The following is a 230,686-nucleotide window of genomic DNA, read 5'->3' as shown; positions in this document are numbered from 1 at the left end:
TTAGGCTAATAGAACGTGGAAGCAACGTACTTTTAGCAGATGGTAAGCTATGGCTCGTTCCTAGCGGCAACGAAACATGGGGCTTAGATGCATTCCTTGCAGCATTAGAAGTTGAACTGCAAAACCCAGAATCAGACATAGAGGACAAAATCAAAGGCTACGGCATGTTAGCTTTTGTCAACGACTGTATCGTGAATTTCCCTTGTCCTTATTTTGAGTCCTACATTCCCGGTGAAAATGCTGGACCGAATTCAGAATATTTAGGAAGTAACGGTCAAGTGACAATTCATACAGACTCGGCAAACACTTTTCTGTCTGTTTTTGGAGAATCAGCTTGGGACAGTATTCGTACTGTAGTAGCCAAGCAAAACGCTGACAAAACATCAGGAGTACTATTAACAGAAGAAGAAGGACTGGTTTTAGGTGAATACGTAACGATCAATGGTGTCAACGTTTTCTGGGGTCATTGGCTCGGAGGCTCTTACCAAATTTATGACACCCCTGAAAATGAAGTGCCAACTTGGCTCGATAACAATACCAATTACCACTACATTTGGGTTTCTGAGAGTATAAACACCTCGCCCTCTGCCACTGGAGAGATGCAGTTTGAAATGGTTGGTGGCTCAGGACTAGTATCTGATAGCAGCGATCGTGTTTTTGACTTCCAACAGGGTGACATAACCGTAAACTTTGACGAAAACTCCATGGGTGTGGTGCTCATTTTTGAGGAAGGGGAAGGCGAAAACAAAATTGAAGCTATTTTGGAAGGTACTAACCTAGATTTACTTGCTTTCCTCAACAATGAGCAAGGCATCACATTGGTAACTGAGGATGGGCCGTTTGATTCGGCCAGTATGTTTGGTGGCTTTGCAGGCGAAGGGTTAGATGCGCTAATAGCTATGCTTGAAGCATCTCTAGGCGATGAAACCTTCCGCGGAACAGGTGTATTTGAATCGTATGAAGTAGCAGAAGATCTGCCGGAATGGGGGACGAACTTTTCTCCGTACGGTATTTTTGCAGAGCTTGCAGAAGGAACAACGTTCCCAAGCCAAAGCAATATCCTCGACTTTTACAGTACATCTAGTCTCACCTTCGAGGGGTTAATTGCATTAAGCCCGGACAACTTTAGCCAAGGTGGTTTCAGTCCGACAGGCGCTTATTACAACGCAAATTCAAATATTCAATGGGCTCGTTGGGCGAATGGTTATTACACTTTATATGACTCGCTCGGTGAAACCGTTGAAACGCCATTCGACTTTATGTATTTGGTTACTGACAGCTTAATCGCTAGCGATGACTTTACAGATATAGTTTCGCAGTGGCACACCGGTCAAAACCTTACTTTCAGCCTATTTGACAGCCCTGGCGTGACCCTGAGCAACGGCAATAGCTTTTCCATTGGCTCTACCTCGCATATTTCTTTAGATACCGAATCTCAAGAGATTAAAGTGGTCATAGACTTTAGCTACGACATCGAAGAGTTTGACGGCAGCCTTGAAGGGCAAGCCAGTTTTGCAGACTTATTTAATACCTTTATCGCGCTAACTTTAGCCGGAGAAAATTCCAGATTTAATTTCGACGGCACTCGTCTTGTGACAGCATTCAGCGGTTCCGACGAATGGGGGGTAGACTCTATTCTTACCTCTTTGTTTATCCTTTTTGAAGACGAAGAAACCCAAGAGCAAGTTGAAGGTTATGGCATGCTGGCTTTTGTGTATGACTGTGTAGTGAACTTCCCTTGCCCTGCCGTTGGCTCTTCCGAGAGCTTAGCGAATAATGATATGGAGTCCGCTGCGACGTTAGGCGGTAACCTCGGCACAACCGTAAGGTCTAACGCACAGAACAGCTACATGGATGAGGGGCTAAGGTTACTCGCTCAGTTAAATCAGTCACAAGAACTTAGTTTCTTAGCACTGGATTCAGACGGATTCGGCCTGTTCGAACAACGAGGTACATCACTTAACGTAGGTGATTCAGAACTGTTTTTCGTGTGGGGGTACTGGGAAGCAGACAGTTACGATTTATACGAAAATGGAGCAACCTTTAACGATATCAATCCGCTCAGCACGTCTTCAAATTATCACTACATTTTAGTCACTGAGTCTTACACCGACGAGTTACCTTCAATCGGCGTCAGAAATTACGAGTTTGTAGCAGGCTCAGGGTTAGTTTCAGAGTCTGATGGTAGCGTGATGGAAATGACAGAGGGTCAGATAAGTGTTGACTTTGAAGACGAATCACTCGGCCTACTGTTTATATTCGATAATGACAATAACGAGGTCACTCTTAGAGGGAGCGTTGATGATCTTTGGGCATTCCTAAACAACGGAGCCTCAATCACCCTAGAGGGACAAGACTTCGATTCTGGCTCGATAGCAGGTAGCTTTGCCGGGGCCAATATGGAAGCCTTAATGGCGCTTATTCAAGCTACCTTCAATGATAATCAATATGCAGGAACGGGAGTGTTCGCATACACACCACCTATTGACGTTGATGAATATGGTACCGGATTAACCTTATCAGGGTTTCTTGGTAATGGGGCAACACACTTAACTTACACTGGCGAAGGTAACAATTTCTATTTTACTGGCTTTGAATCCGAAGACTTAATCTTCGTTGGTGAAGATTTCAACATCAATGATCAGGATATCCCATTATCATTTGTAGATTTCAGCATGAGTGACTGGAACCTAAACAGCAGCAATCGTATATTGTGGGGTGTGTGGGATGCTGGCAGTTATTCGCTCGTGGACAGCGCAGGATATGAACGAACCACGACTCAACCATTTGTTTACCTTTATGCTAGCGAACAGCTAGGTACCGTTGATTCCGTTGAGACGGCTATCGCGAATAACCACAGTACAGAAACGACCATGAAGTTTCGTTTTGGAGGTGGTGAAAGCGTATTCTTAAGTAATGGAGAATTCTTTAACGTTGGCCCTGAGTCGTCGCTTACCCTAGACCTCAGCGACAACTCAATGGATGCTTTTTTCTCGTTTGGTTACACCGCTGAAGGCGGCTCTGTTGCTCGGTTCCTTGAAGGTAGCGGCTCTATTGAAGACTTCTTCAACAGTTATATTCGATTAGATGAAGAAATCATCGTAACGAGCAGTGAAGCAGAAGAAGTCAGCGCAATAGTCGATTTTGCAAGACTATACGGTATCTTCGGCGGTAGTGAGAGCTCAGGCATAGACTCAATTCTCGCAGGTCTCTATGTCTCGCTAATCGGCAACGAGCCAGTAGACGGCTTTGGCATGTTCTACTTCCTCTACTGCTGGATGGGGAATTCGTGCGATATACCGAATTCAGACCCAAGCAACAACGTAGGCACAGGGCTTTCTATTGCTGGCTATTTGGAGCGAGAAAGAGACCTGAGTAACTCCAATTTTGCCGCGCTTGGTTCAGGTGGCACCTATCCGACGTACCTTCAGAACAGTGAGCTAACATTTAACGCAAGCGGCGACCCCGATGTTATAGAAACAGTTCAGGTCAGTGAATGGAACGAAGACAGCAGCACAGAAATTAGTTGGGGGTTATTCTCTCCGGAGCAATATACACTTACTAATAGTAACGGTAACGGTGTAACTAACGACCATTACTTCCCTTATCTGTTCTCTGATCAAACCTTATCCTCTCCTGGCGAAGTCGAAACTGCCGTTTTGGCGAACCATTCTGCTGAAGGCACCATGACCTTTAAACTCGGTGGTGGAACTGGCGTTAATTTGAGTAATGGCGAAGTAATAGCGCTCGATGAAAGCAGCCGTGTATACATTGATGTAAACGCTGAGTCGGTAACCTTCGAGCTCGACTTTACTTACAGTGCAGAAGAGCTCGAAATTATTCGCACACTCTTCGGCAATGGTTCAGTCGAAGAATTTTACAATAGTTACATTGAGCTCGAAGAAACGAGCTCTGCCAACAAAATCGTAGAGCTAGCCAGAATGTATGGTGCATTAACTGGAAATGAAGAGACCGGGATAGATGCGCTTTTAACGGGCCTTTTCTTAGCTATAAAAGACGCTTCAGGTAACAATGCCCACGGTTTTGGCCTCCATTACTTCCTGTATTGTTGGATGGGCAATACCTGCGAAGAAGAGGTAGTGGAGTTAGCATACGGCGGGCTCATGGATTATGGCTACTTCCCAAGTGCAACTATTGGAAGTCAGTTTTACAGCACAGAAGACGCGCTTGGCTCGAGTGTTTGGCATCCAGAACAGCTTGCCGATGAAAATCGCGTATTTAGGCTAGAGGATACCCCCACAAACACCAATATGTTCCTCAGCAGTGCTTACCATGCAAACTCAGGACCTGGTCAGGCGAGTTATTGGGGCTTTTACGATACGGGTACTTGGAACTTCTATGACCTAGGTGATAGCGATTACCTCGAGCCTCTCAACGGTTCTGGTAGCCGGCCATTCCATTACGCGTTTACTTTTGACCCTTTCAACCTTAATACTTTTGCAGATGCGGATGTTGTATTAGACGGTTACACGGGGCCAATGAGCTTTAGACTTCTCGGAGCAACCCCCGTTCACTTTGCTTCAGGTGAATACTTGGCGACACAGTCTTCCAGTTCAGTAACAGTCGATCCGATCAACAACACTGTCTCGTTCCAAATAGACGTCGCGTACTCAGGAGAGGGTTTCGACTTTATCCACAAGCTGGCAGGAACTGGTGATATCGAAGCGCTTTATAATCACTTTATTGAGCTTACGGATCAAAGCTCCAATCCTATTGTGGATACCGCTAGAATATTTGGTCAACTTACCGGGACAAACATCGGAGCCGGCACCATTGGCAACATGAACAACTATCAGAACGTCGGTGGTTTACTTGCGGCATTGTTAGTTTCCTTGATTGGTGAGGAAACCGACTTTGGTATGGGTACGATTGCATTCGCACATTGTTATTTGAACAACGACTGTTCGTTTACCAACTTACCCACTATTCCAGGTATGAATTTAACCAATGCGGGTATTCTCGACAGATCGCTTGCCCAAATGGCATCGGAAGGAACAACAGTCGTCGAAGAAGTGAGTGCTGGTTTCTCTGCTCCGACCCACGTAGAAACCCAAGCGTACACCTTTACGGTTGATGAATTTGCAATTCCTCTGTACTACGACACATATGACCTAAGCTTCATGGATTCAAATATTCAAAACAGAATTCATTTAGGTATCTGGGAAGGTGGCTCTTATACATTGCTCAATCAATGGGGCGATGAAATGGACAACAGTGCCGATATGCCGTATCTGTTCTCCGACAATACACTTGGCAGTTCTTACATGGTTGAGACGATTGCCGGCGCAAACCACTCTGGCGTTTTGCAGTTTGATTTATTCCAAGGAACAGGAATGCAGCTTTCAAACAATGCCACGTTCGCACTTCTTGCCGGTAGTCACCTACAGCTCGATCTAGATGCTGAATCTATTTCAGAGCAAATCTCGGTCAGCTTAGAGTATTTCTACGACACGGCAATGACACCTTCATACCTAACAGGCAGTGGTTCTGTGGCGCAATTATATGAAGGCTTCATAGCCCTGAACGATCTGGGTTCAGACATAGATTACAACGACGCACGTTTTTATGGCTCGTTCGCAGGTGATATGAGTTGGGGCTTAGACTCCTTCCTTGCAGGACTTTATGTCGACTTCTTGGATGGTTCTGAACATGTAACAGGTTATGGTCAGTTCGCATTCCTTAGCTGCTTACTATCTATGCCTGGATATACTGAAACTAATATAGCCTCTGGCTGCGGTGGCGGTGGAGGCTTCGATCCTTCGTACACATTAGTTTCAGACTACTACGTGGGTAAAAGCCCTGCGGTATTCGCGGTTAATAACTCCATGGGCTATCGCGCACTAGACACCGGTGAAAATAGTGCCTTCTTCGATATTTTCCAGAACGGTAATCCGGTTTTAGTATCTTCCGGAGAGGCATTCTATGGAGGTACCGGATATCTATTTAATATCATTTCAGAAAATCCAACCGCCGACTGGGACGGTGGAACTGAATACGTAGACACCCTTGGCGGGGTTGAACAGGAAGAGGTGCAATGGGGTTATTGGGCGCCAAACTCTTATGAGCTAGAGGAGTCTTATGACGAATATACTCAGTACCCTCTGGATACTAATGACCGCTTCTTCTATATGGTGGTGAGTGACACGACCGACGTAACCATGCTGCCAATTTTGCAGTCTGAAATTGGCTCTGCAACATTTGCGCTTAGTGGTGGTTCTGGCGGGCTAATTAATACGCAAAATGGCAACTTCAGTGCGTTAACGGGCGGCTCTTTATATGTAGACTTCACGGGCGAAACCTTTGATGTTGATTTACAATTCGGTGCCGGTAATTCGCTTTCTGCATTAGAGGCGGATATTTTCGCTCTATTTAACTACACACCAATTACTCTAGACGGAACTGGAGTATTCGGCGGAGGCAGCTTGCAAGGCACCTTTGTTGGCCCTGAAGCTGAAGGGGTAGCTGCAATGATTAGCGCATGGCTAACCGCGAACGAAGAAACCTTGCGAGGCATTACGGTATTTGAGCGTATTCCGTAAACGCTCTAACTCATACCGAAATCTAATAAAAACCAGTGCAGCCCGCACTGGTTTTTTTATGAGATTTACTGCCATACTGGGTCATACACTATTACTCGGGAGTTTTAACCGTGCAAAGCCAATCATTTAAAAAGTTATCCCTAGCTGCCGCCATTACATTGACCTCCGCTTGCTCTGCCATAAGTGCCCCAAGCGTTGCTAATGAAACAATAAGAATAGACTCACAACTCGAACAGCAAGTCATTACTTGGCGTCGAGATCTTCATCAAAACCCAGAGCTCAGTAACCGTGAATTTAGAACCTCTCGCGTGGTTGCGGAGCACTTGGAAAGCCTGGGTATTGAAGTTCAAACCGGTATTGCTCATACCGGTGTAGTCGGCATTCTAGAAGGTGGAAAGCCAGGACCGTTGGTTGCACTGCGAGCTGACATGGATGCCCTTCCTGTCACTGAACAAACCGACGTTCCTTTCCGCTCAACAGCAGTTGGCGAGTATCGTGGCGAAGAAGTTGGCGTAATGCACGCGTGCGGACACGATTTGCACGTAGCTATGCTTATGGGAGCTGCTGAATATCTAGCTGAGCACAAAGAAGAGATTGCCGGCACAGTCATGTTTATTTTCCAGCCAGCAGAAGAAGGCGCACCTCGAGGTGAAGAAGGTGGTGCAGAACTGATGCTAGAGGAAGGCCTGTTTGCCGAACAGATGCCAGATGCAGTGTTTGGTATCCATGTTTGGAGCGCTGGAAACACAGGAACTATAGGTTATCGCTCAGGTCCGCTTATGGCGTCTTCAGACCGGTTCGAGATCAATGTTAAAGGTGTACAAACTCATGGTTCACGCCCATGGGGTGGTGTAGACCCTATCGTTGCTGCGGGACAAATTATTACCAATGTTCAAAGCATCGTAAGCCGCCAAGTAGACATCACTAAAGCGCCAGCCGTAGTGAGTTTTGGTATCGTAGAAGGCGGCGTTCGCAACAACATAATTCCCGACGAAGTGTATTTAGAAGGTACCATTCGTAACTTCGACATGGACATTCGCCAATCTATCTTTGAGCGCCTAACCACGACCGCCGAGCACACAGCCGCAGCTAGTGGCGCTGAAGCACATGTGCATATTGATGAGGGCTACCCAGTCACCATTAATAACCCTGAGCTCACCGCACAAATGCTTCCGACAATGCGAGCAGTGGCTGGTGAAGATAACGTGAAAGAAAATGCGCTGGTGACAGGTGCGGAAGACTTCTCGTTCTACGCACTAGAAACTCCGGGTCTATTCGTATTTCTGGGTATTACTCCGCCAGACCAAGACCCAGCAACTGCACCGAGTAATCACTCACCATTCTTTTATGCCGACGAAGATGCATTAAAAATCGGTACGGAAATGTATATTAACTGGGTGTTTGACTACGCCGCGCTTTAATTAACGCTCATACAAAAAGAGCCGCTTCAAAGCGGCTCTTTTTATTCATCACATTGTCGAACCATTACTGATTCGGTCAATTCAGGATGAGCAGGACCTGCAACAAATCCGCATTCATTACTTCCACACATGAATCCATATACGCTTTTAACTTCTCCGAACTCACGTACTTCAGCAACCGCTTTCCCACTCTTTATATAGAATCGACGCTCTTGACGACTCGTTGGCGCTACAAGTGGAACAGGAACCACCGCCACAAATGCCCCAATTCCTTGCCAGTTATACCCTTCAAAATAAGAGAGCACTTCACATTCGCCCTGACGTTTAATTCGGTCAGGTTCGCCGTGGCGTGCGATAATCTCTGCACGTACTAATTGAGCATGCTGTTGCGCATGCTCGTATGTTCCGTAAGTTCCAACGGCTAAACCCACACAGCCCTGAAGTAACAGTAATGGCGCGAGTAGCGCTAACTTTCTCACTCGGCAGAACTTTTTGCAGTGATAGTATCTAAACCATGACCGTGAGGGCCCTTTTCCGTTACCCAAAGCTTAAAGGCGAAGAACAAGCCAAATAGCGCGAGGAACGTATAGAACCACATTCCAGGCGTGTAACCTGCAATATTGTCTGGGCTAGCACCATAATGGGTATTAAGCTTACCTATCACTAGCGGTACGACCGCCCACCCCACTTGCTGACAGAATGTCATCAGTGCATAAGCAGAGCCTATTCTGCGCTCATCCACAATGTAGGCCACTGAAGGCCACATCGCAGCTGGAATCAGTGAAAACACAACCCCGAACAATAGCATCACAATAATCAACGTTAGCGGAATCATAATTTCCGTTTCACCAAAGCCTAAATCGATAGCGGGACCTGGTGGTAAATAGGTGGCAAGCATAAAGAGTGGTGCCATCACTACAACACCGACCATCATAAATACGGCTCGTTTACCGACACGGTCGATGAGCAGCCCGAACAATGGTGTCGCAATTATCGCAGCCATTGGTAGTACGCTATTTAGTGTACCCGCAGCCTGGCGAGAAAGACCGTGTGCTTGTTGGAAGTAGTCGATAGCAAAACTACGGAACGGGAAAATAGTAGCGTAAAACACCACGCATAACGCCACCACGTACCAGTACGAGCGTCCGAAATTATAAATGTCTGACCATTTTAGCTTTTCAGTTTCTTCAGCTTCACCAAGCTCATATTGACTCTCAGCTCGCTTCTCAGACATCCAATAAAGCATGGCAGCGGTTACCGAAACTGCGGCAACACCTGTAGCTAACCAAAGTGGGTCTTGCCAATTTGAGTACAAGCCGCTAGCGAAATTGGTCGATTGGTCTGCAGAAAAAGAACCTAAACGCGAAATAGAAAGGTTTAAACCAAACGCTAAACTAAGTTCACGGCCTTTAAACCATTTCGCTAGCGTTGCCGTTGCCGCCACAATCAATGGCTCGGAGCCCATACCCAACAAGAATTGTCCGGCTAGCATGGTTTCAAAATGCGGAAACGCGGTTCTCAGTACCGAAGCGAGTAAACACACCACCGCAAAGAAGAAAATAGCTTTCTTTGTACCGAAACGGTCGATGATATAACCGCCAAGCAGTAGCACTAGCAAAGCTGCAATATTATATGCCGAGGTAATTTGACCAATTTGGTCGTAGCTAAACCCTAGGTCTTGTTGCAATAAGTCGTAAACAGGACCAAGTGCGTCATAAATATAATAGTTGCCAAACATTGCCATGCTAACAAACAGCAACACGAGCCAACGCATCACCGGCGACGGTTGGCCCGCCGAGGTTTGAGCTTGTTGAGTCATAAGAATTCTCTTTTATTTATTGTTCTAAACGTTCGAGTGTAACGACTGGATAAGGAATCTCCAACACGTGGTGGCGTTCTTCTTGGAAAAAGTTGATCACCGAAAGCGCGTCTAAACCACATTCTACACCTTCAGCATCGCAATCTGGCGCTTGGCCTTCGTAGATGGTGAGTAAACTTCCTTGCGCATTTCGCTCTACTCTCTCCACGAGATATGCATGAAATGTTTCGTCTTGAATCACCACGTCTATACGATCAGAACTTTCCTTTTGCGCTTCATAAATACCATTCCAACCATCATTGCCTGCTGCGCTGTAGCCGCTCATAACCACTTGGTAAACCTGCTCGTCTTGCAAGGCTTCCCAAACCGGCTGCTCTAATGTTCCACGGTTAACTTCTATGTGAGTAATTTCTCCAGCAACACCAACCTCAGTCTCTTCAAAGGTATACCGAAGATTACCACCATAAGGATATTTACCCGCGTGAGCACCAGGTGCCAGCGTGCTCTCTATCACGTTATCCAGCAGCGCGCGTACTTGCTCCCCAGTTAACCCTAAAACTGAAAGGAAAGAACCAAACGGCAAAACTTCTAGCGATATATTACCTTCACGAATTTCACCTTGGCTTAAAGGCTTGCGAATACCGCCCGCGCCAATTAAAGCGAAGTCCGGTGTAACGCCCGTTAATTCAATAATCTCGGGTTTTAAGAAATAGCGGTATTGAGCATACGCTATAAGCGGCGCTAAATCCGACCCATGCTTGTCACTTCCGTAACTACCAGGCAAACGAACATGGTTTATATTTTCGGGAACAAAACCAATAATATCGCCGTAAGCTTCACGCATTTCACCTTGGTAACGGTTCACAATGTGTTGTTGTAACTCTGCTTCCGGAGCTTGTACACGAATGCCTTCAAGCTGTTGCACTTGCCCTAGAATTTCTTCGTGGTTAGGGTAACGCTGCGCTTCGTCTCTGGAGTCAGCCTGGAACAAACGGTTCCCTACCAGAACTGTATTTCTTCCTTCGCAGTTACTTATCGCGCCACTTTCATCAAAAGTAACCGCTAACTGACCTATGGCTTGGGCGTAATACCCGGCCTGAACCACGCAGGTCTCTGAAGTGCCATTTGGGTTTTGTACACGAGACGCGTAAACGGGGCTTTGTTCCCAACCTATATGCGAGAAGTCACCCAATAATGTATGCGAGTGGCCACCCACAATCACATCGATACCGTTCACCTGAGCCGCAACCTCTCGGTCAATTTGGTGACCGATATGTGTGACCGCAACGACTTTATTCACGCCAATAGCATGCAGTTGGTTTATCTGTTGTTGCACGCTTTCCACCATCGGCAAAAAAGCTACGTTACCCGTATCTGGAGAGATGTTCGGCATGTCTTCTAATACCAAACCAACAATGGCGACAACTTTCCCTCTCTGCTGTTCGGTAAAACCGTCTAGCTCATCTAAAGTAACACGGTGCTTCTGCCCCTGCTCGAAATGGTACAAAACATAGGGTAGTAAGTTATTCTGATCCGCTAAGCTTTGGTCTTCAGAAGCGTCGATATTGGTCGCAACCAGTGGAAAGTTAACGGCATCTATAAATGCGTCGAGCTTTTCGTTATCTAAATCAAACTCATGATTTCCTAATGCCATGGCGTCTAAGCCAAAACGAGAGAGTACGTCGGCATTCATTCTACCTTCATTTAACAGAAAGTATGCGCTGCCCTGCCATGCATCCCCTCCGTGTAAAAACAAAAACGGCGTATTACTTGCCTGCGCTTCTGCTCGGGCGCTATTGGCAGCAGAAAGCAAACGTGGGTGACCACCTATATCAAGGAAAACCGAATGGGATTGGTCGTTGTGAGGAACAACCATATTTCCCTCAACCGGCTCGAAGGCAGAATGGGTATCATTAATATGCGCAATAGTGAGCTCAAACTCTTCCGGCTTATGTGTTTGGCATGCCAACAAAACCGTTGAAAGAACAGTAACCGCCGTTAACTTCAAAATATGCTTCATTAGGGCTTAAACCTTATTTTTACTTGCACGCACACCACCGTATGTAAGCGTTCGCCAAATCCATTCCATCGGCCCATATTGGTGAGTAGACATCCACCAACGACTAACAAACAACTGTAGTATATAAACCGCGATGGCAATTAACGTTGCTTCCGCACGGCCCAACTGACCGTAAAGTCCGAAGCCGTAACCATAAAACAAAAACGTGAAAATAACCGACTGCGCAAGGTAGTTAGACAGCGCCATGCGACCAGCAGGCGCAAACAAGCCCACCCATTTCTTGCCGCTATGCCATAACCAACCCAGTGTGCCTACATAGGCGAGGCATAACGCTATGTTTGATCCAGCTTGTACGAAAAAGATAAGTGATGACTTAAAGTTCGGCATCACAAGGTCCATCTCTAAGCCACCTATTGCTAAAAATGTGGCCAATGGAATCCCGATGACATAGCCCCGAATCATCATTTTCTTAAATGAACGAAATGATTTTTCGGGCGCACCCGTAAATAAACCACTTTTGAACAAGTACGAGCCAAGCAAGAACATGCCCAAAATAGGCGGAACCATGAAAATAAGCCCTGCACCAAGATATAAAGTCGACATCTCAACCATTCGATACTGCACGGCTTCAACCCATCTTCCCGAGCTGTAAACCTCACTCCCCTGTGCAGCAATTGCAGTGATATGCGCTAAAAACTCCGCATTCCCTTCCATCATCTTGGCTCCGTCTGACGTCGCCATTGCCAGTGACGCAATCGCGCCAAACGCAAGCATAAGTGCAGGAGCAAATGAAAGAAGTCCTATCGCCCAACTGCGAAGCTGCTCAGGCTCTTTCTTCGTAAAGAGCAACAAAAATAGCCCCACAAAAGCGTAGATCAGTAGAATATCTCCTGACCAAATCAAAAACGCATGGATAGCACCGAAAATACCCAAGAAGAATATCCGTCTGAAGAAGAGTCTTTTCGGATGCTCGGTCTTAGCAGCAGCCCGATCAAGAAAGATAACAAAACCGATACCAAACAACAGCGAGAACATGGTGTAAAACTTACCCTGAATAAAGCCATACACCCATCGCGCCACTTCGAAATCCGCACCTACTTGGCTCATATCGAAGCCTAGAGGCATACTCACTGGAGGCCGCTGAAAGAACTCAATATTCATCATTAGAATGCCAAACAAAGCAAAACCACGAATTACGTCTAAAAGCTGAATCCGCTCCTGCGCAGAAGTAGGTACTGGCTGACCAAGTGCTGTCATGAGTAATCGCCTTATAAAGTGATGATTTGAATTTAGATCTTTCTGGCATAGACTTAAGTACAAATATAAACCGGATTTAATTTAGGCGCTATGGAACCTCAACAAAGCAACGTTCGTTTACCTATTCTTATTGCCGATGACGACGCCGACTTAAGAGATATTTTAAGTGCGTTATTTGCGCGGCAAGGGTTCCCCGTAATCCTATGCGACGACGCCGAGGGCGTGTTGAAGCATATCGAAGCCAACACGGAACTGAGCGCGATTATTATGGATTTACTCTTACCTTTTGCAGACGGCTTTGACCTGGTTAAGCAAGTCCGCCGTAATCCTCATTATCAAAATACGCCGATGGTTATTCTAAGCGACCTCACCTCTGAAGAGGACGTTATAGAGGCATTCACTCTGCGGGTTAATGACGTTATCAGTAAGCCTTTTCAACCTCGAGAGCTAAAAGCTAGAGTACTACGCTGGCTCGAACACGAACCGTTACCAAGTTTTAATTGGAAGGTTTAATATGCTACGAATTTCTTTGCTACTCACACTGTTGTGCGCTCCATTAGCACATGCCGAAACGCAACCAAGTTTTGTCGCTGCAGGAATCGGCTTTGACACCCTTTCCAACAACTATGATGGTTGGCAGCACCAATATGCTCGTGGCCAGTATGGTTACTCATCACAGCTAGCACTGAGAGCTGAAGCACGAAACTATCAACGATTTAATCTCACAAACACCGAATTCTCTCTTGGCGCGTCTTATCAGTGGCAGCCTAAAACTTCTTTCGACATGGAAATTGGCACAACGCCAAATGCAGACTTTCGTCCCGAGCAAAGAGCGAGGTTTCAGGTCTACCAGAGCATCGGACGCTCTTGGGGCAGCGCTGTTGGCATTGATTGGCAGGCTTGGCCAACCCGTAATATAACGACCCTGTTCATAGAGCCCGACTGGTACATCGGAAATTACAGACTGGCGTTTAAACTGAGTCAAATTAATCCACAGGGGTTAGATAGTGAGCTAGGACAACAAGTCTCTATTGCTCGTTATTATCGCAATATTTCATTTATCACATTGGCTCTCGCGACCGGAAGAGAAGTGGAAGCCATAGGCAGCCAAGTGATCGTAGCTGAAGTAAAGTCCTTGGCGCTTTACGGTCGTCATGAATGGAGAGGAAACTGGAGCTGGGAATACGCACTTAGCTGGAGTGAACAAGGTGACTTTTATGACCGACAAGGAGTAGAGATTGGTCTCCACTATCGATTCTGATCCCTTGCTTCACGTTGTTCTTGTTGTAACAACGGGCTTTGGCGTTTTATGTCTCTTGCTGCTTATCACCGCAGCAGGTTTTCGCTTGCGCTCGGAACGAGAGCTGAAAGAACAAAGCGCTACTCGCGCATACTGGAAGGACGCTATTGCCTCTGCAATTGCCGAAGGACCGCAAGAAGCTTATGGGCTACCCAAGTTGACCAAAAAGGACCGTGCTCGCTTTCTAGAGTACTGGTGCTTAATGCATAGTTATGTGCGTGGCTCTGGCGACGACGCAATGAATCAAATTGCAGCTCAACTCAAACTTTCCGAATGGGTAACCTCTCTATTAAAAAGTAGAGTTTTGCGGGTGCGCATTACCGCCGTTACTGCTCTAGGCTATTACGGAAAAGCCAATAGTAAACAGTTAAAGTTGATTGAGAAAATGCTCAATCATCCAAACAGCCTTATCGCAGTTGCTGCGTTACGAAGCTTGCTCAGCCTAGACGAACAAAGAGGAGCAAAAGCCTTAGAAGCTATTTTCAAAGAGAAAACCTGGTCTGAAAGCCGAGTACTGAGCGCTTTGCGTGAAGCTCCTCTTGAAAGAGTTTTACCCAGCCTAAAGTTGGGTATGAAAGAAATGCCACGAAGAACCGCATTGAAATGTTTTCGTCTGGCAGAACAATTACGTGGCTATACCGATCGCGAAGAGGCCTTAAACTTGCTCGAGCGCTTTTTAGATGACACGGCTGTAGTCGCTCAGTTTCTTAAACTCGCAAGCGTTCCGAGTCTATTGGTTCACGCAACGCGTTTTCTAAGTCATCGTGATCCTGAAATAAGAGGGCTCGTTATTCGCTGTATCGGTCGACTCGGTGACGCCAGTTACACGCCTAGGTTGTTTGACCGCTTAGAAGACGAAGACCCTTGGGTGCGTTTCGACGCAGCAGCAACACTCATAATGCTACCCGACTTAACCCCAGACGCTATTAAGGCAGAGTTACAGAAGCGTCCAGCTTCTGCTGGGAGTGAAACCCTGACAATGCTGATAGACAATCAAATCAACTTGCAAGGGTTGGCCTCATGAATTGGATTGATATTGCATACACAATTCTTGTGGCTTATTTCGTTATTTTGTTTGGCATGTACACGCTACTCAATGTCATTAGCCTCTTTGCCGTAGACAAGCATATGCAAGAGTCGGGTAACCGCGTGTTGCCGCAGAACCACCTAACAATGCTTCCGCCTGTATCAGTGATTGTTCCAGCCTACAATGAAGAGTCCACTATTGTTGATGCGCTGCACTCGCTTTTACAGCTCGACTACAACGAGTTCGAAATTATCGTGGTCAACGACGGCTCAAAAGACGGAACCGCGAACAAAATCATGCAAGCCTTTCAAATGCAGCCGTGGCCAGAAGCCTACAAAGAAAAAGTCCCCACTAAAGCTGTTAAAGGCATTTACCGCTCACAACGCTACCCACAGCTTTGGTTCGTAGACAAAGAGAACGGCGGCAAAGCCGACGCACTAAATGTGGGTGTTAATGTTAGTCGTTACGCTCTCTTTTGTGGAATCGACGCAGACTCGGTGCTACAACGAGACAGCTTACAGCGCGTCATGATTCCGTTTCTGGAGAGTCGCGACACAGTTGCAGCTGGAGGTACAGTACGCATTCTCAACGGGTGTGAGATCCGCGGTGGCTTTCTAAGGAAAATAGCGTTACCTAAAGGCTGGTTACCCCGACTACAAATTGTTGAATACCTGCGTGCGTTCTTGTTTGGACGCATGGGCTGGTCGCCTATGAATGCCTTGCTTATTGTGTCCGGGGCATTTGGTGTATTTCGTAAAAAAACGGTGATTGAGGCAGGAGGCTACCGACCCAGTACCATCGGCGAAGACATGGAGCTGATTACTCGTATGCACCTGATGCTTCGTAGGAACAAGCAACGTTACCACATTCGATTTGTGCCCGACCCTGTATGTTGGACAGAAGCGCCGGAAGACTTTAAAACGTTGAAAAACCAACGCGTAAGATGGCAGCAAGGTTTATTAGAGAGCTTGTGGTACAACAAAAAACTATGTTTTCACCCTCGAGGCGGTGCGGCAGGGTGGCTAGCTTATCCGTTTATGCTATTTTTCGAAGCCTTTGGTCCAATTCTCGAGTTATTCGGTTATGGGTTAACCCTATTCCTACTCATTAGCGGGCAATTGAATGAACCCGCACTTATAGCTTTTTTAATCGCTGCATTTGTGTTGGGAATACTGGTTTCGGTAATGGCGTTATTGCTCGAAGAAATGACATTTCGAGTTTATAAAAAGCGGTCGAGCATTCTTACGCTATTTATTGCCGCTTTCATAGAAAACCTTGGTTATCGCCAGCTCAATAGTTGGTGGCGTTTAATAGGTATTTTCCGGTGGGCGCGAGGCAAAAAAGGGCACTGGGGCGATATGCAAAGAAGAGCTTCCGAAGATAAAAATGAATCATAAAGGAAATCCATGAAGTACATCCGGTTAGTCATCATTCTTCTACTTTCTATTTCGGCTACAAGTACTGTACACGCTAGCTCGCCAGAGCAAGTAAGCTTCACCAGTGTAACTGAGCTTGAATATGCTCCTGCTGATGAAGTGTTGTTTTATGGCAATGCGGAACAACAATTCGTTGAATACTGGGCAGGTACTTCGAATAGAAACGTTGTTCTGGTGCATGGAGGCTGTTGGCTAAATGCGTATGGAGTCGATCACATTCGTCCTACCGCCTCAGAACTTGCTGAACAAGGCTTTCATGTATGGGCTGTAGAGTACCGCCGACTTGGAGACGAAAACGGCGGCTGGCCGACCAGTAAACATGACGTGGCAGCGGCAATTGACTTAGTAGCGTCTCGTGCTGGTGATAGCCCAATAGTGGTCGCCGGACACTCAGCAGGCGGACATCTTGCGTTACTAGCCGCGGAAAATACTCAAACACAGGTAAGCCAAGTGATGGGGTTAGCCGCAATTACCAATCTTGAACATTACGCCCAGCAAGAAGGCAGCTGCCAAGGTGCGGGAGCACAGTTTTTGGCTACAGCTTCGGCTAGCGAGCGCGACGAATTGAATGTTAAGCAAAGCTCGACTCTATCTCGAATATTATTTGCTGGCGATAGCGACCCTATCGTCCCTGCACGACAAGCAGAACTAGGGAACACCTCTAATGTTGTTATTCACGGTGCAGGGCATTTCGATTTCGTACACCCGGAAACAAGTGCTTGGCAAACTTGGGTAGGTCATTTGCACACTACATTTAATGCATTAGAAGCAGAGTAATCATCATGTTAAGTCGTCTTGAAATTGCACAACAGCTAGACCGTGAAGATCCGTTATTCGAATTGCGCCATTTGTTTCATATCCCCGCGCAAACGGTATATTTAGACGGTAATTCGCTCGGACCTTTAAGTTATTCAGCGCAAGAACGAATTGCTCAAACCACTCAGCAGGAATGGGGCAACGACCTCATTGCGAGTTGGAATAAACATAGTTGGATCTCCAAACCACAACAGGTCGGAGACCGTATCGGGAAACTTGTGGGCGCCAGCGAAGGACAAACCCTATGCTGCGACTCGATTTCTATTAACCTGTTTAAAGTGCTTGTAGCGGCGTTAGAAGTTTTCCCTGGCGATACTATTGTGAGTACGGAGGACAATTTCCCTACCGACTTGTATATGATTCAGGGTCTGCAAAAACTACTCGAAGAACGCAATATAAAACTCGAATTAGTAGCCGAAAATGAGCTTGAAAATGCATTAAGCAGAGACGTTGCAGCGCTACTTGTAACGCACGTTAATTTTCGTACCGGAGCAATGCTCAACATTGAGAGACTTGCTCAACTCGCGCATAAAAATAACGCTGCAATCATCGTAGACCTTGCCCATAGCGCTGGCGCAGTGCCTGTTTATCTTGATGACTGGCAAGTCGATTTCGCTGTGGGCTGTACCTATAAATATTTAAACGCAGGACCCGGCGCCCCGGCATTTGTTTACGTAGCAGAACGTCATTTAGGGAAAGCATACCAACCTTTATTTGGCTGGATGGGTCATGCTGCACCTTTTGAATTCTCGCCAGAGTATGTACCAGCGCAAGACATCAGCCAATTTCTAGTGGGTACACCTCCCATAGTATCTATGTCGGCCGTAGAAGGGGCTTTGGATGTATTTGAACAAACAAGTATTCCAGCGCTTCGCGAAAAGTCTGTGAAATTAAGCGAGGCGTTTGAGCAAGCATTGGCGGAAAAAGGATTGAACCAAGAGCTGCAATCGATTTCTCCAACCGACTCTAACGTTAGAGGTAGTCAGTTAAGTTTTCATCACGAAGACGCGTATGCGATATGCCAAGCATGGATACACTCGGGAGTTATTGCAGATTATCGAGCGCCGAGTTATTTGCGGGTAGGTTTTGCGCCACTGTACGTGGGCTTTGAAGACTTATTCGTTGCTATCGAAAAGCTTGAACACATTATGCGTAATAAAACCTATAAAGAAGCTCAGTTTCAGGTCAAACAGAAAGTGACGTGATTGCGAAAAACGCAAAAAAAAACGGGACTACATAAAGCCCCGTTTTTCATGTCTTTATCTTTATTAGTTTTGGCTAAAAAAGATTTTTTGTACTTTTTCTAGGTACGCGCGCCCCTGCTCTGAAACTATTTCTCCTTGCATAGTTTCAGAAGCTAGATGCACTTCTTCTAAGCTTGCTGCCGTCGCTTCAAGCTCTTCATCTAAACGTTTTAACGCATTTTCTAGCGTGTAAGTCATTTGATGAATGTCAGCCATTTCTTGTGGAGTTAATCCACCTTCCATCGCTTCTTGAAGCTTCTGATTGTATTCAACTAGATTTGCCAACGCCGCTTCAATGGTAGGTGATTCACTACCTTCAAAGTGATCATAACGTTCGTCTTCGCTTGCATGGACGACACCAGCCACACCTGAAGCTACTACACTAGCAAGCGCTAATGAGCCAATTGCTTTTAAAAAATTCATACTGCATCCCACATTAGTCTATTTCGAAAGTACCTGCTGGTCCTGGGAATACCACTGGACTTTCGATACCTTCGTTGTTGATGCTTGCCACACCAAAGAAATAGTTATCGATCACTACGTTTTCAAGGGTTGCCTCAGTAACTTTTCCAAATTCTTTGCTGAATTGCCACTGAGGTTGGTCGGTATAACGCCAATACACCTTATAGCCGCGAATATTATCGTCCTCTTCGGTTCTCGGAGCATCCCAAGTTAATGTTGTGTCTGGACTAACAGCACCCGAAATTTCCACGCCTGTTGGTGGTGCCGGCGCCCAAGCCATGCTCGCTAATGACACTGCGTTCAAGGCAGTAAGTTTTGCCGCATAGTCGAAGTCAACATAGTCGATAGTGTCACCATAATGTCTACCGTCTTCGTTGCGCAGGTCTTGGTGTTGGCGGTCATAGTGCTCATTCGTTTCCATAATACGAACACCTGGGTAACCTAAGTCGTTAAAAGGTCTGTGGTGTCCGCCACGGCGAAAGCGGTCTAAACGGTAAATCACCATGGTGTCTAAGTTGGTAATGTAACGGTCTGCTATCCAGTCAATGTAGCGCGCTAAGTTCCTGCTTGGAGAATCTACCTCACCTCCGGTAAATCTTCTTAACGTGGCTTCATCGGCAGTTTCATTCATACGGGTGCCTTCGGCAAAAATACGCGCTGTAGTGTTATTCACCACTCCGTTAATGCCTGCAATATTACCGATCATGTCGTTATTGAGCACCGCGTGAAGTCGCCAGCCTTCTTCTTGCGCTTGGGCCGCTAGAATACGACCACCAAATAATCCTTGTTCTTCGCCAGCTAGCGCCGCATAAACAATAGAGCCATTGAATTCGTATTGGGTAAGCACACGAGCCGCCTCTAGCGTACCCGCTAAGCCCGAAGCATTATCGTTCGCGCCTGGAGCGTCTGAAGTAGCGTCCATTACGTCGGACACTCGCGAGTCAATATCACCAGACATCATGACATAGCGATTTGGATCGGTTTTCCCACGCTGAATGGCTACAACACTTACGACTTCAGTTGGGTCGGGTATTCGAGTAGTGCCCGAAATCACGTCACTACTGTAATACACTTCTAAACACCCACCACACGCTTGTGAAATACGTTCAAACTCCTCGAAAATCCAACGGCGCGCCGCACCAATTCCACGGGAGTCCGACTTTGTTTCTGAAAGTGTATGGCGCGTTCCAAAGTTCACTAAGGTTTGAATATCTCGTTCAATTCGATCAGCTGAAGGTGCTGCTGCTATGTCATGCAGTTTTTGCTGCTCCACGTAAGGCACATCTGCTTGAGCAAGCATACTTAATGAAGCCCCAACGCCTGCTATAGCAACTATAAACTTGTTCATGTCTGCTCCTTATATTCGGTAGCTAAGGGTGTTGCACTGATACGGTGCAAACTCGCAAATGGTTGCACAAAAATCAACCGCGAATTATTTTGCCATTCCCAAGCAGAGAAAAAAGACCAATATTTTCAATGCATTAAAGAGTGGCATTAGAATTGCTCTAGTCCTCTTAAAAAGAGAAAACAATCTCATAACAGAGGAATGTAACATGCAACTCATCATTGCCATTATTAAACCCGCCAGACTCCCCGAAGTTCGCGACGCGCTACATGAAGTTGGCTGCAACGGACTTACGGTGACAGAAGTAAAAGGTTTCGGTCAACAAAAAGGATTAGACGAGCTCTACCGCGGCGCCACCTACCGCGCAGAGTTTCTACCCAAGCTAAGACTCGATATCGCCATTCACCAAGAGCAGTCTGAACGTGTGGTAGAAGCCATTCAAAAGTCTGCCCAAACAGGGAAAACAGGCGACGGGAAGATTTTTGTTATTGATTTAGCACACGCGGTACGTATTCGTACTGGCGAAGTTGATGAGCAAGCAATTTAAGGAACGATTATGACTATTACAGAACTCGCATTTTCACTCGACACATTTTATTTGCTCATGAGCGCAGCGCTTGTGATGTGGATGGCCGCAGGCTTCTCAATGTTAGAAGCAGGTCTCGTTCGCTCTAAGAACACCACCGAAATTTTGGTTAAAAACGTCATGCTTTACGCTATCGCGTGTACGCTTTATTTACTCTTTGGATACCACCTTATGTATGGTACCCCAGACATCACAACACACGCTAAGCCAGCAGATATATTCTTTCAAATGGTCTTCGTTGCTACCGCAATGTCTATTGTTTCAGGTGCCGTTGCTGAGCGCATGAAACTCTCTAGCTTCCTCATCTTCTGTGTTTTGCTTACTGGTGTTCTGTACCCCATTCAAGGCAGCTGGAGTTGGGGCGGAGGCTTCTTAAATGAGTTCGGCTTCTCTGATTTTGCAGGCTCAGGTATTGTGCATATGGCTGGTGCAGCAGCGGCGTTAGCAGCGGTTATCGTACTTGGCCCCCGCAAAGGGAAGTACCGCTCAGACGGAAGTGTCCAGGCTATCCCTGGCGCAAATATGCCCCTTGCCACACTAGGTACATTCATTTTATGGATGGGCTGGTTTGGTTTTAACGGTGGTTCACAGCTTCAACTCAGCGGTGCTGGAAATGCCGAAGCTATCGCGAATGTCTTTATTAACACCAATGCAGCAGCAGCGACCGGAGCCATTGGCGCATTTCTTATTGTTCGCTTTGTCTGGAAAAAGGCAGACTTAACCATGATCCTAAATGGTGCATTGGCAGGTTTAGTCGCGATTACAGCGGCTCCAGACGCACCCACACCAGCTTTAGCCTGCCTCATAGGGTTAGTTGCAGGTGCCATTGTTGTGTTGTCTATTGTTGGATTAGACCGCGCTAAAATAGACGACCCGGTAGGCGCTATTTCAGTTCATGGTGTTGTTGGTTTATTCGGACTCTTAGTTGTTCCATTAAGCAATAGCGACGCAACTTTGGTTAAACAGTTAGCTGGAGCCGGAACGATTTTCGGGTGGATGTTCGTAACCAGCTTTGTGGCTTGGTGGATACTGAAAGTCGTTACAGGAATTCGCGTATCGGAAGAAGACGAGTATCGCGGTGGCGACATCAGCGACTGCGGTGTAGAAGCTTACCCGGAATTTATTACCCACAAACAAGACTAATATTTAGCTCTAAAACAAAAAGCAGGTTCTTTAAAGGAACCTGCTTTTTTATTTTTAGCCCGCTTTATTCTTGATTACTCAGGTTCTGGAACGCGAACCCAACCTTCCATCAGCGTTCTCGCACTTCGGCTCATTTTCGCTTTAGTGACAACCCACTCACCGTTGTGTTGTTCTGCTTCTGCACCGACACGCAACGTTCCAGACGGATGCCCAAAGGTCACTGCGTCACGTTCACCGCCACCGGCAGCCAAATTTACCAAGGTCCCAGGAACTGCAGCTGCAGCTCCTATAGCTACTGCCGCTGTGCCCATCATGGCATGGTGAAGCTTGCCCATCGATAGGGCTCGAACAACCAAATCAATGTCTTGCTCAGCAACAGTTTTGCCACTCGAAGAAACATAGGTTTGCGCCGGTCCAACAAAGGCAATTTTCGGTGTGTGTTGGCGACTTTGCGCTTCGTCTAGGTTATTGATTAAACCCATTTTCAGCGCACCATGAGCACGCAAAGTTTCAAAGCGTTCTAGCGCTTCTACGCTTTCATTAATCGCACCTTGTAACTCAGTACCGGTGTAACCAATAGCTTCTGCATTAACGAAAATAGTCGGAATTCCCGCGTTGATAAAAGTAGCTTCAAGCTCACCAAAACCTGGCACTTCAAATGTATCTACTACATTACCCGTTGGGAACATCGAGCCTTCACCGTCTGCCGGGTCAAGAAACTCAATAGGAACTTCCGCCGCAGGAAAAGTTACGCCGTCTAGCTCAAAGTCGCCCGTTTCTTGCACCTGACCATTGGTAATGGGCACATGAGCAATAATCGTTTTTTGAATATTGACCTGCCAAATACGCACTGTTGCGTAACCATTTTCAGGCACCAATTCTTTGTCGACCAAACCTAGAGTTACCGCACAAGAGCCCACTGCAGAGGTGAGGTTGCCACAGTTACCACTCCAGTCGATGAATGGTTTGTCGATAGACACCTGGCCAAATAAATAGTCTACGTCGTGGTCTGGCTTATCACTTTTCGACAAAATCACCGTTTTACTGGTGCTCGACGTCGCGCCACCCATACCGTCAGTATGTTTGGCGTATGGATCAGGACTACCCACTACACGTAATAACAAACTGTCGCGATATTCACCCGGCTGCTGCGCTTTCTCAGGTAATTCGTCAAGGCGAAAAAACACCCCTTTACTCGTACCACCACGCATATAAATCGCTGGAATTTTTAACTGTGGACTAAAACTCATACATCCCCTCAAAGTGGGGTCAGAGCACTTTGTGCTCTGACCCCAGTCTTTTAGACCCTCAATCGTTCTAACTTCCTGATATAAAGTTATTAATCAGAGAGTCAACGTATTTCCTCAAATAGAGCAGAACTCAAGATTTCGAAGAGAAAACTTTAATTAAGATCTTTTAAATCAAAATATTACAAGAGAAACTCAGACATCAACCTATGGGGTCAGAGCACTTTGTGCTCTGACCCCATTTTGGGTTTAGGTGTTACCTTCTAAGAAGTCTTGAGCAAAGCGTTGTAACACGCCGCCAGCATTGTAAATACTTACTTCTTCCTGCGTGTCTATGCGACACTTCACAGGCACGTCTACGCTTTCACCATTTTCACGGTTAATCACCAGCGTAAGTTTCGCACCAGGTGCAGGTTCACCTTTAACGTCGTAGCTTTCAGTGCCATCGATGTTTAAAGTTTTGCGTGTTGTACCCGCTTCAAACTCTAGCGGAAGTACACCCATACCGATTAGGTTCGTACGGTGTATACGCTCAAAGCCTTCAGCAACAATAACCTCAACACCAGCCAAACGTACGCCTTTCGCCGCCCAGTCACGTGACGACCCCTGACCATAGTCAGCGCCGGCAACAATAATCAACGGCTGTTTGCGTTCCATGTAAGCTTCAATAGCTTCCCACATACGGACAACTTTGCCTTCCGGCTCAATGCGAGCAAGAGAGCCTTGAATAACATCGCCATTGTCGTCACGAACCATTTCGTTAAACAATTTCGGGTTGGCGAAAGTTGCACGTTGTGCCGTAAGGTGGTCACCACGGTGCGTTGCATAAGAGTTAAAGTCTTCCTCAGGAACCCCCATAGAAGCCAAGTACTCACCTGCTGCACTGTCGGCCATAATCGCGTTAGAAGGCGACAAATGGTCGGTTGTAATGTTGTCGCCAAGCACCGCTAATGGACGCATACCCGTTAGAGTTGGCGCATTAGCTAACGCACCTTCCCAATAAGGAGGGCGACGAATATAAGTACTTTGCGGACGCCACTGATACAACGGGTCGATTTTCTCACCGTAGTCCACACTCAAGTTGAACATCGGGTCGTAAACCGTGCGGAACTGCTCCGGCTTAACGCTCGACTTCACAATCTCGTCGATCTCTTCGTCTGAAGGCCAAATATCTTTCAACGTCAGAGGGTTACCATCGTGATCATGGCCCAGCACATCTTTCTCGATATCGAAGCGAATGGTACCCGCAATCGCGTACGCCACAACCAGTGGTGGTGACGCCAAGAATGCATTTTTCGCATAAGGGTGAATACGCCCGTCGAAATTACGGTTACCCGAAAGTACCGCTACCGAATACAGATCTCGGTCGATAATTTCTTGCTGAATTTTCGGGTCAAGTGCACCACTCATACCGTTACAAGTTGTACACGCATAAGCCACTAGACCAAAACCAAGCTGTTCTAGCTCAGGCATTAAGCCCGCTTCTTTCAAGTACATGGTTACCGTTTTAGAGCCCGGGGCCAAAGAAGACTTCACCCAAGGTTTACGCGTTAAACCAAGCTTGTTTGCGTTACGAGCAATTAGACCTGCCGCCACCATGTTGCGAGGGTTACTCGTATTAGTACAGCTCGTGATAGCCGCGATAATACAAGCGCCATCAGGCATTTTGCCATCTTCAAGCTCGTACTCACCAGAAATACCGCGTTCTGCTAAGTCAGCGGTTGAAAGTAGCGCATGAGGATTCGAAGGACCAGCAAGGTTGCGACCTACAGAAGACAAGTCGAACTTCAATACACGCTCATACTTCGCTTCGGTCATGTCTGCTGCCCAAAGACCTGTATGCTTCGCAAACTTCTCAACCAACTCAACTTGCTCGTCGTCACGACCTGTAAGTTTCAAGTAGTCGATGGTTTGGTCGTCGATGTAGAACATCGCCGCGGTCGCACCATACTCTGGAGTCATATTCGAGATAGTAGCTCGGTCACCCACGGTTAGGCGGTCGGCACCTTCACCGAAGAACTCTAGGTATGCTCCAACTACACGTTCTTTACGCAAGAACTCAGTAATCGCGAGTACCATGTCAGTTCCGGTAATACCCGATTGAAGCTTACCTGTAAGCTCAACACCTACGATATCTGGCAAGCGCATATAAGAAGCACGACCTAGCATTACGCTCTCAGCTTCTAAACCACCTACACCTACTGAAATTACGCCTAGGGCGTCAACCATAGGTGTGTGCGAGTCAGTACCCACACAAGTATCAGGAAACGCTACATTGTCACGAACCTGCACCACTGGAGACATTTTCTCCAAGTTAATTTGGTGCATAATTCCATTTCCTGGAGGAATAACATCTACGTTTTTAAACGCTGTCTTCGTCCAGTTAATAAAATGGAAGCGATCGTCGTTACGGCGATCTTCAATAGCACGGTTTTTCTCGAACGCGTCTTGCTCGAAACCTGCGTGCTCAACTGCCAAAGAGTGGTCAACAATCAATTGGGTTGGCACAACCGGGTTCACCTTGGCAGGATCGCCACCTTTCGCCGAAATAGCGTCACGAAGGCCAGCCAAGTCAACCAAGGCAGTTTGCCCCAAAATATCGTGGCAAACTACACGAGCTGGATACCAAGGAAAGTCTAAGTCACGCTTTCTCTTTACGATTTGAGTAAGCGCGTCGGTAAGCATGTCTGGCTCACAACGACGCACCAACTGCTCTGCCAACACCTTAGAGGTGTATGGCAGTTTGCTGTATGCACCAGGCTCGATACTTTCAACCGCCTCGCGGGTGTCGAAGTATTCTAAATTCGTGCCTGGCAAATTTTTGCGATATTGAGAGTTCATATTAACGCTCGTCGATTGCAGGAACTTTACGAGGTGCTGGACCAGTGTAGTCCGCACTCGGACGAATAATACGGTTGTTCGCACGCTGTTCTTTTACGTGAGCAGTCCAACCTGTTACACGCGACATTACGAAAATTGGCGTAAACAATTTAGTAGGAATACCCATGTAGTGGTATGCAGAAGCGTGGAAGAAATCCGCATTTGGGAATAACTTCTTCTCGCGCCACATTACTTCTTCACAACGCACAGAAACGTCGTACAAACGGCTGTCACCAAACTCTTCAGAAAGCTTCTTCGACCAAGCTTTAATTACATCGTTACGCGGGTCAAACTCACGGTAAACGGCATGACCGAAGCCCATGATTTTTTCTTTACGCTCTAGCATACCCATTAGCGTTTGTTCTGCGTCGTCTGCCGACTTCATATCTTCGATTAAGTCCATCGCAGCTTCGTTTGCTCCACCGTGAAGTGGTCCACGAAGTGAGCCAATTGCAGCAGTTACACAAGAGAAAATGTCTGACAAAGTTGATGCACATACGCGAGCAGTAAACGTAGAAGCGTTAAACTCGTGCTCTGCATATAAAATTAAAGACGTGTTCATTACGTCGATATGCAATTGCGAAGGCTTTTTGTCGTGCAACAAGTGCAAGAAGTGCGCGCCAATTGAATCGTCGTCTGTTTCTGTTTCAATGCGTTTGCCGTCGTGGCTAAAGCGATACCAGTACAGAAGAATGCTAGGGAACGCAGCAAGCATACGCTCAATTTTCGCGTCTGCTTCACTGAAGTCTTCTTCCCCTTCAATGTTACCCAGGAAAGAAATACCTGTACGCATTACGTCCATTGGGTGCGCGTCTGCAGGAATGCGCTCAAGAACGTCTTTCAAGCTTTGTGGTAAGCCGCGCAATGTTTTCAAACGCGCTTTGTAGTCTGCTAATTGTGAAGTATTCGGTAGCTCGCCATGCGCAAGCAAATACGCAACTTCTTCAAAGCCCACTTTTTCAGCTAATTCTGAAATGTCATAACCATAGTAAGTTAAGCCAGAACCTGATTTACCTACAGTACAAAGGGCAGTTTCACCAGCTACTTGTCCGCGCAATCCCGCGCCACCTAATTTCTTATCAACCATTTCTATACTCCTAAATTTGTTGTGAATTCTTTTTCTTTACTACGACTTATTTCTTTGAAAAAAGCGCGTCTAATTTTTCTTCAAACGCGTGATAATTTAAGAAATCATATAACTCCATGCGTGTTTGCATGTTGTCGATTGAGTCTTTCTGATCGCCTTTCTCTAGAATATTTTCATAAACATTTAACGCAGCTTTGTTCATGGCACGGAACGCGCTTAACGGATACAGCACCATTTCTACACCAACGTCAGCCAACTCTTGCTTATTGAATAGTGGAGTTGCGCCAAATTCAGTAATGTTCGCTAGCACAGGTACGTTCAATGCTTTTGTAAACGCATCATATTGTTCTAGTGTATGAACTGCTTCAGCAAAAATGGCGTCGGCGCCAGCGTCAACGCATGCTTGTGCGCGCTCAATTGCAGCTTCTAAGCCTTCTTGTTGCAAAGCGTCGGTACGCGCCATGATCAGGAACTGATCGTCAATACGAGCATCAACAGCCGCTTTTACACGGTCTACCATTTCTTCTTGAGTCACAATTTCCTTGTTAGGACGGTGACCACAGCGTTTCTGCGCAACCTGGTCTTCAATGTGGAAGCCAGCAGCACCCGCACGAGTCATTTCCTTCACCGTACGAGAGATATTAAATGCACCACCCCAACCTGTGTCGGCGTCAACTAATAAAGGCAAGTCTGAAGCACCCGTGATTCGGCGAATGTCTTCACAAACATCATTTAACGAAGTCATACCTAAGTCAGGCAAACCAAATGATGCGTTCGCTACACCTGCACCCGATAAGTATAGTGCTTTATGGCCTACACGCTCAGCCATCATAGCTGTGTAAGCATTAATTGTACCTACGATTTGTAATGGATTTTCTGCGGCAATTGCCTCACGCAATTTTGCGCCCGCACTCGCTAACTGGCTCATGTTTGCTCCTCAATTTCTCTTAACTGAATTTCGATGTTGTCTCTAGATGCGCGAATGTGCCTGCGCATCAATAAATCTGCTAGTTCACCGTCACGATTAGCAATCGCTTGCAATATTGCCCTATGTTCATCGAACGCTCGCGAAACACGAGGGCCATTCATGCCTAATTGGACGCGGTACATTCTTGCAAGGTAATAAAGCTCGTCACACAGAATATTAATTAGATATGAATTGTCGCTGCCTAAAATGACGCGATAATGAAAGTCTAAATCACCCTCTTCTTGGTAATAACTTTCACCTTCGCTCACACGCTGTGTGGCTAAATGCTTGTCTAACAAAGCTTTCAAAGACTGAACTTCGCTTTCTGGCATTTTCTCTGCCGCCAGGCGGCAAGCTAAACCCTCTAGCTCTTCGCGCAGCTCATACAAAGCCCGTAAACTTTCGACTGACAGCCTTACAACGCGAGCGCCTACATTGGGTAAACGTTCTACTAAATGGCAACGCTCTAATCGCGCCAAAGCCTCGCGTAAAGGTGCTCTGCTTACTTGAAAACGCTTCGCTAACTCGGGCTCACTCATTTTACTGCCCGCAGGAATATCACCCTCCACAATAGCGTGTTGGATTTCCTGTAGAACTCGATCTGCGGTTGTAACTGGTGCCTTGAGAAGCGGAGAATGCAAAGCCATAATTGTCGACAAGTTTGAAACGGATGGCAATTTTAGGCTTAATTATTAGGTTTTTCAAGGTGAGGCAAACCATAATTGTCGACAAAGTGGTTATATTTACCGCAAAATAGATATTTAAATGTCGAGTAAAAGCAATAAGATATAAAGCAAAATAAATGCACTCGTGAAACCTATCAGATAAGGTAAATAAAAATGGAGGGAACAACATGAAAGCATTACTAGTTAGCTTAGCTGTATTTTTAAGTTTAACGATACCCCAAGCACAAGCCACGGAAGACCCAGTTGTTGGCACATTAAAATGGTTTTTAAACGGTGCAAGCTATAACGACCCAGACGTGCATCGGCATTTTTGGGCAGAAGATCTTACCTACACAAGTGGAAGGGGGCTACGCTTTGGTCGTGAGCAAATTTGGGCAGACATTGAGGGAGACACCCGCCTTACCGCTGAGGAAGTTGAGGTTTGGTACAGTGCTGAAGACATTTCTGTTTATCACGTAGACGGTGCTGCTATCGTGAATTTCACGCTTGTTGCGAAAAACGAAGCTACGCAAAAAGAAACACGATTCTATAATACAGCAGTAATGATTCAAGAAGACGACCTGTGGAAAGCCGTCAACTGGAATGTCACCGTTACCGCAGATTCAAGAGAATAAAAAGAGGCTACGATGAGAATAGGATTTGCAGTGGGCGCACTTTTAGCCGCCATAGGAATATTTGTTTTCTGGCCTTCTGTGGCCAATGAGCCGTCTCAAGGACGCGTGCTTAAGTCGGCAGAGCATTACCAAGTTCTTCCTCAACAGGCACGTATTGAACCGGTGAATGCGATGCTCACCGACAGGCTAGAGAATTTGCTGCCTGCACTTATGGAAGAGCAAAACATTGATATGTGGTTGGTACTCAATCGAGAGTATGCAGAGGACCCTGTGTATTTTACGCTGGTTCCACAACCCACTTTTGCCGCCAGACGCACCACTATGCTGGTGTTTAACAGATTAGAAGACGGCACAGTTGAACGCCTTACAGTGAATACCTATCCATTTGGAGCGCCTTATGAAGCGGCCTGGAGTGGTGGCAATCTAGACGAGCAATGGCAAGCATTAGGCGACCTCATCGTTGAAAAAGACCCTAGCTCGATTGGCATTAATGTATCTCGCGACTGGCCTGTAGCAGACGGGCTTTCTAGCGCGTTACACCAACGACTTACCGAAGTTCTACCAGACACTTTTCAAGACAGACTGGTTTCTGCGGAAAAGCTTGTCGTGCGCTGGGTTGAAACTCGCACCGAACAAGAATTAGAAATTTACCCACATGTACTTAGTCTGGCTCGGGCAGTTATTGGTGAAGCTTTTAGCTCACAAGTGATTACACCAGGTGTAACCCACACCGACGACGTAGCATGGTACATCCGCAATCGTTTTGAGGAACTTCAATTACCTATTTGGTTTATGCCTTACGTGAGCTATCAACGCGTCGGCACCGAGTGTGAAGAAGACACCTTCTTTTGTGGTAGTGAAGGGGTTATTCAGCGCGGTGACGTTCTACACACCGACGTAGGTATATGCTACCTAACGCTTTGTACCGATACGCAGGAAATGGCCTATGTATTAGAAGTTGGTGAACGAGATATTCCACAAGGGTTTAAAGACGCTCTACTTACCGGTAATCGCTGGCAAGACATTCTTACAGACAATTTCGTCACGGGAAGAACGGGTAACGAAATTCTTGCCGCAACCATCGCTCAAAATGAGAGTGAAGGAATTATTAGCAGCACTTATACGCATCCGCTAGGTTTTTATGGACACGCTCCGGGACCAACCATTGGCATGTGGGACAACCAAGGCCCAACACCGATACGTGGTGACTATCCACTTTATCCGAATACCGCTTATGCTATTGAAGGCAACGTGAAACAGGCCGTGCCTGAATGGAATGGGCAGTTTGTGCATATTCGTTTAGAGCAAAGCGCATACTTCAACGGAGAGAACGTTATCTACTTCGCCGGCCGCCAAACACAGTGGCACCTTATCGAATAAAAATGGGGTCAGAGCACTTTGGGGTCAGAGCACTAAGTGCTCTGACCCCAATTTTTTATGCCCAAGCTTCTGCGACGTCTGGGTGAGAACGCATTCGCCCTTTCAACACATTCTCACCGACTTGGTAAAACATTGGGTTATTCGGGTCACTTTCAGGGCCCAATGCCAGTTTCTTTTGCTCATCACTTAGCTCGAATAGTGGCACTGTACTGTCTAGCTGAGACGCTAAAAAGAACGCCACCGAATACCGTTCCGAACCCGCCGGAGGTGTTTGCACACGGTGTAATGTCGCGCGCAAATATCCGTCTGAAGCCATCTCCAACAATTCGCCAATATTAACCACTACGGCACCGTCTAACGGCGGAACGTCTACCCATCCCTCGTCGTCTTTCAGAACCTGTAATCCTGACTGCTGATCTTGAGTCACAATGGTCAAATAACCAGGGTCTTTATGGGCACCTACCCCCTGGCCACCGGCCTTATCGTCTCCTTCTTCTCCCGGATAACGAATGAGCTTCATGTGGGTATAAGGCTTGTCTATTGAAGTTCCAAAAGCGTCTTCGGGTTGACCTAATGCCTCTGCAAAGGCCATTAAAAGCTCTTTTGAAACATCGGTTTGTTCATTCTGGTAATTCAAAACCGCGTGGCGTAACTCTGGTAATGCCGTCGGCCATTGATTGGGTCCAATTAAGCGAGCCCACGAAGGATTACTGGCACTGAGTTCCACAGGCTGCTCTTCACGCATCACGTCAAACTGTTCACGAAAGTCGACGTTACCAGCGGTTATTTCTCCCTTGATTCGCGTGTAGCCACGAAAATGAGGAGAGTTCACCATTTGGGTTTCAAGTTTGCTCTCGAGCGGAAGTGAGAAAAATTGCTTCGAAAGCTCAAACACTTGCTGCTGCAAGCATTCTAATTGATGTCCTTTTACGTAGAAGAAGCCCACTGTACGCGCAGTCTCTGCCAGCGTGCGTAGAAAGTCCGCCTTGGATTTCCCTCCAGCGCGGAGTTCTTGCAAATCTAGAACGGGTAGTACGGTCTTACTCATTACACTCACCTACGAAAAGTTGAGTGCAGAGTATAAAAGCGAGGAAAGTGCGGGCGAACGAACGAATTCTTATTTTATAGAACTGAAAGAACTAAAAGCGCCCGCATTTATGTCATATATCTGACTTTGCTAGATTATTCGCGAAGCTCAATCCAGCCTGCAGTGAAGAAACCTTCGCAGTCAGTAGCGTCTTTCTTAATGTTGCTAGCGTCTAGAGAGCCAGCCATGCCGCCTGGCGTGCTAGGTACGTCGCTGAAACGCGGGTCATCACACTCACGGTCCATAGTGTAAGGGCCAGTGTCGTCACCAAAATCAACTCCACCACAACCTGTTAAACCCATCGCTAGAACAACTGCGCTTCCGAATAGAACTGTTTTTTTCATAATTACATCCATTTGTTTTTTATCAGTTTCAGGTCGATAATATTAATCAAATACATTGCAGGTCAAGTGAAAAAATGGTGACAGAAGCCCACGAGGTCCTCGATTTCTGGTTCCAAGAACTAAAACCATCTCAATGGTTTATGAAAGACGACAGCCTCGACACTCATATCACGGAAAGATTCAACGCAACCCACGAAGCCGGCTCAAAGTGCGAACTTTGGCATTGGCGAGGTAGCGCTAGAGGTAGGCTTGCTGAAGTTATCGTACTCGACCAATTCTCGCGGAACATTCACCGCAATAGTCCACTTGCTTTTGCCACCGATGCATTGGCTTTAGCATTAGCACAAGAAGCAATAGAGCGCGGTCATGACCAGTCACTTACTCCTGAAGAGCAAGCCTTTCTGTATATGCCTTATATGCACAGCGAGTCGAAGCACATACATGAACTTGCACTCGATTTATTCAATCAACCAGGATTAGAAACCAACTACGAATTTGAAGTGCAGCACAAAGCTATAATCGACAGGTTTGGTCGCTACCCACACCGCAATAGCATTTTGGGCAGAACATCTAGCCAAGAAGAAATTGAGTTTTTGCAGCATCCGGGGTCTAGTTTTTAAACTACAGTGGCGTTTGGAACTTCATAACGCCTGAAACTGGCACTATGTATCACAAACAACATGCTTCATATTTGAAACAATAAAATGGAGCGTGTTATGAAATTTCTCTTTGCTTCTGTTGCGGCAATTTTAGTAACGGCGTGCGCGGCTGATTCAAATTCTACTAATCAAGCCCCACCTGTCTCCCCCCCACCTCAAAGCTTTGAGGGCACTATTGAGTTTAATTTTTCAACGGAGTCATACAGAACCGTAAATGGTACAGACGATTCAGACTATAAATCTCCGCATACCATTCCCAACTTCAGTATCCAAGTAATACAGGAAAGCCATAGACTCATTGTCGCTCAACCTCAGTACATACACACCGACCATGGCGACTGGGACGTTGTTGTAAATCATGGTTACGCGGAAAACGACGTTTTCGAATTTCCATTCGCATTGGTTGAACGTAACCAAAATTGCACCCACCATGGGTTGATTCAAATAGATAATGCCGCCGCCAATGCTGAAATAGCTCAAGAAACGTGTGGATATTTACAATTCAATTTACAGGCTTCAGGAACAGCTAACCTAGTCAACCAAGCAATCCCCGAACGCAGCGAATATTTGCAGTCATTTGCAGCTCAAAACAAAGCTAACTTGCCAACAGCTTCTATTTCAGAACTGCCAACGACAATACAAAATGCCCTTAGTCGCCTTGATGACAAAACTGTTTACGGATTACTTTACGATGGCATCCATTTCCGTAGCGAATGCTCAACAAGACAAGGCAACGCGAAATATTGTGAGGATACGATTTTGCCTTCTTACTCTCTTGCAAAAGGGCTCGTAGCAGGGTTGTCGACATTACGTTTTCAAGCTTTGTATGGAGAGAGCTTTGCTAACACTAATGTTTCCGAACTTATTTCATACTGCACACCTGAAAAATGGCAAGATGTCTCTGTTTCACATTTAGCAAGCATGACTACAGGGCGTTATTTTAGTAGCGAATACATGAGTGACGAAGAAGGCATGAATACGATTGAAGATTTTTTCTTGCCAGCATCTCATGCCGACAAAGCGGCATTCTCATGTGGCTACCCGATTCAAGAAAGTCCGGGACTAACATTTGTCTACCACACTTCAGACACTTACTTATTAAGCTCTGCGCTGCAGCAGTACTATCACAACCAAACAGGTAACCCAGAATCCTACTATTCCGAAGTATTACTCGAAGATATTTATCGCCCACTTGGCTTGAGCTCTTTGACAGAGCTGTTTGTGAGTAGCCTAGATGAACCGCATATCCCTTACGCAGGATTCGGCCACTTCTACAATACAAACGACTTAGTGAAACTCGCCCAGTTTATCTGGTTAGATCAGGGGGAGATTAACGGTCAACAAGTCATCGATGCAACCACCGCACAAGCGCCAGCAGGCTCAAAAGTTTTTGAGAATGGCTTTTGGTTTTACACAGACGAAACCTATGAGTATTGTGACAAAGAACTGACGATTCCCTACCTTTCTGGCTATGGCGGAAATATTATCGCAGCCCTCCCCAACGGCATGATTCTCTATTTCATTGGGGACGACTTCGAATTTACCTTTGCGGATATAGCGCGGCGCCTACTCGGCGAGACGCCTTGTAATTCATGACATGCAGTGCTCAAATAATGCTTCGAACTTGCGCAGACCATCAGCAAGTACATTTTCCTCGATGGTCAGCGCGGGTAAAAACCGGATAACATTCCCGTAATATCCGCAAGCCAAGAGAATTAAACCATGCTGGCTTGCTTCCGCGACTAACTGTTTCGTGAGCTCAGGGTTAGGTTTGTCTGCATCTTCCTCGTAAACCAGCTCCATAGCTATCATCGCACCAACTTGTCGAATATCACCGATAACGTGCGAGTATTTGTTCTGTAGTTTCGTTAAACACGACTTAAACGTCTCTCCAACTTCATTCGCACGCTGCACGAGTTGTTCTTCTTCAATGACATCTAACACCGCGAGCGCTGCTGCACAGCCGACAGGTGAACCTCCATAGGTGCCTCCCAGGCCACCAGGTAGTGGCGCGTCCATAATTTCTGCTTTCCCTACAACAGCGGCAATGGGGAAACCGCCAGCAATTCCCTTCGCCATTGTGATTAAGTCGGGTTCAATATCAGCATATTCGGTGCAAAACATTTTACCCGTGCGACCAAATCCCGTTTGAATTTCATCTGCAATTAATACAATTCCATGTTCATCACATATTTGACGGAGAGCCTGTAGAAACTCTTTTGGGGCTTGGTAAAAACCACCTTCACCTTGAATAGGCTCAATGATGATTGCTGCAACATCCTCTGGGCCAATGTCCGCCTTAAACACATGCTCTAGCCCCTTCAGCGCTTGCGCTATCGAAACTCCATGGTATTCGTTAGGAAAAGGTGCGTGAAAGATATCAGCGGGAAAGGGGCCAAACAAAGATTTGTACGGAGCTACTTTACCTGTTAACCCCATGGTTAGGTTCGTTCGTCCATGAAAGCCTGCAGTAAAAGCTATCACGCCTCTTCTTCGTGTATGAGCACGCGCTATCTTCACGCAGTTTTCAACAGCTTCAGCACCTGTGGTTACAAACATTGCTTTTTTAACCGAATTCCCTGGTGCAGCACGGGTCAGTTTTTCCGCCAGTTCAACAGCTCCTTTGTAAGGCGAGATCATTAAGCAAGAATGACTAAAGTCTTCGACTTGACGTTTAACAGCTTCGACGACTTTAGGGTGACTGTGACCCGTATTGCAAACAGCGATTCCAGTACCAAAATCAATGAACCGATTACCGTCTTCGTCCCAAACTTCTGCATTATGAGCTCTCACCACATAGTGCGGGTATAGATTTCCTTGCCCCCGAGCAATAGCAGCGGTTTTACGTTGTTGTAGTTGAGCATTACTCATGATGTTCTCCTAGGGCAGATAAACCGCCTAAACTTAAATATTTGATATGAAGGTAATCTTCTAGCCCGTGTTTCGAGCCTTCGCGGCCGTAACCAGACTGTTTAATACCGCCAAATGGTGCGGCGGGGTTAGATATCGCGGCATCGTTAATACCTACCATGCCGAATTCAAGCGCCTTCGCGACTCTCCAAACACGGGCATAGTTTTGGCTATAGAAGTATGAAGCGAGTCCGTACTCGGTATTGTTTGCAATCTTTATCGCTTCTCTTTCAGAACCGAAGGTTTGCAGCACTACGACTGGGCCAAATAACTCATGGTCATGAATCGCCATATCTGCGGTTACTTGCGTCACCAGAGTAGGCGGCAACCAATTTTCAGAGCCCTGGTCACTGAGGTATTCTATTTTTGCTCCGTTCGACTCGGCCTCTGTTATCACATCCACAAGTCCCTGCTTGGCATTAGCTGTGATCATGGGACCAATGTCAGTGCCAGTGTCCATACCATCACCAACTTTCAATGTTTGCATTTGACGTTTGAGTTCTGCTAAAAACTGATCATGAATTTTCTCAGCAACCAATACCCTGTTAACCGCAACACAGGTTTGACCGGCATTTCTAAATTTAGCAAGCATCAATCCTGCAACTGCTGATTTAATATCTGCATCCTCAAAAACCATGAAAGGAGCGTTACCACCCAGCTCCATAGATACCCGTTTAACTGAACTTGCACATTGCGCTGTTAGAATTCGACCTACACGAGACGACCCCGTAAAGGAGAACTTGGCGACAAGAGGGTGCTTAGTCAGCACCTCACCGATTTCAGCAGATTGGTCTGAAACCACCACGTTAATTACACCATTCGGGATACCTGCTTTCTTAGCCAGTGCTGCCATCGCGAGCGCAGACAATGGCGTTTCATGCGCAGGCTTAACGACAAAAGTACAACCCGCAGCCAATGCAGCGGCAGCCTTTCGCGCAATCATGGCATTCGGGAAATTCCACGGTGTAATTGCAGCAACCACACCCACCGGCTCTTTTAATACAATGATTTGTTTGTCTTCACTGGGAGCAGGAATGACTTCGCCATAAACTCTACGAGCTTCCTCCGCGAACCACTTGAGGTAACCCGCGCCATAAGCAATTTCGCCTTTCGCTTCTTGCAACGGTTTGCCTTGCTCTAATGTCAGCAACGCAGCAAGTTCGTCCTGATACTGCATCATCAAGTCATGCCATTTCTCAATATACTCAGCGCGCTGTTGCGCAGAAGTGTTTTTCCAACTTTGAAAGGCATTGTGAGCCGCTTGAACTGCCCGCTCCGCATCTTTCGCTCTGCCATTCGAAATACTTGTTAAATGGGAATTATCCGCTGGGTTAGATACCGCAAACGTTTGCTTGGAACTCACCCAACTTCCATCAATAAATGAACACTCGGGTTTCAGTTGTGCAGGGATGTCTTGAAAATTCACAGTCGCCTCCTTTGGTTTCTGGGAATTTGAACACGCAAATAAAGGTTGATAAATAACAATGTTTAAACGTATTGTTTGATTAACATCAAACTAAAGCATCAGATATGAAACAATTAACTGACTTTGATATTCGGCTGATCCACGTTTTTAAGACCGTTGTAGAGTGCGGCGGAATAACTCCTGCGGAAACCGAACTCAACATTTCCCGCTCCACCATTAGTATTCATTTGAGTAATCTTGAAGCACGTCTCAACTTAAAACTCGCGCAGCGCGGTCGAGCCGGATTTTCGCTTACAACAGAAGGACAAGCTGTATATAGCGCGTCGCTCGAACTTAATCATGCGCTTGGCGACTTTTCCCGACTCGTGAGCGGTCTTAAAACAGAGTTGAAAGGTGAGCTAAAGTTTCTCTTTGCCGATCAGCTTGATATTGAGCGTCAGCATTTTCTCGCTGCTTTAATCGCTCAACTCAAACTCGAAGCCCCTCAGGTAACACCAGCAACAGATGTCATGCCACTACAACAAATTGAATTAGCCTTGTTGAAAGACCAAGCTCATATTGCTCTTATGCCGGGGTACCGACGTATTGATGGCTTGGAGTATCACACCGCATTTTCTACGCCGGTTTATCTTTGCTGCTGTCAAAACCATCCCTTGTTTGAAGAGGCGCTTACGGAAGTTGCACTTGAAAAATTACAAAAATATGAAGTGATTCATCCTGGTGTTGATATCAACCCAGAAGGAAGAAAACATTTAGCTCAGCTCAATACCGCGGGGAAAGCCTACCAATTCGACATTCGACTGGCGATGATACTTTCAGGCGCATGGATGGGCTTTTTACCGGAGCCTATGGCTAAGCCGCTAATCAATAAAAGCGAACTTCGATACATCAATCCAAGCACAATTAACTACGCTTTCGAGCAGTTTTTCGTGAGCAAGAAAAGCCCACGAGACGAGCGTCTCGTTCGACTTGTTGTGGAAACCATTCAACGCCAATTGGAAACTGGCTCTCCCCTTCCATCCTAACTGGCTCTTTCTCGACAGACTCACTGGTTTATGCTCTGGATAAATAATTATTAAAAGGTTCTCTCATGGAAGTAGCAATAAAGAACAGAACTTGGTTTAAATCACTGCCGGCTGCAAATGAACACGGCATCACCGCAAGAGTTTTATTGGCATTTTTAGCAACAGCGGGATTGTTTTACGTCAACATTATGCCCGCTATTGTTTCTGGCTTAATCGATGGTTTGGCTTTCACCCGCAGAGATGCCGGGCTTGTCGGCTCACTCAATATCTATGGCGCTGCAGTAGGTGCATTTCTGGCAATTTTCTTAGTGAAACGGGTTCCTTGGAAGCCGGTCAGTGCCGGTTTACTCATAAGCCTCATAACCATCGATTTCCTTAGTATGTTAGTTGAGCTTCCGCTGATTATGATGGCGTTACGTGCGCTTCATGGATTTGTCGGCGGTTTGCTTGTAGGCGTCGCTTTCGCAGTTATTGCGAGAACTCAGTACGTCCACAAAACCTTTGGCATGCTACTTTTAGTGCAATTCGGGTTAGGAGGATTAGGTGTTATGTTCCTACCTCCGCTTGTTCCAGTTTTCGGCGCATGGATTCTATTTTTATCACTTATCGCTTTTAGTACCGCAGCTCTTATCATGCTTCCTTTCCTAAGTGATTACCCCGTCGCTATCGTCGATAAAACCAAACCCGTTGCGCCTATTTTGTGGAAACCTTTGTCCTATTCGATTTTCGCCGTATTCCTCTTTCAAGCCGCAAATATGGCACTATACGCCTATATCATCGACCTCGGCGAACAAGCCGGTTTAACCAAAACCGCAATGTCTCCGGCTTTAGGCGTTAGTGCTTGGCTAGGTATTCTAGGCTCTGTCATGGTGATGTGGCTTTCCACTCGCGTCGGGAGATCGCTGCCGATTTTGATCGGTGTGTTAGTGACTGCAGGCGCAACTTTTGCGCTGCATTTTTCATTCTCACTCACCGTGTATTGGATAGCGAATATTCTGGTCGGTATTACTTGGGCCTTTAGTATTGCCTATTTACTTGGTGTTTGTTCTGAATTTGATAAGGCAGGACAAACCGCTGCGCTAGCTGGCTTTGCTTCGAAAATGGGGTTAGCGTCAGGGCCACTATTTGCGGCTCTCATTGTTACCGAGGGCTCGTATACAATGCTTATTAATATTGCCACCGCTATGCTTATCGCGGCAGCTTTCATTACACTTTATCCATCTAAATTGCTCGACAATAGCCCGGCTACTTGAGTCTGGCGTCAAGCTTGCAGCAGATTAGTAGCCTCTATATACTCATTTTGAAAAGCCAAAAATAAAAATGATTAGAGGCTATGCAGCACTTATTTGTGCTCGATTCGTCGGGTAGTACCAACCTTCAACAACAGCTTGTCCAAAAACTCATCCAAAGTATTTTGAATGGGCACTTTGCTTGTGGCAGTCGTATGCCCTCCTCTCGCAAACTTGCAGAGCAGCTGGGCGTCGCCAGAAACACTGTTGTTCATGCGTACCAAACCCTTATCGATGAAGGTTATTTAAATAGTCGCGAACGAAGTGGTATTTATGTCGCAGAAGACATTTTCAATACGCACCCCACTTTTGATGCATCACCTAATGAAGTGCTACCGGATGAAAACTGCAAACGATATGACTGGGATCAGGTTTTGTCCAAGGTCGGTGTGACGACATCTCCCCCCTCCTATCCGCAGAATTGGCAAAAATACCCATATCCTTTTATCGATGGTCAATTCGACCCTTCGTTATTTCCAGTTGCGCAATGGCGCGAGTGCTCGAAACTCAGTTTGAATGTAGACGAAATAAAAAACTGGGCATCGGATAGTGGCCAGCAAGACGATTATTTACTGACTGAGGAAATCAGGACAAAAGTTTTACCTCGACGGGGGATATTCGCAGAGCCTGAAGAAATAATGGTGACAATTGGGTCTCAGCAATCGCTTTATATTGTTAGCCGTTTACTCATGCACAGCCAAACCTTGCTTGCTATGGAGGAGCCCGGCTATGAGGGCATGCGCCAGCTTGCAAACCATGCGTTTTCACCTATTCATTACGTGGATGTTGAGGAAGACGGTTTAGATGTAGAAGCTATTCCTGAACATACAGGTTTTGTGTATACGACACCCAGTCATCAAATGCCTACAGCAGTTACAATGTCGATGGAAAAGCGAAAGGCTCTATATAAAAAAGCTCAAGACAACGACTTTGTTGTTATTGAAGACGATTATGAGTGTGAGAGTAATTTCATTCACCAACCTCATCCTGCAGTCAAAAGCTTAGACACTGAAGGTCGGGTTATCTATGTATCTAGCTTCTCTAAAGTACTAGCACCTGGCTTGCGCCTAGGCTTTATGGTTGCTTCTAAAGAGCTTATTTACAAAGCTCGCCAACTCAGAGCTCTCATTTCAAGACATCCTCCGGCAAACAACCAACGCGTCATGGGTCTTTTCTTGAGTCTTGGTTATTACGATTTAACCATGAAAAAGCTAAACGAAGAATTAGCCGAGCGCTGGCATGAACTTCGAGAAGCTTTAAACCATTACTTAGCCACCAGCGTGGTAACCACACGAACTGTGGGCGGAAGTACATGTTGGATTAAAGGACCCGACCAACTTAACAGTCAACGATTTGCCGCCGAAGCTGCAAAGCACGGTATTTTGATAGAGCCAGTAAACCGTTTTTACGGCGGAAAGAATAAACCTTTACAGTATTTCAGACTTGGTGTTACGAGTATTCCTACACCCAAGATTCGAGAAGGCGTGGAGTTACTCTCGAAAGTTATTAAAGAGTGGCAACAAGAAGAAGATGCACTCTTTGCAAAGCCTCCGGGAAGACAGTTAAAAGGTGACAAACTTAGAGAGTTTGCCAGTCATTGCGAATATATTGGCAGGACTGTTTTCGGCGATCCCTACCGTATTAGATTATGCGACGATGGTTCTATGGAGGGCTTTGAAGGTTACCATGACGAGAAACATGACCATGGTAAATGGTGGCTAGAAGGTGATATTTGGTACCGCCAATGGAATCAATGGTCTTATGGCGAAACCTTAGGCTTTAACATTTATATTCAAAAGAACCAAATCTTCTGGGCTAGAGATGGACGAGTGGTTGATTCCGCATTCTTCGTTTTACATGAAGAATAGGTATTGGCTCTGTCGAAGACCTCTGACTGGCTCTACTCACTTTTTTACTTAGTCCCTACTCTGTAGCCATGGAAAGCTATTGGAGTATTAGCTAATGTCAATTTTCTCAATTGCAGGATTGCAACTTGATTTGTCCGCGGTGAAAGACTCGGGCAGCAGCAATTTCGGGTTCATTCGAGAGCAAGTGGTCAGCACGGTGCGTCGTTTTCCTCACGTAAACATGGTCGTGTTACCTGAGCTTTGTACCTACGGACCTGCGCCTAAGTTTGCAGAGCAACTACCTGGAAATACAGAGAAGCAATATCAAGACCTTGCGCGAGAATGCAACGTTTGGATTTGTAATGGTTCACTATTCGAGCGCGAAGGTGATCAAATATACAACACCATGTCGCTTATAGATCCTGCAGGTAAGATAGTTTCTCGGTATCGTAAAATTTATCCCTTTTTACCTCATGAAATTGGAATATCTTGCGGCAACAAACCGACAGTTGTTGAGATACCAAATGTAGGTCGCTTCGGTTTATCGATTTGCTATGACATGTGGTATCCAGAAACCATTCGCAGTTTAGTTTGGGACGGCGCTGAAGTAATCATTCATCCCACCCTTACCAATACCATTGACCGCGATGCAGAAGTTTCCATCGCTCGCGCCAACGCCACTATGAACCAATGCTACTTAGTTGATATCAACGCCACTGGCTCCATGGGTGTCGGCAAATCAATTGTCGCTGGCCCAGGTGGCGAAGTCATTCACCAATCGGGAGAGCAGCATGACGTTATCGTGGTCGACATCGACCTGGACTACTTGCGACGAGTGAGACAGGAAGGCTGGAATGGTCTAGGACAGCCTCTGAAAAGCTTTAGAGACAATTTCAAAGCCTATCCACCGTATCAACCTAACGCCGAATCCACCTATTTGAACGCTTTGGGGCCTCTAGAAAAGCCCAAACAAAGAGACTGGACCAACAAAACATAAATAACTGGCTCTTACCGAAAAAACGTCGATTTTCTATCTTGCTTAAGTGCCCAATATTATAAAAACGGGGAAAACAGAAATGAAAGCAACAACATTCCGAAAGAATCAAATCGCGATAGCGATCAGCTCAGCACTAATATTCAGCGCACAAACTGCAATAGCGCAGAGTGATGAAGCAGAAGAGGCTAGCGAAGCTGAAAAATATGAGCGAATCACGGTCACTGCTACAAGACGTCCTCAAACCGTAGAGGAAATTCCATATAACATCTCAGTAATTAGCGGCGATCTCTTAGAAGAACGTCAAATTATTGATTCTGTTGATATGATGCGCGAGCTTCCAGGTATTACCGTAGTCGACCGCGGTTACCGTAATTCTGGGGTTATCAACAATATTGTTATTCGCGGCATGAATGTCGATTCAGCAGGTAATGGTGATTTTGCCGTGAACGCGACACCTACCGTGTCTACGTACGTTAATGACACACCAATTTTTGCGAATTTTATCTTAAAAGATATCGAAGCCGTTGAGGTTCTTCGCGGGCCGCAAGGCACGCTATATGGTTCAGGCGCATTAGCAGGTACTGTGCGCTATAAGATGAATAAGCCTCGCCTATTTGAAAATTCAGCAACTGTAAGTGCGCGCTTAAGCCAAACAGAGGGTTCTGAAGGCTTCAACCAAAACTATGATGTTATTGCCAACCTAGCAATAGGTGATGCAATGGCATTTCGTGCAGCCATCGGTCGCATTGATAACGACGGGATCGTGGACTACACAACACTTTATGAGCGGAATGCAGCTGGTGCGCCGGTAGCGGCGGGAGGTGACATTGCGAATGGCGGCCCGGTATTCACAAACCGCGAAGACGCAGACACGGTAGCTATAGATTACGGACGTCTATCTCTTTATTGGGAAGGCTCTAGTAATTGGAATGCTTTGCTTTCTTATCAATATCAAACAGATGACATAGGTGCGCGTCGGCAAGTTACAACAGGAACAAATTGGGTTGGTGGAACCGAGCAAGCTTATGGAGAATATGAAAACGGTGCTGTTCAATTAGAGCCAAGCGAGAGAGACGTTGATCTCATGTCACTGGAAATCGAGGGTGACTTAGGCTTCGCGACTTTGACTTCTAGTACCTCCAACTACGACCATAGCGGAAGCTCAATTTCAGACAATACCGGCTTTTATGCGCAAAACAATTGGTTCGCATGGTTTTATGGTGGCTCACCTCGTCCTCTAGCTACTGCCTCTCGTTTTTATGAAGACAGTGCTTTCACGCAAGAGTTTAGATTAGTATCAAACACAGACGGTCCATTAGATTGGGTGGTTGGTGCATTCTACATGGACCAAGATACAGCTTCAGGACAAGACAGCTTTATGCCTGGATTTAGCGAGTGGGCTGAAGCTAGCGGATTTGATGCCACACTGGCTTCATGGGGCGGAGTGCTCGGAGATCAGGACTTTCTCTATAGAGACAGTCGAACCGTTGAGGAAACATCGGTATATGGCGAGCTAACTTATCATGTTAGCGAGCGACTGCGTGTTTCAGTTGGAGCTCGTTACTTCAACAACGACATTTCCAACAACACAACAATAGACCTTCCTATTTACCCAGGTCCATCAGAGGTGGACTCGGACTTCACAGACGACGGAACTCTGTTCAAAGGTAATTTCTCGTTCGATGTTTCGGAAACTATGGTTTGGTACGGAACGATATCAGAAGGTTATCGTCGCGGAGGTACCAGCGCTGTACCCATTACTGGCGGATTCGCTGAAAACCCAGAATATTTAAATTACGATGCTGACAGCGTTCTTAACATAGAAACGGGTATTAAAGGCAATATAGGTCGCCACTTCTATGGTGTATCGGTATTCCGCATGGACTGGGACGATCCTCAGTTGAATATCTCCACTCCAAACTGGGGCTTTTATGCAGCAGTTAATGGAGAATCAGCGGTTTCTCAAGGTCTTGAGCTCGAGTTTCGTGGTTACTTAAATGAAAGCGTGCGCTACAACTTAGGTTATGCCTATGTAGACGCCACTTTAACTTCTGACTTAGTGGTTCCATCTGGTACGCAAGCGGCTCCTAGTTCTTACGTTTATGCAGAAGACGGAGAACGTTTGCCGAGCATGTCGGAACATACCCTGTCTGGTGGCTTAACCCACAACATGGTATTGAACAATGGCATGTACTTGGTGACCAGCGTGAGTGCTTACTATCAGTCTGATAGCAGGAATTCGTTAGGAAGTAATCCTAACTTCGACATTGACTTGGATGGCTTCTGGTTAGCCAATTTCAGCACGTCTTTGCAAGCTGAAAACTGGGAAGTCGCGCTATACGCCAGAAACATTTTCAATGAAGAAGGTGTAACAGGTGTATTGTCAGAAGGGTACATGGGCACCGATCCAGGCGAAAACTTCTACGGTAATAGCTCTAAACAATACATTACTCAACCAAGAACTATTGGTATGGCCTTTACCTATCGTTTCTAAAAGGTCAGTATTTGGCTGTGGGGAGTGTGTGCCTCACAGCCATTTCTTTTCTAAACGTAGGGTTTTTTCGTGGGACACAGTCCAATAGACGTAAATAACTTAAGCCAAAAAGCTTTAACTGCTTCGCAAAACGAAGACTACGCTCTGGCGGTTCGCCTATACGAGCAATGTGTTTCTCTCTCTCCCAACGATGCGACTCTTCACTTCAACTTAGCCAGTACTTACCGCATTCTAGGTAATCTAGAGCAAGCTCGAATACACTATTCTAGATCAATAGCGCTCAACGAAAATGACGCAGAAGCTTGGTATTTCCGCTCATTAACTACTAAAGCAACATCAGAGCAGAACCATATCGCTCAACTTCAAACCATGCTCAACCAAAAAATTGAAAGTCCAAAGTTGGAAGTTCATCTATGGTTCGCTCTAGGTAAAGAGTTCGACGATCTTAAAGAATGGGAACAAGCTAAGCAGGCGATTCAACGGGGAGCCTTTCTTCGGCGAAAACATATTCATTATGATGTTAGAGAAGACCTAAACATCATGAATAGCATTAAAAATACTTTTCATAAAAGCATGTTCAAAAAGGTAGCTTCAGAAGACCAAGAGCAACCCATTTTTATTGTTGGACTTCCTAGAGCGGGTAGCACGCTGGTAGAGCGAATTCTTAGTATGCACGAAGACATAACAGTTGCAGGTGAATTATTAGACTTCCCACAAGCTGTAAATAAAGCGGTCGCCCAAGCAGCAAAATCAGGAGCTTTTTTAGGGAAAATAGACTCGCCCAAAGTTTCAAAAACGAAACTGGTCGAGCTGACCTCTTTAGTCGATTTAGAAGCTATTCGTACAAACTATTTAGACAGTACCAAGAAGTACCAAACACATACGCATTTTATTGACAAAAACCCGTTAAACTTTCTGCAACTTGGACTCATACATCAAGCCTTTCCAAATGCAAAAATCATTCATGTTACGCGCTCAAAGAAAGCCCACATGTGGTCTATATTTCGCCATTTGTTCAGTCACGCCTACCCATTTTCTTACAATCTAGATGAAATCGAGCATTACTATGAGGGTTATAGACAGGTCATGTCTCACTGGCACCAATCTTTTGGCGAACAAATTTTCGAGTTGGAGTACGAATCTTTAGTTGATGCACCTCAAGCCGAAGCAAAAGCATTATTCAGCTTTTTAGGCAAAGCATGGGATGAGCGTTTTCTAGAATTTCATAACGAAAATAATGCACCTAGCGCTACAGGCAGCGCATCGCAAATTAGAGAACCATTAAACACTCACGCTTTAAACCGACCTCCTTTGATTTAACACTAGGCTAGCTAAGTTTGAAGCGTAACCACCAACCGCCGAGAACCGCCGCTATTACGATGCTCCCCTAAATAAATACCTTGCCAAGTACCCAGTGCTAAACGCCCGTTAGTTACTGGAATGCTCACACTAGACCCCAACAAGCTGGCTTTTAAATGTGCAGGCATGTCGTCTGGCCCTTCATAATCATGCAAATAATACGGCTCGTTTTCTTTAACTGTGCGGTTTATAAAGCTCTCAAAATCTTGGCGCACGGTAGGGTCGGCATTTTCATTAATCGTTAATGAAGCCGATGTATGTTGAATAAACACATGCAGTAAACCCACTTCGGCATCTTTTAGCTCTGGAACTGCTTGGGTAACAAGGTCAGTAATAATATGAAAGCCGCGAGCAAAAGCCGGAAGTTGAATGTGTTTTTGAACCAAAGCCATGAATTAAACCCTTCTGCGTAGATATGCGACTAATATAACAAAGCACGTTGGTTGTTTTGACCTACAACCATTGTGAAGAATGCTAAATTTTAGCAGAACAATTCATTTTGTTTACTGTTATATTTTGATTTATTCATAAAAAACAATAATTTAAATAAATGGCATAAGGTTTGCTGTGGTACTTACATAACCAAAGTATTTACATAACCAAAACGAATACGAACATCAAAAAGGAAAAGTCATGAAAAAAGTAATTCTAACCTCTGTTGCTGCAGCCGCTCTATTAAGTACTTCTGCATTCGCAGACACTATTAAAGTGACCGAACAAGAAATTTCTTTAGACGGTATTGAACATGTAGAAATTAAAAACGGCGTTGGAGAAATTAATATCCGTCGCACTAGCGGTAGCATTGAAAGCGGATCAGTTATGCTGCTTGAAGTGGAGTTTGATGGTGAAAACGGTGGCTTTTTCGGTCGTGACAAAGACGTAAGCGACATGGAAGTTGAGGTTGAGCGCAATGGTTCAACACTGACAATTCGTTTCGAAGAAGACGACATTGAAGCCGACTTCGACATTGAGCTACCTGATCCAGAACGTCTTTCTATCGACCTAGGTGTAGGCGCAATTGACGCCGATACAGGTTATTCACACGTAGACGTAAACTTAGGTGTGGGCGACATCCTCATCAACTCTATGCTTGAAGCTGTAAGCACCGTAGCCATCGATGTAGGCGTTGGTGAAGCTGATGTTTCAGGCGGTACAAACACCTCTAGCACTCGCGCTATGGTTTCAGAAGAAGTGACTTCTGAAGGCAATGGCCAGTATCGCATTCGCATCGACGTAGGTGTGGGCGACGCTAAAGTTCGTTTGTAATTCTTGTATTCCCAACCGGAGGTTGCTCTTTAATATTAGGGCAACCTCCACTTAGGTACTTATACTCAATAATCCCTTCTCTCTTCATTACAGACTCTGCTAAAATCAAACACCTGTTTTATTTTTAACTAGGCGTTACCATGCACTTTTCTGAGATTTTGGCGCAAATAGGCGCAGATGAGCACCAAACTATTCATATTCCCGAAGGATGGGGGCAAGGTCGAGCATTATTCGGCGGTTTAGTTGCAGGTATCGCTTATCATCATGGCGCTCACGGTGTGCAATCAGGGCAATTATTGCGCGCTATGACGGTGTCGTTTGTTGCGCCTGTCGCAGCTGGAGACGTGGAACTGAGTCGAGTTGTGCTTCGCCAAGGTAAAAATGTCACCCAAACTCGTGTAGACATGATTCAAAGCGAGCAAGTTGTGCTTAGTGCTTTGTTAACCTTTGGCGCTGGTCGAGAGTCGATTGTGAATGTAAACGACCTGCCGAAGCCGAACATTCCAAGTTATGACGGTGTTCCAGACTTCCCGAAAACACCTTTCACACCTGAATTTACCCAGCACTATAACTATGCGGTAACTGTTGGTGGCATGCCTTTTAGCGGCAATACCTCGCACGAATTTGGTGGTTGGGTGCGTTACTCTCAAGAGCAAAGCCCAATCAATATCGCTTTATTCCTAGGCCTTGTTGACGCATGGCCACCAGCGGTAATTACTCATCTAACACAACCTGCACCAGCGAGCTCGCTAACTTGGACCATTGAGTTTCCAGAACCGTTAGACCCGGCACTAAAAACAAGTGACTGGTGGCAGTACCTCGCAACCATCGATTATGCAGCAGACGGTTACGGTCACACGCACGCCCATATTTGGGACCATCAAGGCAATTTGGTCGCGATTAGCCGCCAAACAGTCACTGTTTTTGGCTAAGCAATCCCTAAAGTATCTACAAAGTAGCGGTGTTTAACTGCCAAATAGCAAAGTTAAGCACTGCTGCAAAGCTAATCCATGCTAAATAGGGAACCAAAAGCAGCGCGGCGGGCTTAGATACTTTCCAGTAATCCACAATGAGCTTTACCACCATGGCGATAAGTAGCAATATCCATAGGAAGGAAACTAAGCCCATTTGCCATGCAAAGAAGAACCAACTCCACAGTGCATTTACAACCAAGTGTGCGGCAAAAAAGAGCAACAAGCGTTTGCTATTTTCTGGGTTTAACCGCCAAATAAGCCAAACGCTAACGCCCATGAACGTATATAGGGTTGTCCATACAGGCCCGAATAGCCAAGCGGGTGGAGCCCAACTCGGTTGGTTTAAGTCAACGTAAAAACTACTTGCTTGAATAGAACCTGCGGCGCCAATCGTTGCTGTTAAGTAAACAGCCATCAAGCAAACCAACAATCCTAAAAACTGTTTCATCACAAACCTCAAACTTATGTAATCCGTTTTGCATTACGCAAGTATGAAGCATTTAGCTCTCACGCCAATAAAACATCCCTGCTTTTTTACCCAAAATCGTCGCACTAAAGTACGCGTCTGCAGATCTGAGGGCTGCTCCGTAACACACATGCAACGGAATTAAGTGTTCCTCCCGCGGGTGACAAAACCGTGCAGACGGAGCCTGCTCCCACGCCACCAACTTTTGTTCTCTTTCCTGTTCAGACAGCTCTCCGCAATAACAAGTGTCGACTAGCCAATCTTCAAAAGCCTGGTTTTTAAGATTCGCTTCTTTTGAATCCTGCATGCGGAACGCCTGCATATTATGAAAAGAAAATCCTGAACCTAGTACCAATACATCTTCATTCAAGGCTTCTTTTAAAACGCGACCAATAGTGATGTGTTCTTCTGGGTCAAGGTTAGCCTTCAGTGACACTTGCACCACAGGAATGTCTGCCTCTGGGTACATGATTTTCAGCGGAACAAAAACACCATGATCAAACCCACGTTGCTGCTCGTGCTGAACCGCTATGTTATGCGCTTTAAACGCCTTCTCGATTCTTTGCCCTAGCTCTAAGTTGCTGGTAGCAGGGTATTGAATTTCATACGATTCTTCAGGAAAGCCGTAATAGTCGTAAAGTAACTCTTGGTTACTTTGAGTGTTGATGGTAACCGTTTCAGTTTCCCAATGAGCGCTAATCACTACAATCGCTTTGGGTCGAGTTATCGACGAAGCAATATGATTAAGCGTTGAGACCATCTCTTTATGGCCTGCATCTCCTAGCAGGGGCAAAGGGCCCCCGCCATGAGAAACAAACATTACACTTGGAGACGACATAACAACCCCCAAATAAAGATTAGCTTGCTAGTTTCTGGTCAACTGAAAGTTTACCTGCACCAGAGAGAGCTAAAGATACGGTAGCTGCCAACAACGCTAGCGCATACTCATAACCACCGTTCGACATGAAAAATCCATTTTGGAAATGCACTGCAAAAATAGCGACTACCATAGTAATTGCATTTAACACTGCCGCCGGACGAGTTAACACACCTAGTACTAGCGCTAAACCTCCAAAGAACTCAGCGCCACCTGCCAAAAATGCCATAAGTACACCAGGTGCTAGGCCAATACTCGCCATCCATTGACCTGTACCTTCTAAGCCATAACCGCCAAACCAACCAAATAGTTTTTGCGCACCGTGAGCTGCCAAAATAATACCTACAGGTACACGTAATGCTAGAGCACCCCAACCTGCGTCTGTAGAAAGTAATTTTTTAATAAATGATGAGTTCATAATTTGTTCCTCAATTAAAATTTAGTGACCTGAATGTTTAGTACACAAACATCATATTAGACAATATAAACTTGATTAAGAGGTTAATTATTGTTTAATTATCAACAAATCGTTGTTAATGGTGGTTTGAGTGGACAGAATTAAATCGATGCAGGCGTTCAGTGCTGTAGTTTCGGAAGGTAGCTTTGCTGCAGCCGCTGAAAAACTTAATACGTCTTCACAGTTAGTGAGTAAATACGTTGCTCAACTCGAGGACTACCTAGGCGTACGCTTACTCAATCGCACTACCCGCAAAATTAATCTTACTGAAGTAGGCCAACAATATGCCGCTAATGTAAAACAGCTGCTCGAGCAAATTGCGGAAATTGAACACCGCGTGGGTGCCATGCATACCGAAACCAGTGGTCAGCTTCGTATAAGCGCGCCCGTGTCATTTGCTATTTCTCACTTAAGTGGAATGATCAGCGACTTTCAGACCGACTACCCGCAAGTTACCGTAGACCTTCAATTGAACGACAGAAAGGTAGATATTTTACATGAAGGATTCGACATCGCCCTTCGAATAGGCCACCTGAAGAACTCGTCACTGATAGGTAAGTTTATTGCTCCGGTGCACTTAAAGTTTTACGCAGCACCGAGCTATTTGAAAGAATTTGGCACCCCCCAACACCCAAAGGAACTCGCAGAACACAGGCGGCTGATCTACAGCTATTCTGAAAATGACGGTAGCGAAATCATGGGATATTGGTTTAAGAACCTCGACACGCAGAGCAAGCTTCCGATGGTCAGCAATAACGGTGACGTGCTTGTACAAGCTGCAGTTGCGGGTCATGGTATCGCGTTACAACCTACATTTATCGCCCAGCAAGCATGCAATGAAGGAAAACTCGTTTCCATTCTAAACGAGCATGCACCACCTAGCATGGGGCTTTACGCAGTGTACGCACACCGCAAGCTACTACCTCGTAAAATTCGGGCATTCTTAGATTTCAGTGAAGGATATTTTGGCAATCCGCCGGTTTGGGATAGTTAAAAAACTTATCTCCAAGTTGAGGAACGGCGCCATTGTGATAACTTAAAGTTCATCACACAATTCAAAACCGCAGGCATGGAAGCAATGAACAAAATACGGTTCGCATATTTTTTCCTAAGTTTAACATTCATTGTCGGCTGCAATTCTGCAGTAGCGCCCCCGACCTTTTCTACAAACAGCTTAGAGAATCGCGACATTTCCCAGTTTGTATGGACTTTCGAAGAAGATCTAGGACTTATAGGTGGGCATCCAACCTCAGACCAGATAAACCATTTAAATATTAGGGGTGAAAATTTTCCTGGGTGTAATTGGAGATATATTGGTACTAAAAGTATTGCCTGTGAATTACAAGATCACCTCCCTTTAAATTCAGAATTCACAGTTACCGTTCAGGCCGGCTTTCCGACTCTAAACTCTACTTTGGGCTCATCGGTTAGCAATAACATTCGGACAAGTTCTGATATTACTGCAGAGGATCTACAACTATATCTGTCAGGTGAGAGTGATGATGTTTTAAACCTGACGCTATTCCATGAAGTTTTATCGATTAATTATTTTGAAGCGGAAATCTTAGCGCATCTAAAGTTTAGAGATGCGAACGGTGTATTGCATGACTTTGACCCTTCTCTAACATCCTCTGATGAAATTCCTGGGTTCAACCAAGCTCGCTTTGATGTGCCTTTTCCAAAAAATCTAGAAGGTTTAATAGAGGTTATTATTCCGCAGGGAACAAAGCTCTCTCATTTTAATCTTCCAACAAATCAAGACATAATTTTATTCAGTAAGTATTTTGGCGGTAGCTTTGCCTATATAGGGTATTCATGTGAGTTCGCTTGGATAGAAACAGCAACAGATATACAAGATTCAACGGATATTGAATGTCCAAGTGACCATGCGACTTTATGGTTTACTCACTCTTTATCGAATCACCCTTTTTCTTCAACTCATGGAACAAATTTCCTTGAAGCTGTTGTTCCTGAAGCTTCTTGGATTACTGGAGGAGCTTTCACAAGAGCAAGTATAGGTTCTACAACAGGTGGAATGGGATACATCAATATGCTGCTTGAGGACAACGAAACGTTTAATATCGACCTTGAGCAGCTTTATGAAAGGTCCAACCTAGAACAGTTAAATGTAAATCCACCAAAGAATCAGACGTTAACCATCAACAAACTTAGCATAGAGCCACATTGGTTGATTTCGCATCATGGAAGCCGGTCATACAGTCCTGAAAATATCTATGTTATCGACACGCTCGAACATTTGACGAACCCGAATATTATTTCTAGGAATCAAGAGATAGCTGAATTCGAAATATATCCAGTTAACAGTGCTTCCGATTTAGTAATGTTTCAACAAGGCCTTTGGCGTGAAGCTCTTGAGGGAGACAAAGAATTATTTAGACTTGAGTTTAACGATGCGCAGCGTTCTGGAGAACCCGTTCCTTTGGATGTCGCATCATTTATATCTCCAAACAGTTCAGCCGTGATAATTTCACCTAGTGAAGGACAATTCACGCATATGAAGCCTTCACTCTATATTCAGCAAGAGTTTGCTATTGTGACTGGCTTTATCAGGCAAGACTTGGTTTACGTTACCGACTGGGCAAATAATCCACTCGAAGACATAACTGTTGAACTCAATTGCGGCACAATCGACAACTCATTTATTTTAGGAGTTTCCGATGAGCATGGCCGAGTTGCAAACTTTAAAGACGCGCTTCTTGATACAAACTCAACATTTGAACAATGTTTTATAGTCGCATCCAATCAAGAGCTAACCTCCACACAATTTTTACCGCATATCGACTTTAGAGGCGCAGATGACATAGAAGCAGAGATACAATTCAGTCAGGAACTATTCCGTCCGGGTGATACCATTTCTGCGAATATCATAATTAAGCATCGTAATTCACGTTCATTAGATGAGAATCTGACGGCCCGACTAATTGACCAAAATGGAAATACCGTAGACGTTTTCGAGAGTTCGATTAGTCAATTCGGTATGGCTGATGCAACTTTCGACCCTAATCCGACATTTCCCGCTGGCCGTTATCGAGTAGAAGTGTCCTACGGCGGCTCAGTAATTTCTCGCGACTCCACATATATATCTGACTTCAAACTAACGGAATCTGATTTAAGCATTGTTGCCACCCATGTAACCGAAAACAACCAACACTTTATTGATATTCAGGCCACTGCTACAAGTCTAACTGGATTCCCACTATCAGACACATCTGTGGAACTAGAAATCAATTTCAGAAAAGCAAACCTGTTTCCAACTCGAACCGCCGAGGGCCACAATGTTACCGCGCTAACCCCAGTTGAGACTGATAAAGAGGAAACGTCAGAAACAATACAAACAACGATGCTGACTAACTCAGCGGGTAGAGCTCAGACCCGATTAAGCATTCCTTTTGATCAAACCCGTGTCACTATCAGAGCAATGGCACAGCCAGCGACAGGAGATGTACTGACTTCGCGCGATTCTTTAACAATAAACCTCAGAGAATCCATTCCTGTTTACCAATACATTGGGAACAACGTCTTTGATTTCTTTTATATCAATCAACAGGGAGAAAATATAACTCAGACACCACCGAATGTGACGAGTAACACCGCATCATGCGCACCTCAAGCAGAACACACAGAATGTATTGTAGCTAATGACGTCCAGTCTACTCTTACTTTTGAGCTTCGCGATGACACCCATGAATTATGGGGAAGTTCAATATCTCTCGAATTCGTACAAGCGAACCTAGAATCGCAAAAAGCCCGAAACGTGCTTCAGCTAGAAACGACCAACGTTTGGTACCTAACAGAAGAAAACTCTATTTCTGTTTACAGTGAAGTTGACACAACCGCAAACATAACTGTGAGTACAGACAAAGTTCACTACTTTGAACGTGTAAACCTTCAAGCTGGCTATAATATGTTTTCACTTCCTGTTGAGGAGGAATGGGGACCAATTTTTCACCTAAGTGTTTTTTACGTTAACAAGAATGAAGTTGAAGTTTTGACGACTCCCGAGCACATGGTGTCAGCTACGGCCAGTAGAACTTACCAAGAAGAATCCCAATATATTAGCCTTCGTCAGGAAAGAGAAAATCAATTCACCATAAAAGCAGAGCTCTCAAACTCAGAGGTTCAAAGTGTCGGTTCACCGTCAAGCCTAACATTAACGAGTTCATTAGACAGTGACGTTAGAGTACTTGTAATCGATGAAGCGGCGGTTCTCAACGCGAGAATGTTTGAAAGGTTAGCCGACCATGAATTTGTCAATGATGAAGTGTGGCGTATTTATCGTCCCCGCATTTTTTCAGACAGCCGAGAATTACTGCCTACACGCTTCCAAAGTCGCATACTCTCAGGGCTAACCCCGCAGGTGGCCTTTTCACTAGATAGCCCACAGGAGCCTGCGTATAGACAGCGTACTCCTTCACCCTATGAGTGGGCGAGTATTGAAGAAAAACTAAGTTACTATTCTGACGTTATTCCTCTCAAAGCAAATCAACCTTTTGAATTGGACTTAAAACTACCCGAAAGGGCTACTCGATGGTACATTTTCACACTAGCCATAACCGAGCGTGAATCTACTCATAATCTTCAACAAGTTACTACTGTAGCAGAGTTGGAGCATAGCATTTCAGCGCCTTTATACACCTACAAAACTGACACACCATCCATAGAGATTATCTCTCATAATCGTTCAGAATCTAACGTTACGGAAACTTTTGATGTCCTGTTAAACGGTTCTATTTTGCGCTCAGTTCAATCTCAGTTAATCGCAAACAGTACTACGATAACCAATTCAATCCTCCAAGGTTTACAAGAAGGGACTAACAATATTGAAGTGATTGGACGATCTAGCGGATTAAGCCGAAGTCATCGCATTGAGGTATTAAGCGATACAAGGCAATTTAATGAATCATATCTTTATACAGATTCAGATAATCCAATAAATTGGGAGATCCCGACGGAAGCAAGTGGTATCCAATTTAATACAACTGACTTTCATACAGCCCCAAACTGGCTAACTCTCAAAGACAACGTTCACCAATATCCCTTTCAATGCTGGGAACAAAATATTTCGAGAGTTGCAGCTCTTTTTTCTCTACCAGAAGAAAACCGTGGAATCGAGGAAACCCTACTTATTCAAGATTTGCTAGCCAGTTCATCAGCATATTCGTTTGCCGGAAAATACTCATATTACAAAAACGCTCAACCTGATTTCTTTCTTACCGCCCTTTCATGGTGGTATGCGACTTGGTTGAATGAAAATGAACAAACTCAATCATGGGCTGAGAACGAAATTTCAAATATCACTCACCCGATATATCAAAGCAATCACAGGAATATTCAAATTAGCGAATCTGCTCAAGCATTGGCTTTATGGGCTGAAGTAAGAGCGGATAAAATAGAATTGGAAGGAACATTAGAACGCGCTATGGAAATCGGGAGAGGCACCTTAAAAAGTAGAATATTTCTAGTTGGTGCGCTTCGTGAAGCTGGCGCAGATTCTCTTTTAATCAACAGACATATTTCAGAAATTGAGTCTGAAATTTATATAGATGAAGAACTAACGGTGCTATCTAATCCAGAAGTCGGTTGTTTTGCTAGCTTGGCATTCGGTGCTACACATCCGCTATCTATCCAGATAAACCAGCAAATCTTAGAAATCCAAAACACATCCGGAGAATTCGGCACCACATTAGCGAATGGTGTGTGCAGTCTTCTTTTCCAAGGACAAGCGACCGAACCAGCTAACACTAACTCGGTAGACTTCACTCAGGATGGCAGTATATTCACGTTACAATTACAAGAGCCCTCTCCGCAGTCTGTAGTTGCAAACTACGAGCTTCCTATTTCTACCTTACAACCCGTATCAAATGGAATGAGTCTCTCCCGGGAAAGGTACGTATTGCGAGGTACCGACTGGCTTCTCGTTAATAACAGCACACAACTTTACACTGGAGATCTCGTCAAAACTCGAATAACACTATTTTTGAATAATGATCTTGAGCACGTAGCGATAAAAGACTTCTTACCTGGGTCTTTCTTAAACATTAATAACCATTTAGAACAATTATTAGGGTTCTATGACCAATTCGGTGACACCAATAAAAATGAACTCCATTTTTATTTCTACAAACTGTCACAGGGAGAGCATGTGGTTACCCATCACTCGCAAGTTTTGTCAGCTGGTAGGTACTTCGCTCCTGCACCTATATCAGAAGCTATGTACCATACATCTAATAATGCGCGAGGAGATTCTGAGTGGGTAACCGTGCTCTCAAGAAGCCTTCACTAAGCCCGTTGCAAAACTCTATCAAGTGAAGCGGCAAAAGCGTGGCGGTCTTTTTGGCTAAGTGGTGGCGGGCCACCGGTTTGTTCGCCACTTGCACGCATGGTGTCCATAAAGTCACGCATATTTAGTCGCTCACGAATATTGTCTTTACTGTAAAGCTCGCCTCTTGGGTTAATCGCACTTGCACCCTTGTCTATGACTTCTGCTGCAAGAGGAATATCGGCAGTAACCACGACATCACCTGGCTCTGCTAGCCGCACAATTTCATTGTCCGCCACGTCGAACCCAGCAGAAACCTGTAAACGATGCAGGAATTTAGACGGAGGAAGTTTTAGGAACTGGTTGGCGACAAAGTATGTGTCGATGCTTTTTCTCTGGGCAGCACGGTAAATAATTTCCTTTATTACAACGGGGCATGCGTCTGCGTCGACATAGATTTTCATCTTCTTCCTCAAGGGGTTAAGTTATTCGGTCATGAAAATTTCAGCGTGCATTCATTAAACTGTCACTAAAATCTCCGAAAATGGCAATAAAGCCCAAATAACAAACTTTTATGCCACTTAAAAAGCTACTCTCATCGCAAGAACTCCATAGTGTATATCAACCCATCGTTGATACATATCGTTCGTCTATTATCGGTTACGAAAGCCTGATTAGAGGGCCAGTTAACCATGCCCTTGCCTCTCCTTTGGCATTATTTAGGGCTGCAGAACAAGAGAACATAAAGCCACAACTTGAAAATTATTGCATTGGCTCGGCGATTGAAAACTATAATTCAGACTCTTTTAATGGCTTTCTATTTATTAATATCGATCCCAATTTTCTTACCGAGAGAGAAACTGTTCACTTCCTGCTAGAACAGCAAGCACTCATTTCTTCCAACATCGTTCTAGAACTTTCAGAGCAGTATCCTATTGAAGACATAGCGGCGCTCAAGCGGCATGTTCATGCCCTTCGAACCGAGGGCTTCAGGTTTGCTATCGACGACTTAGGCGCTGGTCATTCAAGTATGAAATTGTGGGCGGAAATACGCCCAGAATACGTAAAAATAGACCGCTATTTTATTAGTGACATTCATAACAACCCTTACAAAAAGGAGTTTGTTCAGCACATTGTCACGTTAGCAAAGAACTTACATGCAACAGTGATTGCTGAGGGCATCGAGTGCATGGAAGAGCTTCGCCAACTTCAACGGTTGGGCATATTTGCTATGCAAGGCTACTTCATAGGCATGCCGTCGCCATTGCACTTACCTGAAGGGCAAATTAAACATTTGCTGAGTAACGAAGACAACATTCTACGCGACGACTCACTAGAGCCTTTAGTTGAAGACACCACCGTTGTCGACTCGGAACGGAAGGTAGCAGACTTACTCGACTATTTTCGGCAAAACAAACGGTTAGTGGCTATTCCTGTGGTCGATCACGGCGTCATCAAAGGCATTGTACGTCGCGGACAATTCATGGAATTGATGTCTACGCCCTATGGTAGAGCTTTATATGCCGGCAAGCCGATAGCTTCAGTCATACAGACTAACTTCCTGGTCATCGACGTACACTCGCCTATCGAACAAGCCAGTGCTCTGCTTACCGAGCACGAAGACACGCTGGAACAAATGGTGTTATTGATCGTTAGGCAAGACGAATACGCAGGTATTATTCCGGTTCCCAGTTTGTTGCGCAGAATTACCGAACTTCGTATTCAAAATGCTCGTTATGCCAACCCATTGACACTTTTGCCGGGTAACGTTCCTATTAACCAACATATAGACCAATGTAGCGCTGCAAATTGTGAGTTTAGCGTGCTTTATTTTGATCTGAATAATTTCAAACCCTACAACGACGTATATGGTTATCATCAAGGAGACCAGATTATTCAATGGTTTGCACAGTTGCTGTATGAAACCTTCACACCGAAAGGTCATTTTGTAGGGCATGTTGGTGGAGACGACTTCATCGTTGTGGTTGATGAGCATGAGTTTGAAGAATCTCTGCTGACCAAATTGAAAACCCAATTCACACAACAAATTAAAGACTTTTACCGGCCACAACACTTAGAGGAAAGCTCGCTATTCGCGCGCTCCCGTGACGGACAGTTTAAGCGTTTTCCATTACTCGACTACAGCTTAGCTATCGTACAGTTAGCAAAAAACTCGGAGTTGTCACATCAAGAAGTTGCAGCTCTGGCGGCACAACTTAAAAGTGACGCAAAGCGCGCTTCTAACGGCATAGCCATATACACGCATTCGCCGTCTCCGTCACAACAACCGCAAACGTCGTTAGCGAACCATTAGGTTAAGCCACCTAACCGCTCTATTCGGGTTTGGATAGCTTCCTGCCACACATTCATATTCGGAATAACCACGGTTAGCTTGGGCTTTGCCCGAGTGATACCCGTGTAAAGTAGCTCTTTGGTTAGTACCGGCGAACTTCGGTCAGGCACCACAAGAACGGCATGAGTAAACTCGGACCCTTGCGACTTATGCACGGTCATAGCGTACACAGTCTCTACTTCGGTGAGGCGGCTTGGAATAACCCATCTTACCGTGCCCTTTTCTTTGCCCGGGAAGGCTACTTTCAGGCGACCTTCTTCAGGGTGCTGAAGTGCCACGCCTATGTCACCATTATTTAAGTTCAAGCTGTAGTCGTTACTTTTCACCATCACTGGCCGGCCGTGGTACCACTTATCCGGCTTTCCACCTAACTTCTGGGTTATCAGCGTGTTCAACGAACGTTGACCCCAAGGCCCATTACGCAGGCCAGTAAGTAACAAATACTGAGTATGAGCTGCCAAAACACTGTGCGCCCACTGGTCGCAACTCTCAAAGCTTTGCATAGCGCTTTGGGAATAGCTTTGTACAAACGGCTTAAAATTTTGAATAACCTGCGGTACTAACAGCTCCACAGAAGCTATGTTGTCCGACAACAGCTGTAGGTTTTCGTCGGCATGTTCAAAAGCATGCTTTGCGCGCTCAAAACTCTGTTCGTTTACTGCGTTAGCGAGTTCAGCAACCGCCCCAGTAAAGCGCTGAGAGCCGTCTAACATAACCACATGGTCTAACCGAGAAGCATCATTTTTGCCGGTGCTATGGCTCTCGCCTAAAACTTCTGCACTAGCCTGCTGTAACCATGCTCTATGACTTTCAGAAAAAGCACGTTTCTCAGCACCACGACATATCGACGCTAATACAGAACCGGCCTCAACCGGCGCTAACTGGTCTTTGTCGCCCAGCAAAATGAGCTTGGTGTGTTTGCCTATAGCTTGCAGTAAAGCGTCAAACATTTCAGTGTCGATCATTGAGGCTTCGTCGACTACCACAACATCAAAAGGCAACGGGTTATCTCTACCATGCCGGAAGTAGCGGCTATTTCGCTGTGCGCCCAACAAACGATGTAACGTAGAAGCCTTGCGGGTAAGCATATTCTTCACACCAGCAAATAGCCCGCTGTCGCCAGCTTCATGTAAAGCTTGGTCAATAGACTCTTGCATACGTGCCGCAGCTTTTCCGGTGGGCGCGGCTAATGCAACGCGCAAGTCGGGTTGCGGCTCTTGCGCTTGCTTCAACGCATGAAGTGCTTCCAGAGTGGCGAGTACGCGCACTACCGTGTAAGTTTTGCCAGTACCAGGACCACCCGTAATCACGCTAAACCCTTGTTTAGCAGCATTTGCACATGCAATTCTTTGCCAGTTCGGCGAGTCACCACCCGGCATATAACGAGTTAGAATAGTTTGCAGTGACTCAGCCTCCAACGGGCTTTGCGCATTCATTCGTTCACGTAGCCAGTGATCTATACGGTTTTCATATTGCCAATAGCGGCGCAAATAAAGAATCTGTTTGCTTGCGTCCCAAACTAGCGGTTGGAGTTTGTCAGCCGAGTCAGAAACCTCACGCACAGCATGACTCGTTGGCGCTTCTTGTCTCCATTGCTGCAATAAATCCACGAAAGCTTCCATGCCTTTTGGTGTTTCTTCTCCTAGTTTCGGCTGCCAAGAGCTAGGCGGTATATCCACCGTTCGAGTTGGGTTTTCAAGCAGTTGTTTCACAGACAAACACGTATGCCCACGCCCTATTTGGTGAGACACTAGCGCTGCCATCAACGCCACGGGAATCGAAACATTTTCTCTCAATAACAGCAAAGCAAGTTGACGGTCGAGGGCGCGTATCCACCCAGCTTCCTGCCACTGATGTAAAATATCGAGTAACTCTTCCTTAAGCATAAGCACCTCCATTCGCGTTCACTGCTTCGCCGTCGAATAATGCTTCCAAAGCTTCGATGAGAGCCTTAGGTGGACGATCGTAAAACGCACCCGCAGTTTTGGACTTGTGACCACGAAGGAATAAATAAACCGCACCGCCTATATGCTCATCATAATCGTAGGCTTCGCCTAAGCGTGCTTTCAGTAACTTGTGTAGCGCCAAGGTGTAAATGACATACTGCAAGTCGTAGCGGCTCGATAGAATTTTCTTGCGCATATTTTCAAAGCTGTAGTCTTCGTCAGTTTCACCCAACCAGTTCGACTTATAGTCTGCTACAAAATACTTGCCGTTATGCTCAAACACTAAATCGATGAAGCCTTTTAACATGCCGTTCAATTCTTTTGGGTCTAACTTTGGCCGTTCTTGGTCGGGCATTATGTGCTGAGCCACAAGCGCGTCTATATACTCAGTCGACACATTCCTTGCCGCAAACCAAAACTCTGGTTCAGCCTTATACGTGGGTAACTTCTCCATGACGAAATGCGCACTAACCGCATTTGCTGTACCGTCTGTGCTTCCGTACGGGAAGGGTTGCTGCAAATAGCTCACCAGCCATGCTGCTAAGTCTTCTTTATAGGCTTGCCAAAACTTACTGCGGCAACGTTTGTTCAGTAACTCGTCGCGAGCCTCTTGGCTTTCAACTATCTCAGCGAAACCGACTTCTGCGGCATCTTCCAATAAGTTATGCAAAAACGTTCCCGGCCCCGCACCTTTCGGTAAGTGATGAATGCGACTCGCGGAGACTTCTGCATCAAGGTCTGTACTCGCTCCGACGAGAGCATCGTCGTCGTCCTCACGCTCGTCTAGCGTATTCATTTCGGGTGGAGTTTGTGGTGCCAGTAACTCACTGCCATATTTTAAAGCGCTGTAACTTGCTACCCACCACCTTTCGAACTGGTGATCTTCAGGCATTGTCCAAGCGCTAAGGTTTTTATGGTTAGCCCGCGCCAGCGAAACACTTACTCGCTCTTCACTTGGCAGTTGCATAACTGATGAATTGGGCACCTCTCCAGTCGACTGCCAGCGCTCTTGGGCAATGGTCATTAAGTCGCATTTTTCCGCGGTATGCACATCATCGCCCAACAGCAAGTAAAACAATGGGTTCGATCTTGCTTCTCCCACCACCTGCAAAGTCACAAAGGTTGCGAACTCCGCACGGGTCAGTGCCACATACATTTTCCGAAGGTTTTCAGCCAATTGCTCTTGCTCAATGAGCTCAATGGCATGGGCGTCAGAATTGTCCCAAGCGACCTTTCTCACGCGCTCGCCGTTTTCGTCGATATCGTGATAAGACATAGGCAGTTTCGTATCAATTCTAAACCGACGCTCTGCGGTATAAGCAGCAAAAGGCATAAACACGAGCGGATACTGCAAACCTTTCGACTTGTGGTAGGTGATCACTTTCACCAATTCTTGATCGCTTTCTAAGCGTAGCTTCAAGGCGTCGTTCTGAGTACTTTTGGTGCTTGCTCCCGCAAAGTCAGAAGTGCTTTTGTATTCACTCACTTGCAGAGTGAAATACTCCTCCAAACCTGCCATGCCTTCGTGCAATAAGCTTTCTTTTTGGAGTAACTCGCAAATATGAAGGGCGTCGGAAAGTATCCGCTCACCTTCTTGCGGCTCAGCCAACAGGCACTTAGGTACTTCAAAGTCGTGTAGCAATTTATGTAATGCGGCAAGCACACCTTGGTGCTCCCAAATGTCGTGGTAACCAATAAACCGGTCTACAGCTTCTTCCCACCGACTCTCATTTTCTTGGTACATCACTAGGTCAGCTAAGGGTAAGTCGAGTAGTGCTGTCGACAATGCAGTGCGAATACGGCTGGGATCTCTGGGTTGAGCGCAGGCTTTCACAATACTAAGTAGGTCTTGCGCCACCGGTTGAGAATAAACCGCGTCGCGTTCCGACAAATACACGCTGCGAACACCGCGTTTAGCCAACTGTTTGCGAATTAAATTGGCTTCCTTAGCATTGGCTACAAGTACGGCAATGTCTTTACTGGTTACTGGGGTTCGCTCACTTCCTACGTAAAAGCCAGCGGTGTCACTTTCTAATAGCTTGGCAATTAAGTTTGCATGATATTCACTAGCGGGTCCTTGGAAGTCGCTCTTATTTGCTGCCCTTTCAGGTTCCACTGTCCACTGAAGCGCCGCGCTTTCCTTTCCATCTAAACCTTTAAATACAGCTTTCTGTCCATTCGCTTTCACGGATTGAAAAGGAATTTCAGATTTATATAAAAATGCTCCCCTCGCACTTTCTTCCGCGCGTTGAAACAACTCGTTAATTGCGTTAACCATACTTTCGCTAGAGCGAAAGTTAGTGCCCAACGTGTAATGTCTTCCCGAGGTAGCTTTTCTGGCTTTTAGATAAGTGAATATATCGGCGTCACGGAAGCTGTATATCGCTTGTTTCGGGTCGCCAATGAGAAAAATACCGTTACTAGTTGGCGTATTTTCAATGTTATAAACGCGGTCGAAAATTTCATACTGCACGGGGTCTGTATCTTGAAACTCATCTACCAAGGCAATCGGGAATTGGCTGCGAATGGTTTTTGCTAAGGCATCTCCGTTAGGTCCTCGCAAAGCGTCACGAAGCCCAGTCAGCATATCGTCAAATCCCATGATCGCTTGTTGCTGTTTTAGAGCTTTGAAACGCTTAGCAATAAAGTGGCGAGCATGCCCCTCAATAATTTTCTTGTACGCATTTTTAGTTTCCTGAATATCATGAACATCGTCGGGTAAAGACGTTAAGTCGTTTACATGTTCAGGAACCTTGTTTTCATCAAAGCCCTTTTTAAATTTCTTCCGAATTCCCTCTGGATCAAGCAGCTTGATATTGGCACCCATTTCATCTTTCTTCAGCGTACCTTCAACAAACTGCCTTAATTTTTGAATGATTCCGACATAGTTAGAAAAGCCCTTTGCAGGAAAGTCATGCACTAGCGGAAGCAACTCGCTCAATACTCTGCGGTAACGCTGACGCCGGTCGGGAATCTGCTTTATTTTATTCAGCAGCGTTTCAAATTTAAGCTGAACACTCGCGTCTTCCTCGTTAGACGCTTGAAGTTTACCAAACCGAACAAACTCCGCAGGCGACCCCAAGTATTTCGACACTTCTTGCGCGGCATAAAGGTCATCGATTCTATACACATGACTGCGAAAATAATCCTCTGCAGCAGCTACTCTCAGTTCGTCTTCTTCAGTTTGCACGGTTTGTTGAAACAAACTGCCACTGGCAAAAGCATGCTCTGTCAGCATCTTCTGCGACCAACCGTTAATCGTGTGTACAGCCGACTCGTCCATCGACTGCGCGGCTAATTCAAGCTTCCGAGCAAGTGCGACTAAATTCAAACCTTGTTGCAAGCAGTCTGCCTTCAAGTCTTGCAAAAACTTATCATTGTGAGCGCTTTCGCTATCTCGGAAAAACTCAGCTGTTTCCGTTAAGCGCGCGCGAATACGATCAGAAAGCTCTGCTGTCGCCGCATTGGTAAAGGTCATTACCAAGATATCTTTTGGTACTAGCTCACGTTCAAATTGAGTTTGTTCAGTACCATGCTGAATAATCAAACGCACGTAAAGCGCAGCAATAGTATAGGTTTTCCCTGTACCAGCACTTGCCTCAATAAGCCGACTACCATGAAGTGGGAAATTGAGAGGATTATGTAATGTATGGCTCATGAATCCTCTCCTTTGGCTTCTGGCAGTTCGCATATAGGCAGTTGTTCTTTCATAGAACGAACCATGGGGGCATATATGTGCTGTTTCAGGCGCTCAAATTCCGGCTCTTCTGCCATGTCTTCGAAGTTTGTATTCACCCTGTATGTATAAGGAAACTCTTGAATGAACGAGTCTGAATTCTCTACATCTTGTAGTGTTTTTTGTAATCTCAACCATGCTTCTTCTTGCGCATCTTGAGGTTCGAACACAGGTAGCTTTTTACGTCCCTCACTAAGTTCACCCGAAATAGCCTGGTAATAGTCATCCAGCCATTGCACAGCGTATTCCCCAACTACTGCAACCGGATGTGAAAGCGACGCTTGGTACTCCCTTAGCAACTCTCTCAGTCTAGTCTGAGCAAGGTCAGCAGATATAGGATCGAATTCCTTACGAGTAACCTCTCCACCGCTTTCTTCTTGGAATAACGCAACTGTAGCCACGCCGCCCGTTTTTTTCTGCATCGCTGCGTTCGCCATCAAATGGCGAATATAGGGTTCAAATTGGTGCTTAATTTTGCCTTTACTTGCACTTACACAGAGTTGTGCGACGCGGTCGTGATGCGTAAGAAAGAGGTTGGAAACCTTCGCTTCGAGCACAACGTCCCCTTCGGCAATTCTATAATCAATATCGGGCAAAACTTCTTTAAGCATGGAAACGCATAAAGACATTTCTTTCACTGTTTTTTCAACACCAGCAACAATGGCTTCTTCTAGCGTGCTTGAAAAAGGTTTTACACCCAGCTTTCCCTCTCTTTGAAATACACCGAGTTGCCGGCTAAAAACGTCTTGTAGGCTCGACAAGTCGCTGTATTCAGCACATATGCTCGTAGTTAACTTATTTTTCAGCTCATCAAAGGCAATATTCAAAAGGGCGGTGCGATACTGCCAGCTTTCCAAACCATCCAAGCTGAAATTCTCGCTATCATGCGTTTCATAGTCTTCAGTTCTAAAGTATGTTCGCAGCCGCTTGGTGAAAAACGGTTCTGCTGGCTCGCGCATAAACCTCACTAAGTCTTGCATACTTAGCGCTAGCTTTTGGTTATCTTCTGGCTGCCAAGGGGTAGGAGCTTCAGCGTTTTTCTGAGTTGTGCTTTGTTCGTCTTTTTCATACCACTCTCGGGCATAACTGAAAAACCCTGAATCCTTTGAGAAGTATTCAGGATTAAAAGGCTGCAATTTGTGCTCTGTGGTAAGGCTCGCCAAGAAAGCGTTTTTGTCTTTCGAGTCAACACACCAACCCTGCGCTAAATGATCACGAAGCTGTGAAACCAAAACCGAAGGTGGCCATTCGCTGTTGTCTTGTGCGCTTCTCCCCACCCAGCTAATAGAAAGCTTCTCGCGAGCAGACAGCAAAGCCTCTAAAAACAAATAGCGATCGTCTTCTCTACGCGAACGGTCTCCCGGGCGGTAACGATTCTGCATCAAGTCGAAGTCCATATTCGCTTGTCGGCGCGGGTAGGCTAAGTCATCCATACCTAAGATATATATATGCTTGAACGGAATCGCACGCATGGGCATCAACGTTGCGAAATTCACCGAGCCCATTAAAAAGCGTTGGTTTAAGTTCGGTTGATCGACCCGAGAAAGCCAGCTTTCTTTGAAAATATTCAACTGAACTTCACTATTAAAGCCCGACTCTGCCGCAACCTCTAATAAATGAGTAAGCTCGCCCTGAACTTTGCTGAGGAGTAACAAGTCTTCGTCGTCAGCAGGCGCAAAGAAGGCTTCAAGTAGACTTTCAGCATGTAACGCCCAGTCAGTTAGTGAGTAATGACTTACCGCGGTGAACCACCATTGGTTCAAGGCCTCAATAAGCGCGCCTAACTTGCCCGCCGCACCTGCGGAAAGTCCTGCGACTTCATGGTAGGGCTCCACGCTCAACCAGCGCTCCTGCTCCGCAGTTTCCGGCTCGCCCGACGCATAACCCAACAACATACGCTCCAGGGCAAACCACCAGCTATTGGTCTTTTCTTCACTGGGCATACCAAACTGCTCACGGTGCTCGCTAGCTAATCCCCAGCGCGCACCAGCTTCATTAATCCAGTGATTTAGCTCTACCAGTTCATTTTGGTTTAAACCAAATCGCTTCTGAATCGCGGGCACACCCAATAAACCTAAAACATCGGCTTGCGTTACTCGCGACTCCTCAATCGTCAGAAGCATCTCCAATGCCATTAGCAAAGGCTGCTGATGGCGTTGGCCTAAATCTGCAAGGGTGTAGGGTATGCGCCTTTTATCACCATAATGAAAACGACCGAATACCGCGCCTACATGAGGGGCATAGGCGTCTACGTCAGGGACCATCACCATAATGTCGCGAGGGCGCAAGGTGTCGTCTTTGGCAAATGCAGCAAGTAACTGATCATGCAAAACTTCCACTTCCCGCTGAATGCTATGGCAAATATGAAAACTCACCGAATTGTCGTCTCGGCTCGGCGTTTGCCATAATTCACGAGTTTCCGCCACAGGTCGCAAGTGAAGAATGTCGTTTTGCACCTGCTGCAACATATTTTGAGGCTCTATCTCGTCGAACAACTCAAACTTTAAGTTCTCAAAGCTTTCTTGTTTCGCAGCCGTTTCGTCGTAAAGGTCGAGTAAGTGAATATAGTCGCGCCCTTGTTTACCCCAAGAGGCTAATAACGGGTGGGCATGCAAGTGAAGCTCGTCGTCGTGAACATCTTCCGCTTCACCCTCTTTAAGCTGGTGTCTGCGGTTGGCGTCTTTCAATGCAGCTTTTAAGGCTTCCTTTCCGTCTACAATATTTGCCCAATAATGCTTACACGGATTGTTCACGCATAGCACTATTTGCGTGAAACCTTTTAAGGCGTCTAATACTTCTAAGGTTTGCTGAGGAATAGATGAGATACCAAACACAACCACGCGGGCAGGAAGCCCCTCCGGTCGAGTTGTTAAGCTGCGGCACTTTTCCACAAAGTTACGGTGCAGCTTCGCTCTGTTGGTCCAGTAATGCTGTATACCTATATCTTCGACCAATGCTTTCCATAAAACAGGCTGCCAGACATTTTTCTGATCTACTTCTACTTGATCATCACCCAAGCTACTTCGACCGTTAGTCCACGCGTCTAACCAATCTGCGCGATAATTTTGGTATTGGTCGAATAAGTCAGCAATGCGTTCAGATAGCTGAAACAGCTTACGCTGATCAATCGTTTCACCCAGGTAATGGCTTAATGTTTTAAAGGTTTCCTCATCGCTTTGAATAAGTTCTGGAAGCTTATTCATAATGCGCCAGCTCAAGCGGTCTTTGTCGAATGGCGATGTCTTCGGAATGTCGCTACCCAACACTGTTCGGTAGGCCTTCCAAACAAACCGAGCTGGCAGGGTTACGTTCAGCATAGAAGCAATGCCAGTCGCCTTCGCTAACTCAATTTTCAGCCACTGCGCAATACCGTTGCTTTGCACCAACAACGTTTCTTCTTCCAATGGCGAGAGCGGATGGTTCTTCATTAAAGACACAGCCACTTCGGTTAAATCTTCTAACCGATGGCTGTGGGCTGCAACTAAACCGGGGGTTAGCGCTTGCGACATATAATATCCTTTTAATAGAAGCCAGGTACCTTTGCACCCACTCTCATTCTATTTAACAATGACTGTAGAGTTTATTTGTTACTAACGACAAAACTTGTCGCTGTATTTTTAAGTAGCAAAACAGCTTACGTTATTTAATCATAAACAACATCTTCGTTGAGCGGCATCAAGTATGAAACAACTAATTTTATGTCTACCTGTTATTCTTTTGAGTGCATGCTCGCAAACGTTGCTCGAGCCCAAACATCAGTACTGCAGTATCGCTGACATAGAAGAACCGCGTTGGGTGCAAAATGATAGAAGCAAAGGGTATTTGGTCACCAAGTTTGGTATTGAGTACTCCCGAGAAGCCGAACGAGACGTTCATGGTTTATTGGCTCGCACTATGGCTAGAAGCATCTACACAGAAATATATGCAAATACTCAGTCAACTTTTGACAGTAACAATCGAGTAACCGAATATCATTTTAGTGCGGCTAGCAACCTAGAATTGACATTAATGAAGACAGACTTCGCCAGACATGGTCAGTGTTTAGCCGCGTGGGCAACAATAAAACCAGAAGACGCTCGACTCGCTCTAGAGAACTCTCACCCAATCAACATGGCCGAGCATCGCGCTTGGCAAAGTATAAAAGACTCTCGGAATTGGAGAGACTACGCAGAGCACTTGGAAAAGTTTCCACAGGGGTTATACGCAGACACATGCAGAGCTCGAATCGATGTATTGAGATAGTTCGAACAATACAACACAAGGTTAACGATTTATCCAAGATAAAGAAATGTTTTATGGAAATTACAAAGTTTTTAAAGTTACCTAGCATTCTTATATTGTGCGCGGCTTTGAATGCTTGCGCCATATTAAGCAGTACACCTGACTTTTCACATCAAAGCTCTGCAATATGCACCTTTCAAGACGGCCACACGCCTGCACCGAGTTGGGTTTGTGGTTTCCCTGTAGCATCCTACCCATATTCAGCTACCGGATACTCTGAGTTAGGTATCGAGGAAGAGGCAAAACTAAATGCAATGGAGCAATTGGCGTCACGCATCAATGCACAAGTAACGTCCACCAGCCGCTTAGAAGCTTCTTCGGACGATTCCACCTTCACTTCTGTAACAGAGGTAGAAGTACAAGAAACATTGCAGGGTACTCGTGTGGTCATGCGAATAGTCGACCCATCAACTCAAGGTTTGTATGTTTTAGTGACAGCTGACGAACAAGCATACGAAGCAGCATTGCAGCGCGCTAGAAAGGAAGTTAGATCGAAATAGCGCTCGTACTATACAGTCACTCGGTCGCGACCTTCACGTTTAGACTCATATAGCTTCTGGTCGGCAAGGTCGATTAAGTCGTCATAGTGCAAAGCATTTTCATGGGAGTATTCTGCAATACCTGCACTGAGCGTAAGGTTTATGAGCTCATCTCCGGCATTAAAACTATGGTCGCGCACCTTAGTTACAATGCGCTCAACCACATGCTTAGAAGCTTTAATATCTGTCGCGGGTAAGAACATTAAAAACTCTTCACCACCATGGCGGCTTAACATGTCCGACGCCCGAAGCTCGTCAATCATCACCTTTGTCACTTCTTTGAGTATCTGATCACCAACATTATGCCCGTAGCTGTCGTTCACTTCTTTGAAGTGGTCAATATCGAACATCGCCACACAGAATTCGCCTTTGCCACGTCGTTGAATACGTTCAATTTCCATTTTTACAACGGGTTCTGTAGCTGTTCGGTTAGCAAGTCCCGTTAAAGCATCCGTTCCTGCTCGAGCCTGCCAGGTAAGACGCTCTTTAGCTTCTCGATTTAAATTACGCTGCTGAATGGTCATCACCTGAAGCGCCAGCATTAACGAAATAGATAGCACTAATACTTCAATGCGTTCCACGCTAGCAGCGGAGAATTCATAGGCATGTGCATAGAGTGCGTTATATAAAAGCACCGCAAGTGTTAGAGATGCATAGGAATAAAAGGATTTAGACGTAGTCACTAAAAATAGTAATGTCGGAATCGACAGATATATCCAAAGTCGGCCAAACCAGAAAGACAGAACGAAAATAGCAATTGCTACTAAACTGGTGGCGATACCCACTTTACTGTAACCACTTTGCTCTTCACTGCGTCTGTCCCACGCCCTTAACAGCTGTGCAATCATTAGCGCACCCAATGTGTCCGCCATGAAAATAGCTAACCCAACATTAATTGCGGCGTCGGCGTCTAAATAACCTCCCCAGTAGAGGTTGGTTGCCAAAATAATCGCAATTATTGCGCATGGAACTGCACAGCAAAGGAGCAAAAAGACAAAGAGCCCCCCAAAACCCTCTGAGCGTTCAGGAAGTATATTTCTGGCGGCATAACCGGCTAAAAAAGCAAACAAGGTGTCTGCTGCCGCGCTAATCGTGGTGTGCAACATCCAATCAAATAGGCTTGGAACATGAAGTCCTGAGATATTTGCTGCAAAACTCGCCACAAATATCCAGGGCAAAACCTGCCAACCCCAACGGAATGTGTAGTAAAGAGCGACACCAGCGGGTAACCAAACGAGAGAAATATTGGAAGGCTCAACAGAAAAGAAAAGCATGCTAATTCTTGCAAGTAAGAAGTAGACAATGCCAAAAGTGGCTAACTTAAAGATGCTTTTCTCTTCGGCTTTCATAAATAAAAATAAAGTTTTTCTTTACCCTAGCGAATCTTCTATGATTTGAGAATACTAATTTATGTCATAAATAAAGTGAGTTAGATAGGTTTTTTATGGGACAAGAAAGCGAAAATAAAGATAGTCCACAAAACTCGAAATTGGCACTAGGAATCTCTCTTGGGATGTCTTTTGGAGCATCGCTTGGCACCATCATTGGTATTTTCACGAGTAATATTGGTTTTTGGATTGCCTTGGGTGCAGGCTTTGGCATGTCTATGGGAATTGCTATCGCTTCTGGATGGAACAACGCCCAGTCAAAGAAAGACTAAAAAAATGGGGTCAGAGCACTTTGGGGTCAGAGCACCAAGTGCTCTGACCCCATTGTAAGAAATGGATTAAACCATAGTGGCGATGTCGATAACGAAGCGGTACTTCACGTCGCCTTTCAGCATACGTTCATAAGCTGCTTCAATGTCATCGGCTTTAATCATTTCGATATCTGAAACAATGTTGTGCTTCGCGCAGAAGTCCAACATTTCCTGTGTTTCAGGAATCCCACCAATTAATGAGCCCGCTAAGCTTCGGCGTTTAAAAATCATATTACCGATGTTTGGCGAAGGGTGCGGTTCTGCAGGCACACCTACTAGCGTCATGGTTCCGTCACGCTTCAACAAAGCCATGTAATCATCTAGGTTATGCGGCGCTGCAACGGTGTTCAAAATAAAATCAAGCTGCATGGTTTGCGCTTTCATTTCATCTCTGTCTTTAGACAACACTACCTCGTGAGCACCTAAGTTTTTGGCTTCTTTGCGCTTACTTTCTGAAGTCGTAAACGCCACTACATGCGCACCCATAGCTACAGCCAGTTTAATTGCCATGTGGCCTAAACCGCCAATACCTACAACACCCACTTTTTTGCCAGGGCCAACATTCCAGTGGCGAAGTGGAGAGTAAGTTGTAATACCTGCACATAGAAGTGGTGCAACTGCAGCAAGTTGATCTTCATCATGGCTAATTTTTAGAACGAAGTTCTCTTTCACCACAATTTTCTGAGAATAACCACCAAGTGTATGTCCTGGTTCGTCATCTGTTGGTGAGTTGTAAGTTGCCACGAAGCTATTACAGTAGTTCTCGAAACCATCGTCGCACTCTGAACAGCTCTGACAGCTGTCCACCATACAACCCACTCCTACTAAGTCACCTACTTTGTGCGACTTCACATGATCGCCAACTGCCGTGACTTTACCTACAATTTCGTGCCCTGGAACACAAGGAAACTGCGTACCTTGCCACTCACCACGAACGGTATGTAAATCTGAATGGCAAACACCGCAATATACGATGTCGATAGCGACGTCATGCGCACCAACGTCACGACGTGTAATTTCCATTTTCTTGACTGGCTTGTCCGCGGCTTCGGCACCATACGCGATTGTCGTCATACGTTTCACTCCTTTCCATTATAAGTCTGTGCTTTTGAATCTTTAGTATAGGTTGTATCTACGCAAAAACATTCCAAGGGGATCCACGTTCAGTGCAAGACTATGTGCGACGAAATCTATTCAAGGCTCGTACACCAGAATATCGCCTGGCTGACATTGCAGCGTTCTACAAATAGCTTCAAGTGTACTGAAGCGAATTGCTTTTACCTTGCCATTTTTGAGTAACGATAGGTTGGTCATAGACACTCCAACTCGCTCCGACAGCTCGGTTAAAGGCATTTTATTTTTCGCCAATTCCACGTCGAGGTTGATTCGAATACCCATCACACAACCTCTACAACTTGCTCACCGCGTAGGAACTCAATCGCTAGAATAATGAGAAGTGCCGGGAATATAACGACATTCACCGGGGCCAATACTACCGTTAACTGAAACACTGCAGAAACTAATAACCCAACCGCAAATAATTTCATCAAAACAGGTAACATTGTGAACCTAGCCAACAAAGCAATCGCTAAGAACAAAGCCACAATGGCATAGAGGTAAAGCACAACCAATCCTAAGGTTATTGCCGTTCCCATCATCTCGTCTTGAATACTTTCAAACGGTCCTAAAGCTAATAGCACATCGACCACAACCGTCAAATGAAAGAGCCCCACAAGCACACTCATAATGATAAGAAGAATGGAATAAATAGCCGAATCGAATTGGTTACTCAAAAACTTCCGTAGCGCCAAATAAACGCCAATTTCTAACGCTCCTATGACTACAAATAGAAAATCCCAGCCGTCTAGCGTTAAAAAGTCATCGATAATAGCCGCCTCATCAAACGACCAGCTGGCCAAACCTAAAATCCAATACACCGGAAACAACACAGCAAGAACCAATGCTGCAACACCCGAAAGCTTTATAAATTGATTGTCCATAATTCACCCTGTTGATTAACTTTCCAACATAGTAGCGATCAAAATATCATTAATCAATAATTATTTTATGATAAACATAAATTAAATATCGTTTTATATGAAGTCGGTAGCATCCCCTAGTTTCAATAAAAGAAAAATATTTGTAATCCATTTAGCAATTTAAGGGTTAATTACTAATATTGAATTAATCTTTTTAAATAGGTGCTCTTAGTGGCCGATCCGAACTTACAACTGACCTCTCAGGCGGTTTTACACGCAGTCATGGACAATGTTGGCGCCTTCATTTATATCAAAGACTTAGAAGGCCGATACCTTTATGCCAACAAAAAAGTACAAGAACTTTTCTGCGCACCTCTCATCGAGATTCAAGGAAAAACCGACGAGGCCTTTTTTGATCTCGAGATTTCAAATGAACTTCGCGAAGTCGACCGCAAAGTTATGGAAAGTGGCCAAGTTCAGGAATGCGAAGAACGAAATTATGTGAAAGAAAGTGACGAAATTCGAACCTATTGGTCGGTTAAAAAGCCGCTTTTCGACGATTCTGGTGAGATTATTGGCATGTTCGGTATATCTACAGACATCACCGATCGTAAAAGAATAGAACGCGAGCTACACGAGCAGAATGAGTTCTTAAACATAGTCATGAATAACGTCGAGTCGTCTATTTATATGATCGACCAAGACAATAAACTCAGGTACGCCAATCAGCGCTTAGCAGAACGGTTTGAGATCGCAGAAGGAAGACACCATGGAACGTCCATTAAGAAACTACTCGACGATGAGGCATACCAGTTAATTACCGACAACAACCAACGCGTATTCGAGAGCCGCAAAGCTGCACGTTTTAAAGAAAAAGTGAAAAACGCTGATGGCGAAGACACCATTTTCTGGTCGGTAAAAGTGCCGCACACACTCGCAACCGGCGAAGAGGTCATTATTGGCCTTTCTACCGACATGACCGAAACCTTTGCATTACAGGAAAAGCTTAAGCGCCAATCGTCTGAAGATGACTTAACCGGACTCTATAACCGTCGTTACTTCTTTGAAGAGGGCGAAAAGCAGCTTGTGGAAGCCAAACACCAACAAGAACCGAGCTGCATGCTCGTTCTAGATTTGGATAGATTCAAAGAGATTAACGACGAGCACGGACACCCGGCAGGAGACGAAGCTTTAACGCAAGTTGCACGTTTATTGTCTGAAGAAGTGAGAAAAACCGACTTACTCGCCCGAGTTGGTGGCGAAGAGTTTGCGCTATTTCTACCGAATACCGAGGCGAATGTCGCAACTGAATTAGCAGAAAAACTGCGTCAATGTATTCAAGAAAACCCAGTCCAAATTAAACCAGGAACCCACACTCAACTTACAATCAGTGTGGGCGTATATACAGATCCTGTATCCCAAACACCCTTCAGCGACATATACCATGAAGCAGACAGCCAGCTTTATGAAGCCAAGAAGCAAGGGCGTAATAGAGTCGCTTCCCGCTCAGCTTAAACCTTAAAGCGACCAACAAGATTACGCAGCGTGCTTGCCGTCTCGGCCAGTTGATTGCTCGCAACTACAGTTTGCTGCACCGAGTTGTCACTGCGCTCAGCAATATCATTAATGCGCGTCACACTAGAATTGATATCTTCGGCTACCGAAGACTGCTCTTCTACGGCTGTCGCCACCTGCGTATTCATGTCTCGAATTGAAGCAACCGATGCCATAATTTGCTCGAGCGCAACGATAGTATTATCTCCCTCATCAACAGCCTCTTTAGACTTTTCTTGATTACGGCGCATTACATCGCTCACCCCCTTCGTACCACTTAAAATACTTTCTACAATTTGCTCTATTTCAACGGTGGAAGACTGGGTTCTTTGTGCAAGGGTTCTAACTTCATCCGCAACCACAGCGAACCCGCGTCCAGCCTCTCCCGCTCTTGCAGATTCGATAGCAGCGTTGAGTGCAAGTAGGTTGGTTTGATCGGCAATATTTCGAATAACCTCTAGCACGCTAGCAATTTCTTCTGAGCTCTTTTCAAGCGTTGTCATACCTTGCGCAGCTTGCTCTACTTCACTGGCTAGTTGGTTAATTTTATCCACACACGAAGCAACAGTGTCTTTCCCCATGGTCGCGGCTTCTTGAGTTTGCTCTGCGTTGTTCGCTGCACTTGTCGTATTTCTTGCAATCTCCTGAATTGAAGCTGCCATTTCGTTCACCGCAGTGGCGGTCTGATTCAATTCATCGCGCTGCTCGCGCACACCATTCTTCGTTTCACCTGCAATATGGTTAAGCTGGTCTGTGGCGGAAGCCATCTGAAGCGTTGCGTCGGTTACTTCTTTAACCAATTCCTGAATTTTAGAAACGAAACGGTTATAACTCTCCGCCAAATCGCTTAACTCGTCTGCACCATCCGTGTTCAAACGCTGAGTCAGGTCACCCTCGCCTTCAGCGATATCATTAAGGTTTTGTACCGTCATGCGAAGCGGTGCCACAATACTCTTGGCTAACACAGAAGCTACAAACAGCGCGATTGCGATACCAATAATAGCGAGCACAATCACAAAATTACGAGTAGACGCTGCACTAGCGGCGTAATACTCACGGCTCATTGCAATCTCTACAACGGCAATGGGGCTGCCACTAAAGTCCTCAATAACTCGGCTATATGTCGCATACGGCGTTCCATTGAGTTCGTTCCTGCCGAGTTGACGCTCTCCTCGCCACGCTTGAAGAATGTTTTCGTCTGCAACTAATGAATCACTGCCGATGGAGGTAGCCAGCACGTTCGTCCGGTTACCCTGCACACTGTGAATCGCCATTTTTGCGCCATAGTCTTCAGTAAACGAGTCCACAAAAGCCTGTCCAAGATTGAGTCCGAATTCAACGGAACCTCGATGTTGGCCACGATGAAAAATAGGCGTTAAGCCTCGAATACCAATACCAGCGACACCACCATCTAAGCCTCGTACAGGTTCCCTAGTGCGATTTACAGCCACAATCGTAGGTCTTAGATTCGTTAAATCATCGTCATATTTCTCTAAATTATGAACACGTAAGAAAGAGGTAGCAGGTGGAGTATGAAATTGGAATTGCGCCACACCATAGTTTTGCTTCAACACATCAAACATTGGCGCATAAACTGAAATGAGTTCTGAACGATCTCGGTTGGCGAAAGTTTCCGCTGTGTCGGGGTGCAGCGCGACTATGGCACTCATGCCCTCGGCAAATTGAGCTCGCGTTTCTATTTGCGAGCGGGCGGCATTAAATAGGTTTTCCAATTCCCGTTGCTCGGCTTGGCGAATAAGGGCATTCGAGTTCATGATGTAAAAAAGTGCCATCACCACAATAATGACGGTAACGACTGCACCAAACCCAACAGCTATCCGCAACCCAATATTAAAATTCCTAAACATACGCCACCTGTAATTTATTGTTCTCTATCAGTTATCGAACATACTCATAAAAAATATAGTTAAAAGATCCCTTACCCACAAAAAAGTAGACAACCTGTAAAAGTCTGGGCGAACATAGTGAACAGATAGCGAGATGAGTTCGACACCAAAAGACGACAAGAGGCTTCAGTGTACGACGTACTAATTATAGGTTCAGGATTCGGCGGAATAGGCATGGGGATTCAGCTCAAGGAAGCTGGTCGCCATAATTTTTTAATTCTTGAAAAGGCCGACAAAGTAGGCGGTACATGGCGCGACAATACATACCCTGGAGCCGCGTGTGACGTTCAATCGCACCTCTATTCTTTCTCGTTCGCGCCTAAGCATGACTGGTCACGGAGTTACGCTCCGCAACAAGAAATCTTCGAGTACATCGAAAACTGCGTAAACCGATTTGAGTTAGATCCACACATTCAATTCAACGCAGAAGTTGCAAAACTAGAGTACCAAGAACAACAATGCTGCTGGCATGTAGAGTTAACGAACGGAACTGTGCTTGAGTCGCGCTGTGTTGTGACGGCTACGGGACAGCTCAACCAACCTTCTTATCCCAACATTGAAGGCTTAAATGAATTCCAAGGCGAATGCTTTCACTCTGCGCGCTGGAACCACAATGTCGACTTAACAGGCAAGCGCGTTGGAGTAATTGGCACTGGGGCTTCTGCAATTCAGTTTGTGCCAGAAATCGCTAAACAAGCAGAATCAGTTACTGTTTTTCAGCGCTCTGCTGCTTGGGTTATTCCGAAATCTGACAAACCTTTTACTAAGTGGCAAAAATGGTGCTTCAAGTACATTCCTGGCGTAGACAAACTCTACAGAACCATTATCTATTGGAAGAACGAAGCTCGCGCACTCGCTTTTACTAGCTTCAGCGGAATTCTGAAATTCGGTGAACAACGCGCGAGAAAAATGGTGAGTCGAGACGTAACGAACCCAGAGCTGCAAAAGGCACTTATTCCCGACTATCAAATTGGCTGCAATCGCATACTACTTGCCAACAATTGGTATAGCACCTTTGAGCTACCGCACGTAAACCTAACCACTGCACCAATACAACGCATTACACAAACAGGCATCGAAACCACCGAAAGCGAACCTCACAACCTTGATGTATTGATACTAGGCACAGGCTTTAAAGCGACAGAGCTTCTTTCTCCCATGCATATTGTGGGTTTAAATGGCCAAACGTTAAACGAGGCGTGGCAAGATGGCGCGGAAGCTTTCAAAGGTATTTCAGTGTCGGGTTTTCCCAACTTGTTTATGCTTTACGGCCCGAACACCAACCTTTCTCATAGTTCTATTATTTTTATGCTCGAGTCCCAAATGCACTATGTATTGCATTGTTTAAACAAGCTCGATAAACACAATGCACTAGCCATGGATGTGAAAGCAGAAACACAGCGCAGATATAACGAAGAGCTACAAGGCGTGCTCAAGAAAACGGTCTGGGCTTCGGGGTGTAACTCTTGGTATCTGAACGAGAAAGGAAAAAATGTCGTCAATTGGTACGGTTTCACCTTTTACTATCGGCTTGTAACCAAGCGCGTTAGAACGCAAGACTACATCTTCACTAAAGAATCATAAGTGAACCTATGACAGAGAGAAAAAGCATATTTATTAGCGGAGCTGCTGCCGGTATTGGGCGTGCTACAGCGTTAAAGTTTCTACAGAACGGTTGGCTAGTCGGTGCTTATGATTTAGACGAGGAAGGCCTCGACAAACTCTTAGTAGACACCAACCGCCCAGACAACTTAATTACCGGTAAACTCGATGTCACCCAAAACTCGTCGTGGCAACAGGCGCTGGAACACTTCACAAAGTATACTGGCGGCGCGCTTAATATACTTTTCAATAACGCAGGTATTCTGCTTTCCGGCCCCTTTGAATCAAACAGCTTAGAGGCACAACAAAAGGTTATTCAAGTGAACGTACAAGGCGTTCTTGCAGGCTGTTATTTAGCACTGCCTTACCTAGCGCAAGCGGCACAACTAGGCCAAGCAAGAGTGATTAATATGAGTTCTGCCAGTGCTATTTATGGCCAGCCTTCGTTGGCTACTTACTCCACCAGTAAATTCGCCGTGCGCGGCATTACCGAAGCTTTAAATATCGAATGGGAAGGTAAGAACATTCAAGTTATGGACCTTATGCCGCTTTTCGTTCAAACAGCCATGGTCGATGGCATGAACGCAAACAGTATTGGTCGTTTAGGTGTTCGCATAACCCCTGAAACTATCGCAACAAAGGTTTTCCAACTGTCTAAGTACCAAGGCACGAAAGTACACTGGGTAATTGGATTTCAAACCAAAGTGGCGGTGTTTCTGAGCAAGATCTCACCAAACTGGCTTGCGCGTTTTAGCAACAAGTGGCTTGCACGATGAACCGCACACTGATTAAAACCCTAATCAAACCTCTTTTTTACCCGTGGGTACCCTTTAAGTTGCGCAGAATTTTAATGAACAGCGCAAAGTTCATTACGAAAAAGCAGCCAGGTGTTTCGCGCCAGCGGCTTTCTATACAAGGCATTCCGGCTTATCAAGCCATGCCTGCCGAGAAAACAAGCGACAAAACCATTCTTTATTTGCATGGCGGTGGTTATGTTTTTGGCAATGAAAATACGCACAGGCAAGTGGTCGACGGCCTAGCACTCATATGCAACGCAACCGTTTTAATGCCATTTTATCGGCTCGCACCAGAGCACCCATTTCCCGCGGCACTAAACGATGCGCTTACGGCATACAACGATCTACTTTCGCTGGGCGTGAAACCCGAAAATATTATGATTGCTGGTGATTCAGCCGGTGGTGGGTTAGCCGTTGCCCTAGCGTTAGAGCTGCGAAACCAGAGCTTACCTATGCCTGCTCTATTAACGCTATTTTCACCCTGGGCAGATTTAACCGTAAACTTAGAAAGTCATCGCAGCAATGCGAAAATTGACCCGATGCTAGTTCCAAAAGGATTGCACTCTTGTGCGCGTGCATACTGCCAAAACACGCCAAGAAATCATCCACAATGTTCACCTCTTTTTGCCGACCTAACGGGGCTACCGCCTATTCACATTCAAGTAGGCAGCGACGAAATACTGATCGACGACGCCAGGAAGCTCCATGAAAATGCCAAAAAAGCAGGGGTAGAAACCACCCTAGAGGTGTTTGAAGGTATGTGGCACGTATTTCAGCTACATAGCCACCAGTTACCCGAGGCTACTGAGGCTTTAGAGAAAGTAAGTGCTCATTGGTGTGCAAATAAAAATTAAGCCATGCGCTCTATCGCAGAAGCAAACGTTTCTACTTGCTGCAACTGCAGCTCTGCAACAACTTTAAAATGGGTACTGATCTCATCGCAAGCCAGTACACGCTGCCAATAGGATACGGCCAACTCAAACGCCACCTGCCAACTCTCTTTACTCACAACCGAGTTTATCTGAGTAACTCTTGGCTCACTTGGCAAGTCGCCATTCGCCTTGGGCGCAAAATACATCGGCAACATATCGTATATCGGGGCTAATTGATAAGGTCTTCCTTCGTCAACAAGGACAGATAAGTTACCTAAGTGCATGTCAGAATTTGATATCAGCTGCCCAAAAGCCCATACCCATTGAGTATCCAATTCTGCTTGTCTTGTAACGACTTTCTGATTTGCTAATTCATGCACTATCTCGGGCCATGAGGACGAACCTTTACCGACAAATTCAGCATCTAAACTAGAGAGAGAAATGACTCCCTTTCTTCCGAGTTCTCCAATACGATCGAATCGCTTAACCGCTAAGAATGTTCTTTTCTCGACATGAAAAACACGAGATTCACAAGCGATACCCTGACTATGTTCATTGAGTATTTCACTCGCTAAAGCCTCTGCTTTCAGTAAATCAGACCACCTGTTGGCACTACTCTCTACTTGAGTCTGGCTCACTTCTCCTGAGAACTTTATGATGTATTTATCTTGCTCCATTTTAGCAAGCAACTTGGGCTGCTCACCTTGAGCTGAAGACCCAAAATAATCATCACTGTTAGCTCGTCGATATACCTCTAACTCACTTAGCGAAGGTTCTTCTTGCAAGCTAAACCAAGCTTGGTAAGCTTCTTCCCCAATCAACAGGTTACCGATGGTCTCCTTCGGATAACGAGCGAGAACAAAGAGTACTGTATCGTCATCCCAGTTTCTCGGATCAACATCTACAAGCTCCTGCTGCTCGTCACATAAATATCTTGCGAAAGCGCGTCCTAAGTAACCTTGAGGCCGCATGTCGGCAAGCCACCATGGTAATGATTCATAGAAAGTCCAGTTCTGGTTCGTCTTTTTATATTCCCGTAAATCTTGAACGAGAAAGCAGCCTTGAGGAAAAACCGGAAAAAGTTCTGCAATTTTCTCTACCTGCCCCTCCTGTTTAACCCTAAAAATCGGAAGACACTCTTCGTTTTCCAACTGCCTTAATTCGCGCTTTCGGTAATATCTCCGCGCCCGCCCTTTTCCAGCAGCTACCACATAACCGTTAATAACTTTCAACTCTCTACTGAAAGTCGGTTGACTTATTCCCAAGCGCGAACAGATTTCAGGAGCAGTTAATGGTTCTGCTCTCAATATGTTCAGAATTTTGCTAGCACGCTCAGACATAATGGTATCCCGCAGGCAATTGTGAATAGACTTTCAAAATAACCAAACACCCTATTTAAAAGGCTTATAGATAAAAAATAGCACATTATGAATAGATTTGTGAATAGATTAATGAATAGAATAAAGGCGGGTGGCTACTCATCATCGGTGCGAGCAATAATCTCGAAATCCCCGTCCATGTTTTCATGAACGGTAATCTCGATAGGTTGGCAACAGACCTGGCAGTCGACAATTTGCGACTGTTCAATGTCATTTAATGCGTCAATTTCGAGCATATTGGGCGCCATACAATAGGGGCAAGAGAATTCTGACTCATAACTAAGAGGCATCCTTTTTCTCCCGTACCTCCGAGAAATATTCCATTAAGCCTTTCTCAAAAGTCGTAGCTTCAAACTTGGGGAAACGGTTCTTGAACTTCTCGGACATAAATACATTGTCGGTTTCATATCTAGGCAAAAGCTCACCCGCGTCTCGAATGACCGAATTAAACAAGCCCGCTAATTTTAACTGCCACTTCTTAATCACTTTAAAGCTCGCAGATTGCCCTGAAGCTTTTCCGGCTAGCTCAATAAACTCGCGGTAAGTTAACCGGTTGTCGTCACACGGCAAGTGCCATGTTTCACCAAAAGCATCGGCGGTGTTGCCCAGTAAGGCCATTGCTCTGCTGGCGTCTGGCGTGTAAATCAGTGACCGTTTGGTGTCTGCACTAACGAAAACCTTAGCAGGCTTTCCTGCGGCAATATTCTCTAGAATAGTGGCATTGGTAATACTTTGTGTTTTACCCGGACCATAAAACTCCGGCGCTCTGCATATCATGCCCTCAATGCGGCTCTGCGACATTGCCTCAAGCATTTGGTTGGTAATTTGCGCGCGCACTTCACCCTTTTTGCCGTAAGGCTGAAACTTAGTTTCCTCAGTTTGTGGGAGTGAGGTTTGCGGGTACATGTAGGTGTTGTCGAAAAACACCAGCTTTGCGCTTTCTTGCTCACAAGCACGCAACACATTGGTCATTATTACCGGCCATTCCCGCACCCAACGCGCAGTGTCCATGGGCAAGCCTGCAGTAAGATATACGACCTTTGATCCTTTCACCGCGTTCAACGTGGATTCGGCGTCTAATAGGTCAGCAGGGATCAACTCATCGGTTTCATGTAGTGGTTTAGGGTTGCGGCTTACCAAGCGAATAAGGTCGGTATGGTCTCGATGCAACGATCGAGCTAATTCAGTGCCAATTTGTCCGGTAGCGCCCAGAATGGTTTGCATAAATTACTCATCACTTTTGAATGTTCACGAAATTACTTGTTGAACACTGTAGTGCGATTTCTACCTTCTTCTTTACTCGTGTACAACGCCTCGTCGGCAAGTCTCATTGCAGTATCTAAGTCGAGTGCAAAATCGTCTTGCAACGAAACCATGCCTATACTCACCGTCATATTCAAGCTTCCAGCTTCAATAGGGATGTCTTTTTCTTCTAGCGCCTTGCGGAAACTCTCGATTTGCGCGAAATGCTCTTCACATGAGCCTCCTGTAAGAATCATTACGAATTCCTCGCCACCATAGCGGGCGACAAGGTCTGACTCCCTGTGAAAAAACGACTTCAGCATTTCAGCAATAACTTTCAAGCAGTCGTCACCCTTGGAATGTCCGTAGGTGTCGTTAATTTTTTTAAAGAAGTCGATGTCTAAGCCCACCACCGAAAGGGGTTGCTCGTTACGTGTGTTCGACTTGTATATCACCTGAGCTGTTTCGTCGAAGTAACGGCGGTTAAATAAGCCTGTTAGTGCATCTCTTTTTACCGTCTCTGCCAAACGCGCATTTAGCTCTGAGAGTTCCTTGGTTTTTTGTTCCACCTCTTCTTCCAGCTTACGGTTAAAATCCATCATGACCCGTTTACTTTCTTGCAGCTGCTGGCCTACTTCTTCTACCTCGGTAGTAAGGAACAAAGAATCTGCTGGCACCAAATAGTCTTTCTTATTAGTGAACTGCTCAATTAAGCTTTTTAACGGCAAGGTAAATTGCATTGCGAAGCGCCGTACCGTAACCAAGAAGAATGTGGAAATCAGAAACAGTGAGATCAGCAATATAATCATGTTTCTAATAAAAACTTGGGTAATCACATCGGGGTCTGAAAATACATAAGCTTTCCAACCAAAAGAGCTCTCTACCATCTCGTAGAAAAATTCGTCTCCCTGAATCGAAGTTAATTTAATGCTGTCCGTGTAACGGTTCTCTTGCTCGGTAACATTAAAATTATCTTCAGCCGTAAACGGTAAGTTGCTAGAGGTGTGAATAACCTGACCCGAGGCGTCTGCTAACACAATGTATTGCTCGCTAACGCTTTCGTTTAGGCTTTCTTGCAGTACTTCCAGCCTAGGCAGGTTCAAAGAACCTTCAACCACCCCAACCGTTTCTCCGTCCACAATAATTGGGCTACTCACCGCAATAATCATGTCGTTGCCAAAACCGCGCCCCTGAAACACATTAGAAACGAAGCTTTCTTGCCACTGAAAAGGCACACGAAAATAGTCTCTGTCTGCTACATTCCGGTTTACCGGGTCTGGTGAATCGAGCAACCGCTGAAAAGTTTCCTTCGGTGTACCATGGGTAATATTTCCGCTTGCGTCTGCAATTAACATGGTAATAAAGCCAGGGAAATTATTCTGCGTGGCCTCTAAAAGTAACTGTGGGTTGTCCGAGAAAGAGAGCAATTCGGCCAACTGTTTAATTACGTTCTGGTGGTTACGCAAATACCTTTCACTCAGATTGTTCAATTGCGCAGCTGTGCTTTCAAGGTTAGAAGCAAACTCGCGCTCGTAAGTTTCTACGGTTTTTGAAGTTAACACCAACGCAACGAGCAATGCTGGTAGAAAAGTGGTGTTCATTGCGAGGTAAAAAATTCGAGCACTCAGTTTAATAGGCTTATTTCGAGCGCTTAAGTCGCACCATTTCAGCGGAATAAAAACCATCAAAAGACTGGCTGCAATAGTGTAAATCAGGCCATTTAAAAGCTGCTTCAGAAGCACTAGGAACATGTAGTCTTGGGGGTAGTAATTGTATTGGCTATTCATAATGCCATACGAAACAGGTATACCAACTATTAGCCAATAAATTACGTCGGCTATAACCAGAGACATACCTCGCTTATAAAACCAATAAACAACGATAAGCTCCGCAAACATTAAGAAAATGAAATAAGGGTTATCAGTTTTTAACCAAAGGCTTACCGAAGAGAACAAACAAGCAATTAGAGCAGGTTTAAAGCCTCGGCTCATCAGGCATAGAAGAACGAACAGTTGACCGAAGTGAAACCAGAGTTCGCCATAGGAATTAACTAGAAAGAAAGCATTAAAAAACGCCGCTATCGAACCGTAGATTACAGCAAAGAAAAGATTAGAAGGGGCGGCGCTACTCGTGTTCAATTTCACTACTCTTCATAATCGGTTTCGCACTGTTCCAGAGCAAAGCCTTTGATAGATATCCTATTTGTAATGAAAAGCTTTCTTAAAAGCAACTACTGCACCATCTTGTCATATTACTGTCGCATTCGTTTCATACTCATTTCCTATGCCTTTCCTATAAGTGTCGTCACGCGGTTCTGCGCCTAGCGCTATTGTGAAGCCAGCTCATGTGAATGAGTAAAAACATCACTTACTTGAATACGAAAAGGGAAATTACAATGAAAAACTTAGACATAAAATGGCTAACCATTGGAGTACTTACTTATATAGCAGGCGGGGTGCTGCTGAGTTCTATTTTAATTATGGTACTTATGCAGCTGTTTAATACTATTCCACCTGCGCAGCTGCCGGCAGTAGAGCCGACTGCTTCAATTATTGCCATTGCCCAGCCCCTGATTGGCTTTGCTCTCGCGCTTTTGGTGAGCAGTTGGGTATATAAGCAAACAAAATCAAATGCACCAAAAACCGTTTGGTATTTTGCAGGTGCATTAACACTCTATGGTGTACTCAGTATTTTTATGCACCCTGAAGCTGCTCTGCTGCATTCTATTTTAAAGTTAGCAGCACCATGGGTTATTGCACTACTCGCCGTCAAACTTAGCCTTTATAAACAACGCTTAGCTTTGGAAAACTAACCACAGCAACTCGAAATATCCGTTTTAGCGCCCGACTTTACAGCTCGGGCGTCGCTTATTACCGTCAGTGCAGACTTTAGAACAAATAATGCGATAACACTGGCGATAAGTAAGTCAGGCCACGCTGTACTCAGCTCTGCCACCATCAGGGCAGAAACAATTACACCAATATTCATAATCATGTCATTACGAGAGCAGATCCAGCTTGCGCGAATATTGATGTCACCATTACGGTGACTGTACAACAACAAAAAACATGCAATGTTCACAATTAGCGCTAAACCCGCTATCCACAACATAGTTGAAGCATTTGGGTCACTCCCCCAAATCAAACGCTGCAGCACATTACCTAGCACAAGAATTGCTAACGCCAGTTGCAACGAGCCATTGAAAATCGCTGCATTTGCTTTGTATTTAATAGCTTTCCCCACCGCATACAAACTTACTGCATACACAAGTGTGTCCGCTAGCATATCTAAAGAGTCGGCAATTAACCCGCTAGACTCAGCCAACCAGCCAGCAATAAACTCAACGAAAAACATCACACCATTCAAAACCAAAACAGTCCATAGCAACCGCTTTTGTGCGTTGTCCATTTGAACTTGCTCTGATTTTAATGATTCGCTGCCGCAGCACTCTGACATATTAATACCTTGCTTAAACCTTATGATTCCTATTGTATCAAACCGTCGCACTCTGCGACGAACGTATGAGGTAGTTCCAGAAAAAATAAGTTGCTATGATTTCCAAACTAAGCGGCTTAAAAAAGAAAACAGATGGAAATTAACGCCAAGCTAATAAAAGAATATCGCAACCAAAAATGTTGGTCTCAACTTCAGCTTGCCGAAATGGCAGGTATTAGCATGAGAACCTTGCAGCGCTTAGAAAAAACCTCCACCGCTTCATTAGAAACCATCAAAAGCATTGCTGCAGTGCTAGAGGTAGAAGCTTCAGAACTTACCGTTTCCACCACGGAACAAGAAAAGCCTGCCATCGCAGCATATAAAGACAAGAAAAGGCAACGCCGAAACCTTTTCGTGGGTCTTGTCCTCGTTTGCGTGATTAACATTATGACCTTCGCGCTTCTTTTTTATCGCCACATGCAAGGTGACATCAGCGATACTACTTTTATTATCCTAAAGAATTTAATTTCCATCAGCGTCATTGTTGTAGTTTTGGTGGCGGGTATTCAGGGCTGGCGGAAAGGCTTAATTTCTAAAAAAGACTTCTATTAAAGTTTTTTCAAAAAAGTTTGTCACACTTTTTCGCTTCAACCTGACCTTAGTGTTAACACCACAACACATTAAGGACAGGTTATGAAATTCAAACTTAAAACTATTGCTGGCTCATTGTTACTTACTTGCGCTGCTAGCGCGCATGCGAGCTCGATCTCCACACCGATTATTGAAACCCAAGTAACTGGAAATGGGCCCGACGTGATTCTTATTCCTGGTCTAATGAGCGACGCTCGTGTTTGGCAGGAAACAGCAGCGCAGCTCGAGTCTCGTTACACCGTGCACCGCATTTCCATAGCAGGGTTTGGGCAAACACCTTTGAATACCGAACTGCGCGACTCATTCTCAGAGCCGGTTTTAAATGCTCTACACCAATACATCGAACAAAACACAGGTTCGAACACTGCGGTTGTCGGCCATAGCCTAGGTGCGTTTTTAGGGTATCAGTTGGCACTTCAAGGTAACGAGCAAGTAAGCTGTGCAGTAGCGGTAGACGGTGTACCGTTCTTCTCCGCGCTAGTCACCATGACGCCGGGCATGACTGCTGAGCAAGCACAACCCCATGCCGAACAAATGCTACAGGGATATCAACAGCTCTCAGTTGAAATGATGGTGCAACAAACCCAAATGGGTCTCGACCGACAAACTCAATCTAACGAAGGCCAAGACCTTATTATGAGCATGGCAGAAGGCTCCGATCCGCAAACAGTAGGCCGAGCCATGTATGAACTTATGATTACCGATTTACGGCCAGAACTCCCGCACCTGCAAACACCCGTACTGCAAATGGCTGCCATTGGTGCGTTGCCCGAATCACAGCACGACATGGCTTTAAACCAGTACCAACAACAAGTAAGTGGTAGTGACCACGTGAGCTTGCTAGAGTTTAACCAAGCGCATCATTTTATTATGTGGGACCAGCCCGAGGCATTTATGCAAGCAACGCAGAACTTCATGGAAGAACAATGTTTTGGGGGTAACACCCATGGCTAATTTCGCAGCATTAAACAGCAACGTAGAGCTTGCCCGCAAAGGCGACCAAACCGCTTTCAGCGCCATTGTTGCAAGTACCCAGAACCTAGTCAGTAGTGTTGCGCTAGCTATTGTGCACGACGTTCGCGCCAGCGAAGACATCGCCCAAGAAGCTTATGTACAAACCTGGCAAAAGCTCGACCAACTGAAGCGCAACCAAAGCTTCTTACCGTGGCTTCGCCAAATTACGCGCCATTGTGCTTATCAATGGTTAGAGCGGGAAAAACATAACCATCAGAGTCGCCAAGAGTCACTCGAGCCTGAATTCGAAAGTTTGGTCGACGACTCTCTTCCAGACGAACAGCTCAACCAAGCACAGCGCGAGAAGATACTCGCAGCAGCCATGGCAAAGCTACCCGATGAGAGCCGAGATATTGTGGTGCTGTATTATCGCGAACAACAGTCTGCCGAGCACGTCGCCAAGCTGCTCGGCTTGGAGCCAGCAACCGTGCGACAGCGCCTTTCGAGGGCACGTAAAACGCTCGCCGAAGACTTACTCAAACGCGTAGGCAAAGCAGCACTACTTACCGCACCTTCGCTAAGCGCTACCGCAATACTCAGCAGCGTTGCCATGTTCACGGCTCCACCGGCAGCTGCCGCAACGGGAACAGCGGTAACCACAAGCCTTACCGGTTTCGGGAAGTGGTTCATGTTACTCGGCACCGCAGCCGTGGGATTGGTAGGCGGACTTGCCGGAATTTTCATCGGCGCAAAACAAGCAGAAAAGTACGCCAACAACCAAGAAGCGAAAGGGATACTCAAGAAGCTTCGTAACCAAACCGCATGGTTCTTCGTTGTGATTGGAGGGCTATTCTTCGCAAGCTACGCACTCGACGACAGCTGGGTTATGCCCACCATTACCTACTGCATTCTTGTCGCCGGAGTCATGTTCAATCAAAGCCGAGTGCACCAACACATACACATGCCCAAAAATAAGAAGTGGCAGTGCTACGTAGGTGCCATCGGTGGACTCGGCGGCGGATTCAGCGGGCTTATTGGTGGTTTTTTGTTGAGTGGGCGGTTGTAGTTAAAAAACGAGAACAGCTCGTAAACCATTAGTGAACCGAGTGTTCGCGGCGCGCCTCGATTTGTTTGGGCGAAATCACAGCTCCGACAACGGGCTCCAGCGCCGCCTGCACCTCGGGAGTTAACGCTTTAAACTCACTTAAAAGTAAGTCTTCACTCACCGAGTCATTAAATACCAGCGTAACTTTCAAACTTTGCGGAAAGCGGTTGTAGTCAACCGCGTGGGTAAGCCAAACAAAGCCCGAGGTTTCGAACTTCGCACGCTCGCAAACCTCCGTAAGCGCTTTAATGATTTGGTTGTCTGTTTTCTTGTCGGTCTTTTTCATAAGGACAACTTATTCAGGCCGCAAATCGCCCGGTAAGAACTTCACCACAAACACCACCTTGCCATAAGTTTCAAACGACCACTTCATGCAGTCATTCAACGCAGTCATCACCAAGTCATAGTCACCAAACACCTGCGTGCTCAACGTGTTAGTAAGTACTTTCACGCCCTCATGCGCTTTAAGCTTGTTGTTCAGCTCGTCGATGAAGCCTGAGATCGGCTTAATGTATTCGTCTGCTAGCGGGTATTTGCTTATTTCTATGCTTAGTTTCACTTTGGGGCCTTTTATGAATTCTGGTTGTTTTAATAAAAGCAAAGGGTAACTGATAACGGCTACAACGATAAAGCTCCTTTAAACAACGCAGTTTAGTGTTTATAGTGAAATCCAACTTCTTACAGCAGATTGCTTTAATGTCTAAAACCATCAACTACTACACTAAAAACGCTGAACAGTTGTCTGAACAATACGACAGCTTAGCGTTTGAAGACGTGCACAAGGATTGGATGGAAGAAATTCCAAAGTCTGGCTTTGTGCTTGATGTAGGAGCTGGTTCTGGAAGAGATGCTCGATACCTCGCGAGTAAAGGGCTTACCGTATATGCAGTAGAGCCGGCTGACGGCATTCGCGAGCGCGCTCAAAGTTACGAGGCAAATTCTAATATCCAATGGCTGGACGACAGCCTTCCAGCACTTGAGCAAGTTCATCAAATCAACGCTAAATTTGACCTCATCTTACTCAGCGCTATTTGGATGCATATTCCACCCTCATCACGAGAACGAAGCTTTAGAAAGCTGAGTAGTTTGCTCAACCCAAACGGTAAATTAGTTATTTCTCTTCGCCATGGAAGTAGCCCAGATGAGAGAAAAATGTATCCTGTTTCCAAAGATGAACTTGCTAATTTAGCTCAACAATTTGGACTTTCTTTATCATGCAAGGGTGTTTCCCAAGATAAGAGTGGTAGACATGATGTTTATTGGGAAACAGTGGTTCTGACTCTCCCTGATGATGGAACCGGAGCATTCCCACTTATTCGAAACATTGTTATCAACGACCACAAGTCATCCACCTACAAAGTTGCGTTATTGCGCACTTTGCTGAGGATTGCAGAGGGTCATCCGGGTGCCGTTCTAGAACGGACGCCTTCAACTGTAAAGCTTCCACTTGGACTTATCGCACTATATTGGCTGAAACTCTACAAACCCCTTGTAGACACTTTGAATCTCAAACAAGGTTCGGGTTCTAGATTGGGCTTCGTAAAAGCAAACGGCTGGAAAAAATTAACACACTTCCATGAGAGCGACTTCTATATTGGACGATGCGTGTTCGACCAAGAAGAAGCAGAAAGTTTGCATCAAACCCTTAAAGATATTTCAACGACCATCAAGAATATGCCCGTAAAATACATCACCTTACCGGGCACAGAACAAGCCATTTTCAATGTTGAAACCAGTAGAACAACCAAACCTAAATCCTCGCTACTTTTAGATTTTAACTACCTGAAGTCACTTGGTCAGTTCGAAGTGCCCGCCGATTTTTGGGAGGTTCTGTCTCGGTTTAGTGTTTGGATAGAACCGGCTCTCGTCAATGAATGGGCTCGTTTAATGGAGAGCTACCCCCGAAACAAAGAGCGGGGTCTACATAAAACCGATTATTTAAACGCGCTAAATTGGGAGAATCCAGAGAGGAACACCGGTCGAATTCGACAAAGAGTCGCGCAGCTTCTTTCTGATACTAGCGTCCAGTGTTGTTGGTCCGGCAAAGACTTAGCTAGAGTTCAATACGCTATCGACCACGCCTTCCCATTTGCACGATGGCCCAACAACGATTTGTGGAACCTATTACCCGCACAAGCAAAGTTAAACAATGAAAAGTCCGATAAATTACCCACCAGACAACGCATGAAAGAATCTCAGAAGTACATCGTTTCGTGGTGGGATTCAGCGTGGAAAGACAACAAAGAAGAGTTTTTCACACAAGCCAACTTCGCTTTACCGAACTTGCAGCCAAATAACCGAAATACTGGTGATATATTTGAAGCCATGCTCATGCAACGGGATAGAATCAAGCAGACACAGCAACTTGCTGATTGGTGAGTCCTGATTTATTGACGCTTCTTTACCTCACAACTGAATATTCTTGAAATAATTTCGCAGACAAAGGATGTGTTAATTTCCAAGTGATGTTCATCGGTCGAGAACCTTCACTTTTGACAAGCTCTACAGGCCCACAGGCTCTGTAAGGTGAATTTTTGTTCACACGAACAAAGAGCTGAAACTTCCAACCATTACTATCGCTTTGAAGGTAACGCTTGCCTGCCGTAGTGTGAGGAGCAGCTGCATTTTGAGTTTGCCAGTGAAACAACTCTCGACTAATTGCGTAGTCGTCGTACGCAACTCCTTCATGTAGAGCATTTTGCTTATCAAGGGTTACGAAAAGAAGCTCTAATTTTTTGTTCTGATCACGCCAAACACCTTCTCTTACTGCTGCAAATTTCGTTTCGGTATGATGTCCAACGGCTGTCATGATTTCACGTATTTTATATGCACTATGTAGCTTTAAGCCGGAAGACTCTATAGCTGGCAAAGGCTGGAAGTATTCGTTAGTCGCGGAGTCCAATGCGTCAGATAACTCAATCAATTCGTCCAAAAGTTCCGGAGTGTTGACTAAGTCATTCAATAAATTTGATACGGTTTGCACACTGGAGCCGCCACAAACCTGGTATGCCACCATAAGGGCTCTTCTTTGTGACATCTCGTCGTTTTTTAAGGCTCTATTACCTATCGAACGGATCACATCAATGTAATCCGGGTCATCAATATGGCAAAGATCCTTAAAGCGTCTGTTTAATTTTGTCTCTAATTCTGCAGGTTCTCCCTCCAGAAGCTGTGCGTCGCGTTTTAATCTAGTCCAGCCAGAGGCACCATTTTCGCGATATATTTCAGGTAAACTTAACGCCTGCTCTTGAACAAATTTTGTTAAGCTCAGCGAATCATCTGAATGTCTTACTTGATAGCTTACAAGCTCAGTTTTAAGCCTTTGCCAGTTGAGGTTCACCGCCTCCCTTAAATTTGTAAGGATTTGCTCCCGGGCTTGTTTTTGCATCTGTAAATAGCATCCAGGAGGGAGGTTTCCAAATCCATTTTCTACACCTTTTAGAATTTCTCGCTTAGATAAACCGGTTATAGAGCTGTAAAGCACATCAAACCTAAAATCATTTGAATATTGACCCACGAAGTCCAAAACTAAACAGCTTTCTTTCCCATCGTAGAGTCTTAGCCCACGACCTAACTGCTGTTGAAAAAGCGTGGCGCTCTGTGTCGGTCTTAAAAGTAACAGAGTATCTACAAAGGGTAGATCAACCCCTTCGTTGTATAAGTCGACCGTTACAACAATATTTATTTCCTTGGCTTCTAAAAGCTTAGGAATTGCAGCACGGTCTTTAGCGGAAGTTTGGCCCGTAACTAATAACGCTTTTATTCCATTCTCATTGAAAAAATTAGTCATAAACTCCGCATGGGCGATCGAAACACAGAATGCCAATGCCCTACATAACTTTATGTCGTTCACGTATTCCTGCCATGCTCTTACGACCGCTTTGGCGCGACTCATTTCTCCAGTTAGCAGTTTTTCAAGCTGAGCAGCCTCATTGGCTGATCTCCAATTCACACCAGAATAATCTACACCGTCAGCACAAGCATAATATTCAAAAGGTGCTAACAATTGCTGTTCTAAAGCATGCCATAATCGAAGTTGCGCCGATGGGGTTCCATCCGGTCTAGAATCAAAGTGTTGCAGAATGTTTTGCCCATCAGCTCTTTCAGGAGTTGCCGTAAGACCCAATAGAATATGGGGATTCAAAACATCTAAAAGCCTTTTAAATGATTTTGCTTCAATATGATGACACTCATCAATAACCACGATATTCCAGTAATCTCCGCCAAAGCGGTCAATCAAGCCTTGACTATTTATACTCTGAACAGTCGCAAACAAGTGATGGAAAGAGGCTGGTTGATGGCCACCAACAAGGTAGTCACCAAAATTTTGATCACGGAGAACGTGGCGAAAAGTTTGGAGTGACTGAGTCAGGATCTCTTTCCGGTGAGCGACAAATAACAACCTAGGCTTCCCACCCAGCTGCTTGGCTATTCTTTTGTAATCGAGAGCCGCCATAACCGTTTTACCCGTTCCGGTGGCAGCTACTAATAAATTCCTATTTCGTCCATGTGATCGCTCATTCGAGAGCTGGTCTAAAATTACTTGTTGAAAAGGTTTTGGTTCTATCTCAAAGAATGTTGTGATGACATTATCACCGTAATCTTTTGCGCCTCGTTCGCGAGCTAATGCCTGATGTAACTCATTTTTATGGACTTCGTTGTTCGGGTCGTAAGCTTGAAACTCTTCGTCTTGCCAAAGTGTCTCAAAATGGGCCTTTGCCCTTTTGAAAAGGTGGTTTTGTCCCTTTTCAGTGAACTTTACAGTCCACTCTAATCCGCCCATTAATGCAGCACCGGATAGATTCGCACTACCCACATAGGCTGAACCAAAACCGGTATCTCTTTCAAAGATCCACGCCTTCGCATGCAAGCGATTACGTCGCCCATCTAATGATACTCTCACTTGTGTGTTCGGTAGATTAGCCAACATATCAACCGCTTTTAAGTCGGTGGCTCCGATATACGTAGTCGTGATTATTCTTAAACTCGTTCTCGAGGATTGTTGTGCATCCGTTGCAGTTATCTCGCGCAGAAGATCGATAATTTTTCTAACACCAGAAACAGTTATGAAACTCATCAAAATATCAACGTGTTTACAGTTAGAGAGTTCAGCTTGAAGCTCATGAAATAGAGCAGGAGAATCCTTCCCTGAAGTAAATAGCCACGGCTGCGCCAATCCTACTTGGGGTAACTTAACGTCTTCGAGAGGATGATGTAGGGCTCTCAAGACTTTAGGTGGATTTTGATAAACTACTGATTTTTCCAGATTAGAAAGCTTTCTGGCATGAACAATTACGTCATTCAAAACTTCAATTTGACGTCGCAGTCGCTCATCAGTATTCCCGCGTTCTTCTCCAATACTGGCAAGCACAATCGACAACTCTTCAGTCGCGACCTCCGCAAGATGGCGCGCACTCTGCGCAAGCTCTAGCGCTTCACTGATCTCTTCCAACCCAGACTCTTCAACAAGTCGTTGCGTATCCTCTGAATGAAGTAACTCGTAAAAGCCTTCCTTCATATTGTGTCATCCTTTGCTTAACATAGAGTCAAAGTTGCCAGGATTGAGCCAAAACAACAAGTCGTTGAATATTTGGTAAGTACTGATACTTCTGATTTTTTAGATTCCGACGTCTAGAAACAACAAAGGCTCCACTTGGAGCCTTTACAAATGCATTTTTTATTTCAATTAACAGTATTCATTGAAAAATTAATCTCTTTAAAATCACTCAATATTCTGAATCTGCTCCCGCATCTGCTCAATCAGCACCTTCATCTCCACAGCGGCGGCGGTAATGTCGGTGTGAATGCTTTTCGAACCAAGCGTATTGGCTTCGCGGTTGAACTCTTGCATCATGAAGTCGAGGCGTCGGCCGCAGGCGCCGCCTTTTTCAAGGGTGTTGAGGGTTTCTTTAATGTGGCTGTCGAGGCGGTCGAGTTCTTCGGCTACGTCGACTTTTTGTGCGAGTAGTACCATTTCTTGTTCCACGCGTTCGGCGTCGAGGTCTATTTTTGCTTCTTCAAATTTGGTGGCTATGCGTTCGCGCTGCCATTTGATGATTTCTGGCATGTGTTCGCGCACTTTGGTGACGTTGCTGCGAATGTCGCGTAGGCGTTCTTCAATAAGGCTGCGCATGTTGCTGCCTTCGCGGGCGCGGTGGTCGATAAAGCTGCTGAGTGCCTTTTCAAAGCCTTGTAGTAATTCGGCTTGTAGGCTGTCCATGTCGGCTTCTTCGCTGCTGAGTACGCCTGGCCATCTGAGTACGTCGAGTGGGTCGATGGAGGCGGTTGCGCCTTTTTCTTGTATCCATTCTGCGCTGCGAAGTACGGCTATTGCCATGTCTTCGTTCACGTTAAGCGAGGTGTCTTTGCCTGCGCCTGGGGTAAAGCGTAAGTTACATTCTACTTTGCCGCGTTGCAGTTTCTTTCTTAAACGGTCGCGAAGTGGAATTTCTAAGGCGCGGAATTGTTCTGGAAGTCGGAAGTAAGTTTCTAGAAACCTTTGGTTTACTGAACGTAGTTCCCAAACTGCTGTGCCCCAATCGCCTTTAATTTCTTCGCGCGCATACGCGGTCATGCTGTAGATCATGCGTTTTACCCTATTCATTCGCATTCAATTTCCGCGCAGTATATCACTTTTCTTGGTATTGGGTTTCTCGTCGAAATAAGCCTTGAGTCCGTGCTATAATTCGCAACCACAATATTCCTTTTGCCTGCTTGCTTGCGCGTTATACACCGCATGCCAGCCCACTTTTAACGAGGAGTTCTTCTATGCGTCCAAGCGGCCGTACCAGCAATCAAATTCGCCCTGTAACGATCACCCGCAACTACACGCGCCATGCCGAAGGTAGTGTGCTTATTGAGTTTGGCGACACCAAGGTTTTATGTAACGCCAGCGTACAGGAAAGTGTTCCTCGTTTTTTGAAAGGTAAAGGCCAAGGTTGGGTTACTGCGGAATACGGCATGTTGCCGCGTGCTACGCACACCCGTTCAGACCGCGAAGCTGCGCGTGGCAAGCAAGGTGGTCGTACTATGGAAATTCAGCGCCTTATCGCACGTTCATTACGTGCGGCGGTAGACCTTAGCGCGCTGGGCGAGAACTCGATTACGGTAGACTGCGACGTGATTCAAGCCGACGGTGGTACGCGCACGGCGTCTATTACGGGTGCTTGTGTGGCTATGGTCGACGCCATTAACCATATGCGCAAGAAAGGCTTAATTAAAACCAACCCGTTGAAGTCTATGGTTGCGGCTATTTCTGTGGGTATTTACAACGGTGAACCGGTTGCCGATTTAGACTACCCAGAAGACTCTGCTGCCGAAACCGACATGAATGTAGTGATGACCGACACGGGTAAAGTGATTGAAATTCAGGGTACGGCTGAAGGCGAACCGTTTAGCTTCGACGAAATGAACGCCATGGTAGAGCTTGCTAAGCACGCCATTCGTGAATTAAACGATATTCAGAAAGAGGCGCTAAACGGATGAAGGCATACCAACGCGAATTTATCGAATTTGCTTTAGGCAAAGGTGTACTGAAGTTTGGCGAATTCACCTTAAAAAGTGGTCGTAAAAGCCCTTACTTTTTTAATGCCGGTTTGTTTAACACGGGTGCCGACTTAGCCAAACTAGGTCGTTACTACGCCGCTGCGCTGCAAGATTCAGGTATTGAGTTCGACGTGCTATTTGGCCCGGCGTACAAAGGTATTCCAATTGCTACAACCACAGCCGTTAGCTTGTTTGAGCACCACAACCGCGACGTGCCTTATTGCTTCAACCGTAAAGAGAAGAAAGACCACGGTGAAGGCGGTAACTTGGTTGGCGCAGCTCTTGAAGGCCGCATTATGTTGGTCGACGACGTCATTACCGCAGGTACAGCCATTCGCGAGTCGATGGACATCGTTCAGGCGGCAGGCGCAAGCTTGGGTGGCGTGCTTATTGCCCTTGATCGCCAAGAAAAAGGCAAAGGCGAGCTCAGCGCTATTCAAGAAGTAGAGCGCGACTATGACGCCAAAGTAATCGCCATAGTTACGCTTAACGATTTGGTTGAATACTTGTCGGAACAACCTGGTCAAGAAGAAATGCTTGAGAAGGTTCGTGCATACCGTGCCCAGTACGGTATTGAGTAAATTTTTTCGAAACGATTTACAGCCGACCCAACATTCCATAATATGAAATTTGGACGTTTCGGGCTCGGTTGTATTTCTAACAGCTCAAGCACTTAAAAACCGAAACTGTTTCATGGAAAGCAATAACAACAAATATGTATGAAGAAGGATTTGTGATGAAAAAATTATCTCTACTCGTAGCTGCTGGCGTAATGTCTGCGGGCCTAATGGCAACTCCTCAAACAGCTGAAGCGCAAGGCCTGGAAGTGAACCCATGGCAACATTGCGGTATTGGCGCAATGATTTTCCCTGAGAACGGCGTTGCTGCTGCAATCTCGAACATTATTTGGGATTTAGGTACAACAGCTGTAACTTCTGCAACTGTAACTCCAGAGCAGTGCGGAACTTCAATTGTAGACGTAGCACTTCTTATCGACAGCTCTTATGACCAGCTAGCGATGGAAACTGCTCAAGGTTCTGGCGAGCACTTAACAGCTGCGCTTAACCTTGTAGGTTGTAATGCAACTGAAGAAACTGTTGGCGCACTTCGCGCAGACCTTGCTGAAGTAGCTAGCTCTAGCAACTACACTGAAATGTCTCACGAAGAGAAAGCGTACAGCTACTACAGCAGCTTACAAACAGTAGCAGCAGGCTGCGCATAATTTCTTCTTTGAACAAAATGAAGAACTAAGAAACAACGGCGAAGTTTTCTTCGCCGTTTTTGATCAACCTAACTCTATTCGGAAGTACTGTGCGCAGGCTTGTTCTCTCTTTAATATTATTCCCCATACTTGTGTCTGTTCCTGCCTATGCTAGCGACGACCCTTACGCAGTGATTGCGCAGTCGCGTACCTGGCTGAAACTGCTGCACGTAGACGAACCCGGAGCTTTAAGCGCTGTAAACGACCAGCGCTTTTTCTTAAGCGAGCAAGGTAGGCAGAACCCTTATGCAGAACTAAGAGCTACGCTAGCAGCGCTTGAAGCACCACAAATTGCAGGCGAAGGCCATGCGGTATGTAAATTCCCTGCGCGCGCCCAGTTTTTAGCGCAGCAAAACCTAGTGCAGCCTACCGACGCTAATTGCCCAGAACGCGACGAGTGGTTAGGCAAACACCAAGACCAATCCGTAGGAGTAATGTTTGCGTCAGGTTATTTAGGAAACCCGGCTTCGTTTTTTGGCCACATGCTTATTCACCTTGGCGAACCTAGTTCAAACGACACCCCGGTAACGCTACTCGACACCAGCATGAACTTTGGCGCAGACACTGGCGACGACGGAATCGTTCCTTATATTCTGAAAGGCTTATTTGGCGGCTATCAGGCTCGTTATTCACAAGCACTGTTCTTCCATAACTCAGCCATTTATTCCGAATCGGAAATGCGCGATTTATGGCAATACAAACTGAACCTGAACGATGAAGACCGCGAGTTTTTAATTCTTCACATGTGGGAAGTCCTGGGGCAAAACTTTGATTACTTATTTTTGTCTGAAAACTGCGCTTCGCGCATAGCAAGAACCCTTGAGTTGGTGATCAACGACGACCTTGCTCAGTCAAACATGCCTTGGGTTGCCCCTGAAACCGTAATGCGTAACTTAAGCCAAGCGGAGTACGAGGGCGAGCCGTTAATTGCAGAGCGTGAGCACAAACCTTCTCGAAGACTCATTACCGAACACCTTTTTCATCAACTGACCAGTGATCAGCAATTTGCACTTGAAAGCACATGGCAAAACCCAAACTTGTTAAACTTCCAAAACACGGCGTTTGCGGAGCTTAATACAAATGAACAAGGGGCAGTTATTGATGTAATACTCAGCCACTTGCTCACGCTAGAAGAAACAGACACGGAATTGCCGATACCCCAATTGCGCCAGCAAGCGCTAGTCAAACGGCTACAACTTCCTGCAAATTCGCAAGTTTCTCGTCCTTTGCCGCCACCACCGATTGAAACGGCAGTACCTTCGAGCATGTGGCGCATGGCATTCTTGGATAATAGCGAAATAGGTACAGTCGGCAGGCTAAGTTTCAGGCCGCTACACTACGACTTACTGCAAAGTTCTGCTGCGCGTATGCCTTACGCCAGCTTGGAAGTATTGCGCACAGACATCGACATTACCGACAACAACATATCGTTGAATCGCCTACAGTTGTTCGACGTTACGAACCTTTACGTGCAGCGTACCCCGTTACCTGAAATGCGATCGCGTGCCTGGCAAGTTGCGGCAAACATCAGCAACACGCATTTAAGTTGTACCGACTGTTTAAACTTCAATCTCGACTTGAAAACAGGTTGGTCGGATAGGTTCGGACACGCAGTACCTTACGCCATGGCAGGTGTGCAGCTAAGTACTACCGGCTTTCAAAAAGGTCCGGTAGCCGTAACCGCCACATTAGGCATGCTGTTAGACCATTCCAATATTCAGCGTACGCATATTGAACTCACCGCGCGCGAAGGATTTGCTGGGGAAGCGGGCAGAATAAGCCAACTTAACGTAGAGCATTTATTGCAAATAGACAGTGCGTTTGACGCACGCTTCTATGTTCGTGCCGACCGCTACCGCTTAAGTAACGGCGAGCAACAAAAAGGCCAGGAACTGGGCCTGGCCTTTAGCTATTACTTTTAAGCGTGGCTATTCTAAACGAACCTAGTCGTCGTTAAGCGCCACACCCATAGTACCGTTTACCACTTGGCAGCGGCCTCGGCTAGACTGTGTTTGGCTGTCGTCGCTCACTTGCATAATCAACTGGCCAATGTCTTCCACCAACTGCGCTACTCCGTTTTGGCATAGCGTAGTCATAGACGCATAAACACCAGTGTTGTCTAAAAAACGGTTGGTGACATTGCGTGGTGCTGTTGTTGGCTGCTCTAGCATAACAATATCGTTCACGCTGGTACTGGTAAGTCGACCCGTTGCACCGTTTTGTAAGTAATGGAATGTGGCTGCAGTGAATTGCCTATTTCCTTGTACGCCCTCGAAAATAGTTACACCCTCATTGCCTTGCACACGAAAGTAACTTTGCGCGGTATTTACCTGCAAACCTGTGTTGCGGTCGATACCGAAGCTCAGTGGAATAGCAGCCTGCTGTGCTAGCTTCATTAACCGAACTTGACGACCTCGCTGGGCAAACTCACTGTCTACGGTTCCAAACGGGAAGATACCTAAGCCACCTAGTGGATCATAAGTTACGGTGTTCGTACCTAAGTTGCGTGGGCAGCTATTGTCTAGGTCGCAATTTAAAGGTGGTGCTGCACGCGACTGCGCTCTGCGGCGCATGGCTTCTCGGCTTGTGCCGTTAGAAAGCATGTTACTTTGCACCATAGCGTTAGACGCTTCACCTTCCGAGAACACAATGAGGCTGCCTTCACGGAAACGTTCAAGCACGCCACCTAAAAAACCAACTGGGTCATTATTTTGCACCATGGCGTCGCGTAAACGCTGTGCTCGACCGTCTAGGAAAAACACGCCATGGGTTGTTGCTAATACGTCTCGCCATGCATTATCTGCTTCGCAATAGGCCACTTGTTGGGCATGAAATTGCGGGCTCACTCTGTCACGGTCGTAGGTATCTAGGTCTGTTCTGCGGAAATCTTCTAATTCGTCACAGGCATTCATCATTTGTGCTTTGGTGACTACCGAGTCTAACGGTAGCCATTGCACAATTGCTCCTGCTTGCTCAAACGCACTGGTATAGCGTTGAACTTGTGCAAAGCTATTTCGAGCCGCTGCAGTGACCAAGGTTAATCTTGGTTGGCTGCCGCCGCTAATCGGACGCATCATGTTTACGATGTCGGTAATAAACTCTTGGGTAACTGGCGAAGACTGTTCAATATTCGCAACTTCGTTCAAACCTTCTAACCGGCGTAACTCGAGCGTGTCTAGAATGCGGTTATATTCGGCGTCGGTAAGTTGCATTAATAAGTCTAAGTGCGCGCGCGAGCGAAAGCGCTCTACAAAACGAGGTTCGGGCACAATGCCACGGCCAAAGTGCTCAGACATTTGTGCCAGGGCTTCACTTACCGCGTTACGTATGTCTTCTCTGTTATCTGGCCAAATGGCTTGGTTGGTTGCTGACCGGCGGCGAACGTCACTCAGGTCAAACAAACGAGCGGTGCGCATTTCATTGGCTTGAATCCAACTTGTGTTTTCGCACCACTCTTGTTTCATGCTCGAGCAAATTTCTAATTCGCTACCTAGCATATACAAATTATAAAGCCGCGGAGTGTCTTGCGCCTGCGCACTAGCACTTACCACAACAGCAAGCATTGCGCCTATCCAGCTCAATAAGGAGTACTTCATTTTATTTCTCCGGGTTTTAAAGTTAAGTTCTGACATTAGCTTCCAATATAGTCGAGTTGTCGCCACGCTTCATAAGTTATGACCGCAACCGCATTAGAAAGGTTCAGGCTGCGGCTATGTGGCAGCATGGGAATACGGATACGAAAACCGTCTTTTGCTTGGTTCAATACGCTGTCGGGTAAGCCTCGACTTTCAGGTCCAAATACTAACGCATCACCCTCTTCATATTGAACCTTAGAATGAGCCACCGAGCCCTTGGTAGTGCATGCAAACCAGCGCTTGGGTTGAACACTTTCTAAAAAGGCGTCGAAGTTCTTATGAAACTTCACTTGCGCCAGCTCTTTGTAGTCCATGCCTGCTCGACGTACTTTCTTTTCGTCGATATCAAAGCCCAAGGGTTCAATTAAGTGTAGTTGCATGCCGGAATTGGCACATAAACGAATAATATTCCCTGTGTTTGGCGGAATTTCCGGTTCAAACAACACAATATGTAGGGGAGACTGGGCTTGCGACACTAACTTATTCCTCTGCCAAAGCCGTAGGTAACGACTCTAAAAATGCGGTAACTTCTGACATTGCACGATTACGAACGTCGTCGGTTTCCATCAGAATTTCATGACGGGCACCGTCTATTTTCACCAAGCGTGTGTGTTCATTATCGCAGTTTGCAATGAATCTGTCCTGTGCTTCAGGCATCACCACTACATCGTCGCTACCTTGCATCAATAAAATGGGCGTAGATATTTTGCGTGCCATGCGGGGCAAAATGTCCATGGCATTTAATGACTCGGTTAACCATTGCCACGTAGGGCCGCCTAAGCGAATGCGCGGATGCTCTTTGTACATACCCGTAAGCCAGCTATACCTATTCGCACTGTGAGTTAAGTCGTTCTTGGCAAAAGGTAATGGGTCGTAGTCTTTCATGCCTATGAAGTAGTGCGCCGAATTAGGTGCAACCGAGCGTTTCACTTTCGCCCCAAACCGCACTATTGCCTTGCCTAAGCTTTCAGGCCATGGCTTGGTGTTAATACCCATCATGGGTGCACTTAATATTGCAGCTTTGAACTGAAACGGGACTTTTGCGCGACCATATTGCGCCATATATAAACTAGCAATGGCACCGCCCATGGAATGCGCGACTAAATAGCAAGGCTGTCCTTGAATACGCGGCTCTAGCTCGCTCATCCAGGTTGTGAAGTCGTCTACATAATCAATAAAGTGGTCAACGTGCCCATGTTCATGGTGGTCGGTTAAGCGTTCGCTAAATCCTTGGCCTCTGTGGTCGATAAGCGCCACAGAATAACCCGTTGCGGCCCACTCTAAAGCCACTTCTTGGTATTTAATGTAAGACTCGATACGACCGGGCGAAATAACTACCCAAGGAGAAGGTTCTAACTGCGGCCAAACACCGTACGCAATGCGTTTGTCGTGCTTGCCGTTAAATTCTAAATGTTCGGTGCGCTGCCAAAACGCAGCTAAATCTGTTTTTGCCCAGTCTAGCCACGCTGAATCTGTGTCTGCGGGGCGAGCCTCTAACCATGCATTCAGTTGTTGTTGAAGAGCTGCCTTGTCCATGCTGTGTCTCTATTCTTGTGAGTCGGTGTGCGCACTGTTTCTTATTTTTCTTTCTTACATTAATCTGCTAAACACTACATGGTATCGAAAGTGTCACCGCAAACCCACCCTCGGGATGATTTTCTGCATGTAATTCACCCTGCAACACACGGCTAGCACGCTGGCAAAGTGCCAAACCTAACCCCACACCGGCACCATGATGCCGCGACGGGTCGGCCCGAAAGAACGGCTGAAACAACTCTTCTAATTTTTCCTCTGCAACACCTGCTCCATGGTCACGCACAGTAATTGCGCATTCAGAACCTATGAGCTGTACATAAACCTCTACTGGGCTTTGTTCACCACCATACTGAAATGCATTGCGAATTAAGTTCTCCACCACCAAGCGCACCAATAGGGCGTCTGTTTCTAGGGTGATTTCCTCTTGCGCCATCTTAACGTGCAGTCTTTCACGCCAGTCGTCTTTGCCGTAGCTTAAGTCGGCTTGAATGTCGCCTAGCAAAGTATTCAGCGAGAACGGCTCGGTGATAGGCTCGTCTAACCCATTTTCTAGGCGCGACAGCCATAAAATACTCTCGATAATATGTCCTAAACGCTGTACGTCTTTGTTCAACTGGTTTACATGAACATTGTCACCCGTTAATTCTTCTTGCAGTAAGTCGAGGGCGATTTGAGAGCGAGTTAAAGGAGAGCGTAGCTCGTGAGAAACGTCACTTAATAAGCGTCTTTGGGCGTCACGAGAAACAGCAAGCTCCTCTGCCGTGCGTTTCATCGCTCGCGCCAGCTCGCCTAGTTCGTCTCTTCGCTTCGGCAATTTGCGTAAATTTGGGTAGGCTTGCCCTGCTGCAATTTCGCGCGTGGCGTTTCTTAGAATAATCAATGGGCGCACAAACCAAATACCCAACACCAGTGCGCCTATTCCAGTAATCACCGACGCGAGTACTAGTAGTCGTGGAAGCCAATCTTGCTGCTCTTGCGAGTCTAACGCTAAGCTTTCTTCTTGGGTGAGCGGCCTGCTGATCACTAAATTCACCGGCCCTAGTGTAAAAGGCCCAGCGAGTAACCTGTTTCCCACCGCTATTTGCTGCGCTTCATTCAATTGCAGTAAGCGTTCGGCTTGCATAATCACGGTTTGATGCAGACCCGGAGCATATTCAGCACGACTTGGTACACCGTTTTCGTCCAATTCCTGACGCGCCACAATTCGGTATTCGCCCACCAGCAACCTGCCCGACTGAAATGCTGGGTCGGCAGGTGCGGCGGTATTAAATATGGGTGTTAAGCTGCGCTCGAAGTCTTCCGACACCTGCGCTAACGAAGGGGGGCGTGTAACGCTAAACGCTGCATACAAGGAAATACTGGCAGCAGCTAACAGAAGAAACCAGAACAAGCCGAGCAAACGAAGGGTAAGCGACTGATACCATCGAGTTCTTAAAGCCTTCATTTACTCGCCCTATTCAATGTAGAACTAGCACTCTACCATACGATAACCGCGGCCTCGAACAGTCTCTATGCGCTCTGGAGCCTGCGGTAGTTTTTTACGAATATTGCTCACATGCACGTCGAGCGATCTGTCGTAAGGGCCTAGCTGACGGCCTAGCACATGCATCGACAAGCTCTCTTTCGTGACCAACTGACCATGGTGCGTCATAAGCTGTCGCAACACTTCAAACTCTGTTGGTGTTAACACAAGATCATGATTGTCGCAGGAAGCGGTGCATTCCTTGGTATCAATTTTAAAGCCTGCAAAGCGTAATGACTGAACTTCAGTATCGTCACTCTTGCTGTTGTTTCGTTGCTGGCGGCGCAATAAAGCGCGAATACGGGCGACTAGCTCTCGCGGGTAAAAAGGTTTGGGTAGGTAGTCGTCGGCGCCGAGCTCTAAGCCGACTACACGGTCTACGTCGTCGCCACGCGCAGTAAGCATGAGTACAGGGTAATCCACGTCACTTTGGCGTAGCTGCTTCAACACTTGTAAGCCGTCGATATGAGGTAACATGATGTCGAGTAGAACGATGTCCCACGGCTGGCTTGTTGCTCTCTCTAACCCCGCTCTGCCGTCGTTGGCGGTGGTAATCTTCCAACCCTCACGCGTTAGCACTTGCGTAAGCATTTCACACAATTCAATGTCGTCGTCGATCAGTAAAATAGAAGTCATACTCTGTTACCTCTTTACACTGTGCTAAGCCCTTTAAAAACGGCACTAGATTTAGCAAAAGCCCGTTTTTATTGAGTTTAGCCTGCCTTTTGTAAAGATAACATTGTAAAGATAAAGAGGGGAATTAAGAGTCTTTACAGACATATTTACGTTTTCTTTAACTTTCGCGCTTAAGTTTCCGCGTCAGTGTATTTCTACCCCAGCCTAAGCGCTCTGCGGCTTTTTGCTTATGACCACCGGTAGAATGAAGCGCTTCCTCAATGGCAATTTGTTCAATATTGCCCATCAATTGCGTAAAGCCTTCGGTGTCGTCAGCTTGGAAGGTCTTTTTAAGGGCATTGCGAAAACCCAACCACCAATCTTGATGCAATTCAGACGCAGACTGGAAGCCCTCACCATTACCATTAATTTCTGGTGGTAGTTCGTCTACGTCCACTCTGTCGCCACTCGCCATAACCGTAATCCAACGACAGGTATTTTCGAGTTGCCGCACGTTCCCCGGCCAAGGCGCAGCTTGTAGCTTTTTCATAGCTTCCGCAGAAACCGACTTCACACCGGTTTGTAATTCTTGTGCTGCCAAACCTAGAAAGTGCTCTACCAATAAAGGAATGTCTTCTCGGCGCTCTGCCAAAGTAGGCAAGCGAACATGAATTACGTTTAGGCGATGATACAAGTCTTCGCGGAACTTACCTTCTTCTACCGCTTTCGCTAAATCGATGTGTGTAGCGGCAATAACGCGCACATTTACCCGAGTAAGCTCATGGCTACCTACGGGGTAAAATTGACCTTCTGCCAATACCCGTAGCAATCGAGTTTGCACGCCAAGTGGCATGTCGCCGATTTCGTCTAGAAATAATGTGCCACCGTCGGCCTGCTTAAAGCGACCATCACGTTTTTGCACTGCGCCCGTAAACGCGCCTTTTTCATGGCCAAACAATTCCGACTCAATTAAGTCTTCTGGAATGGCCGCCATATTCAATGCCACAAAATTACGCTCGGCGCGGTCACTATGCTCGTGCAACGCTTTTGCCACCAACTCCTTACCCGTTCCCGAAGGGCCGGTAAGTAAAACACTGACATGTGAACGTGAAAGCCTGCCGATAGCGCGGAAGACTTCCTGCATTGCCGGCGCTTCACCAATAATCAGACTTTCATTGTCTACCTTCGGTGCTTTCTTTTTATTTTGCTTTGCGTTGCGGCTCACTGCGCGTTCCGCCACCGCTATAACATCGTCTAAATCAAATGGCTTCGGCAAATACTCGAATGCACCGCCTTTAAAGGCATTTACAGCACTATCTAGGTCAGAGTGAGCTGTCATCACTACCACGGGAACCTGTGGCCATTGCGCTTGCACATGGGCGAGAACGTCCATGCCATTCATACCGGGCATGCGTACGTCGGTAATTAATACCGACGGAGGTTCTTCAACTTCCATAGCTTTGAGCAACTCTTCGGGTAAACCAAACAACCGAACATTCCAACCTGCGTTCTTAAATGTTCTTTCCATTACCCAACGAATAGAGTCGTCGTCGTCGAGCACCCACGCTAATGTACTTGTACTCATGCAGACACTCCTTGTTCAGCAGCTTCTTGGGCAGCGCGCATGGCGTCGGTGTAGGGTAGGAATATAGTGAATTGTGTTTCACCGGGTTGGCTAGTGAGTTCTATTTTTCCTTCGTGCTGGTGCACTAAGGTTTGCGCGATAGAAAGACCCAAGCCTGTGCCACCCTCTCTACCGGTCACCAGTGGGTAAAACAAGGTGTCTTTTAGTTCTTCAGAAACCCCTTTGCCGTTATCGATAACAGAAATAAGTGCAACTTGGCGGTACTGCTTACCGTAAATGGTTTCTTTATGGCTAACGCGTGTTTTCACCGTTAAACGACCACTTTCACCTAAAGCCTCAACCGCGTTATTGAGTAAGTTTAATAACACCTGCTCCATTTGGTCGGCACATAAAATAAGTTCTGGTAGGCTCGGGTCGTAGTCTTCGTAAAGCTCAATGCCGGAAGGTAAATTCACTTTTAAGACATTAAGCGCACTACCAATGACAGCATGGGCATTCACTGACTCTCGCTTACCGAGCTGATTTGGCCCCAATAAACGGTCGACTAAGTTTCGCAAACGATCCGACTGGCTCATAATCATTTGCGTGTATTCTTCTAACTCCGCATTTTGCAATTCAGCATTGAGCAACTGAGCCGCACCGCGAATACCCCCCAAAGGATTCTTAATTTCATGTGCTAAACCGCGCACCAACTGTTGCGCTGCGGCTTGCTGGTGGCGTTGTAACTCTTCTTGGTTCAACCGACGAATAAGATCGACCTGGCGCATTTCTAAAACCAAGCCTTCCACACCCTCGAACGAAACAGGGCTGGCACTCAGTTCTATGGTCATTTTCTTGCCGTCGTGCAGCACAATGGCTACGTCGCTGTCGGTAAGGCTTTGCTGCTCGCTTAATACCTGTTGCAATAAACCGGGGCTTAAACTAGTGAAGCGAAAAACACTTTCAAACGGTGCGCCAAGCAAACGCCTGCCACTACCGGCAAATATAGATTCTGCACGACCATTGGCGTAGGTAATGTGTAAGCGTTGATCAAGCACCACAACAGCTGTGGTCAGCTGTTCGAATAATTCGGCAAAATCAGATTGCGTGGCCATGCTTACACTCCGAGGTTCTTCGAAAAGGTTCGGCTGAGAAAAAGAATGCACCATTTTGGTGCATTTCTTAGAAAAGTGCAAGATGAGCGCGCCTTGTTCAGCGACAAGGCCGCGCTCCAGTAAAACAACTTAGCAGCTGTAATACATGTCGAACTCAACTGGGTGAGTAGTCTTGTTCAACGTTTCAACTTCTTGACGTTTAAGGTCGATGTAAGCGTCGATCATGTCGTCGGTCATTACGCCGCCTTTAGTCAAGAACTCGCGTCCTTTGTCTAGGCTGTCTAGCGCCATTTCCAATGAAGACGCAACTGTTGGAATATCTTTAGCTTCTTCTGGTGGAAGGTCGTAAAGGTCTTTATCCATTGCATCACCAGGGTGAATTTTATTCTGGATACCGTCTAGACCCGCCATCATTAACGCAGTGAACGCTAAGTAAGGGTTCGCTACTGGATCAGGGAAGCGAGCTTCAATACGACGACCTTTCGGGTTACCTACTAAAGGAATACGAATAGACGCTGAACGGTTACGCGCTGAGTACGCAAGCATTACTGGTGCTTCGAAGCCAGGAACCAAACGCTTGTATGAGTTGGTTGCTGGGTTAGTGAATGCGTTCAATGCACGCGCGTGCTTAATAATACCGCCGATGTAATAAAGTGCAGTTTCAGACAACCCGCCGTACTTGTCGCCAGCAAATAGGTTTTTACCGTCTTTCGCTAGAGACATGTGAACGTGCATACCTGAACCGTTGTCACCTACAACTGGTTTTGGCATGAAGGTCGCTGTTTTGTTGTAAGCGTGCGCTACGTTGTGTACCACATACTTAAATACCTGCATTTCGTCAGCTTTGTTGGTCAAAGTGTTGAAGCGAGTTGCCACTTCGTTTTGACCTGCTGTTGCTACTTCGTGGTGGTGCGCTTCAACTACAAGACCCATGTCTTCCATAGTTTCAGACATCACGCTACGAATATCGTGAGCAGAGTCTACCGGTGGCACTGGGAAGTAACCGCCTTTAACACCTGGACGGTGCGCAAGGTTACCTTCTGCATAGTCTGCACCTGAGTTCCACTTCGCTTCTTCTGAATCGATTTTGTAGAACGAACCGCTCATGTCGGTGTGGAAACGAACGTCGTCGAACAAGAAAAACTCTGGCTCTGGACCAAACAATGCTGTGTCAGCTACCCCTGTAGACTTAAGATATTCTTCTGCGCGTTTTGCGATAGAGCGTGGGTCACGGTCGTAACCTTGACGCGTGTCTGGCTCTAGAATTGAGCAACGAACGATAAGCGTAGTTGACTCAGAGAACGGGTCGATTACCGCAGTTGTTGGGTCTGGCAATAGCACCATGTCAGACTCGTTGATGCCTTTCCAACCAGAAATTGACGAGCCGTCGAACATTTTGCCTTCTTCGAAAAACTCTTCGTCAATTTGAGAAACAGGAATAGTAACGTGCTGCTCTTTACCTTTTGTGTCGGTAAAACGCAGGTCGACAAAGCGAACCTCTTCTTCTTCAATTAACTCCAGCACGGCTTCGATAGACATGGATAACCTCCAGTTAGTGTTTAAAGGGTCAAACGCCAAAAGTGCAGATTCAGTATGGCACAGCTTTGGCGCTTTTGCCCTGAATTTGCAACCGTTGTGCCACAACTGAAAAACCTCTATAAATCAGTTATTAACGTTTCAAAGCAAATTTCCAGCAAGGATTTACATAGCTAAATGCACAATATTGGTGCGACGCAACGCGCCAAAGTGGTGCGCAGTTTCAATAAGTCCTCTCAATCGTGTTTTTTATACGCCTTGTCGGCGATCAACTAGTCTTTTGAGGAAATAATGCTAGGTTATATGCACTTTATTACAATACTGAGGAGTTTAAGGTTATGAGAGCTCAATTAAGTGTGCTACTCACATTACTCGTTTTTATGGTGCCTGCGAGCGCAACGTTTGCAGACGACCACGCTTTAGTACCCGAACCAAGCGTAACCGAACATCGGGCTCGCATTAATGGCGACAACATCCGCTACCGTGCGATTGCTGGCGACACCGTGATTAAAAATGACGACGGTGAACCTGTTGCGGCTATCTTTTCAACTGCGTATTTCAGAACAGACGTAGACAATGCAACGCGGCGCCCCATTACTTTCGTTTTCAATGGCGGCCCAGGCTCTTCTTCAGTATGGCTGCACTTAGGTTTATATGGCCCACAAAAAATAGTTCTACCTAGCGACGCCGAGAACCCAGGCGCTGCACCTTACGAACTTACCGACAATCCAGACAGCTTGCTCGACATTACTGATTTAGTGTTTATCGACCCAGTAGGCACCGGCTTTTCTCGTGCTTTGGGTGAAGGTAAAGGTTCTGACTTTTGGGGCGTGCAAAAAGACGCTGCAGTTTTAGCTGAGTTCATTCGTTTATTCACCACTGAACACAACAAGTGGAATGCACCAAAATACTTAGCGGGTGAAAGTTACGGTACAGCGCGCGTAGGTGCGCTACTTGCTGAAATTCAGCAAGGTTGGGGCACTATGCCGATTAATGGCGTGCAACTGATCTCTTCAATCGTAGACTTCGGTACAGCACGCACCGACCCAGGCAACGACTTACCGTATGTAACTTACTTGCCAACTTATGCCGCTATTGCTTGGTATCACAATGCATTACCCAATCAACATGAAAACCTAGAAGCGTTCTTAGACGAAGCACGTGATTTTGCTGCAACCGAATTGCACACTGCACTTTTCCAAGGCGCACGCTTAAGTGAACAAGAAGAGCAGCGCATTATCGACCGTCTTCACTATTTCACAGGTTTAGACAAGTCGTTTATTAGCAATGCGAACCTTCGTGTCGAACCGCACCGCTTCTTCCGCGAACTACTGCGCGACCGTGGTCAAGTTGCAGGTCGCTTAGACGGTCGCTATATCGGTGAAGAATGGGACAATGCGGGCGAATTCCCTGCAGCAGATCCTTCAGCTTACGGCATAGACGGTCCTTATACTGCAGCAATGAACTACTACCTGCGCAACTCGTTAGGTGTAAACCGTACAGAGCAGTACAACATTCTTAGCGGTCGTGTTTTCGGCGGTTGGGACTGGAGTACGCCACGCGGGCAACAACAGGGTTACCACAACCTTGCTCCGCACTTCGCGACAGCTCAAGAGCGTAACAACGACTTTGATATTTTCATTGCCAATGGCTATTTCGACGCTGCAACGCCGTTCTTCGCAACCGAACATAGCTTCAACAATAACGGCATAGATCCAAGCCGCGTAACCATGAAATATTATGAATCAGGACACATGATGTACATTCATCATCCGTCGCTAGAACAGTTGGTGCGTGATCTGCGGGAATTCTACGCTAACGACTAAGGCAGATTAATTAACATTGAATACCTGCGAATTGTTATAATTTGTAAATAAAATTAGCGTTTTAGAAGCGACTCTCTATACTAAAGACTCTTACGTTCTTTACCTTTAGAGGGTCGCTTTTTGGTTTCTCTGTTGAAAAAAAGTCGCGCATATACAATAGCTTTGGCTGCAATGCTTCTGGCAGGCCTGCTGTTGACTGCGGTTGTGTATTACGCAGCAGAACGAAATCAATTCAAAGTATGGGAATACCGAGCTGTTGCCGAAGCAGAACGTATGAGCAACGAGCTTATTTACCGAATGGAACTAGAGCGTGAACCTTTACTTAGCCTCGCTACGCTTTACAAAGGCTCGCGGGAAGTTACAGAAGAAGAGTTACGCGCGGCGCATGACAATTTATTTTCCTTCACCCAGTCTCGAAATAATATGGCCACAGGCTGGTACAACGCAGCATTACAACAGTTTGAGCAAACTTCTGGAAACTTCGCTTGGCCTGTCACGCAAGAACTTCCAACACCCATTAACCTTGCGATTGAACATAGCTTAAACAACGGCAGCAATTTATATGTAGCTCCGCTGTTTCAGTATGAAACTAAAAGTTACCTTGCCATGTCTGTGTCGGTTATGAATAACGGACAAGAAGGCGCTTTAATCGTAGTTATTCCGTTTAACGACATCTTAATGCGCGTCGCGAGCGACATTCTTGACCAAGGGAAAAGCCTCAGCATTTTCACGACCGAGCAACCGCTTGTTAACCACGCACAGCTCACGCCTTTAGCTACAGAAGCAGAAGCTATACATTTTATGTCTTTAGAGTTCGGTGGAAATACACTTAATTTTCGCTGGGCTTTAGACGCAGACAATAGTCCGTTATGGCAAGAAAGTAATCTTGGTTTATTCATCATTTTTGTTGGCATTACGGTTACATGTTTAGCCGTTTTTGCTTACGGCGCAGTTTTATTTCACAACATCCGCGTAGAGACATCTGTGCAACAGCGCACGAGGCAGCTCAAGGAAACTTATGAGGGTCTACAATCTGCAAATGCCAAGTTAGTTCAGCAAGAAAGGTTGGCTTCGCTAGGTAAGTTGGTTGCAGGCATCTCTCATGAGCTTTCAACCCCTATTAGCAATGCTTACATGGGAGCGTCTTTGCTCGACGACGTTGTGAATGATCTTAAACAGCTTGAGTCACCACCGAAAAGCGTTACCAAGCTTGAAGAAACGGCTAGCTTGCTGAAAAGCAGTACGCAGCGTGCCACCGACTTAATTACCAGCTTTAAAGAAGTTTCGATTGAAACAACCAGTACTAAGCCTAGTCATTTGGCTTTAAAAGACCTGGTCGATGAAGTTATTACGTCACTTAAAACAGACATCCAAAAGAAAAACTTCAGTGTGTCCAATACGGTCGACCCCAGCCTTTATGTGGAAGTTTTCGCCGGGCAGCTTGCAACTGTACTCACTCACCTAGTGCAGAATGCGCTCGTACATGCGTACGCTTCTCGAGCAGAAGGGCGTGTAGATATTTATGCGAACGAAGTAGACGGTAACCAGGTAGAGCTTTGTGTTGAAGACTTTGGTGAAGGTATGAAACCAGAAACTATGGTGCGTATTTACGAACCTTTCTTCACCACACGACTGGGCCAGGGTGGCAGCGGTTTAGGCATGCACGTGGTTTACAACATTGTCGATGCTGTACTTCTAGGAAACATCGAAGTGCAAAGCACCGAGCAAAAGGGCACCAAATTTATTATTCGTTTCCCTAAAACTAGACAGACTAAGGAATTTAGATAAAATTAGCGTCCGTTTTTAACCCATAGGGTTTTAGGGCTTGTTGACCTTTGCTGGTTGCTTTTGCAGCAGTTTGGCTGTTGTTTATACAAGGCAGAGCTTTTGATGTGTAGTTATTCTACATGAAGCAAGCTCTAACGCAGTAGAAAGGCCAGCCAAGCGCTGCCCTTCGGGTTCGTCTGGCGACGCTTTGCTTTTTGTCACTCGCGCCTTATTTAGAATAACTAAACTTCGTTGCTCGTTTCGCGATCAAAACGTCGCCAGAACGAACAAAATCTAAACAGCAAAGGTCAACAAGCCCAAATGTTCTTACTCATCGTTTTTGCTTTTATCGCCATTGGCGTTTCTTTTCTCTGCTCTATTCTAGAGGCCGCGCTTTTATCTATAACACCAAGCTATGTTGCTAAATTGAAGGAAGAGCGACCTCGCCTACATAAGAAACTCGGCGTATTAAAGTCGAACATCGACCGACCTTTAGCCGCAATTCTGACCTTGAATACCGTAGCACACACTGCTGGGGCCGCAGGCGTAGGCGCGCAAGTAGGCGTGGTATTTGGTGACGGTTATTTAGCGGCAGCTTCCGCCATTATGACCATACTTATTCTGGTGCTTTCGGAAATTGTTCCAAAAACTATTGGCGCAAAATTCTGGCGCCAACTCGCTCCGTTGCTTCCAGGCATTCTCAACTTCATGATTGTGTCTTTGAAGCCGTTTATCTGGATGTCCGACAAAATAACTCAGCGTATTGGCGGTGAAGAAAATATCGACGTGCGTTCAGAAATTAAAGCGCTAGCGACACTGGGGCATGAACAAAAAGCAATTGATACCGACGAGCGACGCGTAATTAGCAATATTCTTGATTTGCACACCATTCGTGTGCGCGACGTAATGACACCACGCACAGTTTGCCAAGCTGTAGAGCCAGACGAAACCGTGAGTGACTTCTTGCAACGGGTAAAAGCCATGCCCTATTCTCGCTTTCCGGTGATCGACAAAGACGAAGTACCGCACGGCTTTATTCTTCGCAACGAAGCTTTAGAAGCTCAAAGTGATTGCGAAATTAAAGACCTAGCACGGCAAGTGGAAGTGGTTATGGAAACCATTGACATTGAACAGGTGATGACGCGTTTGTTAGAGCAAAAGCAACACATGGCACTGGTGTTCGACGAACATGGATCGTGGCTTGGTCTGGTTACACTAGAAGATATTATTGAAACCATTCTAGGGCAGCCCATCATGGACGAAACCGACACCATTCCAAGCCTACGCCGCTATGCAAAGCAGAACTGGAATAAAAGACTTCAACGAGGCAATGGCAACGCTGACGAGACCAAGCCAGACGCTTAGTCGTTTTGTAAGTCTTTCGCGAAGATCTGCCAACACACTAAAAATAATGCGGCGATGAGTGGCCCAAGCACGAAGCCATTCACGCCCATCAGTGATATACCACCCAAAGTAGATAGCAGTACGACATAGTCTGGCAGTTTGGTATCTCTGCCCACCAAAATCGGGCGCAGCACATTGTCTGCCAATCCAATAATAATGGCTCCGTAAGCAATTAAGATACTGGCGCTTATCCAGTCGCCTATCGCAAACAAGTAAATTGCAAAAGGGAACCAAACCAGTGCAGCACCCACTGCAGGAATTAAGGACAAGATTGCCATAATGACTGCCCAGATAATCACGGCCTGAATTCCTAAAATCCAGAATATAATGCCGCCAAGTGCGCCTTGCGCAATAGCAACGATAATATTGCCTTTCACAGTCGCTCTTGTTACTTCAGCAAATTTATTGAACAGTGTTTTTTCTCTGCCTTTGCCAAATGGCAATGCGTCAACCATCAGATCAGTAAGCTTCGAGCCGTCACGCAAGAAGAAAAATGTCAGGTACAACATAATCGCTAGGTTTACGATAAAGTTGAACGTACCCGTTCCAAAGTTGACCGAGCTTCGAGCAATGAATTGGCTTGAGTTTACTGCGAATTGAGAAAATCTTTCACGCAAGCTATTCATGTCGATATCTAACTTTTCAAAAAGGGTTTGAATAATTGGGAAAGCTTCGCGAATACGGGTTATCACTTGCTGTGGGTCGATGTCACCCGCGTTGATCGCCTCATACAGCCGAATTCCTTCTTTTACAAAAGACCCGGAAATCAGCAAAATAGGAATAATGACTATAACGACTGCGACCAACAACGTAAGGCCTGCACTTAAATTGGGGCGATCACCAAGCTTTTTCTGAATAGCGTTCTTGAGGGGAAAGAAGATTACAGCCATCGCCACAGCCCAAAATATGGCTGACCAAAAAGGAACGAGTATCCAAATAAATAACACGCTGACGGCCGCAAGCAATAACATAAAAGACCGCCGCTCTAGATTTTCTCTCATCCTGGTTGTCCTTCGTTAATCTTTCGCTGAGAACATTGCGCCGATCAACCGATATAAGTTCTGTTGATTGAATTCGACACCCTCTTCGGTTTGCACGCGGTGCACAAATACGAAGTCACTACCTGGATATACAGCTAGCATGTGCACGCCAACACCTGTGTGGTAGAACGATTTGGTTGCTCTCTCCTCGTTCGGGTTGATCACATTCCATAGGTAACCATAGCCAAAATCCATGTAGGGATTCGTCACTGAGTATGAAGTAGTACTCTCTTCAATCCAACCTTGCGGAATAATTTGCTCACCATTCCACATACCACCGTTCAAATAAAGTTGGCCATAAAGCGCCATGTCATAAGCCGACATTCGAAAGTGATAATCAGGGTACTTGGAAAGCTCGGGTTCGTGCATATAGAAGCCGTCCGCTTCGTATTCACCCAATTCGTCGCCTTCTTGGTAAGTCACATAATCACCTTGGTATTGGCGCATACCGATGGGTTTTGCAATTTCTTCAAGGAAAGCTTTGTAAATACTAAGCCCTGTTTGTTGCTCGAAAATGGCGCCAGCCACATTAAAGTCCCAGTTGTTGTAAACATATTGAGTACCGGGCTCAACGCTATTGCGTTCGGGTATGTTTCTGAGCATGCCTGCACTGGTGGCAGCAGACGGGTGATAAATTCCAGACCGAGCTTGCAGCAACTGGCGAACCGTTGCGGATTTCTCCAATTCAGAAAGCCCGTGTATGTCATCGAGGTCGAGTGAGTCTATGGTAGCATCCAAGTCAATCATGCCGCGCTCGACATAGATGCCGAAAATACTATTGAGCATCGATTTGCGAATAGAGTGAATGGTGTGCTTCTCGAAAATATCGCCATAGCTATAAACAATTTGCCCTTCATGCATAAGCACAATCGACGAACTGCCTGCCTCTTCCGCGATTTCAGTGAGCTGTTGTAACTTTTCATCGTCAAAACCCGCTACCTCAGGGCTGATATATCGAGGTTCCGGCGCCTGTTGAAGCGAACAACCCGCCAAAAACAAACAAAACCCTAGAAGTAGAGAAAACCTAGCTAGCTGCATTCCTTTCACCATTCTTGCGCTTATAAACCACTGTATAGTAACAAGATTGTAGTCAAACACAGCTCTTAAAATGTTACGACATGTGAAGCTAGACTACCTGCACATCCACATTTAAACAGAAAATTCATAAAAGCATTTCAATGCCGCCTGTTTTTTACGCACTCATACCTGTATAATCCCGACCTATTTTTTCAGCCGCATGTTGTAAAGATGCTTGGAAATCATTCCAAACCATTGAATGTGGCACCTCTAAACTGGAAAGCAAGTATGACCGACTTAAAGTCTAAAGACGTCAAACATCTACGTAATATCGCTATTATCGCGCACGTTGACCACGGTAAAACTACCTTGGTTGATAAACTTCTTCAGCAGTCTGGCACGCTAGAAAGCCGTGGCGAACTTGAAGAGCGCATCATGGACTCTAACGATCTTGAAAAAGAGCGTGGAATTACCATTTTGGCGAAAAACACTGCAATCAACTGGAACGGATACCACATCAACATTCTTGATACTCCGGGCCACGCTGACTTCGGCGGTGAAGTAGAACGTGTATTGTCGATGGCAGACTCGGTTTTACTTTTGGTTGACGCTGTAGACGGCCCAATGCCGCAAACACGTTTCGTAACCCAAAAAGCTTTCGCACACGGTTTGAAGCCAATCGTTGTTGTGAACAAAATCGATCGCCCTGGCGCGCGTCCTGATTGGGTTATCGACCAAGTATTCGACCTATTCGACAACTTAGGCGCAACCGACGAACAGCTCGACTTCACTATCGTTTATGCTTCTGCATTGAACGGCTACGCGTCTACTGACGCTGAAGCTCGTGATGGCAACATGGACCCATTGTTCCAAACTATCGTTGAACAAGTTCAACCACCAGAAGCAGACGAAGACGGTCCTTTACAGTTACAAATTTCTCAGCTTGATTACTCAAGCTATGTTGGCGTTATCGGAATTGGCCGTATCCGCCGTGGTTCAGTGAAGCCAAACCAGCAAGTTACTGTAGTAGGTGCCGACGGTACAACGCGTAACGGTAAAGTAGGCCAAGTATTTGGTTACTTAGGTCTTGATCGCCTTGAAGTAAACCAAGCAGGCGCAGGTGACATTTGCGCAATTACTGGTTTGGGTGAACTTAAAATTTCAGACACAGTTTGTGCTGTAGGTAACGCAGAAGCGATGCCAGCACTTACCGTTGATGAGCCAACAGTAACGATGACCTTCCAAGTAAACACTTCTCCGTTCGCGGGTAAAGAAGGTAAGTTCGTAACTTCTCGTCAAATTCTTGAGCGCTTACAACAAGAATTGGTACACAACGTTGCACTTCGCGTAGAAGAAACAGAGAACCCAGATAAGTTCCGCGTTTCTGGTCGTGGTGAGCTTCACTTGGGTGTTTTAATCGAAAACATGCGTCGTGAAGGCTTCGAGCTTGCAGTGTCTCGTCCTGAAGTAATCATCAAAGAAGTTGACGGTGTTAAACAAGAACCGTTTGAAACCCTAACTGTTGACGTTGAAGAACAGCACCAAGGTTCTGTAATGGAAGCTCTTGGTCTACGTAAAGCAGAAATGACCAACATGCAGCAAGACGGTAAAGGTCGTACACGTATCGACTTTATCGTACCAAGCCGCGGCTTAATTGGTTTCCAAACTGAGTTCATGTCACTCACTTCAGGTACTGGCTTGATTTACCACGCGTTCGACCACTACGGTCCGCACAAAGGTGGCAAAATTGGTCAGCGTACTAACGGTGTATTGATTTCAAACGCGCAAGGTAAGTGCTTGTCTTATGCACTATTTAACCTTCAAGAACGTGGTCGCTTATTCGCAACTCACGGTGATGAAGTTTACGAAGGCCAAATCATCGGTATTCATAACCGTTCAAACGACCTAACCGTAAACGGCTTGAAAGGTAAGCAGCTTACTAACGTTCGTGCGTCAGGTACCGACGAAGCAACTACACTTTCTCCGCCTATCCGCGTAACTTTGGAGTCTGCACTAGAGTTCATCGACAATGACGAACTAGTAGAAGTAACACCAGAGTCGATTCGTATTCGTAAGAAGCTTCTTACCGAAAACGAACGTAAACGCGCTTCACGCACAAGCGGTGAATAAGGCTTAGCTTCTAGGCTTTGAATGCAAAAAGGCTTTCCGATTGGAAAGCCTTTTTTGTTTGGGGTCCAAGAGATGAAAATCTAACTCAAGTTATGTACGCACCATAGTAAGTAAGCCCCATCTCATCATTTAAACGGATATTTATACAGAAAATAATTAAATTCAAAGTAGGCAACGATAAAGTTAGAAGACGCTCGAATGGTTTTAACTCTCTCGATATAACCCAGGCATTTAAAAATAAGCTTAAAAACACAGCAGCACTCAGGGTAATTAAATAGATATCGCCTTCCACTAAGAACGAATTTCCAACCACTAAGTTAATTGCTAAAAGAAGTAAAACATATAAGGCTATTCGTTTGTTTTTCTTGAAAAGAGAAAAAACGAGGTACGCATTGCCGACACTGATTACAAAAACAATTGCAGTTATAAATCTACCTATCACCAAGAGTGTCTGGTAATCCATACAGTCAAACCTCGAAAAAAAGGTTGGAAATGTTAAGTCATTCAACTATCTCAACAGATAGCGCTTCGAAACAGGCCAACGCAAAGCTTGAGCAATTATTTCGAATTCTGCCGGTTATCTCTACTACTCTTTCCTTCGAAACTACATCATGTTTCCTAGAAAAATAAACCGAAACATCAAATACTTCGCCGCATGGTAAAAGCTTTTCAATATTCCGACGCACCGAGAGTACTGCAACTCGGCTGTAAGGGTGTCTCTGATCATGCTCATTAAGGCTAGTCTTGAGATTATTTGAATCGGAATTATTGACGCTAACGGTCAACGTGGCAGACATAAAATCATGATGTTGGAAAACATCAGTGGGAATACTCTCAGGAGTGACGCTCTCTGTGCCCAGATCCGGAGTGCGACACTCGAGCCTAGTGACTATTTCCACATCGGATGCCTCAGCACCAGAAGACATTAATGCAAAAAGGTAGATAGATAGGAATATCCTTATCATTTCAATCAAACTCCGTCTCTCTGTCCGTAAGGTATTAAACCACTACCCCTCAACCCGATTCCTGCCGTTCTCTTTAGCCTTGTAAAGCAAATGGTCTACGTCGGTAAGTTGCTTGTCCCATGGTATGTTTTTATCGGTCTCGACTACACCGAAGCTACAAGTGAAACCTGGAATACCTTCTTCCCGCTCGGTTCTTTCCTCAATAAGTGCACGGAGGAACTCTGCTTTTTCTTGCGCTTTGTCTACCTTACCGCGCACTAACGCCATAAACTCTTCACCGCCCCAGCGGCAATAGGTATCGCCTCTTTGATTCTGTTCTTTAATTAGGCGTGCCATGAATTCTAGTGCTTTGTCGCCCACGTCATGACCAAACTGGTCATTAATTTTTTTGAAGTGGTCGATGTCGAACATTATTAACGAGTAGTCTCTTTTGACCCAAGGTGGCTTACGGCGAAAGTAAAACCGAGATTTAGGAGGGTTTTCATTTTGGGTAAGCGTATCAATCGCGACTTCTGAGAAATAACGACGATTCATAAGCCCTGTCAAGCCGTCGTAACGGGCTAAATGCTCAGCACCTTTCATTAATCGCCGTTGTCGGTAAAGCACCCACGCGAAAGCAATCGAAATGAGTAGAAATAGAGAAAGCTGAAGTATGTGCCCAGGTAAAGACTCTTTAATGTAGTTATAGTTACTCAAGCTAACCGCAAACCCTACGGGTTCTCGATTAACGCCGCCTCTAAGCACATTTAACTTAATGGAATACACACGATTGTTAAACCATGCGACACCAAAGTAATCTGTGTGATTTTCAATGGCACGAACAACACCACGACGGTCTGCAAATCTTTGAAGCAATCTTTGCTTTTCTTGGTAATCAATAATCGGCGACTCAAGATCGAGTTCGATAAGTTCGTTTTGCAGCAACAAGTGCGGGCTTAAAGCATAGTTGTGATAGTTACTCAGTTCTTCTTCGAAAACCTTACTTTCCACAACTCCACGGAATAACACGAAGTCGACGGTATCCTCTTGGCTTAGTTCATACACTCTTTTAAAACTTGCAAGCGAGTTTGAGATTTCCACACTTCCCACATGTTCATTTTGGTAGATCAGCGGATAAACATGGCGAAAGCCATTAAATACTCTGCCTTCCTCAAAACCATGAAAAGGCGTTTGCGTTGCATTCACATACTCAACGGTACTGCGAATACCTGTGAGGTCGTCACCGTATAAGCTAGGACGGTGGAATCTTAGAAAAGAATGGTTTGTGCGGGTGTGAAAATGCAGCTGTTGAATGTCTGCATCGCGCAGCGTTTCATAAAGCGGCTGTAACGCTTCATATAAGCTCTGCCTAGCCTCAACAACTTCGCTAGAATCTTCTGAATGTGCTTGCTGCATCAACGCTAGAATTCGAGGTTGATTGATTACCGAGTCGAAAATAGCGTCGGAAAAGCGCGCTGTGGCGACAACATTAAACTCGAAATTCTGATAACCAATATTGTGGTCGTTGCGCGCGAAGTTTCTAACTTCGTTGGCTATGGTAGCTATAAAGCTAAGGGCAAGGATAAGGAAAATGGTGGCGCTTCGAAATACAATCGTTCGAATAGGAACTTGACTGAACCTTTGCTTTGCATTCAACAATCGAAACGCCTGTTAGGCCATACTATATGAAAATATTAGCCTAAAATTACGCCATAAACCACTGCAAAGAAGTGCAAAACACTCGCGCTCAGTACAAACATGTGCCAGATAGCATGGTGATGCACAATCTGTTTTTTCACATAAAAAATAACGCCGAATGAGTAGCAAAGCCCGCCGGCAAGAAGCAGCAATAAGCCGGTCGCGTTCACGTTAGCGAGCATCGGTTTCATAGCAATAAGCGCCATCCAACCGAGGCCAAGGTATAAACTTACAGAAAGCCATTTCACGCGCTTTTTCTTCATGGTTTCTAAGAATACGCCGCCAATGGCTATACCCCAGATCACCCCGAATAATGACCAGCCCCAAGGGCCTCTTAAGTTCACGAGCAAGAAAGGTGTATATGTTCCGGCGATAAGAATAAAGATCATGGAATGGTCCATGAGCCTAAACACATGTTTAGCGCGTTCATTCGTAATTGCGTGATACAAAGTTGACGCTGTGTATAGCAACACGAGCGAAGCACCGTAAATAGAGGTACTTACTACTGTCCATACGTCGCCATAGGCAACTGACATCACAACCATCACCACGAGGCCGGCTATCGATAGTAGCGCACCTACCCCATGACTTACTGAATTCGCAATTTCTTCTGCAAGTGAATATGTCTTCATAAACTTTCTGGTCTGACCATCTGTGTATCGAGTGCCCATTTAACCATAGTTTTTGTCGATATATTGAAGTTTTTTAAGGAAGTTTTGGAAAGCACGCTCGGAATCATAGTCGAGGTGATAGGTATTGTGAAAGCCCGTATTCAATTTCACCTGATGGCCTTCCATATACACGGTATAACCGTCGTAATCTGTATATGCCGTTATATCCTCTAATACATGCTTGTCGTCTTTATTCTCACCATGTTCGCGAATTTTCTCGAACACTTGCAAAATAAATCGGGTACTCAATTCGTTTTTCATGCCATACCTCCACGTGTCTTATGTTTAGGTATGGCAACGAAGTGTATGAAATTCAAGAGCAAACGCTTTTAATTATTGGCCTTGGTGAGGGTGGCGACTACCGCGTTCTGTTTGTAAGTGACGGTGCGTGAGAATAAATGCATGAATAATTGAGAACATATAAAGTACAGGGCCCGCCGCATACGTTCCTGCCGGTCCGTCATTCGACGCTATAACCACGAACATAATCGCGAGCCCCCAAAGCACTAAACTTAGCAGTACTTGGAGCTTGTGCTGGCTTCGCCATACGCCTAACGGAGGTAAAATGAGGCTAATAATGTAATCCATAATTCATTCCTTCTTATTTTTCTCAAGCATGAATGAATATTGCACGAAGAACAAGACTACCAAGGTAAAGCGCTGCCGTCCCAGAACCAAAAACCTCCGGTTTGAGAAGGCGTTAGCCCTTCAATTACATTAAGCATACGCTCTGCTGTCTGTTCAGCAGTATAAAGCTTACCTTCGGGGATACGCTCTTGAAACGGTTTAGAGAGCTCCGAGTCTGTGGTGCCTGGGTGTATGGAGCTAATAACAAGCTTCTTGTGGGTCCGCTTAAATTCTATCGCAGCTGTTTTGAGAAACATATTTAAAGCAGCTTTTGATGCGCGGTAGCCGTACCAACCACCTAAATGGTTGTCTTCAATGCTGCCCACCTTTGCGCTGAGTTGAGCAAAGAATGCAGGGGAGTCCTTCGCCAAAAGAGGTTTGAGTGCTTGCAACAGCATCATGGGGAAAATGGCATTCACTTCAAAATACCGTGACAGCTGGGTTGCATTGAGGTGCTCTATTCTGCGCTCGGGCATGTTGTCGTTGTCGTGTAACCAACCAATGGTAGAGATGACGCCGTCAAACATGATGCCTTCTGTTTGCCATTGGCCCAAGCGTTCTTCCATAGCTTCTAGGCTATGCGGGGTTAAAAACCATTTAACTCGGTCTTGGTTTAACCCAGAAGGCTGCTTTTGTGCGCTGACCGCATACACCTCTGCGTCTGTGTGGCGCTTGAGTAGTTCTTCCACAAGAGCTTGGCCAATGCCACCACCGGCACCGTAAACTAAATACTTCAACATGATTTAGCTTACGGTAACCGAGCGCTTTTGCTCAAAGTGATTCCACGCTTTCTCGTGGAAAAAGTAGGCAACCGTGTTCACGGCTGGCTCAATTAATGCCACCAGTCCACCTAGAACCCAGTTTCCGGTGAGTAAATAAGTAATTGTGAAGGCAACGCTAAAATGTAGCACTGCGAAAGTCGCTGTTTTTTTCATAACCAAAGCTCCCCACTGCGTGTAGTTATACAACCTTATACGATTACACTTGATAATTAGATTCAATTTAATCGATTAAGATATTCGAGTAACCGTAGAGGCTTTAGGGTTATTTACTCAGCATTTGTTTTTAAATAGAAAGTAACCGGGCCGTCATTCACAATATGAACCTGCATGTCGGCTGCAAATTGGCCGGTGGCTACGGGTACGTCGTGTGCTCTTAGTGCGTCACAAAATACATGGTACAAGCGCTGGGCAGAGGCTGGAGATCCAGCAGAAGAAAAGCTAGGCCGGCGGCCTTTTCGTGTGTCTGCCGCTAAGGTGAATTGAGAAACAACTAACACCTCGCCTTGAATGTCCTTCACGTCTAAATTCATTTTATCTTCGTGATCAGAAAAAATACGGTAACTGGATATTCTGCGCGCCAGCTCAATGGCTTGAGCATCGGTGTCTGTTTTTTCTACTCCAAGGAACACCAAAACACCTTGGCCAATTTGCCCTACCACTTCTTTCTCTACTTCTACGCGCGCCTCTTGGACACGCTGAATTAAGCCAATCATTCAGACTCCTCTGCTGGAATATCGTCGTATCTTTCTGGGTCGAAATAATCTTCAATAGTTGCCGCGAAAACAGCACCGAATAGAATAACGATCCAAGACAAATAAATCCAAACTATCAGAATAGGAATGGTTGCGAGCGCACCATATAAGAGCTCGTAGGAAGGAAAGTGTTTTAAGTATGCCTCGAAGCCATTTTTAGCAAACTCAAATAATATTGCTGCCACTGCTGCGCCCCACCAAGCATGCCGAATACGCACAACTTTATTGGGCACGGTTACATACAAAAGTAAGAACGCTACAAACATAGACAACACGGGCACTAAGCTCAGTAGCCCTGCTCGGAACCCTTGTACATACTCGTCTGCGGTTGCTGCTAACGAGAATAAATAACCGCTTACAGCCACGCTAACGGCAACCAAAACTGGCCCCAAGGTAATTACCATCCAATACACCGCAAGAGAAATAATCATGCGGCGACGTTGGTGCACTCGCCAAATAGAATTTAAGGCACGGTCTATTGCCGAGATCATCAATAATGCGACCAAAAATAGAAAAGACACACCCACGACGGTCATTTGGTTAGCGTTGGCTACAAAGCGATTAAGATAAGCTTCAATAGCTTCGCTACTGGTAGGAATAAGGTTCGACAACAGTGTTTCTTGAATATCTTCTCGAAGGCCGTCGAACATTGGAAAAGCTGCAAAAACCGAAAAGATGACAGCCAACAACGGCACTAACGAGAGTAAAGTAACATAAGTCAGATGACCGGCAGTCACGTTAATGCGTTCGTCACGAAACCGGTTCCAGCAAAACACCAGAAAGTCACCGCTGCGCTTCATTACGTCTAATGCTTGGTCCTGCCAGGTTTCTTTTTCAGAATTGTCTTCCACGCCATGTCCTTGAGTTGAAGCTACTAGGCTATTCACCCTCTCAATATAAGCTAACGCGTGAATTTCTCCAAAACTTCAGCGGGTATAGCCTTTATGGGCACCACGATACCTAACTCAAACGCCTCACCAAAATCTGCGTCTAAAGCCGTTTGCCCCATATAAATGTTGGCACCTAGCCCCATGTAACTTTGCAAGATAGGTGGTACACGTTCGCCCAACGCGTCCAAAGCCTCTTTCAACCGTTGAATACGTTGGTTTGAGCTTTCGGAATCGACTTGCTGGACTGCCTTTGCAACTTCCGAGCGACTAGAAAACTGTAACCCTGATTTTGCTGTGAGTAGTGGTGTGGTTGGTGCGTACCAAGTTTCGCAATAACCAACGATGGTGTTGAGTACGTCTTCGCCTAAGGTTTTATAAAGCGTGACGTTACCGAAGAAGCAAGACATTTGAGGGTATGCTTGAATAAGTGCACCAAGACCCTGCCAAACGGCAAAGAAGCCCAAAGTTTTCTTTTTTGCTTCTGGGTTCACGACCGAGCGACCAAGTTCTATAGCGTTCGGCAACCATTTACTACGAAATTCATCAGAGTAGTCGAATAGCGTCGAAGTTCTTAACCATGCGTCACCGCCTTCTACAGCGTGCTCACCTTTTTGAAAGCGATACAAAGCCACGATTTGAAGATTTACCGGATCCCAAACCACAAGCTGCAAATAACCCAAAGCGCCTGTGTCTAAAGAATCTAAGTCCCGTTCTTCGCCCCTACCTGCGCCAGCTTGGCGAAACACCAGCTCACGAATTCTGCCAATTTCCAACATGATGTTAGGACACTCGTCACCATGAAGCTGATAAATTTCCAAGCCTCGGAAGGCTTTCAAAGGTTCGATTTGATTAAATTCTGAAGCTAATGCTTCAGCAGGTATAGGTTGTGCAATTGGCTTCATGGCGTATTTCCAACTAATGCATAACTTTTCTGTTTTAAGAGTTCCCCAGCAATTCGGCTAGCCACGATTTGACTCAAATCACTCTGACTTAACGGCTTTGCGCAGTGCAAGTGAAATTGTTTACATGCGGGCTTCATGAGTTCGCGCACTAGAAGCAGCATTTCAATATTCATATTTACACCGAAACGCTTTCTTATCGCCGCCAATGTGTCGAACCATTTCGAGTTATGCGCTTTAATATGTAGCGGCACCACAACTCGGTTATGTTTCAATGCGAGTTTGGCCGGTACGCCCGACCATTCGCCATCGTCCAGCTGTCCTTTCCCATCTCGCCGTGCTGTTTTTCCGGACGGGAAAACCATAAGCGGTGCGCCACTCGCGAACACCTCTTGTAGCGGTTGCAGGGCCGCCCGTTTATTGCCAAACACATTGACTGGAGTAATCCATGGTGTCAGATGCGTTATCTGCTTGAGCACATCGTTTGCCGCCACTTTTAGTTCAGGGTAACGCTTGTGTAACGCAGCCATGAGAACAATACCGTCGACGCCACCGGTGGGGTGATTACAGACAAATATCGGTCTTTGCTCAGCTGAAGGCCAGCTCTCGCTATGTACCTTTAGCTCCACGCCTAACTCGTTGAGAGCTGCGTCACAAAACGCTTGCGGTGGCGCATGATCGAATCTAGAGAAAAGTTCATTCAACGGTTTTTCACGCAAAACGCGCTTGATTACCGCTAGGCTTCCTTTCGGCAAAGATGCCAACAAAGCAGGCGCCTTTTCTTCAAATAATGCTTCAAATTGAATACGTGTTTGCCACGGCGCGTTGCCGTGAAACTGAGCGTTAATATACAAGCTGTCTTTTATGTCTAAACGGTATTCCACTTCACCACGTTGCTCATACGTTAGCTGCTCATCAGGGTGCCCATCAAAATAATGCATCACCGTTTGCTTCGGCGTTATTTGAAGCGTTGTGGTACTTACGGTCATGGCATCGTTGCGTTTCATCGCAACACCAAATCCACCGCCTTTGGGTTTAGCAGAACGAAGTAAATGTAAGTGCTCACTTTCGTTGGTCACTTTGGCTAAGGCATCTTTTAAATAGCGGGCGCGAACTTTAGGAATATGCTTAGACTGCCACGCTGAAGTACTTAAATAACCACTGGTCAGGTGCTTCTGGCTAAGCTTGTGGCCATTCCATGTCCAGCACACAGGGTGTTGTGCGCCAGCAAATAGTAGCAAATGAAAAGGCGCATAACGCTTGATGTCTTCCGCGTTTAATTGTTTCTCTGCCGCCAAAAAATTTGTACAACCGGCCAAAGCTTTCACGAGTAATCCGCGGCTACGCGCACCTTCTAACTTATGGAACTCGGCTTCAGCTTCATAATTATTCAAAAGCGCAACAGTTAAGCCAAATTCGTTGGTGGCTATCCAACTTCCTTGACCCTGTGGATCGACAGGCATTAAGAGTCGGCAGTCTGACGCTTCAAAATATTGCGGAGGCAAAGCACGAACCCGAGTTCGGCTCTCGTCTCGGTTCGCGACAATGTACAGGCGGGGTTCAACGGGTTGGTTGTCGGTTTCTTTCTCAGCAACAATTCGCCAAGTTATCGTGCACATGCTTTCCCTTTCGCTTGGATAGGTTGCACCTTCTGATTTGCTTGCGCACGCAATGTGGAAGGGTGAACACCGAAACTCTCTGCAAGCTCATAACCTAACTGAACAGCTTGTTGCTTAATGAGCGCTAAATGATGAGCTGTATGGCTATACAAAAATGCCATTTCACGCCCCACGCTGGACAGCACCTCGACTTGTCCTGCGCACTCTTTTAACTTCAACGGTTTCTTCTCGTTGAGATTAGCGCTATTCATGGTTTTACGAATGGTTGCAAGCCAGTATTTAGCCGCGTCTATATTCTTTTCTGCAGGATGGTTTCTTGTTCTAGCTTCGTAGTTTAACGTGTCTTGGGATGTGTGAAGCTGGCAAGCTTGCAAGAACAGGTCGTAATGATTCAATACATGGCGAACATGGCTGGAAATGGCTGACGCTCCTGAATATGCGTCGGAACGGCTGTAGTCTTGCGGACGAAGTTGGTTGAGCAAAAGCTCTAACCAGTCCAACTGGCGCTTATTTTCTTCTACTAACAACTGTTCCTTTGGCTCGACTAACGCTTCCTTTGCAGACACGTCCTTTAAAGACATAAATAATCTCCCAGCGGAAAACTAAAAACTTATTTATTTTTAGCCTGTTATACCTTCACAATATGACACTTTTAAGAAATACACACCCCTTTGTGACCTATTTATTAACCAATAGTTTAGTTTTTATTTCATTCACTTCGCTGAAACTGCAGTATTTTATTCCGGTAGCCTTCAACTCTGCTCACATTGAACTGCCAGCCTTTTAATTCGGGTACGCCTTCTAAAAACCTTTCTATATCAGTGTTTTCATGTAAGTGCGGTAACCAATTCACCACCAGCCAACCATTATTCGCCACACATGCGGCGCACTTTGCCAGCAGAGGCCGTTGTATTTTGTCGTAGACGTCACAAAGTACTAGATCGAATTTTCTGGCATCGTTTTTTCCTAACCAGTCTGCAGCGTCGGCACACACAATTTGATGTCGGTGATGAGGAATTTGCGGAGCAAAAAAGTCGAGATACAAATCGATAACGTCGATAGAGCGCTCTAATGTGGTCCATTGCATTTGGGGAAAATACTGCTGTGCATGCGCTAATGCAGAGCCTCCGCCCAATCCCATTTCAAGTACCTGCGCGTTCTCTGGTAGCTCGCCTAAAACTTTCAGCAATTGCCTTTGATGTGGAAACAATAATGTAAAAGGTTCTGCTTTATACTGAATAGACTGAACAGCGCCATTTAATACTAAAAGACGATATTCTTGATTCTCTAATACGACTAATCTAACCTCGCTATTCCCTTTGAACGCGACGATGTCTGAAGAGCTAATAATATTTTCTAGGGCTGGTGCGTCTAAATATTGAGTCAATGCAAAGCCTCTTTACGGGAATAACTCCATAGAGACTTAGTGTATGTGTTTGAAACAGGAAGGCAATGAGTAAAACTTCAGTCGTTATACCGCACAGTGAAGAAACGTTTGAACGCTACTACGACTTGCGTTGGCGAGTGCTGCGTAAACCCTTTAAAAGGCCACGCGGTTCTGAAAAAGACGAATACGATCAAGTCGGCGAACACCGCATGCTAGTCAACAGCAAGGGCGAAGCTATCGGTGTAGGGCGCATTCACTTTAATAGCCCAGAAGAAGCGCAAATACGCTTTATGGCGGTAGACCCTAAAGTGCAAGGCGAAGGACACGGTGTAAACCTTATTTACGCGCTCGAGTCTGCTGCGAAAGAACAAGGTGCGGAACGCGTTATTATTAATTCTCGAGAAAATACACTAGGGTTTTACATCCGCTGTGGCTATGAGCTGAAAGAAGAAGCGGATACGGTAAAAAATCCACAAGCTGAACACCAGTTAGTGAAGGCGTTGGACAAACCCGACTACATCGTTTATCGACCTACATGGTGCGAAGACCTGCAAAACGTATGGCACAAAGAAATACCGATTACCGAAGCTATGGGTATTCGTATTTATCAATATACCGGTAGAACATTCGAACTTCGCGCACCACTAGCACGCAACATTAACGTGCACCAAACCATGTTTGCAGGCAGCATATATACCCTCGCAACGCTTGCCGGTTGGGGCATGATTCAGCTGCACATGCAGGAAGAAAATATTGAGGGCGGTATCGTGCTTGCCGACGCCAATATCGAATACAAAATGCCTGTCGAGAGTGAACCCCGTGCGATATCGACCATGAGCGACATGGAAGGCGACTTCACGGCCTTGCAGCAAGGCAAAAATGCTCATTTAACACTGACGGTAGCCGTGTATGACGGCGACGACTTTGCCGCCATGTTTACCGGACACTATGTGGTTAAGGCTAAAAGATAGAAATAAAAAAGCGACCTAACCCAACCGGTTAGGTCGCTTTACTGCTAAGACTTAAAACTAAGAACTTAAAGCTTAATTTCACACAATGGTGAAAGATCGCCACTGCGAATTAGGCTTGTAATTGCTTTAATATCCGGTGAAAAGTAGCGATCTTCGTCATAAAACCCTACTTTTTCTCGAACTTTAGCGAACGCTGCTTCTATCGTAATAGAGCTTTTCAACGGACGTCTAAACTCTAATCCTTGAGCCGTACCAAGTAATTCTACTGCAACAATAGCCGCAGTATTTTCGGCAATATCTTCTAAGCGACGCGCAGCAAATGTAGCCATAGACACATGATCTTCTTGGTTCGCTGAAGTCGGCAAACTGTCTACCGAAGCTGGGTGCGCAAGCGTTTTGTTTTCAGACGCAAGTGCAGCTGCAGTAACCTGAGCCAACATAAATCCAGAGTTCACACCGCCGTTTTCAACTAGGAAAGGAGGTAGGTTACTCAAGTTTTTATCGACCAGCAGTGCAATACGGCGCTCTGAAAGTGCACCAATTTCACTGCACGCTACAGCCAAGGCGTCTGCCACAAGCGCAACCGGTTCTGCGTGGAAGTTACCACCCGAAAGAATATCTTGGTCTTCACTAAACACTAATGGATTGTCGGTTACGCCATTAGCTTCGCGTTCTAAAATAGTTGCCGCGTAACGAATTTGGTCCCAAACAGCTCCCATGACTTGCGGTTGGCAACGCAGTGAATAAGGGTCTTGTACCTTGTCACAGTTTTCATGTGACTGACCTACTTCACTGGTTTCAGCAAGAATACGACGAAGTTCCGCCGCTACGTCTTGCTGGCCTAATTGACCACGTACACCATGAATACGCGCATCAAATGGAGTTCTAGAACCAAGCGCAGCTTCTACCGCCATACCACCAGCCAACAAGCCCGCGCGGAATACGTCTTCAATCGCAAATAGGCCGTGCAAAGCCAAAGCCGTTGAAGCTTGCGTACCATTCAACAATGCCAAGCCTTCTTTTGGTGCAAGCGTCATAGCTTCAAGACCAATAAGCGGCAACACCTCTGAAGAAGGCTTTACTTCGCCTTGATAGCGAATTTCACCTTCGCCTAAAAGCGGTAACACCATGTGTGCTAGTGGCGCTAAGTCACCACAAGCACCCACAGAGCCCTTTTCCGGCACGCAAGGGTAGGCTTCTTTTTCTAACATCGTCAGAAGGAATTCCATCACCTGCGGGCGAATACCCGAAAAGCCGCGTGCTAATGAGTTAATCTTCAAGACCATCATTAAGCGCACGACAGAGTCTGCCATGAGCTCACCTACGCCAGCAGCATGAGACAATACGATACGGCGTTGCAAGTCGGCTAATTGATCAGGCTGAATGCGTGTGTTCGCAAGCAAACCAAAACCGGTGTTAATACCATACACCACACGACCTTGCGAAAGTACGTCTGCAACAGTTTGCGCCGACTTCTCAATATCTTGCCAAGCTTCGTCTGCGAGCTCTAAAGCAACCGGGTTACGGCTAACAAAGTGAAGGTCTTCTAAGGTTAAATGACCTGGTTTTAAAGCAATCTTTTTCATCATAAAACTCCTACTTCTGACCGCCCGTAATCATAGGTAAGTCAAGGTCGCATTCTTTCGCGGTGTCTTTTGCAATGTCGTAACCCGCGTCTGCGTGGCGCATTACACCCGTGCCTGGATCGTTCCACAATACACGGCGTAAACGTTGCTCTGCTTCGTCTGTACCGTCGGCAACAATAACTACGCCTGAATGTTGCGAATAGCCCATTCCAACACCACCGCCGTGATGCAAGCTTACCCATGTAGCACCGCCCGCCGTATTCAATAGAGCGTTCAATAACGGCCAGTCTGAAACTGCGTCAGAACCGTCCATCATAGACTCTGTTTCACGGTTAGGACTTGCAACAGAGCCAGAGTCGAGGTGATCACGACCAATCACAATTGGTGCTTTCAGTTCACCGTTGCGAACCATTTCATTGAACGCCAAACCTAAGCGCGCACGGTCTTTCAAACCCACCCAACAAATACGTGAGGGTAGTCCTTGGAACGCTATACGCTCTTTCGCCATATCTAGCCAGTTGTGCAAATGCGCATCGTCGGGCATAAGTTCTTTTACTTTCTGGTCTGTTTTATAAATATCTTCCGGGTCTCCAGAAAGCGCTACCCAACGGAATGGGCCAATACCTTGGCAAAATAGTGGGCGAATGTACGCAGGTACAAAGCCGGGGAAGTCGAATGCGTCGCTCACACCAACGTCTTTCGCCATTTGGCGGATGTTGTTGCCGTAATCTAGTGTTGCCGCGCCACGCTCTTGCAGCTTAAGCATCGCTTTCACCTGCACAGCCATGCTTTCTTTCGCCGCTTTCACTACCGCAGCTTCGTCTTGTTCACGACGCTCTGCAGCCTGAGCCATAGTCCAACCTTGTGGCAGGTAACCATTTAAAGGATCGTGAGCACTAGTTTGGTCGGTCACTACGTCTGGAGTAACGCCACGTTTAACTAGCTCGTCGTATACGTCGGCTGCGTTTGCGAGTAATCCCACAGACACCGGCTTACCTTCTTTATTAGCTTGTTCAATACGTGCGAGCGCACTATCTAAATCAGTCGCTTTTTCGTCTACGTAGCGAGTGCGAATACGGAAGTCGATTCGGCTTTCGTCTACTTCACATGCCAACATACTGAAACCAGCCATGGTTGCCGCAAGTGGCTGCGCGCCACCCATTCCACCAAGACCGCCAGTAAGTACCCACTTACCGCTAGCGTCGCCATTAAAGTGCTGGCGAGCAACCGCTCCGAATGTTTCGTAGGTGCCTTGCACAATGCCTTGCGAACCAATGTAAATCCATGAACCGGCGGTCATTTGCCCGTACATCATCAAACCTTTGCGGTCGAGCTTGTTAAAGTGCTCCCAGTTCGCCCACTGCGGTACTAAATTTGAATTAGCAATAAGTACACGGGGTGCGTCTTTGTGCGTAGGAAATACGCCAACAGGCTTGCCGCTTTGAACTAGCAAGGTTTGGTCGTCTTCTAAACGGTCCAGTACTTCAACGATACGGTCGTAACATTCCCAGTTACGCGCCGCACGGCCAATTCCACCGTACACCACTAGACCTTGCGGGTGCTCCGCAACTTCTTCGTCTAGGTTATTCATCAGCATGCGTTTCGCAGCTTCGGTTTGCCAGCTTTTCGCAGTGCGTTCGCTACCGCGCGCTGCACGAATTTTGCGCGAGGTATCTAGGCGCGTCGATTTCATGCTATTTACTCCTCTACCTTTTTTCTGGGGGCGCGGAAGGTCATATGTCCACCGAGCCGGAATCTTGAACCTGGGTGCGTTAACGTGGCTTGACTTACAACTCCGTCTCGACACCAGGTACGTCTATGAATTTGTAGGCATGGCTCCGGCTCATTAAGCTGCAACCACTTCATTAATTGTTGGTCTGGCGCCATCGCTTCAATTTGATGGCTCGCCTCTGTCAGCGGTGTGACTTCGCACAAGTATTCGTGCGGTGTATGCTCGCTAAAGTCTTGGTCGCCGTAGTCGGGTACTAATCTAGGATTCACATAACGGTCTTCCACCTGTACCGGCTGACCGTTTTCATAGTGAACAATCACCGAATGCCATACGTCTGAGTCGATAGGCACATGCAAGAAGGTGGCAAGCGCTGGATAAGCCGGCACTTTCTCCATTTTCACTACCCGAGCAGAGTGCTGGTGCTGACGCATGCGTATTTCGTCGGCGATATTTCGAATCGTTAACAACGCAGACTGCGATTTCAACGGCGCAACAAAAGTGCCAGACCCTCGAGTACGCGTGACCAGACCTTCGTCGCATAACTCTTGTAAAGCTCTGCGCGCGGTCATACGACTCACGTGGAATTGATTCGCCAGGGCATTTTCAGAACTCACCGAGTGGTATTCAGGCCACTCGCCGCTCTCTATTTTCTGGTAAATATGCTCTTTAATGCTTTCGTACTTGGTCATCCTGAAGTCCCCCGCTTCATTCCAACCCAATCCATTGTTTGGTGTGCTATACTGTTGTATATACAATAGCAAAGAAATTCTTTTTTGTCAGCTTCGGAGTCTTTATGCCAACCTTGATAGAGAACGTTACTGTTGCCACTATGCAGTCTTCTGATAACAACCCTCTAGGCGTTATAGAGCATGGTGCGCTAGTTTTTTCACAAGGTGAAATAGAGTGGGTTGGGCCACAGTCGCAGCTACCCGACAACTATAAAAACTTGTCTAATCGCATTGATGGTGAAGGCCAGCTGCTTACACCCGGACTTATCGACTGCCACACTCACTTAGTATGGGGTGGAAACCGTGCCAACGAATTCAAACAACGTTTACATGGAGCCACCTACGCAGAAATAGCAGCTGCTGGGGGCGGCATTAAATCCACCGTAAAAGCCACACGCGAAGCAAGTGAAGAGCAACTTTTCGAAGACGCTTTGCTGCGCGCGGAAGCTCTTATTGAGCAGGGCGTAACCACTATCGAAATTAAATCTGGGTATGGCTTAAACCTAGAAGACGAATTGAAGCAGCTTCGTGTGGCAAGACGTTTAGGTAAAACCTTACCCGCTCGAGTTGTCACCACATTATTAGCCGCGCACGCGCTACCTCCCGAATATAGCGACCGCGCCGACGACTATATCGACCATGTGTGTAACGTTATTATTCCTGCGGCGGTAGAAGCTGACTTAGCTGACGCTGTAGACGTATTCTGCGAAACAGTGGGCTTCACGCGCCAACAGTCTGAACGCGTATTTGAGGCCGCAAAAGCCCATGGCTTACCGGTGAAAATTCACGCCGAACAGCTAAGCGACCAAGATGGTGCAGCACTCATGGCAAGCTTTAACGGTTTGTCTGCAGATCATTTAGAGTATCTTTCTCAACAAGGTATCGAGCAAATGGCTAAAGCAGGCAGTGTTGCTGTACTACTTCCAGGTGCTTTTTATTTCTTGCGTGAAACAAAGTTACCACCTATTGAAGCATTGCGAGAAGCTGGTGTGCCCATTGCTATCGCCACCGACGCAAACCCGGGGTCTTCACCTATTGTGAACCTGCCATTGATGATGCACTTCGCATGTACATTATTTCAGCTGACTCCTGAAGAAGCGTGGTTAGGTGTGACCAAACATGCAGCAAAGGCTTTGGGGCAAAGCGACGTTGGGGTGTTGGCCAAAGGATACAAAGCCGACATGGCATTATGGAATATGGAAGCGCCAGAAATGATCTGTTACGAGTTTGGTGTTCAGCGTCTAACGCAAAGGTTCGCTAGCTCTTCTTCCTCGGCCGCGTAGCCAAGCAATCAGAAGTTCACTTAACAACTGACCCGCGTGTTGCATTCCTGCATCTATACCTGCGGGGTGACAACTCGGTGCAGCTTCCGCCAAGTGAAGATATTTGGCTTCAGGTAACGACGCTAAATCAGACACAAAGCTATATGCTTGAGCCACGGATACGCCGGTAGTGTTGTATGCACTCGCCGGCGCAAACTGAATAGCGTCGACATCAACTTCAACACCTAGCGGTGCTTGCCATGCTATCGCCTTGGCCGTTACGTCGCGCATCGCGTCAGTGAATTGCATATCGTATAAATGATGAATGCTGTGATAGCGAAAACCTGCGTCTGCAAGATTTTTTAATGTAGTTGCCGAGTTTTTGCCCTCATGCAACGACATGACGTGGTAATAACCTAATGCTCCTTCGGTGTAAGCGTAACTAAAACCATTTCCGCTATGTCGTCCTTCTCTCGGACGAAAATCGGAATGAGGGTCTAGGTTAATTGCGCCGACTGGAACGCCTACAGCTTGGTGTAATGAGGTTAGCAACGGATAAGCGTTATTATGACCACCACCGACTAGCACCACTTCAAAGCCAGCGTTGAATAGCGGAGCCACCACGTGCTGCACTCTTGTGTCTAATAAAGCAACAAGCTCACGCAGTCTAAGTAGTTCATGGGGCTTACTGACATCGAGTTGTTCCGCCTCCAACATAAGGTCGGTAGTGTCTACATTACCCACTAGAAGCAAGTCTTGTAGTGGCAATGCATGCGTTGACTGCAAGTTGAGAAAGCTTTTCAAAAAAGCATTCCAACCGTCTTGCGCACCACCGTTACCTAAGTTTGCCCGAGGCCCAATACACTCTGGAACTCCTAAAATAGCAACACGCTGGCCAGCACTATACGCACTGGCTAACGCCGCCGAATAAGACTCTGCTTTCGGTAATAAAGGAACCGCTTGGCCAACCTTAGTTTCGTTATCTCTCGGCTTAACCCATTCCTGCGGGTCTACAGCCTGCACAAACTCGTACATCGGTTTATTCGATATCTAATGGCTCAGGAGACAAAATAACGCCTGTGTTGTCGGCGTAAATGTGGTCGTCAGGTAAGAAGGTTACGCCGCCAAAGTTCACGGGGATGTCAGACTCGCCCACACCCTCCGAGCCAGCGCCAACTGGAATTGAAGCAATGGCTTGGATACCAATTTCAATGTCTTCAATCGCGTCGACGTCGCGCACACAACCGTAACAAATTATGCCTTCCCAGTCGTTTTCTAAGGCTAACTCAGCCACATTAATATCGATTAATGCGCGTCGCATGGAGCCGCCACCGTCTACAAGCAACACTTTTCCTGTACCTTCTTGCGCAAGTACGGTTTCGATGACGCCTTTGTCTTCATGACACTTCACCGTGACAATTTGACCACCAAACGAACTTAATCCGCCGTAGTTAACGAACATTGGCTCAACCACGTCTACGAGGTCAGCGTATAAGTCACATAATTCAGAGGTGTTATATTCCATGGGAAGCTCCTGAAAGGGAAAGTTTCTGCGCACAGTATAACCATGAAAACGCGCATTTACACCGCTTAGGTTGATTTTATCCGGTAAAACTCGTTAAATCGTGTAATGAGTTCTTTACCTTACCGCAAAGCTTAATTCTTCTATGGCGATTTCTACCACATTAATTGCAAGCTCAAGTTATGCCGGACAAGCTTTACTTATGTTCGGTTTTGCCGTGCTATTGCTGTTTTATTATCGCCAATATAAGCGCAGTTACCTCCGGTTTTGGTCGTATGCAACGTTCTACTATTCATTAGGCTGTGCAGCTAATTTCATACGCTTAGTAGGTTTTGACTTCGACTGGTTTTCAGACAACACCTTATTCTATTTAAAGCATTTTCACATTAGCGCATTTTATGTAGCACTTGCTTCGTTAGTTATAGGCGCGGTCGATATTATTCGAAATAAGCTACCCCGTAAGAAAGTGCGCTGGCTCATATACGCGATTAGTATTGTAGGTGGCGTTGCACCGATTTTCTTTACTGAGCCTGCGTCAGGTCTTGAAGTTGTTTCTTACGGCGACGATGCGATGTTCTTGATCACAGGCCTCGCCCTGTTACTCGCAGGGATTATCATTTGGCTAGTCACCAAAGCGGGGCTAGGACCAAAACTTATCGCCTTCTCGTTCATAGTGCATGGGCTTAAGAACTTGGGCGTATTAGGTGCTCTGTTGTTTCTTAGCCTTAATGGCCTAAATGAAGTCGTGTGGGCATTACAAGGCTACTTCAACATGGTTTCTGTCGTGGTTGTGGTGCTGGGTATTACCATTTGGCTGCTCGACAGTGAAAGACACCATGCGCTCAGCGCCATTCAACAAGCCGACTTTCTCGGTAGGCACGACGCACTTACGCAGCTTCCTAACCGCGAAGAGCTCATGACCAAGCTCCCACTATTCATCGATTCGTGTAGAGCAAGCGACCGACAGCTGTCGATTGTGATGATCGGTGCAGACCGTTTTAAGGCCATTAATGACACGTTAGGTATGAAGGGCGGCGACAGAGTTCTTGTTGAAATTAGTGACCGCTTGAAAGCTTTGCCTTACCGTCAAATTTTCCAAGCCAGAATTAGTGGCGACGTGTTTGTTATTGTATTTGATCACCTCAAACGCTTGTCATTACTGCAGGAACTAGGACAAAACATACATGACCGTCTGCAAGACACTATGCACATAGATGGCCGCGAGCTTTCTGTTTCTTGCAGTGTGGGAGTTTCTCGATATCCTCAGCACGGCAGCCGTGCAGAAACATTAGTCAGTAAAGCAAACATAGCACTGGCGAATGCAAAGCTTTCTAGCAACCCGTCCGTGATGGTTTATCAACGCGGAATGGACGAGCATTACATAAGGCTTGCAGACATCGAGCCGGAATTACGCCGCGCATTTGCACAAGACGAGTTTTTCATTCAATTACAGCCCATTTTTAGTGGCCGTAGACAAGCTTTAACCTGCTTTGAAGCCCTAGTACGTTGGCAACATCCTATCCGTGGCTTATTAGGACCAGGCGAATTCCTGCCATTTATCGAGCAGCTCGGCATGATTTCAGATTTGGACGACTGGGTTCTAGCTCGCTGCGCAAAACTTATTTATGAATGGCGAAAAGCTGGCGAAAGAACCGTACCCATTGCCGTAAACTTGGGTGCTCGTCAGTTCCAAAACAACCGACTCACTTCCCACATTCAGAAACTTTTCCAGCAATACGAACTGAAAGCAACAGACTTAGAGCTAGAAATCACAGAAAGTGTCGCTGTTTCAGACATGACCACAGGTTTGAACGTATTAAGTGAACTCAGAGAGATGGGCATTCGCATTTCTATCGACGACTTCGGCACTGGTTACTCGTCGTTGTCTTATTTGCGCAGACTTCCGTTTGACCGAATTAAAATAGACCGTAGCTTTGTTCATGAAATGCTAGAAGGCGACTCTAACCTCACGATTGTAAGAACTCTAGTTCAACTCAGTCATGGCTTGCGCAAAACCGTCATTGCCGAAGGTGTAGAAACCCACGAACAGCTCGCCACTTTACTTGACCTGGGTTGTGACTCGGCTCAAGGCTATTTGCTCTCGCCACCGGTGAACACTTCAGAGGCACGAGAAATTCTTAAAAAGCATTGGAAAACCTGGGGCGAAGTGAATTTCAGCCTAATTAGCGAGAAATAAAAAAGCGGGCAAGTTTCCATGCCCGCTCTACATTTCAAATACTTCCTGATTTAAACGACCTACAGGATGAATCGACTTAAGTCTTCGTCATCTGCAAGCTCATTCAAGTACTTATTCACATAAGCTTGGTCTACAGAAATATGGTCACCTTCACGCTCTGAAGCTTCGAACGAAATCTCTTCCATCAAACGCTCCAATACCGTGTGCAAGCGTCGTGCACCAATATTTTCGGTGCGCTCGTTCACTTGCCAAGCTATTTCAGCAATACGACGAATGCCGTCTTGCGTGAACTCGATGTCTACGCCTTCGGTTTTCATTAGCGCACGGTACTGTTCGGTTAATGAAGCATTCGGCTCAGTTAAAATGCTGACAAAGTCGTCTGTGGTTAACGCTTTTAAGTTCACCCGAATCGGTAAGCGACCCTGTAGTTCTGGAATTAGGTCAGACGGCTTGCTCATTTGGAACGCGCCAGACGCAATAAACAGAATATGGTCGGTGCGAACCATACCGTGCTTCGTGCTTACGGTTGTTCCTTCAACTAGAGGAAGCAAATCACGTTGCACGCCTTCACGGGAAACGTCTGGACCTCCGCTAGAGTCTGAACGCTTACAGATCTTGTCTACTTCGTCTAGGAACACGATGCCATTTTGCTCTACTGCAGCTACTGCCTTTTCCTTAATTTCTTCAGGGTTAAGCATTTTCGCAGCTTCTTCTTCAACCAATTCTTTAAACGCGTCCTTAATCTTCATTTTGCGTTTCTTGGTTTTGCCACCCGACATGTTCTGGAACATGTTCTGCAACTGAGAAGTCATTTCTTCCATGCCCGGAGGAGCCATAATTTCTACACCCATTTGGGTCATAGAAACTTCAATCTCAATTTCTTTGTCGTCTAACTTGCCTTCGCGCAATTTCTTACGAAAAGCTTGTCGTGTTTGGCTAGAGTCTTCGCTGTTTGAGTCGTCTTCATCGTCGCTCGGCCAACCTTTCTTAGCTGGAGGTAACAGTACGTCCAGAATACGGTCTTCTGCAGCGTCTTCGGCGCGGTGTCTAACGCGAGCCATTTCTGTTTCTCGCATCAGTTTCACTGCGGTGTCGGTTAAGTCGCGAATTATGGAGTCTACTTCCTTACCCACATAACCGACTTCCGTGAATTTTGTGGCTTCAATTTTAATGAATGGCGCGTTCGCTAGTTTCGCTAAACGGCGGGCTATTTCAGTTTTACCTACACCCGTTGGACCAATCATTAATATATTTTTCGGTGTAACTTCTTGGCGCAACTCTTCGTTCAGCTGCATACGACGCCAGCGATTACGCAAAGCTACAGAAACGGCGCGTTTTGCTTCGTCTTGACCAATAATGTGGCGATTAAGTTCGTCGACAATTTCGCGCGGTGTCATGTTAGACATAATTACTCCTTAGAAGGTACTGCATCCAACACTTCAATGGTTTGGAATCGGTTTGTATACACACAAATATCGCCGGCGATACTCAGGCTTTTTTCCACAATTTCTGGCGCTGCAATTTCCGTGTTTTCGAGAAGTGCACGTGCAGCGGCTTGCGCATAGGGTCCGCCAGAACCGATGGCAATTAAGTCGTCCTCTGGCTGCACGACGTCGCCGTTACCGGTAATAATGAGTGAAGTTGTTTTGTCTGCCACCGCCAACAACGCCTCTAGCTTTCGTAAGGCTCGGTCGGTTCTCCAGTCTTTGGCTAACTCAACTGCGGCTTTGGTTAGATGACCTTGATGCTGTTCTAGTTTCGCTTCAAATCGTTCAAATAGTGTAAAAGCGTCTGCAGTTCCACCTGCAAACCCTGCTAAAACTTGGTCTTTGTACAAGCGGCGAACTTTACGCGCATTGCCCTTCATTACCGTGTTGCCTAGAGAAACTTGTCCGTCACCACCAATGGCAACTTTATCTCCTCGGCGCACCGATACGATCGTGGTCATAAATCTCTACTCCTAATATGGGCGTTTTGAGGTATAGAAGTTGAGATAGGGGCGGGGGAGCTAAAATTCAATAGCTCAATCGAATGTCCAGTTCCAGATCTGGCAACCATGCATACCACCGCGTTGTAATTGGTGGTTTGTGCTTTGTGCCGCACGTTGGTTTTCAAATGGCCCAAGCACGACTCGGTGCCATAAGCCAGAAGTTCCCTCGGTGGCACGAATTTGAGCTTCTAAGCCGATAAATGCAATTTGCGCTCTCATCGCTTCAGCATCACTTTCTGAACGGAATGAGCCACATTGAATCACCCGTGGGTGCGACTCTGCACGCTCAGGAACATCAACTTCTACTTCCTTGTTCTCTAGCTCGTCGATGTATTGCCATTGTTCTTGTGGCGGCTCAGGAAGCGGCTCTTCATTCACTTGCGCAGCACCAGGTTGACTTTGCACTGCTTGCTCGGTGTTTTTAGACTTCAACCAAACCAGCAAAGCCACGAATGCTACTAGGATAATAATGGCCATAATTACGCGCGGCAAAGGAGAACCACCGCTATGGTTCTTCTTTGCTCCTGCTCGAGGCTTCGCTGCTACCGACTTCTTACGTTTCGGGGGAGGTTTGCGCTTCGGGGCTTTCTTCTTCGCGTAATCTACAGCCAAAGTAATTTACATCCGTTCTAAGGTTTCGATGCCAAGCAATTCAAGGCCTTTTTCCAGCGTGCGTTGCGTAAGTGCAGCAAGCTTCAAACGGCTTTGTTTTAATGCTTCATCCTCGGCATTTAGAATTGGGCATGCCTCGTAGAACGACGAGAATGCGCCCGCCAATTCGAATAAGTAACCACATAAAAAGTGCGGCATACCTTTTTGTCCTACAGACTGAATAGTTTCAGCGAAACGGACTAATACATTCGCCAGTGCTTCGTCTTGCTCGGTTGGCAGCTGAATTTCGCCCTGCAACGAGTCCATGGTTACACCCGCTTTTTGGAAGACACTCTTCACTCGTGTGTTCGCGTAAAGTAAGTAAGGCGCCGTGTTCCCTTCGAAACTCAACATGGTGTCCCAGTCGAACATGTAGTCACTAGTTCTGTTCTTAGAAAGGTCTGCGTATTTAACAGAGGCGATGCCCACAACACGTGCAACGTCGTAACGCTCTGCCGCAGAAAGGTCATTGTCTTTCTCGCTAATTAGCTCCAGGGCACGACGTTCAGCTTCGTTGAGCAAGTCTGCAAGTTTGGTTACACCACCGTCACGGCTCTTATATGGGCGACCATCTTTACCTAGCACCATACCGAAACCAAGGTGCTCAAGTTTAACCGCGTCACTTGCGTAACCGGCTTTTCTTGAAACTGTGAAAATTTGCTCAAAGTGCAACGACTGACGCGCGTCTACTACGTAAATTGCGCGGTCTGCGTGAAGCTCACCCACACGGTAGCGAACTGCGGCTAAGTCGGTAGTTGCGTACAAATAGCCGCCATCTTTCTTCTGCACAATAACAGGAAGTGGCTCGCCGTCTTTACCTTTAAATTCGTCCAAGAACACGCATTTCGCGCCTTCGTCTTCTACCAACAAACCTTTTTCAGTAAGGTCAGCAACCACTGGTGCAAGGTCGTCGTTATATGCACTTTCGGCCATTACATCAGCTTGGCTAAGCTTTACGCCTAAACGGTCATAGACTTCTTGGCAGTGTGACAATGAAATATGAATGAATTCTTGCCATAGCTCTTGGCATTGTGGGTCGCCAGACTGAAGCTTTACTACTAAATTACGCGCACGAGTAGCGAAGCCTTCTTCTTCGTCAAAGCGCTTTTTCGCTGCTTTATAGAAAGTTTCTAGGTCTGCAAGCTGAAGGCGAGCTTCGGCTTGGTCTTGCATCTCGTCTTCCATGTGCGCTAGCAGCATACCGAATTGCGTACCCCAGTCGCCCACATGGTTCTGGCGAACAACCTTATGGCCTTGTAACTCAAGTACACGCGCAACAGCGTCGCCAATAATGGTAGAGCGCAAATGCCCTACGTGCATTTCTTTCGCAAGGTTCGGCGAAGAGTAATCAATAACAACCGTGTCGCCTTGCTCCGCAACGTCAACACCTAGGTTGCTGTCTTGCCAAGCGTTTTCTAGCTGACCAATAAGTTGAGCACGGTCTAACGTGAAATTAATAAAGCCTGGGCCTGCAATGTCACACTTAGAAAGAAGGTTATTCTCTGGAATCGCCGCCACAATAGCTTCAGCCAATGCTCTTGGGTTCTGTTTCGCCGGTTTTGCTAGCATCAAGGCTAGGTTTGTTGCGAAATCGCCATGGCTTTTGTCGCGTGGACGGTCTAGCTGAATACGTGGCTCCACATCTGCAGGTAGAGTTTCATTCGATTTCAGATGCGCAAGCGCCTGCGCGAGAAGGGATTCAATTTGTTCTTTCATGGCGCCAGCCAAACCTCAGTTGTATATTCATTCAAAATGGTCGCTTAGTTTAATCGTTCAGCGACATAAAAAAAAGGCGCGACTCAAGCAAAATCTTGTGGATCAATGTCGAGCGACCACCTTGCTTTACGTGTTTCGGGTAACTTTTCGAGTATGGGCAACACTTCACGTAAACATTTATGCAGTGGAGCCCTTTGTTGTGCATATAAAATCAGTTGAAAGCGATAGCGCCCTGCTCTTCGACCTAACGGCGCAGAAATAGGCCCCATTGCAGTCACTTCACCGTAAGCCTCGAAAACTGGCAGCATTGCTTTCAGCAAGCTTTCTGCCGCCTGTATCGACGTTGCTTCTGAGCGTAGTAACGCCATTGCTGAATAAGGCGGAAGCAACGCTATTTCTCGTTCTTCAAGCGCCGCTTGGGCAAAGTCTCGGTAACCGTTATTCACTAACTCCTGCACCAATGGGTGCTCGGGGTGATGGGTTTGTAACAGTACCGTTCCCTTTTTCTCAGCACGGCCAGCTCGGCCCGCAACCTGCACAAATAATTGTGCTAACCGTTCGGGCGCACGAAAATCGGAGCTATATAGTGCGCCATCTACGTCGAGAAGCGCCACTAAAGTTACGTCTGGAAAATGGTGCCCTTTTGCCAACATTTGTGTTCCCAGCAAAATAGGGTACTCACCTTTCGTTGCGGCTTGTAACGCTGTTTCGAGCTGACCCTTTTTACGGGTGCTGTCGCGGTCTATGCGCAGCACGGGATAACCGGGGAAGTGCTTCTGTAAAGCTTCCTCTAGCTGTTCGGTGCCTAATCCTTGGGAAATGAGTTGGGTACTACCGCATTGCCCGCACTGCCGTGGTACTCGACGCTGCGAGCCACAATGGTGGCACTGTAAGCTATGGGATTGCTGGTGTAAGGTCATGTTCGACTCACATCGATTACAGTCACTTACCCAGCCACATTCATGGCAAAGTAAAGAGCTGGCGTAACCTCTGCGGTTAATAAACAACAGCACTTGATTACCCGCCTGTAGGTGTCGAGCCATGAGAGTCATGGTTTGCTCGGCAAGGCCTTGGCTCATACGCTGTTGTTTCAAGTCGATAATTTCATGCTGCGCAGCTTGAGCTGAACCTGCGCGCTGCGTAAGTTGATGCAAGCTATATCGCTCAGCTTTCACATTCGCCAAGCTTTCTAAAGATGGCGTAGCAGAGCCCAAGATTAGAGAAAACTTCTCTTGGTGGGCTCTTTTCACCGCTAAATCTCTGGCGTTGTAACGAAACCCGTCTTGCTGTTTAAACGAGGCGTCGTGTTCTTCGTCAATAATCATTAAGCCAATGTTTTTACACGGTGTGAATATTGCGGAGCGAGTGCCAATAATAATGGCTGCCTTACCGTCTTTCGCCTGCAACCAAGACTGGAGGCGCTCGGTGTCGGTAAGTTGTGAATGCAAAACCACAATTGGCACGTCGAAACGTTTAGCAAAGCGTTTGATGGTTTGTGGCGTTAAGCCAATTTCAGGTACTAAAACCAACACTTGTTCACCACGTTTTAGTACCGGCTCCATGGCTTGCAGGTAAACCTCAGTTTTACCACTTCCGGTTACACCTTCAAGCAACCAAACCTTTGGCTCATGCTTTTCAATAGCAGATGCCATGGCAGCTACCACAACCGCTTGCTCAGCATTAAGGCGTAATGGGTCGTTTGCACCTTTACATTCCCATTCCTGGGGTGTTTCGGAACGCGTTGTAGCTTCTATCCAGTTTTTGTCGATCAGTGTTTTAACCGTTGCAGCAGGTACTTCTATCGCGCGCACGCCTGCGGCAGAAACCGGCCCTTTCTGCAGTGCGGCAAGTAATTTTTGCTGCTGTGGCGCACGGCCTAAGTCGTTAAGAATAACTTCCGAACCCTCTTCCGTGAGCGCATACAAAGTCGTTGTTTCGTACTTCGGCATTTTGCCTTGCCGAACTAGAGCGGGAGCCGCGTGCTGAAGCACGTCGCCTAATGGATGATGATAGTAGTGCGCAGCCCATTGCAGCATGTCCCACATCGATTTGGGCCACAACGGCTCACTATCAATAACCTCTTCTACTTGTTTAATCTGTTCAACAGGAAAGCTTGTTTCACTACCCACCGCTAACACAAACCCAATGAGCTTGCGACGACCAAACGGCACAAAAACACGCCCTCCGACCGGAGGTTCTGGTAAGTTTGCAGGCAGCAAGTAGTCAAATACCTGCCGTAAAGGAACCGGCAAAGCCACAGAAACAAAGCGATTATTAGCAGGAGGCGCGGTCATTTCACCCAATTAAAGTAAAGCGAATGTATGTCCTTATGCTAGCGACTTACGCGCAAGAAAGGAATCATAAACCGCTTCATGATCGCCTTGATCCTACCTATGAGGTGAGGTAAAATCCGCGCTCGCTTTATGAGCGATACTAAAATTAGCTAGAAATGGTGACGAGTCTTGTGTTCTGCCTATCTACAGAACGTATAGCAGGATGAGCACCCAATATATTGAAACAACGTATGGTGTTCGCGGAGAGCGCGGATGGCGATGCGGCCTTAAATGAGGTTACCCATGAAACAAGGTATTCACCCTAAGTACGAAGCAATCAATGTAACTTGCTCGTGCGGAAACAAATTTGAAACTCGCTCTACGCGTTGTGAAGACCTTCACATCGACGTATGTTCTGAGTGTCACCCGTTCTACACTGGTAAGCAGAAAGTATTGGATACTGGTGGACGTGTTGACCGCTTCAAGAAGCGTTTCGGCGCTCTTAAGAGCAAGTAAGTTTAACTTTACTTGTTCCATAAAAAACGCCGCTTTCGCGGCGTTTTTTGTATCTACAGTTTAAGTTTCAACTTAACTCTTCTGTAATGAAACAGCCCATGCGAAGGTTTCGTCTTCAACATTGAAGCTTTCATAATCGCCTTCCGCGCCAGACTTTTTCGCAGCCGTGATCAATTTCTTCACTTGGCTTTCAGTCTTCGCAGACTCAAGCATGTCTTTCAAACGGAATTGATGTCCCAACAACAAGTCGTAATGACCTGAAAGCTCGCGACCCGCTTGTTTTGCTTTCTCAGCAGAGTCAGCAGCACCCATCAGAGTAAACACGCGACGCAAAATGTCCGTCACCCAAACGTCTTGCTCTTCTTTTTTGAATTTCTCGCGAATTTGCTCAGCAATCCATTCAGTCGTTTTACCTGTCGCTTGCGCTTCTTGCGTGCTTTCAAATTGCTGCTTGTCCATTTGAGTTAAGCCTTGAGAAGCAAAACGCAGGAACAAGTCGGCTTGGATAAATAGCGGAGTTTTACCCACGATATAATCGATAACTTCAACACCAGTTTCGGTAGACTTATGAACATTCGATTTCTTGTGATGCGCCAACATAGCAAGGCGGCCAGAAGGTTTTAATACACGCAGCGCTTCAGCTAATGCTTCCTTCTCGTCTGCATATTCAAACGCAAACTGACTCACAATAAGGTCGACTGAGTTGTCGTCGAAAGGCATTTTAGTCATGCTGGTTTCGCCGTGGAACTGAACGCCATCGAAACGACCTTTAAATTCTGGAACAGCTTTTTCTAATTCCTGAGGGAATACTTCTGCTGCATCAACACCATGAATTGTCCAGTTAGTTTTCTTTTCTTTCTTCAGGTCATTCAACAATACTGCAAGCGCGCCGTTCCCGGTTCCTACGTCTACAATTACTGCGTCTTTCGGTAAATCTTTTGCAATATTTTCCCAGTATGCCTTTACTTCGTCTGCGTAGCCTTGCGAAGACTTACCTTCTGCGAAACTACTTAACGATCTACTGGCTTTCCAAAATTGAGTCCAATGTTTCATGGTTTACTTCCGAGTGTCTAAAATAATGAAATACCCGCCGGTCTTTTACGCGCCAGCTTGGGCAACAACAAAGGCTCACAATACCCGCCTCTGCGCTTTCTAGCAAGTCAGAATGCGGGTTCTGTAAGGTTGAATTTACAACTAGATTGGTAAGATGTGTTTTTTCGGCTAAACACATTACACTTGCGTTTCTATACTGAACAACTACTTTGAATAGTCTAAGTTTTTCTAACTTATTGTCTGCTAAGGATCTCTAACAGCATGAGCGATACGTCGAATACCGACCCAAAAGCTGCTTTTCGCCAACAAGCTCTCGATTACCATGAATTTCCAACTCCAGGAAAAATTAGCGTAGAAATTTCAACGCCCGCAGATTCGGTTAAAGATCTGGCACTTGCATACAGTCCTGGCGTTGCCGAGCCGGTGCGAGCTATTGCGGCAGACCCAGAAGACGCTTACCGGTACACCGCTAAAGGCAACTTAGTTGCGGTCATCAGTAATGGTACTGCTATTCTCGGGCTAGGTAACTTAGGCCCCCTTGCGTCAAAGCCGGTCATGGAAGGTAAGGCACTGCTATTTAAACGCTTTGCTAATCTTGATGCTATCGACATTGAAGTTACACACCGCACCACTCAAGACTTTATTAATACTGTAGCTTCGATTGCCAATACCTTTGGTGGCATTAATTTAGAAGACATTAAAGCACCAGAGTGTTTTGAAATAGAGCAGGCACTGATTGAGCGCTGCGACGTTCCAGTATTTCACGACGACCAACATGGAACGGCTATTGTTACCGCTGCGGGCTTGCTAAATGCACTCGAGATTCGCAACAAGAAAATAGAACAAGCACAAATCGTGTGTATGGGCGCGGGAGCTGCTGCCATTGCTTGCATGGAATTACTTATTAAGTGTGGCGCGCAACGCGAGCACATTTATATGCTCGACTCGAAAGGCGTTATTCATACTCGCCGTTCAGACCTAAACGAATACAAGCAATTATTTGCCAATAACACCGACAAACGTACCTTGCAGGAAGTTATAAACGGTGCAGACGTATTTGTAGGCGTGTCGGGGCCTGACCTGCTATCGGCTGAAGACCTTAAGCTGATGGCAGACAACCCTGTGGTTTTTGCCTGTTCAAATCCAGACCCAGAGATACAACCTGAATTGGCGCATGAAGCTCGTTCAGACGTAATTGTAGCTACCGGTCGCTCGGATTACCCGAACCAGGTGAATAATGTTCTATGCTTCCCGTTTATTTTCCGCGGTGCGCTAGATGTAAGAGCTACGTCCATTAATGACGAAATGAAAGTGGCGGCAGTAGAAGCCATTCGGAGTTTAGCGAAGGAAGAAGTTCCTGCTGCGGTATTGAAGTCTGCACAAGTAGACAGCCTCTCTTTCGGTCCTGATTATATTATTCCTAAGCCAATGGACCCAAGACTGTGTCAACGCGTTGCCCGAGCGGTAGCAAAAGCAGCAGTAGAGTCGGGCGTGGCTAGAATCGACATACCCGAAAACTACATGCTAGATAATTAGTCTTCGTCGTCCGAAGATTGCTCAGGGATTTCATTTGGCCCCACGTGAACGCCCTGGGCTTCTAATATTTCACGCACCTGCTGTGGAATTTTATACGGGTTTTCTTTCTTCAAGTCTTCGTCGGTAGGTAATGGCTGGCCTGTAAAGGCGTGTAAAAACGCTTCACATAATAATTCACTATTTGTAGCATGGCGTAAGTTACTGACTTGACGACGTGTGCGCTCGTCGGTGAGCACTTTCAGTACATTCAAAGGAATGGAAACCGTCACTTTTTTCACTTGCTCGCTTTTTTTACCATGCTCTGCATAGGGATAAATGTAATCGCCGTTCCATTTCATTGCTTGAAAACCTTTCGTTATAAGTTATGACAAAACGAATTATGCCCTAATTAAATTTATTTAGCCATCTAAACTTCTATTTGAATACAACTTTAGATATGATGCGAAATATTCCATTTTTCATATTGCTAGGTAAAACGTATCCATGACTACAGGCCAGACCGTCACCGCAGACCGAGTTGAAAGCATTGCCAATGAAGTTCACCTACATAAATTTGGCGGCAGCAGCTTGGCAGACGCTTTCTGCTACAGACGAGTTGCCCGTATTGTTACAGAGCATGCTGGCAGCTCTGATCTAGTCATTGTTTCCGCCGCAGGCGACACCACCAACCGCATTTTGGCGATATGGGAAGCCAGAGAAAAGCAGCCCGAGTATGCGGCTACTTTGTTGGATTCACTGCAGCGTTATCAACAGGGCTTAATTGATGAGCTGCTTTCCGGTAGACAACAACAAGACACGCGCGCAAGTTCAGAGCACGACTTCGTTCGTTGGCGGAAATGGCTAATTGGCGAGGAGAAAATAGAGAAAGCCGAACTTTGTGCTTACGGTGAACTTTGGTCGGCACGTTTATTGGCCGCTTTGCTACAAAAGCAAGGTACGCGCGCAGACTATATTGATGCACGCACATTCTTGTCTGCTGACGACGCTGCAGAGCCTGTCATACATACAGAGAGTTCTCGCCAAGCATTAATTGAACGCATCGCACCTTACCCAGGAACCCGCTTCATCGTAACCGGCTTTATTTGCCAAGAAGCAGGGACTGGACGCACTCTATTACTAGGCCGCAACGGTAGTGACTATTCTGCAACGTTAATTGGCAGCCTGATTAACAGCCGGCAAACCACTATTTGGAAGGACGTTGCGGGCGTGTACAGTGCCGACCCGCGTAAGGTAGAGCGCGTTGTTAGCTTACCCACATTAGATTGGCAAGAAGCTGAAGAGCTAGCACGGTTAGGAAGTCCAGTACTTCACCCTAGAACCTTTCAGCCTGTAGACCGAGAGCGCATGGTGATTAGCGTGCGCTCTAGCTTGAAGGTAGAGAATCAACAAACACGCATTGGTCAGTACGAACTTGCCGAAGCGCAAGGTAAAGTACTTACCTCACTACAAGACGTAACACTGTTTAGTATTCCACTGAAACAAAAGTCGTTGTTACAGGCGTTCGAGGAAAACCAATTAGAACCGTTAATTAGCTGGACAGACAACGACGCTAAGCATTTTGCGTTCCACCAAAACTTACTCGACTATGTTCGCGACTTTTTAGCGAAGCTAGACGACAACCATCATGCTCAAGAAGTAAGTGGCTACAGCATGGTGGCTTTAGTCGGCGCTCGAATTAAAGAAACACGCCAATTCGCGGTACTAAAAAGACAAGTAGACGAGCAACAGCTTCGCCAATTCGCTGTAGCGGATAATGGCCATTCTGCCATTGCGATTTTAGGGCAAAAGCTCGACAACCGACTGCTAAACCGTTTACACAGCTTACTGTTTAACTTCCGTAAGAGTATTGGCATTTTGGTACTTGGCCGCGGCAATATTGGTAGTGAATGGCTACAATTATTCCGCCAGCAGCGCGACAACCTGAATGAGTCGGCAGACGTGAAAATTATGGGCGTCGCTAATTCGAAACGGTTATGGCTAGATTACAATGGTGTCGACTTGCAAGACTGGCAGGAAAGCTTTGATCGCTTAGCACGGCCCTACGTTCTCACCGAGCTATTGCGTGAACTTGCCAATGCTCCTTGCGACGAAATGATTGTCATGGACCTCACTGACGCCTCCGCGGTAGCTCAGCAGTATCCAAGCCTATTTGCCAATGGTATGCATGTTATTAGCGCTAACAAACGTGCAGGCTCTTCGCCAGATGCGTTATACCGGGAAATTCGTACCATTCAGCAGGAATATAAGCGCGAATGGCTATACAACACCACTGTTGGCGCAGGCTTACCGCTAAACTATGCCATCAACGATCTGATGCGCTCTGGCGATAAAATTCACGGCATTTCCGGAATTTTCTCGGGCACCATGAGCTGGTTGTTTGAACATTACGACCATGGCAAACAGTCCTTTAGTGAACTCATTCGCAAAGCAAAAGCCGAAGGCTTTACAGAGCCAGATCCTCGTGAAGACTTATCGTGTCATGACATTGTTCGCAAACTACTTATTGTTGCTCGCGACATCGGTGCACAGCTCGATTGGTCTGACGTGGAAATAGAAGGGTTGGTGCCTGAACACTTGAAGGACCTACCGTTAGAAGAGTTCATGGAGCGTTTAAGCGAACTAGACGAGCCGATGGAGCAGCTATGGAACAGCGCGCGCAAAGACAACAAGCTTCCACGCCTGATGGCTAGCTTTGAAGTGCGCGACGGTCGCAGTCATGCCAAGGTAGGTATAGAACTTATCGACAACACCGACATGCTCACAAACCTTATTCCTGGAGAGAATATTTTTGTCATTTCCAGCGACTGGTATAACGAAATGCCGCTGGTGATTAGTGGTCCTGGTGCGGGTAGAAAAGTGACTGCTGGCGGAGTTCAGTCTGATCTCCACCAGCTGCTAGGGAAGCTAATTCAGCAACAGCTGGTGATCTAGTCCCCTAAAACAAACCTTCATCTTCGTCTTCAAAGATAAGCGGTGCCGAGTTGTCTCCTTCAACGAATTCGCTCGGCGCTGTGCCTTCTTTAAAGTACTCAAACATACTGGTGTAGTCATTGCGTGTTGAAAGCTGTCCAGTTTCTTCGTCGATACGCGCAGAAACAATTCCGTCAGGTAGTGGATGCGGCCCACTTTCAACCATAGGTAATGCAGTTTCCATATAACGCACCCAAGCAGGTAGCGCAGTAGTACCGCCCGACTCTGACCCCACAATCGGTTGGCGATCACGGTCGAGGTTGCTATTTAAAGTTACGCGGCCTAGTTCTTCGTCTAAGCTATCAAAACCTACCCATACAACACTGACTAAACCACGAACAAAGCCGCTAAACCACGCGTCTTTCACGTCGTTTGTGGTTCCGGTTTTACCCGACATATCGCGGTTTCTAAATACCTGTGCGCGCCACGCTGTGCCGTTCCAACCCGTGTCATGGGCCCATGAACCGCCACCCCAAATTGAAGACTCCATAGCATTGGAAACTAAGTATGCGGTTTGTCTACTCAACACTCGCGGCGCAAGATTTTGATCAGCAAGTTCTTGCAGCTCAGCTGGAATTTCTAACTCGGTTCCTTCTTCTGCGGCGGTGGCTTCCATTTCAAGAATAGTTTCTCGAGCGTCTTCACACGCTAAACATGCAACTACAGGCTCAGCTTCAAATATGGTTTCGCCGTTCGAATTCTCGATGCGGTCAATAAAGTAGGGTTCGACCAAGAATCCACCGTTCGCAAACACTGAAAATGCACGCGACATCGCCAGTGGCGTAAAGCTAGCAGAGCCCAAGGCAATCGTTTCATTCGGCGCAAGGTCGTTCGGGTTGAAACCAAAGCGAGGTAAGTAACCACGCACAGTTTCTACACCCATTGCTCGCACCAACCGAACAGACACTACGTTCTTAGAGCGTGCTAACGCTTCTCTTAAACGAATCGGTCCGTCGTATACCTCTGGGGAGTTACGTGGGCGCCACGCAGAACCCGCGCCTGGGTTCCATTGTGTAATAGGCGCGTCATTTACCAAGGTAGAGAGCGTAAATCCGTGATCGAGTGCAGTGGCATAAATGAAAGGCTTAATCGTTGAGCCTACTTGGCGCTGAGCTTGAGTTGCACGGTTATACTGACTCACATTAAAGCTATAACCACCCACGACTGCCTGCAGTGCGCCGTCTTGCGGTTTTAATGAAACAATTGCAGAACTAGGTCCAGGTAATTGCGCTAGGTAAGTAGTGCCCTCCACTTCACGTAACCAAATCTGGTCACCTGAAGCTAGAATTTCTCCGGCGGTTGAAGGCGCTGGACCTTGGTCGTCATGGTCAAGATAAGGTCGAGCCCAACTCATCGCTTCCCATGGTAAGGTGATAATTTCACCACCTCGCATCATGACTTCCGCGTCTTGTTCACCAACGCTTAATACTACCGCTGCAATTAAACGCCCAAAGCGAGGTTGGCGATCGAGGTGTTCAACAATGTCTTCATTCGACCAACGTTGTCCGTTGTTCTCTCGGATTACCGCTAGAGCCGTTTCGGTGATTGGTCCCACCGGACGCAAAGCGCGAACTTGTTGCGCGCTGTAGCCCCAAAGTTTACTTACTGCACCACGATAGCCATGGCGCTCGTCGTATTCATGCAAATTGGCACGTAAACTTGCTTCAGCGGCAGCCTGCATTTCAGAGTGCACTGTGGTGTAAACCTTCATGCCACTGTTATATGCAGTGTCTTCACCATAACGGTCGATCATTTCTGTACGCACCATTTCCGCGATATATGGCGCACTCATTTCTACTTCTGGCACATGGTAGCGTGCTGTTACCGGAGCATTGTAAGCCTGTTCGTACTCAGCCTCGGTGATATATTCCATGGCGAGCATTCGGCCTAGCACGATGCGACGACGCTGCACCGAACGTTCTGGGTTAGATATAGGATTAAGCGCAGATGGCGCTTGGAATAAACCCGCGATAGTTGCTAATTCAGCAAGCGTTAATTCGTCGAGTTTGCGACCATAATAAACTTCCGCAGCAGCAGCCACACCAAAAGCCCGGTGTCCGAGGCCAGGTTTGTTCATATAAAGCGCTAGAATCTCTTGCTTACTAAGCAGTCTTTCAATGTGAAGGGCAATAAAGGTTTCTTTAATTTTGCGCATCAACACTTTGTCACGCGACAAGAAGAAGTTTCTCGCCACTTGCATGGTAATGGTACTTGCACCTTCACGGGCTGAACCGGTCGTAATCAGTACGCGCACGGCACGCATAACACCAATAGGGTCAACCCCGAAATGGTCATAAAAACGCGCATCTTCAGTGGCTAGAACTGCGTCGATTAAGTCTTGTGGAAGCTCTTCAAACGTAACCGGAATACGGCGGTGCTCGCCGAACTGAGAAATCAATTTCCCGTCTGCACTATACACTTGCATCGGTGTTTGAAACTCAACGTCGCGTAAGGTTTCTACACTCGGAAGTTCCGGTTTAACGTAAAAATAAAGGCCTAAAACGGCACAAAAACCGATAAAACCGACAGTAAAGATGGAAACAAAAAAGAATTTTAGAAATTTCAACACAAGTGAGAGTCCGCAATCGCCTAGCTATCTGGCGCACATTATAGGGTGAATCTGAACTAAATTTAACCACAAATGGAATTTGTTACATTAAATCAAGGTAAATACAGTGCTGCTAAACCAATATTTCACAAAACGTTCAGGTCTTTTTGTTTGTTTCGACAAATTATGGCTGACTGCGGGGCTTTTCGAAAGGGGGAAGCGACGAGAGGGAAGTGGGGGGCAGAACAAGACAAAATGCCTCTTGCTCTGCCAACAACCAAATCACACACACAGTACTAAGAGCTTGGTGGATTTATTTAGTTCCTTAAACCAGCAAAAGTTTTTCAAAAAACCTTGGACCCTCGTCCTTCCTAGGTCTCAAGTTACGTTTGAAAGCATTGCCAAGCCAAACACAACACGATTGAACAATAACTGGCCGATAGAGTGGTTACGTAATCACAACCTTCAGCCCGAGCAATGGCTATGGGATATTATAAGTGTTGAATCGTCGGCTCTGACCGAAAGCAAAGGCTGCTGGCAGCTAGCCAGAACTGACCGCGCAACAATTATGGAGATAATTGAGCCTCTCAAACCCTATGGCTTAATGCCCAAGCATATTCGCGTTGCACCTGAACAAGATGGTGAAGCATATAGGCCAATTTTGCCCGTAGGTATTTACCCAGAACTTCAGCATGCAGAGTACTTGTGTGCAACCGCCGAAGTTGAGCTAGCATAAGATGCGCCAACCAACATGAATAAACGACACGACTTCCTACGCCACTATCAATGGCGCCGCAGTCGCCAGCAATTTCAGCGGCTTCTTGCCTCCGGCATAACGCTATGCTTAGTCGCTGTTTCTCTAACCCTAAACAACGACACACCCACTATTGCCAAGTCAAAACCTCCATTGGTCGCTGAAGTAACAGCAGCAAAACCTGAGATACGCACAGTGCAAACTGCTAATGAAGCAGAGGATAAACCAGAGCCCATAGAGATAAATACAAAGGATACTCCTCAAGTTGAAGACAAATGCAGCAACTTAAACTTCCTACAGCCAGAAGTGCTTGCGATATATTTAGGTTCGCGCACCAGCAACTCTGCCGCCATCCACCACCAAGGGCTGTTTCGTAAATTATATATTCACGACTTTATTAACGAAGAATGGCAGCTGGTAGCATTAACAAGCCAGTCTTTAACATGGCGGAGCAATCAAACTCAGTGCGAATTGAGCCAAAGCCTAAGCGTGGCACAGCCGTTTCAATAGGTTGCCTTGAGTGCCTGAAATTGCGATAATCGCGTGTCTTTTTTCACAGGTACAGGGGTGGAAGACACTCATCATTTAATGTAAACGCGATCAAAACTGAAGTGACGTAAGCAATTATGGCTGATAAGCGTAATATATTTTTAGTTGGCCCAATGGGGGCTGGCAAAAGCACAATCGGGCGACAACTCGCCAAATCTCTCCACTTAGAATTTTTTGACTCTGACTCCGAAATTGAACGCCGTACTGGTGCAGACATTAGCTGGGTGTTCGAATTAGAAGGAGAAGAAGGCTTCCGCGACCGCGAAGAAAAAGTAATCAGCGACCTTACTGAAAATGCAGGTATTGTTCTGGCAACCGGCGGCGGCTCTATTGTAAGTAAAGAAAACCGTAACCGCCTTTCTGCGCGCGGTATTGTGGTGTACTTAAAAACCACTATCGACAAGCAAGTGGCACGCACAGAGCGCGACAAGCGTCGTCCACTTATAGCAAATGCAGACGACCCACGAGCAGTTTTAGAAGATTTAGCTGAACAGCGCGAGCCTTTGTACGAAGAAATTGCGGACGTGGTTATTCAAACCGACGAGCAAAGTGCAAAAATCGTAGCGAATCAAATCATAGAAAAGCTAGGGTTCTAGGAGCTAACAAAATGGTAGCTGCGACAAAAAAACTTCAAGTACAACTTGCAGAGCGCAGCTACCCTATTCATATCGGCAGTGGGCTACTTACACAGTTAGAGTCTTTGCTGGCTCACCTTAATCCGAAGCAACGTATCTTTGTTATTTCCAATACTACCGTTGCCGAACTGTACCTAGAGCGTGTGAAAAGCGTATTAGGCGAGCGTATCGTGGGCGAATTTTTAATGCCCGACGGTGAAGCTTTCAAATCTCTTGATACTTACCAACAAGCCATGTCTGAAGCGTTAGCATTGAACCTTCACCGTGACAGTGTGGTTTTAGCATTAGGCGGAGGCGTGGTTGGCGATCTTGCAGGCTTTGTGGCAGCAACATTACACCGTGGTGTCGACTTTGTGCAGATACCCACTACGCTGCTCTCGCAAGTCGACTCTTCTGTGGGTGGTAAAACGGCGGTCAACCACCCTCATGGTAAGAACCTGATCGGTGCTTTTCACCAACCCAAGCAAGTGGTTATCGACATTGATACCCTGAATACCCTTCCCGAGCGAGAGCTTAAGGCAGGAATAGCCGAAGTTATTAAATACGGCATTATGGCCGACGCCGACTTTTTCAATTGGCTTGAAGGCAATATAGAAAAATTATTAAGCAAAGACCCGGAAGCACTGACTTACGCGATTCAACGTAGCTGTGAAATTAAAGCGCAAATCGTAAGCGAAGACGAAAAAGAGCAAGGCTCACGAGCTTTACTGAATCTTGGTCACACGTTTGGCCATGTCATTGAAAACGCCATGGGTTATGGGAATTGGCTACATGGCGAAGCTGTAGCTAGTGGCATGGTTATTGCTACACACCTTGCAGTAGCATTGCATTGGTGTGAATCGTCAGAATATCGACGCATTACCAACCTTATTGAGACAGCAGGCCTTCCTATTGCGCCACCAACTTTAGCGCAGGAAGTTTGGGATGAAGGCTTGTTCCGCGATAAGAAAGTAAAAAATGGATTAGTTCGTTTTGTGTTGCCAACAGGTATTGGCAGCGCCAAAGTAACGAATGAAGCCATTCCAGAGCACTTAGTTCACGCCAGCATTGCAGTAACTTAAACAATAAGACTTCGAGCTTTTGGCTCGTGGTTTGCGAATGTACATTGACGTGAATTGAGGACCGCTATGCTTTCAGCGCAACATGAAATGGCAGCGAGTGAAAATACACCATTGGCCATGCCTGTAGAGGCATTGGAGAGCCAACGTAAAGTATTGGAGCAACTCCATTATTTAACTACGTTTCGTAACCAAATGGTGGTTGTTGCCGGCCCTGAAGGCGCAGGTAAATCGACACTTTTAGAAGTGTTCCTCGAGCAAGCTTCCGATTACGCCAATTTAGCTTACCTCAATACACCGCAAAAGCTTACCGTTGAGCAAATTCGTCAGCGTATCTTGCAGCAAATTACGTCGGTTATGCGTATGCCGGAAGACATATCGCTCAGTAAAAGCATTCGTCGCGCATTACCAAGCCAACCCCAACACTTGATGATTGTGGTAGACGACGCTGAACATTTACCACCGGTTATCCTCGACGAACTACAAGAGCTTGTATTGCATAGTCGTTTTACCGCCGGACGTCATCGTATTAGCGTGATCATTTCTGGAAAAACGGAATGGGCAGCACGTCAGAAAAAGCGACTTCCGAGTAATCAAAATGACGCTCCGGAAATTGTGGTCATTCCTGAATTTACCGACTCAGAAGCACTACAATTTGCGAAACGATTGCTGAGCGGACACGCGAAAGGCAAAGCGCTTGCCGCAGACAATTACCGTATTCAAGCAGCCTTAGGCACCTCGCTTAGCTACCCTGGAGTGATTCGAGACAGCTTGCAAAACTTAGTCGCGCCTATAGAAAAAACTCGCTACCACATTGAAGACACGCCAGAGCAAGAAACTGCTAAGCCGCAAAAACGGAAAACTGCACAGTCGTCAGCGCCCGTGAAAGAAGGCACGCCGATGCGCTTAAAATTGGCTATGGTCGCTACTTTAATGATTACTGTTGCGGTGTCTGGCTGGATGTATCGTGACGATATTATGGCGACCTACCAAGAACTAACTCAAGTGCGTAACGAAGTAAAAAGTGAGTCTGGTACTGAGAGTCCACTTCCAGCAACAGAGAGTAACGCAACACAAACAACCGATCTCACCTCACCCGTACAGCCCGAAGACTGGTTGAACCCGGTTCTTGAACAGGGTGAGTCGCAACTTACCATGAGTTACCAAGAGGCGTTACCGCGCCTTGCGTCTGCAGCGCGTGAATATCAACAGGAAGGCGACTTCGATATTGGCTTATACCAAGTTCGGTCGTTTAATCCATTAGTTGCAGCAGCTACTGCCGCCCTTGAAAATAACGCTGTATCAGAAGCCTCAGAAACGTCAGAACCTGCTGAGCTAGCAAGTACAGAGAGCGCCGAGCCTGAAGTACCTAATCAAGAGGCCGAGGTAGCTACAACGCAAGAGCCGGACGCGACACCAGAGCCTGTTAACGCGTGGTTAAACGCACAAGACAATCCAATCATTCTGAATATGGACGCAAGTCGTGTAGGTCTGCAACTCGCGGCATTTAGCCAAGAACAGGCCACAATGCAATTTGTTGAAGCGCAAGCGAACCAAAACAACCTTATGGTTTATCACACACTTAGAAATGGTGGCGACTGGTATGTTGTAGTCACAGGCAATTACGCGTCACTTGCTGAGGCACGCAATGCTATTTCTACTCTGCCTGCTAACCAACAAGCATTGCAGCCGTGGGCAAAACCTTTTGAATGGATGCACCGTGAGCTAGCTGTTGTGGGCTTGTCACCACAGAATTAGCAAAGGGTTACTGCTTAGTAAGCACTTTTAATGTAAACGTCGAAGCGGTGTTTTTTAGTGGTAATTTGAGTGGTTGGTGTTTGCCCAGCTAAAAAAGGAGCCGTGGCAGGGCGTTTTACGACAACTCTGTAGGTAGCTAATGCAAGCGCTGCCGGTAGTAGTTGATCAGCGTCTTCATCGCCTCCCACTAACTGTTGCAGCATTTGCATGTCCTTCTTAACCGCGGCTGTTTTACCGCGCTCTGGAAACATTGGGTCTAAATAAATAGCGTCTGGCGGTGATTCCTCGTATCCATTAGCCAATAACTCCGGCATGGAATCAAGCAAGCTTCCCGCGGGTAACACGCGTACACGCTGGCTTACCCAATCACCCATTTTTTCGTGCAGTTTGGCGTGCAAAACGGCTTGGTCCAATAATGCATGCACAACGGGGTGCCGCTCGAGTAAGTCGACTTTGCATCCGGAATGCGCGAGCATCATTCCGTCACGCCCCAAACCAGCTGTTGCGTCTAAAATATATGGCCGATGCCCGCGATTAATACCCAGGGCACGAACTACGGCTTCTTGCTTACCGCCCCCTAGTTGCTGACGCCAAGCTTGTTTGCCATGGGTAAAACTAATCTGTAGTGGCTTCACTTTCTGTTGCGCAGCCCAAACCAACTCGAGACCTTCTAGAGTTAACCTTAAATAGAAGCTTTGTGTTTCATTCAGTTCAGAATTAAAACCATATTGCTCAGCTAAATGTGCAGCGGCAGCAGAAAGCTCTGGCACCTCACTGACCAAAGCAAAGGCACTCACGGCTTGTACTCCATTTCCTGATGAGGAATGTCATCTTCAAGGTAAGTGTCACTTGTGGAAACAAAACCCAGTGACTGATAAAAGTCGAGCAAATAAGTCTGTGCACTTAACACAATAGAACTGTTCGCGTGAGTCGCGTGGATAAATTTCATAGCTTGCTGCATAACTTCACGGCCTAAGCTTCTGCCGCGAGCCGACTGAGCTACCACCACACGACCAATTCGGGCTTCGTCATTCACCCACATTAAACGGGCATAAGCGACTAGTTGGTCTCCTTCCCAACCCAATAAGTGAAACCAGTCTTCATCGGTTCCATCAATGTCTGGATAAGGGCATGTTTGTTCAACTACAAACACGTCTTGGCGCAGCTTCCACATGGCATATACTTCAGACACGTTTAGCTCTGAAAAGGCCTTCACAGTCCAAGTGATGGTCGCTGTCATACCGCTTTACCTGCACGAATTCGCATAGGAACTACATTTTTGGACTCAGAAGAGAGCAGATCGGGACAAAATAGAGCAATCAATTCGCCTACTTTTCCTCGTTTAGCACCGTTTTGGCTAATAAACCTGCTTACCCGCAACTCTGTAAGCTGCGCGTCGCGGTATAACCAGCGCCCTTGCTCGGTATCGTGGTTAGAAATCACCACAGGAATCTGCCTTTGCTTTGCGGCGATAACCGCCTTCTTGGCTAACAGCTGTTGGTCGTCTAAGCCGAACCCCTGTGTGGCATAAGAAGTAAAGTTAGCCGTTGGGCTCAATGGCAAATAGGGCGGATCGCAATAAATCACGTTACCTTTGCGAGCACGGCGAAAACTATTCGCGAAAGACTCACAGGTGAAAACCGCTTTCTTCGCTTTTTCTGCAAATAGCTCTAGTTCTTGTTCTGGGAAATAAGGTTTTACATATCGTCCGAAAGGCACGTTGAAGCCACCCGAACTATTGTAGCGGCATAAGCCATTGTAGCCATGGCGATTCATGTATAAGAACAATAGTGACCGCTCGTATGGGTCTTTCGACGCATTAAACTGTGCTCTTAACGCGTAATAGCTTTGCTCTTTATTGTTACCGGTAACAAATAATTGGCGGGCGTCTTCGATAAACGTTTTCGGTTTGCGCTTTAAAATTTTATATAGCGCAATTAAGTCGGGGTTAATGTCGTTCAGTAAATACCGATCATAATTGGTATTCAAAAATACCGAACAAGCGCCAGCAAAGGGTTCTATCAGCTTGTCGCCGTCAGGAAGTACGCGTCTGATGTCGTCCACCAAACCGTACTTACCACCTGCCCACTTTAAAAACGCTCGCTGTTTTTTCATGCCGCTTGTTTTGCCGCCATTTTAATTTTTATTCTGACCACGATTGTAACCTGATTTGACCAGAAAGGTTAAGGTTGGTTTACCTTCGTTGCTTCAGGTAAACTTAGCCGACGCTCGCTTAAAACGATAATGACAAAGGCATCGCGCTTATGAAATCTTTTAAAGTTCCACACACACTAACCTTGCTATTCAGCATGATGATTGTAGCTATGATTGCTACATGGATTGTGCCACAAGGCTTTTTCGAAACTTCACTTACCGAGTCTGGCCGTGAAGTTGTTATTCCAAACACGTATGAGCAAGTTGAGTCTCGCGAATTACTTACACCTTGGCAGTTACTAACAGCTGTACCAAGAGCATTCGCAGCCGCTCAAGACATTATTTTCTTTGTATTCATTGTAGGTGGTGTTCTTGCTATTGCTCGCCGTACTGGCACAGTCGACGCACTCATTGGTCGATTGCTTGAGAAAAACCGTGAAACCCCAGAGCGTCTTATTTTCATGGTTATATTCTTTTTCTCATTAGCTTCAGGCGCAATTGGTACCGCTGGCGAATATATTCCATTTGTACTTATTCTGGTCGCGTTATGTAGAGCCATGAAGCTCGACGCTATGACCGCAGTAGGTATGACCGTAGCCGGCTACGGTGTGGGTTATGGTATTTCAGCATTTAACCCATTTACGGTACTTATTGCTCAAGGTATTGCGGAAATTCCACCTTACTCAGGCTTATGGTTACGCTTAGTTTTAATCTTACCTTTCGTTCTTATCGCGTTTCACCACGTGTGGAGTTACGCCAAGAAAGTGCGTGAAAACCCAGAAAGCTCACTTGTGGCTGACTTGCCAGACCCGCTAGAAGGACAAGAGCAAGCAGAGTATCCGCAACTCAATGGTCGCCACCGTCTTATTCTCGGTACTTTCTTAGCGACTGTAGGTATTGCGATTTACGGTATTTCACAATACGGCTGGTACTTATACGAGTTAGGCGCTTGCTTCGTAGGTTGGGGTATTTTAATTACTGTGCTGGGTCGCTTGAAATTTGACGACGCTGCAGACAGCTTTATTGAAGGCGTGAAAGACCTAACACATACAGCGGTGCTCATTGGTATTGCTCGCGGTATTGCACTTATTCTTGAAGACGGACAAATTCTGCATTCAATTGTGCATGGCTTGTCGTTGCCATTAGGTGAAGTACCTGCAGTGATTTCTGCCATCGGTATGTTGGTTATTCAAACCATTCTTAACCTATTTGTACCTTCAGGTTCGGGGCAAGCATTTGTAACCATGCCACTTATGGCACCACTGAGCGACTTAGTTGACGTACCTCGCCAAGTGGCTGTTTTGGCCTACCAAATGGGTGACGGCTTCTCGAACATGATTGTACCCACGAACGCCGTATTGATGGGTATTATCGGTATTGCCGGCGTACCTTACGACCGTTGGTTCCGCTTCTGTATGCCACTTATGGGTAAACTCATGTTGACCTGTGCGGTGGTTCTCGCATTAGCAACCTTGTTTGGTTACGGCATGGGCGTACAGCCGCAGTTAGAGAGTTCGATTGAAGTGCTCAGTGCCACACAAATGCTGAGTTAAACTTACATTCGAGTAAGCATTAAAAAAGGGGCTGAAATTCAGCCCCTTTTTAGTACGTAATAAAGCGTGGGTATTAATGTTCGTAGTAAAGACTAACTTAATAACCACCAGGCATACGCAACATGCCAGCAAGTGTTGAATAGCCCGTTACATGGTTGCTGTCTCGGTCAAAGATTACACTACATCCGATACCACCCTCGACTCCACACTGGCGTGATCTACGCAACCGCGTTCCGGTTCTCTGTCCATTTGCATAGTCGCTTTCCAATCCAGCTTGAATGTCTGCGATTTGCGCTTCAAACGACTCGTAACGGCCCGTTACGGTAATCACTTCCATATCGTCATAAGCGGTTAGGTCATTCAGAATGTCTTCTCTAGACTCTTCCGCAGCAACGACAGTCGGAGCCTCTTCCACTTGTCGAACAGCATCCACAATATTGTCTAGGCGCGCACGCGAGTCTCTGTATCCTTTTACTGCTAAACCACGGTACATAAGACCAGCTGCTACGACATCTTGCTGGTAATACTGTCCTTCCTCGATTAAACGAGCAAGTAAGTATTGCGCATTCGGAAGTTTTTCCTCTGCGGCTCGCTCTAGCAAGTCTAACCCTTCTTCAATGTCTTCACCTGCCTGCAATAGCTTTACCGACCGGTCAAACATAGCTAACGGATAACCGTAACTAATAGCACGGTCGATATAGTCTTCCGCTTCTTCGAGATCTTGTTCCCACACAATACCTTCACGATACCACTGCGCAGCAACATAAGGAGCAACTTGCGAGCGCATACGAATCGCTTCACGGAGCCACATACTCGCTTTGTCATGGTCCATTTCAACACCATCACCATGCGCATAGGCTAACGCCATAAACACCATCGAGCCAGCATGACCGTTTTGGCCATACTCCTCAAAATTCCGAATCATGCGCTCGCATTCTTCGCTTTCACACAAGTCGCTGAAGCGGTTTGACTCTTCTTCAGCTGCTACAGTCACCGAATAGCCACTTAGCGTCACCGCAAATAAACCTGAGATAAGGCCTAACGTTAAAGTTCGCATTATTTTCTCCTTGGTTAACATTCCCAGCCATGCTCCCTTTCCAAGAGCTGAGATTCATTCACCAGAAAGCGATTGCCTTAAGACATACGGTTTCTGGTATGATCTTGCCGCACACTCGGTTTCACTGCTCCCAAACGGCGGATATGCAACACATGAACGACCAAAACTCAGAACACTACGACGTACTCGTTATCGGAGCTGGTGCCGCAGGCCTCATGTGTGCCATTGAAGCTGGTAAGCGTGGTAAACGCGTTCTTGTTGTCGACCACGCTAAACAAGCCGGCAAAAAAATTCTGATTTCAGGTGGTGGCCGCTGTAATTTTACGAACATGTACGCCAGCCCTGAAAACTACATCTCGAACAACCCGCACTTCTGTAAGTCTGCGCTTAGCCGGTACACCCAGTGGGACTTCATCGGCATGGTCGATAAACATCAAATTCCCTGGCACGAAAAAACTCTCGGACAGCTTTTCTGCGATAACAGCGCTAAAGATGTTGTTCAAATGTTACTTGCAGAGTGTAGTAGTGCAAACGTCGTTGTGCAATTAAGAACCAATGTAATTGGTGTCAAATATAGTAACGAATTGTTTCAGGTCGAAACCGACCGCACATATATCAAATGTGATAGGCTAGTCGTGGCTTGCGGCGGACTTTCCATGCCCAAACTTTGCGCAACGCCTTTCGGTTTCCAACTTGCCGAACAATTTGGCCACAGCATTCAGCCCACGCGAGCAGGCTTGGTTCCATTCACGTTACACGACCAAGACAAAGAACAGTTCGCAGAAATATCGGGCCTGTCGGTAGACACAGTGGCGGAAAATGACCGCACCGCATTTAAAGAAGCCATGCTATTTACGCACAGAGGACTCAGTGGACCTTCTGTTTTGCAAATATCGTCCTACTGGCAACCCGGCGAAGCTGTGCGTTTTAACTTACTACCCGAGCTCGACATTGCCGAAGAACTCGCAAGCAAACGCAAATCCAATCCCAAACTAGGTTTGCACACACTGCTTCAACAGTGGTTCCCCAAACGTCTGGGGCAGATGCTCGCCGAGCGCCACAAGTGGCCCAATAAAAACCTAGCCGATCTCAACAAAACGGAAATTGAGTCTATTTGCCAAACCTTAAGTCAGTGGCAAATTAAACCGAATGGCACCGAAGGTTACCGCACCGCGGAAGTGACCATCGGCGGCGTGAACGTAGACGAAGTCAGCTCCAAAACCATGGAAAGCAAACTTCAACCCGGTCTATATTTCGTCGGTGAAGTCCTCGACGTCACCGGCTGGCTCGGGGGCTACAACTTCCAGTGGGCGTGGAGTTCTGGCTGGGTTGCTGGGCAGAGTGTTTAGAAACATCTTAAATGTTTCTTACTGACGTAATTTACACTTTGATAGTGAATTGCTGAATATTGTTGACGAACAGAATAGGTATCACTAGTATTGTATTCAACACGCCCGCCAAGCCTCTTAATAATGCTCAAATTGCGCGGGCTTTTTTATGCCTGATTTTTACACTACGAATGAGAAGGCATAATGAGTCAATTCAACAAACCTGCTGTTACTGTTCAAGACCAAATCAGCATTCTTCAAAGCCGCGGCTTAACCATTAAAAACCCTGAACGTGCGGAAAAGTACATAGAGGTAATCAGCTATTTTCGCCTTAGTGCATATATGCGTCCTTTTCATAAAACTCTAAATAAGCAATCGGTTGAACATCAATTCAAGGATGGAACTGAATTCAAGCAAATAGTTGGGTTGTACTCTTTTGATAGGGAATTACGGCTGCTTATCATGGATGCTATAGAGAGGTTTGAAGTTGCAGTTCGAGCCACCCTAAATAATACGATGGCTACTAAATATCAAAATGACGATTTATGTAGCGGCTCTCATTGGTACTTAAATGAGTCATTATTTAAATCGTCCTATCAACATAAGCGACTGCTAAAAGAAATCGAAGACAAGCAAACTAAAGAATTTAGTGACCTCCAAAGAGACATAAATAAGATTGAACGAAGCTCCGTTGAAGATGAGATTAAAAGTCAGCGAATTGAAAGAAGAGTTCGAGAAAATTACGCTCGCTTCTATCAACATTCATACGATTCTCCAAAACTTATGCCTGGCTGGGCGATGGTCGAAGAATTAACACTTGGCAGCATATCTCACCTTTATCGAGGTTTAGCAAAAGACATCGACCGTAAAGTAATCGCCAGAAGATTTTGCTTGCCTCAAGAGGTTCTAGAAAGCTGGTTACACACACTAAATTTTGTGAGGAATTGTTGCGCACACCACAGCAGGCTTTGGAATAGAGAATTATCGGTTCAGCCTAAAATTCCAAATGGAGGTATATGGCAGTTGCCCGAAAGACTAGAGCCTAGCCAAATACAGCCTAGGCGTCGAATCTTTATGGTGTTACTTATGTTAGCTCATCTCATGAGACAAGTTAGTCCAGAAAGCCAGTGGCACAATAAAATAAAAGCATTAGTCACTCTTCATCCTGAAATTCCTAAATTTCCAATGGGCTTCCCTAATAATTGGATGGATCATGATTTTTTCAGTAGCTAAGGACCTTGAGGCATTTAAAGTTAACCTTGGTGAAGTGCTCGACGTTACCGGTTGGCTGGGCGGCTACAACTTCCACTGGGCGTGGAGTTCTGGCTGGGTTGCTGGGCAGAGCGTTTAGATACAACTTAAGTGTTGTTTATTGACGTGACTTACTTTTACTTGGCATAAATATAAAAAGCCTCCTCTGTGGCTGGCTTGTATACCGTTACCCCCTCAAACCTGTCCTCATTCTGAAAAATTTGAAGGCTATTAATTAAGGAATCCACAGAATAAGCAACTTTGAATCCATCGTAAAAACAAGAAGAATATTCAAACTCGCTGCTTTGAGTTGATTTTGGAATTTCGACAGCATGGAGTCCCGTAAACATGCTTGGGGAATCTATCTCCAAACTTGTGCTCATGTTGCTGTCCCAAGTTTCAAGGCAGTTTGCTTGTTCCGAAGATGCGAGTACAAAAGAATGCTTGCTCCAGTTTTCCTTCATCACGTGGACAGCTAATACAACATTCAAAAGTATTGATAGACTCAACAAAAGCCTCATTATTGTCTCCTGCTTACTTCCAAAAAGGGCTAACATCACTTATTTTTTCAACACTGCTATCTTACAAAGCGCGGATTTCAGCTATGTATAGCCGCTCCCTAATCTCATCAACTTGAGGACCGTCCACTTGCGTCCAATGGATTTCTATACGGTCAAAATCAGTTGAAACAAAGTATCTGATACCAACTTCGTCAAAAGCCTCTTCAAACCGAGCTCTTTGCGTATCATCTCGTAAAATTAGACTTTCAAAATAATTAGAATCCAGATTGTCACCGAATTTTACTTGCCTTTGTATAGAGAGCACTTCTGCCATATCTTCTGCGTTATATACTATGTAACTGTTATCACCTCGATTTAATGTTGTAAACGCAATGCCTCGTGAGCGCATAATCTCTATAATTTGCTCTTTCTCAACTGCAGTGTTACCGAAAGGAAGGTTTGCTCTTACGCCCGCGGGCAGTTCAGCATCGTTGCAACCTACAGATACAAATATAATGAGCAACAGTATTTTTAAACGCCCAAGAGTTCTTAAGCACTCTACCGAGAGCATGATGTTCCACCGAGCACGCTTGGGCACTACTCTGGTTACTATCAATTTACTCAAACTCTGGCTGGGGTTCTTCAGGAAATGGATCATCTAATCCTTCAATCTCAGAGCGAAACGTGTAAGTCACATCAACCAAGCAACCTAAAGGCCTCTCCCTTAAAAAAACGCTCAAGTAATTTGGGCACTCATTAGTTGGGTAAAAGGTTCCATTTACGCCGACATAGCGGTAATGCAAACCCTCTATAGATGCCACAGCTTCCCCACAAAATCTCAACATCTCATAAACACGAATTGCCGTCATCGTGTCCTTGTCATGCATCAGTGCGCCGCAAAAGCTTCTACTATTTGTATCACCTGACAAGTACTCAAGGTCAACTCTGAGGTACCCGATAACCTGAATCTCTTTTCCTTTATATGCGTCTGGGTTAGTAACTAAATTAAAAAACGAGACCGTCTCCCGATCTGCGGGATAACCGCCCACGGAAAAGATTGAAATTACGAACGCCATAAATATTCTGGACTTCATTAACAGCCTCTCAAGCTTTTTAAATTATATAGATGTTCACGTGTCGAAGATGTAGCGGCAGACTAAAACCGAACATCATATTAGATGGTTATGTCCAAACAATCTCAGGTTTTGTTGCAACGACTATCAAATGGTTAACCTTTCTTCCCCCTAATTTGAGAAGAGTCGACGTAGCATTATAAGACGAGGTTCACGTTACCGACGCGCAACTCGGTTATAGTCTCACAACTCATGTTCTCTAATTTATGATCGAATTTAAAAAAGTGTCCTGCCTTTACTTCAAAAGCATTAATCGTTGATATGGTCCCGTTATTGACAACTTGTACTTCAACGCTCCTATTAAGAAGAGCTTCCGGGGTTTGACCCATATAAAATAATTCGGTTCTACAAGATGCTGAGTAAACTTCAATTGCCTCAGCTTCTACATATCCAAGCTTGGGGGTGTATGAATCTATTTCTCTAAGCTCTCCATCAATTTCTTCGAAATACATCGTCAATCGAATTTCCCCTGAGAAGTCACAATGTTCTAGTTCAAACTCGGAAAAATAACGCAATCCATCCGAATCCTTTTCGATTTCAAAAAAGGACGACTGATCTGAGCAACCCTCCAGCTCGAAAAAAGCGCGTTTATCTCCTGCACCTAAATATAGATGAGAGACCTGTAGAACCATTCCATTCGACGGTATATCTATGATTGAATACCAATTCACACCTAGCGCTGTACTTCCGTGCGCAAAGGATGAGAAAAACAATCCACACACGGCAAGAAATATGCCCTTAATAATCATCTTGAGGTCTGCTGATTGAAATAGCATTCACGCCTACCAAACATTCACTGATAAGAGACACTTGAAATTTTAATATCGTGAAAATTGAATTTATCTCCATCCCATACGAACATAAGCTCTCTGAACGCCTGGCTATACAATGCATTGTCGAAATCGTTTGCTCCTGAGAGTTCTATCAATGGCTCTAAACTAGGTGAGCCTAAAAAATATATTTGAAAACTAGGGGACATGCTTACACCACAGCTCAAAAAAGCACGATAGTTATTGCTTCGCTCTCCAAATGACCCAGCTTCACCGCGTGTAAAAATTACCCCCATAACCTCCGGAGAGAAATGAACATAAACCCTATCAACTTCTTCACTAAGGCCAGATTCAAAAAGCTCAGAGTATTCTTTCAAACACAAATGAACAGCCTCTAGTGAATCACTCACAATCTCATCGTTTGAAAAATACTCTTCTCCGCACACTGAAAAACAGATTAGTATCATTGAACAAAAACCAAGAGTTCTCATTATGTTACTCCCAAATAGTGCACAGTCTTCTTATTAGTTAAAGTTCTCTCACCCGCCGAAGAGTCTCAATCTGAGGATGAGTGGAATTAAACAATCCGTCATTCACAAAAGAACTAATCGTTTGGCTTAAATCTTGAAGAGTTTCTCTCACGAATTGGCCCACACACTAGTTCCAAACAGTCACAGCTACAGGTATTTCTCCACCGATCATAGTGAGCTCTATCGACACAACACCGCCGCTATTTGCCATACCTACAAGTGTGTCGCAGTCGACGTTTTCTGCGCACTGAAATTCGTACGGTGGAAGCGAGTAAATGCCATTACCCACAGATACGAATGCGTCATTGGTGAGTGACACATCTTGGTATACATAAGTGGTTCCAATAGGGTCTTGCTCTTGGCGAATAGTTCTTAAAATTTTATATTCGTACGCGGATGAGTCCTCTGGTGGGTTTTTTATTTCAATGACTTCCAGTAGTAATTCATATTCAGTTCCGAACTCATATTCAAAGTCTATGATTGGACTAAACGCCCTAGAAGCACCAGAAGAGTCTGTCACTGCTGGAGAGCAAAGCGTCGCATATTCCCAAGAGTGGTGGCAGAGTTGGGGAGTACTGCTGATTGTTACGGTAATTTGCTCATTGTCGTTAGAGCTTAAATCACAGCCGACCATAAGAAGCAAAAATGTGACGGCAAGAAGAGTGTTTTGTTTAATTCCTTTTACCATGTTCTATTTCCTTTGTATTGCATCAACCACTAAAGCATACATTATCAACAATTGCTTTGGGGTAAAAACTAAACAAAGTAAAAGTATATAAACCTTTCGATTAGGTACTAATACGTATCCCGATGATACCGATGCTCGTCCACAAGGCGTTCGTATTCTGCCTCGCCGAATAGTTTTTGTAAGGCAAGGTCAACTTCTACGCCCATGGAGTGGTGTCGGCCACACACGTAAATATGGCCGTTTTGCTGAATGAACTTTTGAATTTCTTGAGCTTGCTCTGCAATTTTGTCTTGCACGTAGCGGGGTGCGGTTTCGCTTTGGGAAATCGACTGCCGGGAAAATACTTTGTCGAGCTGCTTTAGCGTTCCCTCTTCTAGCCACTGCTGTAATTCGTCGGCTAAAGGTTCGTCTTGCTCTGGGTAACGCTCTCCGTAAATAAGCCAAATTGGGCCATGCTCACCGTTTTGTTTGCGCTGCATAACCTGGCTTCTTACTCCAGCCAGTCCACTACCGGTAGCTATCTTTAATATCGGGCTGTGCATATCTTCAAGGTGGCAAACCTTGTTTTCACGAATGTAGCCATCAACAACATCACCTTCCGTTAACGTAAAGGTAAGCCATTTGGAGCAAACGCCGAATTCACCATTTTCTTGCTTATACTGACGCACAATCAGCTTTAAAACGCCTTCTTCAGGTACCGAAGCGATTGAGTAGGTTCTCATGTGTGGGTCTTGGTAGGCATTGGGAAGCTTAAAGTCGACCAAATCACCGGCTTGCCATACCGCCGTTTTGTCTAACACCTCGAATTCAAGCTCAAATAAACCGTCTGAAGGTCCTTTATTAAGCCGTTGCTGCCTTATTAAACGCAATGAAACCGGTTTGACGTGGTTCGCGGTTCCAATTTCTTCAGCGGTAATTCGGTCATGCAATTCAATGCTTTTAAATTCAGTAGCCCCAGCCTGAAGCATTCGTTGCTGTAACGCATACCCGAATGCACAAAAGTCGGGGTAGGTTTTATCGCCTAACGCCACCACGGAGAATTTTAAGCGTGGGAAATGAACACTCGAACGGCCAAGCTGCTTAAATAGCTTTCGCCCGTTATCGGGTGGTTCGCCGTCTCCATAAGTGCTCACCACGAAAGTGATGTTTTCGAGCGCGCTCATGTGTTCTAACGTCAATTGATCGAAAGCAACAGCTGCACAATCTTGTTGCGCAGCCAGCTTTTTGGCGAGTAATTCAGCGGTTCCCGTTTGGCTAGCAAAAGCAATTAATGATGACTCGCTAGATAGGTCAGCCAGCTTTCCACTTTTCTTGCGCCGTTGCACGTACGCCACACGGGCTGCCCAAACAGCCCATGCAACGGTTAGAAATAAAGCTAAGCTAATGCTTTGAAACTCGCTCATTTCTGGGTTGGCTACTTATAAAGGCAACACTTCAAATGTGCCCGCATAACCACCACTGCGAATGGTTGCAGGCGCAGCTGCTTGGTCGTCTTGGTAGCTAGCTTCCATGAAATACATGCCAGCTTCTGGCCAGGTTACTTCAACCATGCCCTCAGCATTGGAAACCAGTGTTATCTCTTCTTGGCTATTGCGATAGCGCATACCACCGCGCACAACCTCAACTTCCACGCCAGCTGCCGGTTCACCGTCGATAAAAAATTGGAATGTAGCTGTTTCAGTCGCGTACAAGTCGTTCGGATGAGTATGGAAAGCTAGCTCTAAGCCATGCCCTGTTGGTTCAAGCACTTCATAAGTGGGTGCACCTACAGTTGCAAACGACTCAATGCGGCGTGAGCTACGCATAACACGTAATTCGTCAGCATTTTGCGGAACCGCAGTAGCAAATTCAGACTCGTTTGCTTGCTGTCCGCGACCCGGCCACATTTTACGATTACCTTCCTCGTCTCGCCAGAACGCGCGAAGCCCTGCCGAAGCAGACGCAATACGATACGTGCCTTGCTGCGTTAACTCTAAGTCGAACACACTTCGGTATTTGCCTGATGACGAGTTTAACAATTCAAGCGAGGTACCGTTTGGCGCAGTCACTTCAACGCCATTTAAAGACATTGCATGGTGGTCCGCATGAAATAGCGTATTCGAAATTGCCGCATCTACGGTAATAAAAGGGGCGTCACCAGAAAGTACGGTAGCACTCGGCTTTAACCACGCGCGGTGGGCGTCAGCAGGGAACGACAACGCTGTTAAAGAAACTAACGCACCTAGCACGATTTTCGTTTTCAGATTATTCATATCTTGTCTCCGTTTTAATTTCGCTGTTCTTATTCAGATAAATTTAGCGTCGCTAGCCCCAACTCAGAGTTGCCGCGCGCTTGGATAGGAAATTCATTAGTTTCAAGAGGTAGAGAAAAAGTAAGGCTTAACAACTCTCTTCCACCCACTTCTCTTGCGGCTTCAATACGCAACGTATATTCACCTTCGGGCAGGTTTTTAATGGCATCGGTAAGTTCTGTTTGAAGCTGGTGCACTCCAGGTCCACGGGTTGCACCAGAAAGACCGTCTACCGGCAATTCGAGTGCGCGACCACCTCTGCGCCACCATTGGCGCATATCTTTAAGCCACTCTTCTCCTTCTTGATTCGCCATTTCTACGTCGTACCACACCGCAACTTGGGTAGCTTGGCGACGCGAGTTTTCAATCCAAATTCCCACATAGGGCTTGTGATATTCAGCTACATTCAAGCGTGGAATTTCTACATTTAAAGCAAGCTCGGCGGCGCTCGATGAACCCGCAAATAACACAGCAAGCCATACAAATTTGTTCACATACTTCATAAAGTCTCCTAAGAATCCTTCTGGCTACACAAAGAGCAAAATAATGACTACAGGAATAAGCACACCTAGCGTGGTAATCGGCCATGTAGAAGCCCGATGGCTAGACTGCCTAAACAACAAAATTAAACCCGTTACACAAAACACGATGCACACCACAGAAAAGGCATCGATAAAAACTCTCCAGGCCAAACCGGTGTCTCGTCCTTTGTGCAGGTCATTGAAATAAGCCACCCAACCTCGCTTGGTCGACTCATAAATAAATTCAGAGAATTCAGTGTCTATCGCTATCCAAGCGTCGGACCCTGGTTTAGCCAACGCTAAGTAGAACTCAATGCCGTCCCATTCTCCTTTTACACTGGGTATGGAAACATCGAATTCGGTGTCTAGATGTCGTCGCAAATTAGCCGGCAATAGCACTTCGCCCTCGGGTAATTGGCGCAAACTCTCTAGCAAAGGCTCAGGTAGTACACCCTCTACCTCAACAATTTGAGGTTCGCTCGGAATAGCACCAGCGTGATTCAAAGTTATTCCTGTAACCGCAAACAAGAGCATACCCACCAAAGTGATTGCTCCGCTTATCCAGTGCCATTGTCGAACTGTTCCCACACGATTTCTCTTTTCTAAAATCAATAAAAAAGGGGCGCACTTGCACATTTGAACGTGCGCCCCAGCCAGGGTTAGAAGTTAACGGTTAAACCGACCCAGAAGTTACGAGCTTTGTCTTTCACGTTGTAGTCGTCGGTAAACTGCACTTCACTCGTTACACCACGACCGGTTAGGTACTCGTATACACCGTCGTCGTTCAAGTCGACATAATTAGTGGTGTATGAGGTAAAGTCGCGGTCGAGTAAGTTGTTTACACGCAAGTTTAAAGCGGTGCTATCGGTTAACTGATAGCGTACGCCTGCGTTCAACAAGCCGTAGTTTTTGTAGTACAGCTCGCGCTCACCTACCGAGTCATAGCCGCGGTAGCGATCAGAGCGTAGCTCCGCCTGAATGTAAGTGCTAAAGCCTTGGCGAATCTCCCAGTTTAGGAATAGGTTAGCCATGTGCTCTGCGGTATTCGTAAGCGGTAAACCTACTTCCGGACCGCTCATTTGTTCGCTGTCAGTCCAGGTGTAATTACCGCGGAAGTAAAAACCGTCGAAGAATGTGTATTGACCAGCAATTTCAATACCTTGCAAGTCTACTTCGTCGATGTTTATTTTCTGGCTGTAGGTGTCGTAGCCTAACTGGTCATACTCACCTAAATTCACACAAGGACGCACACCACCTGTCGTTTCACAGCTTTGAATAGTGTCCCCGCGTGCTATTTTGTCTTCGAACTGAGTATTGAAATACGTCACATTGAAGTTGTGCTCGCTATACGGCGAAGTCCAGTACAACGCAATTTCAGAGTTCACGCTGGTTTCCGGCTCTAACTCTGGGTTACCCGCAAATGGGCTAGTACCTTGCCCACCAAACCCGGTAATACCGTCGTAAAGGTCTGTAGTTTGTGGCGTTTTATAACCTGTACTCACACCCCCTTTTAAGGTCCAGTTGTCAGCTAGGTGATAAACCGCGTACAGCCTAGGCGAAACATGGCTACCGAACACGTCATGGTCGTCATAACGCACGCCTGCAGTAACCGTGAACGACTCTACCGGAGTCCAATTGTCTTCGATGAAAACAGAGTACATTTGCTGTTCTTGAATGGCTCCTGGAGAACCGTCCTCTAACCCAAACACACCGTCTTTTAGTTCACCATCAATAATCTGGCCGCCAATAACAAACTTGTTGTATCCCCAGTCACCAGAAAACGGAATGTCTAAACGCATGTCTACCGTGTATTGGTTGCTGTCTAGCGGACGATCTGGCCGCGGTAAGAATGTATCTTCTGCTAGAGCTTTACGCTCTTCTTCAGTCATACCTTCGTAGTCACCGGTGCCGTCATACATTTCTTGCAACAACAAACGCTCTGAAACCGACAACGGTAACGTTCGGCCATTGTTTTGCGTGTCTACGTAAGAAAGTGCAATGAAACTTTTACCAAAAGACCATTCGCCATGATGAGCAACCGACCACCATGTGCGGTCGAATGATTGATCAGCCGCATAACCAGCACGCGGATTCACCTGACCACCTCGAGCTTGCCAAAGCGCTTCAATATTGTCTTTAGTGCCAAGAGGATAGGTAATTTCTCCGTTTTCTACGTCGTAACTTGGCGAGTTGTCATAAGTTTGGCTAGACGTGTCGAAGTCGAAAGTGATTCTTTGATTACTTGAGGGAGTCCACGACAGTGTAAGGCCCACGTGCTCGTCTGAGTTATCTACCGTGCGGCCACCGCCGCCAAAACCTAATGAACGGTTATGTACCGTTCCATTTGGGTCTGTTGCGGGCTCGAAAGTAGGACTCGAGGCTTGCTGATCGTATATGCTTCCGCGAATACCAGTACTGAGTACATTTTCAACGAGAGGTCCCATTAAGCTGAAGTCGGTCGTGAAGTCATCACCGAATTCATCGTTCGTTTGAATACTACGGGCAAATGTTACAGCGCCTGCCCATTCATCAGTGTGCTTTTTGGTAATAATATTAACTACACCGCCTAGAGCGTCGGAACCATACAATGTTGAAGCAGGGCCACGAATGACCTCGATACGCTCAATAGCTTCTAAAGGTGGAATATGGTTAAAGGCGTTCCCACCGAAATTGTTTGGGTAAATATCACCATGGTTATTCTGACGGCGGCCGTCGACCAGAATAAGCGTATATTCACCTGTTAAGCCGCGCATGCTAATGCTGCCTTGCCCTGTTTTGTCGCGCGTAGTTCCAATGTCTACGCCTTCTTGGAACTTCACCGCGTCGAGCAACGAGGTAAAAGAAGTTGCTCTTAATTCTTCGGCTGTAATAACTGAAATACTGGCAGGTGCCTCGGTAATTTTTTGCTCAAACCCTGAAGCAGTAACAACAATACGCTCGATTCCGTCAGGTACTTCGTTGTCTGTTTCACTCGCAAAAGCCGGCGTAGTTAAAGCGCTAGCCACTACTAATGCAACCATGTTCGGTGCAAAGTTCTTCATTTTTATCCCCTTAAAAGTGCTTGTGCCTGCCACAGAAATCACATTGCGCGAAGATGATAACTATTCTCATTTAGCGCTGTCAATGAAAATGAGAATGGTTCTTATTTGTGTAGTAAGGGTATAGTTTGGTTTCGTCGTTGCGTTATAGAAAGTAAGTCGCCCCATAAAAGGGGCGATAAAAATAAGCAGATAGTGAAAGGAAGCTAATTAGAGAGTGCTGAGCAACATGCTAAGCCCGGAGACGATGAGCAAAAGGTAGATAACTTTTCGAAAACCGGTGTCGGAAACCTTGTCGTGCAAATAGCTACCAGCCCAAACCGCAAGCGCTAGCACCGGAATATACGCGAGAATAACGGGCAAAACTGGCTGCACTTTTTGTTGTGCAAGCATAATGATGGTGTAACTCACATTTAAACCGAACCACACACTCACCAAGGTTGCGCGAAATTGAGCTTTGGGTATGCCCTTTGTATTCAATGCATACACGAGTAAAGGTCCGCCAGAAGCAAAAAGTCCGTGCGTTATTCCTGCAAAAAACGTCCAGATTGGCTGCCACCAAGAAGGTTTAGGCTTCACCGCAATGCCGCGATATATTTTATAAAGCTCGCGTCCTGCGAACCATAGAATCAATATGGCGAACATCGCTTTTAATGCGTCGGCTTGTAGGTAATTCACCAATACAATGCCTACCACCATACCTATGCCCATTGCGGGTAGTATTGTTTTAAGTAGCAGAGCGAAGTGTATGTCGCGGTAATGTTTAATTATAAGCGTACTGGTCATCACCACACTAAGCGGAACCAAGATTGTAAGCAGCTGCGGAATAGGGAATAGGGTACTTCCGAGCGCAAGCGCAATAACAATACTGCCAAATCCGGTCATCGACTCTGACGTAAAAGCTACCCAAATAAATAAACCTAACAGCACCCAGGTCCATTGAATATCAATCGCCACGAATAATGTCCTCGTTAAATTTCTTCCAAGTAATTCGGCGGTACAAAGCAGGCAGTAAATGCCAAATATAGTAACCCAACCTTGCTGTGAATTGGTGCCCCCAAACTCTGGGTTTACGCTTTAAGCTACTCACTACAATATGCTTAGCCATGTCGTCTGCGGACCCTACGCTTCCCACAGTAGAACGTTGAGTTTGCGCGTGCAGGCCGTCGGTACCCAATGCGTGCTTGGCAATTCCGGTGTCCAAGAAGCTGGGGAAGCATAAAGTAACGTCGATGCCTTTGCGTTTTAGTTCTGGCCGCCAAGTTTCAAAGTGCTGATTCACCGCCGCTTTCGATGCGCAGTATGCAGCACGCCCAGGTAGGGGCAACCAGCCAGCCATACTACCAATGACCGTAACAACGCCTTGTCCGTCTTGCAGCGCAGGAAGTAATCCGCGGGTTAACTGCACCGCCGCACGCCAGTTCAGCGCCATAACACGGTCAAAAACTTCCTGATCAGTGTAGTTTGCCGAGCTACGATGGGTAATGCCTGCATTGTTGATCAGTAAATGAATCGGCTCTTGCGTTAAACTTAAACCTGACAAAAAGCTTTGAATGTCCTCGTCGTCAGTTAAGTCTAAGTCGTAGGTTTCGGTGCGACCTTGGCCTATAGCCTCAAGCTCACTTTTGGCAGACTTAAGCTTTTCTCCGTCGATGTCTAATAACATCAAATGCCAGTTCTGCTTGGCGAGTTGCTTTGCCATGGCTAATCCAAGCCCTTGTGCACCGCCTGTGATCACCGCTGTTTTATTCATATCGGGAACCTTTAAAAAAGACTACACGCCAAAGCGTTATGATTTCTGATGTTTGAGGAAGTATTTAAACACTTCCACGCTAGACTTCTCGGGTTGGTAACCAAATTCGCTTTTTAGGCGTGCATTGTCCAAAACCGGTCGAAACTGTAGAAACAACAAATGGTTAGGTCCAGCTTGAGATAACCCCAAACTATGCGTTACCCATAGCACCGAGCGTACCAATCCTGCAGGTAGCTGCCTTAATGGCTTGCGCATAATTCCCGCGAGTTCCTTGACCGTCACCGCACCGTCGCCTGCTACGTTATAAATTCCTGTAATGCTTTCGCTCACTCCACGAGTCAGAATTTCTATGAGATCTTTGTCCCAAATAAAGACAAATGGCGAGTCGTAACCGCGTATCGCCAATACCGACTTACGCGCGAACAACTGAGTAATCATGTTTTTAGTCGTGTCGCCCAAAACTGTGCCGGGACGCAAAATAAGCTGTTGTAGCGTAGGGTGACCTTCGCGATATTGCGCAAGCATTTCTTCCACAATACGTTTGTGGCGACTATATGAAAAAGCGTCATTACCTCGAAGCGTGTCGGTTTCTTTCAACCAAGCGGGGTTGTCGGCATGATACCCGTATGCTGCGCCGCTGCTAGTAACCGTAAGGTGCTTCACCCCTGCAAATAAACAGCCTTCAACCACATTGCGCGTGCCATTGACGTCGATGTCGTATTCCAACTCTTCGTTTGCTCCGGGGCTAACAATAGACGCCAAATGCACAACATGCGTGGTTCCAAATTCACGTAGCCGCTCTCCAAGGTTAGGGTCGCGAATATCCATTTTTTCGATGTCGAAACCCATTTCACTTGCGGGTTTACTTACAATGTCCAAACCCAACACGTTAACACCGAGATGAATTAATTTTTTCGCTAACTGCGAGCCTATATATCCGGCAGCTCCAGTGATCACTACGCGCATTACTTTTAGTCCTTGTTCGTTATTGCAGTGGCTTCAGGTGGTCGACGCGACCAGAATGTTGAAAGGCTAATACCACTCACTAAGTGCCAAATTCCCCAAAATGCAGCAATTAAAATTGCAGCGCCTTGATTCGCCATAAAGGTAAATAAAATAACTAAGCCTAAGCCTGAGTTTTGAATACCCACCTCTAGCGTTACCGCACGCACATCAGCTTCGGGCTGGCGAGTTAGCTTGGCCATGCCATACCCCAACGACAAAGCCAAAGCATTGTGAAGAAGCACATAACCTGCGAAGGCAGCATAATGTTCAAGGAATAAAGAGAAGTTGGTTTTGAATGCAATAGCGACAAAGACCAAGAAAATACCTAACGCTGTCCAACGAAAAGGAGTTTCAATTCTAGGAAGAAGATTAGGAAATCGGTTACCTACCGTCATGCCAAGTAGTAATGGAATACCGAGCACAAGAACCACCAATACCACAACCTGTATTGGATCTAGAGCAATGCTGTCAACAATGTTTGCGGTAGGCTCGTAGGCATTGGCATAAAACAGAAAGTTGAGCGGAGTAAGCAATAATGACGCGGCACTAGAAACGGCAGTCATCGACACCGAAGTAGCTACATTGCCTCGAGCAAGAAAGGTCATTACGTTTGAAAAACTTCCGCCCGGACACGCCGAAACCAGCATCATACCCAAAGCCAATCCCGGCTCGGGTTGCAGCCAAACGATTAAACCAAAGGTAGCAGCTGGCAATATGAAGAATTGCGTTATAAGCCCAGTTACTGGGGCTTTCGGCGACTTTAAAATAGCTTTGAAGTCGCTTACTTTTAGCCCTAGTGACACGCCGAACATCATTAAAGCCATGGTGATGTTCAAAATAACTAAACTGCTTGGATTAAATTCAATAGTGACCTGATCAAGCATTTGTATTGCTGTCCTTGAGATTCAAATGATTCTCCAGTTTAGCAATATGGTCACTTAAAAGACCCAAATAAGTTTCCTTGTGCACGTAATACGACATGCGGTCTAGTTTTAAATACTTCATACCACCGCTTAAGTCAGTGTTGTTTTCCTCAATACGATGCTCTATTGCAGACGGAACGCCTAAGCCCTGCTGAGCTTTCAGGTAGAGAGCAACCATTTTTGCTTGGTCGGCGCGGCCCTGCCAGCCTAATCCAGTGGCTTCGACCATGCCTAACATGCAAACATTTGGTTCGTTTGGATTAAACACATTAAGGTACAAATGCGGTGCTGAGGTTTGCCAATTTAAGTATTTTTGATCGATGAATGGAAACTTCAGCTTATAACCCGTAGCAAATACGATTTTGTCGAACTCGGCTTCTTTCCCGTCGTGAAACTTCACTAGTTTATCTTGCGTGTCGGTAATCGAGCCCATGGGTGAAATATCGCCATGACCTAGATGATGCAAAATCAAAGAGTTCATAACCGGGTGAGACTCATACAAGCGATAGTCAGGCTCTGGCAAACCGTATTGGCTTGGCTTACCCACCAGCGCCCTTACAATTAAGCTGTCTACCCAGCGTTTAAGCTTTCCAGGTAACTTGAGTTTACCCCCAAGCGTGTCAATTGCCTTACCGAGTACAAACTTAGGCAAAAAGTAGTACCCGCGGCGCACACTCAAACCCACTGACTTCGCGTGATGAACGGCATCTACTGCAATGTCACAGCCGCTATTGCCACAACCCACGATAAGTACGCGTTGGTCTTTAAAGCTTTCTGCCTTTTTATAGTCGCCAGAGTGAATAACTTCACCCGTAAAATTACCTGGAACTTTCGGCATATTCGGGTAGTGCAATGTTCCCGTGGCAATAAGTACGCCCTGAGCATCAAATACCTGAGTATCACCAGTTTGCGTGTTCTCCCAGGTTATCTTCCAATAGTCGCTCTCAACTTTCTCGATTCCAAGAACTTTAGCGTTGTATTGGTATTGCTCGTCTAGGTTAAAATGCTTTGCGTAAGCCTTAAAATAAGCGCCAACATCCCTATGGCTAGGGTAGGTGGCAACCGAATCCGGCATTGGAAACTCTTTCAGCTCGGTCATAGTTTTCGAACTAATCAAATGAGCACTTTCGTACATGGTGCTATGTGGGTTTTCTATATCCCATAACCCACCGGCACCAGAGTGAAGCTCAAACCCTTGAAAAGGCACGCCGTAACGCGCTAGCTCTCGCGCCATAACAAGCCCCATTGGGCCTGCACCAATTACCGCATAAGGTCTTGTTTGGCTCTCGCTCATCGCTACTTCCTTTTCAGTTGTTCAAATATCAAGTAATAGACCGCTCATCTTAATTCAAAAATTCATCAACACACGGTTAAACCGTGCAATTATCGTTAATTCGTGTCACATTATGGCACGAATTATCTAAATCAAATCATTATGGCTGAAGTTTCATATTCATATCAGCGCACGGTTTTACTTGCAGCGCACCAATCAAAAGTTATTCAAAGCAATAACTTAGCTTGGCGTGAGCAGTTCGAAAGGCAAAATAGTCGAGTCAGCCTAACCGAGCAAGATGAGCTTTGGGCGAAAATAGAACGCTCTCCTTATGCTCATCAATTTTTACCCACACTGACCGAAGTTATTGACCCGCTGAAGTTGGACGTCCTCGGGTATGCAGCAGCAAGTTGCTCCACTTTGGGCGAAGCCATTAGTTTGTTTCAGCGCTACTACGCTTTAATTGGTGACGGGGGCGACCTATTCGTTATGCATACGGGTTCGCTACTCGCGCTTGAGTACGTACCGCGTTATCAAGTAACACGCCAACTTAGAATTGAAGCTGTACTGGTATGTATTATGGAGCTTTCCAAGCAGCTCACGGGGGACCGTGTTAGCGACATGGTGGTTGGCTTACCGAATAAACCGAGTGCGTCATTTACCACGTTAATGAAAAAGTATACGAAGCAGCCTTTAGTGCAATGCACAACGCCTTGCATTCGTTTTCCAAAGCAATCCCTAACCTTGCCCGTGGTAACAGCGAATAAGCGCCTACTCCCTATGTTAACCAACGACTTAGAGCAACAACATAGAGCTTTGCAGGGCGTTTCTTTGGAGCAAAAATTGAGTAATTGGTTGGTTGAAGAACCAGAGCTTTCGCGCGTGCAAGTTGCTACTCGCTTGCGTTGTTCAGAACGCTCCCTGATTCGTAACTTAAAACAAGAGGGTGCGTCTTTTAAACAAATACGCAACTTAGCGCGCCAGCAAGTTGCTCGGAAACTAATACAAACTGCGCTTCCTTTGGACGAAATTGCCCACAAACTTGGTTATTCCGACGCCAGTGCATTCATTAAAGCTTACAAAAGATGGTTTGGTGAAACACCACGGAAAAGAGGATAATAATGGAAGTTCCAAAGCCACACATCCTTGTGCGCTTTGGTATTGAAAGTGTTCTCGTTATGTATTGCCCTCTCAATACAGCAGCAAACTACTGGAACAGCCCTGTTCGTTCCCTTTAATTCAACACGATAACCAAGAACAGTATGATTATAATCATGTGAATTTAGGGTTTCAACACTTCAACTTGTTACAATTTGTTAACTTTGTCATTTATTGTAAAAATTCTTCAAGCAATTCGGCTTTCTGCGAGATGGTAATAACCCCGTCTAAGTGGCCCCATGGCCCAACTATTTCCTCATATTGGGTATTATTTCCTTGCTCCTGCAGAATGTTATAAACCCGCTGTGCTAGATAAGGTTGCAATAACAAGTCGTTCTGAGCCGGTAAAAACAGTGTCTTCGCCTGAATCTTAGCTAAGCCTTCTTCCAAGCTCTCTCCATGACCCGCCATAAACAACTGGTTTGCACGTACTAAATACAAAATATGGTTCGCATCTGCGTAGGTCGCTCTTTGTGTTGCCATTGCTCGTAAGGTATTTACCGCCTGAAAGTTCGCCGAAATATCTTGCAGGGGCGCAGGCTCAGAAGCCGAGCTTTGAGCGTGAATCTGATTGAATATTTGTGGATGCTGAGCCTGCAAAGTAATTTGCATTAATGCTTGAACCACACCTTCTGTAGGTTTTTCACCACCGTAATAGTCGCCACCATTCCAGTTCGGGTCGAGCATAATAGGATTTGCCCATTGCTGTAGCGCTGCGATGGTCCATGGATCGCTCTCTCCCATGCCAATGACCGAAGCCATACGTTCTACTTTTTCAGGATAAGCAATCGACCACTCTAACGCTTGTAAAGAGCCCATAGACGCACCCACAACCGCGTGTAACTTCTCAATACCTAAACTTTCAAGCAGTAAGTTCTGTACTTCAACAAAGTCACGAATCGTAACCACGGGAAAGTCTAAGCCATAAGGCTCATTAGTTTCTGGATTAATACTAGAAGGACCTGTGGTGATGACATTCGGGTCGTAAGGCGATTGGTTTACTAGCGTATCTGAACTAATTACATAATATTTATCGGTGTCGATAGCTTTACCTGGGCCAATGATGGCGTCCCAATAACCTGGCGCAGCGTCACTCTCTGCGTAACGACCAGCTGCATGGCTTGTGCCCGAGAAAAAATGGGTGATTAAAATAACATTGTCTTTCGCTTCGTTAAGTTCGCCATACGCTTCCCAACCCACACGTACTTCAGGAATAACCTCTCCACCTAGAGTTGTGAAGTTTTCAGTCACGAATTCTTGCTTTTCAACAATTGGGTACGCTTGGCTCTCCGCTCCACACGCGCCTAGCACCAATACCGCAAGGCTGAATGCCGCAGTTTGAATAAAATGTTTCATGGTTAATCCTTACCTTTTATAAGAAAGTCTACATATTGGTCGCGAAGGTCTTTTTTTACCACTTTACCGGTTCCGGTACGCGGTAATTCGTTAAGCACCACCATGGCGTCGGGCATCCACCACTTCGCGATTTTACCCGTAAGATGCTCGACCATGTCTTTGCTCGAAAGCTCATGCCCTTGATTGAGCACAACAAGCAACAGCGGGCGCTCGTCCCATTTTTCGTGCTTCACACCAATAACACAGCATTCGTTCACGGCTGGGTGCTGACTTGCAATGCTCTCTATTTCCAGTGAACTAATCCATTCACCACCACTTTTTATGACGTCTTTGGTGCGGTCCACCACTTTCATGTGACCTTCATCGTCGATCACGGAAATGTCGCCCGTAGCCAACCAACCATTTGGAAAGCTACTTAAATCATCATTTTTGAAGTATTGGGAGCAAATCCAAGGACCACGTACACGTAATTCTCCCGAGTGCTCTCCGTCGTGCGGCAATGGTTTATCTTCACTGTCGAAGATTTCCATTTCGATACCAAAACAAGCTTTTCCGGCTGTGGTTTGACGTTGCCAACGCGCTTCATTGCTCATCTTTTCCAAACTTGGAGAAGGCGGCAGCGAAGTTACTAAAGGTCCTGTTTCGGTCATACCCCAGATAGGTTGCCAATATATGTTGTAGTGCTGGTCATAAGTTTTCACTAAGCCCATTGGGGAGGCCGCCCCACCGACACACACACGCTCGAGGGGCAGCTTATGAACACCTTCAGCTTGCAGGTAATTATGTAGCGTTAACCAAATGGTAGGAACGCCCAAGCCAACGTTAACTTGTTCGCTCTCTATTAATTCCCACATGCTGGCACCGTCCATACCGTGGCCGGGAAACACTAATTTCGAGCCCGACAACGGCGCAGCATAAGGCGCACCCCACGCGCTTACGTGGTACATCGCTACCATAGGTAAGAGTACTGTTTCTTCACGCAAGTCGAGTAGTGCCGGTGACGCCGCAGCTTGCGCATGAAGTACCGTAGCTCGATGAGAGTATAAAACGCCTTTCGGGTTTCCCGTTGTTCCGGAGGTGTAGCACAGAGAAGCTGCCTCATTTTCATTGAAACGAGGCCATTCATAATGTTCTGGTTCGTCTTTTAACAAGGTTTCGTAGCAGTACACCGGACTTAAAGAGGTTTCCGGCATTTCATCTTCGTTACATAAAACAATGTAACCTCTCACCGTGCTGAAGTTGTCTGAACTTTGCTCTAATTGCTCAATAAAGCCAGGATCAACGAACATATACTGGTCTTCAGCATGGTTCACCACATATTCAATTTGTTCACTGAATAAACGTGGATTCACCGTGTGTAAAACAGCTCCAACACCTGCGATACCGTAGTACAGCTCCATGTGACGGTGGGTGTTCCATGCCATAGACGCAATGAACATCCCAGGCTTTACACCAAGCTTATTCAGTGCGTGACCTAGCTTGTGTACGCGTTTCCAGGTTTCCCGGTAAGTTGTGCGATGAATGCTGTTGTCGTGTAGCCGAGACACAATTTCCTGATGTGGAAATCGCTGGTTGGCATAAGCCAATAAGTCGATAACCATCATAGGCGTGGGCATCATGTTACCCGGCTGCACAATATTACCTTGGTCAGATTGTGTAGAAACATACTGCATGGCTACTACATTCCTGTCTTAGAAAAAGTTAAACAATGCGATAGCTATCGCTAAACCAATCACCGGCACAACAACCGTTACTGCACCTACAGCCCAATAAGCGTCACTGTGTTTCTCGTTACAGATAGCGCGAATCGTGGTCACTACATATCCGTTATGCGGGAGCGAATCTAAAGCACCTGAAGATATTGAAACGACACGGTGAAGTTGCTCAGGGCTTACACCTTGATCAAGGTAGTGCGGTCCAACTTCCGGCAACGCAATAGCTTGACCACCCGAGGCTGACCCGGTTAAACCAGCAATAACGCTTACCGCAATTGCCGCACCTACTAATTCATTTCCAGGAATAGACGTCATTGCCGCTACTGCAGTTTCGAACGCCGGAGTTACCCGAGCAACACTACCAAAGCCCACCACAGCGGCTGTATTACCGATTGCAATTAAGGCTCCTGTGGTCGCTTGACCTAGTGCCTCTTGCATGTCTTTAAAGAATTTCCAATTGATAGCCATGAGCGCCAGCACACCACCAGAAAGAGCAACGATAAGCGCCATTTTCCCTAAGCTATCGTGGTAGAAGAATGACAGCGCCAGTACCACAACTAAGGGCAGGAAACCGGTTATTGGATGAGGTAAAGATCTTTCGTCTAGTGTAGGGTCGCCCACGCGTGACTCGAAAGACTCGCCTTTGTTCACGGCATGGCTAATCATTTTCGTAAGCCACCAATAGCCCAATACAAACATGATCACGGCTACCACCAAAGAAACTTCCCAAGCGGCATAAGGCGAAGTGCCCAGGTATTCAATTGGAATCCAATTTTGAATTTCTGGTGAGCCTGCAGAGGTCATGGTAAAGGTTACCGAGCCGAAGGCTAGTGCGGCAGGAATAAAGCGTCGTGGTAAATTAGCGTCTTTAAACAAACTCAGTGCCATTGGGTACACCGAGAACGCCACCACGAAAACACTCACGCCGCCGTAAGTAAGAATTGCACATGCAAGAACAACGGCTAACACCGCTTGTTTCTTACCCAGACGGGTAATAATCCACTCAGCTACGCTGTCTGCCGCTCCGGTGTCTTCCATAAATTTACCGAAGATAGAGCCAAGCAAGAACATAAAGAACCAAGACGCAACAAACCCGGAAAAGCCGGTCATGTAGCTTTCTACAAAGTTCATGTCGCCTACGAAAATAGGCAGCTGAGCAGTTATCGCAACAAATAGCGCGCAAATAGGCGCACTAATAAATAAGTTCCAACCGCGAAGTGTCAGTATGATAAGGAGGACTAGCCCACCTACTAAACCAAACATACTTAACATGAAAACCTCTCTTTTTTATTTTGTGGCGCGAAATTGAATTACATTGCGCCCTATTTTTTGTACTGTGCTGTGGTCAGTATTCTGATTCAGGTTGAATAACATACCCATAGTACTATGGTACAGGTCACAAATTATTCGAATTCGGCTAAGGTTTCTCCGCACAATAAAAAAATCAGGGGAACTCTCCAATGAAAACAACAGCATTTAAACGTTCACTTTGTGCTATTGCAGTTACTGCAGCTATGACAGGCATGGCTTCAACCGCAATTGCACAAGAAAGTGAAACAGAAGAAGCGCAAGAAGAACGACGCTTAGAACGCATTGAGGTTACGGCACGCCGTACCGTAGAAAGCATTCAAGAAGTTCCTGTTGCGGTAACATCGGTAAGCGAAGCAGACTTACTCGAGCGTGGCGTAAGCACTATTCTTGAAGTGGCGCAGTTCTCACCAAACACTACGTTGCAGCAAAGCCGTGGTACTAACTCTACGGTTACAGCTTTTATTCGTGGCGTAGGTCAAGAAGATCCACTTTGGGGTTATGAACCAGGTGTAGGTATTTACATTGACGACGTTTATCTAGCTCGCCCTCAAGGTGCAGTGCTTGATATTTTGAACGTTGAGCGCGTAGAGGTTCTTCGTGGTCCGCAAGGCACGCTTTATGGCAAAAACACCATCGGTGGTGCTGTGAAGTATGTAACGAAGCGTATGACTGGCGAGCCGCAATTCTCTATTCGCGGAACAGTGGGAAGCTACAACCAACAAGACTTGCTATTCACAGGTGAGCTTCCACTGATTGAAAACACGCTTTACTTTGGTTTTGGTTACGCAAACTTAACGCGTGACGGTTATGGTGAGTTCTTAACCAGTGACCTTCCAAACCAAGACTTGGAAAACTACAACAAGGACTTGCAGGCTATGCGTGCCACTTTAGAGTGGTATCCAGCCAATGACGTTTTTGTACGTTTCCAATACGACCATACTGACGACCAGTCAAACTCAAAAGGTGGTTATCGCTTGCTACCGAGCTTGCTGACTAACGCGCCAGTACCGGACAGCATTTACGACTCGTATACCAGTTTGCCAACAACTACTGAAGTTGAAACTGAGGGTATGAGTTTAACCGTCGAGTGGGAAGTAAGCCCTACAACTACGCTTCGTTCAATTACGTCTCAGCGTGAAAACTACTCGCCAGTAAATATCGACTTCGACAACACGTCGTTGCGTATTTTTGATGTTCCCGCTATATACGATGACGAATGGTTTACCCAAGAGTTCCAGTTAAACTACAGAACCGACAACCTAAGCTTGGTGTCTGGCTTGTACTACTATGACTCTGAGTCTTGCGGTACATTCGACGCAATCTTAGAAATTCTAGGACAAACTGCTTTTGGTACTCCAGGTCTTACCCGTGAAGTGTCAGGCTGCTCAAACAGCACAAGTACAGCGTTATACACGCAAGGTACATACTACTTGAGCGACCAGTGGTCATTTACAGCTGGTTTGCGATACACCCAGGACGAAAAAGACGCATTGGTTCGTAACGGACTAATCTTCGACACGGTTTATCCTGAGTCTGGTTGGGTTCCAGGTTATGTTCGTGACCCTGCAACAGGTACGCCGGTTGTGCTTGATGACAGCGAAACATGGAACAAAATCACGCCTCGTTTAGGTGTTGAATATCGTCATAGTAATGACACCATGTTCTACGCAAGCTTCGGCCAAGGCTTTAAGTCGGGAACATTTAACCCGCGTGCAGCAACTGCAGAGCCAGCGGCTGACCCAGAAGACGTTTATTCATACGAAATTGGTGTGAAGAGCGACGTAACCAACAGCCTGCGTATAAACGCAACTGCATTTATGCTTGACCATAAAGATCGTCAATACGTAACTGTGTTGCCTGACCCAGCTGATGCCTCTGTATTGAACCAACGTTTAGGTAACGTGGGTGAGTCAGAAGCGACTGGTTTAGAAGTCGAGATGACTTGGTTAGCTACAAATAACCTAACTATCTTCGGTAACCTAGGTCTTATAGACACAAGCTTCAGCAATGTTATTAGCTACGACGCGCAAGGTAATCAAATCGACATTACCGATCAGTTCGTGATTACCAATACCCCTGAAACCACAGCAAACGTTGGCTTCAGCTACGACATGCGTGCGTTCGGTGGTGACTTAGTCTTCAACGGTAACTACAGCTACCGCAGCGACTATGGCTTAACCGAGCTTGGTAACGTGTTAACCCAAGACGCTTACGGTTTGGTTAACCTTGGTGTGAATTGGTACAGCGCAGACGGCAAATGGAGTGTGGGCGTGCATGGTAAGAACCTTACAGACGAGGAGTTCCTCGTAGGTAACTACGCGTTCTTATCCCCAGACCCAGCTAACCCTGGAGAGTATCTTCCTGGGTTAGGTGGCGATACTACCTTGATCGGATACTATGGCGAACCTCGCACTGTATCTTTGACAGTTGGCTATCGTTTCTAAGAAGTAGAAAGGCCGTTCTCTGGTGAACTAATTGCCACCGTGCCTTCTCGGCCGGTGGCTTTTTTCTTCTTGTAGCTTGCCCTTTGTGGCAGCTTCGGTTAAAACACGGACACCACTTTAATGTCGAATAGCGAGCTTATGGCCAGAGCCATTATTGCAGACGACCACCCACTGTTTCGTGCTGCATTAAAACAAGCATTGTCGGAAACGCTTGGTAGTGACGTTTTAGAAGCAGAAAGCTTCGACACGTTGCAAAATGTTTTGCAACAAGAACGACAAGTTGAGTTATTACTGCTCGACTTAAATATGCCGGGTAATCAGGGTTTAACCGGGTTAACCACTGTGCGTAATGCTTATCCAGACATTTTGGTACTCATTGTTTCTGCCAACGAAAATCCGGATGTGATTCGTAAAGCCATGGCGTTTGGCGCCAGCGCTTATGTTCCAAAGTCTGCGCCACTCCCTCTTATTAAAGAAGCGGTAGAAACAGTGCTGAGCGGTGACAATTGGCTACCCCCTCACTTGCAAGAAATAGCAGACGAACAACCGGACGATGCCAGTGAAGACTTTGCCCACAAACTGGAACAACTCACACCACAACAGTTCAAGGTACTCACTTGCATTGCTGACGGTTTGTTAAATAAACAAATTGCTTGGGAATTAAATGTTCAAGAAACCACTATTAAACAACACGTTTCTGCCATTTTGAGAAAGTTAGGTGTGATTAATCGTACGCAAGCAGGCGTGATATTCAGAGAGATGTTGCGAGCAGAAGACCCTGAGGGAACTGAGCAACTAGATTCCTAATCGTTTAATTAACCGTTTCAATGCAGCTTGTTTTACCGGTTTCGGTAAAAACTGCGCTTTTGCACGAACGACTTCCTCGCGAACGCCTTCATTAGGATCTGCGGTATTCACAATAGCTGGAATGTCTTTGTTAAACCGCCTACGCACCGCTTCAATAACCTCTACACCAACACGGCCATCGTCTAAGTGATAGTCAATGAGCATTAACTCTGGAGCTTGTTCAAGGCGATCGGCTTCCTCAGGACTATGGCAAGAAGTAACAACTGCACCCCAATCTTCAAGTAATGACGACAGTGCAGTACGCACAGCCTGGTCGTTATCGACCACAAGTACTTTTTTACCGGTAAGTAATAACGCTGGCTCAATCGCTTTGGGTTCGGCGATATTGGCTCCGTGCTTTTCCCACCGTACAACGGGAATGCGAACCGAGAAACACGTCCCGCGCCCTACCTCTGACCGTAAGTGCAAAGGCACTTCTAATAGTCGGCACATTCTTTCCACAATAGCCAACCCTAAACCGAGGCCAGGGTTTTGCTCTTGTTGGTCAAGTTGATGAAACTCGTCGAATATAGCCGTTTGTTGTTCCTCTGGAATGCCTCTGCCAGAGTCACATACCATGAGGTCTAAACCGTCGTGCCGGCGTCTGACGCCTAATACAACCCGTCCTTTTTCGGTATAGCGAATCGCATTCGATAATAGATTCTGTAATACCCTTCGCAGTAACTTTCGGTCAGTTCGAACAATTGCGGAAGTGCCGTGTACATTTAAATCCAACCCTTTTTCTTCCGCCAACACTCTGAAGCTGTCTACTAACGGTTGGAAAATATCGATAAGCGGCACTTCTTGAATATCTGGCTTTAAGGTTCCCGAGTCTAGTTTGGTCATTTCTAGCAGCATCGTGAGTAACTCTTCTGCGTTTTCCAACGACCGCTGTATTTGTCGCGCTAACTGCAGCGACTCTCCTGCACTTCTCTTCTCTAGCATTTCGCAGAACAACGTAGCGGCGTTGAAAGGCTGCATAAGGTCATGGCTCGCTGCAGCAAAGAACCTCGACTTACTCGAATGAGCTTGTTCTGCCGCTTGCTTTGCTTCTAATAACTGCTGCGTCCGTTCCGCAACTCGAGCCTCTAGCTCGGCATTAATGTGACGTAATTCTTCCTGAGCGCGAACCAGGTTGGACACGTCGGTGTAAGTGGTTACAAACCCACCGTCGGGCATAGGGCTGCCTTGTAACTCGATCACTCGGCCATCCGACTGCGCTCGTTGATATCGATAACTGCTCCCTGAACGTAAATAATTAAGACGTTTTTCAACTTCCGTCTCAATGTTGTCCGAAGGCTGTCCAAACATGCCTCGGTCGGCATTGTATTTCAGTATGTCGAGCACCGGCATCCCGGCCTGAATAAAGCCCTCGGGGTAGTCAAAGATTTCAATATAGCGTCGGTTCCAAGCCACTAAGCGAAGTTCATTGTCGATAACGCTAATACCCTGTGGAATATTCTCTACCGACGCCTGCAACAACTCACGATTAAAGCGATAAAGCTCTGAAGCTTCCGACGCCCAGTTCACAACTTCGTCTACCGACACTTGCGACTGGCGAGCTAGTGCGTCGATGACCAAGCGGCTGGCAGCACTACCGATAGCCCCCGCCATTTCACGCTCTATACGTGTTAGTACCGAATGTGGAACCACACCATCACCGGGAGCTGCACCTACGGCAATACCTAACCTTTGATCGAGGCGACTTGCATCACTTTGATCAATAAATCTCGCGAGAACAGAGCGCAATCGCCCCCAGGTCACTTCGTCGCGCTCGATAGCGCTATGGTAGGTATCGGCGTGGATAAACTGTTCTGCGGATTCTCGTTCTGCCGAGCTTGAACGAAGTACGATGGAAACCACCATATAAAGCAGAACGTTCAAACCTAGGGCGAGTACAATCCAATGACTCATTTGAACGTCGGTCAGTAGGTATTGATCATTGTTTACCGCTCTAAACGAGGGTAACAATAAGCCATACACCCAAATACATGTACCCGCAGTTAAGCCACTCACCACACCCCAACGATGCCCTTTTGACCAAATCACACCACCAATAAGACCTGGAGCAAGTTGCGCCAGCAACGCCATGGCAATCAAGCCATTACTCACTAGCGGAACCCCAGACTGTGTAGCCAAATGATAGAAGTAGGCCAGTGCAATAATAAGCACCATGGTTAACCTACGTATGGTTAAAACTCTATGAGGAGTAAGCGCAAGTGCAGCATCTTTATGTGCACGCGACTTTAAAAATAGCGGGGTAATCACGTCGTTAGAAATCATAATACTCAACGACAACGTGGCCATGATTACCATACTTACAGCAGCCGAAAGGCCACCGATAAACGCGATAAGGCTTATATCTGGTCTCTCTGCAAGAACGGGTAGTGCCAGCATAAAGGTGTCTTGAGTGCGTAAATCCGGCACGAGAAGTAAGCCAGCCAACGCAATAGGTAATATGAAGAAGTTGATTGCGAACAAATAAAGTGGAAAACCCCAACGCGCGGTTTTCAATTCTTTCGGGTGAATATTTTCGACGAAATTGACATGAAATTGTCGAGGCAGTACGAACATGGATACAGCACCTAAGACCATGTGCACCACAAATACGTAGCCTCCATTCGGCTTACCCGTAAGTACTTCTTGCGCCAAAGGATTCTGCGCTGCTTGAACGACTAAATCGCCAATATCTTCAAACAATACGTAGCTACAAAATATACCCACAATGGCGAAAGCCAATAGTTTTACGATGGACTCGAATGCAACTACATCCATTAACCCTGAGTGTTTCTCTGCTAACGTTAAACGCCTTGCGCCAAAGAGAATAGAGAAGCCAATCATGGCTATTGCGACGCCTGCAGAAAGGTCATTAAACCAAGGAATACGGGTTGCGTCTAAACCCGTAACTGCGGAAAAACTAGACGTAACGGCTCGCAACTGCAGTGCGATATAAGGCACAAGCGCAACCAACGAAATAATAGCCACAAACGCACTAATACCATGAGAACGTGCGTACCGAGCCCCCATTAAGTCGGCAATAGAAGTCAGGTTATGTTCGCGCACAATATGCAATGTGCGCATTAATAACCCATGGGCAAATAGGAAAATAACAATGGCACCAATGTAAGTAGGTGCGAACGCCCAGCCGTAGTGTGCAGACTGCGTAACCGTGCCGTAAAAGGCCCACGTGGTGCAATGTACACCTAAAGCTAAGGTATAGCGCCACGGCCTTGCTCCCTCTTGGCGCGAACGTTCGCCACGAGATGCAATTAAAAAAAGCACCAACAAGTATGCAAGTGCTGTCACTATAACGAGAGATACGGGTAACATAGGGCTTATGTTAAGCATGGAAACGAGTAAACAGCAATGACTCAACACGCTGAATCGACAGAAATTTGTCCACTTTGTAAGAGTTTCAGCACGAGTTTGTGGTGTACCGACTCACAGGCGCGACTCAACCACAGAGAATACTGGCAGTGCCAAAACTGCGAGTTGGTTTTTGTGCCCCCACAATTTCATCTATCTCACGATGATGAAAAAGCCATTTATGATTTACATGAGAACCACATAGACGACCCTGGTTACCAACGTTATTTGCAACCTGCATTTAATGCTGTGACGTCTTCATTGCCACAGCAAAGTATAGGGTTAGACTTTGGGGCAGGGCCTGGTCCCGCGCTTGCCACCATGCTCACGGCTGCGAGCTACAAAACGTCGCTTTACGACGCTTATTACCATCGTAACAATGACGTTTGGCAGCACACCTACGACTTCATCACCTGTACCGAAGTGTTCGAACACCTTAGCCAACCCCATGACGTAATACAGCAATTACACTCTCACTTAAAGCCTAACGGCGTGCTTGTTGTGATGACTATGTTTTGGCAACAACAGAAAGAGTTTATGCAATGGTCGTATAAGAACGACCCAACACATATCTGCTTTTATACACCTAAAACGTTTCACTGGATTGTGAACCACTGGGGTTACGAGCTCGTACAAACCACGCACAACTTAGCCGTAATGCGCAAACGAGCGCCAAGCTAGTCAAAACAGACTAAAGTACGCTACGCTGTGCATCAGACAAATAACAATAACTTCAAAAGGACAAACACATGGTCGATTTAAGCGCATACACTGGTAGCCTGCTGTGGTTAGGCATTCTTCTGCTTATGGTGATGGTGCAGTGGGTTATTGCAAGCGGCGCGAAAGCTAAACGCCCAGGTGCCATACCCGGAGTTATTCCTGCTGAGCTTGGGCATGGTGACTTTGTATTTCGGGCATGGCGCACGCACCAAAATACAGTTGAAAACTTAGGCACAATTTTAGGTGGTGCAGTGTTAGCTATCTTGGCCGGAGCTAGCCCAGTTTGGGTAAACGTGCTGCTTACTATTATTGTGCTTGGGCGTTTGCTTCACATGATTCTTTACTACTCAATTGCTACAGAGAAGAACCCAAGTCCGAGAAGTTGGTTTTTCATTCTTGCATGGTTAGCTAACTTGGCGCTGATCATTCTGGGCATAGTGGCAGTGATTAAGTAACACAACGTTACGGAGTTAAGCTTTGAAATCTTTTGTAAGTCATATTTTGCGCGGGTTAGCTATTGTGCTACCCGCCATTCTCACGCTGGTTGTTGTAGTTTGGTTCTTAACCAGCTTGGAGTCGTGGATTTCAAGCTTTCTCAAACCGATACTTGGCGAAAAATGGTATGTACCCGGCCTAGGCATCGTCAGCTTTGTGCTCATTTGCTTTGTTGTAGGGCTAAGCGCTGAATACAAAGGCATAGGCTGGTTTTGGCAGTTACCTGGAAAACTGTTGTTGAAGATTCCGGGTGCAAGCCAAATTTACGGCATGATCCAAGAAGTGTTCGAGGTTATGTCGGGCAAAAACTTCGCCGACGAGTCTGTGGTTCTCGTTAAACTCCCACAAAGTGAAGTTGAACTGATTGGCATAGTTACTAAAAAAGGCGGTATAAAGAATGACCGCATGAGCTCGCTAATGTCTGAAGAGCATATCGCGGTGTTTTTACCCATGGCTTACAACGTGGGTGGCTACACCGTTATTGTGCCGAAAAGCTGTACTACAAATGTCGACATGAAGCCTGCTGAAGCGCTACAGCTTGTTTTAACCGGTGGTTTAGGGAAGGGAGCTGGAGCAAAAGATTAATCCAAAATGAAAGGGCAACATAATGAATAAGACCCCTCTGGCAAGTTTGCTTACCGTAAGCTCTCTTGCCCTTACTCTACTCTCAATGCCAGCGTTTGCTGAAAACTATTACCGACACCCCGGCTTACAACAGTCAGACCTCATATACACCGCTGAAGGTGACCTTTGGTTAAAAAATCTAGCGAACAATAGCTCACCTATTCGTTTAACCACATCTGATGCGGAAGAAACAGAAGGTCAAGTGAGCCCAGACGGAACCATGGTAGCGTTCGTTGCGAATTACGAAGGCGTTTCCGAGGTTTACGTAATGCCCAAAAGTGGTGGAACTCCGAAGCGCGTAAGCTATGAACAAGGACGTATTCGTTTGCAAGGGTGGACACCAAGCGGGAAAGTATTGCTTTCTACCGACAGCGTTATTGGCCCTTCAAACCAGTGGGTACTGAAGTCGGTTGATCCTGAAACGCTAGTCACCCACACCTACCCTGTTGTTGACGCTATTCAAGGTACTTTGAATCAGCGCGAAGACACACTGTATTTTGTTCGTTTTGGCCTGCAAGCCACCGGCGACAACGCCAGAGTTTATCGTGGTGGCGCTATGGGCGAACTATGGAGCTTTAAAACAGGGCAGGAAGAAGAAGCGGTACAACTTATTCCCGACCATGAAGGTTCAATTGAAGACCCGATGTTTGCCAATGGGCGTGTATATTTCACATCTGACGCAAGTGGCACAAGAAACCTTTGGTCAGTAAACCCGCAGGGCGAGGACATCCGCCAACACACCGAATACGACGACTGGCAAATATGGGATGTCTCGACGTCTGGTCAGTACGCGGTTATGCAACAAGGCGCAGACTTAGTTCGTCTGAATTTAAGAAATAACACGCGGGAAGTTCTAGCATTAGAAACCACAAGCGACTACCGCCAACGCCAAGAGCGTTGGTTAGAAAACCCGATGGACTACGCGCAGCATGCTAGCTTCACGGGCCACGAAGACACAAACAAAGAGCGTGTGGTTATTACCGCTCGGAGCCAAATTGCTTTGGCCTCTAGCAACGGACAGCGCCTAATTCATATCAATACTCCAGAGGGTAGTCGCTCTAGAGAAGCGATTCTAAGCCCCGACGGCCAATGGGTTTATGCTATCAACGACGCCTCAGGTGAGAACGAAATTTGGCGTTTCGCGGCAGACGGTACCGAGCGTCGTGAACAACTCACCACAAACGGAGATACATTCCGCTGGGGATTGTTTATTTCTCCAGACGGACGCTACCTAGCTCACGACGATAAGCACGGTAATTTATATGTGCTCGATATCGAAGAAGGCGAGTCGCAAATCATTGACGAAGGGCTAGCCGGCCATTGGAATGTTGCCAGTGTATCTTGGTCTACCGGAAGCAACTTAGTCGCGTTTGCCCGTAACCACCAAGAGTCCGAACGCACTCAAATTGTTCTATATTCGTTTGACGATGAGCGCAGCGAAGTACTGACTTCCGACCGTTACGAGTCATATTCTCCAACGTTCAGTTCCGACGGCAACTGGCTTTATTTCTTGTCTGACCGCCACTTTAACGCAACACCAGGAAGCCCTTGGGGTGACAGGAATATGGGGCCGGTGTTCGACCAGCGTACTCAAATTTACGGTTTAGCACTGAAGCGCCAAGCATGTTTTCCGTTTGCAGAGCCTACCGAAGTTACGTTATGTAATGACGAGGAAGCGAATGACGAAAAAGAGCGTATGTTCAATGCCAAAACCGTAGACTGGGAGGGGCTAACGGAACGCCTCTGGCACGTACCGGTTGAGCCTGACAACTACTTCGATTTGTCTGCAAGTGATAGCCGTTTATATGTGATGGCTAGCCCTATTGGCACAAGACAAAGTTCCTTATACCAAATTCCGTTTAGCAACACTGATATAAAGCGCGAAACGTTTGCTAGCGGAGTGAATATGTATGAATTGTCACTAAATCGCGAGCGTCTCTTCTACAGTCAGCCAGGCGATCACAACAATTTCGTGGTAGCGGCAGGAGCCAGTGCACCCGGTGACACAAGCTCAGCACGCCTAAACACTGCACAGTGGCAATTTGCGTTTTCTCCGCGTGAAGAATGGCGCCAAATGTTCCACGACGCATGGATAATGCACCGCGACTTCTTGTTTGACGCAAACATGCGAGGCGTAGACTGGGACGCGATGTATGACAAGTATCGCCCTATGGTGGAACGTATAACTGATCGCCACGAACTAGATGATGTATTCGCACAGCTACTTAGTGAACTGAGCGTATTGCACAGCCAAGTTCGGGGTGGCGACTACGCATCTCGTGACAATGTGCCTTCAGCCGCAAGCTTAGGCGCCGCAATTACCACACGCGAAAATGGCGTATTCATTGAACATATTTACAGAACTGACCCAGAATTACCTGAAACAGCAAGCCCTCTTGCAACTCCAGGCGTGCGTGCGGCCACAGGTAACCAAATCGTTCGTGTAAATGGCACTGAGGTGAGCACTGTAGCCGACGTAACACGTGCACTGCGGGGGCAAACAGGTCGCCAAGTTCGACTCGACCTCGCACAAGGGCGTGAAAGCTGGGCAACCGTAGTTACCCCAACCTCGCTTTGGCAAGACCACCGTTTACGCTATCAAGACTGGGTTCTACGTAACCGTGAACGCGTCGATAAAGCTAGCGACAACGAGTTTGGCTATATTCACCTGTATTCAATGACATCTAGTGATATTGAAAGCTTCGCACGCGACTTCTACACCAACATCGATAAGAAAGGTTTGATTATTGATGTGCGTAGAAACCGTGGGGGTAATATCGACAGTTGGATTATCGAAAAACTGATGCGTCGCGTTTGGATGTTCTGGCGTGCAGCAAGTGGTAGTCCTTTTGTGAATATGCAACAAACCTTCCGTGGTCAACTTGTTGTGCTTACAGACCAATTGACGTACTCAGATGGTGAAACGTTTTCAGCGGGTATTAAAACCTTAGGATTAGGCCCTTTAATTGGAGAGCGCACAACGGGTGCAGGGGTTTGGTTGACGGGTAGGAACTCTTTGGCAGACCGAGGCATGGCGCGCGTTGCAGAAAGCGCTCAATTTGCGATGGACGGTACTTGGGTTGTTGAAGGTTACGGTGTTGAACCTGACATCGAAATCGACAACCTCCCTCATGCAACGTTTAACGGCGAAGATGCTCAATTACAACGTGCAATTGAAGAGCTTGAAACGCGATTAGAAGCAATGCCTTATCCAGAGTTGAACCCAGGGGACTTTAGCGCACCTTACGGCGCAGACCCGGTCAATCGACCTTAACTTTAAGTTTCGAACATAAGTTTCAAACATAAGCTTTAGGCATAAAAAAACGGCTCCGCAAAGGAGCCGTTTTTATTTCCGAATCTTTATCCTTTCAACAAGGATTAGAAGCGGTAGCGAACACCAATCTTCGCAGTCCAAGTAGAACCACGAGCACTGTAGAATGTCGCTGATTCAGGAGTAGCGTCGAAGCCACCGTACGGCGAGCCGTAGATGTATTGACCAGTTACTGGGTCAATGTCTACAGAAGCGATACGAACACCTGTGTCAGCATAGCTAACAGTGTGACGTTGGTTGTCACCAAGCATTGCTAGAACGTTACGAATGTCTACGTAGATAGAACCTTTATGGTCGTTGAATAAACCTGGAACTTCTTGTTCAAAGCGAACGTCTAGGTTGGTATTCCAAGGACCACGGTTACCTTCGTTACGCACTGCATAACCGCCCGCGAATTGAGTTAAGTTTGCAGCTTCAAGGAAGGTTGCGAACTCTTCATACGTTAAGCCACCGCTGTAACGAACGTTTGGATCGTCCGCACCCGTAGGGATGTACGGTAGGTAGTTGGTAGAAGAGTAAAGGTTGTTCGAAGACGGGTCACCGAAGCCACGGAAACGGAATGTATCCAACGCGTAGCTGTATGGACGACCAGAACTACGATCCCAGAATACGCTCACTTTCGATTCATAGCCTGAGAAGAACTCAGTAGTATAGTTCAACGTTGCTAGGAAACGATGCTCAATCTCATAAGACGCGCGACCTACAGAAGGGTTCTGCTTGTCGACAGCTGTCTGATAGTTGTAGTTTGAGTGAGCTGTAGAAGAACCACCTGAAGTGATGTCTTCAACGTCTTGGTTCGTATAGCTGAAGCGGAAGCTTAAGCCGTTGTCCCACGCATTACCAATAGTGAATGTAGAAATTAAGCTGTCGCCGCCTTCTACGTTAGTAAGCATGATGTCAAAACGGTTTGTGTTGTAGCCACCGATTTCGTCTGGACGAGGACCTTCAAGTGGATCCCAACCTACGTATAGCGGACGACCGCCAGCAGTAGTTACTTGGTCGCCATTGTCGTCAAGCAATGGAACCTTAGCAAGGTTTACCCAACCCACTTCACGGTTTTTCTCAGCATAGATAAATTCTGCTGCTGCGAACCAGCCTTCACCTAAGTAACCTAGGTCTAGGTCATCATAGTCAATCGCTAAGCTGTAGCGAGTTTCGTAAGGCATTTCGAAGTTTGGATCGATAGGCGTAGTGTTACCGTCGCCTGCCACCAAGCTGTCTTGCATAGACTGAGGAACTTCAGTGATGTCTGCACCAGAAACGTTTTGAAGATCGTCAGCTGCAACGATGGTTACACCGTCGTTAGTGTACGCGTTTGAAATCCAAACGTTAGGACGACCACCTGCGAATTGACCTACACCACCACGAAGAGTGATTTGGTCAGTAAGCGTGTAGTTAAAGCTGAAGCGTGGAAGCAACAGGTCTAACCCGTCCATGTTGTTTGTGTTCGCGAAGCCGTAGCGGTCCATGAAGTTCTGGTTAAACGCTGGGCGATCATCAGAGTTGAAGCGCTCGTAGCGAAGACCAAAGTTCAAAGTTAGGTCCCAGTTCACGTCCCAAGAGTCTTGGATGTACAAAGCAGTGCTGCCGTAGCTGAATTCAGCTGCGCCGTCGTCTGAGTTGTTTGTGTACGCGTTCTGGTACTGGATAGTTGCTGCTTCTTGAGCTTCGAAGTCTGCAATGCTGTCAAACTCGAACACACCCAAAGAGTTCTGAACGAACACGTTGAATACGTCGATTTCTTGCATTTCAACACCGAATTGCAGGTTGTGAGCGTCGAATAAGTACTCACCGTGCAATTGGAAGTCAGTCGTTGTTGTTTCTAGACGGTTCGCGTGGCGTGAACGGTCTGGACCGATCTGGATTTCACCTGCGTCGCCTGCAGCGTTTTCGTCGTCGGTAAAGAACACAGTAACTTGACCAAAGTTACGACCTAATGCTGGGTCTTGGCCTGTAGTTACGTCTTTAACTGACGCTTTGAACTCAGTACTGAAGTTATTTGTCCAGTTTGAATACACTTGTAATGAATAGTTATCCATTAACTGGTTACGAATATACCAAGTTGAGTTCAAGTTTAAGTTGGTATTACCGCCAGTCGTTGTGTTGTTTGCAGCTTCGTCTTCTGCACGCTGGTAGGTAAATGATGCGCGGTGGTCATCGTTAATGTTCCAGTCCAATTTAAGAAGCATTTTCTCATCTTTTTGGTCTGGTTGAACGTTCCAGTCACCCGCGTCAACACCGTAAACATCTTGTGCAATTCGCTGAATTTCAGAAATTACAGAAGGGTCAATGTCTTTTTGGTTTACTGCTGAAGAACCTGCTGGTCCCTGTGCAATAGACGTTGGCTCTTCATAAGTTTCATAGTTCGCGAAGAAGAACAAACGGTCTTGAAGGATTGGTCCGCCTACGCTGAAGCCTAGTGTTTCTTCTTTGTAGTTAAGTTCTGGCGAATATCCATTCGGATCGTAGCGGCTTGGATCAGGGTCGCCTGCCAAGTCGTCGCTCGCGTATTCATAAAATACTGAGCCAAAGAATTCGTTTTCACCTGAACGCGTTACAGCGTTAATTACCGCGCCAGTGAATCCACTATAACGCGCATTAAACGGAACAGACTTGATAGAAACCTGTTCAATAGCGTCGATAGAGATCGGAGAGCGGTTTGTTGGGTAACCAGAAGAGTTCAGACCGAAGTCATCATTCTGACCTATACCGTCAACAGTAATGCTGTTGTAGCGTGGGTTGTTACCTGCAACAGAAAGTGAGCGAGCGTCGTCACCAAGATCTGTAGCTAATGGGTTTTGACGAACGATGTCTTTAAGATCACGGTCAAAAGCTGGAGAACGACGGATATCGTCTTCACCCCAAGTGCTCGAAGAGCCTGCTTGAAGAGAAGTGAAGTTAATGCGTTGACCAGTAACTTGAATACGCTCTACGTTCTCGCGGTTTTCTAACTGCGCGTTTAAACGATATGCGTCGCCAAGTTGTAAGAAGATATCTTCTAAAGTTTGACCTTCATAAGTGTCAGACTCGATCATTACACGATACGGGCCGCCAACACGCAAGCCAGATGCAACGAAGATACCGCTGTCATTTGTGGTTGCTGTGGTACGCGTGCCTGAAGGAACGTGTTCAATTACGATTCTGGTGTCTGCGACTACCTGACCAGCTGGCCCTACGATCTGACCACGCATTGACGACGAGGTTTGCGCCATTGCTACGCCAGAAATACCTAGGGTAAGAGCCACTGCCGCCGCAATACGGCTCAGTTTCGTCTTATTCATGCCTAAATCCTGATTTTGTGTGTGTGTTTTATGTTTGAACCCAAAATTTCAGATGACCGCTCGCTATCTCAAATTTTCAGGGGGGCATAGTTTATTACAAAATTTGTACAATTTCATGCCCGTTTTATTTCTTTCTGAAAGCCACAGCACATAAGCAACTATGACTCGGGCGCCACCCTAACGGATCAATATGACAGGCTTATGACAAATAAAAACGGCTCCCGAAGGAGCCGCTTGATATTTACTTTATGTACTTACTTCCGTATTAGAAGTTGTACTTAACTCCTACACGGATTTCCCAAAGTGATGGGCCAGTTTCACGACGTTGTCCGCCAGGAGCGAAGAACTCGTTGAACTGATACGTGTTGTTATCAAGTACTTCCACGTCTACCACGTCTTGCATTTGTGGGAAACCTGCTTGATACATTACGCCCCAGTCATCATTGATAAGGTTTGTAAGGTTGTTCACTACTAAGAACGCTTCAGCTGAATGACCTTCCATTAAGCCCGGTAGTTCTTGTGTAATTTTTAGATCAACCTTAGTCCACCAATCGCTGTAATAAGCGTTACGCTCTGCGATTCCACCAGCATATTTGCCAAGACCTGAGCTGTTCACGAACGCGAAGAATGCGTCAGTGTCGAAGTCTGGACCGAATACAACGTTCGCATCGTCAGCACCTGTTGGCACGTATAGTAGGTGACGATCGAAACCGATGTCGCCTAAGATTTGACCAGAGAACGTGTAGCTGTATGGACGACCTTTGTTATGCGTACCCACTAAGCTGAAGCGAGTTTCGTAACCACTGAAGAACTCCGCTGCATAGCTAGCACGGAACGTGAAGCGATGCGGGATTTCGTAGTTAGAAGTCGCCAAAGATGGGTTATGCGGGTCTGAAGTCGCAAACGTAGTGTGGTTTGAGTAAGCCACAGAACTTGTCATTGGGTTAGCGTCTTCCGCTTCAGTGTAAGCGTAAGCGATTGCCCAGTCGAAGCCCCAGTCATAAGAACGGCTTAATGATGTAGATAGAGTCATTGACATACCGTCGCTAGACGCGTTGCCAAGAATCAAGTCTTCACCCCAGTTTGGATCGATACGTTCGTAAACTGGACGACCGTCAAACATTGTACCCGTAACTTCCATCGCAGCGTTGTATACGATTACAGAGTCTTGCTTCTTGGTGTAGATGAAGTCTGCATTCGCAACATAACCACTGTCGAATGTGTATGTACCACCTAATGCGAATTTCCACTCGCTAGGCGTTTTGAAGTTCGGATCTAGTGTGTTTACCGCACTGTTCGCCGCGCCGTTCGCAATTTGGTCAACAAGTGACTGCGGAGGATTAGCGATTGGCGTGCCGTCACCACTAATTGGCTGGTCGAATAAGCTGTTGCCGCTGCGGTCTTGTAATTGGATAAGTGTAATACCGTCGTTTTGATAGCCATTCGCTACCCATACGTTCGGGTTACCACCAGAGTACAAGCCGATACCACCACGAACTTCTAACTGGTCAGTTGCTCTCCAGTTAAAGCCGAAACGTGGTTGAAGCAAGCTCTCGCCATCGAAGTTCTGCGCATTTGAGTAACCATAACGGTCGATAAAGTTTTGGTTCTCAGCAGGTAGGTCGCTACTGTCATACCAGTCATAACGAAGACCGAAAGTAAAAGTTGCGTCCCAATCGTAGTGATAGTACTCGTCCTGTACATAGAACGTGTTGATGCTGTAGCCGAATTCAGCAGCAGCGTCACGTGGGTTCAATGTACCAGCCGCGTTACCGTAGTAAATACGCGCAGGAGTACCGTTGCGGAAGTCATCGATAGAGTTAAAGCGATACTCACCAATACTGTGCTGAACGAACATGTTGAATACGTCTAGTTCTTCAGTTTCATAACCTACGCTGAACGAGTGGTCTTCCCACTGATACGTTGCAGACAAGTTGATGAACTTAGAGTCGTAGCTCAAGTCGTTTGATTGACGAGAATCGTCTACACCTAAGTAAACAGTTGCACGAGAAGCTGCGTCTGCACCCGGTAAAGTGTTGGTAGTAGTGATTTGAACTTCACCAAAACCACCTGGGCCTGCGTTCGCTTGCGTGTTGTCTACAGAAGAGCTACCTACACGAACTTCAGTGAATAAGTTTGGTGTCCAGTCTGAGAACAACTGGAATACATACGACTCAAGTTCAGTTGAGCGATTATAGTAGTGATCGCTGAACTCATACTCGTCGTTGTCGCCGTCAGATTGACGAAGGTTACCACCGTCGTTGTAGTTATAAGTTGCTGATAAACGATGGTAATCATTGATATACCAGTCTAACTTAAGCAACATTTTCTCGTCTTCTACAGGAGAAGTAGAGATTGGGTCACCAACTTGGTAGCCGTATACGTCACGAGCGATTTGAGCGATTTCGTCAAGCTGAGCTTGAGTAACACCCGCAACCTGAGTACCTGCAGAAGAGTCTGCTGGGCCACGGCTGAAGCTGTCTACGCCTTCAAACTTCTCGTAAGCTGCGAAGAAGAACAATTTGTCTTCAACCAATGCGCCACCCACGTTAAAGCCGTAGCGTTCTTCAGTGTAATCACCGTTGTCGAAGCTATCGCCTTCAAGTGAGTCGCCACTTAGCGAGTCGCTTGTGTAGTCGAAGAATACAGAACCAAAGAAGTCGTTAGAACCCGACTTAGTTACTGCGTTGATGTTACATGCAGTGAAGTTACCGTAGCGTGTGTCGAAAGGAGCAAACTCTACAGCAACCTGTTGAATTGCGTCATAAGAGAACGGGATACGCTCTGTCGGATAACCGTTTGAGTTCAAACCGAAGTTATCGTTCATGCGAACACCGTCAACCGTTAACGAGTTATAACGTGGGTGCGCACCACCACACTGTACTGCATCGCCGAAGCTTTCGTCGATGTAGATACGTGGGTCAATACGAATCACGTCTTTAAGGTCACGGTTAATTGCAGGGGCATTATCTAAGTCAGACTGAGAGAAGATAGCCGCTGGACTGTTACGACCCGCCATCAAGTCAGGTGTGCGAGACGCAGTCACTGAGATGGTTTCGTAAGTTTGCGCTTGCAAAGTCGATACGATGTTTTGCGTGTCACCGAGTGTTAAGTAAACATTCTCGATAAGGTCTTGCGCACCATTTGGCCCTTCAACCACGATGGTGTATGGTCCGCCAACAGCTAAACCACGCGCGCTAAAACCGCCGCTTTCGTTTGTTGTAAATGTACGAATTGAGCCTGTGCGAGTGTCAATCAGTTGGATTGTTGCATTCTCAACTGCTTGACCAGACTCCATTGAGACTATGCCACGTAACGCAGAGGTTGTTTCCTGTGCCATAACAGCACCAGACATACCCAGGGTTAGCGCGACTGCCGCAGCAATGCGGGTCAGTTTCGTCTTCTTCATGCCTTTTACCTGCAAAAGTTGTGTGTGATTTGTTGTTCTAATTTCGATGAAGAGCAGACAACAAAAAACTGCTCAAACATAGAACGCTTTAATAATATGACAATTTATTGACATTTTCCTGTCATTTTTTTCATGATCATGCAGCGTTCTATGTCCGAAGTTCATCGAACTCCGATCAATAGGCTAAAACTGCACTATGACAACATTATGACAGGGAGGCTTTTAAATCAGGTCATCTAGCGATAAATGCCGACTAATCAAGCTAATGAACGCTTCGCCATAGCGAGCTAATTTAACTTGACCAACGCCAGAAACATTTAAAAACTCACCTTCAGAAGTTGGCAAAATAGTCGCCATTTCCTGTAGTGATGCGTCGCTAAATACTTGGAAGGCTTTCAATTCTTCTTCATCGGCGATCGACTTGCGAAGCGCTTTTAATTTTCTGTATAGCGCTTTGTCGTGATTTCCGCGGTCTTCAACAACCTCAGACTGAATCATGGCGTCGAGTCTAGGCTGAGCCAATGTAAGCGCAACCTCGCCTCTGAGAACAGGTCTGGCGGCTTCTGTTAATCGCAGTGCACTTTGCAAACGAATATCTTGAATCAGTAAACCACGATGAATAAGTTGCCGTATCACGGAAACCCAATGCTCTGGCTTTTTGTCTTTGCCAATAGCAAAGGTACTGATTTGGTCGTGACCATGCTGTTTAACTTTTTGCGTATGGTTACCGCGCAGCACCTCAACAACATAATTCACACCAAAATGTTGTCCGGTGCGATAAACACAGCTTAACGCTTTTTGCGCGTCTTCTGTTCCGTCATATTGTTTTGGGGGTTCAAGGCAAAGGTCGCAGTTACCACAGGTTTCTTCGCGGTATTCGTTAAAGTAGTTCAACAACACTAAACGTCTGCAGGTTTGCGCTTCGGCTAAGTGTTTCATCGCGAAAAACTTTTGCTTCTCAACCGTTAACTGCTCTGAATCGTCATTCTCATTCAGTATTTTGGTAATCCACGCGGCATCTTTCGGGTCGTACAACAGCAAAGCTTCCGCTGGAGCACCATCACGCCCGGCCCGTCCGGTTTCTTGGTAATAGGCTTCAATGCTTCGTGGAATGTCGAAGTGCACCACGAAACGCACGTTGGGTTTATTAATACCCATGCCAAAAGCAACTGTTGCCACCACCACATCTAAGTCGTCATTCATAAACTGAGTGAGGGTGCGTTGGCGCACCTCGTGCTCTAGTTTCGCGTGGTAAGGTGCTGCCTTTATGCCAGCACGCATGAGTCGTTCTGCTAATTCTTCGGTTTTCTTGCGGCTACCACAATACACAATGCCCGAAACACCGTTTTGGTTGCTTACGTAGTCTACTAGCTGCTGTTGCGCTTTAAACTTCTCTTGCACAAGATAACGAATATTGGGGCGGTCAAAAGAACCTTGCACTACACAGGGGTTATTCATCTGCAGCCGCTGTACGATGTCGTTTCGGGTCACTTCGTCGGCAGTGGCGGTTAAGGCCAAGCAAGGTACATTAGGCAACCACTGGCGAAGCTGCCCAAGCTGCCCGTACTCCGGTCGAAAATCATGACCCCATTGTGATATACAGTGCGCCTCGTCTACAGCTATCAGCGAAACAGGAAGCTCCTGTAGCCTTTCAAGGAAATGGTTTTGCAAAACGCGCTCTGGCGCCAGGTAAAGTAATTTAATTTCCCCGTCTTGTATGGATTTTAATGTGCTCAGCACATCTACAGACTGCTTACCTGAGTGTATGGCGGCAGCTGGAATACCATAAGCATTCAGTGCAGAGACTTGGTCGTCCATTAGGGAGACAAGCGGAGAGATAACCAGCGTTAAGCCATCCAGAATAAGCGCTGGAAGCTGATAGCATAGTGACTTTCCGCCACCGGTAGGCAATAGTACCTGCGTGTCTTGGCCATTAAGAATGCTAGTAATAATTTCTTGCTGACCAAAACGGAACGAGTCGAAACCAAAGACCCGAGCTAACACCGACTTTGCATGCGCTAAAGACTCGCCATCTGAGGGCAAGGTTAAAGCTTCAGTACGTTTTTCATTGTGCGCATTCTGCATGGTTTAATTACTCTTTAATACACCACGGGTGTTGATTGACTTCATCGGTGTTGCTCACTATTGTAAGCACCCCGATCACGAATAACCATGCAGCCATGTCAAATTCAGCATTAATCGCTCAAATTTCAGACTATATGAACACGCAAGTTCCATTTCAGCACATGTTGGGACTTGAAGTAACGAACTTTGACGCGACGCAATCTGAAGTGCGCTTCCGCTGGAAAGACGAACTTGTAGGAAATGCCCCTAAACGCATTTTACATGGCGGTGTAACCGCTACGGCTCTCGACACCGCCGGTGGTATAGTAGTTTTAGCCAGCGTAATTGAAAGACTTGGCGAAAACACACCTACCGATGAAGTTATCGCTCGCATGAGTAAATGCGGCACCATCGATTTGCGTGTTGACTACTTACGCCCTGGCCGAGGCGAAGAATTCATTTGTACCGCAACCATTATTAGGTCCGGTAACAAGGTGGCGGTGGCCAGAATGGAAATGCACAACGAGAACGGCGAGCTTATCGCTTTTGGTACCGGCACTTATATTGTTGGGTAAATCATTGTCGCTGAATTAAAGGCAACTCAATGACAGACGAAATTGCAAAACGCGGACGCCAAGGTGTCTTTTTCGCTATTGCGGCTTACACCATTTGGGGTATCGCCCCAGTGTATTTTAAAGCTGTCGCTCACGTTCCCGCGATCGAGATTTTAGCGCATCGTGTGTTTTGGGCATTCGCATTAGTTCTTGTGCTTATTGTCTTAACTAAAAAGTTGGCGCGTGTACGTGCTGTTCTAAAGTCGCCAAAACATCTCGCCATTCTTAGCCTTGCCACAGTGTTTATTGCATTTAACTGGTTTATGTTTATTTGGGCTGTAGCGAATAATTACATGTTAGACGCCAGCTTAGGTTATTTCATTAACCCGTTATTAAATGTTGCAATTGGCATGATTTTCTTTGCCGAGCGACTGCGTAAGCTTCAGCTTGTTGCGGTAGCCATGGCAATTGTAGGCGTAACCATTCAAATTGTTACCTTCGGCTCAGTGCCATGGGTTGCATTAGCGTTAGCAGGTTCTTTTGCAACCTACGGCGCGCTTCGTAAAAAGCTCCCCGTAGACTCGCTAACAGGCTTATGGCTAGAGGTGACTATATTACTGCCTGTAATGGCTTTCTATTTCTTCAATTACGCAGAAAGTAGCGCCAGCAACATGATGCTGAATACTTGGCAACTCAATGTTCTGCTTATTATGGCGGGGGTCATTACAACCGTGCCGTTGCTTTGCTTTACGGCTGCAGCACAGCGTTTAAGATATTCAACTTTGGGCTTTTTCCAATACATCGGCCCAAGTTTGATGTTTATTTTAGCCACTGTGTTTTATGGCGAGTCGCTTACGGCAGACAAAATGGTCACGTTCGCCATTATTTGGAGCGCTCTCGTTATTTATAGTGTTGACGCCGTTAAAACGCACCGTCAAGTACGCAAAGCCGCGAAAAGTAAACCTAGTCCAGAGGCGTGAGCTTAGCGTAAGCCACAACTAACCATTTGCTGCCCGCATTATTGAAGTTAATCTGAATTCGACTTTGCGGGCCAGATCCTTCGTAGTTCAGCACTGTGCCCTCACCGAATTTACTATGCAGCACACGCTGCCCCAAACGAAAGCCGGTTTCCACAAAGCTTTCGTGCGAAGCACCGGTATGAAAACGACTTCGTGTTGCTGTTGGCGTTTCTACGCGGGTTTGTGTTCTTACTTCTTGCACACTTTCGGGCGGTAGTTCAGCAATAAAGCGACTTGGACGATGGTAATTCACTTGCCCGTATAACCTGCGGCTCTCTGCGTAAGTAAGTACCAACTGCTCCATGGCACGAGTAATACCCACATAGCAAAGCCTGCGCTCTTCCTCTAGCCGGCCAGACTCGGCAGTAGACTGCTGAGAAGGGAATGTGCCTTCTTCCATGCCAGTCAGAAACACAAGCTTAAATTCCAAACCCTTCGCACTATGCAATGTCATCAACTGAACTGCATCTTGGTGTTCGTCGGCTTGCTCCTCACCAGCTTCAAGCGCAGCATGCGCAAGAAACTCAGCTAATGGCGTCATGCCTTCTTCACCGGTAGGTACAAACGTTTCCGTTGCACTCACTAGCTCTTTCAAGTTATCTACGCGGGTTTCTGCCTTGTCGCTTTTTTCAGCTTGGTACATGGCAAGCAAGCCACTGCCATGCAAAACGGTATCGGTTTGTTTGGAGAGTGAGCTACTTTCTGTTTGCTCGTCGAGCAGCTCGATCATTTCCACAAATGAATTTAATGCGTTTTTAGCACGGCCTGTGAGTAGAGACTCACTTATCATGGCTTTCGCAGCAAACCAAAGTGGCTTGTTCATATCGCGAGCTTTTTCTCGGACAAGCCCCATCGTGCGCTCACCCACGCCCCGCGTTGGCGTGTTTACGACTCGTTCAAAAGCTGCGTCATCGTTACGGTTTGCGATTAACCTTAAATAGCCAAGCGCGTCACGAATTTCTTGGCGGTCAAAGAATCGTAACCCACCATAAATTCGATACGGTAGTTGTGCGTATAGTAAACCTTCCTCCAGTACTCGCGACTGGGCATTATTTCTGTACAGCAGCGCTACATCACTTAAAGCTCCGCCTTGCTCTTGCCATTGTGTAATACGAGACACAATGTAACGCGACTCTTCTTGCTCGTTGAATGCTGCGTATAAAGAAATAGGCGAACCTTCGCTATCTTCAGTCCACAACTCTTTCCCTAAACGGCCCGCGTTGTTTTCTATAACTGCGTTGGCTGCATTCAAAATGGTGCTGGTGGAACGGTAATTCTGTTCTAAACGAATAGTCTCAGCACTGGGGAAATCTCTTAGGAAGTGCTGTAGGTTTTCAACTTGCGCCCCGCGCCAACCATAAATGGATTGGTCGTCGTCACCTACAATGGTGACATAGTTTTGAGCGCCAGCAAGCAGCTGCACCCAGGCATATTGAATTTGGTTGGTGTCTTGGAACTCGTCCACTAAAACATGGCGGAAGCGTCGTTGGTAATGTTCGCGCACATACTTATTGTCGCGCAGCAGTTCGTGAGCACGCAGTAACAATTCAGCGAAATCTACGAGTCCAGCTCGGTCACACGCATCTTGGTAGGCCTTATAAATTTCTTTGTGCGTTTTCTCGGAAATATCGAATGCGTCGATATGATCTGGCCGCAAACCTTCGTCTTTTTTGCCATTGATATACCAAGACGCCTGCTTTGCTGGCCATTGTTTCTCGTCTAAGTTCAACGCTTTAATGGTTCGTTTAAGCAAACGCTGCTGGTCGTCGCTGTCTAGGATCTGGAAGTTCTGAGGCAAACCCGCGTCTTGGTAATGAGCACGTAACAAACGATGAGCAAGTCCGTGGAAAGTACCAATCCACATTTTGCGAATGTCTCGACCCAACAGTTTCTCGACCCGAGCACGCATTTCCGCTGCTGCTTTATTGGTAAAGGTAACCGCCATAATAGACATCGGCGAATACTGCATAACTTGAATCAACCACGCGATCCGGTGCACTAGCACACGCGTTTTACCACTACCTGCGCCAGCCAGTACCAGCATGTGGCGCTCGTCTGCGCTTACCGCGTCGCGTTGTTTGTCGTTTAAGCCGTCAAGTAAATGCGAAACGTCCATGCAAGGTCCTGTTCGTTGGTTAATGGGGCAAGTCTACTGGCCTTTAACTGTATATGCAACCAGTGGTTCTTGGTGGTTAAGAAGGTAAAATATGGTCGAGCTGACGTACATCTTGAATGCTAGCGTGGGGTAACCAAACTGGCGTCTGCAATGAATCGTTTGGCGAATACCACACAGCTTGAGCACCAAAAGAAAGCGCACCAAATACATCGCTAATCGGGTGGTCACCAATATGCAGCATCTCAGAAGGATGCTTAAGCTCTAGATGGTCAAAAGCGGCCTGAAAAAGGTCCGAATAAGGCTTACCCCGGTGTTCGTCGCTTGGCTGAAATGCGCCAACGAAATAGTCGCCTAAGCCAATACGGTGGATATCTGCATTGCCGTTGCTCACAGCAACAAGTGGATATTTAGCCGCTAAGCTAGCCAACATAGCGTGAACTTCAGCGTCAATATCCACCTCGTTACGTGCTACTAAAAAAACCTCCATAGCCTCTTTAGCGCCCTGCTCAGCATTATTCACTCCACATTGAGAAAGGCCTTTTTCAAGTGTAGCTAGGCGTAATGCGGTCATATTACTGGCCAGTTCAGCGTCTTCAGCTGCCACTTGATCACGAAGAGCGCGCCATGCTTTTACGTCGAATGCTGAAGTTTGCGGCCACTTTTGGGCAATAAACTGTGCTACATGTTGCTCCGCACGCTTCATCACCGGCACGTTCTCGTACAGGGTATCGTCTAAGTCGAAACTAATTGCTTTAACTGGGGAGAGTCTGCGGTGATACTGCCAAGCCATGTGCTTACCTTTCATTTCAATAAGTCAGTACATTCTATCACTCGCAGTTTAGTGATTGAACTGAACCGTTACTTCTTCTTAGCTCTTGGGTGCGCGTCGTCGTAGACCTTGGAAAGGTGCTCAAAGTCGAGCTGGGTATAAATTTGCGTCGTGCTTAAATTAGCGTGCCCCAAAAGTTCTTGCACGGCACGTAAATCTCTACTCGACTCAAGTACATGCGTGGCAAAACTATGACGTAACTTATGCGGGTGAACGTTGTCTGGAATGCCTTGTTTTTGCGCCCAGTAGCGCAGCCGGTCTTGAATTGAACGTACGCTCATGCGCTTTTGTTGCTTACTTAGAAACAACGCATCTTGCGAAGCAGCACCTGGCCAAGTTTTTCTAATGGCTATCCACTTCTCAATAGCTTGGGTAGCCACTCGACCTACCGGAACGATACGGGTTTTTCTCCCTTTACCCACAACGCGAAGCTCTTGGTCTTTATTGATGTCGTTCACATTTAAGCTCTCGAGTTCAGACAGCCGCAATCCGCTACTGTAAAACAGTTCAAATATCGCCAAATCGCGAACAGCGAGTGGGTCGTCTGAAGGTATGTCGAGCAACTTCATCATGCTATCGACATCTAAGTTTCTAGGTAAGCGTTTCCCGGCTTTAGGGGCTTTAACTTGCTTTGCCGGGTTGCATTGAAGTTTATTGTGCTTCAATAAATCTTCGCAGAACGTACGCAATGCGGAGAGACGTTGCTGGGTAGTTGAAGGGCTTGCTCCGTCCCTACGCCACAACAAAACTAGCTTTTCCACAAGCTTGGGCGTGAGTGAGCTCCAAGACTTCAACCCTAATGTTTCGAGCTGATCGGCGCAAAGTGAGAGTTGGCGACGATAACTTGCCACACTATGGGCAGCATATCCTCGCACCTGTTCAAGGTAGTCGAGGAATGCGTCAACGTCGCTTTGTAACATGGTTTATGCCTGTGCTTTCAACACGCGCGGTAAAATAACACCAAGCAATGCTTGTAGCTGGGTAATTAACAGATAGTCCATGTCTGGGTCGAAATGGGCAGGGTCTTTACTACCAAAAGCAAGCATACCCAGTTCTTGGTTTTGACCTAACAATACCAACGCTACAGACTCAACTGGCTCGTCGCGGAATAATAACTTCTGCTCGTCGTGCGTTAGTCGTCCTAAATAAACTGAATGTCCTTGGAAACGCTTACTTAAGAGTTGCTTGTGGGTGTCGGAAGCGAATGTATATTGCTCGGGTAAATCTACGGGGCTGTCAAAAAACTTCAAGCTTAATTCAGGTAGAGCAAGCTGCTCTTGAAACGTTTTCTTTAGGCTTTCCAATACGTCGTCTAATGTTTCGCAATGCAACAAATCAACGTAAAGCGCACTATAACCTTTAAAAATCTGTTCGTTGCGGCGAGCATTACCCATAAGTACGGTAATTTCGTCTTGTAACGCGCCAATTTGCTCACGCAGAATACGCTGCTGGCGTTCTACTAAACTCACCGAGCCAGACTGTTGGTGGCGCATGTTCAAACGCACCAGAACGTCTGGGTGGCGGTCAAAGAAGTCTGGATTTTGCTCGAGGTAGTCCATCACTAGCGTTTCGTCGACGCTGTCTTCGGTAAGCTCTACTGCCGCAGATTTATGCTCATTCATAATAATAATTGTCCGTCATAAACATGTTCAGCAGGTCCCTTCATCCAAACTGGATTACCAGACTCCCACTCTATAACGAGGCTACCACCTGGCAAATGAATTGTCGCCGGTGATGTTAATTTTTCTTGAAGTATACCCCACACTGCCGCAGCGCAAGCACCCGTTCCGCATGCTAGTGTTTCGCCCACACCGCGTTCAAATACCCTAAGCTGCGCTTGGCTTTTATCGGTCAGCTGGAGAAAACCTACGTTAGCCCCTTCAGGGAAGCGGTCATGATGAGTAAGTAAACTTCCAACCTCATCAACAGGCGCATTATTCACGTCGTCTACCAACATCACGCAATGAGGGTTTCCCATGCTAATTGCACCGCATAAATAGGTTTGCTCTTCCGCTCTTAAAATATAGGTAACTTCTTCTTTGTTCGCTTTAAACGGAACAGACTGAGGGCTTAACTTAGGCGCCCCCATATTCACACTGACTAATCCGTCTGGCTCCAGTTTCACTTCAATATTACCGCCTTTAGTAGAAACTGAAATCTTGTTTTTGTTGGTGAGACCTTTCATGCGTACGAAGCGCCCGAAACAACGCGCACCATTGCCGCATTGCTCCACTTCGTGACCGTCGGCGTTGAATATTCTGTAATGAAAATCGACGTCTGGATCGTACGGCGGCTCAACTAGCAGCAATTGGTCGAACCCGACACCACGATTACGATCCGCCAGTTGTCTGATTTGCTCGGGATTAAAAAAGACATTCTGGGTGACTGCGTCTACCACCATGAAGTCATTACCTAACCCGTGCATTTTTGAAAAATAAGTCTGCATGAATACCGTTCCGTTGCCGCTACCTTTAACTTAAAGCTATCTCAGCTTAAGGCAATAACGACTCTGTCTTCCATAAATCTTCTTGTGTTTCTCGCGCTCGAATAACAAAGCTCTGATCGCCGTCGACTAATACCTCAGGCGGCCTAGGTCTTGAGTTATAGTTTGAACTCATTACAAATCCATAGGCACCAGCATTCTTAATGGCGAGAATGTCTCCTGGTTGAGCCGCAAGCGTTCTATTCTGGCCAAAAAAGTCGCCGGTTTCACACACAGGCCCGACAATGTCTCCGGTAACCTGTTCACTATTTTCAGGCGCTACATTCACAATATCATGCCATGCTTGATACAAAGACGGGCGAATTAAGTCGTTCATTCCACCGTCCACCATAATAAAGTGCTTGTTTCCATTAGCTTTTAAAGACGTAACTTGGGTAAGCATCACCCCAGCATTAGAAACAATGGCTCGACCCGGCTCTAAAAACAAAGACAACTGAGGGTGTGACTCAAGCTTCTTCAGCATGCCTTGTATATAGTCACCCACTTGCGGTGGCGTTTCATTTTGGTAACACACGCCCAAACCGCCGCCCATATCGAGGTGCTTAATTTGAATACCTGCTTGTTCAAGCTCATCAACCAGCGCCAGCATTCGGTCCATAGCGTCTAAAAATGGCTGAAGCTCTGTAATTTGTGAACCAATATGGCAATCTACACCCGTAATTTCCAACCCGTCTAAAGTGGCAGCATGGCGATAGGTAGCTACGGCTTCATGCATAGGAATACCGAATTTGTTCTTTTCTAAACCCGTTGCGATGTATGGATGGGTTTTCGCATCTACGTCTGGGTTCACCCGCAAAGAAATGGGAGCTTTTACTCTCATTTGGCTGGCAATACGATGAATTTGATTGAGCTCTGCCAAGCTTTCCACATTAAACTGCCCAATACCTATACGAAGCGCTTCACTGATCTCTGCATCCGATTTCGCAACGCCCGAAAAGACAATTTTATGAGGCTCTCCGCCAGCTTTGAGTACCCGCGCGATTTCTCCACCAGAAACCACGTCGAAGCCCGCTCCCAAACGCGCAAGAATTTGCAACACTGCAAGATTGCTATTTGCTTTGACCGCGTAGTGGGCACGATGAGGCGCAGGTAAATGTTCCGTAAAAGCCCGCCAATTGCGTTCGATAACAGCTTTGGAATAAACATAAAGAGGGGTGCCGTGTGTGGCGGCAAGCTTTAATAGTGGTGTATTTTCAGCATAGAGCTGCCCATTATGCGGGTAAAATCCTGACATCTTATTCTGATTACCTAACCTGTGAGCTTTCCGACGGTGCTTCCGGAGTATTTTGCGGCGCCTCTTCTGGCAAATACAAAGGGCCTTTTTGTCCACACCCTGCAAGCCAAATGACCGTCGCAAATATTGCCAATGTTCTACTCGTGCGTTTTATCATAAGTCACGTTACACTAAGCATTAAAAGAGCTTTATAATCGCATTCATGGGGGCATTTGTCACCTTTGAAAGGTTGTGAATATTCGCTGTTTCTGCAAATTTTGATTGAGGTTCTTTATGTCGCAAACATTGTTGAAAAAAAGCATGTTGTCGGCTTTTCTTACATGCTTCATGCTTTCCAGTACTTTGACTTGGGCGCAAAGCGACGACGGCGTGTGGAATAAAGAGCATATTGCTCGAGCAGTGCTTACCTCTGACATTCAAAACCTAGAGCCTGTAGACACACTAGGCGAACAGCTTATACATCCGGGAAGCGCGAACTATCGGCTACGCTTTTTCAACCAAGTTGTTGAGCAACAAGGCTTAACGCTCACGCACTTGTGGTTTTACGAAAACAATCTCGTTGCCGAAGTTGAGTTACCCATCGGTAGCTCAAACTGGCGTACTTATTCGTCGAAGCTGATTCGCCCCTCAGACACAGGCAACTGGCGTATTCTGGTCGTGAACAGCGAGCAGGAAATGCTGATGGAATACAATTTTACCGTAGTAGGAAACGAATGACCGAATCGAAAACACTTCGCATTGCAACGCGAAAAAGTGCCCTTGCGTTATGGCAAGCCGAACACATAAAAGCTGAACTAGAACGTATCCACTCGGGCTTAAGCGTGGAGCTTGTACCCATGAGCACGCGCGGCGACGTAATACTAGACACTCCACTTGCTAAAATTGGCGGTAAAGGGCTGTTCGTAAAGGAACTTGAAACCGCAATGCTAGAAGGGCGTGCAGACATAGCCGTACACAGCATGAAAGACGTACCGGTAGCCTTCCCTGAAGGTTTAGAATTATGCACTATTTGTGTTCGTGAAGACCCTCGTGATGCGTTTGTTTCAAACCAATTCGAGTCGTTAAAAGATCTTCCTGAAGGTGCAGTAGTGGGAACATGTAGTCTGCGCCGACGTTGCCAAATTGCAGCTCGCTACCCTCACCTACAAATAAAAGATTTGCGAGGTAACGTACAAACAAGGTTAAGAAAGTTAGACGATGGAGAGTTCGATGCCATTGTATTGGCAGCGTCGGGATTGATTCGACTTGAACTTGCCAACCGCATTACTTCTTTTTTGTCGGTTGAAGACTCTCTTCCTGCAAATGGTCAAGGCGCGCTGGGCATCGAATGCAGAAGCGACGATGACACAGTAAAGGCTTTGCTTGAACCTCTTTCAGATCTTGAAACAACCTTGTGCGTAAAAGCAGAACGAGCAATGAACAGAACCCTACAAGGCGGTTGCCAAGTACCCATTGGCGCGTTCGCTGAACTGCACGGTGAAGAGTTGTGGTTGCGTGGTTTGGTGGGAAGCCCTGCAGGTGACAAATTAATTCGAGCCGAGCTTAAAGGTAAAGCGCAAGACGCAGAAACCATTGGCGTTAAAGTTGCTGAAGATTTGCTGCAGCAAGGTGCAGGGGAAATACTCGAAGCGGTTTACCAATCCGGAGCCTAAATCATGACGCAAGGTGTGTTACTGGTACGTGCAGAACAAGATCACAGCCCGCTTGAAATAGCGTTGCGTGAACGTGGGTTCAGCGTATACAAGCATAGTCTAGTGAACGTACATAGTGTTAAACAAGACGTAGCACCCTTGGTTGCTGAAAACTGGGACGGCATTGTGGTAGTTAGCCCGAATGCAGCTAGGTGCATGCATGAGCTGTGCGAGAGTTCACATTGGCCAACAGCGCGAAGAGGGTTGTTTACCGTAGGTCCTGGAACGGCAAAAACGCTCGCAGAATACGTTGCAAGTCCAGTTTCTTGGCCTTCTAAAGGGCACGACTCAGAGTCACTGCTAGGATTGAGTGACTTTAAAGAAGTGAAAGGCGAACGCTGGTTAATTATTACTGGAAAGAATGGTCGACGCCACATTGAGGATACCCTAACAGAACGCGGTGCGCAGGTTACTGTTGCTGAAGTTTATGAGCGCATTCCTAAGTTGTCGAAAGAAGCCCAAGTCGCCACAGAAGTATTTAACCAAGTTCAACGCGTTGCTATAACCAGTCGCGAACAAGCGTCGTTGCTGTGTGCAACGTTAGGCGAACAGAAAGCCCACGAATGGGCCCGTTCTTGCCATTGGGTGGTTCCTAGCGAGAGAGTTATGGAACCTTTGAAGTCTTTAGACATCCCAAGAAAGAACATACATTTTGCAAAAAGTGCAGTAGTTGAAGACGTTGTTGCTACAATGACTTCTATAAAAAATGAGAAACTGAAACCGACTGCAGACCATGCCGACGAGGAACCCGCATTGAATACCAAAGAAAACCCAACAACAGACGCCAAAGCTTCTGCCAAAGTTAGTATTTGGGCGGTGTTAATGTTTATCGTGCTGTTCTTGTGTGTGGGCACTCTGGCTGCCGGCGGCTGGTGGCTATGGAAGCAACAAGACCTGATCCAAGCTAAGAACCAGGAAGAAATAGCGCAAGTAAGAAATACTTTAAGCGAAGCACAACGCCGAGATGCTAATTTTGAAGCGCGCCTTGAAGCGCGCTTGCAAGACCAAGTGAGTGGCGACTTAGAGCAAATGGCGTCGGAGCAAGCATCTGAGTTTACTCGTTTGCAAGATATGCAAGAAGCGCAGTCTGCCCGTATTCGTGAACAAATGGCGCAACAAGACCGTGAATTAGCGCGACTAAGCCAGCGCCTGCGCGAAACTGAAGAGCGCAACAGCCACCAATGGCTTGCCCATGAAGCTTACGACCGCATCGTTTCTGCAACACAGCGTCTTGCGATAGATGGCAGCCCTGATATCGCCATTCAGCTTCTGCAACAGGCAGACGAATTATTGGCGGAAGAAGCAGATCGCTTTCAAACCATTCGTATGCAGTTAGAGCGAGACATTGAATATTTGCAGAGCTTACCGCGTTTAGACTTGTCTGGAACGATTGTTACGCTGCAAACCCTACAGCAGCAAATTTCTGAGCTACCGCTTCGTTCTACCAGCTTTGGCGATGAAGAAGTTGCCGAAGAAGAAGTAACAAGCGACATTTCAAATTGGCGTTCCAATCTGGCAAATGCTTGGCAAGCATTCAGTGACGATCTGATTCGTATTCAGAAAACCTCTGACTTACCGGTGCGCTTAGACCAAGAGCAGCGGTTAAGCTTGAATAGCCGACTAGAAATGCAGTTACAGCTTGCACAGCAAGCAGCTGTTCGCGGTGACCAAACGCTATTCGACACTGCCATAAACGAAAGCTTTCAACTGATCAGCGAATACTTCGACATTGAAGTGCCAGAAACCGAAAACGTTTTGGCAATTTTGTCGTCGCTGAAAGAAGTTTCCGTACAAACCGACTACCCCAGCTCGCTGCTTTCACGAGCTATGTTACGCGAATATATCAGTGCACTAGAGTCTGCACCTGTTCGCGCTGAGGAGTAAGTTGTGCGAAAAAGCTTAATTCTTATTGTCGTTCTCATTCTTGGCTTAGTGCTGGCTCCTCTTTGGATGGGGCACACCGGCTACGTGCTCATTGAAGTTGGTGGCTATACCGTCGAAACAAGCCTAGTAGTTGCTACTGCTTCGCTGCTTTTGCTTTGGTTATTCGTGATTATTGTTTGGGGCATTGTTACTCGACTGTTTGCGGGCCAACTGTGGACAAGAAAATGGCTGAAAAACAGACGTGAAACGAAGGCAATAACTCAGCTTCGTGCTGCTCTTAATGCGTGGTTTAATCGAGACTATCAAAGCGCAGCGGAACTTGCAGACAAGAGTAAACTCGACCACCCCGACCCGCAATTAGCATTCTCATTAGCCGCGGCAGCTTATGGTGAGCATGGTGACTTAGACAGCCAAAGAAGAATGCTTACAGAAGCAAGAGTCGCCGGCTTTGACGACGAAAACTTAGAAATATTGCAGTTACTGAATACGCAAGACGCCGATGAAGCATTGTCGCTTGCGAAATCATTATCTACACGTCGTAAGTTAACACCTGCATTGTGGCGAGCTATTGCCGAGCAACTTACACGCTTTGCTCACTGGCATACTTTGCGAGGGTTTTTACCTAAAATTGAAGCTAGTCACGCACTAACGGAAAGTCGCCTGCACAAAGTTAAACGACTTTGTTACCAAGCGTATTTCAGGCAGTCGAGTGATAGCGGGAAGCTACAAGAGCTATGGAAAGGGCTTGACCGTAAGTCGCGCAAGTCTGCGGCTATTCGTATCGCTTATATCGAAGTATTAGTGGCTAAAGGTTTATTTCAAATTGCTGCGAAAGTAGCGGCAGCGGGCTTACAGAAGCAAATTTTGAAACTTCATGAAGTATTAACCCTTTCTCCTGAAACCTGGGCGGGCGACGAGAGCATTCAAGACTATGCTGCGCAAGCCGTGAAAGACAAACCAAAAGACCCCGACACATTGCTACTTTACGCTGCAACTAGATACCTGCAAAAGGAATATACCTTAGCTGAAAATGCGCTACGTGAAGCGCTGGCCATCCGTCCCGAACAATATGGTTTCAAGTTGTTAGGTGAATCATTGTTAGCAGCTAACCAACCACAGCTTGCACTAGAGGCATTTAGAAAGGCTAGCGGCACTCGCTAAGTAGGTGTCTATGAGTAGAAATGGCAAGAGGATCTTGCAGGCATTGAGTGTCACGCTTTTCGCGATGACACTTAATGTAATTACGCCAGCTTCTGCTCAAACTGCTCGGACAGACACAGAGCAAACCGCTCCTATGCAAATGGTTGTAAACATTGAGGGTGTAGACGGAGAAATACTGACTAACGTTCATCAACTTCTCAGTATTTACCAATACCACCAACAGCAAGCCCCCGGCGTAAGCAGAATTCGTTTTTTGCACCGACGCGCAGAACGTGAGATAGGTAGCGCACTCGCTCCATTTGGTTACTATCAATTCGACCTTACATCTTCCCTACAAGAGCAAGAACAGCAGTGGGTCGCTCAGTACCAAATCACTCTAAATCAGCGTATCCCCGTGGGTAATATCGACGTTCGAATTCTTGGCCCTGGCGCGAATGATCCGCTGTTTAACAACCTGATACAGCAACTCCCACTAAGCACCGGTACACCATTGCGGCATCAAGATTATGAAGACGCCAAGAACCAGATTCGACGTATAGCTTCTGAACACGGTTACTATCAAGCGCGCTACGACACTAATGAATTACGCGTTAACTTAGATGACTATCAAGCGCATATTGTATTGCACCTACAAACGGGTGAACGTTATCGATATGGCAGAGTTCAGATTAGCGAAGGACACTTAGACGAAGATGTTATGCAGCGGTTTGTGGCATTTCGCGAGGGCGACTTCATTGACTCTACTGAGCTTCTAGAATTACAACTCGGGCTTTCCGACAGCGACTATTTTAGTCGTGTGGAAGTGCAGCCTTTATGGAATGAAGCCACAGAACAAAACCGCGTTCCGGTACGCATTGATTATGAACCCAACAAACGTACTTACTATCAATTTGGTTTAGGCTACGGAACTGACACAGGACCGCGCGCGAGTTTCGAACAGAACCGTCGCTGGGTGAATTCTAGAGGGCACCGATTAAACGGACAAATACAAGCTTCAGAAAACCGCTCAAGCGTGGGCGCAGGTTATATTATTCCTGGGGAAAAGCCACAAACCGACCAATATGTGATTCGTACCCTGTGGACCGATGAAAATACCGATAATGCAGAGTTTGAGCGATTAAGCTTTGGTTTAAGTTGGCAGCGCCAGCTTGACCGCTCGCAACGTATATTCGCGATTGACTGGCAAGACGAACGAGACTCGCTAGACGGTATAATTCGTAAAACCCAATATTTAATTCCCAGTGCACAGTGGACACGCACTCACACCGACAACCGATTAGATGTGGACGAAGGTTTTAGAACTTCACTAACGTTACGCGGCGCAACTGAAGCCATACTCTCCGACTCGGACTTTCTTCAGCTGTTGGTTTCGGCAAAGTGGGTAACCACCTTTCACGAGCATACCCGGCTATTACTAAGAAGTGAGCTGGGAACCTCCGCAACTTCAGACTTCGACCAAGTACCAACCTCATTGCGATTTTATGCCGGTGGCGACCGAAGTGTGCGCGGTTATGCATACCGAGCAATAGGCCCGCGCAATGACTTAAACGAAGTAGAGGGTGGACGACATTTAGTAGTGGCAAGTGCAGAAATTGACTATGAGTTTCGTCCGAAGTGGAGACTTGCCGCCTTTATTGATGCGGGTAACGCTTTCAACGATATTTCGGATTCTATGAAAGTGGGTGTGGGATTCGGTGTACGTTGGCAAACGCCTATAGGACCGATTCGGTTCGACTTGGCTTCAGGGTTAGACGATCCGGGCGACTCATTACGCTTACACTTAGTGATAGGGCCCGACTTATGAGACGCTTTATTCGGGTTACTCGCTATTTCCTTTACTCACTGCTTGGTGTGGTGATTACTTTATTACTCATGCTGAGTACCGAGATCGGCAGCAGGGGTATTGTATTTGTCGCCAATCACACCTTTTCCTCTTTTGCCCATATCGAGCGAATCGACGGAGCTTTGCTTCGAGACTTTCAGCTGCACGAAGTCACGCTAAGCGCAGCTGACACAACAGCTCGTGCCGATTTTATAGCGATACGGTGGCGCCCTTGGCAACTTTTAAAAAAGGAACTCCATATTCGAGCCTTCGAGTCTCGCGGCTTGCAAATAACGACGGGACCCTCTGACAGCACGAATGCAGAGTTTGCTCTTCCCGAAATTTATAGCCCTTTGCGTATTCGGCTCGACCGCTTTCATTTGGTAAACAATGTTGTATTGAGTTCTGCACCGCAACAAGAAGAGCAGGTTATTGTCAGCACAAAGCAAATTACTGGCAGGCTCAGACTGAATGAATCGGCGTTAACGCTAAATAATTTATACATTGACCACGAACTCGGCTGGTTGCGGGTAACGGGCAACGCTGATTTAGCAGGTCAATATCCGCTTGCCTTAGAAACCCAGTTTAAGCTTCATGAACTCTCCTTTATTGAGCAAAACCATGACCCCGATAGCCTAGAATCAAAGTCTGAGCAGTCTGAAATAAATGGACACGCTGACTTCGAGGGAGAGCTTTTGGGTGCTCTAGTGGCAGACATTAGAACTGCGGGGCCAATCGCTCTGAGCGCGGACGGTCGAGTGCAGGAAGTTCTGACTCCAAATTTCAACTGGCAAATGGACATAGAAGCGCATCTGCAACATTTTACTGCATTTCAGCAATATACAGACGCAATCACACTCCAATTTTCCGGAGAAGGAGACAGCAACAGCGCAGACGGTGAGCTTTTAGGTACAACCACATTAATAGAGTACGGGTTGGTTACATTGAATGCAGAAGGCTTTTTTAGCGAGCACCGCGCCGCATTAGAAACTCTGTCTATCCGCGCCAGCGAATTTGGAGTTGCTTTCGACCTTAATGGTGAAGGAAATTTAAGCGAGTCGGAAATACAAGCCGATATGCGCGGTACATTGTATTATCAAGACTTGCCAGAAATCGGAATCGATATTAATTGGCTGGGCAATAGCACCGAAGTTTCTCAGTTAAATATCGAAGCCTCTAGTGAGCTCGGGGAAGTAAATGTTGCCGGTCAAGCCACCTGGAAACCTCAGCTAACTTGGCAATTAACCACCAATACTCGTGAACTTTACCTAGAGAAGCTATTTGCTCCGGCAAGTAAGTATCTAGAACGATTGCCGGACGACTGGAGTGACGACTTTCGTGTTTCCGGTAGCATTTCTACTGAAGGAAGCTGGACTGCTTCCGACCAGTTTGACGTTGAATTAGTTACCGACCAGTTGGTCGTGAATGCCGGTACACGCAGCATTGCTACGGAATTAAATCTAGAAGCCCACGACCAACAGCTCAAAATAAATCAAGCAATCGCGAGAGCGGGAGATAGCCGAGTGGAGATAGGTGGCTCGGTTGGATTTGAATCTATCGACTTGAACACGTCTATATACAGCCCTGATTTGAATCAATTACATCCCTCTCTTTCGGGGCGTTTGCAATTAGAGAGTCAAATACAAGGTGCTACTAGGCAGCCTGAGATTCATATCGATGCCCAAGGCGACTATGTAGCTTGGCAAGAGTACTCGGTAGCAACCGTATCTTCTAATTTAACGCTAGACCTAGGCTTTCGAAGCTTACCTGCGGGCGAACTTTCACTATTAGGTGTGCAAGGAATCCAACAATATATTCTACCCAACGAAACACAAACCTCGCCTTTTGATGTCACTTTTAATACGCGGAACGCCGAGCAATACCAACTAAATATGAAGATTGCCAATGAAGTTATGGAAATTTCCGGGGGCTTCGAAGGCACAGGTAATGTTCGAGACTTCACAGGTAAAACTTCGGAGTTTCTAGTTAAACTTCCAGACATCGGTATTTGGCATGCCAGCCCCTCCGAATTTCGTTGGCAATTACCTAACGATGGTCAGCCTTCATTTAGCTCAAGTTATTTATGTTTGGTTAAAAACACCCGAGAAGCTTCGGTATGTGGTGACGTATTATGGAGTGAAGCAGAACAAGAAGTGAACGTAGATGTTCGCAATGTGGGCCTCTATGTTTTATCACCTTGGCTTCCTCCAACGGTGAGAGCAGACGGCTTTTTCAGTGTTTTTGGCCACTACAAGGCACTAAATAATGATGTCGACTATCAGCTAACCGGGCAAACCAGTGATATTTCTGTAAGTATGCCTGAACAAGACATTCAACTTTGGTTTGACCAAGGTGAAGTACTTCGTATTGAGGGCAATCGTGATGTATTGGAAGCTTCTTTTGACATTCACGCAAGTGACGTAGAAGGCCAAGTTTCTGGTCAAGCACAAATTAATGACCCGTTTGGAAGCCAACGACTCAGCAGCAATGTACGTTTGGCTTTTGAAGATTTGCAGGTAGTTAGTCTTGTGATTCCACAGCTGCAAAGTGTAACCGGACAACTTCGTGGTGGATTTAGGTTACAAGGGGATCTTAAGCGCCCTCAAGTAAGTGGCATTCTGAATCTAAGTGAGGCGAGTGCAGAAATACCTGAAGTTGGTATTCGATTGGAGCAATTAAGCGCAAGAGTGTCGTCTCCAGCGGGAGGACAAGAGCCGTTTACGTTACGAGCGAATGCTGTTTCTGGCGGTGGAGACATAGATATTACAGGGAGCTACACGCTAGAAACTCGTTCGGGGTCTTTACATGTTGAAGGACAAAACTTTGAGGCAGCAAGAACTCGAGACCTCCACCTCTTCGTAAGTCCAAACCTAGACTTTACAGTGAGCGAAGAAGGACTCAACCTTACCGGCGCATTAACTATCCCAAGTGCCCAAATTTCACCACCCGATTTCGATACCGTTTATCGTTCTTCACCTGATACCGTTATTGTGCACAACGAGGATCGGGTTTGGGAAAACGCTTCTAGTTTGCCTTATACCGTTGATGTTCAGGTGACTTTAGGTGAGCAGGTTAATGTTTCCGCCTATGGATTTGAAGGGCGCATTACCGGTGGGTTAAGAATTATTGAGCAGCCCAACCAAGAAACCAGTGCAGTAGGTAACATTAATGTGGCTACGGGCCAATACGAACTTTACGGTCAACAACTTAACGTTGAAAGGGGTACTTTAGTTTATAGCGGCGGCGCGGTAAGCAACCCAGGACTAGACTTGCGCGTGTCTAGACAATTTGAAACCGAGCAAACTACGGTAGGCGCAAGAGTAGGTGGAACCCTGCGAACTCCGCGTTTAAACCTATTCTCAACGCCACAAATGCAAGACGCAGAGATCTTGTCTTATTTAGTACTCGGTCGTGGCTTTTCCCAAGAGTCGGCGGAAGACCAAAACTTATTCTTACAAGCGAGTTTAGCGCTAGGCTTACAAGGCGGTAACCTGATCGGAGAACGCTTGAGTGACACTATCGGCGTAGACGAAATACTGCTAGACGGCGGTGACACAATAGAGAGCACGGCCTTGTATATCGGCAAACAAATTTCACCTAGGTTATACGTACGCTATGGGGTTGGATTAGTAGAGCCGGTAAGCACGTTCTTTATACGTTATCGATTAACCGACTACTTAAGCTTTGAAACACAAACCGGCACCCTGGGGTCGGGTGCCGACTTATTCTATACCATCGAAAAATAATATTATTCGGCTACGCCAATAACGCCGCAAAGCAATCTAGAACCTGCAGCTCCAGTAGGTTGTGAGTTCATATCGTCTTGACCGGCATGAACAACAACTGCGCGACCTAAAATTGAATTTTCACCCACCATGGCCAGCTTAGTGTCCACCGCTTCATGGTGAACCATACCGCTGTCCATTGAGGTTACATTGCCAAGATCACCAACGTGCCGAGCGTCATACCCTGGGCCACCGTGAGGAAGTCCTTCAGGGTTAAAGTGTCCACCTGCAGACGTGCCGTTGGCCGCACTACAGTCACCGAATTGATGAACGTGGAAACCATGGTCGCTGTTAGGCTCTAAACCTTCGATGTGCGCCATGATATGGATGCCGTCATCGGACTTTTGAAACGTAACATAGCCTGAAAGGCCTTCGTTACCTTCAGTTGGAGCTAAGTAAGCAACAGCTTTTTCTGGGCCGTCAAAAACAACTTCGGCGGGATGGTTTACTGCGCCTCCACAAGCAGAAAGCGCAGTAACTAATAGTGCAGAACTTAAAATACGGAATGTCATAACTAACCTCCTTAAAGCTATAAGTGACGTTAGTATAACACCCCGAAATTTAAAGGTAATTAAACCAAGCTAATTGAAATTGGTTGTTGGCGAACACGCGCACGCTTCAATTTGTTCAACACATCGCTTGGCATACCTTTTGGCAGCTGCACGGTTGTGTGTTGGTCGAACAAACGAATTTCACCAATGTAGCGTGAGTCCATATTAGCTTCGTTCGCGATAGCTCCAACCACATCACCAGGACGTGCACCATGGTTTTTACCCACAGCTAAACGATATGTATCAAATTCGATGTTCGCGTCGCGACGAGGCTTGCGCTTGCCGTCTTTACCACGTCCTTCATTTCGCGCGTCGCGATTACCACCACGCTTGTCAAAACGTGCACCTCGGTCATTACGATCACGTGGGCTACGCTCATTTCTATCGTGTTTTGGAACTGGCTTGTCTTTAACAATTAACGGACGCTGTTTTTGGAACTCGAACAACAATGCCGCCGCTAGCGTTTCGATGCTCTGCTCAGAGCTCTCAGCCAATTGGTTAAGCAATGAAGTCATCGTGTCCATGTCTTGCGACTCGATAACACTTTTCAGCACGTTTTCACATTGGGTTAAACGGTGCTTCGTTAACTCACGACCACGCGGAATGTCGACTAATTCAATACGGCCATTCGTCGCTTTTTCGTAGCGCTTAAGCATGTACATTTCACGCGGGCGAACGAACGAAATCGATTCGCCTGAGCGACCCGCACGGCCTGTACGACCAATACGGTGAACATAAGATTCAGCGTCTTGTGGAAGGTCGTAGTTAATAACGTGTGTAACGCCTTGAACGTCTAAGCCACGCGCAACTACGTCTGTCGCTACAAGAATACGCACTTTACCCGCTTTTAATTCAGAAACCGTTGCTTCACGCTGTTCTTGGTTCATATCACCATTCAAACCAGCAGCAGCAAAACCACGGTCGCGAAGGAAGCTGGCAAGCGTTAACGTATCTTGGCGAGTACGCACGAAAATGAGCGCTAATTCATAACCAGACGTTTCTAGAATTCTTTCCAAGCCGTCATTTTTTGTTAAGCCTTGAACTTTCCATGCTTTCTGCGCAATGTTCGCTTTGTTTTCTTTAGTTGACGCAATTTTTACGTGCGTAGGTTCGCGTAAGAAACGGTTCGCGATTTTACGAATTTGTGGAGGCATAGTTGCAGAGAACAAGCAGCGTTGAGCACCTTCCGGAACCTGTTCCATAATCCATTCGATATCGTCCAAGAAGCCCATGTTAAGCATTTCGTCGGCTTCATCTAGCACTGCAACACGAATATTTTCAGTGCCCATAGTACCCTTGCGCAAGTGGTCCATCATACGACCTGGCGTACCCACAACAACGTGTGCACCTTGCTTTAGGTTTTTAATTTGTGGACCATACGCAGCACCACCATACACGGTAGCAACGCGCAAACCACGAATATATTTAGACATTGCTTCTAGCTGCTCTGCAACCTGAATAGCAAGTTCACGCGTAGGGGCTACTACGATCATTTGCGTAGCGTTCAATTTCGGGTCGATGTGGCTTAATCCAGGCAAGCCAAATGCAGCTGTTTTACCCGTACCGGTTTGTGCTTCACCTAAAACGTCTTGGCTATCCAATAACGCTGGGATTGATTGCGCTTGTATAGGAGTAGCTTTGTCAAAACCCATTTCTGAAATGGCGCGAAGGATTGGCTCTGGCAATGCCAAAGAAGAAAAACTATTTAATTCAGACATATTTGTCCCACTTACTAATACCGCATGCGCGGCTATAAAATAAATCAGACTCGGTAAGCAGGCGCGCAAGCGAGATACGCTTGAGCGGATTCACGAAACCAAGGCTGGGCAACGGCACTTCTAAAAGTGCTTCGACAACTGCCCCTAAAACCCTGTTTCTCAGAAGAGCGAAATACCATTTCGCTTTAGTCGCTGTCAGGCTGATAAATGCCTGCAAGATAGGGGATCACTGTCATTTTTCTTGCTCTCTCATTGAGCAAGGCGCGCATACTAACACGTTGAAAACTATTTTGTTGTTGTTTGTTTGTTGGTTTTTCAATCAATTTGATTGTTCAGGAGCAAAAATCGTTCGAAAAGTAAGATTAATTCTTCCGTCATGAACACGTTTCCTCTGTGGTAGTTGGTGCTCCCAGAAATGTTGGGAAGTTCCACCCATAATAAGTAAGCTACCGTGCCCAAGGTTTATTGTTTCGCGCTGCTTTGTTTCAACATGTCTTAAGTGAAAGTCTCTACTCGCGCCAAATGACAGACTAATAACAATTGGGTTGCGACCCAATTCTGGCTCGTTATCGCGATGCCAGCCCATTTTGTCGTTGCCGTCACGATACCAGTTTCCAAGCATCACGTTCGGATAAAGCTGTATCTCAGCCAGCTTAGCGCGGATTTGATTCAAAGCAGGGGTCCAAGGTTGTGGATCTAATGCTTTTCCAGAGTAGGCGTATCCTAATCCGGGATCGCCATGGAAAGCCTGTAAACGAGGCGTTTTATGCCACTTCCCAAATACCAAAACGTCACCTTGATGCCAAGCAAGTTCAGCCTTCAGACATGAATACAAATCGTCGGCCGTACCTTGATCAAGCCAGTTGGATATATATTGAATATCCGCATCAACTAAATTCAGTTTCAATCCAACTGGCTCCGTTTGTTACCTGCAAATGATTAGGAAGCAACCTTAAACTGCTGTACTTGGCTCTTCAAGTCTTGCGCAAGTTTCGACAAGTCGTGACTCGCAGAAGCACATTCATTCGCACCGGTTACCACTTCAGAAATGCTTTCTGATAACTCGTTCACACTACGTGTAACGTCATTAGCAACAGATGACTGTTCTTCAGTTGCAGTGGAAATCTGAACATTGACCTCTACAACTTGCTCTACCGAGTCGGTTACTTTTCTAAAGGCTACACCGGTATCTTTAGACAAGTTTACACTTTCACTAGCTTGATCTGACGATACGTTCATCGCTTCGACTGCCTCTTGAGCACCTCGGCGTAACCTATCCGTAGTATCTTGAATCGTTTCAGTCGACTGTTTGGTATTTTGAGCCAAGTTCCTTACTTCGTCTGCCACCACTGCGAAACCGCGGCCTTGCTCACCGGCACGAGCAGCCTCGATAGCTGCATTAAGCGCAAGTAAGTTTGTTTGTTCCGCGATACCTTGAATAACATCCATAACTTTCGCAATTTCTTCAGTGCGTTCATCGAGTATTTTAAGCCGTTCTGAAGAACCGAGTATAGTTTCACTGAGGGTATCCATTGAGGCCATGTTCTCGTCGATTTTTCCACGCCCAATTTTAGCCTGACGATCCGCGTCTTCAGTAGACTGCATCGCAGACTGTGCGCTATTGGCAACTTCCTCAATTGCCGCAGCCATTTCAGTAATCGCTGTGGCTATTTGCGTTGTTTGCGCTTCTTGATCTCTGGCTATAGTCGAAACTTCCTCGCTAACCGAGCTTAATTCCTCCGAAGAAGAAGCAAGGTGATCGGTCGCGCCTTTCACCGAAATAATAATTTCTTCAAAGTTTTCTAGCATGCCGTTGAATCGGTGCGCGAGTAGTGAAATTTCGTTCTTGCCACGTACCGGTGCACGAAGATTAAGATCCGATTCCTTAACAACACGGGTCATCACGTCACCGATGTCGTCTAATGGCTTTTGCACAGATCGGAAAACCACCATAGCGACAGTGAGAGAAACCAGAAGAGCCAGCACCGAAGCGATAATAAACCAGGTTTGGCTCTGCCTATATTCAGCTGCAGCTGCCTCAAACGAAACAAGAGCTTCATCGTCCTGTAAGTCAATCAAATCGCGAATAGCTTGTGCGAAAGGACTAAAACCCTGAATTAATTCCTCTGTGAACTCTGTTCCAGATTTTGAGATAAGTGTCGCGTTGGCTGCTTCATTAAAGAGGCTGTCTCTAGTGCTTCGCAATAGCTGTATTTCATCAGACAATTCATTGACTATATCTTGCTCAATATCAGTAAGCTCACCAGAAGTGTACGCCTCCCACTCTCGTGAAGCGTTTTCTTCAGCGGTGTTCAATGTACTCTCAAGATCGGAAAAGGAAATATTTCCGTTACGGTATTCATTTAAGGCATTTACAGTACGGATGGCATACGCGTCTTGAACAATTTGTAGTCCGCGAATGCTTTTTAAGTCGTTGTAAATTTCATCTGAAGATTGGTTGAGTAGCCTCATACCACCCAGCGACATAAGTACAACCGCTAGCATAAATACGAGTGGCAGTCCGACCAATACAATCATGCGCATTTTGACAGAGAAGCGATCAAGCATGGTTGTTACCCTTTAATTGAAAGTGGTAACGCTTAAGTATAGATCATCCTCGCTAACCCCCAAGTTTGGTGTTTTGTACGGGCTAGTTTTGCTTAACCATTACCGTGCAGACCGCACAGCGGTCCGTACGAACGTAGCTCTATACAAGATAGGTACTCAATGCGCCTGGCTTGTGCTCTGACTTTATAATCTTGTGGAGTAAAAGCCGTTAAAGCGAGCACAGCTCGCTAGGCTTTTACGCGAGGCATGGACGCCGAGCCGGGGGATGCTACATGGGTAAAAACCGCCCGAAGCGAGCACAGCTCGTTTAGGTTTTTACGCGAGGCATGAACGCCGAGCCGGGGGATGCTACATGGGTAAAAACCGCCCGAAGCGAGCACAGCTCGTTTAGGTTTTTACGCGAGGCATGAACGCCGAGCCGGGGGATGCTACATGGGTAAAAACCGCCCGAAGCGAGCACAGCTCGTTTAGGTTTTTACGCGAGGCATGGA

Annotated in this window: 186 protein-coding genes and 1 pseudogene (1 of these 187 cut by a window edge); 74 read left to right on the top strand and 113 right to left on the bottom strand. The window is 46.3% G+C overall.

Going from position 1 to position 230,686, the window contains the following annotated elements; translation table 11 throughout:
• Both EYQ95_RS10330 and EYQ95_RS10325 read left to right on the top strand, forming a co-directional pair.
• Positions 1 to 6,560 carry the 3' portion of a FecR domain-containing protein gene (locus EYQ95_RS10330; protein WP_111915819.1) on the top strand. 1,477 nt of this gene lie to the left of the window's left edge, so only the last 6,560 of its 8,037 coding nucleotides appear in the window; its start codon lies off the left edge, out of view; it ends in the stop codon at positions 6,558 to 6,560.
• Between the two features lie 110 nt (positions 6,561 to 6,670).
• The gene (locus EYQ95_RS10325; protein ID WP_243699895.1) at positions 6,671 to 7,981 is read left to right on the top strand and encodes an amidohydrolase; all 1,311 of its coding nucleotides are present in this window, start codon (positions 6,671 to 6,673) and stop codon (positions 7,979 to 7,981) included.
• Positions 7,982 to 8,022: 41 nt separating this feature from the next.
• On the opposite strand, the gene EYQ95_RS10320 is transcribed toward EYQ95_RS10325, so the two are convergent.
• The 4 genes from EYQ95_RS10320 to EYQ95_RS10305 are packed head-to-tail and all read right to left on the bottom strand — an operon-like array spanning position 8,023 to position 13,077.
• Positions 8,023 to 8,460: a hypothetical protein gene (locus EYQ95_RS10320; protein WP_111915820.1), complete on the bottom strand. Its 438-nt coding sequence runs from the start codon at positions 8,458 to 8,460 to the stop codon at positions 8,023 to 8,025.
• Complete coding sequence (locus EYQ95_RS10315; protein WP_111915821.1) at positions 8,457 to 9,800, bottom strand: MFS transporter; 1,344 nt, start codon at positions 9,798 to 9,800, stop codon at positions 8,457 to 8,459. Before EYQ95_RS10315 ends, EYQ95_RS10320 begins: the two co-directional genes overlap by 4 nt.
• Before the next feature lie 16 nt (positions 9,801 to 9,816).
• Positions 9,817 to 11,820, bottom strand: coding sequence for a bifunctional UDP-sugar hydrolase/5'-nucleotidase (locus EYQ95_RS10310; protein ID WP_111915822.1), 2,004 nt, complete (start codon positions 11,818 to 11,820; stop codon positions 9,817 to 9,819).
• A 6-nt stretch (positions 11,821 to 11,826) separates the two neighbouring features.
• A complete protein-coding gene (locus tag EYQ95_RS10305; protein ID WP_111915823.1) occupies positions 11,827 to 13,077 on the bottom strand; it encodes a DUF418 domain-containing protein in 1,251 nt (416 codons plus the stop codon).
• Between the two features lie 90 nt (positions 13,078 to 13,167).
• Here EYQ95_RS10305 and EYQ95_RS10300 point away from each other — a divergent pair, with 90 nt between their 5' ends.
• Genes EYQ95_RS10300 through kynU form a run of 6 tightly spaced genes read left to right on the top strand, consistent with a single transcriptional unit; the run spans position 13,168 to position 18,861 of the window.
• Positions 13,168 to 13,590, top strand: coding sequence for a PleD family two-component system response regulator (locus EYQ95_RS10300; protein ID WP_111915824.1), 423 nt, complete (start codon positions 13,168 to 13,170; stop codon positions 13,588 to 13,590).
• A 1-nt stretch (position 13,591) separates the two neighbouring features.
• Positions 13,592 to 14,338: a YaiO family outer membrane beta-barrel protein gene (locus EYQ95_RS10295; RefSeq protein WP_111915825.1), complete on the top strand. Its 747-nt coding sequence runs from the start codon at positions 13,592 to 13,594 to the stop codon at positions 14,336 to 14,338.
• The gene (locus tag EYQ95_RS10290) at positions 14,316 to 15,401 is read left to right on the top strand and encodes a HEAT repeat domain-containing protein (protein WP_111915826.1); all 1,086 of its coding nucleotides are present in this window, start codon (positions 14,316 to 14,318) and stop codon (positions 15,399 to 15,401) included. Before EYQ95_RS10295 ends, EYQ95_RS10290 begins: the two co-directional genes overlap by 23 nt.
• Complete coding sequence (locus EYQ95_RS10285; protein ID WP_111915827.1) at positions 15,398 to 16,801, top strand: glycosyltransferase family 2 protein; 1,404 nt, start codon at positions 15,398 to 15,400, stop codon at positions 16,799 to 16,801. The genes EYQ95_RS10290 and EYQ95_RS10285 overlap by 4 nt, the downstream gene beginning before the upstream one ends.
• A 9-nt stretch (positions 16,802 to 16,810) precedes the next feature.
• Positions 16,811 to 17,617, top strand: coding sequence for an alpha/beta hydrolase (locus EYQ95_RS10280; RefSeq protein ID WP_111915828.1), 807 nt, complete (start codon positions 16,811 to 16,813; stop codon positions 17,615 to 17,617).
• 5 nt (positions 17,618 to 17,622) lie between these two features.
• Entirely contained in the window at positions 17,623 to 18,861 is a 1,239-nt protein-coding gene (gene kynU, locus EYQ95_RS10275; RefSeq protein WP_111915829.1) for a kynureninase, read from the top strand.
• A gap of 63 nt (positions 18,862 to 18,924) precedes the next feature.
• Here the strand turns inward: kynU and EYQ95_RS10270 are convergent, their stop codons facing one another.
• Complete coding sequence (locus EYQ95_RS10270; protein ID WP_207916344.1) at positions 18,925 to 19,323, bottom strand: DUF6746 family protein; 399 nt, start codon at positions 19,321 to 19,323, stop codon at positions 18,925 to 18,927.
• 13 nt (positions 19,324 to 19,336) lie between these two features.
• Complete coding sequence (locus EYQ95_RS10265; protein ID WP_111915830.1) at positions 19,337 to 20,710, bottom strand: M28 family metallopeptidase; 1,374 nt, start codon at positions 20,708 to 20,710, stop codon at positions 19,337 to 19,339.
• A 205-nt stretch (positions 20,711 to 20,915) separates the two neighbouring features.
• Between EYQ95_RS10265 and EYQ95_RS10260 the strand changes: the two genes are divergently transcribed.
• A complete protein-coding gene (locus EYQ95_RS10260) occupies positions 20,916 to 21,254 on the top strand; it encodes a P-II family nitrogen regulator (protein WP_111915831.1) in 339 nt (112 codons plus the stop codon).
• Positions 21,255 to 21,263: 9 nt separating this feature from the next.
• On the top strand, positions 21,264 to 22,436 hold the full coding sequence (locus EYQ95_RS10255) for an ammonium transporter (RefSeq protein WP_111915832.1): 1,173 nt from the start codon (positions 21,264 to 21,266) through the stop codon (positions 22,434 to 22,436).
• A gap of 74 nt (positions 22,437 to 22,510) precedes the next feature.
• Here the strand turns inward: EYQ95_RS10255 and prpF are convergent, their stop codons facing one another.
• The 5 genes from prpF to EYQ95_RS10230 form a co-directional block, all read right to left on the bottom strand.
• Positions 22,511 to 23,686: a 2-methylaconitate cis-trans isomerase PrpF gene (gene prpF / locus EYQ95_RS10250; protein ID WP_111915833.1), complete on the bottom strand. Its 1,176-nt coding sequence runs from the start codon at positions 23,684 to 23,686 to the stop codon at positions 22,511 to 22,513.
• Between the two features lie 246 nt (positions 23,687 to 23,932).
• On the bottom strand, positions 23,933 to 26,524 hold the full coding sequence (gene acnD / locus EYQ95_RS10245) for a Fe/S-dependent 2-methylisocitrate dehydratase AcnD (RefSeq protein WP_111915834.1): 2,592 nt from the start codon (positions 26,522 to 26,524) through the stop codon (positions 23,933 to 23,935).
• Position 26,525: 1 nt separating this feature from the next.
• Positions 26,526 to 27,650 carry a 2-methylcitrate synthase gene (gene prpC / locus EYQ95_RS10240; protein WP_111915835.1) on the bottom strand — a complete coding sequence of 375 codons (1,125 nt, stop codon included), beginning with the start codon at positions 27,648 to 27,650 and terminating at the stop codon, positions 26,526 to 26,528.
• 46 nt (positions 27,651 to 27,696) lie between these two features.
• Positions 27,697 to 28,578 (bottom strand): methylisocitrate lyase, encoded by an 882-nt coding sequence (gene prpB, locus EYQ95_RS10235; RefSeq protein WP_111915836.1) that lies wholly within the window; start codon positions 28,576 to 28,578, stop codon positions 27,697 to 27,699.
• Positions 28,575 to 29,264 carry a GntR family transcriptional regulator gene (locus tag EYQ95_RS10230; protein WP_111915837.1) on the bottom strand — a complete coding sequence of 230 codons (690 nt, stop codon included), beginning with the start codon at positions 29,262 to 29,264 and terminating at the stop codon, positions 28,575 to 28,577. The genes prpB and EYQ95_RS10230 overlap by 4 nt, the downstream gene beginning before the upstream one ends.
• A 206-nt stretch (positions 29,265 to 29,470) precedes the next feature.
• On the opposite strand from EYQ95_RS10230, the gene EYQ95_RS10225 reads away from it, so the two are divergent.
• Both EYQ95_RS10225 and EYQ95_RS10220 read left to right on the top strand, forming a co-directional pair.
• The gene (locus EYQ95_RS10225) at positions 29,471 to 29,917 is read left to right on the top strand and encodes a DUF4440 domain-containing protein (RefSeq protein ID WP_111915838.1); all 447 of its coding nucleotides are present in this window, start codon (positions 29,471 to 29,473) and stop codon (positions 29,915 to 29,917) included.
• Between the two features lie 327 nt (positions 29,918 to 30,244).
• Entirely contained in the window at positions 30,245 to 31,297 is a 1,053-nt protein-coding gene (locus EYQ95_RS10220; protein ID WP_207916342.1) for a M24 family metallopeptidase, read from the top strand.
• Positions 31,298 to 31,352: 55 nt separating this feature from the next.
• Here EYQ95_RS10220 and EYQ95_RS10215 read toward each other — a convergent pair whose 3' ends face one another.
• Together EYQ95_RS10215 and EYQ95_RS10210 are read right to left on the bottom strand one after the other, a co-directional pair.
• A complete protein-coding gene (locus EYQ95_RS10215; RefSeq protein ID WP_111915840.1) occupies positions 31,353 to 32,345 on the bottom strand; it encodes an isopenicillin N synthase family oxygenase in 993 nt (330 codons plus the stop codon).
• Between the two features lie 134 nt (positions 32,346 to 32,479).
• On the bottom strand, positions 32,480 to 32,728 hold the full coding sequence (locus EYQ95_RS10210; RefSeq protein ID WP_111915841.1) for a hypothetical protein: 249 nt from the start codon (positions 32,726 to 32,728) through the stop codon (positions 32,480 to 32,482).
• A 74-nt stretch (positions 32,729 to 32,802) separates the two neighbouring features.
• Between EYQ95_RS10210 and EYQ95_RS10205 the strand changes: the two genes are divergently transcribed.
• Entirely contained in the window at positions 32,803 to 33,348 is a 546-nt protein-coding gene (locus EYQ95_RS10205) for a DUF924 family protein (RefSeq protein WP_111915842.1), read from the top strand.
• A gap of 96 nt (positions 33,349 to 33,444) precedes the next feature.
• On the top strand, positions 33,445 to 34,983 hold the full coding sequence (locus EYQ95_RS10200) for a serine hydrolase (protein ID WP_165831981.1): 1,539 nt from the start codon (positions 33,445 to 33,447) through the stop codon (positions 34,981 to 34,983).
• On the opposite strand, the gene gabT is transcribed toward EYQ95_RS10200, so the two are convergent.
• The gene (gabT, locus tag EYQ95_RS10195) at positions 34,978 to 36,258 is read right to left on the bottom strand and encodes a 4-aminobutyrate--2-oxoglutarate transaminase (protein WP_111915844.1); all 1,281 of its coding nucleotides are present in this window, start codon (positions 36,256 to 36,258) and stop codon (positions 34,978 to 34,980) included. The genes EYQ95_RS10200 and gabT overlap by 6 nt on opposite strands.
• Positions 36,251 to 37,723 carry an NAD-dependent succinate-semialdehyde dehydrogenase gene (locus EYQ95_RS10190; RefSeq protein ID WP_207801105.1) on the bottom strand — a complete coding sequence of 491 codons (1,473 nt, stop codon included), beginning with the start codon at positions 37,721 to 37,723 and terminating at the stop codon, positions 36,251 to 36,253. The genes gabT and EYQ95_RS10190 overlap by 8 nt, the downstream gene beginning before the upstream one ends.
• Positions 37,724 to 37,827: 104 nt before the next feature.
• Between EYQ95_RS10190 and EYQ95_RS10185 the strand changes: the two genes are divergently transcribed.
• The 6 genes from EYQ95_RS10185 to EYQ95_RS10160 all read left to right on the top strand — a co-directional run bounded on the left by EYQ95_RS10185 (position 37,828) and on the right by EYQ95_RS10160 (position 46,695).
• A complete protein-coding gene (locus tag EYQ95_RS10185; RefSeq protein WP_111915845.1) occupies positions 37,828 to 38,748 on the top strand; it encodes a LysR family transcriptional regulator in 921 nt (306 codons plus the stop codon).
• 65 nt (positions 38,749 to 38,813) lie between these two features.
• Positions 38,814 to 40,001 carry an MFS transporter gene (locus EYQ95_RS10180; RefSeq protein ID WP_111915846.1) on the top strand — a complete coding sequence of 396 codons (1,188 nt, stop codon included), beginning with the start codon at positions 38,814 to 38,816 and terminating at the stop codon, positions 39,999 to 40,001.
• A gap of 80 nt (positions 40,002 to 40,081) precedes the next feature.
• Entirely contained in the window at positions 40,082 to 41,905 is a 1,824-nt protein-coding gene (locus EYQ95_RS10175) for a PLP-dependent aminotransferase family protein (protein WP_111915847.1), read from the top strand.
• A gap of 94 nt (positions 41,906 to 41,999) precedes the next feature.
• Positions 42,000 to 42,881: a carbon-nitrogen hydrolase family protein gene (locus EYQ95_RS10170; protein WP_111915848.1), complete on the top strand. Its 882-nt coding sequence runs from the start codon at positions 42,000 to 42,002 to the stop codon at positions 42,879 to 42,881.
• Positions 42,882 to 42,960: 79 nt separating this feature from the next.
• Positions 42,961 to 45,375 (top strand): TonB-dependent receptor, encoded by a 2,415-nt coding sequence (locus EYQ95_RS10165; protein WP_111915849.1) that lies wholly within the window; start codon positions 42,961 to 42,963, stop codon positions 45,373 to 45,375.
• A gap of 69 nt (positions 45,376 to 45,444) precedes the next feature.
• Positions 45,445 to 46,695 (top strand): sulfotransferase, encoded by a 1,251-nt coding sequence (locus EYQ95_RS10160; protein WP_111915850.1) that lies wholly within the window; start codon positions 45,445 to 45,447, stop codon positions 46,693 to 46,695.
• A gap of 11 nt (positions 46,696 to 46,706) precedes the next feature.
• On the opposite strand, the gene EYQ95_RS10155 is transcribed toward EYQ95_RS10160, so the two are convergent.
• Positions 46,707 to 47,126, bottom strand: coding sequence for a secondary thiamine-phosphate synthase enzyme YjbQ (locus EYQ95_RS10155; RefSeq protein WP_111915851.1), 420 nt, complete (start codon positions 47,124 to 47,126; stop codon positions 46,707 to 46,709).
• Positions 47,127 to 47,367: 241 nt separating this feature from the next.
• Here EYQ95_RS10155 and EYQ95_RS10150 point away from each other — a divergent pair, with 241 nt between their 5' ends.
• Both EYQ95_RS10150 and EYQ95_RS10145 read left to right on the top strand, forming a co-directional pair.
• Positions 47,368 to 48,000, top strand: a complete 633-nt coding sequence (locus tag EYQ95_RS10150; RefSeq protein WP_111915852.1) for a hypothetical protein — start codon at positions 47,368 to 47,370, stop codon at positions 47,998 to 48,000.
• A gap of 140 nt (positions 48,001 to 48,140) precedes the next feature.
• Positions 48,141 to 48,932 carry an acyl-CoA thioesterase II gene (locus tag EYQ95_RS10145; protein WP_111915853.1) on the top strand — a complete coding sequence of 264 codons (792 nt, stop codon included), beginning with the start codon at positions 48,141 to 48,143 and terminating at the stop codon, positions 48,930 to 48,932.
• 16 nt (positions 48,933 to 48,948) lie between these two features.
• Here EYQ95_RS10145 and EYQ95_RS10140 read toward each other — a convergent pair whose 3' ends face one another.
• The 3 genes from EYQ95_RS10140 to EYQ95_RS10130 are packed head-to-tail and all read right to left on the bottom strand — an operon-like array spanning position 48,949 to position 50,735.
• Positions 48,949 to 49,422, bottom strand: coding sequence for a TspO/MBR family protein (locus EYQ95_RS10140; RefSeq protein WP_111915854.1), 474 nt, complete (start codon positions 49,420 to 49,422; stop codon positions 48,949 to 48,951).
• Between the two features lie 52 nt (positions 49,423 to 49,474).
• A complete protein-coding gene (locus EYQ95_RS10135) occupies positions 49,475 to 50,278 on the bottom strand; it encodes a class III extradiol ring-cleavage dioxygenase (RefSeq protein WP_111915855.1) in 804 nt (267 codons plus the stop codon).
• Between the two features lie 19 nt (positions 50,279 to 50,297).
• Positions 50,298 to 50,735 carry a DoxX family protein gene (locus tag EYQ95_RS10130; protein ID WP_111915856.1) on the bottom strand — a complete coding sequence of 146 codons (438 nt, stop codon included), beginning with the start codon at positions 50,733 to 50,735 and terminating at the stop codon, positions 50,298 to 50,300.
• A gap of 130 nt (positions 50,736 to 50,865) precedes the next feature.
• On the opposite strand from EYQ95_RS10130, the gene EYQ95_RS10125 reads away from it, so the two are divergent.
• Positions 50,866 to 51,768 (top strand): LysR family transcriptional regulator, encoded by a 903-nt coding sequence (locus tag EYQ95_RS10125; protein WP_111915857.1) that lies wholly within the window; start codon positions 50,866 to 50,868, stop codon positions 51,766 to 51,768.
• Between the two features lie 75 nt (positions 51,769 to 51,843).
• Positions 51,844 to 57,078 carry an MG2 domain-containing protein gene (locus tag EYQ95_RS10120; protein ID WP_111915858.1) on the top strand — a complete coding sequence of 1,745 codons (5,235 nt, stop codon included), beginning with the start codon at positions 51,844 to 51,846 and terminating at the stop codon, positions 57,076 to 57,078.
• Here the strand turns inward: EYQ95_RS10120 and EYQ95_RS10115 are convergent.
• Positions 57,075 to 57,518: a YaiI/YqxD family protein gene (locus EYQ95_RS10115; protein WP_111915859.1), complete on the bottom strand. Its 444-nt coding sequence runs from the start codon at positions 57,516 to 57,518 to the stop codon at positions 57,075 to 57,077. The two genes, EYQ95_RS10120 and EYQ95_RS10115, sit on opposite strands and share 4 nt — an antisense overlap.
• Positions 57,519 to 57,628: 110 nt before the next feature.
• Between EYQ95_RS10115 and EYQ95_RS10110 the strand changes: the two genes are divergently transcribed.
• A complete protein-coding gene (locus EYQ95_RS10110) occupies positions 57,629 to 59,368 on the top strand; it encodes a GGDEF domain-containing protein (protein WP_111915860.1) in 1,740 nt (579 codons plus the stop codon).
• On the opposite strand, the gene recD is transcribed toward EYQ95_RS10110, so the two are convergent.
• The 3 genes from recD to recC are packed head-to-tail and all read right to left on the bottom strand — an operon-like array spanning position 59,365 to position 68,598.
• Positions 59,365 to 61,293, bottom strand: coding sequence for an exodeoxyribonuclease V subunit alpha (gene recD / locus EYQ95_RS10105; RefSeq protein ID WP_165831982.1), 1,929 nt, complete (start codon positions 61,291 to 61,293; stop codon positions 59,365 to 59,367). The genes EYQ95_RS10110 and recD overlap by 4 nt on opposite strands.
• Positions 61,286 to 65,011 (bottom strand): exodeoxyribonuclease V subunit beta, encoded by a 3,726-nt coding sequence (gene recB, locus EYQ95_RS10100; protein ID WP_111915862.1) that lies wholly within the window; start codon positions 65,009 to 65,011, stop codon positions 61,286 to 61,288. Before recB ends, recD begins: the two co-directional genes overlap by 8 nt.
• Positions 65,008 to 68,598, bottom strand: coding sequence for an exodeoxyribonuclease V subunit gamma (gene recC, locus EYQ95_RS10095; protein WP_111915863.1), 3,591 nt, complete (start codon positions 68,596 to 68,598; stop codon positions 65,008 to 65,010). Before recC ends, recB begins: the two co-directional genes overlap by 4 nt.
• A gap of 786 nt (positions 68,599 to 69,384) precedes the next feature.
• On the opposite strand from recC, the gene EYQ95_RS10090 reads away from it, so the two are divergent.
• Entirely contained in the window at positions 69,385 to 69,870 is a 486-nt protein-coding gene (locus tag EYQ95_RS10090) for an LPP20 family lipoprotein (RefSeq protein ID WP_165831983.1), read from the top strand.
• 8 nt (positions 69,871 to 69,878) lie between these two features.
• On the opposite strand, the gene EYQ95_RS10085 is transcribed toward EYQ95_RS10090, so the two are convergent.
• Complete coding sequence (locus tag EYQ95_RS10085) at positions 69,879 to 71,258, bottom strand: diguanylate cyclase (RefSeq protein WP_111915866.1); 1,380 nt, start codon at positions 71,256 to 71,258, stop codon at positions 69,879 to 69,881.
• 95 nt (positions 71,259 to 71,353) lie between these two features.
• On the opposite strand from EYQ95_RS10085, the gene EYQ95_RS10080 reads away from it, so the two are divergent.
• On the top strand, positions 71,354 to 71,569 hold the full coding sequence (locus EYQ95_RS10080; RefSeq protein ID WP_111915867.1) for a hypothetical protein: 216 nt from the start codon (positions 71,354 to 71,356) through the stop codon (positions 71,567 to 71,569).
• A 66-nt stretch (positions 71,570 to 71,635) separates the two neighbouring features.
• Here EYQ95_RS10080 and EYQ95_RS10075 read toward each other — a convergent pair whose 3' ends face one another.
• The 3 genes from EYQ95_RS10075 to EYQ95_RS10065 all read right to left on the bottom strand — a co-directional run bounded on the left by EYQ95_RS10075 (position 71,636) and on the right by EYQ95_RS10065 (position 73,608).
• Positions 71,636 to 72,682 carry an NAD(P)-dependent alcohol dehydrogenase gene (locus tag EYQ95_RS10075; RefSeq protein ID WP_111915868.1) on the bottom strand — a complete coding sequence of 349 codons (1,047 nt, stop codon included), beginning with the start codon at positions 72,680 to 72,682 and terminating at the stop codon, positions 71,636 to 71,638.
• 120 nt (positions 72,683 to 72,802) lie between these two features.
• Positions 72,803 to 73,006, bottom strand: coding sequence for a helix-turn-helix transcriptional regulator (locus tag EYQ95_RS10070; RefSeq protein WP_111915869.1), 204 nt, complete (start codon positions 73,004 to 73,006; stop codon positions 72,803 to 72,805).
• Entirely contained in the window at positions 73,006 to 73,608 is a 603-nt protein-coding gene (locus EYQ95_RS10065) for a hypothetical protein (protein WP_111915870.1), read from the bottom strand. The genes EYQ95_RS10070 and EYQ95_RS10065 overlap by 1 nt, the downstream gene beginning before the upstream one ends.
• Positions 73,609 to 73,818: 210 nt before the next feature.
• Here EYQ95_RS10065 and EYQ95_RS10060 point away from each other — a divergent pair, with 210 nt between their 5' ends.
• On the top strand, positions 73,819 to 75,102 hold the full coding sequence (locus EYQ95_RS10060; RefSeq protein ID WP_111915871.1) for a diguanylate cyclase: 1,284 nt from the start codon (positions 73,819 to 73,821) through the stop codon (positions 75,100 to 75,102).
• Here EYQ95_RS10060 and EYQ95_RS10055 read toward each other — a convergent pair.
• Positions 75,099 to 77,009 carry a methyl-accepting chemotaxis protein gene (locus EYQ95_RS10055; protein ID WP_111915872.1) on the bottom strand — a complete coding sequence of 637 codons (1,911 nt, stop codon included), beginning with the start codon at positions 77,007 to 77,009 and terminating at the stop codon, positions 75,099 to 75,101. The two genes, EYQ95_RS10060 and EYQ95_RS10055, sit on opposite strands and share 4 nt — an antisense overlap.
• Positions 77,010 to 77,177: 168 nt before the next feature.
• Here EYQ95_RS10055 and EYQ95_RS10050 point away from each other — a divergent pair, with 168 nt between their 5' ends.
• Genes EYQ95_RS10050 through EYQ95_RS10040 form a run of 3 tightly spaced genes read left to right on the top strand, consistent with a single transcriptional unit; the run spans position 77,178 to position 80,301 of the window.
• Positions 77,178 to 78,632 carry an NAD(P)/FAD-dependent oxidoreductase gene (locus tag EYQ95_RS10050; RefSeq protein ID WP_243618964.1) on the top strand — a complete coding sequence of 485 codons (1,455 nt, stop codon included), beginning with the start codon at positions 77,178 to 77,180 and terminating at the stop codon, positions 78,630 to 78,632.
• Between the two features lie 8 nt (positions 78,633 to 78,640).
• Positions 78,641 to 79,426 (top strand): SDR family oxidoreductase, encoded by a 786-nt coding sequence (locus EYQ95_RS10045; RefSeq protein WP_111915873.1) that lies wholly within the window; start codon positions 78,641 to 78,643, stop codon positions 79,424 to 79,426.
• A complete protein-coding gene (locus tag EYQ95_RS10040) occupies positions 79,423 to 80,301 on the top strand; it encodes an alpha/beta hydrolase (RefSeq protein ID WP_111915874.1) in 879 nt (292 codons plus the stop codon). Before EYQ95_RS10045 ends, EYQ95_RS10040 begins: the two co-directional genes overlap by 4 nt.
• Here EYQ95_RS10040 and yjjJ read toward each other — a convergent pair.
• The 4 genes from yjjJ to EYQ95_RS10020 form a co-directional block, all read right to left on the bottom strand.
• On the bottom strand, positions 80,298 to 81,659 hold the full coding sequence (yjjJ, locus tag EYQ95_RS10035) for a type II toxin-antitoxin system HipA family toxin YjjJ (RefSeq protein WP_111915875.1): 1,362 nt from the start codon (positions 81,657 to 81,659) through the stop codon (positions 80,298 to 80,300). The two genes, EYQ95_RS10040 and yjjJ, sit on opposite strands and share 4 nt — an antisense overlap.
• A 134-nt stretch (positions 81,660 to 81,793) precedes the next feature.
• Positions 81,794 to 81,988: a CPXCG motif-containing cysteine-rich protein gene (locus tag EYQ95_RS10030; protein ID WP_111915876.1), complete on the bottom strand. Its 195-nt coding sequence runs from the start codon at positions 81,986 to 81,988 to the stop codon at positions 81,794 to 81,796.
• A complete protein-coding gene (locus EYQ95_RS10025) occupies positions 81,978 to 82,922 on the bottom strand; it encodes an NAD-dependent epimerase/dehydratase family protein (RefSeq protein ID WP_111915877.1) in 945 nt (314 codons plus the stop codon). Before EYQ95_RS10025 ends, EYQ95_RS10030 begins: the two co-directional genes overlap by 11 nt.
• A gap of 32 nt (positions 82,923 to 82,954) precedes the next feature.
• Positions 82,955 to 85,078 (bottom strand): diguanylate cyclase, encoded by a 2,124-nt coding sequence (locus EYQ95_RS10020; protein ID WP_111915878.1) that lies wholly within the window; start codon positions 85,076 to 85,078, stop codon positions 82,955 to 82,957.
• Positions 85,079 to 85,335: 257 nt separating this feature from the next.
• Between EYQ95_RS10020 and EYQ95_RS10015 the strand changes: the two genes are divergently transcribed.
• Complete coding sequence (locus EYQ95_RS10015) at positions 85,336 to 85,752, top strand: hypothetical protein (RefSeq protein WP_111915879.1); 417 nt, start codon at positions 85,336 to 85,338, stop codon at positions 85,750 to 85,752.
• On the opposite strand, the gene EYQ95_RS10010 is transcribed toward EYQ95_RS10015, so the two are convergent.
• Positions 85,749 to 86,396 (bottom strand): cation transporter, encoded by a 648-nt coding sequence (locus EYQ95_RS10010; RefSeq protein WP_111915880.1) that lies wholly within the window; start codon positions 86,394 to 86,396, stop codon positions 85,749 to 85,751. The genes EYQ95_RS10015 and EYQ95_RS10010 overlap by 4 nt on opposite strands.
• A 132-nt stretch (positions 86,397 to 86,528) precedes the next feature.
• On the opposite strand from EYQ95_RS10010, the gene EYQ95_RS10005 reads away from it, so the two are divergent.
• The 3 genes from EYQ95_RS10005 (at position 86,529) to EYQ95_RS09995 (ending at position 89,046) form a co-directional block, all read left to right on the top strand.
• Positions 86,529 to 86,987, top strand: coding sequence for a helix-turn-helix domain-containing protein (locus tag EYQ95_RS10005; protein ID WP_111915881.1), 459 nt, complete (start codon positions 86,529 to 86,531; stop codon positions 86,985 to 86,987).
• Between the two features lie 81 nt (positions 86,988 to 87,068).
• Positions 87,069 to 87,980 carry an alpha/beta fold hydrolase gene (locus tag EYQ95_RS10000; protein ID WP_111915882.1) on the top strand — a complete coding sequence of 304 codons (912 nt, stop codon included), beginning with the start codon at positions 87,069 to 87,071 and terminating at the stop codon, positions 87,978 to 87,980.
• Positions 87,973 to 89,046 carry an RNA polymerase sigma factor gene (locus EYQ95_RS09995; protein ID WP_111915883.1) on the top strand — a complete coding sequence of 358 codons (1,074 nt, stop codon included), beginning with the start codon at positions 87,973 to 87,975 and terminating at the stop codon, positions 89,044 to 89,046. The genes EYQ95_RS10000 and EYQ95_RS09995 overlap by 8 nt, the downstream gene beginning before the upstream one ends.
• Before the next feature lie 28 nt (positions 89,047 to 89,074).
• Here the strand turns inward: EYQ95_RS09995 and EYQ95_RS09990 are convergent, their stop codons facing one another.
• Both EYQ95_RS09990 and EYQ95_RS09985 read right to left on the bottom strand, forming a co-directional pair.
• A complete protein-coding gene (locus EYQ95_RS09990) occupies positions 89,075 to 89,371 on the bottom strand; it encodes a hypothetical protein (RefSeq protein ID WP_111915884.1) in 297 nt (98 codons plus the stop codon).
• 9 nt (positions 89,372 to 89,380) lie between these two features.
• Positions 89,381 to 89,644, bottom strand: a complete 264-nt coding sequence (locus EYQ95_RS09985; protein WP_111915998.1) for a hypothetical protein — start codon at positions 89,642 to 89,644, stop codon at positions 89,381 to 89,383.
• 137 nt (positions 89,645 to 89,781) lie between these two features.
• Here EYQ95_RS09985 and EYQ95_RS09980 point away from each other — a divergent pair, with 137 nt between their 5' ends.
• On the top strand, positions 89,782 to 91,464 hold the full coding sequence (locus EYQ95_RS09980; protein WP_111915999.1) for a class I SAM-dependent methyltransferase: 1,683 nt from the start codon (positions 89,782 to 89,784) through the stop codon (positions 91,462 to 91,464).
• Between the two features lie 22 nt (positions 91,465 to 91,486).
• Here EYQ95_RS09980 and EYQ95_RS09975 read toward each other — a convergent pair whose 3' ends face one another.
• Complete coding sequence (locus EYQ95_RS09975) at positions 91,487 to 94,603, bottom strand: DUF3427 domain-containing protein (RefSeq protein ID WP_111915885.1); 3,117 nt, start codon at positions 94,601 to 94,603, stop codon at positions 91,487 to 91,489.
• Positions 94,604 to 94,807: 204 nt separating this feature from the next.
• Complete coding sequence (locus EYQ95_RS09970; RefSeq protein ID WP_111915886.1) at positions 94,808 to 95,671, bottom strand: YicC/YloC family endoribonuclease; 864 nt, start codon at positions 95,669 to 95,671, stop codon at positions 94,808 to 94,810.
• A gap of 182 nt (positions 95,672 to 95,853) precedes the next feature.
• Between EYQ95_RS09970 and rph the strand changes: the two genes are divergently transcribed.
• From rph to EYQ95_RS09950, 4 genes are all read left to right on the top strand, one after another.
• Positions 95,854 to 96,570, top strand: a complete 717-nt coding sequence (rph, locus tag EYQ95_RS09965; RefSeq protein ID WP_111915887.1) for a ribonuclease PH — start codon at positions 95,854 to 95,856, stop codon at positions 96,568 to 96,570.
• A complete protein-coding gene (gene pyrE / locus EYQ95_RS09960) occupies positions 96,567 to 97,211 on the top strand; it encodes an orotate phosphoribosyltransferase (RefSeq protein ID WP_111915888.1) in 645 nt (214 codons plus the stop codon). Before rph ends, pyrE begins: the two co-directional genes overlap by 4 nt.
• 191 nt (positions 97,212 to 97,402) lie before the next feature.
• Positions 97,403 to 97,852: a DUF3015 family protein gene (locus EYQ95_RS09955; RefSeq protein WP_165924708.1), complete on the top strand. Its 450-nt coding sequence runs from the start codon at positions 97,403 to 97,405 to the stop codon at positions 97,850 to 97,852.
• 170 nt (positions 97,853 to 98,022) lie between these two features.
• A complete protein-coding gene (locus tag EYQ95_RS09950) occupies positions 98,023 to 99,813 on the top strand; it encodes a DUF4105 domain-containing protein (protein WP_165924707.1) in 1,791 nt (596 codons plus the stop codon).
• A 21-nt stretch (positions 99,814 to 99,834) separates the two neighbouring features.
• Here the strand turns inward: EYQ95_RS09950 and EYQ95_RS09945 are convergent, their stop codons facing one another.
• The 8 genes from EYQ95_RS09945 to glnA form a co-directional block, all read right to left on the bottom strand.
• Complete coding sequence (locus EYQ95_RS09945) at positions 99,835 to 101,487, bottom strand: hypothetical protein (protein ID WP_126266350.1); 1,653 nt, start codon at positions 101,485 to 101,487, stop codon at positions 99,835 to 99,837.
• Between the two features lie 35 nt (positions 101,488 to 101,522).
• Positions 101,523 to 102,002, bottom strand: a complete 480-nt coding sequence (gene trmL, locus EYQ95_RS09940) for a tRNA (uridine(34)/cytosine(34)/5-carboxymethylaminomethyluridine(34)-2'-O)-methyltransferase TrmL (protein WP_111915892.1) — start codon at positions 102,000 to 102,002, stop codon at positions 101,523 to 101,525.
• A 4-nt stretch (positions 102,003 to 102,006) separates the two neighbouring features.
• Complete coding sequence (locus tag EYQ95_RS09935) at positions 102,007 to 103,062, bottom strand: alpha/beta fold hydrolase (protein ID WP_111915893.1); 1,056 nt, start codon at positions 103,060 to 103,062, stop codon at positions 102,007 to 102,009.
• A gap of 67 nt (positions 103,063 to 103,129) precedes the next feature.
• Positions 103,130 to 104,452: a HAMP domain-containing sensor histidine kinase gene (locus EYQ95_RS09930; RefSeq protein ID WP_165924706.1), complete on the bottom strand. Its 1,323-nt coding sequence runs from the start codon at positions 104,450 to 104,452 to the stop codon at positions 103,130 to 103,132.
• Positions 104,453 to 104,530: 78 nt separating this feature from the next.
• The gene (locus EYQ95_RS09925; RefSeq protein WP_111915895.1) at positions 104,531 to 105,220 is read right to left on the bottom strand and encodes a response regulator transcription factor; all 690 of its coding nucleotides are present in this window, start codon (positions 105,218 to 105,220) and stop codon (positions 104,531 to 104,533) included.
• 157 nt (positions 105,221 to 105,377) lie between these two features.
• Positions 105,378 to 106,784: a nitrogen regulation protein NR(I) gene (gene ntrC / locus EYQ95_RS09920; RefSeq protein ID WP_111915896.1), complete on the bottom strand. Its 1,407-nt coding sequence runs from the start codon at positions 106,782 to 106,784 to the stop codon at positions 105,378 to 105,380.
• Positions 106,781 to 107,878, bottom strand: coding sequence for a nitrogen regulation protein NR(II) (glnL, locus tag EYQ95_RS09915; protein ID WP_111916000.1), 1,098 nt, complete (start codon positions 107,876 to 107,878; stop codon positions 106,781 to 106,783). Before glnL ends, ntrC begins: the two co-directional genes overlap by 4 nt.
• Before the next feature lie 129 nt (positions 107,879 to 108,007).
• Positions 108,008 to 109,417, bottom strand: a complete 1,410-nt coding sequence (glnA, locus tag EYQ95_RS09910) for a glutamate--ammonia ligase (protein ID WP_111915897.1) — start codon at positions 109,415 to 109,417, stop codon at positions 108,008 to 108,010.
• A gap of 335 nt (positions 109,418 to 109,752) precedes the next feature.
• Between glnA and EYQ95_RS09905 the strand changes: the two genes are divergently transcribed.
• The 3 genes from EYQ95_RS09905 to EYQ95_RS09895 all read left to right on the top strand — a co-directional run bounded on the left by EYQ95_RS09905 (position 109,753) and on the right by EYQ95_RS09895 (position 114,372).
• A complete protein-coding gene (locus EYQ95_RS09905; protein ID WP_111915898.1) occupies positions 109,753 to 111,240 on the top strand; it encodes a S10 family peptidase in 1,488 nt (495 codons plus the stop codon).
• Positions 111,241 to 111,372: 132 nt separating this feature from the next.
• A complete protein-coding gene (locus EYQ95_RS09900) occupies positions 111,373 to 113,028 on the top strand; it encodes a sensor histidine kinase (protein WP_126266351.1) in 1,656 nt (551 codons plus the stop codon).
• Between the two features lie 300 nt (positions 113,029 to 113,328).
• The gene (locus tag EYQ95_RS09895) at positions 113,329 to 114,372 is read left to right on the top strand and encodes a CNNM domain-containing protein (RefSeq protein WP_111915900.1); all 1,044 of its coding nucleotides are present in this window, start codon (positions 113,329 to 113,331) and stop codon (positions 114,370 to 114,372) included.
• On the opposite strand, the gene EYQ95_RS09890 is transcribed toward EYQ95_RS09895, so the two are convergent.
• Together EYQ95_RS09890 and EYQ95_RS09885 are read right to left on the bottom strand one after the other, a co-directional pair.
• Positions 114,369 to 115,412 carry an AI-2E family transporter gene (locus EYQ95_RS09890; protein WP_111915901.1) on the bottom strand — a complete coding sequence of 348 codons (1,044 nt, stop codon included), beginning with the start codon at positions 115,410 to 115,412 and terminating at the stop codon, positions 114,369 to 114,371. The genes EYQ95_RS09895 and EYQ95_RS09890 overlap by 4 nt on opposite strands.
• A 15-nt stretch (positions 115,413 to 115,427) precedes the next feature.
• Positions 115,428 to 116,501: a serine hydrolase gene (locus tag EYQ95_RS09885; protein WP_111915902.1), complete on the bottom strand. Its 1,074-nt coding sequence runs from the start codon at positions 116,499 to 116,501 to the stop codon at positions 115,428 to 115,430.
• A gap of 255 nt (positions 116,502 to 116,756) precedes the next feature.
• Here EYQ95_RS09885 and typA point away from each other — a divergent pair, with 255 nt between their 5' ends.
• Positions 116,757 to 118,598 (top strand): translational GTPase TypA, encoded by a 1,842-nt coding sequence (gene typA / locus EYQ95_RS09880; RefSeq protein WP_111915903.1) that lies wholly within the window; start codon positions 116,757 to 116,759, stop codon positions 118,596 to 118,598.
• A gap of 85 nt (positions 118,599 to 118,683) precedes the next feature.
• Here the strand turns inward: typA and EYQ95_RS09875 are convergent, their stop codons facing one another.
• The 13 genes from EYQ95_RS09875 to EYQ95_RS09815 all read right to left on the bottom strand — a co-directional run bounded on the left by EYQ95_RS09875 (position 118,684) and on the right by EYQ95_RS09815 (position 128,867).
• Entirely contained in the window at positions 118,684 to 119,061 is a 378-nt protein-coding gene (locus tag EYQ95_RS09875; RefSeq protein ID WP_111915904.1) for a hypothetical protein, read from the bottom strand.
• A gap of 37 nt (positions 119,062 to 119,098) precedes the next feature.
• Positions 119,099 to 119,572 (bottom strand): hypothetical protein, encoded by a 474-nt coding sequence (locus tag EYQ95_RS09870; protein WP_126266352.1) that lies wholly within the window; start codon positions 119,570 to 119,572, stop codon positions 119,099 to 119,101.
• 33 nt (positions 119,573 to 119,605) lie between these two features.
• Complete coding sequence (locus tag EYQ95_RS09865) at positions 119,606 to 121,201, bottom strand: diguanylate cyclase domain-containing protein (protein ID WP_111915906.1); 1,596 nt, start codon at positions 121,199 to 121,201, stop codon at positions 119,606 to 119,608.
• Between the two features lie 35 nt (positions 121,202 to 121,236).
• Positions 121,237 to 121,872 (bottom strand): hemolysin III family protein, encoded by a 636-nt coding sequence (locus EYQ95_RS09860; RefSeq protein WP_111916001.1) that lies wholly within the window; start codon positions 121,870 to 121,872, stop codon positions 121,237 to 121,239.
• Between the two features lie 39 nt (positions 121,873 to 121,911).
• Positions 121,912 to 122,172: a DUF3081 domain-containing protein gene (locus tag EYQ95_RS09855; protein WP_111915907.1), complete on the bottom strand. Its 261-nt coding sequence runs from the start codon at positions 122,170 to 122,172 to the stop codon at positions 121,912 to 121,914.
• Positions 122,173 to 122,555: 383 nt separating this feature from the next.
• On the bottom strand, positions 122,556 to 123,278 hold the full coding sequence (locus EYQ95_RS09850; RefSeq protein WP_207916337.1) for an SDR family NAD(P)-dependent oxidoreductase: 723 nt from the start codon (positions 123,276 to 123,278) through the stop codon (positions 122,556 to 122,558).
• Positions 123,279 to 123,281: 3 nt separating this feature from the next.
• Positions 123,282 to 123,473 (bottom strand): DUF2061 domain-containing protein, encoded by a 192-nt coding sequence (locus EYQ95_RS09845; protein WP_111915909.1) that lies wholly within the window; start codon positions 123,471 to 123,473, stop codon positions 123,282 to 123,284.
• A 113-nt stretch (positions 123,474 to 123,586) separates the two neighbouring features.
• Complete coding sequence (gene dtd / locus EYQ95_RS09840; RefSeq protein WP_111915910.1) at positions 123,587 to 124,033, bottom strand: D-aminoacyl-tRNA deacylase; 447 nt, start codon at positions 124,031 to 124,033, stop codon at positions 123,587 to 123,589.
• The gene (locus EYQ95_RS09835) at positions 124,030 to 124,923 is read right to left on the bottom strand and encodes a virulence factor BrkB family protein (protein ID WP_207916334.1); all 894 of its coding nucleotides are present in this window, start codon (positions 124,921 to 124,923) and stop codon (positions 124,030 to 124,032) included. Before EYQ95_RS09835 ends, dtd begins: the two co-directional genes overlap by 4 nt.
• A gap of 50 nt (positions 124,924 to 124,973) precedes the next feature.
• Positions 124,974 to 125,864 carry a GNAT family N-acetyltransferase gene (locus EYQ95_RS09830; protein WP_111915911.1) on the bottom strand — a complete coding sequence of 297 codons (891 nt, stop codon included), beginning with the start codon at positions 125,862 to 125,864 and terminating at the stop codon, positions 124,974 to 124,976.
• Positions 125,861 to 127,480 (bottom strand): NRDE family protein, encoded by a 1,620-nt coding sequence (locus EYQ95_RS09825; protein WP_111915912.1) that lies wholly within the window; start codon positions 127,478 to 127,480, stop codon positions 125,861 to 125,863. The genes EYQ95_RS09830 and EYQ95_RS09825 overlap by 4 nt, the downstream gene beginning before the upstream one ends.
• Positions 127,468 to 128,061 (bottom strand): hypothetical protein, encoded by a 594-nt coding sequence (locus EYQ95_RS09820; RefSeq protein ID WP_111915913.1) that lies wholly within the window; start codon positions 128,059 to 128,061, stop codon positions 127,468 to 127,470. Before EYQ95_RS09820 ends, EYQ95_RS09825 begins: the two co-directional genes overlap by 13 nt.
• A 128-nt stretch (positions 128,062 to 128,189) precedes the next feature.
• Entirely contained in the window at positions 128,190 to 128,867 is a 678-nt protein-coding gene (locus EYQ95_RS09815) for a spermidine synthase (RefSeq protein WP_111915914.1), read from the bottom strand.
• Between the two features lie 65 nt (positions 128,868 to 128,932).
• Between EYQ95_RS09815 and EYQ95_RS09810 the strand changes: the two genes are divergently transcribed.
• Positions 128,933 to 129,838, top strand: a complete 906-nt coding sequence (locus EYQ95_RS09810; protein ID WP_111915915.1) for a bifunctional GNAT family N-acetyltransferase/hotdog fold thioesterase — start codon at positions 128,933 to 128,935, stop codon at positions 129,836 to 129,838.
• 65 nt (positions 129,839 to 129,903) lie between these two features.
• Here EYQ95_RS09810 and hutH read toward each other — a convergent pair whose 3' ends face one another.
• The 3 genes from hutH to hutC are packed head-to-tail and all read right to left on the bottom strand — an operon-like array spanning position 129,904 to position 133,845.
• A complete protein-coding gene (hutH, locus tag EYQ95_RS09805; RefSeq protein WP_111915916.1) occupies positions 129,904 to 131,427 on the bottom strand; it encodes a histidine ammonia-lyase in 1,524 nt (507 codons plus the stop codon).
• A gap of 7 nt (positions 131,428 to 131,434) precedes the next feature.
• Positions 131,435 to 133,117, bottom strand: coding sequence for a urocanate hydratase (gene hutU / locus EYQ95_RS09800; RefSeq protein ID WP_111915917.1), 1,683 nt, complete (start codon positions 133,115 to 133,117; stop codon positions 131,435 to 131,437).
• Positions 133,118 to 133,122: 5 nt separating this feature from the next.
• On the bottom strand, positions 133,123 to 133,845 hold the full coding sequence (hutC, locus tag EYQ95_RS09795; protein ID WP_111915918.1) for a histidine utilization repressor: 723 nt from the start codon (positions 133,843 to 133,845) through the stop codon (positions 133,123 to 133,125).
• A gap of 104 nt (positions 133,846 to 133,949) precedes the next feature.
• On the opposite strand from hutC, the gene hutI reads away from it, so the two are divergent.
• Positions 133,950 to 135,167, top strand: a complete 1,218-nt coding sequence (hutI, locus tag EYQ95_RS09790; protein WP_111915919.1) for an imidazolonepropionase — start codon at positions 133,950 to 133,952, stop codon at positions 135,165 to 135,167.
• Here hutI and EYQ95_RS09785 read toward each other — a convergent pair.
• Positions 135,126 to 136,181 carry an arginase family protein gene (locus EYQ95_RS09785; RefSeq protein WP_111915920.1) on the bottom strand — a complete coding sequence of 352 codons (1,056 nt, stop codon included), beginning with the start codon at positions 136,179 to 136,181 and terminating at the stop codon, positions 135,126 to 135,128. The two genes, hutI and EYQ95_RS09785, sit on opposite strands and share 42 nt — an antisense overlap.
• Before the next feature lie 4 nt (positions 136,182 to 136,185).
• Positions 136,186 to 136,671 carry a ribonuclease E activity regulator RraA gene (gene rraA / locus EYQ95_RS09780; protein WP_111915921.1) on the bottom strand — a complete coding sequence of 162 codons (486 nt, stop codon included), beginning with the start codon at positions 136,669 to 136,671 and terminating at the stop codon, positions 136,186 to 136,188.
• A gap of 142 nt (positions 136,672 to 136,813) precedes the next feature.
• Here rraA and EYQ95_RS09775 point away from each other — a divergent pair, with 142 nt between their 5' ends.
• Positions 136,814 to 138,865, top strand: a complete 2,052-nt coding sequence (locus tag EYQ95_RS09775; RefSeq protein ID WP_111915922.1) for a bifunctional diguanylate cyclase/phosphodiesterase — start codon at positions 136,814 to 136,816, stop codon at positions 138,863 to 138,865.
• Between the two features lie 59 nt (positions 138,866 to 138,924).
• Here EYQ95_RS09775 and hslU read toward each other — a convergent pair whose 3' ends face one another.
• From hslU to priA, 5 genes are all read right to left on the bottom strand, one after another.
• Positions 138,925 to 140,271 (bottom strand): HslU--HslV peptidase ATPase subunit, encoded by a 1,347-nt coding sequence (hslU, locus tag EYQ95_RS09770; protein WP_111915923.1) that lies wholly within the window; start codon positions 140,269 to 140,271, stop codon positions 138,925 to 138,927.
• A gap of 2 nt (positions 140,272 to 140,273) precedes the next feature.
• Positions 140,274 to 140,813, bottom strand: a complete 540-nt coding sequence (hslV, locus tag EYQ95_RS09765; RefSeq protein ID WP_111915924.1) for an ATP-dependent protease subunit HslV — start codon at positions 140,811 to 140,813, stop codon at positions 140,274 to 140,276.
• A 75-nt stretch (positions 140,814 to 140,888) separates the two neighbouring features.
• The gene (locus EYQ95_RS09760; protein ID WP_207916332.1) at positions 140,889 to 141,332 is read right to left on the bottom strand and encodes an SPOR domain-containing protein; all 444 of its coding nucleotides are present in this window, start codon (positions 141,330 to 141,332) and stop codon (positions 140,889 to 140,891) included.
• A 141-nt stretch (positions 141,333 to 141,473) separates the two neighbouring features.
• A complete protein-coding gene (argS, locus tag EYQ95_RS09755; RefSeq protein ID WP_111915926.1) occupies positions 141,474 to 143,222 on the bottom strand; it encodes an arginine--tRNA ligase in 1,749 nt (582 codons plus the stop codon).
• 83 nt (positions 143,223 to 143,305) lie between these two features.
• Complete coding sequence (priA, locus tag EYQ95_RS09750; protein ID WP_111915927.1) at positions 143,306 to 145,516, bottom strand: primosomal protein N'; 2,211 nt, start codon at positions 145,514 to 145,516, stop codon at positions 143,306 to 143,308.
• Between the two features lie 282 nt (positions 145,517 to 145,798).
• Here priA and rpmE point away from each other — a divergent pair, with 282 nt between their 5' ends.
• Complete coding sequence (gene rpmE, locus EYQ95_RS09745; RefSeq protein ID WP_111915928.1) at positions 145,799 to 146,011, top strand: 50S ribosomal protein L31; 213 nt, start codon at positions 145,799 to 145,801, stop codon at positions 146,009 to 146,011.
• 72 nt (positions 146,012 to 146,083) lie between these two features.
• Here rpmE and EYQ95_RS09740 read toward each other — a convergent pair whose 3' ends face one another.
• A complete protein-coding gene (locus tag EYQ95_RS09740) occupies positions 146,084 to 147,064 on the bottom strand; it encodes a class I SAM-dependent methyltransferase (protein ID WP_111915929.1) in 981 nt (326 codons plus the stop codon).
• Positions 147,065 to 147,325: 261 nt separating this feature from the next.
• On the opposite strand from EYQ95_RS09740, the gene EYQ95_RS09735 reads away from it, so the two are divergent.
• A complete protein-coding gene (locus EYQ95_RS09735) occupies positions 147,326 to 148,600 on the top strand; it encodes a malic enzyme-like NAD(P)-binding protein (protein ID WP_111915930.1) in 1,275 nt (424 codons plus the stop codon).
• On the opposite strand, the gene metJ is transcribed toward EYQ95_RS09735, so the two are convergent.
• Positions 148,597 to 148,938, bottom strand: a complete 342-nt coding sequence (gene metJ / locus EYQ95_RS09730) for a met regulon transcriptional regulator MetJ (protein ID WP_111915931.1) — start codon at positions 148,936 to 148,938, stop codon at positions 148,597 to 148,599. The two genes, EYQ95_RS09735 and metJ, sit on opposite strands and share 4 nt — an antisense overlap.
• Before the next feature lie 145 nt (positions 148,939 to 149,083).
• Here metJ and metL point away from each other — a divergent pair, with 145 nt between their 5' ends.
• Complete coding sequence (gene metL, locus EYQ95_RS09725) at positions 149,084 to 151,531, top strand: bifunctional aspartate kinase/homoserine dehydrogenase II (protein ID WP_111915932.1); 2,448 nt, start codon at positions 149,084 to 149,086, stop codon at positions 151,529 to 151,531.
• Positions 151,532 to 151,535: 4 nt separating this feature from the next.
• On the opposite strand, the gene EYQ95_RS09720 is transcribed toward metL, so the two are convergent.
• Positions 151,536 to 154,139 carry a penicillin-binding protein 1A gene (locus EYQ95_RS09720; protein ID WP_207916326.1) on the bottom strand — a complete coding sequence of 868 codons (2,604 nt, stop codon included), beginning with the start codon at positions 154,137 to 154,139 and terminating at the stop codon, positions 151,536 to 151,538.
• A gap of 106 nt (positions 154,140 to 154,245) precedes the next feature.
• On the opposite strand from EYQ95_RS09720, the gene EYQ95_RS09715 reads away from it, so the two are divergent.
• From EYQ95_RS09715 to EYQ95_RS09695, 5 genes are all read left to right on the top strand, one after another.
• Positions 154,246 to 154,854, top strand: coding sequence for a hypothetical protein (locus tag EYQ95_RS09715; protein ID WP_132327483.1), 609 nt, complete (start codon positions 154,246 to 154,248; stop codon positions 154,852 to 154,854).
• A gap of 15 nt (positions 154,855 to 154,869) precedes the next feature.
• Positions 154,870 to 155,382 carry a hypothetical protein gene (locus EYQ95_RS09710; protein WP_111915935.1) on the top strand — a complete coding sequence of 171 codons (513 nt, stop codon included), beginning with the start codon at positions 154,870 to 154,872 and terminating at the stop codon, positions 155,380 to 155,382.
• A 152-nt stretch (positions 155,383 to 155,534) separates the two neighbouring features.
• On the top strand, positions 155,535 to 156,017 hold the full coding sequence (gene aroK / locus EYQ95_RS09705) for a shikimate kinase AroK (protein ID WP_370451233.1): 483 nt from the start codon (positions 155,535 to 155,537) through the stop codon (positions 156,015 to 156,017).
• Positions 156,018 to 156,028: 11 nt separating this feature from the next.
• On the top strand, positions 156,029 to 157,117 hold the full coding sequence (gene aroB / locus EYQ95_RS09700; protein ID WP_111915937.1) for a 3-dehydroquinate synthase: 1,089 nt from the start codon (positions 156,029 to 156,031) through the stop codon (positions 157,115 to 157,117).
• A gap of 66 nt (positions 157,118 to 157,183) precedes the next feature.
• Positions 157,184 to 158,872 (top strand): AAA family ATPase, encoded by a 1,689-nt coding sequence (locus EYQ95_RS09695; RefSeq protein WP_111915938.1) that lies wholly within the window; start codon positions 157,184 to 157,186, stop codon positions 158,870 to 158,872.
• A 14-nt stretch (positions 158,873 to 158,886) separates the two neighbouring features.
• Here EYQ95_RS09695 and EYQ95_RS09690 read toward each other — a convergent pair whose 3' ends face one another.
• From EYQ95_RS09690 to EYQ95_RS09680, 3 genes are read right to left on the bottom strand one after another with little or no spacing between them, the layout of a single operon-like run.
• Positions 158,887 to 159,669: a class I SAM-dependent methyltransferase gene (locus EYQ95_RS09690; RefSeq protein WP_111915939.1), complete on the bottom strand. Its 783-nt coding sequence runs from the start codon at positions 159,667 to 159,669 to the stop codon at positions 158,887 to 158,889.
• On the bottom strand, positions 159,666 to 160,112 hold the full coding sequence (locus EYQ95_RS09685; protein ID WP_165831988.1) for a GNAT family N-acetyltransferase: 447 nt from the start codon (positions 160,110 to 160,112) through the stop codon (positions 159,666 to 159,668). Before EYQ95_RS09685 ends, EYQ95_RS09690 begins: the two co-directional genes overlap by 4 nt.
• A complete protein-coding gene (locus EYQ95_RS09680) occupies positions 160,109 to 160,987 on the bottom strand; it encodes a Dam family site-specific DNA-(adenine-N6)-methyltransferase (protein ID WP_111915940.1) in 879 nt (292 codons plus the stop codon). The genes EYQ95_RS09685 and EYQ95_RS09680 overlap by 4 nt, the downstream gene beginning before the upstream one ends.
• A 149-nt stretch (positions 160,988 to 161,136) precedes the next feature.
• Here EYQ95_RS09680 and EYQ95_RS09675 point away from each other — a divergent pair, with 149 nt between their 5' ends.
• The gene (locus tag EYQ95_RS09675) at positions 161,137 to 162,579 is read left to right on the top strand and encodes a YfcC family protein (RefSeq protein WP_111915941.1); all 1,443 of its coding nucleotides are present in this window, start codon (positions 161,137 to 161,139) and stop codon (positions 162,577 to 162,579) included.
• A gap of 97 nt (positions 162,580 to 162,676) precedes the next feature.
• Here the strand turns inward: EYQ95_RS09675 and EYQ95_RS09670 are convergent, their stop codons facing one another.
• Positions 162,677 to 163,636 carry a tetratricopeptide repeat protein gene (locus tag EYQ95_RS09670; protein WP_111915942.1) on the bottom strand — a complete coding sequence of 320 codons (960 nt, stop codon included), beginning with the start codon at positions 163,634 to 163,636 and terminating at the stop codon, positions 162,677 to 162,679.
• Positions 163,637 to 163,788: 152 nt separating this feature from the next.
• On the opposite strand from EYQ95_RS09670, the gene EYQ95_RS09665 reads away from it, so the two are divergent.
• The 3 genes and pseudogenes from EYQ95_RS09665 to EYQ95_RS09655 form a co-directional block, all read left to right on the top strand.
• Positions 163,789 to 164,985 carry an NAD(P)/FAD-dependent oxidoreductase gene (locus EYQ95_RS09665; RefSeq protein WP_111916006.1) on the top strand — a complete coding sequence of 399 codons (1,197 nt, stop codon included), beginning with the start codon at positions 163,789 to 163,791 and terminating at the stop codon, positions 164,983 to 164,985.
• A 183-nt stretch (positions 164,986 to 165,168) separates the two neighbouring features.
• Positions 165,169 to 166,197 (top strand): Abi family protein, encoded by a 1,029-nt coding sequence (locus EYQ95_RS09660; protein WP_111915943.1) that lies wholly within the window; start codon positions 165,169 to 165,171, stop codon positions 166,195 to 166,197.
• A 25-nt stretch (positions 166,198 to 166,222) separates the two neighbouring features.
• Positions 166,223 to 166,315, top strand: a pseudogene (locus EYQ95_RS09655) (NAD(P)/FAD-dependent oxidoreductase); the annotation flags it as partial.
• A 37-nt stretch (positions 166,316 to 166,352) separates the two neighbouring features.
• On the opposite strand, the gene EYQ95_RS09650 reads toward EYQ95_RS09655, so the two are convergent.
• The 16 genes from EYQ95_RS09650 to EYQ95_RS09575 all read right to left on the bottom strand — a co-directional run bounded on the left by EYQ95_RS09650 (position 166,353) and on the right by EYQ95_RS09575 (position 180,661).
• On the bottom strand, positions 166,353 to 166,736 hold the full coding sequence (locus EYQ95_RS09650) for a hypothetical protein (RefSeq protein WP_111915944.1): 384 nt from the start codon (positions 166,734 to 166,736) through the stop codon (positions 166,353 to 166,355).
• Positions 166,737 to 166,797: 61 nt separating this feature from the next.
• Complete coding sequence (locus tag EYQ95_RS09645; RefSeq protein ID WP_111915945.1) at positions 166,798 to 167,286, bottom strand: hypothetical protein; 489 nt, start codon at positions 167,284 to 167,286, stop codon at positions 166,798 to 166,800.
• 46 nt (positions 167,287 to 167,332) lie between these two features.
• A complete protein-coding gene (locus EYQ95_RS09640; protein WP_132327481.1) occupies positions 167,333 to 167,791 on the bottom strand; it encodes a hypothetical protein in 459 nt (152 codons plus the stop codon).
• Between the two features lie 194 nt (positions 167,792 to 167,985).
• The gene (locus EYQ95_RS09635) at positions 167,986 to 168,624 is read right to left on the bottom strand and encodes a hypothetical protein (protein ID WP_111915947.1); all 639 of its coding nucleotides are present in this window, start codon (positions 168,622 to 168,624) and stop codon (positions 167,986 to 167,988) included.
• 17 nt (positions 168,625 to 168,641) lie between these two features.
• Positions 168,642 to 169,109, bottom strand: a complete 468-nt coding sequence (locus EYQ95_RS09630; protein ID WP_111915948.1) for a hypothetical protein — start codon at positions 169,107 to 169,109, stop codon at positions 168,642 to 168,644.
• 166 nt (positions 169,110 to 169,275) lie between these two features.
• Positions 169,276 to 169,836: a DUF4377 domain-containing protein gene (locus EYQ95_RS09625; RefSeq protein ID WP_111915949.1), complete on the bottom strand. Its 561-nt coding sequence runs from the start codon at positions 169,834 to 169,836 to the stop codon at positions 169,276 to 169,278.
• A 107-nt stretch (positions 169,837 to 169,943) separates the two neighbouring features.
• Complete coding sequence (locus EYQ95_RS09620) at positions 169,944 to 171,239, bottom strand: NADPH cytochrome P450 oxidoreductase family protein (protein ID WP_111915950.1); 1,296 nt, start codon at positions 171,237 to 171,239, stop codon at positions 169,944 to 169,946.
• Positions 171,240 to 171,254: 15 nt separating this feature from the next.
• A complete protein-coding gene (locus EYQ95_RS09615; protein WP_207916366.1) occupies positions 171,255 to 172,079 on the bottom strand; it encodes a DUF4198 domain-containing protein in 825 nt (274 codons plus the stop codon).
• Positions 172,080 to 172,117: 38 nt separating this feature from the next.
• Positions 172,118 to 172,630: a DUF2271 domain-containing protein gene (locus EYQ95_RS09610; RefSeq protein ID WP_111915952.1), complete on the bottom strand. Its 513-nt coding sequence runs from the start codon at positions 172,628 to 172,630 to the stop codon at positions 172,118 to 172,120.
• A 24-nt stretch (positions 172,631 to 172,654) separates the two neighbouring features.
• Entirely contained in the window at positions 172,655 to 173,236 is a 582-nt protein-coding gene (locus EYQ95_RS09605) for a PepSY-associated TM helix domain-containing protein (protein WP_207916323.1), read from the bottom strand.
• A gap of 71 nt (positions 173,237 to 173,307) precedes the next feature.
• Positions 173,308 to 175,689 (bottom strand): TonB-dependent receptor domain-containing protein, encoded by a 2,382-nt coding sequence (locus EYQ95_RS09600; RefSeq protein WP_111915954.1) that lies wholly within the window; start codon positions 175,687 to 175,689, stop codon positions 173,308 to 173,310.
• Between the two features lie 207 nt (positions 175,690 to 175,896).
• Complete coding sequence (locus EYQ95_RS09595; RefSeq protein ID WP_207801106.1) at positions 175,897 to 176,643, bottom strand: sulfite exporter TauE/SafE family protein; 747 nt, start codon at positions 176,641 to 176,643, stop codon at positions 175,897 to 175,899.
• Positions 176,633 to 177,439: an SDR family oxidoreductase gene (locus EYQ95_RS09590; RefSeq protein ID WP_111915955.1), complete on the bottom strand. Its 807-nt coding sequence runs from the start codon at positions 177,437 to 177,439 to the stop codon at positions 176,633 to 176,635. Before EYQ95_RS09590 ends, EYQ95_RS09595 begins: the two co-directional genes overlap by 11 nt.
• A gap of 36 nt (positions 177,440 to 177,475) precedes the next feature.
• A complete protein-coding gene (locus tag EYQ95_RS09585; RefSeq protein WP_111915956.1) occupies positions 177,476 to 178,405 on the bottom strand; it encodes an SDR family oxidoreductase in 930 nt (309 codons plus the stop codon).
• Positions 178,406 to 178,410: 5 nt separating this feature from the next.
• On the bottom strand, positions 178,411 to 179,328 hold the full coding sequence (locus EYQ95_RS09580) for a bile acid:sodium symporter family protein (RefSeq protein WP_111915957.1): 918 nt from the start codon (positions 179,326 to 179,328) through the stop codon (positions 178,411 to 178,413).
• The gene (locus EYQ95_RS09575; RefSeq protein ID WP_111915958.1) at positions 179,321 to 180,661 is read right to left on the bottom strand and encodes an NAD(P)/FAD-dependent oxidoreductase; all 1,341 of its coding nucleotides are present in this window, start codon (positions 180,659 to 180,661) and stop codon (positions 179,321 to 179,323) included. Before EYQ95_RS09575 ends, EYQ95_RS09580 begins: the two co-directional genes overlap by 8 nt.
• Positions 180,662 to 180,802: 141 nt before the next feature.
• Between EYQ95_RS09575 and EYQ95_RS09570 the strand changes: the two genes are divergently transcribed.
• Positions 180,803 to 181,759 carry an AraC family transcriptional regulator gene (locus EYQ95_RS09570; protein WP_111915959.1) on the top strand — a complete coding sequence of 319 codons (957 nt, stop codon included), beginning with the start codon at positions 180,803 to 180,805 and terminating at the stop codon, positions 181,757 to 181,759.
• 210 nt (positions 181,760 to 181,969) lie between these two features.
• On the opposite strand, the gene EYQ95_RS09565 is transcribed toward EYQ95_RS09570, so the two are convergent.
• From EYQ95_RS09565 to EYQ95_RS26770, 4 genes are all read right to left on the bottom strand, one after another.
• Entirely contained in the window at positions 181,970 to 183,154 is a 1,185-nt protein-coding gene (locus tag EYQ95_RS09565) for a homoserine O-acetyltransferase (RefSeq protein ID WP_111915960.1), read from the bottom strand.
• Between the two features lie 2 nt (positions 183,155 to 183,156).
• Positions 183,157 to 184,827: a long-chain fatty acid--CoA ligase gene (locus EYQ95_RS09560; RefSeq protein ID WP_111915961.1), complete on the bottom strand. Its 1,671-nt coding sequence runs from the start codon at positions 184,825 to 184,827 to the stop codon at positions 183,157 to 183,159.
• Between the two features lie 18 nt (positions 184,828 to 184,845).
• Positions 184,846 to 186,132, bottom strand: a complete 1,287-nt coding sequence (locus EYQ95_RS09555; protein ID WP_243699899.1) for a GntP family permease — start codon at positions 186,130 to 186,132, stop codon at positions 184,846 to 184,848.
• Between the two features lie 181 nt (positions 186,133 to 186,313).
• On the bottom strand, positions 186,314 to 186,496 hold the full coding sequence (locus EYQ95_RS26770) for a hypothetical protein (protein WP_243699893.1): 183 nt from the start codon (positions 186,494 to 186,496) through the stop codon (positions 186,314 to 186,316).
• On the opposite strand from EYQ95_RS26770, the gene EYQ95_RS26765 reads away from it, so the two are divergent.
• Positions 186,408 to 188,624, top strand: a complete 2,217-nt coding sequence (locus tag EYQ95_RS26765) for a TonB-dependent receptor (RefSeq protein WP_369333883.1) — start codon at positions 186,408 to 186,410, stop codon at positions 188,622 to 188,624. The genes EYQ95_RS26770 and EYQ95_RS26765 overlap by 89 nt on opposite strands.
• Positions 188,625 to 188,744: 120 nt before the next feature.
• Positions 188,745 to 189,431 (top strand): response regulator transcription factor, encoded by a 687-nt coding sequence (locus EYQ95_RS09545; protein ID WP_243618966.1) that lies wholly within the window; start codon positions 188,745 to 188,747, stop codon positions 189,429 to 189,431.
• On the opposite strand, the gene EYQ95_RS09540 is transcribed toward EYQ95_RS09545, so the two are convergent.
• Positions 189,420 to 192,776 carry a PAS domain-containing hybrid sensor histidine kinase/response regulator gene (locus EYQ95_RS09540; RefSeq protein ID WP_207916320.1) on the bottom strand — a complete coding sequence of 1,119 codons (3,357 nt, stop codon included), beginning with the start codon at positions 192,774 to 192,776 and terminating at the stop codon, positions 189,420 to 189,422. The genes EYQ95_RS09545 and EYQ95_RS09540 overlap by 12 nt on opposite strands.
• Before the next feature lie 60 nt (positions 192,777 to 192,836).
• On the opposite strand from EYQ95_RS09540, the gene EYQ95_RS09535 reads away from it, so the two are divergent.
• The 4 genes from EYQ95_RS09535 (at position 192,837) to EYQ95_RS09520 (ending at position 197,949) form a co-directional block, all read left to right on the top strand.
• Positions 192,837 to 193,517, top strand: a complete 681-nt coding sequence (locus EYQ95_RS09535; RefSeq protein WP_111915965.1) for a class I SAM-dependent methyltransferase — start codon at positions 192,837 to 192,839, stop codon at positions 193,515 to 193,517.
• Positions 193,518 to 193,585: 68 nt separating this feature from the next.
• Entirely contained in the window at positions 193,586 to 194,011 is a 426-nt protein-coding gene (locus tag EYQ95_RS09530; protein ID WP_111915966.1) for an MAPEG family protein, read from the top strand.
• A 22-nt stretch (positions 194,012 to 194,033) separates the two neighbouring features.
• Positions 194,034 to 194,636: a DUF502 domain-containing protein gene (locus EYQ95_RS09525; protein WP_111915967.1), complete on the top strand. Its 603-nt coding sequence runs from the start codon at positions 194,034 to 194,036 to the stop codon at positions 194,634 to 194,636.
• 22 nt (positions 194,637 to 194,658) lie between these two features.
• On the top strand, positions 194,659 to 197,949 hold the full coding sequence (locus EYQ95_RS09520; protein WP_111915968.1) for a S41 family peptidase: 3,291 nt from the start codon (positions 194,659 to 194,661) through the stop codon (positions 197,947 to 197,949).
• A 104-nt stretch (positions 197,950 to 198,053) separates the two neighbouring features.
• Here EYQ95_RS09520 and EYQ95_RS09515 read toward each other — a convergent pair whose 3' ends face one another.
• The 3 genes from EYQ95_RS09515 to recQ form a co-directional block, all read right to left on the bottom strand.
• The gene (locus EYQ95_RS09515; RefSeq protein ID WP_111915969.1) at positions 198,054 to 201,287 is read right to left on the bottom strand and encodes a TonB-dependent receptor; all 3,234 of its coding nucleotides are present in this window, start codon (positions 201,285 to 201,287) and stop codon (positions 198,054 to 198,056) included.
• Between the two features lie 265 nt (positions 201,288 to 201,552).
• Positions 201,553 to 204,696 carry a TonB-dependent receptor gene (locus EYQ95_RS09510; RefSeq protein ID WP_111915970.1) on the bottom strand — a complete coding sequence of 1,048 codons (3,144 nt, stop codon included), beginning with the start codon at positions 204,694 to 204,696 and terminating at the stop codon, positions 201,553 to 201,555.
• A 222-nt stretch (positions 204,697 to 204,918) separates the two neighbouring features.
• On the bottom strand, positions 204,919 to 206,781 hold the full coding sequence (gene recQ / locus EYQ95_RS09505; RefSeq protein WP_111915971.1) for a DNA helicase RecQ: 1,863 nt from the start codon (positions 206,779 to 206,781) through the stop codon (positions 204,919 to 204,921).
• A gap of 95 nt (positions 206,782 to 206,876) precedes the next feature.
• On the opposite strand from recQ, the gene EYQ95_RS09500 reads away from it, so the two are divergent.
• Positions 206,877 to 207,335 carry a thioesterase family protein gene (locus EYQ95_RS09500; protein ID WP_111915972.1) on the top strand — a complete coding sequence of 153 codons (459 nt, stop codon included), beginning with the start codon at positions 206,877 to 206,879 and terminating at the stop codon, positions 207,333 to 207,335.
• Between the two features lie 29 nt (positions 207,336 to 207,364).
• Positions 207,365 to 208,294 carry an EamA family transporter RarD gene (gene rarD, locus EYQ95_RS09495; RefSeq protein ID WP_111915973.1) on the top strand — a complete coding sequence of 310 codons (930 nt, stop codon included), beginning with the start codon at positions 207,365 to 207,367 and terminating at the stop codon, positions 208,292 to 208,294.
• Here rarD and uvrD read toward each other — a convergent pair.
• From uvrD to EYQ95_RS09460, 7 genes are all read right to left on the bottom strand, one after another.
• The gene (uvrD, locus tag EYQ95_RS09490) at positions 208,278 to 210,449 is read right to left on the bottom strand and encodes a DNA helicase II (protein ID WP_111915974.1); all 2,172 of its coding nucleotides are present in this window, start codon (positions 210,447 to 210,449) and stop codon (positions 208,278 to 208,280) included. The genes rarD and uvrD overlap by 17 nt on opposite strands.
• Before the next feature lie 76 nt (positions 210,450 to 210,525).
• The gene (locus EYQ95_RS09485) at positions 210,526 to 211,239 is read right to left on the bottom strand and encodes an HAD-IA family hydrolase (RefSeq protein WP_165831989.1); all 714 of its coding nucleotides are present in this window, start codon (positions 211,237 to 211,239) and stop codon (positions 210,526 to 210,528) included.
• A 68-nt stretch (positions 211,240 to 211,307) separates the two neighbouring features.
• The gene (locus EYQ95_RS09480; protein ID WP_111915976.1) at positions 211,308 to 212,198 is read right to left on the bottom strand and encodes a tyrosine recombinase XerC; all 891 of its coding nucleotides are present in this window, start codon (positions 212,196 to 212,198) and stop codon (positions 211,308 to 211,310) included.
• 3 nt (positions 212,199 to 212,201) lie between these two features.
• Entirely contained in the window at positions 212,202 to 212,900 is a 699-nt protein-coding gene (locus EYQ95_RS09475; RefSeq protein WP_111915977.1) for a DUF484 family protein, read from the bottom strand.
• Positions 212,897 to 213,724, bottom strand: coding sequence for a diaminopimelate epimerase (dapF, locus tag EYQ95_RS09470; protein ID WP_111915978.1), 828 nt, complete (start codon positions 213,722 to 213,724; stop codon positions 212,897 to 212,899). The genes EYQ95_RS09475 and dapF overlap by 4 nt, the downstream gene beginning before the upstream one ends.
• Before the next feature lie 46 nt (positions 213,725 to 213,770).
• Positions 213,771 to 215,015, bottom strand: a complete 1,245-nt coding sequence (gene lysA, locus EYQ95_RS09465; RefSeq protein WP_111915979.1) for a diaminopimelate decarboxylase — start codon at positions 215,013 to 215,015, stop codon at positions 213,771 to 213,773.
• Between the two features lie 10 nt (positions 215,016 to 215,025).
• Positions 215,026 to 215,172: a lipoprotein gene (locus tag EYQ95_RS09460; RefSeq protein WP_207801107.1), complete on the bottom strand. Its 147-nt coding sequence runs from the start codon at positions 215,170 to 215,172 to the stop codon at positions 215,026 to 215,028.
• A 116-nt stretch (positions 215,173 to 215,288) separates the two neighbouring features.
• On the opposite strand from EYQ95_RS09460, the gene EYQ95_RS09455 reads away from it, so the two are divergent.
• The 6 genes from EYQ95_RS09455 to EYQ95_RS09430 are packed head-to-tail and all read left to right on the top strand — an operon-like array spanning position 215,289 to position 225,319.
• Positions 215,289 to 215,732 (top strand): DUF2914 domain-containing protein, encoded by a 444-nt coding sequence (locus tag EYQ95_RS09455; RefSeq protein ID WP_111915980.1) that lies wholly within the window; start codon positions 215,289 to 215,291, stop codon positions 215,730 to 215,732.
• Positions 215,729 to 216,667: a hydroxymethylbilane synthase gene (gene hemC / locus EYQ95_RS09450; protein WP_111915981.1), complete on the top strand. Its 939-nt coding sequence runs from the start codon at positions 215,729 to 215,731 to the stop codon at positions 216,665 to 216,667. The genes EYQ95_RS09455 and hemC overlap by 4 nt, the downstream gene beginning before the upstream one ends.
• A gap of 3 nt (positions 216,668 to 216,670) precedes the next feature.
• Complete coding sequence (locus tag EYQ95_RS09445) at positions 216,671 to 218,590, top strand: uroporphyrinogen-III C-methyltransferase (RefSeq protein WP_111915982.1); 1,920 nt, start codon at positions 216,671 to 216,673, stop codon at positions 218,588 to 218,590.
• 3 nt (positions 218,591 to 218,593) lie between these two features.
• Complete coding sequence (locus tag EYQ95_RS09440; RefSeq protein WP_111915983.1) at positions 218,594 to 219,751, top strand: heme biosynthesis HemY N-terminal domain-containing protein; 1,158 nt, start codon at positions 218,594 to 218,596, stop codon at positions 219,749 to 219,751.
• A gap of 10 nt (positions 219,752 to 219,761) precedes the next feature.
• On the top strand, positions 219,762 to 221,555 hold the full coding sequence (locus tag EYQ95_RS09435) for an autotransporter assembly complex family protein (protein WP_111915984.1): 1,794 nt from the start codon (positions 219,762 to 219,764) through the stop codon (positions 221,553 to 221,555).
• Complete coding sequence (locus EYQ95_RS09430) at positions 221,552 to 225,319, top strand: translocation/assembly module TamB domain-containing protein (RefSeq protein ID WP_111915985.1); 3,768 nt, start codon at positions 221,552 to 221,554, stop codon at positions 225,317 to 225,319. Before EYQ95_RS09435 ends, EYQ95_RS09430 begins: the two co-directional genes overlap by 4 nt.
• Before the next feature lie 2 nt (positions 225,320 to 225,321).
• On the opposite strand, the gene EYQ95_RS09425 is transcribed toward EYQ95_RS09430, so the two are convergent.
• The 5 genes from EYQ95_RS09425 to EYQ95_RS09405 all read right to left on the bottom strand — a co-directional run bounded on the left by EYQ95_RS09425 (position 225,322) and on the right by EYQ95_RS09405 (position 230,195).
• Entirely contained in the window at positions 225,322 to 225,870 is a 549-nt protein-coding gene (locus EYQ95_RS09425) for a superoxide dismutase family protein (RefSeq protein WP_111915986.1), read from the bottom strand.
• 59 nt (positions 225,871 to 225,929) lie between these two features.
• On the bottom strand, positions 225,930 to 227,627 hold the full coding sequence (locus tag EYQ95_RS09420) for a DEAD/DEAH box helicase (RefSeq protein ID WP_111915987.1): 1,698 nt from the start codon (positions 227,625 to 227,627) through the stop codon (positions 225,930 to 225,932).
• Positions 227,620 to 227,844 (bottom strand): hypothetical protein, encoded by a 225-nt coding sequence (locus tag EYQ95_RS09415; protein WP_132327480.1) that lies wholly within the window; start codon positions 227,842 to 227,844, stop codon positions 227,620 to 227,622. The genes EYQ95_RS09420 and EYQ95_RS09415 overlap by 8 nt, the downstream gene beginning before the upstream one ends.
• 102 nt (positions 227,845 to 227,946) lie before the next feature.
• Positions 227,947 to 228,534 (bottom strand): alpha-ketoglutarate-dependent dioxygenase AlkB, encoded by a 588-nt coding sequence (locus EYQ95_RS09410; protein WP_207801108.1) that lies wholly within the window; start codon positions 228,532 to 228,534, stop codon positions 227,947 to 227,949.
• Positions 228,535 to 228,566: 32 nt separating this feature from the next.
• On the bottom strand, positions 228,567 to 230,195 hold the full coding sequence (locus EYQ95_RS09405) for a methyl-accepting chemotaxis protein (protein WP_111915988.1): 1,629 nt from the start codon (positions 230,193 to 230,195) through the stop codon (positions 228,567 to 228,569).
• Positions 230,196 to 230,686: the final 491 nt, after the last annotated feature.

The sequence above is a fragment of the Lysobacter sp. N42 genome, assembly GCF_004344885.1.
The sequence above is the reverse complement of the archived record's forward strand: the minus strand, read 5'-3'. Positions and strand labels throughout refer to the sequence as shown.

Coding starts and splice junctions, on each gene's coding strand:
- EYQ95_RS10315 (WP_111915821.1), bottom strand. CDS start 9,800: ATGACTCAACAAGCTCAAACCTCGGCGGGCCAACCGTCGCCGGTGATG.
- EYQ95_RS10310 (WP_111915822.1), bottom strand. CDS start 11,820: ATGAAGCATATTTTGAAGTTAACGGCGGTTACTGTTCTTTCAACGGTT.
- EYQ95_RS10305 (WP_111915823.1), bottom strand. CDS start 13,077: ATGACAGCACTTGGTCAGCCAGTACCTACTTCTGCGCAGGAGCGGATT.
- EYQ95_RS10300 (WP_111915824.1), top strand. CDS start 13,168: ATGGAACCTCAACAAAGCAACGTTCGTTTACCTATTCTTATTGCCGAT.
- EYQ95_RS10295 (WP_111915825.1), top strand. CDS start 13,592: ATGCTACGAATTTCTTTGCTACTCACACTGTTGTGCGCTCCATTAGCA.
- EYQ95_RS10285 (WP_111915827.1), top strand. CDS start 15,398: ATGAATTGGATTGATATTGCATACACAATTCTTGTGGCTTATTTCGTT.
- EYQ95_RS10280 (WP_111915828.1), top strand. CDS start 16,811: ATGAAGTACATCCGGTTAGTCATCATTCTTCTACTTTCTATTTCGGCT.
- kynU (WP_111915829.1), top strand. CDS start 17,623: ATGTTAAGTCGTCTTGAAATTGCACAACAGCTAGACCGTGAAGATCCG.
- EYQ95_RS10270 (WP_207916344.1), bottom strand. CDS start 19,323: ATGAATTTTTTAAAAGCAATTGGCTCATTAGCGCTTGCTAGTGTAGTA.
- EYQ95_RS10265 (WP_111915830.1), bottom strand. CDS start 20,710: ATGAACAAGTTTATAGTTGCTATAGCAGGCGTTGGGGCTTCATTAAGT.
- EYQ95_RS10260 (WP_111915831.1), top strand. CDS start 20,916: ATGCAACTCATCATTGCCATTATTAAACCCGCCAGACTCCCCGAAGTT.
- EYQ95_RS10255 (WP_111915832.1), top strand. CDS start 21,264: ATGACTATTACAGAACTCGCATTTTCACTCGACACATTTTATTTGCTC.
- prpF (WP_111915833.1), bottom strand. CDS start 23,686: ATGAGTTTTAGTCCACAGTTAAAAATTCCAGCGATTTATATGCGTGGT.
- acnD (WP_111915834.1), bottom strand. CDS start 26,524: ATGAACTCTCAATATCGCAAAAATTTGCCAGGCACGAATTTAGAATAC.
- prpC (WP_111915835.1), bottom strand. CDS start 27,650: ATGGTTGATAAGAAATTAGGTGGCGCGGGATTGCGCGGACAAGTAGCT.
- prpB (WP_111915836.1), bottom strand. CDS start 28,578: ATGAGCCAGTTAGCGAGTGCGGGCGCAAAATTGCGTGAGGCAATTGCC.
- EYQ95_RS10230 (WP_111915837.1), bottom strand. CDS start 29,264: ATGGCTTTGCATTCTCCGCTTCTCAAGGCACCAGTTACAACCGCAGAT.
- EYQ95_RS10225 (WP_111915838.1), top strand. CDS start 29,471: ATGAAAGCATTACTAGTTAGCTTAGCTGTATTTTTAAGTTTAACGATA.
- EYQ95_RS10215 (WP_111915840.1), bottom strand. CDS start 32,345: ATGAGTAAGACCGTACTACCCGTTCTAGATTTGCAAGAACTCCGCGCT.
- EYQ95_RS10210 (WP_111915841.1), bottom strand. CDS start 32,728: ATGAAAAAAACAGTTCTATTCGGAAGCGCAGTTGTTCTAGCGATGGGT.
- EYQ95_RS10205 (WP_111915842.1), top strand. CDS start 32,803: ATGGTGACAGAAGCCCACGAGGTCCTCGATTTCTGGTTCCAAGAACTA.
- EYQ95_RS10200 (WP_165831981.1), top strand. CDS start 33,445: ATGAAATTTCTCTTTGCTTCTGTTGCGGCAATTTTAGTAACGGCGTGC.
- gabT (WP_111915844.1), bottom strand. CDS start 36,258: ATGAGTAATGCTCAACTACAACAACGTAAAACCGCTGCTATTGCTCGG.
- EYQ95_RS10185 (WP_111915845.1), top strand. CDS start 37,828: ATGAAACAATTAACTGACTTTGATATTCGGCTGATCCACGTTTTTAAG.
- EYQ95_RS10180 (WP_111915846.1), top strand. CDS start 38,814: ATGGAAGTAGCAATAAAGAACAGAACTTGGTTTAAATCACTGCCGGCT.
- EYQ95_RS10175 (WP_111915847.1), top strand. CDS start 40,082: ATGCAGCACTTATTTGTGCTCGATTCGTCGGGTAGTACCAACCTTCAA.
- EYQ95_RS10170 (WP_111915848.1), top strand. CDS start 42,000: ATGTCAATTTTCTCAATTGCAGGATTGCAACTTGATTTGTCCGCGGTG.
- EYQ95_RS10165 (WP_111915849.1), top strand. CDS start 42,961: ATGAAAGCAACAACATTCCGAAAGAATCAAATCGCGATAGCGATCAGC.
- EYQ95_RS10155 (WP_111915851.1), bottom strand. CDS start 47,126: ATGGCTTTGGTTCAAAAACACATTCAACTTCCGGCTTTTGCTCGCGGC.
- EYQ95_RS10150 (WP_111915852.1), top strand. CDS start 47,368: ATGAAAAAAGTAATTCTAACCTCTGTTGCTGCAGCCGCTCTATTAAGT.
- EYQ95_RS10145 (WP_111915853.1), top strand. CDS start 48,141: ATGCACTTTTCTGAGATTTTGGCGCAAATAGGCGCAGATGAGCACCAA.
- EYQ95_RS10140 (WP_111915854.1), bottom strand. CDS start 49,422: ATGAAACAGTTTTTAGGATTGTTGGTTTGCTTGATGGCTGTTTACTTA.
- EYQ95_RS10135 (WP_111915855.1), bottom strand. CDS start 50,278: ATGTCGTCTCCAAGTGTAATGTTTGTTTCTCATGGCGGGGGCCCTTTG.
- EYQ95_RS10130 (WP_111915856.1), bottom strand. CDS start 50,735: ATGAACTCATCATTTATTAAAAAATTACTTTCTACAGACGCAGGTTGG.
- EYQ95_RS10120 (WP_111915858.1), top strand. CDS start 51,844: ATGGAAGCAATGAACAAAATACGGTTCGCATATTTTTTCCTAAGTTTA.
- EYQ95_RS10115 (WP_111915859.1), bottom strand. CDS start 57,518: ATGAAAATCTATGTCGACGCAGACGCATGCCCCGTTGTAATAAAGGAA.
- EYQ95_RS10110 (WP_111915860.1), top strand. CDS start 57,629: ATGCCACTTAAAAAGCTACTCTCATCGCAAGAACTCCATAGTGTATAT.
- recD (WP_165831982.1), bottom strand. CDS start 61,293: ATGCTTAAGGAAGAGTTACTCGATATTTTACATCAGTGGCAGGAAGCT.
- recB (WP_111915862.1), bottom strand. CDS start 65,011: ATGAGCCATACATTACATAATCCTCTCAATTTCCCACTTCATGGTAGT.
- recC (WP_111915863.1), bottom strand. CDS start 68,598: ATGTCGCAAGCGCTAACCCCCGGTTTAGTTGCAGCCCACAGCCATCGG.
- EYQ95_RS10090 (WP_165831983.1), top strand. CDS start 69,385: ATGGAAATTACAAAGTTTTTAAAGTTACCTAGCATTCTTATATTGTGC.
- EYQ95_RS10085 (WP_111915866.1), bottom strand. CDS start 71,258: ATGAAAGCCGAAGAGAAAAGCATCTTTAAGTTAGCCACTTTTGGCATT.
- EYQ95_RS10080 (WP_111915867.1), top strand. CDS start 71,354: ATGGGACAAGAAAGCGAAAATAAAGATAGTCCACAAAACTCGAAATTG.
- EYQ95_RS10075 (WP_111915868.1), bottom strand. CDS start 72,682: ATGACGACAATCGCGTATGGTGCCGAAGCCGCGGACAAGCCAGTCAAG.
- EYQ95_RS10070 (WP_111915869.1), bottom strand. CDS start 73,006: ATGGGTATTCGAATCAACCTCGACGTGGAATTGGCGAAAAATAAAATG.
- EYQ95_RS10065 (WP_111915870.1), bottom strand. CDS start 73,608: ATGGACAATCAATTTATAAAGCTTTCGGGTGTTGCAGCATTGGTTCTT.
- EYQ95_RS10055 (WP_111915872.1), bottom strand. CDS start 77,009: ATGTTTAGGAATTTTAATATTGGGTTGCGGATAGCTGTTGGGTTTGGT.
- EYQ95_RS10045 (WP_111915873.1), top strand. CDS start 78,641: ATGACAGAGAGAAAAAGCATATTTATTAGCGGAGCTGCTGCCGGTATT.
- EYQ95_RS10040 (WP_111915874.1), top strand. CDS start 79,423: ATGAACCGCACACTGATTAAAACCCTAATCAAACCTCTTTTTTACCCG.
- yjjJ (WP_111915875.1), bottom strand. CDS start 81,659: ATGTCTGAGCGTGCTAGCAAAATTCTGAACATATTGAGAGCAGAACCA.
- EYQ95_RS10030 (WP_111915876.1), bottom strand. CDS start 81,988: ATGCCTCTTAGTTATGAGTCAGAATTCTCTTGCCCCTATTGTATGGCG.
- EYQ95_RS10025 (WP_111915877.1), bottom strand. CDS start 82,922: ATGCAAACCATTCTGGGCGCTACCGGACAAATTGGCACTGAATTAGCT.
- EYQ95_RS10015 (WP_111915879.1), top strand. CDS start 85,336: ATGAAAAACTTAGACATAAAATGGCTAACCATTGGAGTACTTACTTAT.
- EYQ95_RS10010 (WP_111915880.1), bottom strand. CDS start 86,396: ATGTCAGAGTGCTGCGGCAGCGAATCATTAAAATCAGAGCAAGTTCAA.
- EYQ95_RS10005 (WP_111915881.1), top strand. CDS start 86,529: ATGGAAATTAACGCCAAGCTAATAAAAGAATATCGCAACCAAAAATGT.
- EYQ95_RS10000 (WP_111915882.1), top strand. CDS start 87,069: ATGAAATTCAAACTTAAAACTATTGCTGGCTCATTGTTACTTACTTGC.
- EYQ95_RS09995 (WP_111915883.1), top strand. CDS start 87,973: ATGGCTAATTTCGCAGCATTAAACAGCAACGTAGAGCTTGCCCGCAAA.
- EYQ95_RS09990 (WP_111915884.1), bottom strand. CDS start 89,371: ATGAAAAAGACCGACAAGAAAACAGACAACCAAATCATTAAAGCGCTT.
- EYQ95_RS09980 (WP_111915999.1), top strand. CDS start 89,782: ATGTCTAAAACCATCAACTACTACACTAAAAACGCTGAACAGTTGTCT.
- EYQ95_RS09975 (WP_111915885.1), bottom strand. CDS start 94,603: ATGAAGGAAGGCTTTTACGAGTTACTTCATTCAGAGGATACGCAACGA.
- EYQ95_RS09970 (WP_111915886.1), bottom strand. CDS start 95,671: ATGATCTACAGCATGACCGCGTATGCGCGCGAAGAAATTAAAGGCGAT.
- rph (WP_111915887.1), top strand. CDS start 95,854: ATGCGTCCAAGCGGCCGTACCAGCAATCAAATTCGCCCTGTAACGATC.
- pyrE (WP_111915888.1), top strand. CDS start 96,567: ATGAAGGCATACCAACGCGAATTTATCGAATTTGCTTTAGGCAAAGGT.
- EYQ95_RS09955 (WP_165924708.1), top strand. CDS start 97,403: ATGTCTGCGGGCCTAATGGCAACTCCTCAAACAGCTGAAGCGCAAGGC.
- EYQ95_RS09945 (WP_126266350.1), bottom strand. CDS start 101,487: ATGAAGTACTCCTTATTGAGCTGGATAGGCGCAATGCTTGCTGTTGTG.
- EYQ95_RS09935 (WP_111915893.1), bottom strand. CDS start 103,062: ATGGACAAGGCAGCTCTTCAACAACAACTGAATGCATGGTTAGAGGCT.
- EYQ95_RS09925 (WP_111915895.1), bottom strand. CDS start 105,220: ATGACTTCTATTTTACTGATCGACGACGACATTGAATTGTGTGAAATG.
- ntrC (WP_111915896.1), bottom strand. CDS start 106,784: ATGAGTACAAGTACATTAGCGTGGGTGCTCGACGACGACGACTCTATT.
- glnL (WP_111916000.1), bottom strand. CDS start 107,878: ATGGCCACGCAATCTGATTTTGCCGAATTATTCGAACAGCTGACCACA.
- glnA (WP_111915897.1), bottom strand. CDS start 109,417: ATGTCTATCGAAGCCGTGCTGGAGTTAATTGAAGAAGAAGAGGTTCGC.
- EYQ95_RS09905 (WP_111915898.1), top strand. CDS start 109,753: ATGAGAGCTCAATTAAGTGTGCTACTCACATTACTCGTTTTTATGGTG.
- EYQ95_RS09895 (WP_111915900.1), top strand. CDS start 113,329: ATGTTCTTACTCATCGTTTTTGCTTTTATCGCCATTGGCGTTTCTTTT.
- EYQ95_RS09890 (WP_111915901.1), bottom strand. CDS start 115,412: ATGAGAGAAAATCTAGAGCGGCGGTCTTTTATGTTATTGCTTGCGGCC.
- EYQ95_RS09885 (WP_111915902.1), bottom strand. CDS start 116,501: ATGGTGAAAGGAATGCAGCTAGCTAGGTTTTCTCTACTTCTAGGGTTT.
- typA (WP_111915903.1), top strand. CDS start 116,757: ATGACCGACTTAAAGTCTAAAGACGTCAAACATCTACGTAATATCGCT.
- EYQ95_RS09875 (WP_111915904.1), bottom strand. CDS start 119,061: ATGGATTACCAGACACTCTTGGTGATAGGTAGATTTATAACTGCAATT.
- EYQ95_RS09860 (WP_111916001.1), bottom strand. CDS start 121,872: ATGAAGACATATTCACTTGCAGAAGAAATTGCGAATTCAGTAAGTCAT.
- EYQ95_RS09855 (WP_111915907.1), bottom strand. CDS start 122,172: ATGAAAAACGAATTGAGTACCCGATTTATTTTGCAAGTGTTCGAGAAA.
- EYQ95_RS09850 (WP_207916337.1), bottom strand. CDS start 123,278: ATGTTGAAGTATTTAGTTTACGGTGCCGGTGGTGGCATTGGCCAAGCT.
- EYQ95_RS09845 (WP_111915909.1), bottom strand. CDS start 123,473: ATGAAAAAAACAGCGACTTTCGCAGTGCTACATTTTAGCGTTGCCTTC.
- dtd (WP_111915910.1), bottom strand. CDS start 124,033: ATGATTGGCTTAATTCAGCGTGTCCAAGAGGCGCGCGTAGAAGTAGAG.
- EYQ95_RS09830 (WP_111915911.1), bottom strand. CDS start 125,864: ATGAAGCCAATTGCACAACCTATACCTGCTGAAGCATTAGCTTCAGAA.
- EYQ95_RS09825 (WP_111915912.1), bottom strand. CDS start 127,480: ATGTGCACGATAACTTGGCGAATTGTTGCTGAGAAAGAAACCGACAAC.
- EYQ95_RS09820 (WP_111915913.1), bottom strand. CDS start 128,061: ATGTCTTTAAAGGACGTGTCTGCAAAGGAAGCGTTAGTCGAGCCAAAG.
- EYQ95_RS09810 (WP_111915915.1), top strand. CDS start 128,933: ATGAGTAAAACTTCAGTCGTTATACCGCACAGTGAAGAAACGTTTGAA.
- hutH (WP_111915916.1), bottom strand. CDS start 131,427: ATGATGAAAAAGATTGCTTTAAAACCAGGTCATTTAACCTTAGAAGAC.
- hutU (WP_111915917.1), bottom strand. CDS start 133,117: ATGAAATCGACGCGCCTAGATACCTCGCGCAAAATTCGTGCAGCGCGC.
- hutC (WP_111915918.1), bottom strand. CDS start 133,845: ATGACCAAGTACGAAAGCATTAAAGAGCATATTTACCAGAAAATAGAG.
- hutI (WP_111915919.1), top strand. CDS start 133,950: ATGCCAACCTTGATAGAGAACGTTACTGTTGCCACTATGCAGTCTTCT.
- EYQ95_RS09785 (WP_111915920.1), bottom strand. CDS start 136,181: ATGTACGAGTTTGTGCAGGCTGTAGACCCGCAGGAATGGGTTAAGCCG.
- rraA (WP_111915921.1), bottom strand. CDS start 136,671: ATGGAATATAACACCTCTGAATTATGTGACTTATACGCTGACCTCGTA.
- EYQ95_RS09775 (WP_111915922.1), top strand. CDS start 136,814: ATGGCGATTTCTACCACATTAATTGCAAGCTCAAGTTATGCCGGACAA.
- hslU (WP_111915923.1), bottom strand. CDS start 140,271: ATGTCTAACATGACACCGCGCGAAATTGTCGACGAACTTAATCGCCAC.
- hslV (WP_111915924.1), bottom strand. CDS start 140,813: ATGACCACGATCGTATCGGTGCGCCGAGGAGATAAAGTTGCCATTGGT.
- EYQ95_RS09760 (WP_207916332.1), bottom strand. CDS start 141,332: ATGGCCATTATTATCCTAGTAGCATTCGTGGCTTTGCTGGTTTGGTTG.
- argS (WP_111915926.1), bottom strand. CDS start 143,222: ATGAAAGAACAAATTGAATCCCTTCTCGCGCAGGCGCTTGCGCATCTG.
- priA (WP_111915927.1), bottom strand. CDS start 145,516: ATGACCGCGCCTCCTGCTAATAATCGCTTTGTTTCTGTGGCTTTGCCG.
- rpmE (WP_111915928.1), top strand. CDS start 145,799: ATGAAACAAGGTATTCACCCTAAGTACGAAGCAATCAATGTAACTTGC.
- EYQ95_RS09740 (WP_111915929.1), bottom strand. CDS start 147,064: ATGAAACATTGGACTCAATTTTGGAAAGCCAGTAGATCGTTAAGTAGT.
- EYQ95_RS09735 (WP_111915930.1), top strand. CDS start 147,326: ATGAGCGATACGTCGAATACCGACCCAAAAGCTGCTTTTCGCCAACAA.
- metJ (WP_111915931.1), bottom strand. CDS start 148,938: ATGAAATGGAACGGCGATTACATTTATCCCTATGCAGAGCATGGTAAA.
- metL (WP_111915932.1), top strand. CDS start 149,084: ATGACTACAGGCCAGACCGTCACCGCAGACCGAGTTGAAAGCATTGCC.
- EYQ95_RS09710 (WP_111915935.1), top strand. CDS start 154,870: ATGAATAAACGACACGACTTCCTACGCCACTATCAATGGCGCCGCAGT.
- aroK (WP_370451233.1), top strand. CDS start 155,535: ATGGGGGCTGGCAAAAGCACAATCGGGCGACAACTCGCCAAATCTCTC.
- aroB (WP_111915937.1), top strand. CDS start 156,029: ATGGTAGCTGCGACAAAAAAACTTCAAGTACAACTTGCAGAGCGCAGC.
- EYQ95_RS09695 (WP_111915938.1), top strand. CDS start 157,184: ATGCTTTCAGCGCAACATGAAATGGCAGCGAGTGAAAATACACCATTG.
- EYQ95_RS09685 (WP_165831988.1), bottom strand. CDS start 160,112: ATGACAGCGACCATCACTTGGACTGTGAAGGCCTTTTCAGAGCTAAAC.
- EYQ95_RS09680 (WP_111915940.1), bottom strand. CDS start 160,987: ATGAAAAAACAGCGAGCGTTTTTAAAGTGGGCAGGTGGTAAGTACGGT.
- EYQ95_RS09675 (WP_111915941.1), top strand. CDS start 161,137: ATGAAATCTTTTAAAGTTCCACACACACTAACCTTGCTATTCAGCATG.
- EYQ95_RS09670 (WP_111915942.1), bottom strand. CDS start 163,636: ATGCGAACTTTAACGTTAGGCCTTATCTCAGGTTTATTTGCGGTGACG.
- EYQ95_RS09665 (WP_111916006.1), top strand. CDS start 163,789: ATGAACGACCAAAACTCAGAACACTACGACGTACTCGTTATCGGAGCT.
- EYQ95_RS09660 (WP_111915943.1), top strand. CDS start 165,169: ATGAGTCAATTCAACAAACCTGCTGTTACTGTTCAAGACCAAATCAGC.
- EYQ95_RS09650 (WP_111915944.1), bottom strand. CDS start 166,736: ATGAGGCTTTTGTTGAGTCTATCAATACTTTTGAATGTTGTATTAGCT.
- EYQ95_RS09645 (WP_111915945.1), bottom strand. CDS start 167,286: ATGCTCTCGGTAGAGTGCTTAAGAACTCTTGGGCGTTTAAAAATACTG.
- EYQ95_RS09640 (WP_132327481.1), bottom strand. CDS start 167,791: ATGGCGTTCGTAATTTCAATCTTTTCCGTGGGCGGTTATCCCGCAGAT.
- EYQ95_RS09635 (WP_111915947.1), bottom strand. CDS start 168,624: ATGCTATTTCAATCAGCAGACCTCAAGATGATTATTAAGGGCATATTT.
- EYQ95_RS09630 (WP_111915948.1), bottom strand. CDS start 169,109: ATGAGAACTCTTGGTTTTTGTTCAATGATACTAATCTGTTTTTCAGTG.
- EYQ95_RS09625 (WP_111915949.1), bottom strand. CDS start 169,836: ATGGTAAAAGGAATTAAACAAAACACTCTTCTTGCCGTCACATTTTTG.
- EYQ95_RS09620 (WP_111915950.1), bottom strand. CDS start 171,239: ATGAGCGAGTTTCAAAGCATTAGCTTAGCTTTATTTCTAACCGTTGCA.
- EYQ95_RS09610 (WP_111915952.1), bottom strand. CDS start 172,630: ATGAAGTATGTGAACAAATTTGTATGGCTTGCTGTGTTATTTGCGGGT.
- EYQ95_RS09600 (WP_111915954.1), bottom strand. CDS start 175,689: ATGAAGAACTTTGCACCGAACATGGTTGCATTAGTAGTGGCTAGCGCT.
- EYQ95_RS09590 (WP_111915955.1), bottom strand. CDS start 177,439: ATGAATAAAACAGCGGTGATCACAGGCGGTGCACAAGGGCTTGGATTA.
- EYQ95_RS09585 (WP_111915956.1), bottom strand. CDS start 178,405: ATGCGCGTAGTGATCACTGGAGCTGCCGGATATATAGGCTCGCAGTTA.
- EYQ95_RS09580 (WP_111915957.1), bottom strand. CDS start 179,328: ATGCTTGATCAGGTCACTATTGAATTTAATCCAAGCAGTTTAGTTATT.
- EYQ95_RS09575 (WP_111915958.1), bottom strand. CDS start 180,661: ATGAGCGAGAGCCAAACAAGACCTTATGCGGTAATTGGTGCAGGCCCA.
- EYQ95_RS09570 (WP_111915959.1), top strand. CDS start 180,803: ATGGCTGAAGTTTCATATTCATATCAGCGCACGGTTTTACTTGCAGCG.
- EYQ95_RS09565 (WP_111915960.1), bottom strand. CDS start 183,154: ATGAAACATTTTATTCAAACTGCGGCATTCAGCCTTGCGGTATTGGTG.
- EYQ95_RS09560 (WP_111915961.1), bottom strand. CDS start 184,827: ATGCAGTATGTTTCTACACAATCTGACCAAGGTAATATTGTGCAGCCG.
- EYQ95_RS09555 (WP_243699899.1), bottom strand. CDS start 186,132: ATGTTTGGTTTAGTAGGTGGGCTAGTCCTCCTTATCATACTGACACTT.
- EYQ95_RS26770 (WP_243699893.1), bottom strand. CDS start 186,496: ATGCTTTCTACGGTACGGCGTGCCGTAACCTCAATGCGTTCTAAGCGT.
- EYQ95_RS09545 (WP_243618966.1), top strand. CDS start 188,745: ATGTCGAATAGCGAGCTTATGGCCAGAGCCATTATTGCAGACGACCAC.
- EYQ95_RS09535 (WP_111915965.1), top strand. CDS start 192,837: ATGACTCAACACGCTGAATCGACAGAAATTTGTCCACTTTGTAAGAGT.
- EYQ95_RS09530 (WP_111915966.1), top strand. CDS start 193,586: ATGGTCGATTTAAGCGCATACACTGGTAGCCTGCTGTGGTTAGGCATT.
- EYQ95_RS09520 (WP_111915968.1), top strand. CDS start 194,659: ATGAATAAGACCCCTCTGGCAAGTTTGCTTACCGTAAGCTCTCTTGCC.
- EYQ95_RS09515 (WP_111915969.1), bottom strand. CDS start 201,287: ATGAATAAGACGAAACTGAGCCGTATTGCGGCGGCAGTGGCTCTTACC.
- EYQ95_RS09510 (WP_111915970.1), bottom strand. CDS start 204,696: ATGAAGAAGACGAAACTGACCCGCATTGCTGCGGCAGTCGCGCTAACC.
- recQ (WP_111915971.1), bottom strand. CDS start 206,781: ATGCAGAATGCGCACAATGAAAAACGTACTGAAGCTTTAACCTTGCCC.
- EYQ95_RS09500 (WP_111915972.1), top strand. CDS start 206,877: ATGTCAAATTCAGCATTAATCGCTCAAATTTCAGACTATATGAACACG.
- rarD (WP_111915973.1), top strand. CDS start 207,365: ATGACAGACGAAATTGCAAAACGCGGACGCCAAGGTGTCTTTTTCGCT.
- uvrD (WP_111915974.1), bottom strand. CDS start 210,449: ATGGACGTTTCGCATTTACTTGACGGCTTAAACGACAAACAACGCGAC.
- EYQ95_RS09485 (WP_165831989.1), bottom strand. CDS start 211,239: ATGGCTTGGCAGTATCACCGCAGACTCTCCCCAGTTAAAGCAATTAGT.
- EYQ95_RS09480 (WP_111915976.1), bottom strand. CDS start 212,198: ATGTTACAAAGCGACGTTGACGCATTCCTCGACTACCTTGAACAGGTG.
- EYQ95_RS09475 (WP_111915977.1), bottom strand. CDS start 212,900: ATGAATGAGCATAAATCTGCGGCAGTAGAGCTTACCGAAGACAGCGTC.
- dapF (WP_111915978.1), bottom strand. CDS start 213,724: ATGCAGACTTATTTTTCAAAAATGCACGGGTTAGGTAATGACTTCATG.
- lysA (WP_111915979.1), bottom strand. CDS start 215,015: ATGTCAGGATTTTACCCGCATAATGGGCAGCTCTATGCTGAAAATACA.
- EYQ95_RS09460 (WP_207801107.1), bottom strand. CDS start 215,172: ATGATAAAACGCACGAGTAGAACATTGGCAATATTTGCGACGGTCATT.
- EYQ95_RS09455 (WP_111915980.1), top strand. CDS start 215,289: ATGTCGCAAACATTGTTGAAAAAAAGCATGTTGTCGGCTTTTCTTACA.
- hemC (WP_111915981.1), top strand. CDS start 215,729: ATGACCGAATCGAAAACACTTCGCATTGCAACGCGAAAAAGTGCCCTT.
- EYQ95_RS09445 (WP_111915982.1), top strand. CDS start 216,671: ATGACGCAAGGTGTGTTACTGGTACGTGCAGAACAAGATCACAGCCCG.
- EYQ95_RS09435 (WP_111915984.1), top strand. CDS start 219,762: ATGAGTAGAAATGGCAAGAGGATCTTGCAGGCATTGAGTGTCACGCTT.
- EYQ95_RS09430 (WP_111915985.1), top strand. CDS start 221,552: ATGAGACGCTTTATTCGGGTTACTCGCTATTTCCTTTACTCACTGCTT.
- EYQ95_RS09425 (WP_111915986.1), bottom strand. CDS start 225,870: ATGACATTCCGTATTTTAAGTTCTGCACTATTAGTTACTGCGCTTTCT.
- EYQ95_RS09420 (WP_111915987.1), bottom strand. CDS start 227,627: ATGTCTGAATTAAATAGTTTTTCTTCTTTGGCATTGCCAGAGCCAATC.
- EYQ95_RS09405 (WP_111915988.1), bottom strand. CDS start 230,195: ATGCTTGATCGCTTCTCTGTCAAAATGCGCATGATTGTATTGGTCGGA.